Origin of the sequence: Trichocoleus sp. ST-U1 (genome assembly GCF_039961835.1) — a bacterium.
Taxonomy (GTDB): Bacteria; Cyanobacteriota; Cyanobacteriia; order Cyanobacteriales; family FACHB-T130; genus FACHB-T130.
In genome coordinates, this window is the sequence record NZ_JAMPJZ010000001.1 from 1 (window position 1) to 230,686 (window position 230,686).

Annotated in this window: 206 protein-coding genes, 2 tRNA genes, 1 other RNA gene and 6 pseudogenes (1 of these 215 cut by a window edge); 104 read left to right on the plus strand and 111 right to left on the minus strand. The window is 47.4% G+C overall.

Annotation, left to right across the window (positions count from 1 at the left end):
- Positions 1-336: 336 nt before the first annotated feature.
- The 3 genes from cas12k to NDA06_RS00015 form a co-directional block, all read right to left on the minus strand.
- Positions 337-2,259, minus strand: coding sequence for a type V CRISPR-associated protein Cas12k (gene cas12k, locus NDA06_RS00005; protein WP_190985257.1), 1,923 nt, complete (start codon positions 2,257-2,259; stop codon positions 337-339).
- A gap of 246 nt (positions 2,260-2,505) precedes the next feature.
- Positions 2,506-2,799: a hypothetical protein gene (locus tag NDA06_RS00010; RefSeq protein ID WP_190985258.1), complete on the minus strand. Its 294-nt coding sequence runs from the start codon at positions 2,797-2,799 to the stop codon at positions 2,506-2,508.
- Entirely contained in the window at positions 2,796-3,113 is a 318-nt protein-coding gene (locus NDA06_RS00015) for a hypothetical protein (RefSeq protein ID WP_199324028.1), read from the minus strand. The genes NDA06_RS00010 and NDA06_RS00015 overlap by 4 nt, the downstream gene beginning before the upstream one ends.
- Positions 3,114-3,218: 105 nt before the next feature.
- On the opposite strand from NDA06_RS00015, the gene NDA06_RS00020 reads away from it, so the two are divergent.
- From NDA06_RS00020 to NDA06_RS00030, 3 genes are all read left to right on the plus strand, one after another.
- A complete protein-coding gene (locus NDA06_RS00020) occupies positions 3,219-3,734 on the plus strand; it encodes a hypothetical protein (RefSeq protein ID WP_190985259.1) in 516 nt (171 codons plus the stop codon).
- A gap of 213 nt (positions 3,735-3,947) precedes the next feature.
- The gene (locus tag NDA06_RS00025; protein WP_190985282.1) at positions 3,948-4,259 is read left to right on the plus strand and encodes an SH3 domain-containing protein; all 312 of its coding nucleotides are present in this window, start codon (positions 3,948-3,950) and stop codon (positions 4,257-4,259) included.
- A 9-nt stretch (positions 4,260-4,268) separates the two neighbouring features.
- Positions 4,269-4,631, plus strand: coding sequence for a hypothetical protein (locus NDA06_RS00030; RefSeq protein WP_190985260.1), 363 nt, complete (start codon positions 4,269-4,271; stop codon positions 4,629-4,631).
- A 131-nt stretch (positions 4,632-4,762) separates the two neighbouring features.
- On the opposite strand, the gene NDA06_RS00035 is transcribed toward NDA06_RS00030, so the two are convergent.
- The 7 genes from NDA06_RS00035 to NDA06_RS00065 form a co-directional block, all read right to left on the minus strand.
- Complete coding sequence (locus tag NDA06_RS00035; RefSeq protein WP_190985261.1) at positions 4,763-6,169, minus strand: restriction endonuclease subunit S; 1,407 nt, start codon at positions 6,167-6,169, stop codon at positions 4,763-4,765.
- Between the two features lie 13 nt (positions 6,170-6,182).
- The gene (locus tag NDA06_RS00040; RefSeq protein ID WP_190985262.1) at positions 6,183-7,877 is read right to left on the minus strand and encodes a class I SAM-dependent DNA methyltransferase; all 1,695 of its coding nucleotides are present in this window, start codon (positions 7,875-7,877) and stop codon (positions 6,183-6,185) included.
- Between the two features lie 3 nt (positions 7,878-7,880).
- Positions 7,881-9,653 (minus strand): hypothetical protein, encoded by a 1,773-nt coding sequence (locus NDA06_RS00045; protein WP_190985263.1) that lies wholly within the window; start codon positions 9,651-9,653, stop codon positions 7,881-7,883.
- A 37-nt stretch (positions 9,654-9,690) separates the two neighbouring features.
- Positions 9,691-12,426: a DEAD/DEAH box helicase family protein gene (locus NDA06_RS00050; RefSeq protein WP_190985264.1), complete on the minus strand. Its 2,736-nt coding sequence runs from the start codon at positions 12,424-12,426 to the stop codon at positions 9,691-9,693.
- 260 nt (positions 12,427-12,686) lie between these two features.
- Positions 12,687-13,886 carry an ATP-binding protein gene (locus NDA06_RS00055; RefSeq protein WP_190985265.1) on the minus strand — a complete coding sequence of 400 codons (1,200 nt, stop codon included), beginning with the start codon at positions 13,884-13,886 and terminating at the stop codon, positions 12,687-12,689.
- Positions 13,883-15,466 carry a WD40 repeat domain-containing protein gene (locus tag NDA06_RS00060; protein ID WP_348251663.1) on the minus strand — a complete coding sequence of 528 codons (1,584 nt, stop codon included), beginning with the start codon at positions 15,464-15,466 and terminating at the stop codon, positions 13,883-13,885. Before NDA06_RS00060 ends, NDA06_RS00055 begins: the two co-directional genes overlap by 4 nt.
- A 1-nt stretch (position 15,467) precedes the next feature.
- Positions 15,468-16,850, minus strand: a complete 1,383-nt coding sequence (locus tag NDA06_RS00065; RefSeq protein WP_190985267.1) for an NACHT domain-containing protein — start codon at positions 16,848-16,850, stop codon at positions 15,468-15,470.
- 253 nt (positions 16,851-17,103) lie between these two features.
- Between NDA06_RS00065 and NDA06_RS00070 the strand changes: the two genes are divergently transcribed.
- Positions 17,104-17,415: a hypothetical protein gene (locus NDA06_RS00070; RefSeq protein ID WP_190985268.1), complete on the plus strand. Its 312-nt coding sequence runs from the start codon at positions 17,104-17,106 to the stop codon at positions 17,413-17,415.
- Here the strand turns inward: NDA06_RS00070 and NDA06_RS00075 are convergent.
- The 5 genes from NDA06_RS00075 to NDA06_RS00095 form a co-directional block, all read right to left on the minus strand.
- Positions 17,399-17,635: a hypothetical protein gene (locus NDA06_RS00075; protein WP_190985269.1), complete on the minus strand. Its 237-nt coding sequence runs from the start codon at positions 17,633-17,635 to the stop codon at positions 17,399-17,401. The genes NDA06_RS00070 and NDA06_RS00075 overlap by 17 nt on opposite strands.
- Positions 17,636-17,664: 29 nt before the next feature.
- On the minus strand, positions 17,665-18,180 hold the full coding sequence (locus tag NDA06_RS00080; protein ID WP_190985270.1) for a TniQ family protein: 516 nt from the start codon (positions 18,178-18,180) through the stop codon (positions 17,665-17,667).
- 65 nt (positions 18,181-18,245) lie between these two features.
- Positions 18,246-19,097, minus strand: coding sequence for an ATP-binding protein (locus tag NDA06_RS00085; protein WP_190985271.1), 852 nt, complete (start codon positions 19,095-19,097; stop codon positions 18,246-18,248).
- 2 nt (positions 19,098-19,099) lie between these two features.
- Positions 19,100-20,980 (minus strand): Mu transposase C-terminal domain-containing protein, encoded by a 1,881-nt coding sequence (locus NDA06_RS00090; RefSeq protein WP_206755345.1) that lies wholly within the window; start codon positions 20,978-20,980, stop codon positions 19,100-19,102.
- Positions 20,981-21,418: 438 nt separating this feature from the next.
- Positions 21,419-23,134 (minus strand): NAD(P)H-quinone oxidoreductase subunit 4, encoded by a 1,716-nt coding sequence (locus NDA06_RS00095; RefSeq protein WP_190434421.1) that lies wholly within the window; start codon positions 23,132-23,134, stop codon positions 21,419-21,421.
- Positions 23,135-23,597: 463 nt separating this feature from the next.
- Here NDA06_RS00095 and NDA06_RS00100 point away from each other — a divergent pair, with 463 nt between their 5' ends.
- Positions 23,598-24,989 carry a hypothetical protein gene (locus NDA06_RS00100; protein ID WP_190985273.1) on the plus strand — a complete coding sequence of 464 codons (1,392 nt, stop codon included), beginning with the start codon at positions 23,598-23,600 and terminating at the stop codon, positions 24,987-24,989.
- A gap of 530 nt (positions 24,990-25,519) precedes the next feature.
- On the opposite strand, the gene NDA06_RS00105 is transcribed toward NDA06_RS00100, so the two are convergent.
- On the minus strand, positions 25,520-26,032 hold the full coding sequence (locus tag NDA06_RS00105; protein WP_190985274.1) for a DUF393 domain-containing protein: 513 nt from the start codon (positions 26,030-26,032) through the stop codon (positions 25,520-25,522).
- 75 nt (positions 26,033-26,107) lie between these two features.
- On the opposite strand from NDA06_RS00105, the gene NDA06_RS00110 reads away from it, so the two are divergent.
- The gene (locus NDA06_RS00110; RefSeq protein WP_348251664.1) at positions 26,108-26,986 is read left to right on the plus strand and encodes a DUF72 domain-containing protein; all 879 of its coding nucleotides are present in this window, start codon (positions 26,108-26,110) and stop codon (positions 26,984-26,986) included.
- 415 nt (positions 26,987-27,401) lie between these two features.
- Here the strand turns inward: NDA06_RS00110 and NDA06_RS00115 are convergent, their stop codons facing one another.
- A complete protein-coding gene (locus NDA06_RS00115) occupies positions 27,402-27,689 on the minus strand; it encodes a Ycf66 family protein (RefSeq protein ID WP_190415816.1) in 288 nt (95 codons plus the stop codon).
- Positions 27,690-27,735: 46 nt separating this feature from the next.
- Positions 27,736-30,678 (minus strand): glycerol-3-phosphate acyltransferase, encoded by a 2,943-nt coding sequence (locus NDA06_RS00120; protein WP_190985276.1) that lies wholly within the window; start codon positions 30,676-30,678, stop codon positions 27,736-27,738.
- A gap of 150 nt (positions 30,679-30,828) precedes the next feature.
- On the opposite strand from NDA06_RS00120, the gene cofG reads away from it, so the two are divergent.
- From cofG to NDA06_RS00145, 5 genes are all read left to right on the plus strand, one after another.
- Positions 30,829-31,806 (plus strand): 7,8-didemethyl-8-hydroxy-5-deazariboflavin synthase subunit CofG, encoded by a 978-nt coding sequence (gene cofG, locus NDA06_RS00125; RefSeq protein ID WP_190985277.1) that lies wholly within the window; start codon positions 30,829-30,831, stop codon positions 31,804-31,806.
- Between the two features lie 137 nt (positions 31,807-31,943).
- A complete protein-coding gene (locus NDA06_RS00130) occupies positions 31,944-32,213 on the plus strand; it encodes a hypothetical protein (protein WP_190985278.1) in 270 nt (89 codons plus the stop codon).
- A 409-nt stretch (positions 32,214-32,622) separates the two neighbouring features.
- Positions 32,623-33,045 carry a tetratricopeptide repeat protein gene (locus NDA06_RS00135; RefSeq protein ID WP_190985279.1) on the plus strand — a complete coding sequence of 141 codons (423 nt, stop codon included), beginning with the start codon at positions 32,623-32,625 and terminating at the stop codon, positions 33,043-33,045.
- Between the two features lie 125 nt (positions 33,046-33,170).
- Positions 33,171-34,859 (plus strand): GTPase HflX, encoded by a 1,689-nt coding sequence (gene hflX, locus NDA06_RS00140; RefSeq protein ID WP_190985283.1) that lies wholly within the window; start codon positions 33,171-33,173, stop codon positions 34,857-34,859.
- Positions 34,860-35,113: 254 nt separating this feature from the next.
- Positions 35,114-36,019 (plus strand): cistern family PEP-CTERM protein, encoded by a 906-nt coding sequence (locus tag NDA06_RS00145; protein ID WP_190430161.1) that lies wholly within the window; start codon positions 35,114-35,116, stop codon positions 36,017-36,019.
- Positions 36,020-36,182: 163 nt separating this feature from the next.
- Here the strand turns inward: NDA06_RS00145 and surE are convergent, their stop codons facing one another.
- Positions 36,183-36,983, minus strand: coding sequence for a 5'/3'-nucleotidase SurE (gene surE, locus NDA06_RS00150; protein ID WP_190415809.1), 801 nt, complete (start codon positions 36,981-36,983; stop codon positions 36,183-36,185).
- A 152-nt stretch (positions 36,984-37,135) separates the two neighbouring features.
- Between surE and pheS the strand changes: the two genes are divergently transcribed.
- Entirely contained in the window at positions 37,136-38,131 is a 996-nt protein-coding gene (pheS, locus tag NDA06_RS00155) for a phenylalanine--tRNA ligase subunit alpha (protein ID WP_190415893.1), read from the plus strand.
- Positions 38,132-38,250: 119 nt separating this feature from the next.
- Positions 38,251-39,338 (plus strand): annotated as a pseudogene (locus tag NDA06_RS00160) (ISAs1 family transposase).
- A 196-nt stretch (positions 39,339-39,534) separates the two neighbouring features.
- Here the strand turns inward: NDA06_RS00160 and NDA06_RS00165 are convergent.
- The gene (locus NDA06_RS00165; protein ID WP_190986459.1) at positions 39,535-41,355 is read right to left on the minus strand and encodes a right-handed parallel beta-helix repeat-containing protein; all 1,821 of its coding nucleotides are present in this window, start codon (positions 41,353-41,355) and stop codon (positions 39,535-39,537) included.
- A gap of 691 nt (positions 41,356-42,046) precedes the next feature.
- Complete coding sequence (locus tag NDA06_RS00170; RefSeq protein WP_190411028.1) at positions 42,047-42,262, minus strand: NAD(P)H-quinone oxidoreductase subunit O; 216 nt, start codon at positions 42,260-42,262, stop codon at positions 42,047-42,049.
- 535 nt (positions 42,263-42,797) lie between these two features.
- Here NDA06_RS00170 and NDA06_RS00175 point away from each other — a divergent pair.
- Entirely contained in the window at positions 42,798-44,240 is a 1,443-nt protein-coding gene (locus NDA06_RS00175) for a methyl-accepting chemotaxis protein (RefSeq protein WP_347277043.1), read from the plus strand.
- Positions 44,241-44,287: 47 nt separating this feature from the next.
- On the opposite strand, the gene NDA06_RS00180 is transcribed toward NDA06_RS00175, so the two are convergent.
- The 6 genes from NDA06_RS00180 to NDA06_RS00205 form a co-directional block, all read right to left on the minus strand.
- Positions 44,288-45,121, minus strand: coding sequence for a DNA-formamidopyrimidine glycosylase (locus tag NDA06_RS00180; protein WP_190986460.1), 834 nt, complete (start codon positions 45,119-45,121; stop codon positions 44,288-44,290).
- Between the two features lie 3 nt (positions 45,122-45,124).
- The gene (locus tag NDA06_RS00185; protein WP_190411026.1) at positions 45,125-45,502 is read right to left on the minus strand and encodes a photosystem I reaction center subunit IV; all 378 of its coding nucleotides are present in this window, start codon (positions 45,500-45,502) and stop codon (positions 45,125-45,127) included.
- An 81-nt stretch (positions 45,503-45,583) separates the two neighbouring features.
- The gene (locus tag NDA06_RS00190; protein ID WP_190411025.1) at positions 45,584-46,243 is read right to left on the minus strand and encodes a DUF6391 domain-containing protein; all 660 of its coding nucleotides are present in this window, start codon (positions 46,241-46,243) and stop codon (positions 45,584-45,586) included.
- Between the two features lie 161 nt (positions 46,244-46,404).
- The gene (locus NDA06_RS00195) at positions 46,405-47,871 is read right to left on the minus strand and encodes an ATP-binding protein (protein ID WP_190986461.1); all 1,467 of its coding nucleotides are present in this window, start codon (positions 47,869-47,871) and stop codon (positions 46,405-46,407) included.
- A 386-nt stretch (positions 47,872-48,257) separates the two neighbouring features.
- Complete coding sequence (locus NDA06_RS00200) at positions 48,258-48,851, minus strand: PD40 domain-containing protein (RefSeq protein ID WP_190986462.1); 594 nt, start codon at positions 48,849-48,851, stop codon at positions 48,258-48,260.
- A gap of 386 nt (positions 48,852-49,237) precedes the next feature.
- Positions 49,238-49,513 (minus strand): LuxR C-terminal-related transcriptional regulator, encoded by a 276-nt coding sequence (locus NDA06_RS00205; RefSeq protein ID WP_190411022.1) that lies wholly within the window; start codon positions 49,511-49,513, stop codon positions 49,238-49,240.
- A 201-nt stretch (positions 49,514-49,714) separates the two neighbouring features.
- On the opposite strand from NDA06_RS00205, the gene NDA06_RS00210 reads away from it, so the two are divergent.
- Positions 49,715-50,722 (plus strand): PfkB family carbohydrate kinase, encoded by a 1,008-nt coding sequence (locus NDA06_RS00210; protein WP_190986463.1) that lies wholly within the window; start codon positions 49,715-49,717, stop codon positions 50,720-50,722.
- A gap of 11 nt (positions 50,723-50,733) precedes the next feature.
- On the plus strand, positions 50,734-51,954 hold the full coding sequence (locus NDA06_RS00215; RefSeq protein WP_190986464.1) for a class I SAM-dependent methyltransferase: 1,221 nt from the start codon (positions 50,734-50,736) through the stop codon (positions 51,952-51,954).
- Positions 51,955-51,959: 5 nt separating this feature from the next.
- Here NDA06_RS00215 and dndE read toward each other — a convergent pair whose 3' ends face one another.
- Entirely contained in the window at positions 51,960-52,367 is a 408-nt protein-coding gene (gene dndE / locus NDA06_RS00220; protein WP_190428657.1) for a DNA sulfur modification protein DndE, read from the minus strand.
- A 215-nt stretch (positions 52,368-52,582) separates the two neighbouring features.
- Between dndE and NDA06_RS00225 the strand changes: the two genes are divergently transcribed.
- The 10 genes from NDA06_RS00225 to NDA06_RS00270 all read left to right on the plus strand — a co-directional run bounded on the left by NDA06_RS00225 (position 52,583) and on the right by NDA06_RS00270 (position 61,729).
- Positions 52,583-52,756 carry a hypothetical protein gene (locus NDA06_RS00225; RefSeq protein ID WP_190986465.1) on the plus strand — a complete coding sequence of 58 codons (174 nt, stop codon included), beginning with the start codon at positions 52,583-52,585 and terminating at the stop codon, positions 52,754-52,756.
- On the plus strand, positions 52,753-54,819 hold the full coding sequence (locus NDA06_RS00230; protein WP_190986466.1) for an AAA family ATPase: 2,067 nt from the start codon (positions 52,753-52,755) through the stop codon (positions 54,817-54,819). The genes NDA06_RS00225 and NDA06_RS00230 overlap by 4 nt, the downstream gene beginning before the upstream one ends.
- Positions 54,809-55,462, plus strand: a complete 654-nt coding sequence (locus NDA06_RS00235) for a Uma2 family endonuclease (RefSeq protein WP_190986467.1) — start codon at positions 54,809-54,811, stop codon at positions 55,460-55,462. Before NDA06_RS00230 ends, NDA06_RS00235 begins: the two co-directional genes overlap by 11 nt.
- A gap of 72 nt (positions 55,463-55,534) precedes the next feature.
- On the plus strand, positions 55,535-56,281 hold the full coding sequence (locus NDA06_RS00240; protein ID WP_190986468.1) for an SAM-dependent methyltransferase: 747 nt from the start codon (positions 55,535-55,537) through the stop codon (positions 56,279-56,281).
- Positions 56,282-56,528: 247 nt separating this feature from the next.
- Positions 56,529-58,475 (plus strand): DUF3370 family protein, encoded by a 1,947-nt coding sequence (locus tag NDA06_RS00245; RefSeq protein WP_190986469.1) that lies wholly within the window; start codon positions 56,529-56,531, stop codon positions 58,473-58,475.
- 6 nt (positions 58,476-58,481) lie between these two features.
- The gene (locus NDA06_RS00250; RefSeq protein ID WP_190411012.1) at positions 58,482-59,033 is read left to right on the plus strand and encodes a Uma2 family endonuclease; all 552 of its coding nucleotides are present in this window, start codon (positions 58,482-58,484) and stop codon (positions 59,031-59,033) included.
- A gap of 51 nt (positions 59,034-59,084) precedes the next feature.
- Positions 59,085-59,642, plus strand: coding sequence for a Uma2 family endonuclease (locus tag NDA06_RS00255; RefSeq protein WP_190986470.1), 558 nt, complete (start codon positions 59,085-59,087; stop codon positions 59,640-59,642).
- 85 nt (positions 59,643-59,727) lie between these two features.
- The gene (locus NDA06_RS00260; RefSeq protein ID WP_190411011.1) at positions 59,728-59,934 is read left to right on the plus strand and encodes a hypothetical protein; all 207 of its coding nucleotides are present in this window, start codon (positions 59,728-59,730) and stop codon (positions 59,932-59,934) included.
- A gap of 78 nt (positions 59,935-60,012) precedes the next feature.
- The gene (locus NDA06_RS00265) at positions 60,013-60,483 is read left to right on the plus strand and encodes a DNA phosphorothioation-associated protein 4 (protein ID WP_190986471.1); all 471 of its coding nucleotides are present in this window, start codon (positions 60,013-60,015) and stop codon (positions 60,481-60,483) included.
- Positions 60,484-60,685: 202 nt separating this feature from the next.
- A complete protein-coding gene (locus tag NDA06_RS00270) occupies positions 60,686-61,729 on the plus strand; it encodes an endonuclease/exonuclease/phosphatase family protein (RefSeq protein WP_190986472.1) in 1,044 nt (347 codons plus the stop codon).
- 121 nt (positions 61,730-61,850) lie between these two features.
- On the opposite strand, the gene NDA06_RS00275 is transcribed toward NDA06_RS00270, so the two are convergent.
- Positions 61,851-63,452, minus strand: a complete 1,602-nt coding sequence (locus NDA06_RS00275; RefSeq protein WP_190534471.1) for a DGQHR domain-containing protein — start codon at positions 63,450-63,452, stop codon at positions 61,851-61,853.
- Positions 63,453-63,581: 129 nt separating this feature from the next.
- Between NDA06_RS00275 and dndB the strand changes: the two genes are divergently transcribed.
- The 4 genes from dndB (at position 63,582) to dndD (ending at position 69,815) form a co-directional block, all read left to right on the plus strand.
- A complete protein-coding gene (dndB, locus tag NDA06_RS00280; RefSeq protein ID WP_190986473.1) occupies positions 63,582-64,685 on the plus strand; it encodes a DNA sulfur modification protein DndB in 1,104 nt (367 codons plus the stop codon).
- A 193-nt stretch (positions 64,686-64,878) separates the two neighbouring features.
- Positions 64,879-66,135 (plus strand): DNA sulfur modification protein DndB, encoded by a 1,257-nt coding sequence (locus tag NDA06_RS00285; protein WP_190986477.1) that lies wholly within the window; start codon positions 64,879-64,881, stop codon positions 66,133-66,135.
- Between the two features lie 82 nt (positions 66,136-66,217).
- On the plus strand, positions 66,218-67,771 hold the full coding sequence (gene dndC / locus NDA06_RS00290) for a DNA phosphorothioation system sulfurtransferase DndC (protein WP_347277044.1): 1,554 nt from the start codon (positions 66,218-66,220) through the stop codon (positions 67,769-67,771).
- A 58-nt stretch (positions 67,772-67,829) separates the two neighbouring features.
- The gene (gene dndD / locus NDA06_RS00295; RefSeq protein ID WP_190986474.1) at positions 67,830-69,815 is read left to right on the plus strand and encodes a DNA sulfur modification protein DndD; all 1,986 of its coding nucleotides are present in this window, start codon (positions 67,830-67,832) and stop codon (positions 69,813-69,815) included.
- A gap of 235 nt (positions 69,816-70,050) precedes the next feature.
- On the opposite strand, the gene NDA06_RS00300 is transcribed toward dndD, so the two are convergent.
- From NDA06_RS00300 to ndhC, 4 genes are all read right to left on the minus strand, one after another.
- Positions 70,051-71,448 (minus strand): DNA phosphorothioation system restriction enzyme, encoded by a 1,398-nt coding sequence (locus NDA06_RS00300; protein ID WP_348251668.1) that lies wholly within the window; start codon positions 71,446-71,448, stop codon positions 70,051-70,053.
- Between the two features lie 470 nt (positions 71,449-71,918).
- A complete protein-coding gene (locus NDA06_RS00305; RefSeq protein ID WP_190411002.1) occupies positions 71,919-72,458 on the minus strand; it encodes an NAD(P)H-quinone oxidoreductase subunit J in 540 nt (179 codons plus the stop codon).
- Complete coding sequence (locus tag NDA06_RS00310) at positions 72,451-73,197, minus strand: NADH dehydrogenase subunit K (RefSeq protein ID WP_206753379.1); 747 nt, start codon at positions 73,195-73,197, stop codon at positions 72,451-72,453. Before NDA06_RS00310 ends, NDA06_RS00305 begins: the two co-directional genes overlap by 8 nt.
- Complete coding sequence (gene ndhC, locus NDA06_RS00315; protein ID WP_190411000.1) at positions 73,194-73,556, minus strand: photosynthetic/respiratory NAD(P)H-quinone oxidoreductase subunit C; 363 nt, start codon at positions 73,554-73,556, stop codon at positions 73,194-73,196. The genes NDA06_RS00310 and ndhC overlap by 4 nt, the downstream gene beginning before the upstream one ends.
- 320 nt (positions 73,557-73,876) lie before the next feature.
- On the opposite strand from ndhC, the gene NDA06_RS00320 reads away from it, so the two are divergent.
- The 6 genes from NDA06_RS00320 to NDA06_RS00345 all read left to right on the plus strand — a co-directional run bounded on the left by NDA06_RS00320 (position 73,877) and on the right by NDA06_RS00345 (position 76,479).
- Positions 73,877-74,212, plus strand: coding sequence for a rubredoxin (locus NDA06_RS00320; RefSeq protein ID WP_190986334.1), 336 nt, complete (start codon positions 73,877-73,879; stop codon positions 74,210-74,212).
- 99 nt (positions 74,213-74,311) lie between these two features.
- Complete coding sequence (locus NDA06_RS00325; protein WP_190529851.1) at positions 74,312-75,316, plus strand: photosynthesis system II assembly factor Ycf48; 1,005 nt, start codon at positions 74,312-74,314, stop codon at positions 75,314-75,316.
- A gap of 110 nt (positions 75,317-75,426) precedes the next feature.
- On the plus strand, positions 75,427-75,672 hold the full coding sequence (gene psbE / locus NDA06_RS00330) for a cytochrome b559 subunit alpha (protein WP_190410997.1): 246 nt from the start codon (positions 75,427-75,429) through the stop codon (positions 75,670-75,672).
- A gap of 369 nt (positions 75,673-76,041) precedes the next feature.
- Positions 76,042-76,176: a cytochrome b559 subunit beta gene (gene psbF, locus NDA06_RS00335; RefSeq protein WP_190410996.1), complete on the plus strand. Its 135-nt coding sequence runs from the start codon at positions 76,042-76,044 to the stop codon at positions 76,174-76,176.
- 13 nt (positions 76,177-76,189) lie between these two features.
- The gene (locus tag NDA06_RS00340; RefSeq protein WP_190410995.1) at positions 76,190-76,312 is read left to right on the plus strand and encodes a photosystem II reaction center protein L; all 123 of its coding nucleotides are present in this window, start codon (positions 76,190-76,192) and stop codon (positions 76,310-76,312) included.
- Between the two features lie 47 nt (positions 76,313-76,359).
- Entirely contained in the window at positions 76,360-76,479 is a 120-nt protein-coding gene (locus NDA06_RS00345) for a photosystem II reaction center protein J (protein ID WP_190410994.1), read from the plus strand.
- Positions 76,480-76,596: 117 nt separating this feature from the next.
- Here the strand turns inward: NDA06_RS00345 and psaI are convergent, their stop codons facing one another.
- The 7 genes from psaI to NDA06_RS00380 form a co-directional block, all read right to left on the minus strand.
- Positions 76,597-76,713 (minus strand): photosystem I reaction center subunit VIII, encoded by a 117-nt coding sequence (gene psaI / locus NDA06_RS00350; protein ID WP_190410993.1) that lies wholly within the window; start codon positions 76,711-76,713, stop codon positions 76,597-76,599.
- 95 nt (positions 76,714-76,808) lie between these two features.
- A complete protein-coding gene (locus tag NDA06_RS00355) occupies positions 76,809-79,880 on the minus strand; it encodes a hypothetical protein (protein WP_199324151.1) in 3,072 nt (1,023 codons plus the stop codon).
- A gap of 122 nt (positions 79,881-80,002) precedes the next feature.
- Positions 80,003-81,286 (minus strand): histidine--tRNA ligase, encoded by a 1,284-nt coding sequence (gene hisS / locus NDA06_RS00360; RefSeq protein WP_190986336.1) that lies wholly within the window; start codon positions 81,284-81,286, stop codon positions 80,003-80,005.
- A 153-nt stretch (positions 81,287-81,439) separates the two neighbouring features.
- Positions 81,440-81,721, minus strand: a complete 282-nt coding sequence (locus NDA06_RS00365) for a hypothetical protein (protein WP_190986337.1) — start codon at positions 81,719-81,721, stop codon at positions 81,440-81,442.
- Positions 81,722-81,760: 39 nt separating this feature from the next.
- Entirely contained in the window at positions 81,761-82,726 is a 966-nt protein-coding gene (locus NDA06_RS00370; RefSeq protein ID WP_190986338.1) for a hypothetical protein, read from the minus strand.
- A gap of 211 nt (positions 82,727-82,937) precedes the next feature.
- Positions 82,938-83,714, minus strand: coding sequence for an RNA polymerase sigma factor SigF (locus NDA06_RS00375; protein WP_190410989.1), 777 nt, complete (start codon positions 83,712-83,714; stop codon positions 82,938-82,940).
- Positions 83,715-84,131: 417 nt separating this feature from the next.
- Positions 84,132-84,971 (minus strand): photosystem II manganese-stabilizing polypeptide, encoded by an 840-nt coding sequence (locus NDA06_RS00380; RefSeq protein WP_190410988.1) that lies wholly within the window; start codon positions 84,969-84,971, stop codon positions 84,132-84,134.
- Between the two features lie 241 nt (positions 84,972-85,212).
- Here NDA06_RS00380 and NDA06_RS00385 point away from each other — a divergent pair, with 241 nt between their 5' ends.
- The 4 genes from NDA06_RS00385 to ctpC all read left to right on the plus strand — a co-directional run bounded on the left by NDA06_RS00385 (position 85,213) and on the right by ctpC (position 90,344).
- The gene (locus NDA06_RS00385) at positions 85,213-85,572 is read left to right on the plus strand and encodes a hypothetical protein (protein ID WP_190411053.1); all 360 of its coding nucleotides are present in this window, start codon (positions 85,213-85,215) and stop codon (positions 85,570-85,572) included.
- Between the two features lie 148 nt (positions 85,573-85,720).
- A complete protein-coding gene (locus NDA06_RS00390; protein WP_190529823.1) occupies positions 85,721-87,166 on the plus strand; it encodes a phosphoglucomutase/phosphomannomutase family protein in 1,446 nt (481 codons plus the stop codon).
- Positions 87,167-87,577: 411 nt separating this feature from the next.
- The gene (gene ispG / locus NDA06_RS00395) at positions 87,578-88,804 is read left to right on the plus strand and encodes a (E)-4-hydroxy-3-methylbut-2-enyl-diphosphate synthase (RefSeq protein ID WP_190986339.1); all 1,227 of its coding nucleotides are present in this window, start codon (positions 87,578-87,580) and stop codon (positions 88,802-88,804) included.
- Between the two features lie 256 nt (positions 88,805-89,060).
- Positions 89,061-90,344, plus strand: a complete 1,284-nt coding sequence (gene ctpC, locus NDA06_RS00400; protein ID WP_190410985.1) for a carboxyl-terminal processing protease CtpC — start codon at positions 89,061-89,063, stop codon at positions 90,342-90,344.
- Between the two features lie 49 nt (positions 90,345-90,393).
- On the opposite strand, the gene NDA06_RS00405 is transcribed toward ctpC, so the two are convergent.
- Positions 90,394-90,582: a DDE transposase family protein gene (locus tag NDA06_RS00405; RefSeq protein WP_190430219.1), complete on the minus strand. Its 189-nt coding sequence runs from the start codon at positions 90,580-90,582 to the stop codon at positions 90,394-90,396.
- Positions 90,583-90,681: 99 nt separating this feature from the next.
- On the minus strand, positions 90,682-92,727 hold the full coding sequence (locus tag NDA06_RS00410; protein WP_190986340.1) for an elongation factor G: 2,046 nt from the start codon (positions 92,725-92,727) through the stop codon (positions 90,682-90,684).
- A 357-nt stretch (positions 92,728-93,084) separates the two neighbouring features.
- Between NDA06_RS00410 and NDA06_RS00415 the strand changes: the two genes are divergently transcribed.
- Complete coding sequence (locus NDA06_RS00415) at positions 93,085-93,981, plus strand: tetratricopeptide repeat protein (protein WP_190986341.1); 897 nt, start codon at positions 93,085-93,087, stop codon at positions 93,979-93,981.
- Between the two features lie 26 nt (positions 93,982-94,007).
- On the opposite strand, the gene NDA06_RS00420 is transcribed toward NDA06_RS00415, so the two are convergent.
- Complete coding sequence (locus tag NDA06_RS00420; protein WP_190435063.1) at positions 94,008-94,289, minus strand: HNH endonuclease; 282 nt, start codon at positions 94,287-94,289, stop codon at positions 94,008-94,010.
- 490 nt (positions 94,290-94,779) lie between these two features.
- Here NDA06_RS00420 and NDA06_RS00425 point away from each other — a divergent pair, with 490 nt between their 5' ends.
- Entirely contained in the window at positions 94,780-96,675 is a 1,896-nt protein-coding gene (locus tag NDA06_RS00425; RefSeq protein ID WP_190986342.1) for a DnaJ domain-containing protein, read from the plus strand.
- 61 nt (positions 96,676-96,736) lie between these two features.
- On the opposite strand, the gene NDA06_RS00430 is transcribed toward NDA06_RS00425, so the two are convergent.
- From NDA06_RS00430 to NDA06_RS00445, 4 genes are all read right to left on the minus strand, one after another.
- Complete coding sequence (locus NDA06_RS00430) at positions 96,737-97,564, minus strand: pentapeptide repeat-containing protein (protein ID WP_190410979.1); 828 nt, start codon at positions 97,562-97,564, stop codon at positions 96,737-96,739.
- Positions 97,565-97,765: 201 nt separating this feature from the next.
- Positions 97,766-98,395 carry a heme-copper oxidase subunit III gene (locus NDA06_RS00435; protein ID WP_190410978.1) on the minus strand — a complete coding sequence of 210 codons (630 nt, stop codon included), beginning with the start codon at positions 98,393-98,395 and terminating at the stop codon, positions 97,766-97,768.
- A gap of 83 nt (positions 98,396-98,478) precedes the next feature.
- A complete protein-coding gene (ctaD, locus tag NDA06_RS00440; RefSeq protein WP_190410977.1) occupies positions 98,479-100,242 on the minus strand; it encodes a cytochrome c oxidase subunit I in 1,764 nt (587 codons plus the stop codon).
- 131 nt (positions 100,243-100,373) lie between these two features.
- A complete protein-coding gene (locus tag NDA06_RS00445) occupies positions 100,374-101,465 on the minus strand; it encodes a cytochrome c oxidase subunit II (RefSeq protein ID WP_190430223.1) in 1,092 nt (363 codons plus the stop codon).
- A gap of 609 nt (positions 101,466-102,074) precedes the next feature.
- Between NDA06_RS00445 and NDA06_RS00450 the strand changes: the two genes are divergently transcribed.
- The 5 genes from NDA06_RS00450 (at position 102,075) to NDA06_RS00470 (ending at position 106,864) form a co-directional block, all read left to right on the plus strand.
- The gene (locus NDA06_RS00450; RefSeq protein WP_190684006.1) at positions 102,075-103,001 is read left to right on the plus strand and encodes a heme A synthase; all 927 of its coding nucleotides are present in this window, start codon (positions 102,075-102,077) and stop codon (positions 102,999-103,001) included.
- Positions 103,002-103,114: 113 nt separating this feature from the next.
- Positions 103,115-104,101: a heme o synthase gene (locus NDA06_RS00455; protein ID WP_190986343.1), complete on the plus strand. Its 987-nt coding sequence runs from the start codon at positions 103,115-103,117 to the stop codon at positions 104,099-104,101.
- A gap of 264 nt (positions 104,102-104,365) precedes the next feature.
- The gene (locus NDA06_RS00460; protein WP_190986344.1) at positions 104,366-105,385 is read left to right on the plus strand and encodes an ABC transporter ATP-binding protein; all 1,020 of its coding nucleotides are present in this window, start codon (positions 104,366-104,368) and stop codon (positions 105,383-105,385) included.
- A 57-nt stretch (positions 105,386-105,442) separates the two neighbouring features.
- Positions 105,443-106,339, plus strand: coding sequence for an ABC transporter permease (locus tag NDA06_RS00465; protein WP_190410970.1), 897 nt, complete (start codon positions 105,443-105,445; stop codon positions 106,337-106,339).
- A gap of 135 nt (positions 106,340-106,474) precedes the next feature.
- The gene (locus tag NDA06_RS00470) at positions 106,475-106,864 is read left to right on the plus strand and encodes a hypothetical protein (protein ID WP_190410969.1); all 390 of its coding nucleotides are present in this window, start codon (positions 106,475-106,477) and stop codon (positions 106,862-106,864) included.
- 95 nt (positions 106,865-106,959) lie between these two features.
- On the opposite strand, the gene NDA06_RS00475 is transcribed toward NDA06_RS00470, so the two are convergent.
- Entirely contained in the window at positions 106,960-107,400 is a 441-nt protein-coding gene (locus NDA06_RS00475) for a peroxiredoxin (protein ID WP_190410968.1), read from the minus strand.
- Between the two features lie 248 nt (positions 107,401-107,648).
- Here NDA06_RS00475 and NDA06_RS00480 point away from each other — a divergent pair, with 248 nt between their 5' ends.
- The 4 genes from NDA06_RS00480 (at position 107,649) to NDA06_RS00495 (ending at position 111,695) form a co-directional block, all read left to right on the plus strand.
- Entirely contained in the window at positions 107,649-108,056 is a 408-nt protein-coding gene (locus NDA06_RS00480) for an Npun_F0494 family protein (protein ID WP_190986345.1), read from the plus strand.
- A 137-nt stretch (positions 108,057-108,193) separates the two neighbouring features.
- Positions 108,194-109,699 (plus strand): cobyric acid synthase CobQ, encoded by a 1,506-nt coding sequence (gene cobQ / locus NDA06_RS00485; RefSeq protein WP_348251665.1) that lies wholly within the window; start codon positions 108,194-108,196, stop codon positions 109,697-109,699.
- A gap of 73 nt (positions 109,700-109,772) precedes the next feature.
- Positions 109,773-110,012, plus strand: coding sequence for a 2Fe-2S iron-sulfur cluster-binding protein (locus tag NDA06_RS00490; RefSeq protein ID WP_190410965.1), 240 nt, complete (start codon positions 109,773-109,775; stop codon positions 110,010-110,012).
- 27 nt (positions 110,013-110,039) lie between these two features.
- Positions 110,040-111,695, plus strand: a complete 1,656-nt coding sequence (locus NDA06_RS00495) for a site-2 protease family protein (protein ID WP_190986914.1) — start codon at positions 110,040-110,042, stop codon at positions 111,693-111,695.
- 90 nt (positions 111,696-111,785) lie between these two features.
- Here NDA06_RS00495 and NDA06_RS00500 read toward each other — a convergent pair whose 3' ends face one another.
- The 3 genes from NDA06_RS00500 to NDA06_RS00510 all read right to left on the minus strand — a co-directional run bounded on the left by NDA06_RS00500 (position 111,786) and on the right by NDA06_RS00510 (position 115,547).
- A complete protein-coding gene (locus NDA06_RS00500) occupies positions 111,786-112,235 on the minus strand; it encodes an SRPBCC family protein (RefSeq protein ID WP_190529246.1) in 450 nt (149 codons plus the stop codon).
- A gap of 49 nt (positions 112,236-112,284) precedes the next feature.
- Positions 112,285-113,754: a 9,9'-di-cis-zeta-carotene desaturase gene (gene zds, locus NDA06_RS00505; protein ID WP_190986913.1), complete on the minus strand. Its 1,470-nt coding sequence runs from the start codon at positions 113,752-113,754 to the stop codon at positions 112,285-112,287.
- Between the two features lie 140 nt (positions 113,755-113,894).
- On the minus strand, positions 113,895-115,547 hold the full coding sequence (locus NDA06_RS00510; RefSeq protein ID WP_190410961.1) for a hypothetical protein: 1,653 nt from the start codon (positions 115,545-115,547) through the stop codon (positions 113,895-113,897).
- 298 nt (positions 115,548-115,845) lie between these two features.
- On the opposite strand from NDA06_RS00510, the gene NDA06_RS00515 reads away from it, so the two are divergent.
- The gene (locus NDA06_RS00515) at positions 115,846-116,202 is read left to right on the plus strand and encodes an iron-sulfur cluster assembly accessory protein (protein WP_190426631.1); all 357 of its coding nucleotides are present in this window, start codon (positions 115,846-115,848) and stop codon (positions 116,200-116,202) included.
- A gap of 24 nt (positions 116,203-116,226) precedes the next feature.
- Here NDA06_RS00515 and NDA06_RS00520 read toward each other — a convergent pair whose 3' ends face one another.
- Positions 116,227-116,397, minus strand: a complete 171-nt coding sequence (locus NDA06_RS00520) for a hypothetical protein (RefSeq protein ID WP_190986912.1) — start codon at positions 116,395-116,397, stop codon at positions 116,227-116,229.
- Between the two features lie 9 nt (positions 116,398-116,406).
- On the opposite strand from NDA06_RS00520, the gene NDA06_RS00525 reads away from it, so the two are divergent.
- From NDA06_RS00525 to NDA06_RS00540, 4 genes are all read left to right on the plus strand, one after another.
- Positions 116,407-116,826: a hypothetical protein gene (locus tag NDA06_RS00525; RefSeq protein ID WP_190410958.1), complete on the plus strand. Its 420-nt coding sequence runs from the start codon at positions 116,407-116,409 to the stop codon at positions 116,824-116,826.
- 364 nt (positions 116,827-117,190) lie between these two features.
- Positions 117,191-118,066 carry a M48 family metallopeptidase gene (locus NDA06_RS00530; RefSeq protein ID WP_348251666.1) on the plus strand — a complete coding sequence of 292 codons (876 nt, stop codon included), beginning with the start codon at positions 117,191-117,193 and terminating at the stop codon, positions 118,064-118,066.
- Positions 118,045-118,128 (plus strand) — tRNA-Leu (locus tag NDA06_RS00535). Before NDA06_RS00530 ends, NDA06_RS00535 begins: the two co-directional genes overlap by 22 nt.
- A gap of 22 nt (positions 118,129-118,150) precedes the next feature.
- On the plus strand, positions 118,151-118,366 hold the full coding sequence (locus tag NDA06_RS00540; RefSeq protein WP_190986910.1) for a hypothetical protein: 216 nt from the start codon (positions 118,151-118,153) through the stop codon (positions 118,364-118,366).
- Here NDA06_RS00540 and NDA06_RS00545 read toward each other — a convergent pair.
- The 6 genes from NDA06_RS00545 to NDA06_RS00570 form a co-directional block, all read right to left on the minus strand.
- A complete protein-coding gene (locus NDA06_RS00545; protein WP_190986909.1) occupies positions 118,358-124,225 on the minus strand; it encodes a PAS domain S-box protein in 5,868 nt (1,955 codons plus the stop codon). The two genes, NDA06_RS00540 and NDA06_RS00545, sit on opposite strands and share 9 nt — an antisense overlap.
- A gap of 92 nt (positions 124,226-124,317) precedes the next feature.
- Entirely contained in the window at positions 124,318-125,412 is a 1,095-nt protein-coding gene (locus NDA06_RS00550; protein ID WP_190986908.1) for a WD40 repeat domain-containing protein, read from the minus strand.
- A complete protein-coding gene (locus NDA06_RS00555) occupies positions 125,409-125,843 on the minus strand; it encodes a heavy metal-responsive transcriptional regulator (protein WP_190410953.1) in 435 nt (144 codons plus the stop codon). Before NDA06_RS00555 ends, NDA06_RS00550 begins: the two co-directional genes overlap by 4 nt.
- A 27-nt stretch (positions 125,844-125,870) precedes the next feature.
- Positions 125,871-126,164 carry a hypothetical protein gene (locus tag NDA06_RS00560; protein ID WP_190410952.1) on the minus strand — a complete coding sequence of 98 codons (294 nt, stop codon included), beginning with the start codon at positions 126,162-126,164 and terminating at the stop codon, positions 125,871-125,873.
- Between the two features lie 247 nt (positions 126,165-126,411).
- The gene (locus tag NDA06_RS00565; RefSeq protein WP_190410951.1) at positions 126,412-126,582 is read right to left on the minus strand and encodes a hypothetical protein; all 171 of its coding nucleotides are present in this window, start codon (positions 126,580-126,582) and stop codon (positions 126,412-126,414) included.
- Between the two features lie 104 nt (positions 126,583-126,686).
- Positions 126,687-126,905: a TOBE domain-containing protein gene (locus NDA06_RS00570; RefSeq protein ID WP_190410950.1), complete on the minus strand. Its 219-nt coding sequence runs from the start codon at positions 126,903-126,905 to the stop codon at positions 126,687-126,689.
- Positions 126,906-127,286: 381 nt separating this feature from the next.
- On the opposite strand from NDA06_RS00570, the gene ald reads away from it, so the two are divergent.
- Positions 127,287-128,375, plus strand: coding sequence for an alanine dehydrogenase (ald, locus tag NDA06_RS00575; RefSeq protein WP_190689918.1), 1,089 nt, complete (start codon positions 127,287-127,289; stop codon positions 128,373-128,375).
- On the opposite strand, the gene NDA06_RS00580 is transcribed toward ald, so the two are convergent.
- The 6 genes and pseudogenes from NDA06_RS00580 to NDA06_RS00605 all read right to left on the minus strand — a co-directional run.
- The gene (locus NDA06_RS00580; RefSeq protein ID WP_277878446.1) at positions 128,364-128,492 is read right to left on the minus strand and encodes a hypothetical protein; all 129 of its coding nucleotides are present in this window, start codon (positions 128,490-128,492) and stop codon (positions 128,364-128,366) included. The genes ald and NDA06_RS00580 overlap by 12 nt on opposite strands.
- Positions 128,470-129,906: a cation:proton antiporter gene (locus NDA06_RS00585; protein ID WP_190987032.1), complete on the minus strand. Its 1,437-nt coding sequence runs from the start codon at positions 129,904-129,906 to the stop codon at positions 128,470-128,472. Before NDA06_RS00585 ends, NDA06_RS00580 begins: the two co-directional genes overlap by 23 nt.
- A 119-nt stretch (positions 129,907-130,025) precedes the next feature.
- Positions 130,026-130,714: pseudogene (locus NDA06_RS00590) on the minus strand (STAS domain-containing protein); the annotation flags it as partial.
- Between the two features lie 43 nt (positions 130,715-130,757).
- The gene (locus tag NDA06_RS00595) at positions 130,758-131,090 is read right to left on the minus strand and encodes a hypothetical protein (RefSeq protein ID WP_190987031.1); all 333 of its coding nucleotides are present in this window, start codon (positions 131,088-131,090) and stop codon (positions 130,758-130,760) included.
- A 93-nt stretch (positions 131,091-131,183) separates the two neighbouring features.
- A complete protein-coding gene (locus tag NDA06_RS00600) occupies positions 131,184-132,326 on the minus strand; it encodes a sodium-dependent bicarbonate transport family permease (protein ID WP_190987030.1) in 1,143 nt (380 codons plus the stop codon).
- Between the two features lie 86 nt (positions 132,327-132,412).
- A pseudogene (locus tag NDA06_RS00605) lies at positions 132,413-132,706 on the minus strand (SulP family inorganic anion transporter); the annotation flags it as partial.
- Between the two features lie 466 nt (positions 132,707-133,172).
- Between NDA06_RS00605 and NDA06_RS00610 the strand changes: the two are divergent.
- The gene (locus NDA06_RS00610) at positions 133,173-133,883 is read left to right on the plus strand and encodes a cytochrome b/b6 domain-containing protein (RefSeq protein WP_190987029.1); all 711 of its coding nucleotides are present in this window, start codon (positions 133,173-133,175) and stop codon (positions 133,881-133,883) included.
- Positions 133,884-133,895: 12 nt separating this feature from the next.
- Here NDA06_RS00610 and NDA06_RS00615 read toward each other — a convergent pair whose 3' ends face one another.
- From NDA06_RS00615 to NDA06_RS00645, 7 genes are read right to left on the minus strand one after another with little or no spacing between them, the layout of a single operon-like run.
- A complete protein-coding gene (locus NDA06_RS00615; protein ID WP_190987028.1) occupies positions 133,896-134,555 on the minus strand; it encodes a Na(+)/H(+) antiporter subunit B in 660 nt (219 codons plus the stop codon).
- A complete protein-coding gene (locus NDA06_RS00620) occupies positions 134,552-135,139 on the minus strand; it encodes a DUF4040 domain-containing protein (RefSeq protein ID WP_190987027.1) in 588 nt (195 codons plus the stop codon). The genes NDA06_RS00615 and NDA06_RS00620 overlap by 4 nt, the downstream gene beginning before the upstream one ends.
- Positions 135,136-135,417, minus strand: a complete 282-nt coding sequence (locus tag NDA06_RS00625; RefSeq protein WP_190987026.1) for a monovalent cation/H(+) antiporter subunit G — start codon at positions 135,415-135,417, stop codon at positions 135,136-135,138. Before NDA06_RS00625 ends, NDA06_RS00620 begins: the two co-directional genes overlap by 4 nt.
- A complete protein-coding gene (locus NDA06_RS00630; RefSeq protein ID WP_190671233.1) occupies positions 135,414-135,665 on the minus strand; it encodes a hypothetical protein in 252 nt (83 codons plus the stop codon). The genes NDA06_RS00625 and NDA06_RS00630 overlap by 4 nt, the downstream gene beginning before the upstream one ends.
- Before the next feature lie 8 nt (positions 135,666-135,673).
- The gene (locus tag NDA06_RS00635) at positions 135,674-136,063 is read right to left on the minus strand and encodes a Na+/H+ antiporter subunit E (protein ID WP_190987025.1); all 390 of its coding nucleotides are present in this window, start codon (positions 136,061-136,063) and stop codon (positions 135,674-135,676) included.
- Positions 136,060-137,493, minus strand: coding sequence for a cation:proton antiporter (locus NDA06_RS00640; protein ID WP_190987024.1), 1,434 nt, complete (start codon positions 137,491-137,493; stop codon positions 136,060-136,062). Before NDA06_RS00640 ends, NDA06_RS00635 begins: the two co-directional genes overlap by 4 nt.
- Complete coding sequence (locus NDA06_RS00645) at positions 137,490-137,825, minus strand: NADH-quinone oxidoreductase subunit K (RefSeq protein ID WP_190987023.1); 336 nt, start codon at positions 137,823-137,825, stop codon at positions 137,490-137,492. Before NDA06_RS00645 ends, NDA06_RS00640 begins: the two co-directional genes overlap by 4 nt.
- Positions 137,826-138,137: 312 nt before the next feature.
- Here NDA06_RS00645 and NDA06_RS00650 point away from each other — a divergent pair, with 312 nt between their 5' ends.
- From NDA06_RS00650 to NDA06_RS00665, 4 genes and pseudogenes are all read left to right on the plus strand, one after another.
- On the plus strand, positions 138,138-139,247 hold the full coding sequence (locus NDA06_RS00650; RefSeq protein ID WP_347277067.1) for an ATP-binding protein: 1,110 nt from the start codon (positions 138,138-138,140) through the stop codon (positions 139,245-139,247).
- A 102-nt stretch (positions 139,248-139,349) separates the two neighbouring features.
- Positions 139,350-139,875 (plus strand): annotated as a pseudogene (locus NDA06_RS00655) (hypothetical protein).
- Between the two features lie 32 nt (positions 139,876-139,907).
- Positions 139,908-141,311: a pentapeptide repeat-containing protein gene (locus NDA06_RS00660; protein WP_190987021.1), complete on the plus strand. Its 1,404-nt coding sequence runs from the start codon at positions 139,908-139,910 to the stop codon at positions 141,309-141,311.
- A 236-nt stretch (positions 141,312-141,547) separates the two neighbouring features.
- Positions 141,548-142,605, plus strand: a protein-coding gene (locus NDA06_RS00665; protein WP_199307444.1) for an IS630 family transposase whose coding sequence is annotated in 2 segments (ribosomal slippage) — positions 141,548-142,024 and positions 142,027-142,605 — 1,056 coding nt in all. Because the reading frame shifts where the segments join, the coding sequence is not laid out codon by codon here.
- Between the two features lie 17 nt (positions 142,606-142,622).
- Here NDA06_RS00665 and NDA06_RS00670 read toward each other — a convergent pair.
- The gene (locus NDA06_RS00670; RefSeq protein WP_190984732.1) at positions 142,623-142,784 is read right to left on the minus strand and encodes a hypothetical protein; all 162 of its coding nucleotides are present in this window, start codon (positions 142,782-142,784) and stop codon (positions 142,623-142,625) included.
- 125 nt (positions 142,785-142,909) lie between these two features.
- On the opposite strand from NDA06_RS00670, the gene NDA06_RS00675 reads away from it, so the two are divergent.
- Both NDA06_RS00675 and NDA06_RS00680 read left to right on the plus strand, forming a co-directional pair.
- Positions 142,910-143,884 (plus strand): ABC transporter substrate-binding protein, encoded by a 975-nt coding sequence (locus NDA06_RS00675; protein ID WP_190410935.1) that lies wholly within the window; start codon positions 142,910-142,912, stop codon positions 143,882-143,884.
- A 143-nt stretch (positions 143,885-144,027) separates the two neighbouring features.
- Positions 144,028-145,689 (plus strand): ATP-binding protein, encoded by a 1,662-nt coding sequence (locus NDA06_RS00680; RefSeq protein ID WP_199323965.1) that lies wholly within the window; start codon positions 144,028-144,030, stop codon positions 145,687-145,689.
- 335 nt (positions 145,690-146,024) lie between these two features.
- Here NDA06_RS00680 and NDA06_RS00685 read toward each other — a convergent pair whose 3' ends face one another.
- The 3 genes from NDA06_RS00685 to topA form a co-directional block, all read right to left on the minus strand.
- Positions 146,025-146,438, minus strand: coding sequence for a PIN domain-containing protein (locus NDA06_RS00685; protein WP_190666826.1), 414 nt, complete (start codon positions 146,436-146,438; stop codon positions 146,025-146,027).
- Positions 146,435-146,665: a hypothetical protein gene (locus tag NDA06_RS00690; RefSeq protein ID WP_190427668.1), complete on the minus strand. Its 231-nt coding sequence runs from the start codon at positions 146,663-146,665 to the stop codon at positions 146,435-146,437. The genes NDA06_RS00685 and NDA06_RS00690 overlap by 4 nt, the downstream gene beginning before the upstream one ends.
- A 192-nt stretch (positions 146,666-146,857) precedes the next feature.
- Positions 146,858-149,530 (minus strand): type I DNA topoisomerase, encoded by a 2,673-nt coding sequence (gene topA / locus NDA06_RS00695; protein ID WP_190682095.1) that lies wholly within the window; start codon positions 149,528-149,530, stop codon positions 146,858-146,860.
- Positions 149,531-149,901: 371 nt separating this feature from the next.
- Here topA and NDA06_RS00700 point away from each other — a divergent pair, with 371 nt between their 5' ends.
- From NDA06_RS00700 to NDA06_RS00715, 4 genes and pseudogenes are all read left to right on the plus strand, one after another.
- Positions 149,902-150,213: a hypothetical protein gene (locus tag NDA06_RS00700; protein WP_190984731.1), complete on the plus strand. Its 312-nt coding sequence runs from the start codon at positions 149,902-149,904 to the stop codon at positions 150,211-150,213.
- Positions 150,200-150,328: a hypothetical protein gene (locus tag NDA06_RS00705; RefSeq protein WP_277878246.1), complete on the plus strand. Its 129-nt coding sequence runs from the start codon at positions 150,200-150,202 to the stop codon at positions 150,326-150,328. The genes NDA06_RS00700 and NDA06_RS00705 overlap by 14 nt, the downstream gene beginning before the upstream one ends.
- Positions 150,329-150,348: 20 nt before the next feature.
- Positions 150,349-150,855: pseudogene (locus tag NDA06_RS00710) on the plus strand (GGDEF domain-containing protein); the annotation flags it as partial.
- A gap of 30 nt (positions 150,856-150,885) precedes the next feature.
- Positions 150,886-151,702: pseudogene (locus NDA06_RS00715) on the plus strand (DUF6745 domain-containing protein).
- A gap of 85 nt (positions 151,703-151,787) precedes the next feature.
- On the opposite strand, the gene NDA06_RS00720 reads toward NDA06_RS00715, so the two are convergent.
- A complete protein-coding gene (locus NDA06_RS00720; RefSeq protein ID WP_190435164.1) occupies positions 151,788-152,348 on the minus strand; it encodes a Uma2 family endonuclease in 561 nt (186 codons plus the stop codon).
- 12 nt (positions 152,349-152,360) lie between these two features.
- Here NDA06_RS00720 and NDA06_RS00725 point away from each other — a divergent pair, with 12 nt between their 5' ends.
- From NDA06_RS00725 to cobJ, 4 genes are all read left to right on the plus strand, one after another.
- Positions 152,361-152,552 (plus strand): hypothetical protein, encoded by a 192-nt coding sequence (locus tag NDA06_RS00725; protein WP_190984730.1) that lies wholly within the window; start codon positions 152,361-152,363, stop codon positions 152,550-152,552.
- Positions 152,553-152,635: 83 nt separating this feature from the next.
- Entirely contained in the window at positions 152,636-154,252 is a 1,617-nt protein-coding gene (locus NDA06_RS00730; protein ID WP_190984729.1) for an NAD(P)H-quinone oxidoreductase subunit N, read from the plus strand.
- Between the two features lie 273 nt (positions 154,253-154,525).
- Positions 154,526-155,812 carry a C1 family peptidase gene (locus tag NDA06_RS00735; RefSeq protein WP_190984728.1) on the plus strand — a complete coding sequence of 429 codons (1,287 nt, stop codon included), beginning with the start codon at positions 154,526-154,528 and terminating at the stop codon, positions 155,810-155,812.
- 89 nt (positions 155,813-155,901) lie between these two features.
- A complete protein-coding gene (gene cobJ / locus NDA06_RS00740) occupies positions 155,902-157,854 on the plus strand; it encodes a precorrin-3B C(17)-methyltransferase (protein ID WP_190984727.1) in 1,953 nt (650 codons plus the stop codon).
- Between the two features lies 1 nt (position 157,855).
- Here cobJ and NDA06_RS00745 read toward each other — a convergent pair whose 3' ends face one another.
- Positions 157,856-158,206 (minus strand): phage holin family protein, encoded by a 351-nt coding sequence (locus tag NDA06_RS00745; RefSeq protein WP_190984726.1) that lies wholly within the window; start codon positions 158,204-158,206, stop codon positions 157,856-157,858.
- A 121-nt stretch (positions 158,207-158,327) separates the two neighbouring features.
- Between NDA06_RS00745 and NDA06_RS00750 the strand changes: the two genes are divergently transcribed.
- From NDA06_RS00750 to NDA06_RS00780, 7 genes are all read left to right on the plus strand, one after another.
- Positions 158,328-158,819 (plus strand): pentapeptide repeat-containing protein, encoded by a 492-nt coding sequence (locus NDA06_RS00750; protein ID WP_190984725.1) that lies wholly within the window; start codon positions 158,328-158,330, stop codon positions 158,817-158,819.
- A complete protein-coding gene (locus NDA06_RS00755; RefSeq protein ID WP_190984724.1) occupies positions 158,816-159,988 on the plus strand; it encodes a 5-(carboxyamino)imidazole ribonucleotide synthase in 1,173 nt (390 codons plus the stop codon). Before NDA06_RS00750 ends, NDA06_RS00755 begins: the two co-directional genes overlap by 4 nt.
- Before the next feature lie 221 nt (positions 159,989-160,209).
- Positions 160,210-160,391: non-coding RNA, 6S RNA (ssrS, locus tag NDA06_RS00760), on the plus strand.
- Positions 160,392-160,587: 196 nt separating this feature from the next.
- Positions 160,588-161,856: a pitrilysin family protein gene (locus NDA06_RS00765; protein ID WP_190984723.1), complete on the plus strand. Its 1,269-nt coding sequence runs from the start codon at positions 160,588-160,590 to the stop codon at positions 161,854-161,856.
- Between the two features lie 111 nt (positions 161,857-161,967).
- Positions 161,968-163,248: a pitrilysin family protein gene (locus tag NDA06_RS00770; RefSeq protein WP_190536097.1), complete on the plus strand. Its 1,281-nt coding sequence runs from the start codon at positions 161,968-161,970 to the stop codon at positions 163,246-163,248.
- A 150-nt stretch (positions 163,249-163,398) separates the two neighbouring features.
- Positions 163,399-164,220, plus strand: coding sequence for a peptidoglycan-binding domain-containing protein (locus NDA06_RS00775; protein ID WP_190536096.1), 822 nt, complete (start codon positions 163,399-163,401; stop codon positions 164,218-164,220).
- A gap of 866 nt (positions 164,221-165,086) precedes the next feature.
- On the plus strand, positions 165,087-166,109 hold the full coding sequence (locus tag NDA06_RS00780; protein ID WP_348251667.1) for a hypothetical protein: 1,023 nt from the start codon (positions 165,087-165,089) through the stop codon (positions 166,107-166,109).
- A gap of 580 nt (positions 166,110-166,689) precedes the next feature.
- Here NDA06_RS00780 and NDA06_RS00785 read toward each other — a convergent pair.
- The 4 genes from NDA06_RS00785 to NDA06_RS00800 all read right to left on the minus strand — a co-directional run bounded on the left by NDA06_RS00785 (position 166,690) and on the right by NDA06_RS00800 (position 168,935).
- On the minus strand, positions 166,690-167,322 hold the full coding sequence (locus tag NDA06_RS00785) for a YqiA/YcfP family alpha/beta fold hydrolase (protein WP_190984721.1): 633 nt from the start codon (positions 167,320-167,322) through the stop codon (positions 166,690-166,692).
- A gap of 33 nt (positions 167,323-167,355) precedes the next feature.
- Positions 167,356-167,868, minus strand: a complete 513-nt coding sequence (locus NDA06_RS00790; RefSeq protein ID WP_190435195.1) for a Spy/CpxP family protein refolding chaperone — start codon at positions 167,866-167,868, stop codon at positions 167,356-167,358.
- A gap of 129 nt (positions 167,869-167,997) precedes the next feature.
- Positions 167,998-168,357, minus strand: a complete 360-nt coding sequence (locus NDA06_RS00795; protein WP_190435197.1) for a hypothetical protein — start codon at positions 168,355-168,357, stop codon at positions 167,998-168,000.
- Positions 168,354-168,935 (minus strand): sigma-70 family RNA polymerase sigma factor, encoded by a 582-nt coding sequence (locus NDA06_RS00800; RefSeq protein ID WP_190984740.1) that lies wholly within the window; start codon positions 168,933-168,935, stop codon positions 168,354-168,356. Before NDA06_RS00800 ends, NDA06_RS00795 begins: the two co-directional genes overlap by 4 nt.
- Positions 168,936-169,163: 228 nt before the next feature.
- On the opposite strand from NDA06_RS00800, the gene NDA06_RS00805 reads away from it, so the two are divergent.
- Positions 169,164-169,748 (plus strand): hypothetical protein, encoded by a 585-nt coding sequence (locus NDA06_RS00805; RefSeq protein WP_199323964.1) that lies wholly within the window; start codon positions 169,164-169,166, stop codon positions 169,746-169,748.
- 104 nt (positions 169,749-169,852) lie between these two features.
- A complete protein-coding gene (locus NDA06_RS00810) occupies positions 169,853-171,157 on the plus strand; it encodes a WD40 repeat domain-containing protein (RefSeq protein ID WP_199323963.1) in 1,305 nt (434 codons plus the stop codon).
- Between the two features lie 95 nt (positions 171,158-171,252).
- Here NDA06_RS00810 and gor read toward each other — a convergent pair whose 3' ends face one another.
- Positions 171,253-172,653, minus strand: a complete 1,401-nt coding sequence (gene gor, locus NDA06_RS00815) for a glutathione-disulfide reductase (protein ID WP_190984720.1) — start codon at positions 172,651-172,653, stop codon at positions 171,253-171,255.
- Positions 172,654-172,774: 121 nt separating this feature from the next.
- Between gor and cysC the strand changes: the two genes are divergently transcribed.
- Positions 172,775-173,308: an adenylyl-sulfate kinase gene (cysC, locus tag NDA06_RS00820; protein ID WP_190414576.1), complete on the plus strand. Its 534-nt coding sequence runs from the start codon at positions 172,775-172,777 to the stop codon at positions 173,306-173,308.
- A 197-nt stretch (positions 173,309-173,505) separates the two neighbouring features.
- Here cysC and NDA06_RS00825 read toward each other — a convergent pair whose 3' ends face one another.
- From NDA06_RS00825 to NDA06_RS00835, 3 genes are all read right to left on the minus strand, one after another.
- Positions 173,506-174,216: an ATP synthase F0 subunit B gene (locus tag NDA06_RS00825; protein WP_242047352.1), complete on the minus strand. Its 711-nt coding sequence runs from the start codon at positions 174,214-174,216 to the stop codon at positions 173,506-173,508.
- The gene (gene coaD, locus NDA06_RS00830; RefSeq protein ID WP_190536090.1) at positions 174,126-174,677 is read right to left on the minus strand and encodes a pantetheine-phosphate adenylyltransferase; all 552 of its coding nucleotides are present in this window, start codon (positions 174,675-174,677) and stop codon (positions 174,126-174,128) included. The genes NDA06_RS00825 and coaD overlap by 91 nt, the downstream gene beginning before the upstream one ends.
- Before the next feature lie 101 nt (positions 174,678-174,778).
- On the minus strand, positions 174,779-174,922 hold the full coding sequence (locus tag NDA06_RS00835) for a hypothetical protein (RefSeq protein WP_190536089.1): 144 nt from the start codon (positions 174,920-174,922) through the stop codon (positions 174,779-174,781).
- A gap of 41 nt (positions 174,923-174,963) precedes the next feature.
- Here NDA06_RS00835 and NDA06_RS00840 point away from each other — a divergent pair, with 41 nt between their 5' ends.
- Together NDA06_RS00840 and NDA06_RS00845 are read left to right on the plus strand one after the other, a co-directional pair.
- The gene (locus NDA06_RS00840) at positions 174,964-175,920 is read left to right on the plus strand and encodes a type II secretion system F family protein (protein ID WP_190536088.1); all 957 of its coding nucleotides are present in this window, start codon (positions 174,964-174,966) and stop codon (positions 175,918-175,920) included.
- Between the two features lie 110 nt (positions 175,921-176,030).
- On the plus strand, positions 176,031-176,846 hold the full coding sequence (locus NDA06_RS00845; RefSeq protein WP_190536087.1) for a pentapeptide repeat-containing protein: 816 nt from the start codon (positions 176,031-176,033) through the stop codon (positions 176,844-176,846).
- Between the two features lie 214 nt (positions 176,847-177,060).
- On the opposite strand, the gene NDA06_RS00850 is transcribed toward NDA06_RS00845, so the two are convergent.
- The 3 genes from NDA06_RS00850 to NDA06_RS00860 all read right to left on the minus strand — a co-directional run bounded on the left by NDA06_RS00850 (position 177,061) and on the right by NDA06_RS00860 (position 179,222).
- Positions 177,061-177,414, minus strand: a complete 354-nt coding sequence (locus NDA06_RS00850) for a phenylpyruvate tautomerase MIF-related protein (RefSeq protein ID WP_190435216.1) — start codon at positions 177,412-177,414, stop codon at positions 177,061-177,063.
- Between the two features lie 116 nt (positions 177,415-177,530).
- Positions 177,531-178,013, minus strand: a complete 483-nt coding sequence (locus NDA06_RS00855; protein ID WP_190414581.1) for a flavin reductase family protein — start codon at positions 178,011-178,013, stop codon at positions 177,531-177,533.
- 372 nt (positions 178,014-178,385) lie between these two features.
- Positions 178,386-179,222, minus strand: coding sequence for a dienelactone hydrolase family protein (locus NDA06_RS00860; RefSeq protein WP_190536118.1), 837 nt, complete (start codon positions 179,220-179,222; stop codon positions 178,386-178,388).
- A 452-nt stretch (positions 179,223-179,674) separates the two neighbouring features.
- Between NDA06_RS00860 and NDA06_RS00865 the strand changes: the two genes are divergently transcribed.
- Both NDA06_RS00865 and NDA06_RS00870 read left to right on the plus strand, forming a co-directional pair.
- A complete protein-coding gene (locus tag NDA06_RS00865; RefSeq protein ID WP_190984719.1) occupies positions 179,675-182,011 on the plus strand; it encodes a glycoside hydrolase family 31 protein in 2,337 nt (778 codons plus the stop codon).
- A 692-nt stretch (positions 182,012-182,703) separates the two neighbouring features.
- On the plus strand, positions 182,704-182,886 hold the full coding sequence (locus NDA06_RS00870) for a replication restart DNA helicase PriA (protein ID WP_190414604.1): 183 nt from the start codon (positions 182,704-182,706) through the stop codon (positions 182,884-182,886).
- Between the two features lie 31 nt (positions 182,887-182,917).
- Here NDA06_RS00870 and rlmN read toward each other — a convergent pair whose 3' ends face one another.
- Together rlmN and NDA06_RS00880 are read right to left on the minus strand one after the other, a co-directional pair.
- Positions 182,918-184,045, minus strand: coding sequence for a 23S rRNA (adenine(2503)-C(2))-methyltransferase RlmN (gene rlmN, locus NDA06_RS00875; protein WP_190984718.1), 1,128 nt, complete (start codon positions 184,043-184,045; stop codon positions 182,918-182,920).
- 28 nt (positions 184,046-184,073) lie between these two features.
- The gene (locus NDA06_RS00880; protein WP_190984717.1) at positions 184,074-186,983 is read right to left on the minus strand and encodes an ATP-binding protein; all 2,910 of its coding nucleotides are present in this window, start codon (positions 186,981-186,983) and stop codon (positions 184,074-184,076) included.
- Between the two features lie 416 nt (positions 186,984-187,399).
- On the opposite strand from NDA06_RS00880, the gene lgt reads away from it, so the two are divergent.
- From lgt to NDA06_RS00895, 3 genes are all read left to right on the plus strand, one after another.
- Complete coding sequence (gene lgt, locus NDA06_RS00885; RefSeq protein WP_190414585.1) at positions 187,400-188,284, plus strand: prolipoprotein diacylglyceryl transferase; 885 nt, start codon at positions 187,400-187,402, stop codon at positions 188,282-188,284.
- A 386-nt stretch (positions 188,285-188,670) separates the two neighbouring features.
- Positions 188,671-189,522 carry a precorrin-4 C(11)-methyltransferase gene (cobM, locus tag NDA06_RS00890; protein ID WP_242047351.1) on the plus strand — a complete coding sequence of 284 codons (852 nt, stop codon included), beginning with the start codon at positions 188,671-188,673 and terminating at the stop codon, positions 189,520-189,522.
- 181 nt (positions 189,523-189,703) lie between these two features.
- Complete coding sequence (locus NDA06_RS00895; RefSeq protein ID WP_190984716.1) at positions 189,704-190,315, plus strand: hypothetical protein; 612 nt, start codon at positions 189,704-189,706, stop codon at positions 190,313-190,315.
- Positions 190,316-190,328: 13 nt separating this feature from the next.
- Here NDA06_RS00895 and NDA06_RS00900 read toward each other — a convergent pair whose 3' ends face one another.
- Entirely contained in the window at positions 190,329-191,336 is a 1,008-nt protein-coding gene (locus NDA06_RS00900) for a zinc-dependent alcohol dehydrogenase family protein (protein WP_190984715.1), read from the minus strand.
- 186 nt (positions 191,337-191,522) lie between these two features.
- Here NDA06_RS00900 and NDA06_RS00905 point away from each other — a divergent pair, with 186 nt between their 5' ends.
- Both NDA06_RS00905 and NDA06_RS00910 read left to right on the plus strand, forming a co-directional pair.
- Positions 191,523-192,875 carry an efflux RND transporter periplasmic adaptor subunit gene (locus tag NDA06_RS00905; protein WP_190984714.1) on the plus strand — a complete coding sequence of 451 codons (1,353 nt, stop codon included), beginning with the start codon at positions 191,523-191,525 and terminating at the stop codon, positions 192,873-192,875.
- A 77-nt stretch (positions 192,876-192,952) separates the two neighbouring features.
- Entirely contained in the window at positions 192,953-196,135 is a 3,183-nt protein-coding gene (locus NDA06_RS00910; RefSeq protein WP_190984713.1) for an efflux RND transporter permease subunit, read from the plus strand.
- Positions 196,136-196,330: 195 nt separating this feature from the next.
- Here NDA06_RS00910 and NDA06_RS00915 read toward each other — a convergent pair whose 3' ends face one another.
- The 3 genes from NDA06_RS00915 to NDA06_RS00925 all read right to left on the minus strand — a co-directional run bounded on the left by NDA06_RS00915 (position 196,331) and on the right by NDA06_RS00925 (position 198,544).
- Positions 196,331-198,043, minus strand: a complete 1,713-nt coding sequence (locus NDA06_RS00915; protein WP_190536080.1) for a DUF262 domain-containing protein — start codon at positions 198,041-198,043, stop codon at positions 196,331-196,333.
- 149 nt (positions 198,044-198,192) lie between these two features.
- A complete protein-coding gene (locus tag NDA06_RS00920; protein WP_348251669.1) occupies positions 198,193-198,333 on the minus strand; it encodes a hypothetical protein in 141 nt (46 codons plus the stop codon).
- Positions 198,305-198,544 (minus strand): helix-turn-helix transcriptional regulator, encoded by a 240-nt coding sequence (locus NDA06_RS00925; RefSeq protein ID WP_190414591.1) that lies wholly within the window; start codon positions 198,542-198,544, stop codon positions 198,305-198,307. The genes NDA06_RS00920 and NDA06_RS00925 overlap by 29 nt, the downstream gene beginning before the upstream one ends.
- 277 nt (positions 198,545-198,821) lie before the next feature.
- Here NDA06_RS00925 and NDA06_RS00930 point away from each other — a divergent pair, with 277 nt between their 5' ends.
- Both NDA06_RS00930 and NDA06_RS00935 read left to right on the plus strand, forming a co-directional pair.
- Positions 198,822-199,031: a hypothetical protein gene (locus NDA06_RS00930; RefSeq protein ID WP_190984712.1), complete on the plus strand. Its 210-nt coding sequence runs from the start codon at positions 198,822-198,824 to the stop codon at positions 199,029-199,031.
- A gap of 2 nt (positions 199,032-199,033) precedes the next feature.
- Complete coding sequence (locus NDA06_RS00935) at positions 199,034-199,411, plus strand: hypothetical protein (protein WP_199323962.1); 378 nt, start codon at positions 199,034-199,036, stop codon at positions 199,409-199,411.
- Between the two features lie 72 nt (positions 199,412-199,483).
- Here the strand turns inward: NDA06_RS00935 and NDA06_RS00940 are convergent, their stop codons facing one another.
- Together NDA06_RS00940 and NDA06_RS00945 are read right to left on the minus strand one after the other, a co-directional pair.
- Complete coding sequence (locus NDA06_RS00940; protein WP_190984711.1) at positions 199,484-201,166, minus strand: GspE/PulE family protein; 1,683 nt, start codon at positions 201,164-201,166, stop codon at positions 199,484-199,486.
- 132 nt (positions 201,167-201,298) lie between these two features.
- The gene (locus tag NDA06_RS00945; RefSeq protein WP_190984710.1) at positions 201,299-202,318 is read right to left on the minus strand and encodes a M23 family metallopeptidase; all 1,020 of its coding nucleotides are present in this window, start codon (positions 202,316-202,318) and stop codon (positions 201,299-201,301) included.
- 196 nt (positions 202,319-202,514) lie between these two features.
- Between NDA06_RS00945 and NDA06_RS00950 the strand changes: the two genes are divergently transcribed.
- The 3 genes from NDA06_RS00950 to NDA06_RS00960 all read left to right on the plus strand — a co-directional run bounded on the left by NDA06_RS00950 (position 202,515) and on the right by NDA06_RS00960 (position 206,454).
- Positions 202,515-203,897: an AAA-like domain-containing protein gene (locus NDA06_RS00950; RefSeq protein ID WP_190984709.1), complete on the plus strand. Its 1,383-nt coding sequence runs from the start codon at positions 202,515-202,517 to the stop codon at positions 203,895-203,897.
- On the plus strand, positions 203,897-205,744 hold the full coding sequence (locus tag NDA06_RS00955) for an AAA-like domain-containing protein (RefSeq protein ID WP_190984708.1): 1,848 nt from the start codon (positions 203,897-203,899) through the stop codon (positions 205,742-205,744). Before NDA06_RS00950 ends, NDA06_RS00955 begins: the two co-directional genes overlap by 1 nt.
- A gap of 161 nt (positions 205,745-205,905) precedes the next feature.
- Positions 205,906-206,454, plus strand: coding sequence for a Uma2 family endonuclease (locus NDA06_RS00960; protein WP_190984707.1), 549 nt, complete (start codon positions 205,906-205,908; stop codon positions 206,452-206,454).
- A 75-nt stretch (positions 206,455-206,529) separates the two neighbouring features.
- On the opposite strand, the gene NDA06_RS00965 is transcribed toward NDA06_RS00960, so the two are convergent.
- Positions 206,530-207,867 carry a dihydrolipoamide acetyltransferase family protein gene (locus NDA06_RS00965; RefSeq protein ID WP_190984706.1) on the minus strand — a complete coding sequence of 446 codons (1,338 nt, stop codon included), beginning with the start codon at positions 207,865-207,867 and terminating at the stop codon, positions 206,530-206,532.
- 198 nt (positions 207,868-208,065) lie between these two features.
- On the opposite strand from NDA06_RS00965, the gene NDA06_RS00970 reads away from it, so the two are divergent.
- A complete protein-coding gene (locus NDA06_RS00970) occupies positions 208,066-208,581 on the plus strand; it encodes a hypothetical protein (RefSeq protein WP_190527695.1) in 516 nt (171 codons plus the stop codon).
- Between the two features lie 74 nt (positions 208,582-208,655).
- On the opposite strand, the gene NDA06_RS00975 is transcribed toward NDA06_RS00970, so the two are convergent.
- From NDA06_RS00975 to NDA06_RS00985, 3 genes are all read right to left on the minus strand, one after another.
- The gene (locus tag NDA06_RS00975) at positions 208,656-209,105 is read right to left on the minus strand and encodes a YlqD family protein (RefSeq protein ID WP_190414598.1); all 450 of its coding nucleotides are present in this window, start codon (positions 209,103-209,105) and stop codon (positions 208,656-208,658) included.
- A 137-nt stretch (positions 209,106-209,242) separates the two neighbouring features.
- Positions 209,243-211,222: a long-chain fatty acid--CoA ligase gene (locus tag NDA06_RS00980; RefSeq protein ID WP_190984705.1), complete on the minus strand. Its 1,980-nt coding sequence runs from the start codon at positions 211,220-211,222 to the stop codon at positions 209,243-209,245.
- 235 nt (positions 211,223-211,457) lie between these two features.
- Positions 211,458-211,631, minus strand: a complete 174-nt coding sequence (locus tag NDA06_RS00985) for a hypothetical protein (protein WP_206755335.1) — start codon at positions 211,629-211,631, stop codon at positions 211,458-211,460.
- Positions 211,632-211,933: 302 nt separating this feature from the next.
- Between NDA06_RS00985 and NDA06_RS00990 the strand changes: the two genes are divergently transcribed.
- On the plus strand, positions 211,934-212,323 hold the full coding sequence (locus NDA06_RS00990) for a hypothetical protein (protein WP_190984704.1): 390 nt from the start codon (positions 211,934-211,936) through the stop codon (positions 212,321-212,323).
- Between the two features lie 337 nt (positions 212,324-212,660).
- On the opposite strand, the gene NDA06_RS00995 is transcribed toward NDA06_RS00990, so the two are convergent.
- Positions 212,661-213,473 (minus strand): hypothetical protein, encoded by an 813-nt coding sequence (locus NDA06_RS00995; RefSeq protein WP_190984703.1) that lies wholly within the window; start codon positions 213,471-213,473, stop codon positions 212,661-212,663.
- A 588-nt stretch (positions 213,474-214,061) separates the two neighbouring features.
- Positions 214,062-216,212 carry a DNA helicase RecQ gene (gene recQ, locus NDA06_RS01000; RefSeq protein WP_190984702.1) on the minus strand — a complete coding sequence of 717 codons (2,151 nt, stop codon included), beginning with the start codon at positions 216,210-216,212 and terminating at the stop codon, positions 214,062-214,064.
- A 200-nt stretch (positions 216,213-216,412) separates the two neighbouring features.
- Between recQ and NDA06_RS01005 the strand changes: the two genes are divergently transcribed.
- From NDA06_RS01005 to NDA06_RS01015, 3 genes are all read left to right on the plus strand, one after another.
- A complete protein-coding gene (locus NDA06_RS01005) occupies positions 216,413-216,697 on the plus strand; it encodes a DUF427 domain-containing protein (protein WP_190429832.1) in 285 nt (94 codons plus the stop codon).
- Positions 216,698-216,851: 154 nt separating this feature from the next.
- Positions 216,852-217,634, plus strand: coding sequence for an SDR family NAD(P)-dependent oxidoreductase (locus tag NDA06_RS01010; protein WP_190984701.1), 783 nt, complete (start codon positions 216,852-216,854; stop codon positions 217,632-217,634).
- 93 nt (positions 217,635-217,727) lie between these two features.
- Positions 217,728-217,809, plus strand: a tRNA-Leu gene (locus tag NDA06_RS01015).
- A gap of 144 nt (positions 217,810-217,953) precedes the next feature.
- Here the strand turns inward: NDA06_RS01015 and NDA06_RS01020 are convergent.
- From NDA06_RS01020 to hetZ, 3 genes are all read right to left on the minus strand, one after another.
- Complete coding sequence (locus tag NDA06_RS01020; RefSeq protein ID WP_199323961.1) at positions 217,954-220,254, minus strand: DUF3488 and DUF4129 domain-containing transglutaminase family protein; 2,301 nt, start codon at positions 220,252-220,254, stop codon at positions 217,954-217,956.
- 73 nt (positions 220,255-220,327) lie between these two features.
- Entirely contained in the window at positions 220,328-221,347 is a 1,020-nt protein-coding gene (locus NDA06_RS01025) for a hypothetical protein (protein WP_190984700.1), read from the minus strand.
- Positions 221,340-222,482, minus strand: a complete 1,143-nt coding sequence (hetZ, locus tag NDA06_RS01030) for a heterocyst differentiation protein HetZ (RefSeq protein ID WP_190984699.1) — start codon at positions 222,480-222,482, stop codon at positions 221,340-221,342. Before hetZ ends, NDA06_RS01025 begins: the two co-directional genes overlap by 8 nt.
- Before the next feature lie 98 nt (positions 222,483-222,580).
- On the opposite strand from hetZ, the gene NDA06_RS01035 reads away from it, so the two are divergent.
- Positions 222,581-223,066, plus strand: coding sequence for a hypothetical protein (locus NDA06_RS01035; protein ID WP_190435290.1), 486 nt, complete (start codon positions 222,581-222,583; stop codon positions 223,064-223,066).
- 132 nt (positions 223,067-223,198) lie between these two features.
- Here NDA06_RS01035 and NDA06_RS01040 read toward each other — a convergent pair whose 3' ends face one another.
- From NDA06_RS01040 to NDA06_RS01055, 4 genes are all read right to left on the minus strand, one after another.
- Positions 223,199-223,624, minus strand: a complete 426-nt coding sequence (locus NDA06_RS01040) for a hypothetical protein (protein ID WP_190429611.1) — start codon at positions 223,622-223,624, stop codon at positions 223,199-223,201.
- 26 nt (positions 223,625-223,650) lie between these two features.
- The gene (locus NDA06_RS01045; RefSeq protein ID WP_190410289.1) at positions 223,651-223,959 is read right to left on the minus strand and encodes a hypothetical protein; all 309 of its coding nucleotides are present in this window, start codon (positions 223,957-223,959) and stop codon (positions 223,651-223,653) included.
- A 199-nt stretch (positions 223,960-224,158) separates the two neighbouring features.
- Positions 224,159-226,168 (minus strand): FHA domain-containing protein, encoded by a 2,010-nt coding sequence (locus NDA06_RS01050; RefSeq protein ID WP_199300587.1) that lies wholly within the window; start codon positions 226,166-226,168, stop codon positions 224,159-224,161.
- A gap of 6 nt (positions 226,169-226,174) precedes the next feature.
- On the minus strand, positions 226,175-226,726 hold the full coding sequence (locus NDA06_RS01055; protein ID WP_190410290.1) for an FHA domain-containing protein: 552 nt from the start codon (positions 226,724-226,726) through the stop codon (positions 226,175-226,177).
- A 586-nt stretch (positions 226,727-227,312) separates the two neighbouring features.
- Here NDA06_RS01055 and NDA06_RS01060 point away from each other — a divergent pair.
- Positions 227,313-227,933 (plus strand): serine acetyltransferase, encoded by a 621-nt coding sequence (locus NDA06_RS01060; RefSeq protein WP_190410291.1) that lies wholly within the window; start codon positions 227,313-227,315, stop codon positions 227,931-227,933.
- Between the two features lie 98 nt (positions 227,934-228,031).
- Here the strand turns inward: NDA06_RS01060 and nfi are convergent, their stop codons facing one another.
- Both nfi and NDA06_RS01070 read right to left on the minus strand, forming a co-directional pair.
- Positions 228,032-228,694, minus strand: a complete 663-nt coding sequence (gene nfi / locus NDA06_RS01065; RefSeq protein WP_190984698.1) for a deoxyribonuclease V — start codon at positions 228,692-228,694, stop codon at positions 228,032-228,034.
- The gene (locus tag NDA06_RS01070; RefSeq protein WP_242047350.1) at positions 228,691-229,671 is read right to left on the minus strand and encodes a glycosyltransferase; all 981 of its coding nucleotides are present in this window, start codon (positions 229,669-229,671) and stop codon (positions 228,691-228,693) included. The genes nfi and NDA06_RS01070 overlap by 4 nt, the downstream gene beginning before the upstream one ends.
- A 490-nt stretch (positions 229,672-230,161) precedes the next feature.
- On the opposite strand from NDA06_RS01070, the gene NDA06_RS01075 reads away from it, so the two are divergent.
- Positions 230,162-230,686, plus strand: the 5' portion of a protein-coding gene (locus NDA06_RS01075; protein WP_190410294.1) for a glycoside hydrolase family 16 protein. It continues 270 nt past the right edge of the window; only the first 525 of its 795 coding nucleotides appear in the window; it begins with the start codon at positions 230,162-230,164; the stop codon falls past the right edge of the window.

Consider the following 230,686-nt stretch of genomic DNA (forward strand, 5'->3'; position numbering starts at 1 on the left):
GGCGATCGCACCATGCTTGAAATTCACCATCGGAGAGCATGGCTATCCTCCCTAAAATCGCTTCAAGTTGACGATAAAAATATCGTAACAAGCCCCGTCTATTTCGGCAATATCAAACTTTAAAAATACTATTTCGGCAAAATCAGGCTTTAAAAGGCTATCTTGCTAGAATATTCATACAACGGGTTTATGAGGCTTTGAGAGAATGGGGCGGCAAAACCTGGCTTTAAATTACGGCAAAATCAAACTTTAAATGACACAGCGGCTGTTAAAAGCATGAACTGCGGCGCTGTTATTTATGTATTATATTGTCAAGGTTCAGTATCTAGTATCTGCTTATAGCGCCGCAGTAATACGACATCGATAGGCAGCGATCGCTAAATCCCGCGCTTTTTCTTGTGGGCTACCTTGAAATGGTTGTTGACCAACTTCAACAGCAATTCCAGCCTTAGCCACTTGTGATTGAATGCTGCCGAGCAATCGACCGTAGCTCCATCTGTGGACGCTGACACGATACTGTTTGGCATATTTATCTTGACCTTCCTTGTAACCAGGGACTTTTTGCTCGGCTCTGGCTTGAATTTCGCTTTGTAATATTTCCCTGATATCACCGAGTTTAGGGAGAACTATACTGCCAGCTCTGTAAGTTTTTGCGATCGCTACAATCGAATCTGCCAGTAATCTGTCCACATACTGCCCCAACTCGGATTCACTAAACGAGTTTGGTGAATCCCGTTTTTGAGCTTTATGACGTTCGTGGGCGTTACGTTGCTGTTGGTGTCGCTGGCGGTTGATGAGCTTGTAGTTGTCGCCGAGTAACTGTTTGGCACTGCGATAGACCAATACTTTGTTATTGGCAGCGTCTACTACGGCAACGGTTGCTGGCTTGTCCAGACCAAAACTGACACCAACAAGGATAGACGGTTGACCCTGATAAAGAGGTTTACTAGGACGAGGAAAGGGATTGTTAATTCGAGCTAGCGTTGATTGCTTACGAGTTAAAAAAGCTTGTTCTTCCTCGTTGAGATCGTCTTTCTCTTTTTTCTTGCTTATGATTTTTTCAGCACGAGAGGCTTTTGCACTTGCAACTTGTTGAGTTCCTTGGAGCGTCCACAGACGGGTATCAACTGTACAGTAAAGAATCAGACGATGGACGTTCCACGGCTCTCCTTTGCCTGTCCGTTCCTGCCAAGAAATCCGTCCACTTCTGAGAGTAAATATAGCACTTGAGTATTGGTCTTTACTCTGACTTTTAATGTCTTGGTCTTGGACAAAGCGTTGAAACCAGTGCAAGTGCCGAGAATCGCAGTATACCTCAAAGGTCAGGTTTCTTAAACCCTTGAAGCGAACAAAAATGCGCTGTTTGTCGTTTTTAGACCAAATTATATCTTCGGTGCTTTCATAAGCTACAGGAAATGGCACAGAGCTTGATTTTCTTAAGAGGCTAGATTTCCATGCTTTAGTTTCATCTTCATTTTTTGGAACGTTACTGGTAGCCATTTCTAATGCTTCTAACCATTCTTTACCTGTCAAATCCCGACCTTTGGGTATCCGACTTTTCATTTGTTCTTTAAGGCGTTCGATTTCTACTTCCTTTGCGCGACGCCTTTTAGCAAATTTTTCTGGGTCTTCCTCAACTTCGTTAACCTCACAGTTATTTTTCAGGAGATAGGCAAGGGCGCAACGATCAAGAGGAGCTTGTGTCTTGTCGTAAGCCTCAAATAAGATGTTGAACGGTTTAAAGCGGGAAAAGTTAGTTTTTCCTTTTTTAGTCTTCTTACTCTTTTTCTTGTTGGTCGGCTGAGATTCATTTTGAGGCGATTCGGTTGTCACCGACTTAATAATTTCGGCAGCTTTGCTACGAATCTCATCTAGACGACAATTACTTTCCTTTTCCAGCTCAACGTTACTTTTGAGCATCTTTAGCCAGCGCTCTTTGCCTTCTATTTTGCGCTGCCGTCGCTTCTGGAGTGCCAACCAAGATTTGTAAATATAATCAACTAGAGAACTCGCTGACATATAAAAACGGCTGGTTTGACCTGCAAAGCGTTCTTCAGTTTTAAGAGAGTTACAAAGTCCTGTAATAAGTCCGTTAGGTATTTCTCCTTTTTGCATCCATTTCTCAAAGTCAAGATGTTTGGGAATCTGTGACAATAATTCGTTAATGAGCGGCGTGTTTTTATGAGCCATCAGGTCCCATAGACAGCGGAAGGTTTCTTCATCAGCGACTAAGCGACATTGAATTGTAATCACGCTCATAGGATTATCCAAGGATAATTGTTAGAAAAAATCATTTTTTTAAAATAAAAAATTACTACACAAGGATGTTTCAAATTCTGCGTTTTTTAAATAATTGATTAGTATTTGCGGATGAAGTTTATGCCATCTACTATTACCGTTTTTATATTTACCATTGAAAGCCTCAAACGATTCGACTGTTAAACACTTGCCCATCGCCTTTCCAATCAACTCAGTAAAGCTATTATCCGTGCCCGAAAAAATCCTTCAAAGTCGTCTTTTCGCGGGATAAGCTGGCTCGATAGAATGCGATCGCAACATCTCATCCAGCCTTGTTGCCGATGTCCCAGATAGCTCAAACTCCTTCAGGTAAATAGAAGGCGCTTTACTACCAACCTTTTTGTTAGTTTTGCCAATGGTGCAATGACAGATAACAGCAAACTGATTGTAGGTAACCTCCCATTTGGATAGAAAGATGCGGGGAGAAATTCCCAGTTGGCTATGAGAAAGACAATGAACTAGCTCTAGTTCGCTTTGTCCGAGTCGGCGCGGTTTATTCATAGGGATTCATCTCCATCTATCGGTTCAAGGTCTTCTTCCCAAGCTGTATCGGCGGTACAGAAGGCGGCGCTGTAGGAGACGGGATCGAGAAAAATCAAATATTTCCATGCCCACTGATTTTGATGGGGGGCAAAGGCATAAAAACGCCCAATTACCGAGCCTTTGTCTGTTTTATCGATGTCAGATACAGGTTTCCACCTGACGCGATCGCCATACAGAAAACGCGGTATTTGGGCGCTATCTGGGAAGTTGGCAGGGAGGCTGACTAATGGAGGTGGTGCATCCAAACCGATTAAAGGCAAGTCTGGAATCACGATGGGGTGGGGGTTGAGTGAATACTGTAAATATACGCAATATTAGCGAAATTAGCAATAATAGCGATAATAGCGAAACAAGAGACTTTGTGAGTTTGTGCGAGAATGAAGCCTGAAACTCCCGTGTTTAGCTTATTTGTGGTCGATAAAAGGAAATCTACGAATTATCAGGAATTGCGGGGTTTTGTCCCCAAGATGCTTTCCTTGAAGTTCAAGGGAATTTGTAAAAGTTTGGGTCAGGATATTAATGTCGGTTTAGAGGAAGCGATCGCTAACTGGATCGAAAAACAGCAACAGCAGGAAGACTCGCCACTGTCTGAGTCTTCGGTAGTAGTGGCTGCATCGACTGCGCCGCCTTCTGTACCCACGATCGCGTCTTTAATTGAGGAAACGTTGCGTAACCGCGACTGGGTGCTAAGGAAGCTTGCTGCTGATGCCCAAATGCCTGTAGAACGGATTAATGAATTACTGGAAGGCGATCGCGCTTCTGATGCAGAACTCCAAAAGCTCGCCCAACAGCTAGTTAAACCGGATGGCGAAGCCTGGGAGGAGGAGGAACTGGTAGATATTCGACTAGCAGAGGATTTGAAGCGGAGACGACAAAAAAAGCGATCGCGCTAGGCGCTTAAAACCGCAGCTAAGGGTAATGTTAGGGACTTTGCCGATAAAATCAACCGCCTCAAGATTTTTTGGCGCGATCGCTTTCTCATGAGACTTAGCAGGGATGTTCTGGGAACACTAAAACTAGCAAGCGCCCTTTGCAAAGCTCAGAGAGGATTTGTGAAATTTAAAAGATTGATACCTTGGTTAGCTATAACCACGACGGCGTTTTCCATGCCAACCCCTGCTGTTTTTGCCCAGCATACTTTCGCTAACGAGCGTTCCCATTGTCAGGCAACCCTAACCGCTAACGAGCCAAACTCTCGAATTACGCTGCGTTCTGGCGCTGGGTCGAATTATAAGAGTTTGGGTTACGGCTTGGCGGGCGATCGCGTTCAGGTTCTGACTTTATCTCCTCCAGAATTGGATTATCAGGAAGATAGTCAGGGAAGCCTTTGGTATAGAGTTGGCTTCCCAAGAAGCGGAGCTAAGGGTTGGATTCGCGAAGATTTCTTGCGCGTGCAATGTACACCCATCAACGATTAGTGAGGTTTTATGTCACGCACTTCAATACTTCGCTTGTTAATTTTGACGGGACTAGGAATTTCCGTTTTCAGCAACCAAGCCCGTGCTGATATCTATGATGCAACTGTTATCTGCACAGTACGGGGGCTGCAACAGGGACAGCTAGCCTTGCGTCCCCAACCCAATGGTAGACCCTTTGCGGGGTTGAACAATGGCAATGTTGTCCAAGCGTTTGCTGGCACGCTCGACGAAAATAATCTGGTTTGGGATGAAGTTAAAGTCATTAAGGGACCCAACTCCCAAGTTACAGGACGGGTCGGTTATGTCAATAGTAAATACTTGTCGTGTAAGTGGTACGACGAGCAGGGGAATTTAATTAAAGAAGACCCTTAGAAAGTTTTTGGGAAGCTAAATTGACTAACTAACACTCAGTCAGCTTGGCAGAGTATGGACTGTACTTGCCTAAGCTGGCTATGTTTCTATAGCCGCGACTTTCTCCTCACCAAAACCTATTGCTCATCGCCCTACTCTATTCCTGGTAGCTTTAGCTGGATGGGTTCTGTGTCTTGCTGCTTTGCTTTCGTGCCAAGATACTCAGCAGCATCACCCATCGCCTGAGTAGCGGCTTTGGCTTCCGCTTCGGCTTGTGCCTGTTCTGCGCCAATCTCTTCTAATAAGACGGATGCTGGCTCATCATTGGCGTGTTGAGGAGTCAGTTCACCCCGAAAGGCACGATGCAGCAGGGTTTGAAATAAATGCTCTGCTTGGCGATCGGCTTCCCGTTGTTGGGTGCGGAGGCGTTCAAATTTTTGGGCAATTTGGGCAAATTTTTCTTGGAGGGGGAGAGGTGGAACAGGAATATATAAATCTCTGATTGCATCTTTAGTGATAGTTTTAGTTACTGCTCCTCGAATTCTGCTATCAAGAATTGTTCTTCCATAATTCGATGTTAATAAATGATATACATAGGTATTAACACATAGCTGATTGTCAAGCCTTATAAGAAATTGATTCATTGCTAATGAAGCTGGTTTATTCAAATATGGCATTAGATAAACCTGACCAGCGCTTCCAATTTTATTAATAATTATTTCTCCACCAAATAATTTAGATTTTTCTAAGAACTCATAAGCACTTTTTGATATATATTTTAAATCTCTTGAAAAATCACCATTTTCTAAATCTGTAGTTCTTATCATCAAGGCATAGTTTGGTCTGTCTAATAACTCAACGTTCTTTCTGAGAATTTCATAGCTTCCATTAGCATGGTAATCTGTTAGTGTGGTTATAACATCGCCGAACTCTCTATATTCCCAATCCTTTGTATTACTAAAAGGATTGCCGAACATTTCCAAAAAGACGGATTGTAGGTAGGTGTCGCTAAGTTGTAGGGCGTAGCGTCGGGTGTGTCGGAGTCTGTCGGCTTTTTGTGCGATCGCAGCAATCCGCTTTTGTTCTGCTAACGGCGGCAGAGGAATTTCAAGCCTCCGAATAATCTCTTGACTAATATTTGCCTGAGCACCACCAGCACTAAGTTGTAATAGTTTGTTTCGCTGTGATAATAGGTAGAAGTAAAGGTAGTCTCGATAGATATATTCTCTTGGAAAGATTGCACAAACTGCTTGATTAGTAGCAGCATTTACTTGGAGAATACCTAGCTTTCCAACTGTTGCACCGTAAAGTGCAATTAATAAAGTTCCAGATGAGAAAACTTTAGCACTAGAATTATTAACGGCTTTTTGAGTAATCTTTTCCTCTGTTTTATAGATTAGGCAATCCTCTAGTTCGCCAGATTTTACCCAAGGAATATCACCACCATAATAAGAAGATATTTTTCGGGAAGGGGTGCCGCCGCTAGTTGTATCACATAGTTCTTCTAGCCTCACCCATTGCCAACCCTTGGGTAATTTCTGCGCCTCCGATGTCATCATGTTATCAACACTGTTACTTGGACTCTATATAGCGCATCAATTCTTGCACTTCCGCTTCCATCACATGCTCTAACTTCAGCAACCGCTCCATCGTCACCTGCGGTGATTCATAATAAGGCTCATCCTGCTCAATCTGACGGTAACGACTCGCTGAAAGGTCGTATTTATTCGCCTTCACCTGCGCCTTCGTCACCCAAAACTGGCGATTCAACTGATTGATTTCCGCTTGCAGGGGTGCCATTTGCTCGTGCAGTTGTGCCAGTCGTTGTCTATCTGCTTCCAAAGCGAGGCGGGTTGGTTCATCGTCTGCGGGTGCGATCGCATTCTCAAACGTCAGGCGATTGATTTCCTTTAGCAGTATCAACCGTTCAGCTTTCAACGGCGCAATCTGCAACTTTAACTCAGTTAAGCGTTGCGCTCTTTGGACATTAAAATCAGCATCAAACCGATTCTTCCAACAGGTGAGAATATCCGGGATATCATTCTCTGCTACGGGTTGCCGCTTATCATCCAGCGAAAACCCATCGTGTTCCATGTCATAGAACCAGATCTTGTCTGTCGTACCGCCACGAGTAAACAGCAGCACCGCAGTCGAAACACCCGCATACGGTTTAAACACCCCAGACGGCATTGACACGACCCCATCCAGGCGATGAGATTCAATAATCTTCTTGCGAATCTCCTGGTGTTGCTTGCTCGAACCAAACAGCACCCCATCCGGCACAATTACCGCACAGCGTCCCCCCATATCCAACACCCGCTCAATCAGGTGCAAAAATAGCAGTTCTGTCTTCTTGCACTTGGTTGGCAGCGTGGGATTAATATCCGATTCATCCATCTTCCCCTTAAACGGGGGATTCATCAGCACCACATCCAAGCTTTTCTCATCCTTGAATGACTTAGACAGGGTATCCATGTAGAAAAAGCGGGGGTGCTTAATTCCGTGCAGCATCAGGTTCATCGAACCAATCCGCAACATCGTCATGCCAGAATCATTGTCATAGGCAGTAAATGCCTCGGTTTGTAAAAACTCCCGTTCTTCGTCATTGAGTAAATCCCCAATTACCTGCGGTTTTCCCTGCTCATCTGGTTCGCTGTGCTGTTCTAGGATGTACTCGTAGGCATTCACCAAAAACCCACAAGTTCCCGCCGCCAAGTCCCCAATTCTATCTTTTGGTCTGGGGTCAACCATCTGCACCATCATGCGGATAATATGGCGAGGCGTGCGAAACTGTCCGTTACGTCCCGCACTATTGAGTTTACTCAGCAGGTACTCGTACAAATCCCCCTGAACATCCTGATTCTGTTCCGAGATTTTCAGCGCATCAATCAGGTTACAGACTTCAATCAACGTCCCCGGTTTGCTGATTTTAAACTCAGCATTCTGCATATACCGCTCAAAAGAACTCCCCTCAGTTCCCGCCGTCCGCAACCAGGTAAAAACTTCTTCTCGAACATGCTTGAGTGCCTGCTCTGCCTTAAAGTTAATCCAGTGCGACCAACGCAATTCTGACTTGATTTGTGGTTCAAAAGGTTTATTGCGGCGCTTCGCCTGTTTCTCCCGCTGGTTCTCTGCATCATCGAGGCGTTTGAGGAACAGCAGGTAAGAGAATTGTTCGATGGAGTCCATCGGGTTGGAGAGTCCCGACGACCAAAGTCTATCCCAGATTTGGTCTACTTTTGAGCGGAGTTCAGGGTCAGTGAGCATTTTTTAAAAGCAAAGAACAGGAAACCTAGTAATTCCGCTAGCTAAGACATTATCAAAATTTATTATTTTATCTTCATGGCGTTTAAGATAATCAATGCTTGATTGATGCTGTCCTCGGAGACATCCAAATACTATATCTCTTGGATTAGCATCTAAGTCCAAGTCAAAAGAAAAATTATCTAAGATTAAAATTGATACAGCAAGTAATTTTGCAACGTACCATTCAAGATGAATCCATAGATAATTTCCTGCTCGCCCAAACCGCCCTGAATGCACGATTCTATTTCTCGTTTGATACAAACGATCTAGTTGGTAATTTAAGTTTTGCTCAGAAAGAGTTATAACCGTATGTAAATCCTTCAATTTTTTCCAGTTTTCGTTTATATCACGATATTGCTTGCATAACAATGGCTCGCTCTGCATATCCTTGAACGGATCGTTAGGTGAGTTTTTAAGATTCTGATCTGTAATCCAAGAAATCCAATGGCATAAGCCGATAGCGTCAAATTCGTTTGCACTCCTGTCATTCTGAGGGGAGTATATTTTTGCCCATTTATTAGCATTAGCTGTAGTTCTCATACGCTGAATAGTAGCATTTACACGTCTGCCTATTGCTCCTAATGCTAAGATACTAGATACATTTTTTTTAATAGTCTTAATGTCTGCCTCATTTGTTCTAAGCCCCATTAGAGATTCAAGAGAAGTCCACAACAATACGTAAGAGTTTTCTATAGTTGGAACGCTTAATGCAAGATGATACAAATACAAAGATTCTTCAATTTTCCCTAAAACTTCGTCTTCAAAATTTTGGAGTTTTTGGTACTTCACCAATGATTCTTCCAAAGTATTGATACGCGCTAGGGGAATAATTGGATCTCTATCCTCTATAAAATTTAACTGTGACAGTTGATTAGTGCTTTCATTGAGAAAATTTACATTTTCCCATATTTCATCATTTATATTTATCCCAGTATTTTTTACACCCAATTTTCTATAAGCAGTTGTTACTTTATTCCTAAAAGCAGAAAAAGCATCTTTTCCTGAAGCGTCAAAACTATAAGTTCCCGATGTGTTATCACTTTTAGTATTTAACTGTGTATGTAACTCAGAGCCGAGATTAGTGTTGTTTATAAAAAACTGATAGTTTCTGATTTGAGCGAATGAGAAAATTCTATATAACTGTTCAATCAATGTATCTGCGCTATCCTTTATCAATCCTTTAAAAGAAATCTTTAAATGAATAATAGAGTGACCGTCATGCAAAGCAAATGCTACTAAAGCTTTCAAAAGCCTATCGATTTTCTTGAATTTAGGATCTAAATCTTGACTAGATAAATCTATTGCTTTTAATTCTGAAAAGATAAATTCTACGTATTTTTTATTTAAAGTGGCGATGTAAGTTAATGATATTGATTGCAGTCTTTTTATATCGGTTTCATCCAAATCCTTGTTATCCTTGCTCAACAAGGGCTGCAAATCGTTTTTTATATTTCTAAAATATTTTTCAACCACAGGATCGTTAATTATTGAAGTTTGGATATTACCATCAATGCATTCTTCTAACAAAGATTTTAATCTATCTTTAGTTTTTGGTCGTTTTAGGCAAGCTGTTGCAGTATCATACAATTCTTCAAGAAGAATAATTCCATTAGTAATGGGATAACGGTAACTAATAACTTCATAAATATCCACCAATTGATACAATCGTGTTACCAAATACTTACTTAATATGGTATGAGATTGCTCCCATTCATTAGTTCTTGCTAAAAACTTCACCTATTTCTCTCCCTTTAGAATTTATTTGTTATCTTAGTTAAGCCGCAAACTGTTCAGTCAACTCAATCAAATCATCCACTTCCTCCTCTGTAAACCACCGTTCCACAGCATCCTCCCCAAACCTGTCCAACGGTTCCTCATACAAATCCGCCACCTCCAACCGCCGATTCTTCAAAAACACATTCTGCACCGCCCTTAAAAACAGAATCTGATTCGCATTAAACTGACGCTGACTAATGAACTGCTCAAAATTTCGCCGCACCACCTCCTGATAATCCGGCAGTGCCTCAATCTCCAACAACTCTCGCAAAAACGCCAGCAAACTATTCACCTTCAAATTGAATGCCTTGCGAATATTCGACTCTGACAACTGCACGTTCCCACCACCCAATTCTTGCCGCAGCGTCCTCTCTAACGCCACCAGTTGCAAGTCCGTCACCGCTTCCCCATTGCGAATTGCTGCAATCGTGGGGTGAGTCTCCACAATCTCCAATACCTTCCCCTCAACCCGCTGGCGGTATTCCTCGACATAAACCTGCTCTCCCCCATCGCCCAAGGTAATATAACCACTAACGGCAATGCGATCTGCCAGGTCAATTTCAATAAACGAACTCGGTCGTTCCCGTCGATTCTTCATCTGATCTGCCAAGGAAGCGATCGCACGATTCAACTCCTCCGGTGTCGCAGTCCTCAGCTTAGATGAAAGGCAAAGATTTATCGAGTCCCGACGCTGCAAGTCTTCATAAACAAAATCCGGCAACCGGCTCACATCCTCTACGATAGATTCCAGCGTTCCCGGTTTTGCTTCACCCGTGACGATTTCAACCTTCAACCGTTCCACCTTATTCGTAAACGTCGCCTCAGCCACATCCACCCCCGCCACAAACCGCAGCAAAGGAGCAACCTGAGTGCGGAGAAAATTAATCTTCCTCTGAGTCAAATACCGCCAAAACCCATCCGTCCAAGCCTCCTCAACCTGAGAATAAACCTGCTGGACGCTAAACGCATCGCGAGGAATTTGTCCAATCTGCTGCCGTAAATCCGCGATCGCCTGCTGGCAATCAGCAGATTGCTGGTCATTGAGATAATGCTCCAGCAGCTTCAACCGCGTGTTAAAAATTTTCACCGTAACGGGCAGATTTTGAGTAACCGTCTCCTCACTGGGGTCTTTGTCAAAGTCATTCTCCCAGAAGTCGATAATCAGAAACTCATCCTTATGCCCATTAGGAAGCCAATGCAAATACCGACAAGCTTCATGGCTGCGCGTCCCCCGTCCAATCATCTGCTGCATTTTAATTAGAGAGTGGACAGGCTTCATAAACACCAGATTCACCACCTCCGGCACATCCACCCCCGTATCCAGCAAATCCACAGAAATGGCAATCCGAGGCATCTCCTCCTTCTTAAAGCGGTCAATCAAATCATCGGTGCGCTCCATTTTGGAAGTAATCACCTGCACCATATCAGGATACTGAGGATACATCTCTTCAAACACGCTTGCCAACCGCAGGGCGTGCGGTTGACTTACCGCAAATACAATCGTCTTGCCGGGATACTGCCCCGATTCATCCTTGTGGCATCTATCCATAATTTCTGCCCACTGTTGCCGCAGTGTATCTTTGTTGCTGACAGTGCGTTCTAAGTCCGTCCCCTCGTAATCAATCTCATCGGGGTCTAACCCTTGCTCAATCAACGTATTACGATCTTCTTCAGAAAGGTTTGCCCCCCGAATCCCCTCTCGTTGAAAGTGAGTCCCTGCTTGATAAAGGCTGTAATCAACTAGATAGCCCTCATTAACAGCATCCCGATAGGGGTAATTAAACGTCGGAAGACCATCAGAACAGCGAAAAACCTGGAACGTATTGCGCTCAATAAAATCCGCTGGCGTTGCCGTCAGTCCAATAATCCGCGCATCAAAATATTCCACCACCTCGCGGAACTGGTTGTAAATCGAACGGTGACTCTCATCAAAAATCACCACGTCAAAGAAGCCAGGGCTAAACTTTTTGTGGCATTTAACCAGGGTTTGCAGTGTCCCCACATACAACCGCTTGGTGTAATCAACGTTGTAAGTACGGATGCGATCGCGTGGCTCGTTCGGCAAGTAAACCTTAAAATTATCATCTAGCGCTTGCCTCACTAACGTATCTCGATCTGCGACAAACAGCACCGTCCGCGCTTGATTTGCTCTCAGGAACAACTCAATCAGCGCCATGATGGTGCGCGTTTTCCCCGTCCCCGTAGCCATGACCAGCAGCGCCCGTCGATGTCCCTCATCAAACCGTTCGCTAACCCGCCCAATTGCCTCTTGTTGATAGGTACGGTTTGCGATCGCTAAATTAACGCTCAACTGTTGCAGGGGAATTTTATTCTGGCGGATGTAAAGCAAATTCTGTAAGTCTCTCAGGGAGAAAAACCCAGCCACTTGCCGCTTATTTTCGTTCCCTACATCCCAGAAAAACGTCTTATCCCCATTGCTCATAAAGGCAAAGGGACGAAAACTCTGGTGCTTCTCAATCTCGGTTACATAATGCCTAACCTGCTGTTCTGCCACCCGTGGGTCGCGGCTTTGTCGCTTCGCCTCTACAACAGCAATTACTTCCCCATTCGGCAGATAGAGGCAGTAGTCCGTCACTCCATTCCAAGGTACTGCATCGTATCCATCCACTGGGATTTCAATCCTCACCAGGTTTGGATCTTTCAGGCTCCATCCTACTGTTGCTAAAGCCCCGTCAATTAAATCTTTTCGAGTATTCGCTTCGTTGCGAGACATTCAAGCATCCTTTAGAAGTGAATCAGCAGCAAGGGTGAGCGATCGCTTTGCTCCATGCTCTACTCTCTTAGTGTTCCCACTGATTAAGTCGCAAATCACTGTTAACCATTCTGGCTTCTGAATTGACTTTCAGCCAGGAATGTGAAATAGATTCTCTTTCAAAGTCTTTGTAGAAAGGTAAAAGGCGATTATTACGATCCTGTGTCCATCTGTTGGACACAGGATCGTAATACTTCTTGAGTGTAAATTTTGTACAAGGTCTAACTGAGATTGAGTTGCTTGCCTAGCCAGATACGGAAGCTGGAATGATAGAGGCAGTAACAGGCTGCTCCACTGATTTGCTGTTGCTGTAAGAATTCAATCCAATTTTCTAGCACTTCCTCTATTTCGTATTCATCCTCATCAATGATTCGAGCGATCGCTTCTGCTGATATCGGTTGTTCTTCCTGCACTAAGATGTTCAGTACCGCTAACTCCACTAATGGTAAATGCTCAGCCTGCACGGGGCTTCGCCCGACTAGGCTAACGTGCCGCTTCGCTATCATCTGCTGCCAATGGCTTTGGTAATAGGCTTCCAAACCTGAAGGGAGTTGATCGTACTGGAAGGGTTTGGAGTAGAACCCCTGCACGATCGCTTTGATAATTTGGCTCAGGTACGCGAAATTATTCTCGCTCTCTCGCGTTAGGCGATCGCAGAATTGGGTTTCGCCGATTTGGTGGGTATTTAGCCAAGATGTTAAATTTTTTGATTCTTCTGGTGCGATCGCGTTACCATCGGCAGCGAGGGATTGCTGGATGTATGCTTGCACGTCTTCCCGGTTTCGATCGGGGTATTTTTCGAGGGTGAGAATCTGAGACGGTGTTTCAATTAATAAACCAGATTTTTCCCGTACAAAAGGTCTCCGCGCCAGGAGAAAATAGATTCTCTCTGGGAGATATCGGGGAAGATAGAACAGATTTGAACCTGGGGGTTGACTGCTGGGGTCGATCGCATCTAAACCATCAATGACCGCAATTAGCCTTTGATTGGGTTCGAGGCGATCGCTAATTTTCTGGAGTAACAGAGACAGAAACCAACTCCCCTCCGTGGCATTATCCGGCAGCACAGTATCTTCACCGACCATTGCCATTAATTGATGGCAGATGGAAGCGAGAAATCGATCGGCGCGATTTTTACCCGGAATTTGGGCGTTGTAATAGGCAACGTGGGGATTTTCGGTGACATACTTGGCGAGGATGGCACTTTTGCCGCTACCGGGTGAGCCGACAATTGTGAAGTAACCACGATCTGCCTTTGGCACGAGCGCTTCGCTGTTGCGCTTGTGTAAAAATTCCTCGATGGCGGTAAAGACAAATTGACGACCAACAAAATTAGCGCTTTTTTCGCTAATTAGTTGCTGGAATTCGGTGGGGTAGGAGGGGGTATTGATCGGGGTTGGCGATCGAGGTAGGTTGTTCATGGCGATGCTATCCCTTCCAACCGGAGGAAATGCACTCGTCCTGATACTTCACCCGCCACAATTGTTACTCCATCTGGAGCAACGGCACAACAGAGTAATGGACTCTCCCCAGTAAAAGTAGCAATTACCTCTCCTGTTTTTAGATTCCAGATTTTGAGAGTGTTGTCATATGAACCAGAAATCGCCAGTTTACCATCGGGGGTAACGGCGATCGCATCTACCGAGTGGCTATGACCGGTAAGGGTGTGGCGTAACTCTCCGGTTGCCAAATTCCAGATTTTGAGAGTGTTGTCATATGAACCAGAAATCGCCAGTTTGCCATCGGGGGTAACGGCGATCGCATCTACCGAGTGGCTATGACCGGTGAGGGTGTGGCGTAACTCTCCGGTTACTAAATTCCAGATTTTGAGAGTGTCGTCATATGAACCAGAAATCGCCAGTTTACCATCAGGGGCGACGGCGACCGCATTTACCCAGAGGCTATGACCGGTGAGGGTGCGGAGTAACTTTCCGGTTGCTAAATTCCAGATTTTGAGAGTGTTGTCACCTGAACCAGAAATCGCCAGTTTGCCATCAGGGGTGACGGCGACCGCATTTACCGAGTGGCTATGACCGGTGAGGGTGCGGAGTAACTCTCCGGTTGCTAAATTCCAGATTTTGAGAGTGTTGTCCCTCGAACCAGAAATCGCCAGTTTGCCATCAGGGGTGACGGCGACCGCATTTACCGAGTGGCTATGACCGGTGAGGGTGTGGCGTAACTCTCCGGTTGCTAAATTCCAGATTTTGAGAGTGTTGTCCCTCGAACCAGAAATCGCCAGTTTGCCATCAGGGGTGACGGCGACCGCATTTACCGAGAGGCTATGACCGGCGAGGGTGTGGCGTAACTCTCCGGTTGCCAAATTCCAGATTTTGAGAGTGTTGTCCCTCGAACCAGAAATCGCCAGTTTGCCATCGGGGGTGACGGCGACCGCATTTACCGAGTGGCTATGACCGGTGAGGGTGCGTAGTAACGCCTCGTTAGGATTCGTTAAGCTACCTGTCAAGGGACGCAACCAAGGTTTGTATTTGCACTGCTTCGCCTGTTCTACTAAGTCCTGAACAAGAGGCTGACTAATATTTTGTGGTTTCGGTTTCTGAGGGTATTTCGGTAAAAAACGCCCTATCCAGGGAATGTATTGCCAAAAATATCTATATTTATGTTGCTCTTCCCAGAACTCTCCAGCAGAGGATGGTAGCAACCGTCCCAACAATTGCCCTGCCAATTGCGACCGCTCCTCAGCTAAAATATGCCCGGATAGCCGCAGCGCCCCTTGAATGCATTTCAGCGCCTCAGCTTTTTCCGGATCGTACTCTGGCTGAGTTGCTGCTTCTGGAGTATCAGCCAAATCATAATCCTCAATCAGCGCCTGCACCCCAAACTCAGGATGATTAATCTTTGCTGCCAAGAAATCAAAATCAGCTAGGGTTTGGTAATACTTTTCGAGTTTTCCTGACTTCACCAGATTTGGTGCATAGTGACCCAGATAAGCGCGTTGGAAGGCGGGGTTTTTTACCGCTAATTTGTCAGCAAATTTTCCCATTTCACGCCATCTCCTTTTCTAAGTAATCAACAATCCGTTGATTAACTTCTTGAAATAGCTTCCGGCTTTTCTTCATCTCCCGTTTGCTGCTGAGAAAGTCCAGAAAACTGGCATGATAGATGGTGTAGCAGAGTTCTCCCTGAATTTCCTGCCGCCGCAAATACTCCACCCATTCATCCAAAACCGATTCCACCTCATATTCATCTCGATCGGCGATCGCGGCAATCATCTTCCCTGGAATCGGTGTGCCAATCTCCACTAAAATAAACAAAGCGATCGCCTTAATTTCATTCGGTGCCGCATCCATATTCATCCGCACCCAATGAGTTTGATAATAGTCCTGAAGACCGTCTGGTAATTGCTTTAAACTCAGATCGTCATAGAAACCGCGCGTAATTCCTGGTAAGACATAGCGCAGATACATGAAATTGTTTTCGCTTTTTGCCGCTACCTGCTCGACAAACTCTTCCTGATAAATATTGCGGTCTTGAATCCACTTTTTCAGCCCATCTTTATAGTCTGGATCGCAATTGAGAGACAAGCGAATATACTCTTTGATATCATTATGACTATAATCAACATATTCCTCTGCCCTTAAATCCAACTCCTGCACCGGAACTCCCGGCGATACAGTTAATCGTTTTTTCTCTTGGTTATAAGGTCGTCTAGTCAGCAGGAAATAAACCCGCTCTGGCAGCTCCTTCGGTAAATATAAAAGATTTTCTGCGCCCGATTCTTGCTCCACCTCATCCAGCGCATCAACCACAATTACAAGGCTTTCCCCAGAGGGAAGTTTTGGCACGACTTTGGAGACTAAAGTCGGCAGATCCGCATCTCCCGCATCCTGCAACTGGTAACGATTAATCAGTTGTTGGCGAATACTTTTGAGAAACAGTTCCGGTCGATTGCGGCGCTCTGCAAGAATGTTGAAATAGCAGGGAGAATGGTAATCATGAACGTACTTGGCAGCGATCGCGCTTTTCCCCATCCCCGCATCTCCCACCACCGTAAAGTAACCTTTAGGATTTCGTTGAAGGAATTCTTTAAAGGCTTCAAAAACGAATTTCCGCCCACAAAATGCCTTAATCTTTTCTTCGATCAGTGGCTCAAACTCTGATGGTAGCTGCTGCTGACGATACCACTCTTTCGGATCGACAATATCCGTTGGTTCAATCTTCAAAACCTTGGCAATTTCTTTGATTTTCGATTTTTTAACCCCATTTGGGCAAGTTCTCGTACCTAGCAACTGTTTGACCGTTTCAAGCGAAACATTGGCTTTTTGCGCTAGTTTCTCTTGAGTCAGGTTTGCTTCTTGATACGCCTGTTCAAGTTTGACTTTGCCTTCTGCGCTCGATTGAACTCTATCAGAATCAGATGGAAGCATAGGAGATTTTTAGTTGCGATCCCGAAAACTCATGAGCTTAGGTTTTTGCACTTAAATGCAATATGTCAGGTATAGCTAATTTTTTATTTTGCTGTCTAGGGCAGATAGGTTTTTCAGCTTTGCCCTATCTGCCCCAAAATTTAGGGCAAATAATCAATACAAACTAAATCTATCTGCCCTGGAAGTCACTTTTTATTCCTAGTAGGATACCAGTATCAAGTTCCAACAATCAAATCTTCGAGGAGAGTAACAAATGAATTTCAACTTCTTCAGAAAATCTCTACTCAATCATCAGCCAAGTTTTAAAGACGATTATAGCGATATCAAAGAAGAGATTATTCGAGAATTTTTGCGTGAAGTTCGTCAAAGCTATAACCTTGCTCTTACCGTAACTGCTGCATCTGCCCTAATCACTGTGTCTGGTGTTGGATTGCTTTACTTAGACAAAGTACCAGAAGCCTCCATTACCACGGGCGCAGGAGTTCTTGCAAGTCTTCGCAGCGTTCAATTTGCAAAAGATGCAAAGGAGGAACTTCGTCAAATGCTCACTAAGTTCCCAAAATAAAACTTACTCTGCGGCTTAGGCAACAGCATAGCTGCATTACAGGTGTGGTTGTAGCGCGTGGTGCAGGTGCATAGTGAAGAATTCCATCACGCTCTACCCCTACCTTTGGATATTCGCTCTTGCTACCAGCAGCTTCCAACTGAATGCGCTTATTCTGGCAGGGAGTTAGACCGTAAACAGCTTCCTGATTTGCAATTAGAGTGTAGTCAAGCTGAACCACGTTAACAACACGTCACTAGCGATCGCTTATCAAAGTCGCTTCTGTCGTTTCGCCATCTTCGCGAAAGGCAGAAAACAATGGGGACACTCGCCTTGCACCCACAAAGCTGGAATTGGAAACGGAGTCTCGCAGTTAGTGCATTTTGCTAACAAACGCAACTGATGGCGATCGCACCCCCATCGATCCTTAAACTGCCACTCAAGCCGATGATAGGGTTTCTCGGCATAACAAGCCCCACACAACAGAATCGGTCTTGGCTTCATCGTTACACCTTTTGGCGGCAGCATTTCAGCGAGTCGGGTTGCATCCACTCGAATTAGCTTCCCTAATGCTGCCAATTCTCCACACGAGGGAAACGGGTTGAAATATAGTTTTTCCCATCTCCCCAAAATTGCACCAAGCCCAGCTAGTTTTCCCAATGAATGAGCCGAGGGAAGGCTATTAGCCTTGAACCGTCGAAAGCGCCCTAAATAATGACTAATGCTCTCACCTTCTTTCGGCTCAACATAACCTAATCTTGGTAAACTTTCATCCACTTCCTGCATTCGAGTCTTGTGCCAAATAAAGTTTCAGGACTGCTAGCTAGCAACAACCGAGCAATCACTCACTGTCATTTGTCATTTGTTGGTGGAAGGGGAACATATCTCATGCCATATCGATTGGCAATTTTTTCCAAAATTCCTTCATCAACCTTGAGAAAACCTTTTTTGAGTGAGTGTAAAACCGCCTTAGTCAAAATCTTGATTAACACTCCTATACGAGCTTCTGTGCTGGTCGCTAAAATTTCAAACAACGTTCCTTCCGTTAAACAAGATGCTTCCGGTAGGGCAAGAATATCAAGCTCGATAGTCCGTAAGGTTTTTCTAAAGTCTTCTTCATCGAGTCGTTCAAAGGCGAATAGCGTTGGAAAACAAGTCAGTAAGTCGAAGGCATGCAATTTGCTATCTAGCTCCTGTCCTCCAACTAGGATAATCGGAACCCCAGATTCATCAAAAAGCTGCTTGAGATCGAGCAGGGCTTCCCGTTGAAGATTGTCGGCATTGTCAACGATAACTAGCTCAATGCCAAATAGTTCAAGGCTACCTGCCAATCTAGGACGCAAATCTTCCCGCTTACCATTTGCTGCTGCATGATTAATGTCCTTAAGGATTTGCGTAAATAATCGTTTGGAACTTGATTCTGTCCATGCTCTGACATAAGAAACTTGTTTGCGAGCTTCTTGTCGATAGTGGATTGATGCACGGCTTTTACCAACATCCCTAGACCCGATAACACGACCACATTGTTTAAGGAACCGCAGTTCATCCAACCATCTGAAGCATTCTGAAGCGCGATCGGTCGGGATAAAAGCCGTTCTGAATAGCTCCTCTATTTCAGCCACCTTGGCAAGTTGAGCTGTCAAATCTAACCGAGGAGCCAGAACTTCAACAGGTGTCTGAGTTGCAAGTTGCGATCGCGCCATAATCACCAGATCCTTTTCGATTTACTTTGACGATTAGAAATTACCAGCCGATGCCTCTCCTGCTCTTGAGCATCAGATGTAGAGGGTAACGTTTCTTCAGGTTGTGGTTCGGGTTGTTGAGGCTTTATTTGTTCCCTGGAAATCCGTTCTGGCAAAACCTCAAGCGGCTCATCTTTCTTGGAAGAGGTTGAAGCCCTACGCTGACGTAAGTTGACGACCTTTGAATCTTTCTTAGAAGCTTGCCGTAACTGTTTCTGTTCAGATCGTTGCCTGTCCTTCTTGTCTTGTTTGCGTTCCTCAACAAGTTTCTTCCGTTTGCCTAGCGCTAGAAGAGCATCATAATTAGAATGATTTCTACGAGCTTTGCTTCGCTCTTTGTTCAGCCTTTTTAACTCATCCAAACTTAAATCCTGAGTATTCATGTTTATGGCATGAGCATATCCCAGGAAATCTCCCAGCTTGTCATCCGTTTCCTGGCTGTAGACAAACAACGTCAGGATATGGTCAGGATCGTATCGCAATGTGACATATTTACCGCCATATTGCCTGAGCGATTCTCCTCGATAGGTCAGATTCTCAAACTGGACAGAGCCATGAGCTTGAACAACTCGTTGAGTCTCTTTCATTAGACAAATATCCAGTTCTCGCTCGTCTGGCGGTTCAGGTAATTTTCCACCCATTCCTTTAAACCATCTCTCAAACCTTGTATCGCGAGGGTCTTTGGGATATGGGTCGTGGTTATAGTCATCGCAGAAGAACTGAGCGAGGATTTTATCCAAATCGTGAATAGTCAAGCAGGCTTCCTTTTCTGCCTGCTCCGGGCGCTCCTGAACATTTGAACCTGTGTAACCGAGGAGTCCCTTAAGAACCTCAGTATTGATGGTTTTGAAAACTCGTTCTACAATTCCGCCTTGAGGTGGGCGATCGCGTAGTTCGCACTGGAAACCTAGCTTCTTTCCAATAGCTTTTAGGTGCTTTGAGCGAAAATCCTTCCCTCCGTCAGTGAAAAAATATTGGAGTGGAGAGCCACATATTTGCCAAGGTTTTTCCAGCTCGTATGTCGAGGGATAGTGCTTGGGTAAGATGGCATGTCTTAAAGCCAGAGCTACTTCATCAGAACCCGGTTGTTTTCTCCATAAGTGATAACCAATAACACAGCTTGAGAACGTATCTACGACAGTAGTTAACCAGGGGCGATCGGGTAATAACACGCCATCACTACCGACAATCCGAATATCCAACTTTGTATGATCGCATTGGACAATTTGGTTGCTAAACTCAGCCTTTAAGAGTTTCCCATCTCTTGTCTGGACTGCTAACCAAGACCCTGAACCCGGATTGCGAACGCGCTTTTTCCGGTTTTGATGCTCGATTAACGGTTGCAAAAATCGATAGATAGTAGCTGGATGGGGATAGTCACCCACTTCAAGCCCAAGATCGACGATGGCGTGTCGCTTCACTTCACGAACGACTTCTGCTGGAGATAGGGGGTGTTTATCCTTAAGACTTTTCTCATAAGTTGCCTTCACAAATTCTTGCCAATATTCACTGATGCGATGCTTCCCTTTATCCGCTCGCTGAACCCCTGTTGTTTCTGGTAGCTCATCTTTGATGTATTGCTTGAGGAGGCGCTCTACCTGCCGAGTAGAAACATCTAGAGTATTTGCGATCGCCTGCTTCCTCTGAGACTTAATCGTGCGATTCGGAGACTCAGCAAGCCATTGAATGAGATTAAATTTTAATTTGTGTTTATCAGCAGTTTCTAGAAGAATTTGTGAGGGATCGACTTCAAAATTAATCTCACTGAGGCAGAGAGTGTCTAAATCTTGTTTCAGTTCTTCTGTAAGCTCAGATGGGTCGTCTAGCATTGAGGAGAAGAGCATCTATGCTGAATGACAGAACAAATGTACCATTACTTTTGAAGAATAGCAAGACAATGCGACACTCAATTTGCGATGTCACCAAAGCAAAAGAAGCGACGATTTATTTGCGAATTAAGATTTACGACATGGAATGTGCGAAATTGACAAAGTTGTCGCTCTTGAAATTGGAAACCTTGAAAGCTATGCAGCGAATGCTTTCAATGGTTTAAAGCCTCTATGGAAGCAATTCGCAAATTGCGACATTTAATTCGCGAACGTACAGACACATTATTTGACACTAATAACAAATTAGTGTCACTTTTAACGAACTACAGAGGTAAAGGCGATCGCATTTGAGCCGACAAGCGCACCCAAAAAAAACACCTTGGTAGCTGATAACCCTCTCGGTTAGGCAAAACGCCCCTACAATCGGCTACCAAAGGATTATTCACGCGGCGCTTACCTTGGGTAACGCTCCACGATTCCCAAAACAGGCTTTACTTCCGATTCGGCAACCTTCGGAACTAAAAAGCCCCCTGCATAAATCTGGGGATTCATTGCTGCGATTTGGGTATAAGATTGGCGAACCTGAGCATTCACTGCAACAGTTTTGACATCATACATTTGCATACCCATATTTGGGTATACGCCAAGACCGATAATCAACACTAGAAAGCAAGCAGCAATAAACACTTCACGCGGTCTGGCATCGATAAATGCTGCATCGATAGGCAAGCTACAGTTTGTACCAAAGCAAACCGGCTCCTGATTTCCCTGGTTCTGCAAATCTGCATCCATAATGTCGCAGGTAGGTGCAATGTCGCAGGTAGGTACTTCACCAGAATTGTAAAACACCTGTCGCAGCATCGATAGCAGATAAATCGGCGTCAGGATAACACCCACGGCGGCTAGAAAGACGGTCACGGTGCGGAAAGTTGAGCTGTAGATATCGCTTGTCGTGACACCGACAAACACCGATAGTTCGCTAGCAAAGCCGCTCATTCCTGGTAGAGCCACTGATGCCATCACACCCATTGTAAACAGGGCAAACACAGTGGGCATTGCCTGAGCAATCCCGCCCATTTCTTTCATCGACATCGTGTGAGTGCGATCGTAAGTTACTCCGGCTAAAAAGAATAGTAATGATGCAATTAAACCGTGAGAAATCATTTGCAGCATTGCGCCGTTGATTCCCAAGTCGGTGAAGGACGCAATCCCCAACAGAACAAATCCCATGTGAGAAACCGACGAATAGGCGAGGCGACGCTTCATATTCGTCTGGGCAAAGGAGTTAAAGGCTCCGTAGATAATATTGACAACGCCCAGAATCGCTAAAACAGGTGCAAAGTAAACGTGTGCATCAGGCAGAAGTCCTAAATTGAGGCGAATCAACCCGTATCCGCCCATCTTTAGCAATACGCCTGCGAGTACCATTGATACGGGAGAGGATGCCTCGCCGTGTGCATCCGGTAGCCAGGTGTGCAGGGGGAAAACAGCTAATTTGACACCAAAGGCAACAAGCAATCCTGCATAAAGCAGCAGTTCTAAAGCCAGCGGGTAATCTTTTAAGCCGAGTTCGACCATATCAAAGGTTAGATTGTCGCCGTAGAATGCCATTGCCAAACCAGCAACCAGAATAAAGATGGAAGCGGCGGCGGTATATAGTAAGAACTTCATCGCGGCGTACTGACGCTTCTGACCACCCCAAATCGAGACGAGTAGGTAGACGGGAATTAGTTCGACTTCCCACATAATGAACAGCAGCAGCACGTCTTGGGCGACGAATACCCCTACCTGTGCGGAATACAGCACCAGCATCAGGAAATAGAAGAGGTGGGGTTTGAGATTGACTTGCCACGCCGCAAACATGGAGAGTGTCGTCACTAATCCTGCCAGAAGCACCAGCGGGGCTGAAACTCCATCGATGGAAACTGCCCAGTTCAAGCCTAAATGAGGCACCCAGGAATATTTCTCTACAAGCTGAAAAGTCGCGCTGCTTGGATCGTAATGCTTCCAAAAGACGTAGCACATCAATATAAAGTCTGCGATCCCCACGCCGAGTGCATACCAGCGCACTCGCGTGCCGTCTTTATCCGGCAGAAAAGGGATCAGCAGTGCAGCAACGAGTGGGAACAGGACAATCGCGCTAAGCCAAGGAAATTGATCCTCAATCATGGCAGTAGGAAAAAATACTTATTTCTGTATGTGATTATCTTATTAAACTTTGTAAACACTTAGTCATAAATCTTTCTTGCAGATCACTATAGACGGATCTCTAGGTACAGGCTGAGCGGCTTGAGCCTATGGTATAGGATGGCAGCAGATTCAACGCGATCGCTCTTTTCTCGTGGAGTCTAACTGGGAAGATGCGATCGCCTTCGCCCCATCTTAAACACACAAACTACTGCTCTCGTCAAGTGTTTTGTGGCTTCTCCAAGAGCGCGTTGTAAGCGATTCGTGCGATCGCAAGCGCTGGTTAGCTGAGAATGGAGTGAGTTATAACCTTTAAGAATGGGTGAGAAGTGGGAGCGATCGCTAGCTAAAAAGATACTGAATGCATACTAAATGAGAGTATAGTCTCTATTAATGTCTATCTATAGATAGATACATCAGAAATTTTTAGTAATGGCAGAATGGCGTGAGTACTTTTACCAGTATTTTGAAGTTTGTCGGAAAGAACGTTGCCGCAGGTGCAGCGAGTAAGATTGGCGGAGATGCAATGGGTTTCGTTCTCGATAAAATTTTTGGATCAGAGGAAGATCCAGTTATTTCAGCTATTCAAAAATTGGGAAAGCAACTTGATGCAATTCAAGGAACTTTGTCAGTTATGGATGGCGAACTTCACGCAATCTCAAGTGAATTGCAAAAAGTTGTACAAAATCAACTTTACATGGAGTGGTCAACGGTAGATATTCAAATCCAAAAGTGCATAGTACAAATTCAAACACAATATCAACGTTACATTGACTACGCGCAGAATCCAGAAGTTACAACAAAAGAAGAAGTCGATCAACTCATCTCTGAGATTTTGAATACTGACAACGGGGCAGAGGTTAGTCTGGCAACTATTAACAACTTTGTTGTAGGTTCAGAGCAAGCTAAGGGATGCTTGGAGCTTTGGGCAAATATGGTCGCTCCAATGCTCATGAAGAAAGAGTCTCCTTATTTATCATACAAGCTTGCTGTAGAGCAGTATATTAATTACTACAGCCGAATCCTTGTTGCACAATTAAATGCAGCACATCTACTTGTCGAAGCATTTAACAAACAGGGCAACCATCCGCAAGCAGTCATTGAGCGCGACAACTATAGGAAATTAATATCTAGTCAAGAGGCTCAATTCATTTGCAATTTGGATGTTCTTGTTGCAAGCTTTATTAGCTCTCCAGGTGGAATTATGTTGTTCGATAGTGACCCTGGCTGCTACTGTGCATACGATGTGATTGATTGCCTCCAAAGTTATTTCGCTGGCGCAGGGTATGATTGGAGCCACTACCGCCCGTCCCTACAGCATTATGTGGCAGAGGAAATTCTTGCAGCTGCTCATGCAATGGATGAAGATGAACGACGTATTGTTGTTTATATGATCTACCCGCCGCTAACACCCTACCCCCAAGTGAAGAATATCCGACTAGATAATGTAGAAGTTCAACTTGTTGATGCTGCCGAACCTGATGGGGCAGGCATTCCTGCATCCCATGTTCAATCAATCACAGTGTCTAGTGAGGATAAGCTGCCTGGAAAACGTTTTATCAAACGGTTTATATATGAAAAAATCCAGGATGGTGCTTATCGGCTAAAAAATCAAAATGGGCAGAATGGACTGTTGGATGTAGCTACAAATTTATTACGTCACAGCGAGGACTTGCCTATTCTCCAGTTTCAACATCCAAAGTTCCTGAACTATGTCCTGACAGTTGACCCGGAGAAGCAGTTTGATTTTATGGAGTTTGTAGCTTACAGGTATGGAAGGGCATCGCTATCAATGTCCGATAAGGCTGATGACCTTCTGGCAGGCCGTTGGGTGTAATCATTACTCATCATGGTTGAACCCCTATTGGCAAGGGCAGAACTCAACGCATAAAGTGAACCAACAGTGCGATCGCGCTTGCGAAGATGAGGAAAAGCGATCGCACAACAAAAAGGTGTCTGAGTTATGAATATAGAAGAGATTGCTCGGATTGCCCGACAAGCGATCGCAACTTACCTATAAACACCGATAAATAAAAGGTTGATGTTATGATATAGCGCAAATTTTCAAAAAAGGTATTTCAGAATAAATGGTCTTGCTACTTGATAGAGCAGAGCCAGGATAAACGGGATAACGATCGGGAGAGCCACGATCAATCCCCATTTGCCAAACCGAAGCTCTTGGTTCTCGGATTTGAGGAGTGCAATCACTGCTGCGCCTCCCATGAGTATCCAAATACAACCAAAGATAATGAAGAGAGTATATGCTGAGTCTTGCATTTTTTTCTCTACTAGCGAGAGTAGTCTAGTTTTAGGTTAGCTTGACCTATTTGTGCAGTTAACTTCCTTTAGTTGGGTTATTCTGATTGACTAAGGTTGATTATCATCATTTAGCCGACAGCGCCCCTGCGTTTCGCACTCAATGCGCTTCTGGCGATCGCTAACAATCGTGGCTAAATTGGGTCGTCCAGTGAGTGCAAGACGCCAATCAGCCCAAATTTCATACAGCATATCCGCAATAGAACCGATAATCGGCAATTTAGTCACCGCATAGATCCACCCCATCCCCAGAATCTCATAGACGCGGCGGAAGACTTCCACATTCTTGACGACCGTGCCATCAGGAAGCACGGCATGAATTCGCCCCATCGCCGTTTCAAAATCAACACCGCCATGCGCTTCTGGGGTATAGCGATCGCCTGCGATGTCCACAAACGCCACCAAACCTCGACCCGCATCCCGTCTCCTCAAAAAATTGACTTCTCGCACGCACAAGGGACATTCACCGTCATACAGCAACTCTATTTGCCATGATGGTGAAGAAGACTGAGGTGGAGTAGAGGCTTCAAGCGATTCGGGGAACGGAGTCTTAGAAGAGGACATAGGTGGTTCTCATTTAACGGATTCCTCACATGAGGAGAACAAGCACACCTTAATATTGTAAAGAAACTTAAAGATATGAGCTTTCTTCTGGGATGTGCAGTTTGGGGTTATAAAGGCTGGATAGGCGACCTTTTTCCGCCTGGAAGCCGTTCTAAAGATTTTCTGCGCTTATACAGTCAGCGTTTCACTGCCGTTGAAGGCAATACGACTTTCTATGCTGTACCCGACGCCGATACTGTAGCGCGTTGGGCACAAGAAACACCAGCAGGTTTTAAATTCTGCCTAAAGTTGCCTCGGACTGTGACGCACAATGGCTTGCTACAACCGTCGATTCCAGGGGCATTAAAGTTTTTAGAACAGATGCAAGGTTTAGGCGTTGGTGCAGCATCTCCTGAGGAGAGTCGCCTTGGCCCCATTTTTGCCCAATTACCGCCTAACTATCCCCCGGCATATTTGGATGACTTAACCGCTTTTTTGGAAGCATGGCCTCGCAATGAAGCGCCTTTAGCGCTGGAAGTTCGTCATTCCGACTGGTTCAAAGAACCTCACAGTAGCCATCTGACGGCGCTTTTGCAGCAGTTGGGTGTGGGACGGGTACTGCTGGATACTCGCCCTGTTTACACGGCATCGGCAAAGCCTCAAGAGTATCCAGAATCGCGAAAACCCAACGTGCCTGTGCAACCAATTGTCAACGCTTCCTTTAGCGTAATCCGGTTTATCAGCCATCCAGATCAGTCAGTAAATCAGCCTTTTATGGAAGAGTGGGTGAGTTTGCTAGATGGGTGGTTGCGTCAGGGGACAAAGATTTACTTCTTTGTGCATTGTCCTTTAGAAGAGCGATCGCCCGGAAATGCCCGTCACTTTCAGCAGTTGCTGGAACAACATAACGCACCCGTTCCACCCCTTCCCTGGAATGGGATTGAAGTGCCGCCTACCCAGTTAAGTCTGTTTTGAAAGAATTATATCTACCGATTCCTCGGTCTAACGATTGGAACTTGTTTAGGAGGAACAATGGTTACATCTGTCGAACGAACCCTAGAAGCAGTGACCTTCTGGTAAAATAACCCTGCTGATTGCGGAGTCGGAAATGGGCCAACTTGGATGCCATCGACTCGATTATTCGTGTCTCTCCAGTAACAAGAGCGAACTTGGATACTTGGGTATTCTCTAGTTATTCGTTGCAGAACAGTTCGATTAGAGTTTTTAACCCTAACTAACCATTTTCCGGCAAAAGAAGGACAGTTTGTTGCATTTGCTTGAGCGCTAGCAAAGCGGTGTTGGTCTAAGCACAGTGTTTGGATGCCAGAAAACGAAAAACCCAGGACGATGGCTAGAGTGAATTTGGCGCGATTGTTCATAAAAGATGAATTTACCCTCTAGAAGTTAAAGAACGGCGAAAGATATCTTTGGCAATCAAATACATACTGGAAACGGTTAGTAGAATTTGACCAAACTGTAAAATTGGATCGAGTCGCCATCCCTGAAAAAACAGAATCAACCCGCACAGTAAATAAACTGAAGCCAGAACACTATCTTGAATTAGATTTTCAACTCGAAAAGGTCTGCGAAGCAATATTCCTAAAGATATAAGGAATAGGCCAAACAGTGTCAGTACAATCCCAAGAATGCTGGCTGAGTTGATACCGAAGTTAACCATACTGAATTTTTCAACAATAAATTTTCACGACTATTGTTCTTATAACTCACAAAATTTCCACCGTTCCCTGCTGACCATCAATTCGTACTCGCTGACCATCTTGTAATAACTGAGTGGCATTGTGGATGTCCATCACCGCTGGGATGCTATACTCGCGGGCAACAATCGCACCGTGAGAAAGACGCCCTCCCACTTCTGCAATTAACCCACCCACGCGAGACAGCAGCGCCGCCCAACCAGAATCCGTGTAAGGCACGACTAAAATAGTGTCGCGGTCAATATCTGGAATTGCTTGCAGACTGCGGAGAACTTTTACTTTCCCTTCTACTAGCCCTGGACTGGCACCAATGCCTTGCAATCGCTTTTGACTGACTTGCCGGTTGGCGGTGTTGAAATATGTAGAAGGTGGCGCATTACCGTAGATTAAAGGCGACGCACTCGCCATCTGACTATCTTGTTCCAGTTGCGATCGCCTTTGTTTCACCAACTGCGGTACTCGGTCGATTAATTGTTGGTCAGATTGTTGAATGATTTGCCTAATTTCATGAAATTCTAAGAAGAAAATATCTCCTGACTGAGATAGTAAACCTGAGTTCAACCAAAGCTTTTCTAACGCTACAAAATTCCAACGCACTTCTGCCAATAAGCGACTATAGATATCTGTAACCTTGCCCTTCAAATTGAGCCGCCGCTGCACGAAATCAACCTTCCATCCCTGCTTTTCTTTGGGTTCTCTGTGCCTATGTTCAGTTTCCCCGAAAAACTGCGTCAGCAATTCCCGAACCGCATGAGGATCTTCCTTCCAAGTAGGAACTGCGATATCGGTTCCCACATCGCTCAAGTATCCATAATGGTCAAGCCATCGATCGAACTGTTCTAGAATACTCTGCCCATCAGGCATTTCAGCCAGCAGGGTAAAGAAAGAGGATGAATTTTCAGGGAATGATGGCGAGTGAGGGAGTAAATTCCGCGCATCCAGCGCGATATCTTCGAGCGATCGCAATGAAGCAACTTCCGGAGTTTGGCTGTTATCTAATTGTGAATCCTTGACCTTGAATAACGCCTGCCGCAACGCAAAACTCAAGGGAGCCAGAATACTGTAATACGTTGCCCGTTTCAGCACTTCTAGCAAAGTATCTATCCGTTCCAGCAGCGCCGCAGGTTGACTTGTCGAGACAAGTTTTATCTCATCTGATTCTTGAGTTGAAGCATCCAGCCCCGTTTTTAAATAAGCAGATTGCCGTTCCAAGATGGGGGTAAATAAGCGCCGTTCATCTCGCGCAAAATCCTTTTCTAAACTCAACTCACGCCCCAATAATCGCAGTAACCCCGGCACATTCCGCAGCGTAGAAGCCAGAGGGGGTTTTGAGAACTTAGCACCTCTAGTTAAAAACTCCAAACTTTCCGGCGGTAAACCCATACGACGGAAAATTTGTCCCAACAAGGTTGCATTAAAGTAGGCGCGAGAAGCGTGTAGCGTCGCCGTTTCATTAAAATCTAACCCAGCGGCTTCTTTGCCTAAAACTAAAGTAAAAATCTCTCCCCAAACACCGCAAGTCAGAGGACGATTAATCGACCACGTCAGCGGACGAATTAACCCCGGAATCACCTCAGCGGCAATCTTGCGCGTCCAGATAGGTTGCAGAGTAGTAATTGTCCGCGATTGCAACAACCACAGGGTTTGCCCATCGTAACTCCATTCAACATCTTGGGGAATGCCGTGATACTGACTTTCCAATTGCCGCGCTAAGTAAGCGACTTGCTGAATCAACGCCGGAGGGACATCGCCGCTACCTTCCACGGGTAAAGACGCGACATCCTGCGCCTGGAGATCGTCCACAAACACCCGATATTGCTCTGGCGTCACTTGCCCGGATACAATTCGCGCTGCATCTCCCGGCAATGCCTCAATTACCACCGCATTACCTTGTTGGGCAATCGGATCTCGGCTAAAAGCAACGCCAGAGAAGACACCCCGGACTTGTGTTTGAATCAACACCGACATCGAAGCTTCTGGGAGATTGCGATCGCGCCGATAAGTTTTTGCCGCCGGGTTATCGTAAGAAGCCAGAACGCGAGTAATCGCCTCCTCCAACGCTTCTGCACTTGTAACATTCAAAATCGTTGCGTATTGTCCCGCCGCCGAAGACTGTTCCGAATCTTCCCCAACCGCAGAAGAACGCACCGCGAGGGGTTGTTGTTCGGAAGCTTGGAGAAACTCAATCATCACCCCTGGATCGTCTCCAGGCGTCAGCACCCAGCCCATCGGCACCGGATAACCCCAGCGTTTGAGCTGAGATAGCGTTGCGGCTTTTTGTCCGACCTTGCTGACTTCTAGCGCTTGATCGAGAGAAACAATCGCTTTATCACCTCGGAAAAAACGAAACACAGCTTTATTCCCAGTTTGAGCTTGTTCGGATGGAAGGTCTAAATCATCGGGGATTTTCTGATAAATCCAGGCGATGATCCCACTAAGAGCGATCGCGGCCACAACTTGCGCTGTTGAGTGATTGGGCAATAGCGCCATGAATACGGGCAACAAAATTAAAACCAAAATGCGCCCTTGCTTCCTCTCCCGCACCAGTGTAAAACTAACTCCCCCAATTACAAATACTAAGACTGCCACCAACGGAGCATGAACGACCATACCCCAAACAACATTGGTGGTGCCAGCACCCCGCCCCATCCAATAACGCCCCAGCACAAGCGCAATCAGCGCGATTAACTCCCATTCGGGGTTCGTCGGAAAGAAACTACGCGCCAATAAAACGGCAGCAATCCCCTTAGAAGCTTCCGACAGCACTGCCAAAATCCCCGCAAGCCTTCCCCCGTGGTAAAAAGCAGCAGAGACGGACACATTGCCCGTGCCGAGTCTTGCCAATTGCCGTCCGGTGAGGGCGCGAACAATCCAAGCAATGAGAGGCAATCCGCCCAAGAGAGGACAGACAATAAAAATGAGGAGAGCGCCCCAAACTTGAGTCAGAGTCATGGCTGGGAGTAGCAGTACTAACACATGAATTGTAGTAATGTTTCTCAACGCAAAGAGCAACAGAAGTTCACAAAGTTGTCGAAATGCCCATTTATGGCGTCTTTCCTTTGCGCTTACCTTTGCGTACCGTTGCGCTAAAAATCTAAATTTATGTCATCTTCCCGCATTGTCACCTACAGTCCCGCTTACACAGTCGTCCCCACCTACGAGTGTTTTAATCGCTGTAGTTACTGCAACTTTCGCACCGATCCCGGTAAAAGTCCTTGGCTCACCCTATCAGAGGCTGAGAGAGTCTTGCGATCGCTTGCTTCTCAAAACGTCTGCGAAATCCTCATCCTCAGCGGCGAAGTGCATCCCCATTCCTCACGCCGTCAGGCATGGTTTCAGCACATTTATGACCTTTGCGAACTAGCTCTATCAATGGGATTTCTCCCCCACACCAATGCAGGACCATTGAGTTTTGAGGAAATGCAAAAGCTGAAGGAGGTTAATGTTTCGATGGGGCTGATGTTAGAACAGCTAACGCCGCAGCTCTTACAAACCGTCCACAAACACGCTCCGAGTAAAGTACCAGAATTACGTTTGCAACAGTTAGAGTGGGCAGGAGAATTGCGGATTCCCTTTACAACCGGATTGCTCTTAGGAATTGGAGAAACCGAGCAAGATTGGTGGGAAACACTGGAAGCGATCGCGCTTCTCCACCAACGCTACAATCACATTCAAGAAGTCATCCTCCAACCCCACAGTCCCGGCACTCAACAAACCTTCGACGCCCCACCGTTTGACCCCCATCAATTACCCGCAGTCATCGCCAAAGCCCGTCACATTCTCCCCCCAGATATTACTATCCAAATCCCGCCCAATTTAGTTCCAGATTCGAGTTGGTTAATCGCCTGTGTAGAAGCTGGTGCGAGAGATTTAGGCGGAATTGGCCCAAAAGATGAAGTGAATCCTGATTATCCTCATCCTCAGTATCATCAATTAAAAGAAATTTTAGAACCTGCGGGCTGGGAATTAGTACCGCGACTGCCTGTTTATCCTCAGTACGATAACTGGTTATCGGATAGGTTACAAAGTGCCGTCAATCAATGGCAGGGTGCTACGTTATTAGAAGAGAGTATGAAATAGAAGCGATCGCGTCCTCTCCCACCCCCACAAGCGATCGCGCCCTCTATCAACGCAGGCATAACCTTTAAAATTTATCTTTATAATTATTTTACATAAAGAACGTTATAGAGTCGCAATCATAAAAAATATATAGTTATATGCAGTATTTAGTGGGTTTAGTAGTTTTTTCAAGTATTGGTTACTTTTTAATTGTAGATACAACTAATTTATTGAGAGAAATAAGAACAAGTAATAACCGTAATCAATTAATAGTAGATTTCGGTAGGCTTGTAATTTTGGGAGCAATGGCAGGAATTGGATATAAGGCTGCCTCAGAAACTTTTCAACGACCTAATGATTGGATAATATTTTTAGTCAAGGGTATAATCGGAGCTTTTTTAATACGTCTAGTTCGTGCAATTGCCTAGTTCTTTTGCTTTATCAGTAGATTGCTTAACAAAATAATGGTTAAATTAGCAAATAAGTTGTTTGGCACAAATAAACTTAACGGGTGGAACTGTTCATGGTTTATAGGAGGATTAAAAATTACAGCGAACAATCAATGATGAACGATTTTCAGAAGTTACATTTAGTTTTACCCCGTTACTTAGAAAGCATATAAAGTGCAATCGAAAGTTTTGATTTTCTAAGTTAAACTGATGGCAAACGAGTCACGGGTGAAAGGTAGATTAGTGTTGTGCAACGCAAAACGCTGTGCGTCGCATTCCCGCTCGCCGCAAAGTGCGATCGCTCCCATTCATCCCCTCGACGACTAACCGCATTTTTGTACAATAGATTCACTCATTCAGAAGCTAAGTTTCTAGAGTAAAAATACCTATGCGTAGATTAGGGCGCTACGAGCAAGCGATCGCTAGTATCGATCAAGCACTGGGAGTTGACTCCAGCGACCACAAAATCTGGTACAACCGAGGCGAAGCGCTAGCGAACTTAGGTCGCTATCAAGAAGCACTGGTCTGCTTCGAGCGAACTGTAGAAATTGCACCATCAGACCACGCTGCTTGGGTATTTCGAGGCGTTGTGCTAATTCACTTAAACCGCTATCAAGAAGCCCTCTCTAGCTGCGACAAGGCGCTAGAAATTGCACCAGAAGATAAAGAAGCTTGGACATTCCGAGGTGCAGCGCTGCATGGATTGGGACGGTATAAAGAAACTTACGCTAGCTACGACAAAGCTTTGGGAAACCCAAAGACACCACGATGGCGAAAACTTATTCAGAAATGGGTAATGGGTAATCGGTAATGGGTAATTGTCCATTCGTAATTGCCGCTTTCCAGAGTCCCTTTGCCCGCTCCTTTTCATCAGGGATGAAGTCGGTAAAATAGAGTTATCGAATTCAGGAGCCAGTTTACTGGCATAAAACCCCTATCGAGACTATCTACGGCAATCTTCAAGGTCTTAAGTCCAGCCAACTGAAGCAGCTACAGCGACTGTATCATCAGCGGCTACCGGGCGATTGTCTGACTACGCCAGAATTTGCCCAGAGGCTGGCAGCAATCAGCACCGAAATTAACCAGCCAATGTGCGCTTACATCAATCGCCGGGGACAGGTGATTCGGGTAGGAGTGGGAACCCCCAGGCAAACGCAGATTCCCCCTCTAGAATTGCCTCGCTACGGTGCAGAACGACTTAGCGGCATTCGCTGCATCGCCACCCAGTTGAAACCAGAAGCACCCAATGAAGCTGCCTTAACTGCAATGGCAATGCAACGTCTGGATGCGCTAGTGGTGATATCCCTCACTGGGACAGGTTTTGAGCGTCGTGGCGGTGGAGCTACAGGTTATATTAAAGAAACTTATATTGCTCACCTAGTTCCTCACCCCGAAACTCCCTGGAGTTTGTCGCCGCCGATGAGCCTAGATGTGTTGGCGAACCAGGACTTTCTGGAACTGGTCGATGGACTAGAAGCCGAGTTCCAACGGGAATTTGTTGCCCAACAAGTAGACATCGACCACGACCGGGTGCTGCTGGTCGGGTTGATGACGGGTGACAGGACGCCTCAGCAGTTCCAAGACGGATTGCAAGAATTAGCGCGGTTAGTGGATACGGCTGGCGGACAAGTATTGGAGACAATGCAGCAGAAGCGCCCCCGTCCCCATCCTCAGACAGTCGTGGGTGAAGGAAAAGTACAAGAAATTGCCCTCACCGCCCAGACTCTCGGAGTCAACCTAATCGTATTTGACCGCGACCTTTCACCCGCGCAAGTCCGCAACCTGGAAGTGCAAACTGGCATCCGGGTGGTAGACCGCACTGAAGTGATTTTGGATATCTTTGCCCAACGCGCCCAGTCCGGTGCTGGTAAGTTGCAGGTAGAACTGGCTCAGTTGGAATATATGCTGCCCCGCCTGACAGGTCGAGGTCAAGCGATGTCCCGACTAGGCGGCGGTATTGGCACTAGAGGGCCAGGGGAAACAAAATTGGAAACCGAACGCCGTGCGATCGCGCGCCGCATTGCCCGACTGCAACAGGAAGTGAACCAGCTGCAAGCACACCGTTCGCGGCTGCGACTTTCGCGCCAACATCAGGAAGTTCCTTCCCTCGCTTTAGTTGGCTATACCAATGCGGGAAAGTCTACCCTATTGAATGTACTAACGAATTCCGAAGTTTACACTGCTGACCAGCTATTTGCGACCCTCGACCCCACCACGCGACGCTTAACGATTCCTGACGCCGTGATGGCTCAACCCCTCCAGATTGTGCTGACAGATACGGTGGGATTTATTCACGAGTTGCCGCCTTCTTTGGTGGATGCCTTTCGCGCCACTTTAGAAGAAGTGACGGAAGCTGACGCGCTGCTTCATGTCGTGGATTTATCTCATCCGGCGTGGCAAAGTCAGATTCGTTCTGTGATGACTATCTTGTCGGAAATGCCTATAACACCCGGCCCAGTGCTGGTTGTGTTTAATAAAATCGACGAAGTTGATGGCGATACGTTGGTTCTGGCACAGGAAGAATTTCCGCAAGCGGTGTTTATTTCAGCGAGTCAGCGCCTTGGCTTAGAAACCTTGCGTCAGCGCATGAGTCAACTGGTTCAGTATGCAGTTGCACAGGAGTAGATCACTTAAAAATAACTTCTCCGAAAAGTGAAAACTTACGTAATTCTCCGTTAGCTCTGTTTTCTAGCGGAGAATTACATATTTTCTTTTTGAAGTTTTGATAAAGCAAGCCCCTATATTCTTAAAGAGTCAGTAAAAACCACTACCGTACTCTAGACACTATCTACCGAAATCACTTACACATATATTTACACACCATAAAAATGTCTACGGCTAGTTAGATAAATCAGGCAAAAATACAGGAAGTCAATATAATGGCAAAAATCCTCTCAAAACTAAATATCGGATTACCTGTTTTATCTGCTGTTGGTAGCCGTTCTGTTTCGATTTTCGCTTCGGTTGTAGTTGCCGCAGGAATTGCCACCGCATCTTCTACCTTCTCTCCTGCCAGCGCCTTCACAATCACTACAAAGACAGGAGCCGATAGTACAGCGGGGAATCCAGCCGGTCAACAACTGTACGATGTTGGTATTACTAAAAATGACATTGGTAATTCCTTTTTAGTTGACTGGTTCCTCGCCAGCGGTACTAAAAACACGGATGGTAAAAGCACTCCGGTAGATTTAAGCGCCACAGGTATCTTTAAGGTGCTTGATTTTACTCAAAATTTGCTATCTTTGGAAGTCAAAATTACTAATACAACATCTGCTAATTTTCAGGCAGCGATACTCAGTACTGGGTTTAGCGTAACTCCTGATGCGACTTCTGTGTCATTGATTAAACCAGGAAGCATTTTTGACAATGCTGAGGTTCAAAAGGCTGAGGTTCAAACTGTTAAGCCCAATAAATCTGGTAAGTCTGGTAAGCCGCCTGATAATTCTAGTAATCAGCAGTTTCCTGGGGGCTTTAAAGACATTGATGTTTGCATCTACGCAGCAAATGGTTGCAATGGTGGCGATGTTAAAGATGGTCTGCAATCAGGCGGTAAGTCTGATACGATTAAGGTCAACATTACCGGAAATTTTGGCGTAAATTACGCTGCTACTTTAGATTCTTTTCCCATCAAGTTTCAAACTCAGAATGGAAGTTACGAGCTAGCTGGCAAGCCCAAGCCTAAGCCACCAAAGCCTGTGCCTGAGCCTGGTACAGCAGTAGCTTTAGGATTGGTTGCTGCTGGTGCTGCTAGAGCGTTAAAGCGGAAAAATGTAGTGCAGCCATAATTCGCTTTTTGTTGAAGATTGAGGATTCCTTAATCTTCATATATACACTCGGAACCTCACCCCAACCCCTCTCCGTTCACGGAGAGGGGAGAATATTGAACCCAGTGGTGTTTACGGGAGGGCAGGGATAGGGTTAAACCGTACTCTATTCAATAGAGAATGGCTATAAATGGAAATTTAATCCCCACTCCTGCAAGCTATTAATCCCCGCGGCATAGGTCAGGTTGTATTGCAAAGGTGTCACGGTGATGTAATTTTTGCGAATCGCCTGAACATCCGTTTCTATATGACTGGGTAACAGGGGATTTTCTGGTTGTTCTACCTCCTCCAAAGCCTCACCTGCTAACCAATAATAAGTTTTGCCACGAGGATCTACTCGCTTTTGAAAGATATCAAAATAGCGACGAATTCCTTGGCGAGTCAGAGCAACACCAGCAATCTCTTCCCACTTCACAGGCGGCACATTGACGTTGAGCAACATTGCCTCTGGTAGCGGCTGCTTCGATAACTGAGAAAGCAGAATTGTGGCAAACCGGGCAGCGGGTTGAAATTCCCTTAAAGTGTAACTGGTCAGGCTAAAAGCAATGCTGGGAATTCCTTCAATCACGCCTTCCATCGCCGCTGAAACTGTGCCGGAGTAGAGAATATCGGTGCCGAGATTAGAACCGTGGTTAATGCCAGAAAGGACAAAATCCGGAGGGGCATCGAGCAAAGCACCTAGCGCCAGTTTCACGCAGTCGGAGGGGGTTCCTGAACAAGACCAAGCTTTAACTGTGGGATGAAAAATCGAGTCAACGACTTCGGCGCGAATGGGGTCGTGGAGGGTAAGACCGTGACCAGTGGCTGACCGTTCTCGGTCGGGACAAACTACGGTGACATCGTGACCGGCTTCTGCGAGAGCATTGGCGAGGGTGCGAATGCCCAGAGCGAAGATGCCATCATCGTTGCTGATTAGCAATTTCATCAATTCAATCAAGGGGTGCTATCGAGGAGTTCACTCTATTGTGGATGAATTTGCATCGCAGTCTGTAGCAGCTTGTGGCAGATGGATGAGTCAAAATCGCGCTAAACTCAAGCTTACTGCCACTAAAAATGAACCTCTCTAAAATGACCACGATGCTCAACGAGCTTGAGGCTCAATTAGCCGCGCTCAAACAGGAAGCAACTCAAGCGATCGCTGCCGCCGATACCCTGGAACGCCTAGAGGAACTCAGAGTTGGCTATCTGGGCAAGAAAGGGCAGCTCTCGAAGGTACTAGGGGGTTTAGGCAAATTAGACGCAAGCGATCGCCCCCGCATTGGCGCTTTAGCAAATGAAGTCAAAGAAGCGCTACAACAAGACTTGGATCGCAAGCGGACAAACTTACAGGAAGCACAGATCCAAGCAAAGCTGGAGTCAGAAACCCTGGATGTCACGATGCCGGGAGTTTATCGTCCCCTCGGTCGCAAGCACCCCCTCAACAGCACGATCGACCGGGTTGTAGATATCTTCGTCGGACTCGGCTACACGGTCGCCAACGGCCCGGAAATGGAGACAGACTACTACAACTTTGAAGCGCTGAACACTCCCGCCGACCACCCCGCCCGCGATATGCAGGATACTTTTTACCTGCCGGATGGTAATCTGCTGCGGACTCATACTTCTTCGGTGCAGATTCGCTACATGGAAGAAAATGAGCCACCGATTCGGATTGTTGCACCCGGACGCTGTTACCGTCGGGATACCGTCGATGCGACCCATTCGGCAGTCTTCCATCAGATCGAAATTTTGGCAGTAGATGAAGGACTGACTTTCACTGACCTCAAGGGCACGATTAAAGTGTTTTTGGAGGAGATGTTCGGCGCAGAGTTGCCAATTCGCTTCCGGACGAGTTATTTCCCCTTCACTGAGCCTTCTGCGGAAGTGGATGTGCAGTGGCAAGGGCGTTGGCTAGAAGTGATGGGCTGCGGGATGGTCGATCCCAATGTTCTTAAGAAAGTAGGTTACGACCCAGAAGTTTATACTGGCTTTGCTGCTGGCTTTGGTGCTGAGCGCTTTGCGATGGTACTGCATCAAATTGATGATGTGCGCCGGATGTACAGCAGTGATTTGCGCTTTTTACGGCAGTTTTAAGTAGGGGGAACCTCACCCCCAACCCCCTCTCCGCCTGCGGAGAGCAGGGTGGTTTCATACAGCGGTAGAAAAATCAGAATACTTTTTAGAGGATGCCAGAAAACGGATAGCTAAAAAGTATGAATCTGATCGGACAATTGCAGCAAGTCCCAGACTACCGTCACCTTCGGGGAAGAAGACATGAATTATGGTTGGTATTGTTGCTGATATTATTGGGAGCAATGACCGGGTATTGGGGCTACCGACCACTGGAAGACTTTACCCGTGTTCACAGACACAGCTTGATAGAACTTTTAGACCTGGATATGACTATCAAGTTTCCGTCGTATTCAACATTCCGACGAGTACTCAAAACAGTAGATTTTCAGCCATTGACCGACTTATTCAATACTTGGGCAGCAAATTTCGTGCCAGCGATGCCTGGAGAACGGCTGGCAATTGACGGAAAAGGCATCCGCTGCACGGTTACGGATTACACTCAGTCGTACCAAAACTTTATCAGTACAGTATCGGTTTACAGCCACCAACGAGGGATTGTTCTAAGAACCCAACCGATGTCCAACAAGCTGATTAGTGAGGTAGCTATCGTACAGCAATTAATCTCTGAACTTGGCGCTGGTGAGGTTGTGTTCACTCTTGATGCTTTACACTGCCAAAAAAAACAGTCTCGCTCATTGCCAACGGTGGCAATGACTACCTGATTGGATTAAAAGAAAACCAACCTACACTATACAAAATGGCTCAAAGCCAATCACAACGGGATATCCCACTCAGTAGCGCTACGACGGTGGAGTATGTTCATTCTCGACAAGTGCAACGCGAGTGCAAGGTTTTCCCTGTCCCTCAACAATTACACCAAAAATGGGCTGGAATCAAAACCTTTGTAGTTATTGAACGACAGGGCAAACGTGATGGTCAACCTTTTCATGAGCGTCAATTTTACATTAGCAGTCAGATGATATCTGCGGCACAGTTGCTTGCCGACACAGTTGGACATTGGGGAATTGAAAACCGACTGCATTGGGTTAAAGACGTTACTTTCTCGGAAGATTTTCCACTCCGACGTGGTGGTAATGCTCCGGTTAATTGGGCGATTTTACACACCTTTTTCATCACGATTGCCCGATATCTCGGTTTCCGAACTATTCCACAGGCACAACGGGCTTTAGCCAACCAACTCCACCAAGTTTTTTCTTTTCTTGTATGAAACCACCCTGCTCCCCGCTCTTCTTGGAGGGTTTCAATATTCTATTCTCCCCTCTCCGTGGAGGTCGAGGGGCTGGGGGTTGAGGTTCCGAGGGATTTTAGCTCCGAATGCTCCGCTGACGCGCCGCTTCGCGAACAGGAGATTGGCAAGCCGAATCGTTGAACGAAGAATATCCGCCCTATCAGTGCGGAGAATGTTATTTCAGAGACAAATCTTCTTGAGCGATCGCGGCACCAGCGGTCCACGGTTTCTTATTGTATTCAAAAGCGCCAATATCTGGTTGCTTCCCTACAAATCCATTGGTGTAAGGAGAAGCGATCGCACCTTTATCTACAGCCGCAGAAGTAGCAGTGAGTTGATAGTCGTGGTTGCTTCTATTTACAAACTGTACATCGGGAACAGTGATTTGACCCGCCGCATCTTTTTCCATGACAATATTGTTTTCCACTGTCATCCCCCCTGCGGACTGGGTATCTTTAAATTCTTTAGCAATATTATTTTTGAGGATAGTGCCTTTCATATTAGATCGAGACGGTTCCCACCAAATCTCTCCATCTACAGTGTTGTTATACACTTGCCTATTTGTATTTAAACAGGGAGTGCCGTGACTGTTAATCGCAATCCCATGCTTGGGAATATTCCACAGAACATTGTGATGCACTACATAGTTAGAACTGTTGCCGTCTAAATAAATTCCCATGCTGCCAAAATAATGCAAACTGGGGTTGTATTCTGCTTGACTATCGTGAATTTTGTTATAGGCAATCTCAGTCCCTTTGCCATCGTGTCCCCATGCCTGCACCGTACCTCCGTCGCTATTTTGCCGCCCCATATTAAATGCTTCGTTGTACATCACCTTGCCCTGCGTCAATTCATTGATGTTGATCGCGCCCGGAGTTCCTAAATCAAATAAGGTGTTGTACATAATTGCATTGACTGCGCCTTTAATATGGATGGCGCTGCTAGTGCCGGAGTAATTTGTATCGTGGATAATAGAATTAGTAATTTTACTCGAATTGCCTTCAATTCTAATTCCCGCTCCTGCCGCATACCTAATTTCGCTATTTTTTACTTCGTTATTATTTCCTCCCAATAAAATAGCTGGCGCTCCTTGGTCGTACCAAAGATGGGGAATCACTGCGAAATTAGAACCATACAAAAGCTTGACTTTATTAATTAAAATATTTGAACTATTATTTGAGTGGATGCCTGCCGCGAAAATATTGATATTTTCTATGCTTATATTAGATTTATTATTAATCTCAAATGCCCATTGCCTTTTTTTGACTTCTACACGGTTGCTTGCAGGATTGCTTCCATCTATCGTCCATAAATATAAATTTCCCGAAGCATCTCTAAACCATTCTTTTGGTGCATCCAAAGCTTCATATTTACCCCAAATATAGTAGTAATTACCCGCTTTTGGAGCATAGCCTAGAGAGTTTGCATAATATTGATAGTCGCTAAAATTAATAGTTTTAGGGGTGTGACTGGTAATCGTGCTGGTATGGGGTGCCCAATTTGGACCAGGAACGTGATTGACTTTGGCGTTATTCCAAAAACTAGTAGGAAAGTCACTTAAAGCTTCATCTAAAATTGTGCCGCTGACTCGTGAATTGTCAGCAGCATTTGGGTTGCTAATTGAACCACCATCAGCGATCGCTTTGTCTTTACTGGTAATTTGTGCTGGGTTTTTGTTAATATTAGGCCATCTAGCCTCGACCATCATTTCATCATTTACAAAAACCTGGTTATTCCCTTCACCTAAATCCCAGTTCATTGTTGCTTTGTAGACTTTTCCACTGGGGTGATTGTGCAGAGTCCAATTAGAAACCGGATCTGCACCGCTAATTGTTACTTGTTCGTTTTGATAAGCTTTAAAAATAATGGGTTTTCCCGCAGTTCCAGAATTAGCGGGGATAACAGTTTCTCGATAAATCCCGCCTTGAATCAAACAGGTATATCCAGCCGTCGCTACACTGGCACACTTTTGGATATTTTGAAAGGGTTTAGACAAAGTTCCTGAATTAGAATCTGCGCCAGAGGGCGATACATAGTAAACTTTTGAGTCTTGTGCAGAAGCTGAACCAGGTAAATTGACTTTGCTACTTATCAAAACTAGGCAGACTACTGTAACAAAAATTGAAAATAACTTCCCAGTAATACAAAAGTTTTTATTTAAATAATTCATCGTGGAAATACCATTTATTGTTTAATAATTCAAGTATTTTTAGCCGAAAATTGATACAATTTTCGGCTAAAAACTTAGGTCAAAAGCCAGAAAAAAGCAAACTGAACCAATCTCCTTTCTCCCGATAATCGCCTACTAAAAGTGCTTAAATAAACGATTCAGAATAGAGCCTAGTATGCGGTACATCATAGCCCTCTGGAGCTTTACTGAAATCCGTAAAAATTCGGACGATCAAAAAACTTCAGCGTCTCCGGAACGAGAATTTACTGAAGGGTTTTTCTCACTCATTGAAAGTTGGTGGACACGGTAGCGAAGCGGTGTTGCTCTTAGAAAATCGCTCTATTGCAATCATTAGCGAATTGTTAGCGTTGAGGGTAAGGGCGGGTGATAACTGCCTGTACAGCACGTCAGCTGTCAACAGGGACATTTTCAACCCGCCCACGGAAGTCGGCTCTCCCTAAGCTAAAACCTTACTTAGAGGTTCGTCTCCCTACAAGGTTGCAGCTACCCGTTGAGTTTACTTAAAGGGTTCCAGCTGATCAGCACGTAACCAGACATTTGGTGCTGGCACCTGACCAAATTTGACGAGTGCGTAGTCACCCCGCAATTGTACAACTTCACCCTTGGTTTCAAATATGTAGGAAGGGAAGCGCGAGTCGCTAGCTTGAGCTTCCACACTGTTTTCTAATTTTTCTCGCACAGCACGAACCAAATCGCCACTTTTGACTGCCATATTTTTGTTCTGCCCTTGTGTCTAGTTCATCACTATTTTAGTTTCTATGAGGGCGGAAAAATCATCTGAAAGCAAATTTACTTAGAGGATGCCTGAAAAAGTCCTAATTGAGACGCTTAGATGGTGGAGATCCCCCTTGAAAAGAAGGAATTTGAGCTGAATTATCCCCTTTCTAAGGCGGGATAAACAGATAATATCAACTTTTGATACTTTTCAAACATCGTCTAAACGCTCGCTCTTTCAAAGCCAGTTCACGAACGCGGACGTCTATTTGCTCTTTGCGGCTTGTGGTTCAATAACACCCCGAAGCTAGTTTCGTAAATCATTGAGAATTTTTGCACTAATCGAAATAAAATGAGCTAAGTTAATAAATATACTAATACTAAATATAGAAGTACATTTGGTTTGCAAGATTAAAAGTTTTTCTAACTAATTATTTTATTTTAAACTGAACCAAGTTATCTTGGATTATCTCAGTAATCAATAACACTCAAACAGGCAATTAGCAGCTAGTCGCCAGGAAAGGAGTAACTCGGTGAATAAGCCATTAAAACTGAAGTCCCGCATTTTGCTAGGATATTCTGTTCCAATTTTATTGGCAATGGGCGTGGCTGGAGTGGTGCATTACAACATTCACAAAGTCGCTAAAGTTGCGGAAGAGGTCAAATCCATACAAAACAATATTATACAAATAGATGAAATGATTCTTGGAATATCCGTAATGGTACGGAATACTAGAGGTCATGTGGTTTTCCCCAAGGAGAAAAGCTACGAGAAAACCTACGAAGAAGGAATTAAGTTATTTCGAGAAGCATCTAGATTTTTAGAGGGAGAGATTCAAGACCCTCAGCAACGAGAAAATTTGACTAAAATTATTGAGGCGGGTCAGAAAATTGATGAGGCGTCTAGAAAGATATTCAACTTGCTCGATAGCGGTAAGATTGCCGAGGCTGTTGAGTTAACGAAGTCTATACGAATGCTGGGAATTAATGACTGGCGTGAGGATATGCTTAAACAAGCAAATTATCAGTTAGCGGCACAAGCTAAACAACAAGATACTGCGATGTACTGGCTCACGATTGTAGTTTGGCTCGGTGCCGGATTATCCGCAATATTTGCTTTGGGAATTGGTTCGTTAATCGCTTCGCGCATCAGCCAGCAGATTAATGAGATCGTCGATGCGATCGCGCACTCTTCCAGAGCGATCGCTAGCACCGTTGAACAGCAAGAACGCATCGCTGTCTCTCAAGCCAGTTCGGTGAATCAAACCACGACAACGATGGATGAGTTGGGGACTTCTTCCCTGCAATCGGCGCAACAAGCCGCAGCAGCCTCTGCGGGAGCGCGTCAGGCTCTGATATTAGCAGAAGGGGGAACCGAAGCCGTGCAGCAAACTCTGGGAGGGATGGCGACGCTCAGCGAGAAGGTAGAAGCGATCGCAGCTCAAATTCTGCAATTGAACGAACAAACTCATCAAATTAGCAACATTACAAACTTGGTAAGCGATCTCGCGAACCAGACAAATATGCTAGCGCTGAATGCTGCTGTAGAGGCGGTTCGGGCTGGAGAACATGGTAAGGGATTTGCGGTGGTGGCGGGGGAAATTCGGAAACTCGCCGATCAAAGCAAGAAGTCAGCGCAAGAAATCAACACCCTCGTCGTTGACATCCAACGCGCGATTAATTCAACCGTAAAAGTGACAGCGGAGGGCACGAAGACGGTGGAAGCCGGGGTACAGTTCTCTCATCAAACTGCGGACGCCTTTACGGGGATGACGAACGCCATCAACCATGTAGTTACAAACAGCCAACAAATTGCCTTGAGTGCCCAACAACAAGCGATCGCGATTCAACAAGTCGTTGATGCCATGAACGTCCTCAACCAGGGAGCAAAAGAAACGGCGAGTGGGATCGGGCAAACCAAAGCGGGCACCCAAAACCTCAACGAAGCAGCCCTAAACCTGAAGTCAATTGTCTAGCTAATTGATAACTCCCTCGCCCCGGCACCCCTACCCAGCCACATTTTCTAGCCCTGACACTGGGGACAAAAATGAGCGGAGCGTCCCGCTAATCTAATGCGCTCAATCGGTGCGCTACAGACTCGACAGGGGGCACCCGTGCGGTTATAAACCCAGGCGACGCCGCCATAGTTGCCATTAACGCCCTGCACGTTGAGAAAGTTACTAAAAGTCGTTCCCCCAGCCTCAATACTGGCTTGCAAAACTTGAATAATTGCCCCTCTCAAACGCTCAATTCGAGCTAATTTCAGATCCGCGCAAAGAGTTTTAGGTGGCACACCACTGAGAAACAACGCTTCATCGGCATAGATATTGCCGACTCCAGCCACCAGCGATTGATCCAGCAAGGCAGTTTTGATGGGACGGCGGCGATTTTGCAGTGCCAGCGCCAGGTACTCCACGGAAAACGCTGTGGAAAAGGGATCGGGACCTAAAACCTGTAAACCAGTGATGATGCTTTCTGGCGGTGTTCCTGGCGGTACCCACCACATCTTGCCAAAGGTTCGCTGGTCAACAAAGCGCAACTCCTTCTCACTGGTAAAGAACAGCCGCACTCGCGTATGTTTCTGGAGTGATTCCTGCGGATCAATCCACAGCAGCTGACCCGTCATCCGCAGGTGAACGCCCAACCAAGCAGATGAGGAGAGTTCTGCCAGCAGGTATTTACCACGCCGGTGCCACTGAGTAATAACTGAACCGGCAAGCCCAGCCAAAAAATCTACAGAGGAAAGGGGGTGGGCAATTGTGCGTTCAAGCAACACATCGCCACCCCATATTTCCTGATTCAGAGTCAATTTATTTAGACCCCGGCGAACTGTTTCAACTTCAGGCAGTTCTGGCACAACTTAACGTGAGTCAGTTCCCTGATTGGGAGAGCCTTGTACAACTGAGCTACCTTCTCCAGACTCTGGTGCAGCGCTGGCCTTCCCATCAAGAACTCGGTTGCCCTGACCTGTTCTGCGAGTCCGCTCGTCGATGGTGGTTTGTTTGCCACCGGAAGCGGCAGTAGTGGGTTTCTTCCCTGCTGCCTTGGGTGCTTCAACCTCTACCACTTCGTTCATGGCAAAGTTGTTGGTATTAACGCCAGCGTAGTTGACATTATTGAAACGGACAATCACTGGGTATTTGATGCCGCTCTGGTCTATGGAAGCAACAGTCCCAGTATCCTGAAACCAGAAAGATTCTTTGCGGAGAATCTGAACTTTTGAACCACGTTGAACCATAAGTGTTTTTTCCCTTACGTCATTAAGGTACAGCGTACTACTCGATCGGGAGCTGCTGAGCCTCCCAGTCTTTAAGTTTTATTACTGTTCGATCCAACGCAGTCGGACGAAGTGAGCGGGACGACCCCAGATGTCAGGCGTTGCCGAAATGTCTTCTATCGCCAAATTAAAGGGAATGGAGGTTGTAATGTATTGTTGGGCAAGACCGCCCAGATCGGGCGTTAATTGGGCAGCAGCGGTGGTAGCGATGCCTAAACCCAAAAGTTGCTCGATGGGGCCACGAGGCAGGACGAGATGGATACCCAAGGCGAGTCCGGCGGTGACAAGCATCCCGACTGACAAATTCGTGCCGCAACGCGGATGCACGGCGAGGTTCCATTCTCCACGGGTAATGCGCCGGAGGGCAGTGCGAACAGCACGATGCAAATCAGCGCTGTTGACTTGACCGTAGAGGTAAAATCCTTGGTCGGTGGAAAGACCTCCTAGAGTGTTGTTATCTAGTTGCCTGGAGGTTGATACACCCCTGGCGTTCGGGGAGTTACAGGTGTCGCTCAAGACCCAAACCGTGGCGTGTTCTAAGGCATGAACCTGACGCAGCATCAGGATTTCCTTTAGCCCAGGAACAAAGTTCAGGGTCCTGAGGAGATCGGCATCTTGTGTCGGTTGAGGAGCTGGGGAGTCAAAGCTCCAGTCAAAGCTCCAGAAGTTGCCAGTCTGAGAAGAAGCAGAAGCAGTAGTCATAGAGTAGAACTACTCCAAAAGCAGATAGATTAACTGGGATGTTTTTCAACTTTAGCGTTTACGCCTTTGAGCCGTTGCAAATTTTTGTGAGATTGCCACTCGTACTACTCGCGCTCAAAAGCCGGTCACGTTGGGATTTTGTCGGTTGAGTTGTTGAAAGGCTACTCCAGCAAGGTAGATTGATGAGCAGGCTGCTGAATGGGAATTTCGATTGCGAATTCTGTTCCTTTTCCTGGCTCTGAAAAGCATTGCAAGCTTCCACCGTGCTTCTCAACGACAATTTGATAGCTGATGGCTAATCCCAGCCCGGTTTCTCTTTCCACATTTTTAGTGGTGAAAAAAGAATTAAAAATGCGTGACTTTACTTCGGAAGCGATACCCGGCCCATTATCGATAATCCGAATCGCTACTTTATCAGCAACTAGGGGCACCACTGTGCCGTGTGCGTCCTGTTGATTATTTGTTTGATTGTCAGTTGTGTGTTCGCTGACCGCCGAACCCTGAGTGCTGACAATTGAGGTTTGGATGACGATCCGGCTGGGATGGTTTCGGATTTCATCAGGCGATCGCTCTTTGTCATAATCATTCAAGGCATCAATCGCATTGCTGAGAATGTTCAAAAACACCTGATTGAGTTGTCCGGCATAACACTCTACCGGGGGTAAATTCCCATACTCTTTGAGGATCTGAATTCCCGAATGTTCTGTCTTGGCTTTCAGTCGATGCTGCAATATTAGTAAGGTACTCTCAATTCCTTCATGAATATTGACCGGCTTCATCGCTGATTCATCTAAGCGCGAGAAGTTACGCAAACTCGAAACAATCTGACAAATTCTGTCAGCGCCTACTTTCATGGAAGACAACATTCTGGGCAAGTCTTCAATTAGAAAATTTAGATCGATTTCTTCTGCTTGTTCCTGAATCCTTAAAGACGGCTGAGGATATTCTTGCTGATAAACTACCAACAAATCCAATAAAGCTTGAGTATATTCATCTAAGTAAGTGAGGTTGCCGTAGATGAAATTAACTGGGTTGTTGATGGCGTGAACAACACCGGCAACCAGTTGACCTAAACTCGCCATTTTTTCAGATTGAATGAGCCGAGCTTGAGTATTTTGCAGTTGTGTTAAGGCTTCAGTCAGTTGTCGAGATTTCTCGCTGAGCATTTCGACTTGTGCTTCTACTTGGGCGTGCAACCGAGCCTGTTTGATAAAGTTAATATAAGCTTTGGAGTGATAGCGGATACGAGCGATTAGCTCAATTTTGTCTGGCAGCTTTATCAAGTAGTCATTCACATCCAGAGCAAAGGCTTCCGCTTTGACTGCTGGGTCTTCTTTCGCTGAAAGCACAATAATCGGGACATCTCGCGTTGCGGCATTAGCCCGAAAAAAACGCACCAACAGCAACCCATTAATTTCGGGCATTACTAAATCTTGTAAAATGACTGTTGGAGCAACTTCTGTCGCCATTTGAATTGCTTGAGTCGGCTCACTACAATAGTGAAAAATGATATCTTCTTCAGTGGCAAGCATCCGACGTATTGCTACACCGACCAGAGCTTGATCGTCAACGAGTAAGACGGTTAATGGCTGTTCCACAGAAGAAGCTGATTCTGTTTCCTTAAGCATTGCGAGCATTCATCAACAAGAACATTTCACTTTTCTAGGAAAAATTTCCCTAGTTACGTTGAAATTTGGTTTACCATGATTTATTTAGTTAGATTTATCAAGTAAAATTATTTTTATGATAAGTGATTTTTAATCAATATTCCGATTGTAAAAAATCGTCCGCGATCGCGATTGTTTTTTCGGACTTATGCCTAAAGCAATCGTCAGTGTTAAGTTGGAACGTAATCGCAGATACAAGAACTTCTAGAGCATCGGTTTATTTATCACAAACGAAGCGTAAAGTTACCGAGTCAGCCAAATTTAGAAGGGTTGCAGAAGACTCGCGGTTAATCATGTCTCTACAGCAGGTCAACCCCTGCTATTTAACTTTAATTTAGATGCGTCCATCAATTGGGAGCCGCTGGTGTGGGTGAGGCGGGGGCTTCAGGGCTGTTTAGAGGTGCCGAACGACTGGTGGGTAAGGATAATTCGACACTGGGTCCACGATCGTAAATTTCAATGTCCCACTGCCCGGAACGATTGGATTCAAAGGCAATAAATCGACCGTTCCCGCTAATGGTGGGACGGCGGACTTCACCGAGAATATTGTCGGTAATGACCTCAGATTGCAGGCTTTGGCGGTCATAAACGAAAACATCTGGTTTGCCCCGTTCCTCGGAGATGTAGACGATGTAACGACCATCAGCACTGATATCTGGCTGTTCGTGGATGACACCCGCTTGGTTGAGTCCGGGGAGAGGGATAAGGCGACGACGCTGAACGTCGTAGAGATAGACGCCGCGACGGGCTTGGCGATTTGAGGTAAAGACTAGGTAGCGACCATCGTAAGAAAAGCGGGGTTCTTGTTCGGCGGCTAAGCTGTTGAGGGAGGCTCCCAGCAGTTGCGGAGGTGGAGTGAGCAAGCCGCGATCGCGACATCCACTCAAGGCGGCAAATAAACCAACTGCTAAAACTGGCAGATAACGTTTGTGTTTAGTCATTTGTCATTAGTTTTTCGGAATAGATATTAAATAACTTCAGTCTGGTCGGGGAAGTACGTCAAAAGGGCGGAGATTCCCCCCGCCCTTTCGATGTGGCGTTTGATGTTACGACCACCCAACCAAAGTACTGAATGTAGCGTTGGGTAACGCGATCGCTTAACCCAATCTACGAGGTGAAGGGATGTAGGTTATTGAATCCGCGACCCTGATTGATTCGTTTGCTAGCGAATTAGCCATTGACAAATTGAAAAGCAATTGACAATTCGCCATGAATTCGCTAATCTCACAATTCACAATAATTGACTGACCAACAACCCATAACCAACAACCCATGACCAATGACTAATGACGATTGTCTTTTTTCGCAGGGTTTCCCGGTTGCTCGCTTAGGAAATCACTTCATCCGCCGGTGTTGGCAAGGTACAGCAGTTGACTTCATTGATACAAACTTTGCCCCATTGCAAAGCCCAGCGTAGCAGCGCCACCCGATTGTCAGTCTTGGTTTTGGTCAATACATTGCTGATGTGGTTATCCACGGTTCGTTTGCTGATTTCCAGCTTTTGGGCGATGTCATGATTCGTTAAGCCAGCAGCAACTAGCTCAATGATTTGCAGTTCTCGCTCGGAGAGTGTCGCGGGGGTATAAGTCTCGCTACCAGCCATAAGTATTTTTTCCTTAGTTATATCTACTTACTATCTCTTTAATTTTAGAAGATCCTTTGGGGGTAAGCCCGTTCGTGACTGGGATTGAGACAATATCTCCCACCTCAAAAAGGCTGGGATCATCTTGAGCTTCTGTGAATATCCGGATCTAGGGGGTAGAGGCTCTGGTAGGCTGAGTTCATGTTGACAAGGAGTGCAGTTGTGACCCATCCCCGCGTTCTCTGCCTCGGAGAGATTTTGTTTGATTGTCTAGCCGATCAACTGGGGCGATCGCTTGAAGATGTCGAATCTTGGACGCCTTATCCGGGCGGCGCACCCGCAAATGTGGCGTGTGCTTTGGTCAAGTTGGGAACCCCTTCTGGATTTATCGGCTGTGTAGGTAAGGATCAGCCGGGAGATCAGTTGGTGCAGTTGTTGCAGGAAGTGGGTGTGGATAGTACGGGCGTGCAGCGCCATGACACCGCACCGACGCGGCAAGTTTATGTAGTGCGATCGCTATCGGGCGAACGAGAATTTGCCGCATTTGGCGTTAGCGCTACTTCTGCAAAAGAAACTCGTGACACGACAGAATTTGCCGATACGCACCTACAAGCGTCTGCATTGCCAGAAGCTTTGTTTGAAAACGCTGATTTTCTCGTCCTGGGAAGTCTGGAGTTAGCTTATCCTGATGCGCGAGCGGCAATTACGAAAGCCCTGGAACTAGCAGATCGGTACAATGTCAAAATTGTGCTAGATGTGAATCGGCGCGATATGTTCTGGCCCGATCCCAGCGATTCCAAGCCGATGATTCAGGAACTGATCAAGCACGTCGATTTCTTAAAAATCACTGACGAAGAAGCTGAATGGTTATTTGAAACCACTGATGCTGGCGCGATCGCTTACCGTCTGGATTCAGTAGAGGGCGTTTTAGTTACAGCCGGTGAAAAAGGTTGTGCTTACTGTTTGGGCGGGAATGAAGACAAGGTGCCAGCTTTTTCCGTCAAGGTGGTCGATACCACGGGTGCGGGGGATGGGTTCCTTGCCGGGTTCATCGATCAGTTGTGCAAGCATGGTATTCAACATCTCGCTGATGCCGAAATGGCAAAGCAGGTAGTGACTTATGCAAATGCGGTGGGCGGAATCACCGCAATGAAGCCGGGAGCGATCGCTGCACAGCCAACGGCGGCTGAAGTGGAAGACTTCCTCAAAACGGTAAAGGTTGAAGGTTGAAAGAATCTTTGATGCACGAGTCTGAATCGCTCTTGAGCTTGATTGGTGAGCGCATTGCCAACAGTCCCAACCAGCGGATTACCTTTGCTCAGTATATGGAGTGGGTGCTGTACGAGCCGGACTACGGCTACTATGCCACCAACGCTGTCAACATTGGGCCAGAAGGTGATTTTTTTACCGCTCCCAATCTGGGTGCCGACTTTGGCGAACTGCTGGCTGAGCAATTTGTCCAAATGTGGGATATTTTGGGACGTCCGGCGCAATTTACGCTTGTGGAAATGGGGGCGGGGCAAGGACTCTTAGCAGCAGATATTCTGCTGCATTTACACCAGCATCATCCAGCATTCTTTCATGTCTTAGAGTACCTGATCGTTGAAAAGGCAGCGGGGCTAATTTCTCAACAGCAGCAGGTGTTGCAGAAATTAGCTCCAATATTTGCCCCAGGATTCGCCCAAACGCAAGGTGCTACACCCGTTAGGTGGTGTTCTCTGGAGGAGATACCCAGTGCTTCTATCACCGGCTGCTTTTTTTCTAACGAGTTGGTGGATGCATTGCCGGTGCATCAGTTTGCGATCGCGCAAGGGAAGCTTCAAGAAATCTATGTCACCATGCCGGATGGAACCCATTTTGAGGAAGTAATCGGCGAACTTTCTACGCCTCAACTGACTGAGTATTTTGATTTAGTGGGGCTTGAGTTGCCATCTGCTGCCTATGCAGATGGCTATCGCAGCGAGATTAATCTAGCGGCTGGTGCTTGGCTGAGTACAGTTGCCGATAAGCTGAAGCGCGGATATTTGTTGACGATTGACTACGGCTACCCAGCAGCTCGATATTACAATCCCCAGCGGAGTCAGGGGACGCTTCAGTGTTATTACCAGCATCGGCACCATAACGATCCTTACGTGCAGATTGGGCAACAGGATATCACCGCTCATGTGGATTTTACCGCTTTGGAGCGTTGGGGCGATCGATGCGGCTTGGCATGGGTGGGTTTTACGAAACAGGCGTTGTTTCTGATGGCGCTGGGATTGGGCGATCGCATTGCTGCCCTTTCCCATAGCGATCGTCCGATTGCCGAGCAGCAAAGCATTATGGATGTACTGCGCCGTCGTGACGCCCTACACCAGCTCATCGATCCAACCGGATTGGGGGGTTTTGGCGTACTCGTGCAGTGCAAAGGGCTAAGCGAGGAAGAGAGAAAGCTAAAGCTCAAAGGTTTGACGATGCCATAAAACAATTAAAAATTTGCTTTTTCATTTTTAATTGTTTCAGCAACTTCAATTAAATTTTCAATTTTCTTGATATTCGGATCGCCTGCTAAATAACCAATCCCGCGATGCAAATGCAGGCGAAATTGAGTCGCCAAAGTCTCCCGATCGGTTCCTAATCTATCGTTATGGCAGCGCTGTTTTAAGGCAATTAACAGAATATCAGACAATTCTCCCCCAAAGACGCGCCAAGTCATTTCGACATTACTATCTGCTGGAATTGGCACCGGGGAAGGGATTGTTGGCTCTGCCAGAGAGCGACAAAATGCCCAGCGGCAAAGAATATTCCACTGATCGATTTTGGTGTTGCGCTTGAGCTTACTTAGCTGATCTTTGGCTGTTTGAGACAGGCGAATTCGGTCAATCGGTGGTTCCATCAGTCTTTAAATAAAGCCTTAAACGATAAAACGTGAGGCTTACTCACCCGAAAGCGATCGCTTCCAAGGAGTGCTAAGCACGGAGCCTCCTCTAATTCTTTACATTAAACCGCAATTCAGTAAAAATTCTCTAACAAAATATCTTTTAAAGTTAACCTTTGCATACCTTTGGGTTTAGAAATAAAATAGAATTTATTTGCAGGGTGATAAGCCAAATGACGAAAGAACCCTATTTAAATGATGTGCAGGAGCCAATTACAACAGCTCCACCAGAAGTTTATCAAATCATTGAGCGGGTCTTACAGGCTGAAAAAGATAAGCTCTACATGAAACAACCGCGCAATATCAATGATGATATTTTGACAATTGTGAAGGAAGTCGTGCGATGAAGCTAACTTCCATTAAATTATGCAATTTTCGGCAATTTTATGGAAAAACTCCAGAAATTTTGCTTTCCTGTGGAGAGGAAGAAAATACTACGATTATCCACGGCAATAATGGTGCAGGAAAAACAACCCTGTTAAATGCATTTACGTGGGTATTGTATGAGAAATTCAGTGCTGCTTTTGCTTCACAAGAGCAGTTGGTGAATAAGCGATCGCTTGCAGAAGCCAAACCAGGCTTTCCAGTAGAATGCTGGGTAGAAGTTACTTGGGAACATAACGATAAACGCTACCGAGCAAAACGCGAGTGTCGCGCTTATAAGGGTGCAACTATTGAGAAAGGCGAAAGCAAGCTGTATATGCAAATCGCCGGAGATGATGGAATTTGGAGATTGCCTACCCAGCATCCAGAAGATATCATTGGGCGAATCTTACCAGAAAGTTTGCATCAGTATTTCTTTTTTGATGGAGAACGAATCGAGCAAATTGTTCGCTCTGAGAAAAAGGAGGAAATTGCCGAAGCAACGAAAAAACTTTTGGGGGTAGAAGTTTTAAATCGTGCCATCAAGCATCTGGGGGAGGCAAGAAAAGCGCTAGAAGCTGAGTTAAAAGCGATTGGCGACTCTCAAACTCAGCAGTTGTTAAGGAAGAAAGAGCAGAGAGAAAAAGAAAGCGATCGCTTATCTAATCGTCAAACTGAAATAGGGGAAGAGTTAGCAGCTCAACAGACGTTCAAAAAAGAAATTAGCAACCAGTTGCGGGAACTCGATGCGGCTAAAAGGTTAGAAGAAGAACGAAAATCTCTGGAAGAACAAAAAGCCGTAAATCAACAAAATCTCAAAAGAAGCCAAGAAGCCTTAAAACGGGCTATTTCAACCCAAGGCTACACAGTTTTATTATCCGAGACAACAGCAGCATTCCGAGCGATTATTGATAATTTACGACAGCGAGGCGAGCTACCCTCTGGCATCGATCGGCAATTTGTCACTAATTTATTATATCAGCACCGCTGTATTTGCGGTACGGAATTGCCTGAGGGAACTGCTGCTTATGAAAGTGTTGAAACCTGGTTGGATAAAGCAGGAATTGCGGCTGTTGAGGAAACTGCGATTCGCATGAGTGCCCAAGTAGATGAAATTGATAAGCAAGCACCGGCATTTTGGGAAGAGGTGGATACAGAGCAAGCGAATATTACTCAGTATAGACAAACCATTTCTCAAATAGAAACGCAACTAGATGAAATTCGGGATAAGTTAAGAAAAGATCCCAGTGAGGAAATTCGCAACTTTCAAAAGCGGTTAGATGAAATTGAAGCAAGAATTCGAGATTTAACCCTAGAAGAAGGGGAAAATCGACAGAAGATTGCTGATATTCAAATTGAAGTTGAAGGCTTAGGGAAGCAAATTGCCAAACATGAGATGAATGAGGCAAAGCAAGCGCTAGCCCAGCGACGAATTGCTGCAACCCAGGATGCAATTGAGCGATTAACCGAAGTGCGATCGCGTCTTGATCAACAGTTTCGCGTGCAGCTAGAAAAGCGGGTACAAGAAATTTTTAGTGAGATTTCCTTTACCCCTTATATCCCCAAACTTAGTGAAAAGTATGAGCTAACATTAGTAGAAAATACCGCCGGTTCAGAGTCACCCGTCGCTGCTTCTACGGGAGAAAATCAAATTCTCAGCTTATCGTTTATCGGTAGCATTATCGATAGGGTTCGCGAGTGGAGTCATAAGGAAATGCTGATGGTACCAGATAGCAGCACGTTTCCAATTGTGATGGATTCTCCCTTCGGAAGTTTGGATGAAATTTATCGGCGGCAAATTGCGAAGACGATTCCCAGATTAGCAAATCAGTTAGTGGTTTTAGTCACTAAAACTCAATGGCGCGGTGAAGTAGCCGCAGAAATCGCTACTCGGATTGGTAGGCAATATGTATTGACTTATTACTCTTCTAAGCCGGAATGCGAAAAAGATTCGATTGAATTAAACGGAAACGATTACGATTTAGTTAGGCAAAGTCCTAACGAGTTTGAATATACCGAGATTGTAGAGGTGGATTATGATTTCTAGTTCATCAGCGGCTGTACAACAGAATTTAGTGACAGATACGTGGATAAAAGCACCTTGGGAAGAATTTATTGTACTAGCTGATAATCCTGCTTATGAAAATGGTAGGTTTTATTACGATCGGGGCTACATGAGGATTGAAACAATGCCAATTGGTTCCAGTCACGGGCAGGATAATTCTATCATGTCTAAGGTAGTGAGTCTTTATGCAGCAGTCAGGAATATTCGGATTAAGGAACTAGTTAATACCAGTTTCAGGAAATCAGGGGCAGGCGAATGTCAACCTGATTCTGCTTTCTACATTGGCTCAAAATTTGTATTTCCACCGCGTTCAAATTCTCCAATTGACTTGAATGAGTTTGAACCCCCAACATTGGTAGTGGAAATTGCGGCAACAACACTTAATGATGATTTAGGGCGAAAACGTTTACTCTACGAACGATTAGGAATATCTGAATATTGGGTTGTTGATGTAGAAACTGGGGATGCGATCGCATTCTCAATTTCTGATGGGCGGAGTGGCGAAATCCAAGAGTCGTTGGTATTACCGGGATTGACACTTTCCCTCGTTGAAGAAGCACTGCAACGCAGCCAATCTGAGGATGATGGGGCAATTACTCGCTGGCTGCTACAATCATTTAGCTAAAAATGCAGTCAAACAAAAGAGGATAAAAAGAGCGCTCGCTCTTTTTAAAATTTATCCGCGAAAGGAGTAGGAATGGAAGTTTCTCCCAACACAGCCCGGATGATCGATTATTGGCTTGGCGGTTCTCATTACTTCCCAATTGATGTGGAAGCAGCCAAAGTTTGTGCCGGAGTATATCCTGATTTCCCAACCGTTTTTCGCGAGTTACGAGACTACATTGGTCAGGTATCCCGCTATATTGAATTACAGGGCATTGACCAATTTATTGTTTTTGGTTCCGGATTACCAACTTGCGGCAATGTGCATGAAGTTGTAGCGCAAGCAAAGGTTCTTTATACCGATATCGATCGAGCAAATATCAAACTGGGTCAAGAGATTTTAGCCGAGAACTCGAACGCTGGCTACACCTTCTGCGATGCGACAAACCTGGATACCCTGGAGCAATCGGTTGTTGCACAAGTGCTAGGGTCAATTCGGCGTTTAGGTATGGTTTTTGTCGGTGTTGCAGCCTTTATCCCTGATGAAATTATGACCCAGATGCTCGATCAACTCTATGATTGGGCACCGGCGGGTAGTTTTTTGGCGCTGGATTTTGATGGTGAAGCGGGGATCGTGTATCCGGAAATGCTAGAACTATTGGACTCGATGGGGGCGCATGTTTATATGCGTAATCCCGAAACGATCCGAGCGCTGCTGGGACGCTGGCAATTAACCGAGCATGGTATCCTGCCTGTTGAGGCGTGGCAGGCTGACGTATCGGCAAAACCAATTGAGGCTAGCGAGCCAGTTTTTATGTATGGCTGCGTAGTTTATAAATAAAATTGGTCGGTGGAGCACTCCTGCAATGTTACTACAACATTGATTTAGCAATCAAAAACCTAACCCCCCAGTCCTCTTCCCTGCAAGGAAAAGGGGAAAATTACTGCCTTCCTATAGCAGGAAAGAGATTCTCCCTAGGATTACTGAATCAGCGTTGTAGATACAGGGCGATCGCGCATCGCTTCCCACTGGCAACAAATTTGTCTAAAAATACTTCAAAGACTTTCGTTGACATTCAAGCCTTTTAATGGTTAAAACTCTCAAATTTTTGACAAATCCTGCCGTTACTTCCGTTCTTTTTGTGTCTCTGTTGGGTTTATCAACGCCCAGTACTGCCGCTTTTTCTGACATTCAAAGCCATTGGGCGAAAGATTGCATTACTCAGTTAGCCCAAAGAAAGTTAGTGACGGGCTACCCGGATGGCAGCTTTCGCCCAGAAGCAACGGTGACACGCGCTGAGGCGGCGGTGCTGATGTTGAATGCCTTCCCGAATGCGCCAGTAAAGCGTAGCAGCACAGCTTTTAGAGATGTGCCTGCTAGTCACTGGGCGAATAAAGCGATCGCTACCGCTTATCAAAAAGGCTTTTTTTCGGGTTATCCAGGCGGGATTTTTCAACCGAGTCAAGCCATTCCCAGAGTGCAAGCAATCGGCGTTATAGCAGGTGCGGCAAATTATCCCATCCCGGAAAATGTCAGTCAGACGCTGGGGCAGTATTTTAACGATGCGGCGCAGATTCCAAGTTATGCCCAAAATGCGATCGCTTCCGCCGCCGTGGGCACCCTTGTCGTCAATTATCCCAACGTCAAACAACTCAATCCCAATCGCAGCGCCACCAGAGGCGAAGTGGCAGCGTCGATGTGTCGGGCGTTAAACATTTATACGATTCCGCCGCAGTATATAGCCGGGGTGGAAGTGCAACCGATGGAGGTGCGGGCTTTACCGGGAAAACTGGATGCAGTTCCCACCTTTAACAGCAACAGTCCCGAACTCGTGACAACTGAAGGCATTCTGCTGTCTACCTTCCCCCCGGCAGGCAAACAGGTGCCGGAAGCGCATTTAAATTTCCCCTTCCAGGGACGATTTGATTTATTTTCTCACCACATCGCCAGGGCAGAAAATTCCTCGCAAACGCGCACCCTTTACCAAGGCGTGATTTTGCACAATCCCGGCGATCAACCTGCCACTGTCGAAGTGCTGCAAGCAGCAAGTTACCTTTCCACTCCCGATGCGCCGTTTATTTCCTTGCCAGATATTCAGGATAATCCTAACGGCACCGTCTACGCTGGCCCTGGCAGCCGGACAATGAATGATGTGCTGCGAGGGATTCGGCAGGAAAAATTCTCCCAAAAGGTTACAATTCCACCGGGGCAAAGCCAAATGCTGATGAATCAGCCAATTCCGGTGAAGGCTCCCTCATCGAATGGTCGCACCACGATGATGCGGTTGTCGAGCGATCGCCCAATTTATGTTGCCAATTTAGCCATGAATGCCCCCCGCAATGGCAATGGCAGTGAGAGGACACCCACCTTGGCTGAATGGCAAAAGCTGCTGAATACAGGCGGTTTGGCGGGGAAGCGCGATCCAATTCCCACACCGTTAGATCCTCCCAGAGAACCTACAGTTTTTAGCCGCGTGGCGGGTGTGTCCCAAGGGGCACAATGGCAAGCACAAATGACCGATGGTTCTAATTCCTCAGATTTAACGATTCCTCAGCCGGGGAAAGCGTTTTCTTATGTATTAGGCACTCTGCATCTCATTACCCTCGGCACAAAGCAAATTCAAAGCGCCCCGATGCTAGTTCGCTATCCTGATACGGCGTATTTTGCCCACAGCAACTATGGGGTGGAATACAATCTCACTTTGCCGCTGAAAAACTCTACTAATCAAACCCAAACTGTTACTGTATCCGTGCAAACACCCCTGAAGGATGAGGGAGGAACCGATAGACTTTTGTTCTTAAATCCCCTCACTAAGCAAGTGTTTTTTCGAGGCACAGTCAGGCTGCGTTACAACGATGATAATGGAGTGGAAAAGACGCGCTACGTGCATCTGGTACAGCGACGCGGACAACCGGGGGAACCATTGGTAACGCTGAAGATGCCGTCAGGTGACAAGAGAGTTGTACAGGTAGATTTTCTCTATCCTCCAGATTCCACTCCGCCGCAGGTTCTCACCATCAGCACAAATGGGTAACTCACAATGAATTTAAAAACAGAAACAACAATTGAAGCTTTATACCGCATACCGGAAAATGGCAAAGCGGAAATTGTAAACGGAGAATTGGTACTGATGGCGGCGACAGGTTTTCTGCCAGGACGTGCAGGAGGTGAAATATATGTTAGCCTGCGCGATTACGAACGCAGCACCAAAAGTGGTTATGCTTTGCCTGATAATGTCGGCTTTATTGTCAATCTTCCAAACCGCCGTTCTTTCAGCCCTGATGCTGCATTCTACATCGGCAATCCTAGCGGCGGAAAGTTCTTAGAAGGGGCACCCGTTTTTGCTGCTGAAGTGAGAAGCGAGAATGATTACGGTGAGGCAGCAGAAGCGGAAATGGCAGCCAAGCGTCGGGATTACTTTGCGGCGGGTACGCTGGTGGTATGGGATGTAGATGTACTCAAGGCGGAAGTTGTCAAGGTGTATCGTGCTAGCAATCCCTCAAAGCCGCAAGTTTACCGTCGTGGTGAGGTGGCTGAAGCTGAACCCGCTGTGCCGGGATGGTTGATGGCAGTAGACGATTTGTTTGTTTAGACGCCCACTTTTAATAACACTCAATCAAGCTATTTTTACAGCTAAAAATCTATGACTGTAACTGGTAGACGCTTGTGGACTGTAGATGAGTACCACCGCATGATCGAGACAGAAATTCTGACAACTGACGAGCAAGTGGAACTCCTAGAAGGACAGATTCTAGAAATGAGTCCTCAACAACCTCCCCATGCTGCTACGATGCAACGGGCGTTCAACTATCTCAACAGTCTACTGACAAATCAAGCGTTCCTGCGGATGCAGTTACCAATTACGCTGCGCCCCAACTCAGAACCTGAACCCGATATCGCTGTTGTTCGTATCAATCCCTGCGAGTATTTTGAGCGTCACCCTACACCCGATGATATCTTCCTGTTAGTTGAAGTGGCAGACTCTACTCTAAATAGAGATTGCCAGATGAAAGCACGCACTTATGCCAAAGCTGGGATTGCTGATTACTTGGTTCTGGATGTGAACACGCGGCGAGTCTACGTTTTCCGCGAACCGGGAGAAGCAAATTATCAACAAGAAACTATTTTAGATGGAGATGCCATCTTTTCCCCTCTTGCCTTTCCAGAGATTGAGGTTCGAGTTAATCAACTATTTCCCTAATTTGAGGATCGCTCTGTATCTGCATCGGTTCGGCAGATAATATAAAGAAAGTTCATTGTGCAAAGTCTTATTTTCTAATCAGATTATGACTCAAAAGCCTAAAGGATTTGACCCAGCGCCTCGTCAGCCCAAGAAAAAAGAAAAAGTGGATTTGCCTCAAGAAACCGAATTCAAAAAGCCGAAAGGTGTTCTTGAGCTTGGGGGAACAATTTTTAGGCTTGGCAAGGAGTTGGTTAGCTTGGGAAAAATATATCTGGAGCAAAGATTGAAACGTTCCCAAGGCAAAAAATGAACATCTTAGCTTAGAAGATGAACAGAGCGATCGCTATTTCAATTCGTTATGAGTATTTAAGCAAAAAATATTAACACAATGGGTGCAAATAGAATCAGAATTGCGAAAGATAAAGCTGATTTGGTGCAAGCCTTAGTCGCATCTGATAGCACAACTGGCCCTTTCCAAACCTACGCTGATGCGATCGCGTTTGCAGCAGCCTTGGGGGCGAAGCGGAAAAAGCGATCGCCTTTAGGGGAAATATCCAAAAGGGAACCGGGTGCGATCGCCCTAGAGGTTTTTGTATCTAGAGGCACCGATCGGGTGATTCAGTTATTAGCGATCGCTGAAACTAAAGACATAAAGATTCTCTCCCCGACTGATGAAAATTCTGAAGAGCAACGTATCCGGATTTTTGAAGAATATGCCAACGGGGGGCTAGAAGTTTTACAAGAAGAGTTGCGGGGAATAGTAGACTATTCAACCACACTTTTATTACTCCTTAGCTCTGAACGCAATAAGGAAGAACCAGTAGAAGGGGAATTCGATCTCAGCAGGTTTCTCACTTAAGTTAGCTTTTATTATTACGTGCGACAAGTTTATCTAGCTAATTTACATGAATCATTAAATTTTTTCTCTCCCTCGTGTACTTAGCGAGAATTAACGCGCATAGCTAAGCGCATCCGCGCTGCTACGCGAACGCTAACGTGGTTCGTCGGGAAAATCTTTTACACATCCAACGATACACAAAATAATTTAATCAAGCCAGGAAATGATTGCGATTAAATTTTGCCAAATTTTGAAGCTAGGCACTCAAATTTTGGCTTACGCCTACTCAGGATTTATTGTCTTGTATTTCCTGCTGCGATTAATATTTTGGGATAGTTTCTGGCTTGTTGGCTTTGTTAGCACCTTTATCCCTTTTATTTTTTTACCGATATTAATTTTACCCCTATTGGCATTTTCAATTATAAAAAAACGATGGTTCTCGATTATTTCATGGATTGCTTGCATCTTTCTGGTCAGTTGGTTGCATCTGAAATACTTTTCTCCTCACGCTTTACGATCAAATGGTTCCCAGCCTAATATCAGAATTTTATCCTTAAACAGCAGTTGGCATAAAACCAGTTCCCAAAATTTAGTTAAATTAATTCAACAACAACAACCCGATATCATTTGTTTACAAGAAATTGTTCGCAGACATACTGAAAAAGCTTTTCCCCGCTTACAGACATCCTACCCCTACCAAGTTTATGCCCAAAGCGTGGCAATCCTCAGCAAATATCCAATTTTATTCTCCGAAAATTTACACCTAGCGGGTCATCGAGAAATTCAGCAACGAGCGATTATCCAAATTAATCAGCAGGAGGTAGTTGTTTACAATATTCAAGTTATATCCCCCTGGATTCGTCCCCAGAAAATTTTGCCTTTCCTCACTATTCCGATTTATGATTACACAAAACGCTCGGCAGAAATTCAGGATTTAGTGCAGCGGCTCCAGAAAGAAACCAAGCCATTTATTGTTGCTGGTGATTTTAATATGACAGACCAGTCGCAAGACTATCATTATTTAAGAACAGTTATGCAAGATTCCTTCCAAACATCAGGGTTAGGTTTTGGCTTGACTTGGCCTCATGGCTGGGAACTAAGCTTCTTGATTAAAAACTCAACTTCAAAATTAAATTATCCCCTCTTCAGAATTGACTATATTGGGTATTCAAAACATTGGGTTTCTCACTCTAGCAAAGTTTTACCGACAATAGGTTCAGATCACTTACCCGTAGAAGCAGAACTCATTTATCTCAAATCTGGTTGAGTCATAAAATCACTATTAGTCTGTCAAGACAATTTTGATAGTTTGTTCCAGGCGCAATTAATCGCGTCTGGAACTCAGGAACTCATTCAGTTACACGAAAGCCGTATCTAGAAGGCAAAGCTCAAGATAAAATTGGCGGTAATCCTACCTGCCTTGGCTCTACAAACTTGCCATTAAATCCCATTGCTTTATCTTCTATTGTTCTTCCTTCAGCTACCGCGCGGCGAATTTCTGCACGTTCCATGTCATCATCAACCCCACCCAGCAAGTAGACAATTAATCTGGCGGCTAAGTCCTTTCCGGCAACTGAAACCCGCTTTTTATTTGGGTCATACAAAACGCCATACCAAAGAGAATCAGGAGACTCCATGCCGCTGAAGCCATCATCCGCATCGTATTTCTGAAGCTTTTCAAAAATAGTTTTTAGCGAAAATCCCTTTTTGAAAACCAAAATTCCTAAAGCTTGAGCTAAGGCAACTTGCCCAACCGGGCGGAAAAGTATATTTCCTTCCCCGCCACCTTTTTCAAAATTGAAGCGGCGCATTTCCGGGGTTTCTGCGCCACTTTCTAGCCTTTTAAAGCTGAGCAGAGTTGTCAAATAGTCGAAAAGTTGATTAAATTCCTCAATTCCCTCCTCCAGTTCTCCATCATCAGGGCGCATGGGAATTAAACCCTTTTTACCAACAGGTTTCCACTTGGGAAATTTGTATTCTAAGTAGCGTTCAGACATTTCTTTGAGCGCTTGCAGGGTAGTTAAAACGGTTGACTTCGCGGCAACTGTTGCGCTATCCCAATTAACGCGAGGATTGCGCCCGTCAATATCTTTTAGTAGAGGATGGGTGACAGCAACTTTTCGGGCAACAATTGAAAATGCATCATCTTCATCTAGCTGTGCCATCTGACCTTTACTTAAAGGTACTGCCATGAGATTTACATGGACAAAGATGGATCTCACTCGTCGTCGTGCCTGTTCCCGCGTCTCTCCAGTCACGACTGCTGAAATAAATTCAATGCCTATCTTTTCTTTGGCTAAGTTTTGCAAATAAGCAGGGTCTATCTGATAGTTCTGTCTGAGATCGTCAATTGTAATAACAGCACCTGAAGGCTTTTTATCTTTTTTATATCGTGGAAGTTTACCTGTTTGAAGTAACTCCATTAAACCCTGCACGCCCATCAGTCGATGTTGACCATCCAAGGCAAAAATCGTGACATCTGGGGAAACGTTCAACAACCCTACTTTGCCGTCTTTATCTAGTGCCATAAAATCAGCAGCAGATTTAATCGCACGTCCGCTTGCATCCCACTCGGCAGCATTAGGATTGTCTACCCAAGGTTGATTGACCACTACTAATACTGGCGGGAATTTGTGAGTCTTTCGAGCTGCTAAATACTGCGTCAAGGGCGCTTGACGCGACCAATCTAGGGGTCGTTGCTGAATTTCTTCAATACTCTCGGCGTCGATTTCCACATTGTCTTTCTCTGGGTCGAATTTTTGCCGGAAAAGCGGTAGGCGAGACGCGAATCGAACGCGACTGGCGAACCATTCTAGAGTTGCCGAACCGATATACGCCTCCGTGCCGCCCATTTCTATCTTCTGAACCAGGAATTGGTCGTTCCGCGCCAGATATCTATCTAAAAGGAGCGCGATCGCTTGTTTTTCTTGGTTTTCCCGTTCCAAAATCTGGCTGGCAAGGTCAGTTGTGGGGTTGCTGGGGCTGTTCATAGGCACATTTACCGGGGATTTTAATCAATTTTTAAAAACTATCAGTCAAAAGTTGTTGTGTCAAATCTAGTTTTTAAAAACTTTATGTATACTGAGATCGTGTCCAAAACTAAATAAGGCTGGGTATTTATGCTTACCCCCTCCTTTGAGTACGTTTTGCCTGTGATTCGGGGAATTCAGGCAGGGCGAGAATACTACGTTTCGATGTGTCCGGTGCGATTTATCCCGAAGCTGTTCCCCTTGGACGATGGGGAAATGCCGCCGGAAATGAGGACAAAGCGATCGCTCAACCGCACCCGCGTGCCAGAAATTGCCCGATATATTTTGAACAATCCGACTAACTACATTTTCTCGGCAATTACGGCATCGATTGACGCGGATATCACTTTTGAACCGATTGGAACAGAGGCAGAAGCGCGGAAGATTGGACGATTGAAAGTGCCTATGGATGCGCGTTTTGCCATCCATGACGGGCAACATCGACGGGCAGCGTTGGAAATGGCGCTGAAAGAAAATCCCGAACTGGGGTATGAAACGATCGCGGTTATCTTCTTTTTAGATATAGGTCTAAAGCGATCGCAGCAGATGTTTATTGATTTAAACCGCTATGCAGTCGATGCCGATCCATCGCTAAACATTCTTTACGATCATCGGGACGCGAAAACAAACTGGGTGCGGTCAGTTGTCAAGCAAGTCCAGGTTTTTAGAAACCTCACAGATACGGAACGCAGTACGCTGCCTACTCGCTCCGGCAAGCTATTTACTCTCAACAGCATCTATAATGCTACTCTTGCCCTGCTAACGGATCGCCAGGAGACTGAACAGCAGATTGAACGAGCAGCCCGTTACTGGAATGCAGTTAGTCGCTATATCCCAGCTTGGGAGCAAGTTCTACACGGGAAGGTCAGCGCAGGCGAAATCCGGCGGGATTACGTGCATAGTCACGCGATCGCGATCGCTAGTTTAGGCGCTATTGGAGCAACTTTGCTGTCGCTTTACCCGGAAAACTGGGACTCACATTTAGAAGGTTTGCAACAAATCGACTGGTCGCGCTCTAATCCTGATTGGGAAGGGATAATTATGTCTAGTGGTGGGATTTCTAAATCCCGCACCAGTGTCAGTCAGATGAGTGCCTATATTAAAAAGCGCCTGAATTTGCCGCTGACACCGGAAGAGGAACGGTTAGAGAATGCCCGTATGTCAAGCAGGGGAAGAAGGGTGACAGTGCCCTGAACAGATAGTCCACGTCTCTAAAACAAGGATTTTATTCCAGGACTGTATATCCAGAAAACATATATTTATTCGTTTACGCAGCTCTATTTTGGTTCTCTAAAAGCGCCTTGCAGTCCGAAATAGAACTGCGGATTTGACAAATAGTACTTTAATGGGTATTCTAGAAGCACAGATAACCCCAGAGGCAACCGTAATGCTTGACAGTCCTTATCAAACAGTCTCTACAGTAGATATCAACAACGGTAAACGTTCCAGTGCCAACATTGTCATACTTCCAACTCAGCAGGAAGCCCAAAGCCAAGCGTGGGCAGATGCAGGCACTTCTGGGGCTAGAGTCTTCCTGTGCCACGTATATGAGCAGGGTAGAAGAATCCATCTTGCATTTTCTCTGCCTATGGATCTGCTCCTTGAAATGGCACGGCTACAGACTGCTGACGCTAAGAAGAACAAGAATAATGCAGAGGAATTAATTAACCGTCCGCTAATACGTCAGCACGTTGATGAGATTGCTAAGTATCTACTAGAAACAGACAATTACATTCTCCCATCCTTCATCTTCAATTCAAGTACACCAATTAAGGTATTTGCTTTTGGTACAGGAGCAGTAAAGTTTGGATATGCTGTCATTCCTAGTAATGTAGAGCTTTATGTAACTGACGGTCAGCATCGGCTCAAAGCTATTGAAAAGGCAAGCGCAGAAAGACCTAGCTTACGCAATGACAGTGTAACGGTTTTAGTTGTTCAAGAAGACGATATAGATCAAATACACCAGGATTTTGCTGACTGCGCGAAAAATAAACCGATTCCACCTGCACTCTTAGCAGCATTTGATGTTACTAATGTTCTTGCAAAACTGACACGCGATATTTCAAGGCAATTAGTTATTTTTGATAAACGAATTGATAAAATTTCTAAAACAGTTGGAAAAGATCCGAATTATATGTTCACAATGAACCAACTCCGGATCGGTGTAGCTGAGTTTTTATTTGGTTCATCCCGGAAACAAGTAATCGAATCTCGTGCTAACCAACAGAAAAGTGAGTATAAGATGCAGATGGAAAAAGCAAAAATATTTTATATGGAATTTGCGAAGAACAATGAAGTTTGGAAGCCTTTGCTACAACCTGCATCAGAAACTATAAATCTTGATTTGTACAGCTTGCGACAGGATAGAATTGATTTTAACACTGTTGGATTTCAAATTATCAGTCGCGTTGGGCATCGTATCTTTTTTAACAATGAGTTTAGTGACGCACAGCGAAACACACTAATTCATGCCCTAGCAAGTCTTGATTACAGACGTAATTCTGCACTTTGGGAAAACAGCGTGGTGATAGATGATGGCGAAGGTAATAGGAAAATAGTTACACAATCGGCAGCAGTGGACAAAGGTATTAAAGTAGCTGTTCGAGAGGTAGAGCAAAGGACTGGAATTAGCTTGACTGCCTGAGACATAATAGATTCTTAATGTAAAACTTGGGCTTGGCAGTAGTATCCTGAAAAGTAGACAATACTTTTCAGGAGTATCAGGCGTGACAGAAGTTCAAATGTCACTATTTCCGCCGCGTACTGTTGCGGAATTAGTGGAAGACATAGAAAAGCTAACCAAAGAAATCCAAGAACTATATTGTCTAGATAAAATACCTTGGATTTTAGGTTACAGTGGCGGAAAAGACAGCACAGCAGTATTGCAAATGGTCTGGAATGCGATCGCAGCACTTCCACCAGAAAAAAGAACTAAGACAATTTATGTAATAACGACAGATACGCTAGTAGAAAATCCCATAGTTTCTACTTGGGTTCGCAAATCTATAGAGCAGATAAAGGCAAGTGCTAAAGAGCAAGAAATGCCCATAGAACCCCATTTATTGAAACCAGAAGTTTCAAAAACATATTGGGTGGGATTAATTGGTAAAGGTTATCCTGCACCACGTCTTAAGTTTCGCTGGTGTACTGGACGCTTAAAAATCGATCCGTCTAACCACTTTATTCGGAACATTGTGCGAATCAGTGGCGAAACTATTCTTATATTGGGTACGCGCAAAGCTGAAAGCACCAGTCGTGCTACTAGGATGAAAAAGCTCGAAGAAAAGCGGGTACGCGATCGCCTCAGTCCTAATGCCAGCTTACCTAACTCTCTAGTTTACAGCCCTATTGAAGATTGGCGAACAGATGAAGTTTGGCTATATCTAATGCAGTGGCAAAATCCTTGGGGACACAGTAACAAAGATTTATTTGCGATGTATCGAGGTGCAACAGCAGATAATGAATGCCCTTTAGTAGTTGATACTTCTACCCCTAGTTGTGGTAGTTCTCGCTTTGGTTGCTGGGTTTGCACACTGGTTGATAGCGATAAATCTCTAAGTGCAATGATCCAAAACGATCAAGAGAAAGAGTGGTTGCAACCTCTTGTAGATTTCCGCCGTGAATTAGATATTGAAAACGACCGTGAGAAGAGAGACTTCCGCCGCATTTATGGTAAAGTCGAACTCTTTGAACGCAATATTGATGATAAAATTTCAGTTGAACCAATTCCTGGCCCCTATACCAAATACTGGCGGGAACATTGGTTGAAGCGAGTCTTAGAAGCACAAACTCAAATTCGCCGCACTGCACCGCCAGAAATGCGCGATATTACCCTAATTGCCCAGGATGAATTAAGCGAAATTCGCCGCATTTGGTTAGAAGAAAAACATGAATTTGATGACAGTTTGCCGCGTATTTACGAAGAAGTTACAGGTGAACCCTTCCGAGATGAGCGTCCTGGTGCTGAGAGGAAACTCCTAGGTACTGATGAATGGGAAGTGCTGCAAGAAATCTGCAATGATGAAATGCACCTAGAACTGATGGCGAAACTGCTAGATACAGAACGCCAATTTCAGGTCAAATCGCGGCGTGGCGTGTACGAAAAATTGGATAAATGCTTTGAAAGCAGTTCTCGCTCGAAAGAAGATGCAATTCAAAATGCCCACGAGAAGCGCGACTTAAAAAATGCGGTTGTAGAAGGCGATATTGATAGAGTGAAACAGCTAAGTTGGGCAAGCATGAAATTTCCATCGCCAAAAGCAGATGACGCTAATGAATAAGTGCTGTTTATTCCCGATTACCCATTAGCTTTTACCGATTACCTATTCTCAATAAGCTGTGATATTTCTTGAACTCGTCCTGCAAAATTTCGGCCCTTATCTGGGGCGACAAGTCATCGACCTCCGCCCCGAAACGGATGAAAATACTCGCCCGATTATCTTAATTGGCGGCATGAACGGCGGCGGTAAAACGACCCTGATGGACGCCATTCGCCTTGCTTTATACGGTTCCCGCGCCCAATGTTCTACACGCGGCAACTTAAGCTATAACGACTTTCTTACCCAGTCAGTCAACCGCAATACCCCACCCACAGAAAAAGCCCGAATTGAATTAGCTTTCGAGGTCATTCAAGACGACAAACCAACTATTTTAAGAGTTGTCCGATATTGGGAAAAGGAACCCAAAGACGGAAAAGATAGTCTCGGTATTCTAGTAGATGAAGAATGGCCCGATAAAGCCCTTGCCAACACCTGGGACGAATATATTGAAAACCTACTACCGCTGGGAATTTCTAATTTATTTTTGTTTGACGGCGAACAGGTAAAAGAACTTGCCGAATTAGACACTCCACCCCCCTTAGTTGTCGGGGCAATTCAATCGCTATTAGGCTTAGAACTCTCAGAACGTCTATCCGCCGATTTAGATATCCTCGTTAGCCGTAAGCGCAAAGAAATTGCTAGCGCTAAAGAACTCGCTACCTTAGAAGAAATTGAACAAAGACTTAATGTACAAAAAGATGAATTAGAAGCTGCAACCCAAGAAGTAGGTTCTTTGCGAAATAACTTAGATAGGTCTGAAGAAAAGCAGCGTGAAGCCTCTGAAAAATTTCTGTACGAAGGGGGGAAAATTGCGAGCGATCGCAACCGTCTAGAAAAACAAAAAGACCATTTCACAACCCAGGCAGAAAAAACGCGGGAAGCGCTGCGAGAATTAGCTGCTGGTAGCTTTCCCCTCACCTTAATTTCTCCCCTGCTTGATCAAGCTAAATCCCAAGCCGAAAAGGAAAGCCGCCAACAACAGAAAAAAATCGCACGGGATGTTTTGATAGAACGAGACTATCGCCTCTTAAATTATATTTCCGAATTGTCATTAGTTTCCGAGCAACTTGACAAAATTAAGTTCTTCCTCGAACAAGAAAATCAACAACTTGAGCAAGAAATTACTGCCAAGGAAAGCCCCTGGTTATTAGCAGAATTAGAAGAAATCAAGGAACTAGATAATTTCTTAAGTTTTGGCATCAATACCGCTAAGTTTAGAGCCAAAGAAAAACTAGAAGAGCTAGAAAACCTAGAAATTGAGATAGATGCTCTCGATAGACAGATATCCGCCGCAGCTTCCCCAGAAGCGTATCAACAACTACAAGACGCTGTTAGAGAAGCGAATAATGCAGTCGCGAAAGCTCAAGTTGCTCATGAAATGGCTAGCCGCCGTTGCGAAGAATTAAATAGAGCGATCGCTAAAACCAAAAAAGAATTAGCAGACTATAGCGAAGACAATATCAAGCTAAAAAATAATCAGCACATTATCGCCTCCGTCGCCAAAGTCCAAGCGACTCTAAAGCTATTTCGGGAAAAATTAACCCTGAAAAAACTCAATAAATTAGAAATAGAAGTAACCGAGTGTTTCCGCTATCTTCTGCACAAATCTGACCTAGTGCATCGCGTAGCCATTGACACTCAAACCTTCAGCCTTTCTATTTACGATCCGCAGGGACAACCCGTACCAAAGCATCGCCTCTCAGCCGGAGAAAAGCAATTACTAGCGATCGCTTTCTTATGGGGATTAGCACGAGTCGCCGGACACCACTTACCTGTAGCAATCGACACACCGCTGGGGCGACTAGATTCTTCTCACCGACAGAATTTAGTTGAGCGATATTTTCCCTCTGCGAGTCATCAGGTGATTCTATTATCCACCGATACTGAGGTTGGCAAAACTGAAGCCGAAAGGTTGCGAGAACTGGATGCGATCGCTCACGAGTATCTGCTGAAGTATGACACAAGCGATCGGCAGACAACCGTAGTACCCGGTTATTTCTGGTGATCTCACAATTCTATGTGAGTAAAGAGGGCGAATAGAATTCGCATCTACGCCAACCCCCCTTACCCCCCTTCGGAAGAAGGGGGGCAGAAGTTGCTTCGCATTTATTCAACTAAACCCGCCTACGCGGGTTTCAGAAGTCCGCGTAGGCGGACTTTGTTTGTGTAGCCGCGATTTCTAATCGCCAGGTATATTTGCTTTTACAACCCATTAAGGAATACTAGATTCAGCCGAAGCATTACATATCCATCAACTCGTAGTTTCTCTGTAAATCCAGTAATTTAACTCTAGCTTCGACCGCATTATCCGCTAAGTCAGCAAACTCTACAAATCGCCGCAATTCCTTTCTTAACAAATTGCGTTCTACTTCCAAAGTTTCCCGATCTAACTCTGGCGGCACTACAATCATGTCGAATAAAGTAGCGCGTTGCTTGCCTGGGTGAGGGCGCAAAATTCGGCCTCGACGCTGAATAAATTGGCGAGGATTGCTGCTACTAGCTAAAATTACAGCATTCTGAATTGCGGGAATATCTACACCCTCATCTAGACAGCGAATCGCCACCAAACCTTGTAAATCTCCCGTCTCAAATTGACGCCGCAAATTTTCTCTTTCTGATAATGGAGTTTGGGCGGTGTAGGTATTGATTCGGTATCCCAATTGCTCTCCCAAAATTTTAGCAACGGCTTTTAATTGGCGCGTGCTTTCTACCGAACCATCTCCGCAATAAAATAAAGTGTGCGTCGTGTCCAAGCGTTTACTCATTAACTCGCGCAAAGCAGTTAACTTGTTGGTAGCAGCACCAATTAATCTCGCCCGTTGCATCAACAACGGCTTGAGTTCTTCACGATCTTCCCAATTGCCTTTGCTAGAACCGTTCTGGCGTTCTTGAAATAACAGTGCCCTGCCAATCCTAGCGGTTAATTTTACATAAGCACGGGCTTCTGCCTCTGTGAGTTCTACTAGGATAGGGTAGTACAAATAATGCACCAACGCCCCCTGTTGAATGGCATCTTTCAGAGTGAATTCTGGCTCTAAAACTTTGCCAAAATAATCAAATAAAGATTGCGTACCTTCATCATCAAAATATCGTTCTGGTGTTGCCGACAGCGCTAGTCTTAATCCCACTCTTGAAGGCAGACTTTTCTCCAACTGCCTTGCACCGAGGTTATGCGCTTCATCTCCTACAATTAGCGTTTTGTCTGGGAAATACTTGAGTTGAGATTGCAATCCCTCACTCATCAAGGTGGCATTTGTTGTAATCAGTGTGAGAAACCGTTGATTGCCAGAACGCAGATTGTATAGGTGCGTGGATAGCTGACTCTGCCAGTTGCGTACATTCTCAAAAGCTAAAACTGGCTGTAGTCCAAATTTCTCGCATTCTCGCGCCCACTGTGTCACCAGATGTCGATAGGGACACACTACCAGCAACACTTGCAAGCCAATTTGTTGATAGAGTGAGGTGGCGATCGCTAGCGCCGTAATCGTCTTTCCACTCCCCGTCGCCATCTTCAGCGTTCCTCTGCCTTGATTGGCAAACCAGCTAGCAACCGCTTCCTGCTGATACTGTCGCAGTTGTAAAGACGCTGGTATTCTGGGGCATCCTAGGGGTATTTCATGCCCTTCTGAGGGATGCAGATGGTAGGTTCCCTTAGAAGCAGCAACTGCTAAAAGTCTGTTAATCGGTTGCAGGTTGTACTGTACCGGCGAAGCTACGCGATCAGATTGCTCTTTTGCCTGACTTTCGACTTTATAAACACCCTTTGACGACAACTTCACGCGCCACTACCCCTGCCATTCAAGCGGTTGATTTATTTTATGGGTTCAGGGAAGTGGTTAGGTGCGATCGCTATTTATCTAACCAGCTAATTTAAGTATTCACTACACTCAAATAGCTGCAAACTTAACTTAAAAATCAATTTACCTAGGCGCACAGATTCCCATTCTTCAAGTATATGTCAATACGCAGGAAAAATCAAGTGATATTTGATACAGTCTACACTTAATTCCTACGCCAAAAATAAGCACCCACTTCAAACAAAAAGTGAGTGCTTTCCACAAGTCAACCCGGAAAAAGTCTTTCTTTGACTAATTGCCTTTTGCCTGAATCAATAAGCATCCTGCAACTCGTAGAAATCAGGCGAGACATAATCCTTCCGCAACGGATAGCCTACCCAATCTTCCGGCATCAAAAGCCGCTTCAGGTTCGGGTGTCCTTCATAGACGATGCCATACATATCAAAAGCTTCCCGCTCTTGCCAGTCTGCCGTCTTCCAAATCCAATACACCGAAGGAACTCTAGCGTCATCTCGCGGCAAAAACACCTTCAGCCGCAGTTCCTCCGGTCTGTCAGCATTGTCGCTCACTTGGATTAGATGATAGAAGCTAACCAATTCCTCTCCCGGCCCCGCATCATATCCACCTTGACACTGGAGGTAGTTAAATCCGTAAGCGTAGAGAGCTGTAGCAATCGGAATCAAGAAGTCCCGGTCAACTTTGATGATCTCAACATCACTGCGATCGCGTTCTAGTTCCTGATGCTCAAAACCGTTTTCCTTCAACCAAAGGGAAACCTTACCCGCTTCCACAATTTGGGATTCTGCTTGGGGTTCCCCTGAAGATTCTGCTGGAGATTCTGCTTCAGCCACGACGTTCCTCCTGTTTTTCTGCCGTCAACAGTGCTGGTGCTACAGGCATACCCGTCGCTGCCGCCAGCTCTTGCGGCGGAGTTTGGCGAGTTGCCAACTGTAAATACTTGCCATCGTGGATGGTTTCTACAGCTTGCATCTTGTGAGTGGTGCTGTAATAGCGATGGATTTGCTGAAACTGATCCCGCTCTTGGATAGAATCGTTCCCGATTTTCTTCCGCAGTTTAATGATCGCATCCATGATCGCTTCCGGACGTGGGGGACATCCAGGCAAATAGACATCGACAGGAATCAGCTTATCCACACCCCGCACCGCAGTCGGGGAATCAGCGCTGAACATCCCGCCAGTAATCGTGCAGGCTCCCATTGCAATCACGTACTTGGGATCTGGCATCTGCTCATAAAGGCGCACCAGAGCCGGTGCCATCTTCATGTTAATCGTGCCAGCAGTAATAATTAAATCTGCTTGCCGAGGGCTGGAACGGGGGACTAAACCAAATCTGTCAAAGTCAAACCGGGAACCAATCATCGCTGCCACTTCGATGAAGCAGCAGGCAGTTCCAAACAACAGAGGCCACAGGCTGGAAAGCCGCGACCAGTTGTAGAGGTCGTCAACCGTTGTCAGGATGACATTTTCAGAAAGTTCTTGAGTAACAGAAGGTCGCTCAATCGGGTTAAGGATCTTCTCTTTCTGCTGCGCCTCAAAGGCAGCAATATCACTGTTACCGTTAGATTTCATGACCATTCCAAGGCTCCTTTGCGCCACGCATAAACAAGAGCAACTACAAGAATTGCAATAAAGACCAAAGCTTCAATAAACGCCAGTACACCTAGACGATTGAAGGCAACGGCCCACGGATACAGGAAAACAGTTTCAACATCAAAAATGACGAAAACCAGCGCAAACATGTAATAGCGGATGTTGAACTGAATCCAGGCTCCCCCAATCGGTTCCATGCCAGATTCGTAAGTGGTGCGCCGCTCTGGACTACTACCACTGGGCCGCAGGAGCTTGGAGGCAGTCAGCGCCAAAATCGGCACCAGACTGGAAGCTAGCAAGAAGCCTAAAAAATACTCATACCCACTGAGGACAAACACGATCTTGTACTACCACTCAGATGAAAGGACGGCTGTTATTACTTCTTCACATTTATACATTATAAAGCGCCTGCCTCTGCCAAAGTTGCTAGTGGCGGGGCAGCGAACGTCGATCATCGATACTGTTTTCTGATTGACCCGTTCAGCTTTTCTAGTCAAGGCTCTTACTGAAGCGGACAACGGTTACTGCCAGCGAGGGATGACAGCGAAGTCCTCTCCTCAAGGCAGAGGCAAGCTAAACAATATTAAGAAAATCCCCTACTTATGGCATAATTTTTAACATACATTTTAAGATTGGCTTCTCAATTTCATCTTGAGCCATGAGCAATCAAGCCGTCGATGCCCAACCACTAGATCGCTATGAATGTCGCGCCTGTGGCTACATTTATGAGCCGACTAAAGGTGATAGTAAGAGTAACGTTCCCTCAGGGACATCTTTTGAAGAATTGTCAACAGACTGGCGCTGTCCAATTTGTGGGGTGCGAAAAACACAGTTTCAAAACATTGGCGTTGTAGGCTCACCCTCTGGATTCAAGGAAAATCTGAGCTATGGTTTAGGCGTTAACCGTTTAACCCCAGGACAGAAGAATCTTCTCATTTTTGGGGCATTAGCCTTGGGCTTCTTGTTCTTTATCAGTCTTTATGGTTTGCAATAAAACCAACCTCAGCTTGCAAAAGCTGAAGCGAATCCCCGCCGCATTCGCTGGATTAACACTCGTATAGTAGAAGATTTGCACGCACCAGTTCTGGATAGTATGAATTTATTTGTGAGAAAGCTGAAACAAATTGCAATATTGTTGGCAGTTGTCCTCTTTTGCGCCAGTTGCAGTCAAGTTCCTTCCGTGAGCAACAGCCCCTGGCACGCCATTTCTCTACCAACACAGGCAAACTTACAGGATCTCGCTTTTACGGGCGACCCCAATCATGGCTGGGTTGTGGGGAGTGACTCCACACTGTTGGAGACAACGGATGGCGGCAAGACTTGGGAGTCTAGAAACCTGGAACTGGGAGATCGGCAATACCGCTTTACTGGCGTGAGTTTTGCCGATCAAGAAGGCTGGATTACAGGCGAACCCTCTATCTTGCTCCACACCACAGATGGGGGAAAATCTTGGACTCGCATCGCGCTGAGTAACAAGTTACCGGGGGCACCCAATAAAATTGTGGCACTCGGTCCGAACTCCGCTGAGATGAGCACCAACGTTGGGGCAATTTATCGCACTCAAGACGCAGGACAGACTTGGAGAGCGATGGTGCAAGAAGCGGTGGGCGTTGTCCGCAATATGTCTCGCTCTCCCGATGGCAAATATGTTGCCGTGTCTGCCAAAGGTAACTTCTACTCCACTTGGGAGCCTGGTCTAGATGCCTGGGTTCCCCATAATCGGAATAGCTCCCGAAGAGTGGAGAATATGGGGTTTGCACAAGATGGTCGGCTGTGGATGCTGGCGCGGGGCGGTCAGCTACAATTTAGCAATCCGGAAAAGACAGACGAGTGGGAAGAAGCACAATACCCTGAGGTATCCACCAGTTGGGGTTTACTCGATTTGGCATACCGGACACCTGAGGAAGTTTGGGTAACAGGCGGCAGTGGAAATTTGCTGCGGAGTCTGGATGGCGGCAAAACTTGGGAAAAAGCTCGCGAGATAGAGGATATCCCTTCCAATCTTTACAGGATTATGTTTCTAACACCCCAGCAAGGATTTATCATAGGTCAGCGAGGTGTTTTGTTGAAATACGAAGGTTCGTCGCAAGCGGCTTGAAGAGGAAAGCAAGATTGTTGTCATACAACTAATGCTTTGCTTGTGACTCTCTACCGAGTTTCGTATCATAATTAAGTTAGCTTTTAATTGTTGTCAGAGGAGGAATCTGAATGGCTGGTACAACTGGAGAGCGTCCATTTTCGGACATTATTACAAGCGTTCGTTACTGGGTAATTCACAGCATCACCATCCCTGCATTATTTATTGCAGGCTGGCTATTTGTTAGCACAGGTCTTGCATACGATGCCTTTGGGACACCCCGCCCCAACGAGTATTACACCCAAACTCGGCAGGAAGTGCCGATTGTTCAAGATCGCTTTGAATCCAAGCAACAAATCGAGGATTTTATAAAATAAGCGGGCAGTCTCTAGACATCGCTGGGTGTGAAAATAAAAGCACCTATTTGTGTTAGGCTTGCCGGGGCAATTTTGGCTGGATTTGATGCAAAAAAGGGATTAAAAGTACCGCATCAATTCGGCTCTAAAGAGCGAACGGGAATCCAGTTTGATACATCGGTAGTGAAGTACCGTAGGTATACGGAAGTGTTTGGAAAAAGAATCACCTCTAGCTGGTTGGAGGAGACTTCAAAGGGTCAGTAGGCTCAATATAGGTTTACGAAGCCCTTTTTGCAGGAAAAGCCTTCCCGTTACGGTACGAAAAGTCCCATTTCTATCAAAAGAATTGGGAGTGTCAACAAGTAAGTCGTTTAAAAGAGGTGGCAAAACATGACTACTAATACGCCCAATCAGCCAGTTTCATATCCCATTTTTACCGTTAGATGGCTAGCGGTTCATACGCTGGCTGTCCCAACAATCTTTTTCTTGGGCGCGATCGCTTCTATGCAATTTATTCAACGATAGGAGAAACCTAATTATGCCAGAACGGAGTCCAAATCCCAATAATCAACCAGTTGAGTTAAACCGTACTTCTCTTTACTTGGGCTTGCTACTGGTTTTTGTCCTTGGTATCCTGTTTTCCAGTTATTTCTTTAACTAACTGGGCTTGACTTCATCATTTTTAAGTTTAATTAGGAGGGAAAAGCTGTGTCTGGAAGTGGAAGAATCCCGTTGTGGATTGTAGCTACCGTCGCTGGTTTGGGCGCGATCGCTGTGCTAGGTGTTTTCTTCTATGGTGCCTACGCTGGTCTAGGCTCCTCTTTGTAGAGAAAAGCTGGGTAATCAACTAGATTTGAGAGAACTCTCATCAAATCATCAAAAAAAACCGCCTCTCTGACTAGAACAGGCGGTTTTTTCCATTGCCCAACTAATGCCCAGCTAAAGTTAAATTCCTGTTGGATCTTCGTGTTCAATGTAAAGAAACAAGAAGGCCATCGCGACAGCCGGGAAGATCAAGCCAGTTAGAGGCACTAGGATTGAGGGTAAGAATGAAGCTCCCATCTTTAAATTTCCTATTTTAATGAAACAGCTTTCGTAATTGAATTTACAGTGAATTGGTAGCCAAAAACCGAATCATAAAAATTTTTAACAAGCGCCTAATCCGCAAACTCATCTAGCGACCAGTTGGGCAAATCTGGGGGAATAACTATACGGTCAACAGTTACTTTATGGCTCTCTCGTTGGGTATAAGTATCAACCGTGACAGCTTCAAAACGGATTTCTACGCTCCCAAATGGCACAGTTAGTTGAGTCGTTGCCTCTAGGGATTCTAAACCAGTAGGGATAAAATCGACTAGCCACCGGGGGCCATCCAGCAGCGATCGCGTTTGGCGGTCATGCACCCACAGCTTGACATAGAGCCGGGGGGACTCAGATCGCAACGTCAGGCGGACAGCCAACGGTTGTCCGGCAATCAGTTCGCCTTCGGGTAAAACTAGCTCAGGCTCTGGCACGGGTTCCTCGTCCAGCGACGATGGTTGCGGTTCTGGGGGAACCCCCCGCCCCGCATTGGCAAAACGCGATCGCCCTGGTTGTACCCCCCTAGAGGAGGCTTCTCGCGAGCCATACCCGCCTCGCCCACTGGTGCTGGGAGGGAGTTCAGAAGGGTCATCGTCTACCACAATCTCTCGCTCTGTCCAGTTAACCGCAGACTCTGCCATCGATAAAACGTTCTTAGCCATCTCAACTGGGTTCTGCGGAGTTGCTGGCAGTTGACTAGAGGCGGCTCCCACCTCTTGGGAATTGTTCGTTGCATCGCTGGCAATACCGCCATCTTCACCCAATTCTTCCTCCAACTCTGGGAGGGGAGGTTGTTGGTCAAGCAATAGTGCTACAAGTTCCCAGTCTGTCGGCATTGGTGGCAAACGGTCATCCGTTTCCCCCTGCGGCTCGGTGCCATCGGCAACGTCACCATCGGCAACGTCACCATCGGCAACGTCACCATCGGCAACGTCAGTGTCTTCGCTGCCCTCGGTCAGGTCTGCTGAAGGCTCTGCTTCCTCGGTAGATTCCTCCTCCGTCGCAAGTACCTCTTCCGGTTGCAGCCATGCTGAAGATTCCTCATCCGTTGCCAGGTCGTTCAACCGGGACAAAAAACGATCTTGCAGCTTCAGAGTCGCAAAAGCCGTATCTAAGGGCGATGCTTGGGAGTCAGCGGAGGGATGCGCTTCTCTTTGTTCGGCGGAGTGTTCTGCTCCCTCGATATCAGAAGCATCTTCAACACCTACGTCCTGCTGACTATGCAAATCTGTATCGGCATCAGCGCTGGCATCTGTTCCATCGGGTTCCTCTGGACGCTGCCAAGTCTGAGCTAAGTGATTCAATAAATTATCAAATAACTGCTCTACATCAGGCGCAGCCCCCTCAGGAGGGGCATCAACAGGTTGGGGAGGATTTAGTGCAGAAAATAAATCTTCCTCTTTCGGAGCGGACGTGTCGCTATTCTCGATGCGCTCGGTTGCAGGCATCGCATCAGAAATCACCGGAAGTTTAAGCGATCGATTAACTGGATTGCCAGGATCGGGTCGATAAAGTTGCGGGGGGAGGGATACCACCGGCGGAGGTTCAGAAGTCACTGATGTATTGCGATCGCCCAAAGCGAGAATGTCCTCAGGCTCATCGCTATCGGTTGCCTCCCCGTTCCCTGTTGCCTCAGTATCGGAAGCAATTGCTGGAAGTTCCGGGGGTTTAAGCGCTGCAATGGCAGGATCGGATTTAGCAATCTGCTCCGGTAGGGGTTTATTAGGTAAAGGTTCTAAGTGCAGCAGCGGAGTATCTTTTGCCGTTTCCACCAGATCGAGGAAAGATGAATCGATCGGGGGTGTCTCTCCCAAAAGAGAATCTAATGGCGGGTTCAATAAATTTGCGTGCTGTTTATCGTGAGCGATCGCATCGAGCAAGTCTTCCAAATCGGCTGTCACGGTAAAGGCGTGAGTCACCAAGACTGTCTCAGCTGCATCGATTAACGTGACTTCTCCTAAAATCAAACGGGTTTGGCAATTTTCGGGCAGCTCTAAATTACAGCTAAAAGAAAAACTCGGCACCTGTTCGGGTATCAGCTGCTGGACATCTACCAAGATTTGTGAGTTTTGCGGATCGCGCATTTCAATTCGCAGTACGTCTGGCGGCAAAAGATGCAAATCCCTAAAACTGTCTAAAATCTCTACTTGTCCGCTGAAGGCAATCAGCTCTCCTCGACGCACGACCAGCGTCTCCCGATCGAGGGTCAGTCGGATCGGTGCTTCATCAATTTCAGGTGGCTCAGTTTCTGCTGAGTAACTTCTTCCGGCGGCAGCAAAGGAAAGCTCCGACGAGTTACTGACAGGGGGAGAGGTTAAGGAATCGCGGGAAAACTCACTCTGCGGGATAGCTCCACGAGCCGTAGATGTCGGCTCAAACGCTTGCCAGACGGGATCGACGACTTCCTGTAAGATTTCGTCCACCATTTGTAGCGAGTGTTCTACGAGGCGGCTGACGGGCACTGCCGCCTTTGGAGGGGTGCGGTTGAGTGCCGTCTCCCATCTTTGTGACTCCGATGCCCCGAAAGAGAGGAATAATTCATTGACTGCTTCATCATCGTCTTCTTCCCACCCAGCATTAGTCATCGCCTCCACTGATTCGTCCTCTGGGGAAGGAGGCACTGGATTCGGAAGGTCAACGTCGGCGGTGAGCGTTTCAGTGGTTGTCGGGGCAGGGTTAACGGGGCGGTCAGCGGCAGAACCTGCGGATGATTCTTGGACGGTTTCGGTGGCGACACCTACCTGGGCACTCCAAACGGGTCGCATGTGTCCAACTAAATCGACATCTGCATCTGCCGGGGTGGTTGGAAAAACCTGGAATTGAATTGCCTGCTGCCAAGTGTTGCCGAGGAAATCTGACATGATATCGCCAGAGCAGCGCAACTCCCAGCGCCCCGACTTGAGATAGGTGAAGGGAATGACCACCATCAAGCCTTCGGCGTTGGTGCGGCGCGATCGCTTCTGAAACCGCCGCTTGGGGGGAACTTCCTCAGTGCTGTCATAGGTGATGCGAATTTCCACCTCGGTGTTGGGACGGCTGGAGTGAGCAACCACCCGATACCGACCTTCTTGGATTTCCACACTTGGCGTCTCTAGGGAGAGCCAGGAAGAATCACCCTCTTGTTGTATTAGAAATTGCCAGTATTCCATAGGAGGCAAGCAGCAAGCATAAAGGATGAAGTATAAAGGATGAAGTTATTAGAGGCGCGGCTGAAAGACAGTGTGACGTATTATTACACGCCAAACTTCACACTTCATACTTCATATTCTTGTTACCTTTTTACTTTAATCTGCTGCCGCAGTTCCTCGATCGTTCCTAATAATTCACTTTGAGCGATCGCACTCTGCTCTTTCGATGCCATCCACTTCAGCTTGACAGTTCGGTTCTCTGCTTCCTCTTCTCCCAAAACCAAGCAAGCAACTGCACCGCTACGGTCAGCCCTAGCGAACTGCTTTTTAAAAGCACTTCCACTCAGGTCTAGATCCACGCTAAACCCAGCTTGACGTAATTTTTGAGCCAATTGTAAAGCTTGGGATTCTGCTTTCTCGCCTCTGGAAACAATGTAAAAATCCAACGCCGGGACGGGTGCCTCTTGCAGCTGTTGCAGCAGAATGATCAAGCGTTCTAAGCCCATTGCCCAACCCACTGCTGGTGTCTTGGGTCCCCCTAGTTCTGCTACCAGCCCATCGTAGCGTCCGCCACCACAGACAGTTGCTTGCGCTCCTAGGTCGTCTGAGATAATTTCAAAGGCAATATGAGTGTAGTAATCCAGACCGCGCACCAGACGCGGATTGAGTTGGTAGGCAATCCCCAAATCAGCCAGACGTGCTTGGATTTGCTCAAAATAGCGACAAGAATCTGAACTCAGATAATCCAAGATACTGGGAGCATCTTGAACAATTTCTTGCGTCCGCCGATCCTTACTATCCAGTATCCGTAATGGATTGCGACTCAGCCGTACCTGCGAATCCGAGTCCAACTCTTCTTTGTAGGGAATCAGGTAATCTACCAGTGCTTGCCGGTAACGCTGTCGATCTTCAGGATTTCCTACTGAGTTAATATCCATGCGGAGATTTTTTAGACCGAGGGTTTGCAGAATATCGGTCGCGATCGCGATCGCCTCTGCATCTGCCCTCGAATCGGCAGTCCCCAACACCTCTACACCCAGCTGGTGAAATTGCCGCTGTCGTCCCTTCTGGGGAGCTTCGTAACGAAACATCGGCCCCAAATACCAGAGGCGCTGAATCCCACTTTTGACATCAAGAGCGTGTTCAATATAAGAGCGCACAACCCCAGCCGTTCCCTCCGGTCTTAAGGTCATGGAATAGGGATTTTCCCCCCGACTCTTGAAGGTATACATTTCCTTCCCTACCACATCTGTGGTTTCGCCAATCCCGCGCTCAAAAAGCGTCGTCAGCTCAAAAATCGGGGTGCGAATTTCTTGATAAGCCGCTCTGCTTAGAATATCCCGTGCGACCGATTCTACCCATTGCCAGTAACCGACTTCTTCGGGCAGAATATCCCGCGTTCCCCGTATCGCTTGAATGCTTCCCATTGTTTAGATTTTAGATTTTAGTGAGTGTCATGAGTTTTTCACCCCCAGGATTTTCACTTTACCCCCTTCGGGGATTGGGGGTTAGGTCATTGCAATGGCGAAAACTTCATGACACTGAAGATTTTAGATTCAATCCCATCTAAAATCCAAAATTTATTGGTTTTCCTCCCAAGGACAATAGCGCTGACTATAGTAGTCCAAAATCTGCCTGACCCATTGGCGACTCAAGGAATCGGCATCTTCTGCATACTGGATCCACAAGCCGCCAACTTGGCTTTGATAATAGTCGAACGATTGCCCCGAAGGCTGGGGAACCAAACCTGTGTCTACCCCTCCCACCTGACGCAAATGGGCAGAAATTTCCCGATATACCGCTAAGGGTAACCCAGGGAAGCGAATTTCATACCGCAGGTTTTCTCCTCCAGTAGTCTGCACCCTTTCAACTCCTACAACAACTGAATCGTGGTACTTGTTTTAAGCTTGAGGAGAGCCATTGATTCCTGGCTGGTTAGTAGGAGCAACAGCCGTCGGTGTACCGGGTTGATCGGGCGTTGCAATTGGTTTTTCCCCAACCCGTCTGGCAACTTCTCTGCCGTATTGCTCCAGAATCACTACCGGACTAGCACCATTATTGACTTCAATCCGCTTGACTAGCACCTGTCCATTAGATAAGCGCTGTCCCACTCCAACGTAGCGACTTGGCTCGTTTGGTACCCTCACAATTGCCTGAGGTTCACCCCCCACCTGAACCACTCCTGTGACTTCTACACTTCTTGCCAAGTTTGGTTCTGGTAGCGGTGGCAGTTTGGGTAGAAGTGGCGCGGGAGCCGGAATCCGAGGAGCCGTAGCAATCGGGATTGGAGCTACACGGTTTCTGTTCCCTGGAGGTGTAGTGTTTCTCCCACGCGGAGGCACCCCATTTGGCCTACTGGGAGCGGGAGCGCGTGGTATCGTCCTCCCTCCGTTTGGACTCCCTTGACTGCGAATATTGCCTCCGCCTCCATTCGTTCTGGGAGGTCTGACAGGGGGCAGAGGTGGCGGTACGGGAATCACTCGACGCCCAGGAGTCAAACCCTGAGGAGGAGCTACACCAGGAGCCGGAAACGGAGGGGGAGGCGAACCCGAACCCGTCTCGTTTGGTGTCACTTCCACAATTGGTTTCAGGGGAACAAGTGCAAACGGATCTTGCCGCCCTTTCTGAATTTCTCGCAGGCGTGCATCAGAGTTCGTAGATGGAATCAAGCCAGAAAGCCCAGGAAGGGGCGGTTTTGGGGTAACTGTCGGAGGCTCGGTAAATGGCGGGGCTGTTGGTGAAACAGACGGAGCGGGAACTGGAACAGTGCTAGGGCTAGGAGCTACAGCCGTATCCTCTCCCTGTGAACATCCACCCGCTAACACAGCAAGTATTCCCAACAACGCAATCCATGAATGTTGACGCATGACCAGTCTCCCAGAGCTTTACCTGCATCCGCCCATAGAAATTCCCTGTTTGCTTTCAACAGTTCTAAATATATGCGGATAATTTATTTTATTAAATGTGTGCAAAAACACCCATCTATATATTCAGTTTAGTGGACAGAGATCGATTCATCGCGTTTGTGTTCCTTATCTTCCAGGAATCGGGAATCTCAGTTTCCGGTTGTGGGAAGAATCAATCGTCAATCCCTACCATTGACTTTTTCAGTGCATCCAGTCCCTTTTTTACCCGTCGAGAAACGGTCACAACACTGATATCTAAGCGTTCTGCAACTTCTTTTTGCGTTAAGTCGTGTAAGAAAACAAATTCCAAGATTTCGCGGGTTCGCTTTTCTAGCTGAACTAAAGCTTGTTGCAGGCGAAGCTGGTCTTCTTGCGCTAACTGAAAACTCCGATACTGCGGGTCTGGGACGATTTCACCTAAGCAAGTTTCACCTTCCGAACCATCCCCTAGGGGTACATCTAAACTTACAAGTTCGCGGTTTTGAAAGGCCAACTTGATTTCCTGCCATTCTGCCTGTGAAATTTCTAGCTTTGCTGCCACCTCTGAATCGGTAGGAGGTCGGTTGTACTTCTGCTGGAAATACCGCGTCAAAGAAACTGCCTGATAGTGCAGTGCTTCCCAACGCCGAGGAATGCGGAATGAGCCGCCTTTATCCCGTAAATAGTGCTGAATTTCTCCGCGAATGTAGGGGATAGCAAAGGAACTGAAGGCGTGACCCTTGGACAAGTCAAAGCGCTCAATTGCTCGAATTAAGCCTAAACAGCCGACTTGAAGCAAGTCTTCGTAACTTTCTGTACATTGATTAGTCCAGTGATGTGCTTCTTTTCTCACCAATCCAAAATTCAGTTTTACCAGCTGATTGCGAACAGTATCTAAACGATTTTGCTGGTACTCTCGCAACAGCCGTAAGCTTTCATGCTTCAGTTCAGGAGTGGCAGTGCTATACATATACGAAGTTCAGTTGGTAGAGTGGCCCGGTTAAAAACGTTTGTTTCAGTTATATTCTGTTTTTGAAGTGGGTGCTGTGATACTAAACATAGGTTGCGATAACAAAACTTTAAGCCGGAAAGCGAACAAATGCAGTTGGGGAAACGCCCAGGAATGTAGCTTTTTCCCCAAATTGCGATAAGTTGCTTTCTTTTCCTCGCTTCAAAATTCAGTTTATTCTCTGAACCTGGTCAATTACAACAGCATTTTCACCGAGAAACTCTCTTGTGGGAATCACTCACATGATTGCGGAGTGTAGGCAGAAGGATTAAACAGCAGATGCTGACCTTGCTAAAGAAAAGAAAAAAGGGGTTCCAAACCCCTTTTCCTCACCTGCAAGCAAAGCCAAGCCGCGTGGCTCGGTGCTAACGAGCAGATTTAAGCCTGATCTGGTGAAATCCGAGCATAGAAAATGCCGCGAATTTTCACTTCCTTAGCTTCGCCAGCGCCTAGATCGGTATCGGATGGCTGTTCGCTCTCAAACGTACCGGCAATTTCACCTGTGGCGTTATCCACTTTAGCGACTTGGAGAGAAATTTCGCCCTTAAGGGTTTCAGCACGCTTCACATTGGCACGTGTCAGTGCTTCCTGATCGGCTTGACTGGGGAGTGCTACTGCATTGTCATAACCAGTGACAACACCGCGACCCTTGGGATCGAGGAAAGCTGCTCCCCGATAGGAGGGAACGTTAAATTCGCCTTCAAAGTCAGTCGAGGTGTTAATACTGTCCATTCCTGGCTGGCTTTTGGCAACCAGATTTTTGATCGTGAATAGAAAGGGTACTCGCTCACCACCCGGTAGCTGGACGGTAATGGCTTGGAAGTCGAGACCATCCTGTTCAATAAAGGTCAAACGACGATCTTGATCAACTTGCAATTTACCCAGCACCTGGTCGATGCTAGAAGTAAACCGGGTCAACAACTTACCCTGAACGAATTGGGCGGATTGACGTTTGTTTGTAGATTCTTCTTTGACAAAGAAGCTGGTTGGCTGTAGGCACAGATTCGTCAAAGCATACGACTGTCCAGGCTGAATGGGAATGGCACCGCGTGTCGTTTCTGACAGTTGCGGGCAGTTATTCGCAAGCCCGGTACCTCGAATTTGGTCGTAAGTGAGTGGAGTGGGAACACTGGTCGCAGCTGCTGGACCTTCACTACAAGCAGTTAATACTCCCAAGCACAAAGCTAGGAAGGCAACAATGAAAGCGCGATACCTCATGGTCAACCTCAAATATTTAATCTAGGAATCCCTACCAGTAGAATCTGATATTGGGCTTAAGTTACAACAGACAAAAGTGAAATTCTTAATCAGGCTCGGAATGGTTCGGCTCAGAATCTCTACAGTGAATTTTACAAGGCTTTGTGTTGCCTTTATCCTGAAGCTCAGTGTAAATTGACCATTCCAGTCAGTGAAAGACTCGGTTAAAGTTGAGTTGATCAAACGGAGTAAAGGGGATGGCGTGAACAGCGATCAGAATTTAGAATTGGGGCTTTTGAAGCCGGAACTGCAAGCGATCGCTACTTCTGTTCGCGCTTTGGCACAGACTTGCCAGGGGGATACTCTGGCTCTGTTGGCGTTGCTGCGGGCGTTAGAAAGTTGGCATCGTGAGATTCGAGATACTGTGTTTCAAGCGTCTTTACCGGATAATCGTCAGGCTCTATATGCCCTGCTGAAGGATATGGAAGAAGAAGGCGGCTGGCCCTATATTGAGCGCATGAAGGTGCGATCGCTGTTGGAAAAGCTCTCAGCCGCAGAATCGCCCAATTCTTCACACCCTCTACCACTGGAGTCAGAAACTCACCCACCTCAGCCTGGTTGAAGTTACACGGTTGAAGGCAAAACTCTTTCACTGGCGTGGCTCTAGGCGTGTGAAGTTGTCAATCTTTATTGGGCTATAGAGTACAACAAATGCTAAGATCCTCCAGATTATTAATGCAATCTCTGAACACTAACCCCCTGCTTAATTTATGCCGGTTGCTGTTAATCCGATTAAGTTTGGTACAGATGGCTGGCGAGGCATCATCGCCGCAGACTTTACGTTTGAGCGGGTGGCTTTGGTAGCACCGTTGGCGGCACAAGTCCTGGCAAATGTCTATGGCGAGACGACGGGTAGCCGCACAATTATTGTGGGTTATGACCGGCGCTTTATGGCGGAAACGTTCGCCCGTAAAGCGGCCCAAGTCGTGCAAGCAGCCGGATTTGAGGTGCTGCTGAGCAGTAGTTATGCCCCCACACCGGCATTCAGCTGGGCGGCTTATCAACGGAGAGCTTTGGGAGCTTTGGTGATAACCGCTAGTCACAATCCCGGCTCATATTTAGGGTTAAAAGTCAAGGGTGCATTTGGAGGATCGGTACCCCCGGAAATTACTCAGCAGATTGAAGCGTTGTTAGAGAAGGAACCGTCACCTGACTCGACGATGGCGGGAAGCTTCGAGATGTTCGACCCGTGGCCCAATTACTGCGAAGCACTACGGGCGAAAGTCGATATTGCTTGCATTCAGGATGCGATCGCCCAACATAAGCTTGCTGTCTTTGCTGATGTGATGCACGGTGCTGCTGCGACAGGACTAGAACAACTGCTGCAAACGCCAATTCAGGAAATTAATAGTTCCCGAGATCCTTTATTTGGTGGAAGTGCGCCGGAACCTTTGCCGCGTTACCTTTCCCAGATGTTTCGGCAGATGCGGACTCACCGACGCCGCAGCGGTGATGGGTTAGCAGTGGGGTTTGTGTTTGATGGAGATAGCGATCGCATTGCTGCTGTCGATGGACAGGGAAATTTCCTCAGTTCCCAAATTCTCATCCCGATTTTGATCGAACACATGGCCTCTCGGCGGGGATTGACGGGCGAAGTCGTTAAAACAGTGAGTGGTTCCGACTTGTTTCCCCGCGTTGCCTCCCTGTACAATCTGCCAGTATATGAGACGCCTATTGGATACAAGTACATCGCCGACCGGATGCTAACGACTCAGGTGTTAGTCGGTGGTGAAGAGTCGGGAGGGATTGGCTACGGCAATCATATTCCAGAACGGGATGGGCTGTTGTCAGCGCTGTATCTGCTAGAAGCGATCGCGCAATCAGGAATGGATCTCAGCGATCTTTACCAGCGCTTGCAGGAGAAAACTGGCTTTCATTCTGCCTACGACCGCATTGACCTACCATTAGCGAGTATGGAAGTGCGATCGCGCCTGCTAGAACAATTACAAAATACACCCTTAACTGAGATTGCCGGTCGGTCGGTAATTGATTGCCTAACGATTGATGGTTATAAGTTCCGGTTAGCCGATGATAGTTGGTTGATGATTCGCTTCAGCGGAACCGAACCCGTTTTGCGGTTGTACTGCGAAGCGCCAACGCTGAAACAAGTTCATCACACCTTAGAGTGGGCGAACAAGTGGGCGAATTCAGTTTAAACCCTACAAAGTATCTAGCTCGGTACCCAATGCCCGTAGTTTCGCAACAAAAAGGAATCGGCTCAAGCTTGAGCCGATTCCTTTTTTTGAATAAGCAAAAATAATATTTCAATGCTAAGTAAACCAGACACTTTAAACACTCCTTTTGGTTCATGATTAGGAATGCAGAATGCCAAAGAATTGCATCATTTGCTTATATAAGTCTTGGTTTTCCTATTCAATATAAAGACGGATATAAGTTGTATATTTTAGCACTGATATAGAGACTGTCAAAACGGTTGGCTTGCTGCTGACAATATCCCTCCTTACTACTAAACAGATATAAACAGATAAAAACGGACTTAGCCAAATTTGCTCCTTTCTGTGGCAATCTGAGAAACAGAGAGGAAAGCCAAAATTAAAGAAAAGGTTATGCAAACCCTGCCCAATCCAAGCACTACCAGTGCATCTTCCAGTCAACCCTCCTTTGAAACCACTATCAAGCGGCGCAAAACTCGTCCCGTCAAGGTGGGAAATGTCACGATTGGCGGCAACTACCCAGTGGTAGTGCAGTCGATGATTAATGAAGACACGCTTGATATTGATGGGTCGGTTGCCGGAATTCGCCGCCTGCACGAGATTGGCTGCGAAATTGTCCGCGTTACCGTGCCAAGTATCGGTCATGCCAAAGCTTTAGCACAAATCAAGCATAAATTAGCTCAAACCTATCAACCAGTGCCCCTGGTCGCTGATGTGCATCACAACGGCATGAAGATTGCCTTGGAAGTTGCCAAGCACGTTGATAAGGTGCGGATTAATCCAGGGTTGTATGTATTTGAAAAGCCAAAAGCGGATAGAACGGAATATACCCAAGCTGAATTTGATGAAATTGGCGAAAAAATCCGCGAAACTTTAGAACCCCTGGTAGTTTCCTTGCGAGATCAGGGTAAGGCAATGCGAATCGGGGTAAATCACGGTTCTCTTGCTGAAAGAATGCTGTTTTCCTACGGCGACACCCCCGAAGGGATGGTGGAATCTGCCCTAGAATTTATCAAAATTTGTGAATCTCTCGACTTCCGGAACCTGGTAATTTCTCTGAAAGCCTCGCGGGTGCCAGTGATGTTAGCCGCTTATCGTCTGATGGCACAGCGGATGGATGCGCTAGGCATGGATTATCCCTTGCATTTGGGCGTCACTGAAGCGGGTGATGGCGAATACGGACGGATTAAGTCTACCGCAGGCATTGCGCCTCTGCTTGCTGATGGGATTGGCGATACGATTCGAGTCTCAATCACTGAAGCACCGGAAAAGGAGATTCCCGTTTGCTACAGCATTCTGCAAGCTCTGGGATTGCGGAAAACGATGGTGGAATATGTCGCCTGCCCCTCATGTGGGCGGACATTGTTTAATCTAGAAGAAGTGCTGCACGAAGTGCGGGAAGCCACCAAACATCTTACAGGTCTGGACATAGCAGTCATGGGATGTATTGTCAATGGTCCCGGAGAAATGGCGGATGCCGACTATGGTTATGTTGGTAAACAGCCCGGTTACATCTCTCTGTATCGTGGCAGAGAAGAAATCAAAAAAGTGCCAGAGTCTCAAGGAGTTGAAGAGTTGATTAATTTAATTAAGGCAGATGGACGTTGGGTCGATCCTTAAGTAAGTGCTGAGTGGTGAGTGTCGAGACAAAAGTTAATTCAAAACTCACAAAATAATAAGTGTTGAGGAAAGCATTAATTTAAAACTCAATCGCGAGAAATCGCGTTTTTACAGCTCAAAACTCAAAACTCTCTACTTCCGGACTTGCACTTAGTGCAGCTGGATAAATAATTGCGCTCTCCGGCTTCCATATATGGCCTGTGCTAGAGTTAGCGTAATTCCTTGGCAGTAGTTTCCCCCCGGCTCAGAAAGGATCATGGTAATTACAAAACGCGGGCTCGTTCTCGGTGCGACAGCACTGGTTTTATCGACTGTTGCTGTTACGGGCGCTGGTATTCATCTGTCTCAAGGTCAGGCTTTTTTTCGTGAAAGTCCCAAGGAACTTGTAGATGAAGTATGGCAGATTATTGACCGCAGTTACGTAGATGGCACCTTTAATAAAGTCAATTGGCGGTCAGTTCGTAAAGACTACCTGAATCGGTCTTACCCCAGCAAGAAGGAAGCCTATGAGGCGATCCGGGAGATGCTGAAAAAGCTGAACGATCCCTACACCCGCTTCATGGACCCGGAAGAGTTCAAGAGCATGCAGATTGATACTTCTGGGGAATTAACTGGCGTTGGCATTCAACTCGCTCAAGATGAGAAATCGAAAAAGCTAACGGTTATTGCGCCAATTGAAGATACACCAGCGTCTAAGGCTGGTGTTCTGGCAAAGGACACTATCACTAAAATTGATGGCAAGAGTACCGAGGGCATGGATGTCAATGATGCTGTGCGCCTGATCCGAGGACAACCAGGAACGCAAGTAACCTTGACCATTCAGCGGGGCGAAAAGGAATTAGTATTTCCTCTGAAACGAGCGCGGATTGAAATCCATCCGGTGCGCTCTAGCAAGCAGAACAGTCCTACGGGTGAGATAGGCTACATTCGCCTGAATCAGTTTAGCGCCAATGCTGCTAAGGAAATGGCAGATGCGATTAAGGGTTTAGAACGGCAGAAGGTAAATGGCTACATTCTGGATCTGCGTTCTAATCCAGGTGGATTACTCTACGCCAGTATTGAAATTGCCCAGATGTGGTTAAAAGACGGCACAATTGTCTCAACGGTGGATCGTCAGGGCGAAAGGGAGCGAGAGAAAGCGAATAATCGCGCCCTCACAGATAAACCGTTGGTGGTGTTGGTAGATGGCGGCTCGGCGAGTGCTAGTGAAATCCTCTCTGGGGCGTTGCAGGATAACAAGCGAGCTGTTTTGGTAGGGACAAAAACCTTTGGTAAAGGCTTGGTGCAATCGGTGCGGGGGCTGGGGGATGGTTCGGGACTAGCGGTGACGATCGCTAAGTATTTCACTCCCAACGGGCGCGATATTAATCAGGCGGGGATCAAGCCAGATGTGGTGCTGGAAATGACGGAAGAGCAGCGCAAGGCATTGCAAGCCGATCGCAATAAAATCGGCAGTGCTGACGATCCTCAATACGCTAAAGCGCTGGAAGTGCTGAATCAGAGGATTGCCGCCCAGCGAGGGAACCAGGCGCAGAAATAGTTTTGAGTTATGAGTTTTGAGTTAAAATTCCAAACTCAAAACTCATAACTTATTGGGGTTGGCACTTTCCAGCGCGAATTAAGCCGACGCGACGAGCGATCGCTTCCGCTTGAGAATCAAATGGTCCCCATCGTTCCACAAAAGCTGATTTATCCTCTCCTTCGACTTGTTCGCTGGAGAGGATTTCGCATTTTCCTTCTTGGCGCTTGACAATATACCAGATTTGTGTAGCAGTCATTCGGTGAAGATTTGCAAAAAACGCCTTGAAGAGTAGCTTAGTGATGAGTTTTGAATGATGAGCAATTCATTCAAAATTCAAAACTCATAACTTTTCTAGTTAATGTGCGCCGTTGCCGTTTCCAGAAGTTGCGATCGCGCGTTCAACCAGCTTGTCTGGAACTTCTTGGAGATGGTCGTACTTCCAGTGAAAGAAGCCGACGCCCATTGTAAGCGATCGCAATTCCACAATAAAGTTGTGCATCTCTGCTTGGGGTAAGTAAGCAGAAATGCAATCCCAACCGGGCCAATCCGACTTCCCTTCGTAGCCGAGAATTTGTCCCCGACGTCCGCTGACTAGCTGAAGAACCTTAGAGGTAAATTCGGCTGGGGCACACGCCTGAATCGCGGTAATCGGTTCTAGGAGCGTTGGTTCGCACTTGGGCATTCCTTCCTGCATCGCAATCCGGGCTGCCTGTTTAAACGCTTGTTCGGAACTATCAACCGAGTGGTAAGAACCATTCGTCAGCGTCACCGCTACATCGACCACAGGGAAGCCCAAGGGGCCATGTACCAAATACTCCCGAACACCCGTCTCAACGCCAGGGATATATTGTCTCGGTACGACGCCACCGACAATTGTTTGACTGAAGTTAACGCCTTCGCCACGCGACAGCGGCTTGATATCCAGATAAACATCGCCAAACTGTCCGTGACCGCCACTTTGGTGCTTGTAGCGCCCGTGAATCGAGGATGCGGGTTTGCGGATGGTTTCTTTGTAGGGAACGCGGGGCAGGTGAGTCGTCATTGGCAGGTTGTACTTGCGCCGCAGTCGGTCGAGGGCAACTTGCAGATGAATTTCACCTTGACCCCAAAGAATGACTTCGTGGGTGTCTCCGTGTTGTTCCCAAGCCAGGGAGGGGTCTTCTTCTAGCAGCTTGGTGATGGCGCTGCTGAGTTTAACTTCATCGTTGCGTTTTTCTGGCGTAATCGCTAACGCAAAAACGGGTGCCATTTGCTCGGCTTTGGGGAGTTCGGTCGCCAGTGGGTCGCCGGAAGCGGTCAAGGTATCGCCTGTTTTAATTCCCTCTAAGCGTCCCAAGACGACAATCTCACCGGCTTCGGCTGAAGTCAGCGGCTGTTGTTGCTGACCCATCAGACGATACAAGCCACCAGTCCGAACGCCATTGAGGACAATTCCATCAGTCAACGTGCCCTGCCATACCCGCACCAGGGAGATTTTCCCGCCTTGAGGAGTGTAATAGGTTTTAATCGCTTGTGCGAGGGGGGCATTGGCATGGAGAACAATTCCCCGACGTTCGGCAGTGGTGGATGGGTCGGGTGCTTCTCGCAACAACGCTTCCAACAGCGGTCGCACTCCGTAATCTTGCTCGGCAACGCCCAGGAATACAGGCACGATTAAATCTGCTCCTAACTCCATCTTCAAGTCTTGGAGAATTTCTTCTTGGGGGGGGTTAATTTCTTCTAACAGTTCTTCTAGCAGGTGGTCGTCAAAATTTGCCAATTCCTCCAGCATTTCGGCACGGGCGGCTTGTTCCTGCTCTTTGAGGTTATCTGGCATCGGCACCGGGTCGGCGGCGGCACCAGGATGGTAGTGATAAGCTTGTTCGCTCACCAGGTCGATAAAGCCGCTGAGCTGTTCGCCTTGACCAATGGGATACTGGTGTGGGATCACGGGGCGACTGGAGACTGTTTTTAGGGCGTGCAGCACGTCCATGAAGTTGTTGTTCGCCCGATCCATTTTGTTGATGAAGACTAGGTGCGGAATTTCCCAGTCGTCGAGGAATTTAAATAGAGGCGCGAGAGTCATGACGCGATCGCTTACGGGTTCGCACACGACAATTGCTGCATCGACGCCAATCAGAGCATTGTAGGTTTCTTGAGCAAATTCAACCGATCCGGGACAATCGACAAAGGTGAAGCGGACACTGTCGTAGTCGGTGCTGGCAGTTGATACTTCCACGCTCATGTGGCGATCGCGTGCCTCTTGGGAACTATCTCCCACCGTGTTACCGTCTGAAGTGCGACCTTTGCGGGAAATCGCACCCGTGACGAAAAGCAAACTTTCCAGTAACGTAGTTTTGCCACTTAAATAGGGGCCAACAATTGCAACATTGCGTACCCCGGACATGACTTTTTCGTTCATGATTCACCCCCAACAAAATAAAAAAGATGTAGAGATGTGAGCGATCGCATGGGTATACGGGATTGATGCCATTGGCAGCTCCCGGAGAATTTTTACCCTCCCGTGCCGATGGCGATCGCTGTTAACAGTTAGATGGAATTTTGTATCCCTGAATGTGAGGTTAGCGCGTTCTAGGGGCAATGACTGAGAAATTGCAATTTCTTTTAAAGCAAACCCAGCAAAAACTTAAGTTGAATGAATCAGTATTAATTAGCTATAAATTTTATGAATATATGCAACAAATAACCGCAAATTTGTTAGAAGAAAATCTGAATGGGTGGCGACAAACGTAACAATTGTAAAGAGGTGACACGGAGAATGAGAACGTACCAGCAGATGAGATGGATAGCTGGAGGGTTAATACTGTTACTGGGTGGGAGGATGACGCCAGCGGTGGCTGGGAAACCCGTAACGCCGGTACAAATTGCTCAAGCTCAATCGGCAGTGGACTTGATGAATCAGGGACTCCAGCTAATCGGTCAAGCAAAAACACAAGAAGCGATCGCCTCTTTTCGACAAGCCGCCAAACTCGACCCCAAACTGGCACCCGCACATTACAACTTGGGGCTGGCTTTGCGTCAGGTAGGGCAATTGCAGCCAGCAGCGGATGCCTTTTACCAAGCAGTCCAAGCCGATCCTAACTTTGCTCTCGCCTATGCCAATTTGGGTGCAGCGCTGCTTGAGGGAAACAACTTGCAGCAGGCAGGTGATTATTTGTCACGGGCGCTGGAACTCAACCCACAGTTGGGAGTTGCTCATTACAATCTAGGTTTGGTAAGGGAACAGCAGGGAGATGAAGCGCGAGCGATCGCATCTTTTAAACAAGCGATGCAGTTGAGTCCCAACGCACCAGAACCTGCTTATCATTTGGGACTCGCTTATCTACAACAAAACAACCTGAACGAAGCAAAAAAGGCATTCCAGCAAGCCATTAAAATCAGCCCTAAATATCCAGAAGCCCACTATAATCTCGGTTCCATCCTGATGAATCAGGGGAATTTAGACGAAGCTCTCGCCGCCTTTCGCAAGGCAGCAGAGGCTAATTCTAACTACCCCAATGCCTACTACGCTGCTGGGTTAGTCTTCCTGCGCCAAGGTCGTTACAGTGACGCCCAGCAAGTTTTGCAATATGCCAAACAGCTTTACACTGCCCAAGGGAATAGCCAGTGGGCTTCTAATGCAGACGAATTATTAAAGCGATCGCAAAACCCCTAAACAATTAAAAATTAGTTTTTTAATCTTTAATTGTTTCCCCGATGCACTCTAACCCGCTTATTCGGGTCTTGCTTCTTCACCCAAGACAAAAACTTCTCCATTTGCGGCTCATCCTTCAGCCTATCCAAAGAATTAAGTTCCTGGGCTAATCGCGTATTGTCAAATAAATTATGTATTTGCCGATGGCAGGCAGAACATATCTTTGCAGTCGGTCCTGGATCTTCATTTTTCCGTTTCGTTTTCTGCCTTGGAATCAAGTGATGGACGGTCAACCGCTCCACTTCTCTTTCACACAATTCACACTGCATTTTTTGATAAGACTTATAAATCAATACTTTCTAAGATAATTATATATAGCAATCCTATTTTAGTTATGAGATGGTAGCGGTTCAGCTCCACGACTTTTTAAAAAAGTCGGGATCTCGCTTTCACGAATTATTTAAAACTGCTATATCAATGTAAAACAAAGATATTTTCAGCTCCTATTTAAATAAAAACCTCACCTTATTGGAAGTGAAACTATAGCAATCTATTCCTTTGGTGAACCAATCAGTTCCTCTTTGTCTCTTCCTGAGCGCACCGCTACGCGAAAGCCAACGTGTTCTTTGTGTCCTTGGGGTTCAATCGACTATTTTTGCCTTCACAAATAATTTCAGATAGCAACAAATACTAATTGGATTTGTTGTGAACAAATTAAAAATTCAGTAAAAATACGATTTAAGGCTAAACTTGCTTGTGCTAGGTATATAAAGAAACTTCCAGTTGCCAAATTATCCCAGCCATCTAGCAAAAAAAGCAATGTTTCAAACCCATAAACAAGATGATGTTATCTCAGGTGCTGCATTTGTTACCGGAGGCGCGGCGGCGGGTGCTGGAGTTTCCGCAGCAGTTGGTGGGATGGGATTAGTCGGAGGATTCGGAGCAGTTGGAATTGGCATGGCACCCGTTACAGCAGCGGGCGCGGTTGCTGGTGCTGCTGCTTATGGAGCATTCAAAGCGGTAGGAGAAGGAGATGCTTTCGCTTTAGGTTCGATGGGAATTGGTGCAGTAGGCGGCGCAGGTTTTTCCTCTGTTTTTGGCGGCATGGGATTAGCTTTCAAGGGAACAGCGGTTGGAATTGGTATGGGTTCTTTTGCGGCAACAGGTGCAGTTTTTGGGCTGGGAGTTTACGGTTTATTGAAGCTGATTGACGGCTCTGGAAGCGGGGAAACCGCATATCAAGCTTTCGAGCGGATGGAAGAGAAAGTATCATGGCAAGAAGCTTATACTAATGCTCTTCTAGAGCTAGAATTAGCAGCGCTAGATAAGAAGCTAGCAGGTGATGTTTTAGAGGAAAAATTTGCCGCTATAGAAATTGAAGACGAGTTGAAGGCGCTAAAAGCAAAAATACCAGCGAAGACTGTTTTAAATCTAAATTATTCTGCACCTTATAAAAATATTTCATCCAAATTTTCTACATTTCACTCAAGTTTAAATCCCTCTGTAACGCCTAAAATTTCTACTCATCAAACACCGTTACCTCAACCGGAATCTTCTCAGCCTAAGATGGCACCAGGATTGACAAAAATTGAGTCTCAGGAACCTCAAGGTTGGAAATGCATACACACCCTAAAAGAGCATTCAGCCTCAGTCAATTCTATTGCCATCAGCTCCGATGATCAGACGATGGCTAGTGGCAGTGATGATAAAATCGTTACCCTGTGGAGCCTGAAGACTGGAAAACAGATTTTTAACTTCTTTGGGCAAGGACAGGAAGTTTCTTCAGTGGCAATTAGCCCAGATGGTCAAACGATTGCCAGTGGCAGTTTTGACCAAAAAATTACTACCTGGAATCTGCCTAAAAAAGAATTTCTCCGCACCTTTTTTTATTTAAACTCCTCTTACAGTCATTCGGGCTTTGTTTACTCAGTTTCCTTCAGCCCTGACGGAAAAATTATTGCGAGTGGAAGCGCTGATAAAACGATTAGGCTTTGGGGTGCCTATACGGGAAAACTAAGAAGCACTCTTAATGGACATTCTGACGCGGTTTTGTTTGTTGCGATTAGTCCTGATAGCCAAATTCTTGCTAGTGGAAGTGCCGATCAAACTATCAGGCTTTGGAATTTGAGCGGTGGACAACAGCATCGCATCCTTATCGGACATTCAGGCTGGGTTACTTCTGTCGCCTTCAGCCCGGATGGAAAGACTCTAGCGAGTGGGAGTGGAGACGCGACAATTAAGTTGTGGAATTTCCAGACTGGAGAATTGCTTCGCACTCTTACAGGACATTCATCTGGGGTTGTTTCTATCGCTATTAACCCTGATGGAAAAACCCTCGCCAGTGGCAGCCGAGACGGTACTATCAAACTTTGGAACCTAGATGGAGAACTGCTGGATACTCTGCCTGGGCGTCATCCTGTTGCTTTCAGTTTCGATGGACAGACGCTGGTGAGTGGCGGTGAGAAGAACACACTGAAAATTTGGCAAAAATGCTTTGGCGTGAGTGAATCTACACTTGACGCAGTGCCATCTGGGGAATGGTGGGAAGTTTTAGGCGTGGAAAGGAACGCTGATGCTGATGATGTTAAGCGTGCTTACCGACGTTTGGGAAGGCAGTACCACCCTGATGTTAATCCTTCTACCAATGCCCAAGCTCAAATGCAGGCAATTAATCAAGCTTATGCCCAGTTTGAGAAACAATGGAGCGATCGCTAACAGCATAAATCCTTTCAGAGATTCGCCCTACGAGTCTTGTCTAATCTCTCACTATTTGACCTTAATCATGAAGGCTGCCATCAGGCATGATGGCTCCACTCAAATTAGCTTCGCTGAGGTCGGCTCCACTCAAATTGGCTCCACTCAAATTGGCTCCACTCAAATTAGCTCCACTCAAATTGGCTCCACTCAAATCTACCCAAACCATATCTGCCTTGCTCAAGTTAGTACCGCTCAAGTTAGCTCCACGCAGATTAACCCCAGGAAGGTTCGCTCTACTCAGGTCTAGCCCTGCCAGCAATACATTCGGGGCAATCAACAATGCTCCTGCTAGTTTTGGATCAAACTCTTCGGGAAACTTAGTTTGTTCGTTGTAGAGCGCTCTACGGAAGTTCGTTCCCTCCAAGTTGGCCTCGCTCAAGTCAGCTTCATAGAGATGGGATGCGCTCAGATTAGCCTCATTCAGATTAGCTCCACTCAGGTCAGCTCCCCGCAGGTCGGCTAAACTCAAGTTAGCTTCACTCAAGTCAGTTCCAATCAAGTCAGCTCCAATCAAGTCGGTTAAACTCAAATTGGCTTTCGTCAAGTCGGTGCCAATCAAGTCGGCTAAACTCAGGTTGGCTGCAATTAAGAAGGCTCCAAACATTTCAGCTCCACTCAAATCGGCTCTACGCAAGTCTGCCTCACACAAGTCGGCTTCCTCCATGTGGGTTGCGGCTAGGGTGCATCGGCTCAGAATCGCTCGACTCAAGGTAGCTTTTTTTAAGTTGGCCCCACTAAAATCCGCCTGACTGAGATTTACCCCACTCAGGTCGGCTCCACTTAGGTCGGCTAGACAAAAATCTCTTTCGCCCTCTACATATTTCCTCAGTAGTTCATCTGCGTCCATCGATTCATACCAATTTGCGGAACAGTTGCATGATTTTCAATCGGGAAAGTCGCTGACTGTCTAAGATTTTCAACCCAAAATCCCAAACCCCAAATCTAAAATTTTAGGACTCCTTCCCGCCTCCAATCAGTAGAGTAACTTTTCCTCATAAAAAAGCCCCCAATTGGGGGCAAGCTTTGTCAAAAAAGCAAAAACAAAGATTCAAATCAGATAGAGGATGGTGAACAAAATAATCCACACAATATCGACGAAGTGCCAATAAATCTCTGCGGCTTCAACGCCAAAGTGGTGTTCGCTGCTGTAGTGACCGGGTTTTAAACTGCGCCACAAAACGGCAATCATCGCCCCTAGTCCCAAAAGAACGTGGAGACCGTGGAAACCAGTCAGAACATAAAACGTGCTGGCAAACAAGTTAGTGCTGAGGCCAAATTCCAAATGGGTATACTCGTAAACCTGACCCCCCAGGAAAATCGCTCCCATCAGGGCAGTTGCGGCAAACCAAGTCCTTAAACCTGCCACATCGTTCTTTTTGATGGCAGTATCCGCATTGTGGATCACGAAACTGCTAGAAATCAGAATCAGTGTGTTGATTCCGGGCAGTAATAGCTCTAACTTTGGCGTTCCTTCCGGGGGCCAACTGGGTGCCACAGCGCGAAAGGCGAGATAGGCGGTAAATAAGCCGACAAAGATCATGCCTTCCGCAATCAGAAACACAATCAGCCCCTGGATGCGGAAATCATGATGTTCTACGCCGTGGGCTTCCACAGTCGCTTCTGAGTTGTGGTGATAGTTGAGGGCAGTTTTCGCTGGGTCAATCGTTGAACCTTGCATGAATCTCCTCTAGAAAGAGTTGGATACGTAATGGGTAGTGGAGAATCGGTAATGGGTCATCGTTTCCCGATTACCGATTACCATTACCGATTGTGACTTTCTCCTTGGCGGTCATCGGGATTCACCGCCACTGCGGGATCGGGATCGGCACGGAGAGCCGAGTCAGGGCCAGCAGCCAAGACTGGATTTCGAGGCTCGTCAAAGGGCACCTCTACTTGAGTGCGGCGATCGCCCATCCCATAGTCATATGGCCCGGTGGCTAACACTGGGTCTTTTTCAAAGTTTTCCGGTGGCGGGGGCGAGGTTGTCATCCACTCTAGGGTCAGTCCTTGCCAGGGGTTATCAGGTGCCTTGGGACCCGCTATCCAACTCCAGCAGGCATTAACAATGAAAGGAATGGTGGAGACGGCGAGGATGTATGCCCCAATCGTGCAGATCACGTTGAGAGTGGTAAATTTCGGGTCATACGAAGCAATCCGTCGGTTCATCCCTTCTAGACCTAGCTTGTGCATCGGCAGGAATGCCATATTGAAGCCAACCAACATCAGGACAAAGTGAACTTTGCCCCAAGTTTCGTTCAGCATCCGCCCCGTCATCTTGGGGAACCAGTGATAGAATCCGGCATAAATGCCGAAAACACTGCCGCCAAAGAGGACGTAGTGCAGGTGAGCCACGACAAAGTAGGTGTCGTGAACGTGGATATCAAAGGGCACAGCTGCCACCATGACGCCACTGATGCCGCCGATGACAAACATGGAGATAAAGCCCATTGCGAACAGCATGGCGCTGTTCAGGCGCAGTTTGCCGCCCCAAATGGTTGCCAACCAGCTAAATACTTTGATCCCGGTAGGGACAGCAATCACCATTGTGGTGATCATGAAAAACATCCGCAACCAGGCAGGGGTGCCGCTGGTAAACATGTGGTGCGCCCAGACGATTAGCCCCAAAAAGCTGATTGCCAGACTGGAATAAGCGATCGCTTTATAACCAAAAATCGGCTTGCGGGCGTGAACCGGCAAAATTTCTGAGATCATCCCGAAGAAGGGGAGGATCATGATGTAAACCGCCGGGTGGGAGTAAAACCAGAATAGGTGTTGATACACGATGGGATCGCCCCCCCCGGTCGGGTTAAAGAAGGACGTACCCACCAGCAGGTCAAAGGATAATAGAATCAGTGCCCCTGCTAAAACTGGCGTAGCGATGAGAGCCAATGCAGAAGTGGCGAGCATTGCCCAGCAGAACAAGGGCATTTGATTCCACCCCATCCCTGGCGTCCGCATCTTCCAGATGGTGACGAGAAAGTTGATTGCTGCCAGGATGGAAGAGGTTCCCAGGATCAGGACGCTGAGAATCCAAATCGCTTCACCGGGTTTGCCACTAACAACGCTCAAGGGGGGATAAGAAGTCCAACCCGCACCGGGTGCCCCGACCAAGAAACTGCTCAACAGCAGCAACCCAGCGGGTGGGATGATCCAGAAAGCGATCGCATTCAGTCTCGGAAACGCCATATCCCTTGCTCCAATCAGCAAGGGCACCAGGTAATTCCCAAAGCCGCCGGTTCCCGCAGGCACGATCCACAAGAAGATCATCACCGTCGCGTGAACCGTAAATAAGCTGTTGTAAACATCTGGGGCGACAAAATCGGACTCTGGGGTTGCCAGTTCCGTGCGAACGGCTGTTGCCAGGACTCCACCAATCAAATAAAAGATAAACGTCGTGACCAGGTATTGAATCCCAATCACTTTGTGGTCGGTACTAAAGCTAAAGTATTCTCGCCAATGCGTTACCTTCGGTTGTTCACCGTGGGCTGGTAGATTTGCTTTTTCTTGAAGCTCTACTTGTGTCATCTCAAATTCAGAAGTTAAGGGGGGTCAGAAGAGTTTTGAGTTTTGAATTTTGAGTTTTGAATTAAATAAAAGATTTTTACGAGAACTTTTTTAACTCACAACTCAACACTCAACACTCATCACTCTCTTACTCAGTGGTGGTGGAGAGGGTGTAGAGTTTCGGCATCGATCCCCATTTCACTGGCGTAGGGAGCCAAAAACTCAGCATCTGAGCGTTCTGCGGGGTTTACTGCCACCGCCCGATCGAGAGCCTCCGAACTGGCAACTTCTTGCTGCTCGGCAAGCCAATTCTGGAAATCTTCGGGGGTCTGAACAATGACCGTTGTCTTCATGACTCCATGATAAGCACCACAGAGTTCCGCACAAATGAGTGGATACTCACCGAGTCTGTTGGGTGTAAACCGCAGCTCAGTTTGGCGTCCTGGAACCGCATCCTGCTTGAGGCGAAACTCAGGCACCCAAAAAGCGTGTATAACATCATTTGCCGAGATGTTCAATTTCACTTCCCGTCCAAGCGGAAGATGCAATTCGCCCGCTGTCACATCGGTTCCGGGGTAGCTAAAAAGCCAAGCAAACTGTAGACCCGTAACATTCACATAAAATTCTGGATCTTGACCTTGCTTGTCAGGTGTGGGACCAATGCGACCGGAAGTTACGCCTACATCGGCTGAATCCCGCAGTTGAGGAAGCTCCTTGCGGACTTTTGCCGTAGCGGGGTCTTCTAAGACTTTATCTTGCAGCTGCTGATTGCGATTTTCAGTGTCCGTGGCGTTTTCAGCCTCTGTTAAGGTAGCTGCAATCGCCGCTCCAGGCATTTTGGCAACCTGCTGATGACTCGGAGCGTGAGCAACCGAATGATCCATCGGATTCAGTCCGCCGATTTGACCATAAACCTCAAAACTGTAGATCGAGATTCCCAGGACGATCACCGCTGGAATCGCCGTCCACAAAATTTCTAAGGGAACGTTGCCATGCACGGGTGGCCCGTCCGTATCATCGCCAGGACGTTGCCGAAATCTAATTGCCGCAATGATAATTATTCCCTGAACCAGCAGGAACAGACCTGTGGAAATGGTCATCATCGCGTTAAACAGCCTGTCGATTAGGGTTGCTTCCTCAGAGGCTGCTATCGGCAAAAGACCGTGGTTTTGACCGTACCACAGGCTGACAAGGGTCAGCACAATGCCAACCAGTAAAGTTAATATCGAGCTTGGGATTTTCACGGGCTTTGTCTTGGATTTGGTGCAATTCTAAACAAAACAGTGTGGGCTGATGCCCAGACCGATTTGGTCTATCTAGACTGCCTCGAAGTGAAGCTGCCTTTGTGTTCGATCTTAGGAAATCAGTAAGAGCCTCATTAACCACGGTAAGGCAGAGATCCCATAAAGGTGAGCCAATCTGAGTTATCTTTTGGAATTTTTTTGGGATCGCCGCCATTTTCAGGAAAGGTACCAGCAGACAAAGCCATTTCCGCTAGGATGAATCCTGGGAGGCGTCTCCCGCCCTGTCAGGGATTCGGGATTTAGAGCTAGAAGATTGCTTCTGGATTCTAGCGGTTTTCTCTTTGAATACCAGTATTCTTTTTTACAATGAAATACTTGATTTAGAAGAAATCTAAAAATTTTAGCCGCAGAGGTTATTGCATTGCCCTAATTCGCCTCAATTTCCGCCAAATCTCGGCAATTGGAAGAAATTCCTAAAGCGGTGGCTGATGATGCAACGGGGTCATTAGAGTGGTAGCTAGAGCCGGTCATCTTCCTCCATTCAGATGCTAGGTTGGAATTGAGCGGATACTCTGATTTGATTGGTGAAAAATTAGCTTTTTGAACGCTATGACAGAATCCGTCCTTCATCAGGATGTTCGCACTCCGGAGGATTCCCACCCAAGGGACAAGATCCGTCGCTTGGTGTTTCGGCTGGGCGTCGCTACGCTGGTTTTGATGGCGATTGGGAGTGCCACAAGAGTGATGAATGCTGGGCTGGCGTGCCCGGATTGGCCTCTATGCTACGGTCAACTGGTGCCTTCTTCGCAGATGAATCTTCAGGTGTTTCTGGAGTGGTTTCACAGGTTGGACGCGGCAGCAATCGGCTTCGGCGCGATCGCGCTAGCAGTTCTTTCCTGGTGGCATCAGCGATCGCTCCCCAAATGGCTGCCTTGGGCGTCCACCTTCGCACTCTTTTTAGTCGTATTTCAGGGCGTCTTGGGAGGGCTGACCGTAACGCACTTGCTGCGTTTTGATATTGTCACTGCTCACCTGGGAACCGCACTGTTGTTTTTCATCACCCTCCTGATAATTGGCGCGGCACTGTTGCCTTATCAAGGCACGGGCACGGTTGGAAAATTGCCGTGGGTGAGTTTAACGGCTGCAATTTTGGTCTATCTACAAAGCCTCCTAGGTGGATTAGTGGGTTCTCGCTGGGCGCTCCATCAGTGCTTTGGGGCGCAAGAGTTGTGTACGGTGATGAATAGCCACATTGCGGGTGTCGTTCCCCCAACTTTAGCGATCGTCGCTGTCGTGCTTTTGGCATGGCGCACACCCGCACTGCACCCGATGCTGCGCCGTCTGGCTAATCTGGGTGGTGGTTTACTGGTGTTACAAGTGATTCTCGGTGTGGCGACCTTCCGCTTGCACCTTCAAGTAGAACCACTGACCGTCGCTCACCAGGCAGTCGGAGCCGCCTTACTCGGAACGCTTGTTGCTTTTACTGTTTTGGCGTTGCGCGATCGCGCCAGTGTCATTCCCAACCCTTCCGTATAGCTCTTCATCAATCCGCACCCCTCAGGGTGGGACTCCACAAACAAAGCCTGCGCTCGTTTACCCTTGAGCGATCGCGTTGCGGCAGGCTAGGTCACTTAGGAAAAAAATAAATAATGCAGGAAATGATAGTTGGAACCGATGTCTCCCGCAGACACCAAAACTTCCTAGAGGTCATTCAAAGTTACTACCAGCTGACAAAACCCCGAATTATCCCCTTGCTGCTAATCACAACAGCGGCGAGTATGTGGATGGCATCAGATGGACAGGTAGACCCGCTGTTGTTATTGGTGACGATGGCAGGCGGAACTCTCGCTGCTGCATCTGCTCAAACCCTCAACTGCATCTACGATCGCGATATCGATTATGCAATGGAACGCACCCGCCACCGCCCGATTCCTTCCGGTCGGGTGCAGTCCCGCGATGCGCTAATTTTTGCAATTGTCCTGGCTTGTCTTTCTTTCACCTTGCTGACAGTTTTCGCTAACCTGCTGTCCGCCCTCTTAGCAATCTCAGGTGTTGTCTTCTACATGGGCATCTACACCCACTTGCTAAAACGCCACACCACGCAAAACATCGTGATTGGCGGTGCAGCCGGAGCGATTCCGGCTCTTGTGGGTTGGGCAGCTGTTACCGGCACCTTAAGCTGGGCAGCTTGGCTGCTTTTTGCGATTGTGTTTGTGTGGACGCCTCCCCATTTCTGGGCGTTAGCTTTAATGATTCGAGATGACTACGCCAAAGTCGGCATTCCGATGCTGCCAGTGGTTAAAGGTGAAGTGGTCACGACTCGGCAAATTTGGCTTTACACCCTGATTATGGTGCCGATGACGTTGCTGCTGGTTTATCCTTTGGGCGCGTCTAGTATTGTTTATGGCATTATTGCCTCAATCCTGGGGAGTCTCTTTATTAAGAAAGCGTGGCAGCTATTGCAGTCACCTGGAGATAAACAGGTCGCGCGATCGCTGTTTAAATACTCCATCCTCTACATGATGCTTCTCTGCACCGGCATTGTCGTCGATAGTTTACCAGTAACGCATCAATTCACTGCATTTGTTGCTGAACATCTAGAGACATTCATCAGCGCGATCGCAATTTTGCAATGATCCCGCGATTAGAAATCGCGACTAAACAAAAAAACCCGCCAAGGCGGGTTTTTGCGTTGAAAGCGATCGCGCTTTCTCTATCTCAACTATAGGGAAGGGCGCGATCGCTTATACGGATACTTATCTGGCGCTGTTCGTCCTGGGATGGTACGGGCTTTTCGCCTTTCAATAGGTGAATTCAGTACGGTGGGAGTATAAATCCTGATGAGGGATTGAAATACAATAGAAACAAAGAGTGTTTAGATTTGTTAATTTGGGACATCTATGGCTCCCGCTGTTTTAATCGAAAAGCTTCAGAAACGCTACGGCTCAGTAGAAGCCGTTAAAAATGTTTCCTTTCAGGTAGAACCTGGTGAAATTTTTGGTCTATTGGGGCCGAATGGTGCCGGGAAAACGACAACTCTGCGGGTCTTGTGTACCCTGACAAAACCCGATGCTGGCAAAATTGAAGTTTCTGGCATCTCCGTTGTAGATAGCCCCAGAGGGGCACGGCAACGCTTGGGCTATGTAGCTCAGGAGGTCGCCTTAGATAAGGTGCTGACGGGGCGGGAACTCCTGCAACTACAAGCCGCGCTGTATCACCTCCCCGGTGCTGTGGCGAAACAGAGAATTGAGGCGGTGCTGAGCGTCTTGGGATTGCAAGAATACGCTGATAAAAAAACTGGCACCTACTCTGGCGGTTTACGCAAGCGCCTCGACTTAGCCGCTGGGTTGCTGCATCAGCCAGATGTCTTAGTTCTGGATGAACCAACCGTAGGGCTAGATATTGAAAGCCGTGTAGTCGTGTGGGATTTCTTGCGCCAGTTGCGAGCATCCGGGACAACGGTGCTGATTACCAGCCACTATTTAGAAGAAATTGATGCTTTAGCCGACCGAGTGGCGATTATCGACCGAGGGGTGGTAATTGCCTCTGGGACGCCTTCTGAGTTGAAGGATCGGGTGGGAGGCGATCGCATCACCCTGCGTATCCGCGAATTTTCTCCCATTGAAGAAGCAGAGAAAGCGAAAAATATGCTGCAATCTCTGCCCTTTGTGCAAGAAGCAATCATCAATAACGCTCAGGGGAATTCTCTCAATTTAGTAGTCACGCCCCAAAGCGACGCGCTGATGACAATACAGCAATCTCTCCAAACCGCTAATTTACCGATTTTTGGCATTGCCCAAGCTAGACCTAGTTTAGATGATGTTTACCTCGCCGCTACGGGGAGAACCCTGATGGATGCAGAACTTGCAGCAGCGGGTAGCCGCGATCCGAAGGCAGAGAAAAAGCAGAATATGCGGTAGAGCCAGCTTTTACACCACCAAGCTACCAAAATCCTACATTCAACATCCGAAATTGATATGAGCAGTACGATAACTCCTCCTAAACCTGATATCCGGTTGCAGCCAGAGGCAGCGGGTAAATCTAATGCCGGTGCTGCATCCAGCCTCGTCAGTGACTTTATTCAAGAAACTCTGGCTTTAACGAAGCGCTTATTCATTCAATTGCAACGGCGTCCCTCGACTCTTGTGGCGGGAATCATCCAGCCTTTAATGTGGTTGGTTCTATTCGGGGCGCTATTTCAAAATGCTCCTCAAGGCATTTTTGGCAATGACTTGAGCTACGGACAATTTCTCGGTGCCGGGGTGATTGTTTTTACCGCCTTTGCCGGGGCACTGAATGCTGGATTGCCGGTGATGTTTGACCGGGAATTTGGCTTTCTCAACCGCTTATTAGTCGCTCCTCTGGCATCCCGATTTTCGATTGTTGCTGCCTCAGCTATCTATATAGTCACGTTGAGCTTAATCCAAGCGGCAGTGATTGTTGCAGCCAGCGCTTTTCTGGGAGCCGGTTTACCTAATCTTTTAGGCTTGGGCGCGATCGCGTTGATTGTTCTGTTGCTGGTTCTGGGTGTCACCGCTTTGAGTTTGGGTTTAGCTTTCGCTTTGCCCGGTCACGTCGAGCTGATTGCTGTAATTTTTGTTACTAACCTGCCTTTACTGTTTGCCAGTACAGCCCTCGCCCCTCTATCCTTCATGCCCAATTGGTTGCAGGTTGTTGCAACTCTCAATCCCCTCAGCTATGCGATTGAGCCAATTCGTTATCTGTATCTCCACAGTGATTGGGCACTCAGTAGCGTGGTAATGCAAGCTCCTTGGGGCACTGTAACTTTTGGCACTGCCATATTGGTGCTTCTCGGTTTTGATGCAGTAATATTATTAACAATTCAACCCCTGCTGCGTCGTCGGTTTGCTTAAGAATCGTCTTGAGTAATGAGTACCAAGTCTTGAGTGAGTTTTGAGTTATAAAGTTGAACATAGAGATCAATTTTTTCGTCTTTATTCAAAACTCAAAACTCACAACTTTCGTAGCGTGTTTCGCCCCAAATTGTCATGAATAAAAAAACTAAACTGGTTCTCGGTGTTCTGGCTGGCATGGGATTCGCCTCCTGCTTGCTGCCTCAATTGACTCTGGCTCAATCAACCCTGTCGCAACCAGGAGCGGTCAGTCCCGCAGACACTTTCCAAGAGCAAAATACAGACCCATTTTCTCGGACGAATAACGGCGGTGCGTCTGGTGTCTTTGACTTGATGCATCGAGCCACCTTGGGCAACATTCGCAGTATGGACGAGTTTAATACCGACCAGAAGAATAATCTGAATACTGCCGCCGATCAGTTCCGACGTCAACAACTACAACTTCTTGGTACTCCCAATCAGGCAGCACCTGTAGCACCTGTCACTCCAGTAAACTCAGTAACACCCGCCTCTTCGACGCCATAACTAATCAGTATTCAAATAGTCCTGTGATTGAGAAGCCCGATTTCCTTAAGGAAACCGGGCTTCTCGGATTATTTCTAGAGACTAAAGTCGTCGGCTCAAGAAGCCAGTGCCGCTAAGATATCCTGAGCATGACTACCCGTGTTGACGCTGGAATCAACGTGAACGATCTTGCCAGTGCCATCAATCACGTAAGTTACGCGCTGGGCATAACCGCTACTTCCTTCAACGTCATAAGCTTTGATAATGCTGCCATCGACATCTGCCAGTAGGGGAAAAGGCAAATTGAACTTCTCGGTGAATTTCTGGTGAGACGCTTCATCATCCTTGCTAACGCCCAAGACTACAATATCTTTGCCTTGATAGTCTGCATAGGCATCTCGAAAGCTACAAGCTTGTTTGGTACAGCCGGGTGTATCATCTTTGGGATAAAAATACAAAATCACAGTTTTTCCTGCCAAATCAGACAACGAGACAGTGTTCCCATTGGTATCTTTGGCGGTGAAAGTGGGTGCCGTTGTACCGACTGCTAGAGCCATAAATTCTATTTCCTGCTCAGTTATGATTGTTTGGTGAAAATCAAATTTTACAATATTTTAAAATTCCGCTTGGGCTAAGCTAAGGTGGATGACGGCAGTCAGTCTCCTAACGAGACGCGCCGGAGAGCGTCTACAGCTAAAACCATAAAGCTTGTGGGTGCGATCGCTAAAAGTCGGTTAATAAATAATCGATATTGACTAGATGGCAATTTTTAATCCTCTGCTGTTTCCTGACATTAGATGAAGAGATGAATTCTGTTGAGGCAAAAAACTCCCAGTCGATTCAATATTCCCCTGGCAGTGTATCCCGTGCCGAACGGGCGATGCGCTGTTCGCCCTTCCTCCTGCCTTTGTTTGCGGCGATGCGCTCAACCAGCGTTCCCCTGCAAGCGATCGCGGGTGCTTCAGGCGTCCAACACCAGTACACCCGCCATCCTGTGCGGGAACTAGGCGCAGAAAGTTCCCTGTTGTGGCTGATTCAGGTAGGCATTCTGCGGCGAGAGGTGGATGGTCAAGGAATCACCGATAGTTTTCGCCTCACGCCTTTGGGACGCCAATTGGTTGAAAAATGGGAACTTCAGGGTGGTTCGTGGCCTACCCCCTCTCTTAGCGATCGCTTTTATAATGCCTTAAATCGTTGGTTCCGGTTGTTTTGAGGACTGAGGACTGAGGACTGAGGACTGAGGACTGAGGACTGAGTAAGAATTTTTCCCTGCCCCTCTGTTTTGTGCCTTTCGCGTGCTTGCCTGCTTGCCTGCTTGCCTGCTCTTCCCTATAACCCCAAACTATTAAAATGAAAGCGATTATGGTCGTGGGAACCACATCCCACGCAGGAAAATCTCTACTAACCGCAGCACTTTGCCGGATTCTATCTCGGCGCGGCTGGCGAGTGGCTCCCTTTAAAGCGCAGAATATGGCGCTGAATGCTTACGTAACGCCCACTGGAGGAGAGATTGGTTATGCCCAGGCAGTGCAAGCTTGGGCTGCGGGAGTCACGCCCTGGGTGGAGATGAACCCAATTTTACTTAAGCCCCAAGGGGACATGACTTCCCAGGTGATTATCAAGGGCAGATCCGTCGGGCAAGTGGGTGCTGCGGAGTACTACGAGCAGTATTTTGATATAGGTTGGCAGGCAATTGAAGAATCGCTGCAACGTCTTTCCGAAGAATTTGACTTACTGGTCTGTGAGGGAGCGGGTAGCCCAGCGGAGATTAACCTTAAGCACCGCGACATGGCGAATATGCGGGTAGCGAAGCATTTAAATGCCTCAACCTTGCTGGTCGTGGATATCGACCGGGGGGGCGCTTTTGCCCATGTAGTGGGTACTCTGGAGTTGCTGGAGAAGGAAGAACGGGCGCTGATTAAGGGGATTGTCATTAATAAATTCCGAGGACAGCGATCGCTCTTAGACTCCGGCATCACCTGGCTAGAAGAACGCACCGGCATTCCCGTTGCAGGTGTCATTCCCTGGATCGATCAAGCTTTGCCCGCCGAAGATTCCCTAGATTTGTTTGAGCGTCGCACGACCAAATCTCACAGCGATCTCACCATTGCCATCATCCGCCTTCCCCGGATTTCTAACTTCACCGATTTTGACCCCCTAGAAGCAGAATCCAGCGTTACGGTGAAATACATTAGCCCCAGAGAACCCTTGGGACATCCGGATGCCGTGATTATTCCAGGTTCCAAAACCACCATCGCTGACTTGATGCTGCTGCAAAAAACCGGCATGGCGCAGGCAATTCAAAATTACGCGGCAGCAGGCGGGACTATTCTGGGAATCTGCGGCGGTTTCCAGATGCTAGGCAAATTTTTAGCCGATCCTGAAGGAATTGAAGGTGAAACCGGACGTTACAAAGGTCTGGAACTGTTACCCGTAAAAACCGTAATTACCGCCCAAAAAATTGCCCGCCAACGACTCGTAACGTCTAACTATCCTCAAACTGGTTTACCCGTCGCCGGTTATGAAATCCATCAAGGGCGCACGCGGCTGTTGGATTCAGAGGAAGGAATGGGGGCATCCGGACACGCACCCAAGCAATACTCCTACAAAACCCTATTTGACGATCCGAGTTTAGGGATTGTCGATGCTACTCAATCAGTTGTGGGCACTTATCTCCACGGTCTTTTTGATAATGGCCCTTGGCGAAGAGCCTGGTTAAATCACCTACGGCAGCAACGGGGACTTCCATCTCTCCCCACAGGCGTCGCCAACTACCGCGAACACCGAGAAACCATTCTGGATTCGCTGGCAGATACGGTGGAAGCTCACCTAGATTTAAACCCTATTTTGTCTTAAAGCATGGGTAATGGGTCATTGCTTTTCACCCATTACCCATTAGCAAATACCCATTACCCATTACCAACTACTGATGAGCGTAAGTGTACTTTTTTTACCTGACGAGATTGCGGTTGACGCTGAGGTAGGAGAAGCGTTATTACAGGTAGCAGAACGGGCTGGGGTGTTCATTCCCACCGGGTGCCTGATGGGTTCGTGTCACGCCTGCGAAGTGGAGGTAGCGGACGGACATACCATCTGTGCTTGTATCACAGCAGTACCGGCAGGGTGCGAACAATTAACAATCAATCTCTACGTTGACCCCGCCTGGTAGCAAACTACACACAGGGTTGGGCCGTTAATGGAATATTTGCTTTACGGATTAGCAGTCTATGGGTTGCTAGTAGCGTGCCGCTACTTGATTTTTTTTCAGCGACTTTTAGGCTTGACTCTACAGTACATCGATTACGAAATTCGGAGCGGCGAGGAAATCCCTGCTTATATCAAAGAGTTATTTGAGATTCCGTTACCAGAACTTGAAAAGCTAGGGTTTCAGTTCCATTCCTATTTCAGCTTTAATGACATTTACCTGGATGTCTCGAAAAGCTGGGGGATGGTGCTATACAACGAGGCATTTAAAACATTCGCTAATGTAAACATTCGTAGCCTACCGGAATCGGTGAGGCTGTTTACGATCGAGTTTCTTACCTTTTTTGAGGATGGTCTCCTATTACACACGATGAATGGACAGGCTTTCGGGGTGATTGGAGAAATACCCAATACCATTCTCCAAGATCCTTACGCGGTGGAAACCCAAGAGCAGTGGCAAGTCCATCAAGGCAAGCTTGAGCATTTGGCACTTGCAAAAACGCCCGTCGCGATGTCATCAAAAGCGTTTATTGAGAGATTGCGATCGCATCATGTCACCTACATAGACAGCTTGGTGAAATCAGGGCAGCTGTCACCGATTAGAGGAACGGAACTGCTAGAACTCAATCTCAGTGCTGCGATGAAAACAGCTATCAAGATGGGGCGGGATAGCGGCAAGTATACAACTCTGGTCAAAAAGTGGACGCAAAAGGCAAAAACAGAACCCTATCGGTATGTGGAGATTCCTTCGGCGGTGGAAGTGGAGGGATTCCGCCGCATGGAACGAATCGAACGGGGACGTGCCAGAAAGGGGATAAAGTCGTGGTTGTTGCTTGGCAGTTTGGTCGTGTTTGCTATCTCGTTCACGCCATTTTTCGACTTGCAGACACTGCTGATTCTCATCGGCGTCCTGTTTTTGCACGAACTAGGGCACTTTTTGACGATGAGAGGCTGTGGCTATAAAGATACATCGATTTTCTTCTTGCCCTTATTTGGTGCTGCGGCTTCCGGACGCAAAGACAATGCGACGATTCGGGAAAAATTTCTAGTTTTGCTGGCGGGGCCGGTTCCGGGGATAATCTTAGGAGTTGCGATCGCGCTGGCAATTCCCGATTCTCTCCAGCGTTCTTTAGGGTTGCAAGAGGTAATCAGCTTTCTGGTCATTATTAACTACTTCAATCTACTTCCTATCTTGCCCTTGGATGGAGGACGCATCCTAGATTTATTAATATTTTCCCGCCATCCCTACACCGATGTTTTGTTCAAACTTTTCGCCGTCGGGTTGCTAGTTTTTATCGGCATGAGTCCGGGGACTGGTATTTTTCTTTTCCTCGGATTTTTGATTGCGTTTAGCATCCCTGCTAGCTTTCGCAGTGCCAAGATTCTGAAGATCCTGCGGCGAGAACTGCCCCAATCAACTGACGATTCTGATAGCGTACTGATGGCTATTTTCCTGACGCTCAAAAAGTCTGGTTACGGTTCCCTACCGTTTGCTCAGAAGTACAGAATGGTCAAAGATATTGCCCAACGCTGTCGGGAATCCCATTCCAGTTGGGGAACCAGGCTGTTGTTGTTAGGCGTGTATTTGATGTGCTTATTTGGCGGATTGGTGATTGCGTTTGTCACGCTGCTACCGCAAAGTTCTTGAACCGCGAAGATGGAAAATGCGATCGCTCTTCCGTCTCTTTCTCAATATACCCCTCTAAAATCTCCCTAAAGTTTTGAGAAGGGGTGATGACTACTGAGTTTTAGCTTGGGAGTTAATGGCGTATTCTCGAAACCGATCCAAATCGGCTTGGATAGTCGATTCGACAACGCGCCCCAGGAAGAGATTATCCATTAACCTGCCCAGCCAACCGGGAATGGCGTAAGCCACCGTTAGCTTAACAATGCTACTGCCGTGTCGGTCATAAAAGCGAATCGCACCCCGATTGGGTAATCCACCAACAGATTCCCATTGGATAATCTGGTTGGGCACCTTTTTCACGATACGGGCAAGCCAAGTAAATTCTAAGCCACCCGTGGCAAGTTTCCAGCGCGACAAGGTTGGGTCATTATCCAGAACTGTAACCGAGTCGATCCACTTCATCCACCGAGGCATTTGCTCCAGATCAGACCAGAGGTTCCACACCTCGTCAATGGGAACCGGCACCTCTACCTGCACGCTATGCTCTAGCCACTCAGCCATTTACTTCTTTTTTCCTTCGCACTATGCAGCGTTTTTTCGGTTTATTCCCCTAAACTGCCGACAACTGGCTCTTACCCTTTATTTCCTGTACATTTTCTAAAATCGCCTTTGCTGCCTGACGCCCAGACAGGGTTGCCCCTTCCATACTATCGATGTAATCTTGCTGAGTATAGCTACCTGCAAGGAAGAAATTGGCGATCGGCGTCTTCTGAGGAGGACGATAGGGGTCCATGCCAGGGGCTTCGCGGTAAAGAGACTGAGCCAGCTTCACCACGCTGTACCAAGTCATGTTCAAGTCGCGGGAGGAAGGGAATAGCTCGTGTACTTGCTTGAGGACGTGTTGAGCGATCGCTTCGTTACTTTCCTTGATAAACGGATCTCCCGGCGTTAGCACCAACTGCAACAGCGAACCTTGTCCTTCGCGGTAATAATCAGAGGGACTCGTTAAAGCTAAATCTGCAAAGCAGGAAAAGTCGGCATCCGCTGTATAAAGCAGATTATCAATTCCGGCAGCATGATGCACTTGGTGTCTTTCTTCGGCATCGTGCAACTCAGTCACCCAGCCATCAAACCGCAGCTGCACTGTCGCGACGGGCACTGTATCCAGCTTATAAATATTGTCAAATTCCGACCATTGACGCCATGCTTGCGGCAAAACGCGCTGAATTCCGGGCACGTCGCAGGCGCAGACATAAGCATCGGCGGTGATGGTTTCTTCAGTTTCTCCTTGTGCAACCACTAAGCCAGTCACGCGCGTCTCGTTGCCTTCGCCGCTATATTGAATTTCTCGTACCCGGCGACGAGTATGAATTTTCGCGCCTCTGGCTTCTATGTAATCAATAATCGGCTTGTGCAGATACTCGGAGGGAGAACCTTCCAGCATTCGCAGCACCGATGCCTCGGTTCTAGCAGCAAACATCTGAAAGATGGTCAGCATACAACGAGCAGAAATATTTTCGCAGTCAATAAATCCGAGTGCATAAGCAATCGGGTTCCACATCCGCTTGATGCTGCCATTACTGCCACCGTGACTGCGAAACCAATCGGCAAAGCTAACTTTATCGAGAGCGCGAATTGTTTTCATCGAACCCTCGAAGTCTACCAAGCCGCGCACGATGGTACTGCTGCCAAGGGCGATCGCATTCTGTACTTTATCCTGCAATGACAGCTGCGATGTTGTAAAAAATGCTTTTAATCCGTTGAAAGGCGCACCCGTGATGAAGCGAAAATCCAAGGCACCTGTGACGCCTCCTTGATTGATAAAGGTGTGGATATGTTCTTTCAGGCGCAAATTGTCACCTGCCCCCACCTTCTTCATCAATTCAAATAGCTGGTAGTAGTTCCCAAAAAAGACGTGCAATCCCATCTCAACGTGATTGCCGTCGGCATCCACCCAACTGCCGACCTTACCCCCCACAAACGGACGAGACTCAAAGATTTCGACTTCGCAACCGGCATCGACTAAATCGACTGCCGCTGCCATTCCAGCCAATCCTGCCCCGACGATTGCAACCCGCATGCCATCTGTCCTTCTCAATTTCTTTACAAAGTTTAACAGGTGACAGCAGAAGATTACCGATTTTCATCGCCTGGATTAAGGAATTGGGTATTGGCGATCGCTCACGGCGAATTCCCCATCTCCTCTAGCCCTTTGCCGCTTTACTCGAACTCAAACTGGGGCATCAGCTGGAGCATCCCCAATCCTAAATCTTTACTAGAGAGCGATCGCGCTTCAAATAAAGCCATCATGTCGCCTAGCTGAGGATTTCCCCTAGATGCGCCTTTTAGCCCCCTAGCCACAATCAAGCCGCAGTAGCCTTTGGTTTTCTTACAACGCTGATCCCATTTGCGACGAGCTTCGCTATGAATCGGATCGTCTTCTTGAAATTCACCAAACAGGTACATATTGCCATTTTCTGTTTGGAGAATTCCCAAGTCATAGCGATCGCCTTCAAAAGGATCTTCTCCCGGATTAAAGCAAATTCCCTTTAACCCTCCCGCGCTTTGGATTTGCTCAATCAATTCCTTTGCCTTGGGACGGGAAGTTTGAATCAAAACCACTGGCATTCCCTCTCCCGCCGCGATCGCTTCCTTCGCTTGATAGCAATCAACGGTTTTACGCAGCAACTCTACTTTCTCCCAAGTCATCATCCCCAAGCTGAGGAAAGAATCTTTGGGCACTAAGTCATCCCGCAGGGGCAGCATCATCTCTTCGAGATCGCTGTCTTCCTCCTCTGCCAACCCTGCCACCTCTGCCATGTCAAACAGTTCCGTCGCCACATCGGGAACCGTTGCCACCTTAACGGGAATCGATTTTTGCAGATCCGCCTCTAGCGGCGCGGCGATGCGGTAGCGTTTGCTCAAGGTAGGGAATTTCTCTGCTGCCAGCTGCCGATTGGATGCTCGGAAAAAGCGATGGAGGGCTTCGAGTGCCACGTAAACTGCGATCGCTTCTTCCTCATATAAAAAGGGTCGCATCCCCTCTAACGGATGCACATTTCCGAAATTGGGTTGAATTTCTGAAAGCGGCAAGTCAGCTAAATCAATGCCTTCGTCCTCTTCATCTTCGTCTAAGGAATCTTCAGCCTGCTCGAAGGTGACAAACAAGCAATCTTGCCCTAGAAATGCTTCTTCTAGCTCCTCAAAAGACTCTTTTGCCAAAACCGACGAGCGAAACCGTTTCAGAGAGTCCAGAGAGCGATACAACAAAATGCCGTACTCCATGCCGAGCATTCCCATCACCGAGGCGTACAGCGTCTCCACATCCCACTGGTTTAGCTCAATTGAGATAATCTGGTGGTCGGCAAGCAGTTCCCAAGGTGCATCGTCCCAAATCTCATAAGCTTTTTGCACCAGTAACTCGGCATATTCAGGCGGTAGTTTGGGGGGGCGAGTGCTGGTGATTTCTTGGAACCCGCGAAATAGTTCGTCAATCAGGGGCAGTTCTGGTACATAATCAACAGCAATGTCTAGATCCTGAAGAACACCCCGCAGGTAGAACTGAAGTTCTCTGTGTCGGACTACAATTTTCTGAGGACGGGATGGCTTGGCAGGGCTGTGGGGATGTTCCATTGCTCGCAGCAGGGCGCGAACAACGGCTTCCGGCCCAGTCTCGGAAGTTACGACATCCATCGCTCGAACCATTCCTTCGACGCCATCCACCCAAACAATGCATTCGCTGTCTGTCTGAGTATCCGACTCTAAGCTTTGCGCCATCCCAGCAGATAATCGACGGCGATCGCCTTCCCAGACGCTAGGAATTTGTTGTAAAGTTTGCAGCCGACGAGACGTGGAGCGAGTGAGAACAGACATAGACTATGCCAACTGGGGGAACAACACACCGTGCGCTTTGCAGATCCTCATTTTAAATACTAATCGCCCCTCTGCCGTCCTCCTATAAACTAATGCTTGGCAGTGATGAAAGCACCACAATACAATCCTTGCGCGATCGCTCTATCTAACCCCAACGCCTAATCGTTAACATAAATAATAAAAAGCTTTTCGCTTCGCCGGTCTGCGGTTAAGTTAAGAATCTTCGATAAAATTGACCTAGTGGACTGGCTTCCTCAAGTCGTCTAGATAAAACACCAAATTAGGAGTCGAGAGCGCCATGACACAAGCTACTCAATCGCAAAAACGCGGCATCCAGTTAAGCGAATCTGCCCTCAAACACGTTCTCTCTCTGCGGGAGAAACAAGGCAAGGATCTGTGCCTGCGAGTTGGCGTCCGCCAAGGTGGCTGCTCTGGAATGTCGTACATGATGGATTTTGAAGAGCCTAGTCAAATTCGGGAAAACGATGAAGTCTACGACTACGATGGCTTCAAAATTGTCTGCGATCCCAAGAGTATGCTATACCTCTATGGTCTGATGCTGGACTATAGCGATGCCATGATTGGCGGTGGCTTCCAATTTACAAACCCCAATGCTGCTCAAAGCTGTGGCTGCGGTAAGTCATTTGGAGTCTAAGTCATTTGCATTTGGTGTCTAAGTTCAAGCTTGGCCTACAGTTTGTAAAAACTTCTGATTGGAAAGCAGGTATCCCGCCTGCTTTCCAGATAAGGGTGGATTCAACCCCCCATTGCCCCGTAAAATAACGCATCCGGCGAAGAGAGCGTCGCTATCTAGCCCGCCATCCGCTACGCGATCGCTAACATCTTTCATCTTTCAGAAATGACCGAGCCAATTAACGACCTTTTTGACAATGGCCTAGAACGCTATAAAGCGGGAGAAGGCCCGGATACTTTGCTTCCTGTTTTCAAGGATATTTGCGATCGCGCCCCCAAACTCACTGCTGCCTGGATTTGCCTGTCGTGGCTGTATCTATTAGACGATCAAGCCACTCTGGCCTACAAAGCCGCTCAAAAAGCGGTTAAGTTAAATCCCCAAGATCCCCAGGCTCACATTAACCTAGTTCTGGCGATGCTTGAAGAAGGGAAAACCGGCGTCCGGCAACACATTGAAGAGGCTCAGCGATCTCTGGCGATTAATCCAGAATTACGCCCTGATATCCAAGAAAGTATTGAGGATGGATTAGCGAGAAAACCCGACTGGAAGGGTTTAAATCGGGTAAAAAACTGGTTGTTTACCTAATTGGAAATTGTCCTCAGAATCCCTAACTTTGAAAGTAAAATATTGAAGAAGTTAGGGCTTTTCAGGATATAATTATTTAATTAAATATGAATAATATATTTTAAATACTGGAATACTAACCATTATAAAAAAAGCATAACTATCCCATTATAAAAGTATACCATTTGTGGGCGAAGAGGAAGAGAAAATAGGTACAATATTTTGTAAATCGCATTAATAAAACATAGTTATGTGCGCCGTTTGGAAACAAAAACAAAGCGCCCTCGCTATACTAATTTGGGATATCTAATCTCACGATCGCCCTGAGATTAGCACCGCATCAATCAATTCTTTTGTTTTAGTTCTTTTTTTTGAGATTTCCTCCATGTTGCCTTCAAAGACACCCTTAATTGGTCTCTCGGCAGATAAATTTCGCCATCCCTTAGATTTAGAAGCGACTAACGCCTTAAAACAACTGCCGGGAATGGATATCCTGGTCAGAAATCTGCTTGGTCCCCTCGCAGAACAGTTTTTTTATTTGGAAAATATAGCGGCGGGCGTCCTCGTAGGCGAACAACAACTGCCTCATCTGCATAAACTACTGTTAGAAGCGTGCCAAATATTAGATTTGGAACCCCCGCAACTGTATGTCCGTTCCTCACCCACGCCAAACGCCTACACCTTTGCCATGCGAGGAAAGCAGCCATTTATTGTGTTGCACACCTCTTTAATCGATTTGCTGACACCCGAAGAGATTCAGGCAGTCATCGCCCACGAACTGGGACACCTAAAATGCGAGCATGGAGTGTACCTAACACCCGTCAATATTATGGTGTTAGCAGCAGGATTAATTCCGACTTGGGGTGCAGCGATCGCTGAAACTTTGAGGGGACAGATGCTACAGTGGCTGCGATGTGCAGAATTTACTTGCGATCGCGCTGCACTTCTCGCCACTCAAGACTCTAAAGTCGTCAGTTCCGTCTTAATGAAACTGGCTGGAGGTTCACCCATTCTTGCGCCGCAGCTGAATCTGGAAGCCTTTTTAGCTCAAGCGAGAGCTTACGACGATATCAGTAAAAATCAGCTGGGTGAAATGCTCAAACAAGCGCAGACAGCCCAACTCAGCCACCCAGTACCCGTCCTGCGGGCGCGGGAAATTGACCGTTGGGCTAGCAGTCAAGAATATCAAGCCTTGCTACAACAGCATTCGATAGGCTATAATAGTGAAGCTAAACCCAAGGGCGGGTGGCGAAATTGGTAGACGCATCAGACTCAAAATCTGACGATCGTGAGATCGTGAGAGTTCGATTCTCTCCCTGCCCACTCTTTACACAAGAGAACGACCATGACTCAACGACTCAAGCGGTGGGAATCTCCCCGCCGAGAGGGACGAAACGACAAAGGGAAAGGTGGCTCCGCTAGGGCGAGACAGATTAGAAAGCAACAGAAGATGTTGCGGAAGAAGCTAAAAGACCAGGGTGAATCTGAAAATAGTAAAGATTCGAGGAGAGGGAAGATTAACTTCCCTCTCTTTTTTTGTGCAGAATTCCAGTTAAGTTAGACCTTGAGAAATGGGAATCTCAATCCAAAACTCCGCTCCTTGTCCTGGTTTGGAGACACATTTTAAAGTGCCACCGTGCTTCTCCACCACAATTTGATAACTAATCGATAAACCTAAACCAGTCCCCTTCCCGACAGGTTTAGTCGTAAAGAAGGGATCAAATAGGCGAGCTTTTACTGGCTCGGTCATCCCTGGGCCGTTATCAGCAATCCGAATCAAAACATAAGGGTCAGGAAGGGATTTCCCACGTCCCACTTCAGTCCGAATGGTAATGATTCTCGGTTCGGGCTGCGTTTCTAGGGCATCAATCCCATTGTTGAGCAGGTTCATAAACACTTGATTGAGCTGTCCCGCGTAGCATTCCACCAGCGGTAGATTGCCATACTCTTTAACAATTTCAATGCTGGGATAGTTGGGGGCGGCTCTCAGTCGGTTTTGCAAGATCAGCAGGGTGCTATCAATCCCTTCATGAATATCCACTGCCTTCATGGCGGCTTCATCCAAGCGCGAGAAATTCCGCAGCGACAGAACAATCTGACGGATGCGGTCAGTCCCCATCTTCATCGAACCCAGGATTTTCGGGAGGTCTTCTACCACAAAATCAAGGTCAATCGCCTCGATTTCATCTTGAATTTCCGGAACTGGATTGGGATAGTGCTGCTTGTAAAGCTGGAGGAGATTCAGTAAATCTTGGCTGTATTGATTTGCGTGGGTGAGGTTGCCGTGGATGAAGTTGACAGGATTGTTGATTTCGTGAGCAACACCAGCAACCATCTGACCGAGGCTGGACATTTTTTCACTTTGAATCAGATGACTTTGAGTTTGTTGCAACTGGTGCAAAGTTTGCTGTAGCTGGTGAGCTTTTTCTTGAGCTTGCTGTGCAGAGTCTTGAGCTTGCGTGTAGAGTTCGGCTTGGAAAAGCGCGATCGCGAGTTGGTCAGTTACCGCTTGCAGCAGTTCCACCTCCGAGCCACTCCAAGACCGAGAACCACGATGATGGATGCAACTGACCACACCAATCTCACCAGAAGGAGCTTGAATTGGCAGCGATAGGATAGCATTGTAGCCCGAAGCACTATAGAGTTCCTGTTCGGCTGGATCGCTGGCGTTTGCAAGATCGTCAACTTGGAGGATTTCCAAGTTGGTGAACTTTTGAGTTAGCGAACTTGCTGGGGCTGGGTATTGACCCAGCAAGCTAGGCAGGGTGGGTATCTTCGCTTCTTTTACCACTTCCCAGACTGGTTGTTCTGCTGATGGTCGATACCAAAGAAACAGGCATCGGTCAATCTGCAACAAATTGCGGATCTCCTGCACAGCCGTTCCTAATATGGTACTGACATCAAGGGAGTTCCTGATATCGCTGGACAAACGGTTGAGCAGTGCCTCGCGTTGAGCGAGTTGTCTAAATCGTGCTTCCGAGTGTCGCAACGCCTCCTCTGCCTGTAGGCGCTTAACACCTAATGCAATCTCGTCCGCTGCAAATTCTAGCGCCCCCAGCGTAGCTTCGGTAAGCGGTTTCCGGGCAAACATGGCGATAACCCCTAATATCTGGTTTTCGATAATCAGGGGATAACCAGCGAAGGAGATCAAGCCCTCTCTTTCTGCCCAATCTTTATCAGCAACACGAGGATCGTCAATCACAGAGTTGGTCAGGTGGGGCTGGCACTCTTGGGCAATTAGGCCGATCTTAAATTGACCAACGGGTACGCGGCTATGAGAGCCATTAAGGTGGGTATACATCCCCGCACTCGCTTGCAACTCCAATACATTCTCCGCTCTGTTAAGCGTCCATAGCCTTGCAAACGCGGCATCGAGATGTTGGACTACAGCCTCGGTGCAGCGTTGCAGTATCACCTGCAAGCGATCGCCCTGAGTCAGCGCAGTGTCTACATCCGCACGAAACGCGGCTAAGCAAGCTTTCTCTGCTAGAGCTTCTTCAGCGGCTTTGCGTTCGGTTACGTCCACACCAATGCCCCAAGTGGTCCAGCCGGGAATGGGGAATCCCTCGGAGATATTCGACCATGCTACTGTTTTGACACTTCCATCTTTAGCTGTGATTTCCCATTCCCAGTTACGGTAGTTATTGCCAAGTTCAGCCCAGATGGTCAGCATTGATGTGCGATAGGCGGGATCTGGATACACCCACTCCAGTGCTTTGGGATTGCCAACAATTTCCGCAGCACTGTAGCCTGCAACCCTTTCGCACTCGCGGTTCCAGACAGTGATGTTTCCGTCTGCATCGAAGGCAGTCATCATAACTGGCATATTCTGAAGAATCTGGCGCAATTGTTCTTCCCGCTGCCGCAACGCCTCCTCTGCCTGTTTGCGATCGCTGATATTTTGCGTCAACGTCATCCCCGCAAAGATTTCTCCCTGCTGGTTGGTGACGGGCAGAATTTGCACCAGATAGGTGCGATCGCCATAGGGGATTTCAGAAACCGTCATGGCACCAGCTAATGCTGCTTGATACATCGGTTCCACAGTTTCGCAGGTGTCTGGAGGAAAAACCTCCCATAGGGTTTTTCCTTCCATAAGTTCTTTGGAAAGCCCGATGGCGGCTAATTCGCTTCCATCTGCCAGCAGGTAGCGCAAGTCCTTATCAAATAAAGCCACCGAACCGTCGGGGAAATTTCGGGCAAGGGCGCGGTATAGTTCTTCGCTTTGTCGTAGGGCTTCTTCTTGTTGCTTGCGCTGGGTGATGTCTAGTCCTGTTCCAAATAGCTTGATGACCCGACCCTCAGAGTTGATAATCGGTTGCCCTTTGGAGAACATATATCCAATCGAACCATCAGGACGCAAAGTGCGATTGTCGAATTCGTAGGGCTTGCCTTCAGTAATTGCTAGCTCAACTGCTTTTACAAAAACTTCCCGGTCATCTGGATAAATTTTTTGCACCAACTCTTCGTAAGTCGGTACGGGTTGGTTCGGCTCCATACCCCACACGCGGAATAGTTCCTCCGACCAAGCGATTTCTCCAGTCGCCAGATCGAATTCCCAACTGCCGATATGGGCAATTTTTTGAGCTTCTCCAAGTCTAGTTTCGCTTTGGCGGATGGCTTCCTCTGCCCGCTTAGCAGGAGTGATATCGCGGGCGATCGTAGAGAAAAATTCAACCTCCCCATTTTCTAATTTATGGCTCATCCATACCTGGGAGATAGGAACCTCTCTGCCATCCCGGTGCTGCAACGCTGATTCGCCACTCCAAATACCTTCTCTGACAACAGCCTGCCACCCTTCGTTCAGAATCCCGTCGATGACTGAAGCTGCCATGAAATCGGGGATATACATCGTTGTGATATCCTCATTCTCGCCAATTCCTATCATTTGGCGACCGGCCTTGTTGACGTATAAGGCGCGTCCTTCTGCATTGGCGATGCCTACGAAGTCAGGTGTTGCTTCTAAGATTGCGGTCAGTCTTGCCTGAGCTTTTTCTGCCTGTTTACGCTCGGTAATGTCAGAAGTTAAACCATCTATACGAATAGCTTTCCCGGTTTCATCGTAAATCACCCGGCTCTTGTCACGAACCCAACGAACTTCGCCATCGGGTCGGAGAATTCGGTACTCTATGTCACCGCTGCCCTCGACTATAACCTGACGGTTGTATTCAAAGGCGCGATCGCGATCTTCGGGGTGAATGCTATCAAACCACACTTGGGGGTTGTCAAAGAAATCTTGTCTTGGGCGTTGATAAACACTCTCGGTCGCTGGGTTGAGGTAAAGCACTTCAAAGGTGCTGGCTGAAACAGACCACACCACGTCTTTCAGCGAATTTAGAATGCTGTTGAGCCGCGACTCGCTTTCGCTCAGAGCTGCCTCAGCTTGCTTGCGATCTGTGATATCGGTGGACAGACCATCCATGCGGGTAGCAGTACCGTGCTCGTCATAAATCATCCAGGCTCGACTGTAAACCCATCGCACTTCGCCATCGGGTCGGATAATTCGGTACTCCAGTTCACCATTGCCCTCTTGCATAACCCTGTGGTTATAGGCAAGGGCGAGTTCGCGATCTTCTGGATGAATAACCTCCAGCCAGAGGTTGGAGTTGTTGAAGAACTCCGAGTAAGACCGCCCATAAAACTTCTCAGCCACTGGGTTCATAAACAGCGTTTTATAGGTGGTGGCTGAAATAGACCACACCAAATCTTTAAGGCAATTTAGAATACTGTTGAGTCGTAACTCACTCTGTTGTAAAGCCGCTTCTACTTCCTTGCGCTCGGTGATGTCGTGCATCGCCACGACTGCACCTAGTTTTTTTCCTTGAGCATCAACGATCGCTTGTCCGCTAGCTAGTAAGGTGCGGATTTTTCCTTGCTTCGGGGCGATGATCATTTCTACTTCCCGAACCGTCTCTCCCCGAAACGCTCTAAACAACGGAATATCTTCCGTTTTCATCAGTGTTTTCCCATCAGGCAGATATAAATCGAAATGTTCAGCCCATTGCTCGGCAGAAAGAGCTTGTTCCGGCAACCCATGAAACTCTTGTGTCGCTCGATTAAATAGCGTTAAAACTCCATTGGCGTCACAAGCGACAATGCCGTCTGCCAAGTTATTCAGCAATGCATTTAAGAATTCTCTTTCTTTGTATAAAGCTTTCTCTGCCCGCTGGCGCTCAGTTATTTCGTCTTCTAGCTGCTGGAGGGTATGCCTTAATTGGGCGGTGCGTTCCTCGACTCGGATTTCGAGGGCTTCATTCGCCTGTTTGAGTGCTGACTCTGCTAACTTGCGATCGCTGATATCAACGAAGGTGACAACAGCCCCTTTGATTTCCTCTCCCTCAAAAATCGGATAAGCCGAATATTCGGCAGCAAAAGCAGCTCCATCCCGCCGCCATAGAACTTCGTTGTCGATTCGGCAACTGTTCCTGTTGCGAACAGCACAAAAAATCGGAGACTCAACACTGGGATAGAAGGAGCCATCGGGGCGACTGTGATGGATTAACTCGTGCATATCCTTGCCCATCACTTCATCCGGCTGGTATCCCAGCATCTGAGCCGCCGCTTTGTTGATGAAGGTACAACGTCCCTGTAAATCTATGCCGTAGATGCCTTCCCCGGTCGATTGCAGCAGCAATTGGATGTGATTAGCTAATTGCGATCGCTCTTGTTCGGTTCGGTGACGTTCGGTGATGTCTTTCATAAAACAGTGATGACCGATAAATCGCTGCTCTTGGTCGTAATCGCAGATCATCACCACTTGCTTATAAAAAATAGAGCCATCTTTACGGATGCCTCTCGTTTCAGCTTCTACCTTGCCATCCACCAACATTTTGTGGTAAGCAGCGATCAGCTTGTCGATCTCTTCCGGATGAACCGTTCGCTGCCATTCCATGCCAATCATTTCTTCAGGTTCGTAACCCGCTGCATTGGCGTAGGCTTTATTAACGGTAACGTAGCGCCCTTGAGTGTCTAGCCGGGAAATTCCTTCGACGGCATTCTCCAAGACAGCTCTTAAATTGAGGAGTTTTTCTTCAGCCGCTTTGCGATCGCTAATGTCACGAGCCACTGCATACAGCAAACCTTCTTCAGTGGAGACCGCAGAAGTCCATAATAGCCATTTATAGGAGCCGTCTTTGCATCGGTAGCGGTTCTCAAAAGAGATTGTTTCCGCGCCTGTAGCAAGCTTCTGCGCTTCGGTGATGGTTGCTTCCCAATCTTCCGGGTGAACCAACTCCATAAACGATTGGCTTAAGAGTTCTTCCTTCGTAAAACCCAGAGTTTTTTCCCAGGCAGGGTTCAGGTGATTGAAGTAGCCATCAAGTCCGGCGATACAAAGCAGATCCAGCGAGAGATTGAAGAAACCCGCCTCTGCCCACTCGTATCCGTTTAGGCTCTTTCCTTTGTCGCGATTGTGAGTCAACACTTTGGTTTACTTCCTTCGTCTCAGATGGAACTGAACTTAGTTTTCCCATAAACCGAACTAAAAGTTGCCGCGATCGCACACTTAATGAATGTTTAGGGAACAGAGCCGACTTGCCAAATTTTAATGGTTCTGTCAAAACCCCCACTCGCCAGAGTTCGCCCGTCAGGACTAAAGGCAACCGATTTCACCCAATCGGAATGTCCGACCAGCAAAGCAATCAGTTCGCCCGTTCTCAAGTTCCACAAGCGGACTCCATCCTGACTCGCGGTAGCCATAACTTGTCCAGAAGGAGCGATCGCGATCGCCCGAATCCAACCTGTATGCCCTAAAAGGGTGTAAAGCAATCGTCCGCTATTAAAATCCCAGACTTTGATGGTGCGATCGTAGCTGCCACTGATCAGCGTACTTCCATCCGGCGTGAACGCTAAAGTACTGATTGCACCGCTATGTCCCGACAATGAGTCAAGAAATCTTCCATTCTGGAGATCCCAGACCTTAATCGCAGTATCTTTGCCGCCGCTTGCTAGAATCTCCCCATTGGGATTTGGGGCAACTGCATAAGTTTGGTTATCGAAACGCACCAGGTTGTAAATCGGGCGCTGCGTTCTCAAATTCCAGACTCGAATCCCATCCAAAGCACCCGTCACCAGCATTTCACTATCCGAGGTAATCGCCGCTGACAGAATATTACTCGTATGATCCAGAAAAGTCCGGGTATATTTTCCAGTCTTCCAATTCCATAAATTCAGCGAGGAGTCATTGCTGCAACTCGCCAGAATTTCTGAATTAGGACTCATCGCAAGGGTCATCACTGCCTGACTATGCGCCCTGAGGCTACCCACTTCTTTCCAACTTCTCACCCACCAAAATTTTATTCTGCCGTCATTGTCGCTCCCCCCGCTGATGAGAAATTTTCCATCAGGGGTGAAGGTCAAGGAATCAATTGTCGCGTTGTGACCCTTGAGGGTGCGGAGGAGTTGAACGTTTCTCCAAGCTTCAGGAGGCAGGTTTTGGGGGGCGTCAGACGGAACAGCTTCAGCTTCCTGGATTATTGTTTTGGCGGCGGCTGGGAGAGGCTGACTGGCAAGGGCGAAACAATAAAAGCTAAAAGGTAAAAATGCAAAACTCAGAATTTTTTCTTTGTATAAATGCCTTTTGACTTTTGCCTTCCGAGCCGGAGGTTTCATGGTGCTGATTGAATATTGGGGCAGATAGTATGATCGATGTGGTGAGCGGGCGGTCGGTCTTGCCAACCAGAGATTAACCCTTCTAGCTCGCTCTTGAGGATTTCTAGCGATTCAATTTGTTCTGCGATCGCCTCTACTTTCGCGTGCAGAAGCTGCTTCAAGGCACCGCAGGGTAACTGCCCCCGATCGTGAACTGTTAAAATTTCTTGAATCTCGCTGAGAGTGAGTCCGAGTGCTTGCGATCGCTTAATGAATGCCAGTCGATTAACAATCTCACGATTAAAAAGACGATAGCCGGAAGGTGTCCGCTTCACCGTCGGTGCTAACAGACCAATATCTTCGTAATAGCGAATGGTTTTGACAGGCAGACCACTCCGAGCGGCAACTTCACCGATTTTAAGCCATTCAATTGAAACAGAAGTGCCAATCATGGTTTTCGGAAGCTCCCACCCAAAGGGTTACGGTTTTGGATGGTGTTTGGAGTTACTCAGCATGGGCAGGACAGGACGAGAGGTTGGGGGGGGAAGAAAGTGTTTTGCCGTTTGGGGGATTGGTTCGACTTCTTTACCCTGGGTTTGCCACCAACGCAGAGCGATCGCTGCCCCTACTGTCAACACTCCGAAACTAAACAAACCCCAGCTTTCATCTACGCCGCCAATCACTGCATCTACAGCACCAACGATTACCACAAAGCTGGAAATTGGCTCTTTACGATAGGCTGACTTTAAAAATCTAGGCCACAAAGCATTCATCACGACTTGCTCTATTCCGTTATTCTTTAATCTAATTTCAGGTTATCTCATTCAGGAGTCAGGAGTCAGGCGGCAGAAGTCAGAATCATTTTTGGATTCTAAACTTCATCCTTCATCCCACCCTTCGGCAAGGGCAGAACCCTACATCCTGTATCCTGAGACAAATTCTTGTACTTGTTGTGCTAGACCGAGGAAAGCCTGTACGGGTTGCCGATTCCGAAGGACTAGACAAAAGAAGAGCGCTTTTTTATTGCAAGCCCAGCCAAGATAGCACTCCTTGACCCGTGACATATTCAATGAGCACCATTAGCAAAAAGCCGATCATTGCGGCTCGACCATTCAATCGCTCTGCGTAATCATTGAAGCCTAACTTGGGTTCTTCCAGCTTAGGAGTGGTCGTAGGTTGAAGTTGTGTCATGGCTTTGGCAATCCTTGCCCCTTCAGAGGTTTACAATTCGTTATAGATTGTCTTCTATTGTAGAGGTGCTAAGCCTTGAGTCAAGAGCAAAGCAAACACAGTTGCTAATCAACCTCTTTGATCACCATGACTTCGGTCGCCTTGATCAGGGCACTCACTTCATCGCCAACTGAAATTTGCAGATTTTCTGCCGAACGACGAGTAATCACCGCATCAATTAAGTTATCTCCCACCTGAATTGTCACCTCGGCGAGGATATCACCCAGTTGAATCGCAGTCACTTTACCCCTGAGTTGATTCCGTCCGCTAATTTGCATCGTCATATTGGTGTTTCCAAATCCTTTGGATAAGGTAGCCGTCTTGATTGTTGCAGCATTTTTGTGAAGTAATCCGAAAATTTTTGGGACTCCTAAATAAATAAGTAATGATGGGGATCAGGGGCGAGAGAGAGTTTCAGGAATAAAGAGACTTCAGGAGTAAAGGGAGAGGGGAGCGATCGATACCTCATTCGATACCTCATTCCCGATCGGCTGCCCCTCCCGATCGATGCGCGAATTACCCAAACCAAAAACCGTTTTACTTGAGAAGTTGTCAGTCCAATTTCTCACTCGCTCCTTCAGGGAGGTAACTCCCAATGCAACAAGTCACCAGGTGTGGCACCTATAGTCAATTCAATAGATAGCCGAGCAATTTGAGGTATATAAATGGAAATTGGCGTTCCCAAGGAAACCAAAGATCGTGAATTTCGGGTAGGGTTAAGTCCTAGTAGCGTCCGGGTACTCAGTGAAAACGGTCACGCGATTTTTGTAGAATCCGCGGCTGGTAATGGTGCTGGCTTCTCTGATGAAGATTATATTCTTGCCGGGGCAAAAATTGTCCTAGAAGCGAAGGATGCTTGGAACCGAGAACTGGTGGTTAAGGTGAAAGAACCACTGAAGCCAGAGTACCAGTTTCTCCAGAAAGGGCAGATGCTGTTTACTTATTTGCACTTGGCAGCCGATCGGGGGTTGACCGAGCATCTGATTGATTGTGGCGTCAGCGCGATCGCTTACGAAACGGTAGAACTCCCCGATAGAAAATTGCCCCTGCTCACCCCCATGAGCATTATCGCCGGTCGCCTCTCCGTACAGTTCGGGGCACAGTTTTTGGAGCGCCATCAAGGAGGTCGGGGGATTCTTCTGGGCGGTATTCCCGGTGTCAGACCGGGTAACGTGGTGATTTTAGGCGGCGGTGTCGTTGGCACCGAAGCGGCTCGAATGGCGGTAGGACTGGGTGCCCGCGTCCAGATTTTGGATGTGAATGTCGAGCGGTTGGCGTATCTGGAAACCCTCTTTGGCTCCAGAGTTGAGCTGCTCTACAGTAACTCCCTGCAAGTAGAAGCGGTCGTTTCGGAAGCCGATTTACTTGTTGGGGCGGTTTTAGTTCCAGGGCGTCGCGCCCCTATCTTAGTCCCTCGGAAGTTGGTACAAAAAATGCATCCCGGTTCGGTAATTGTCGATGTGGCAGTCGATCAAGGCGGTTGTGTCGAGACCGTGCGACCAACGACCCACACCAATCCTATCTACATCGAGGAAGGCGTCGTCCACTACGGCGTCCCGAATATGCCGGGAGCCGTTCCCTGGACAGCAACTCAGGGACTGAACAACAGCACTTTACCCTACGTCCTGAAGCTGGCGAACCAGGGGATGAAAGCTCTAGAACTCGACCCGGCTTTAGCAAGGGGCATCAATGTACAGAATCACCGGCTGGTTCATCCTGCCGTCCGCGAAGTGTTTCCCGATTTAGCTGATTAACTGTGACATTACGGGTAAGGAAATAGGCGAGAGGCTAGTAGTGGGGCGATCGCGATCTGTGGCGTTCATGGTACAGCGATCGCCCCCAGCGTCCTCACGGCGTAGGCTGAGATTCACTCACCAAAATTGATTGCTCACTGGCAGGTTCGCCCTTGCTTGGGGGTTCGACTGGCTCACCAAAGGCGATCCGCAGAAACGGTGGAGCCAGAAATGTGGTCAGAATCACCATGATAATAATGGATACCTCTAACGGCTTATCCAGAACCCCACTCGCAGAACCGATTCCGGCAAACACTAGCCCGACTTCACCCCGTGGAATCATGCCAACTCCGATCGCGAGTCGATTAATTCCGGGCTGACCAAACACCGCCCAACCCGTCACTACCTTGCCGAGAATGGCAACTACCATCAAAAATGCGGCAATCAAAATTCCGGCACGATTCTCAGGCACCGTCGGATTCAACACGCCTAGATCGGCTCGCGCTCCCACCGTCACAAAGAAGATGGGTACCAGTAGATCGGCGATCGGTTTTACTAGTTCATCTAACTCATTACGGGCATCAGTTTCATCCAGAACCAAGCCAGCGGCAAAAGCACCCAAAATCGCTTCTAGATGAATCGCGCTGCCCAGAAATGCCATGAAAAAGGCAAAGATAAATGCTGGCATAACCACATTGCCACGGGTTTTGAATTTCTCCACAATCGCATTGAAGGTTTGGTTAAAGATGCCGCCCAACAAAATGGAACCGAGCAGAAACGCTGTTGCACTCACAATCAGGTAGATGACATTAGCAACATCAATCTCACCCGTTTTGGCTAAACTGGCGACAACAGCCAAGACAATGATTCCCAGGACATCATCAATCACCGCCGCACCAACAATGATTTGACCTTCTTTGGATTTAAGCTGTCCTAACTCAGACAACACTTTGGACGTAATTCCGATGCTGGTTGCCGTCAAAGCAGCGCCTGCAAAAATTGCTGGAATTGCAGGTGTGTGAAAGAACATCATCAAGCCAGCGGTACCAGCGGCAAACGGAACTGCCACCCCCACGCAGGCGACTATCGCAGCTTGAGAACCCACTTCTTTGAGTTGTTTGAGATCCGATTCCAGACCAATTTCAAATAGCAGAATAATCACGCCCAATTCAGCCAGCACTGAAATGACTTCACTCTGGGACTCATATACGCTCGTGAGGGCTGCGGGAGACAGATGATTAATCCATTGCAGCACGGTCATCACCGCTGAATCTGAGGCTGACAGTCCACTTTCGGGAAAGATGATCAGGTGTAAAGCAGATACCCCGACAACCACCCCTGCCACCAGTTCACCCAGAACGGGTGGAAAATCAAATCGTTTAGCCGCTTCCGCGCCGAGTTTACTGGCGATATAAATCACGACTAAACTCAGCAGAACTCCAGCCAGAACAATCGGTGAATTTTCTGCCTCTACCGTTGCTAACAAGGGCATGGGAGCAATCAGAGATGCCATCCCAGAACTTAAAGCTGTCATTGTATGGTTCAAAAACATGGGTTAGGTTTTGGTGGTAAAAATGAATCAAACCTTATTTGAATGGGAGGCAATTGATTGCCAGCTAGTTTTCTGACGCATTAGATCGCCTCGATTCATCAAACCTCCAAACAGGTGAATTAGGCAACTATCTCTTTGCGGTAAACCAGATCAACCGCTTGACGCAGGGCTTCAGTGCGATCGCTTAAGATATGCGCTGGGTTCACCAGATCAAACAGTCCTAACTTTTGCAAGCGGTGCTGAATTTTCTCACTGGCACCGACGATATAGACTTCTAACCCCTTATCGTGGGCATCGCGAATCGCATTTTCGATCGCCAGTGAAGCTGTTACCCCCAGCATGGGTACATCGCTGAGATCCATCACCAACGCATCGGCTTCCTTCATGGCATTGTGTTCGCGTGCGATCGCTTTCGACAAGCCAAAAATCATTGGGCCACTCAGGTAAAACAGCAAGACGCGCCCGTTGCCTTTATCCAGCAGTTGCTTCTGCTCATCGCTCAACCGAACGTCATCATCTGTATCGGTAATCAACTTGACTTCCTTGGATTGCAAATTGCTCAACCGTTCAATGGTGAGGATATTGGCAATAAACACACCCACACCCACACCCACTGCCACGATTAGATCCACAAACACCGTCAAGAGCAACACCCCATACACGATCGGGGAACCCTTGAGGGATACTTTGTGCGATCGTGCGATCGCTTCAAGAAGCTCCAGTCGAGAATATCTATCCCTACCTTCAGAGCAATCCCCGCTAACACTGCCATCGGAGTCGGTTCAGTCAGTCTGGCAGCGCCCAAAACGCCGGGGTCATGACCCGGCTTTTTGTGTCTACGTCGTCTCGATTCAACAGCCGTCTGGTCCACAGAAACTGTGCCCGTACAGTACCTCCGCGTCACAGATATAGATCATGCCCGCAAAATCGAGGAAAAACTTTATTGCGACCTGATCCGCAATATTCTCGGCCATATCCCGATCCGGGGTGAGCACCTCGAATTTTATATTCGCATTGGTGTCAGAAACGCTGGGTTGTCCCGTCGAGCGCACGTTGCGACTGCCTTTACCGCCAGTTTCTAGAACCGTATAACCGGTTGCCCCGGCTTCTTCGATGATATTGGCGATCTTTTTCAGCAGAATCTTTTCCGTGACGATGACGAGCTTTTTGGCTGGCTTTGCCATGTTGGTTACCTCCTTACCGTAATTGATCTTATATATTGAGTCGCTTGGTCTGCCGGGTCAAGGGAGGGCCGACAGACCGCGACCCGTCTGGGATTAGCTGCCGCCTATCCCGCCTATCGCCTGGGCGAGTCCGAGGAAGAGCGGTATTGCCAAGCCAATCGCAATGGGTGTACCGATGGCTGTGGATGCGCCGATGTAGGCGGAGGGATTGGCCGACGGAATCCCGGCTCGCAACGTGGGCGGACCTGAGATGTCTGAACTGGAGGCGGCGATGACGGCCAGGATCACAACACCGCCCAGGCTGAATCCCGTGGCGTAGTGGGCAATCATGCCGAGACCGAAGGCGATGAACCCATGCACCAGCGGTGCCACAACGCTATACACGACGTACCACTGGGCTACCTTGCGCAGTTCGCCAAGTCTTGACCAAGCCTCCATACCCATGACCAGCATCAAGATCGAAAGCAAGCCGCGGAAGAGGGGGTCGTAGAAGCTTTTATAGACACTTTCCGGCTGGGTGAACAGGCCAAGAGCAATGCCGAGCAACATTGCCGATAGGGCAGGACCCTGGAGGCTTTCCTTCACGATCGGCCATATTTTGACCCGATTATTCGCAGACTGCTGCTTTCTGAGATACTCTTGTCGGCTGCTGGGATAATCTTCCTGATTGGGATAATCGCCTGCTGCAACGGGCTGCTTGCTGAGAGACTCCTGCTTGCTGAGAGACTCGTCTGCTGCCCTACGCTTCTTCTTGTGGTTGAGATAAATGTTGGCCACCACAATCGCCGTTACGAGCGCTGGGATATCCATGAAGGGATAGAGTGCGGCAGCCCATGCCTCGTATGGCATTTTTTGTTCTTCCAGTAGCGTCAGGGCGGCAGCCATGGTAGAGCCACTCACAGCACCAAACAATCCCCCGGTCGCAATCGCATCCACGGTGTTGACCTTCGGCAGCTTGGCTAACGTATAGCGTGCGATGAATACAACAAGAATCCCTACTGCTACAGCAAACGCTGCAGGTAACACCATCTCCGTTAGGTTAGAATTGCGGATCGCCTGACCACCGGTCAGACCGATTTTCATGAGCAGCATAAAGACGATGATCTGATTAATCGCCTCTGGAATTACCAATTCGCTACCAAGGGCGGCAATGACCATACCACCAATCAAAAACCCAAGTGTTGGGGACTGCAACTGCTTAACGAAGTCCATTAAAAACAAGGACAAAAAATCCACGAATACCTCCTTATGCCTCCTCGGATGAGGAGTATTGCAATAAATGAACTAAAGAAACTTTAAAGAGTTAAAGAGAGAACGAACTAAACGGTAAATGCCATCGCCAAACCATTGTCTGGATTGCTGGCTGTGAGTCCTGCCACAATCGCAGTCATCACCACGGTCATCGGTCCAGTTGGTTCAGAAATCAGCGTGGGAGTACCGCCAAATAACGCCGCAAAGAAGCCGACGAAAACAGCACCATACAGACCACCGATTGGTCCGACCCCGGAGGCAACCCCGAAAGCTAGGGCAAGGGGTAACGATACAATGGCAGCCGTGACACCTCCGAAGATATCGCCTCGCACATTGTTAAAACTAATACGATTGGTAATTGACATGGAACAGTGACAGACAGAATAGTAGGACAGTCCTGGATTTGAACGATTGAGCGATCGCAAGACAAAAATTTTGCCTTTTTAATGGAATCAGCAATAGTAGAACCGAGCAGATTTAAATAAATATCTGCCTGCATGTCCTCAGAGACTCAAAACTTTTAGCTGATTAAATTCTTTAATGTTTTTTACTATACGCTAGTGTAAATACGAATACTCGCTTTCTAATCAATAAAACAGTCGATTTTTCATTGAAATTTCTTAGCCTTTCCATAGATTAGAGCAAGCAACCCATCGCTTATCGCTGAGAATAGGCGATTGCCACTATCGCGATTGCGCTAGTAACACTCTGCCAAGCATCTGTCAACCGCTATCTAAATTCATAGGTTATGCCTTTTTACCTAGGGCGATCGCAGGGTGAGACAATTTAATTAGTGGAAGATGTAGGAAAGATTTCAGTAACTTTCTGAATATGCCTGCAAAACTCTCTGGGCCATACCAACCTCTTCTTCTTCGTATTCTGCATGGCTTTACTGGTCTTTTCGTAATTGCCGCGATTTTGACCGCATATTGGACATACGATGTCTACGACGGGCGATGGGGAAGAATTCCCTTGCCTGAGTTAAAGGAAATAGAAGGAATTCATGGCACGTTTGGGCTATATGCCTTACTTGTATTTCCTCTATTTGCTCTATATGCTTTCCATCGTGGACACAAAAGACTTATCCAGCAGGATTTTGTGGCAAAACTTGGACAGTTGGGTAAACCTGTATGGTGGTACACGCTGCATCGAGTTATTAACACCCTTGCTATCTTGGCACTGACTTTTGCCGTTTTCTCTGGCAAGATGATGGATGAAAATTGGTTGCCAAGGGGAGAGCTTAATCATGGTTGGTATTATGCTCACCTCATTTCATGGGTAGTGATGGTTGTCTGTATCGCCTTGCATCTCTTAATGAGTGCCAAGGTAGGAGGAATTCCCCTTCTCTTGTCAATATTAAGTTACCAGTTCCGCCCTAAAGATAGTCCCACTTTGTGGCGAGAAAATATTCTTCAATGGTGGTCTGGTTGGCAACCGACTTTTGCTAAAGAGTGGTTGAAACTGTCCTTTCCTCTCAAAGTTTTAGAGATTCTCGTGTTGATGAGCCTAACTGCTGCTTGGATTGTTCCACTCTTTAAGTAGCTGCATAATCTCTTACAACAATCCCCGATAATGAATAAACACCAAAATAGCTGCCCAAGAACCCAACGCGACTTTTACTGCAACCAGAATATTGAGCAGGGGGATAACCCCGCCGCTGAAAAGTGCGCCCAACTCTCCGTGCGGTAATTCGTATCCGGCTAGAGTGATAACCGACAGGACAATGAAAATAAGAACTGAAACCTTCTCCCATGTAGCGGCGTGCCAGCGCTTGTAAATCCCCTGCATCCACTCTGTTGATGAGGTAATCGCAACAAGACCGATCGCCGTTCCGCCCGCAACGCCGGCTGCAAAACCACCCCCCGGACTCAGATGCCCCCGAATCGCCAGTTCGATACCCACCAACGCGGCAATAGTTGCTCCCAGACGCGCCATAACAATCGATGGTTGATCGGTGAACTGATAGATCGTGCAGAACGGTCTTTCATCAGCCAGCAGAAACTTTGCACCCATTACCGCGATCGTAAATACCACCACCTCAAAGATCGTGTCATAGAGCCGGTTCCTGAGAATCACAGCCGTAACTGCATTAGGTACTCCACTCTCTTGTACAAGCGTTTGGACGATCGAGAGCGATAAGTCCGGTGCCGGATTGGGCATGACCAGGAATTTGACGAACAGCGCTATCCCCGCAGCAATGTAGACCCATTTCATAGATGTTTCTCCCCTGAATCCGGTGCATTTACATAGGTTAGGCTTGTCGCCGATGACGAAAGTTCGGTTCGCATGATGTCATAGAGGCGTTGAACCCTAGTTGTGGTGTGATAGGGTTGCTGTTCGTCCTCACTCGCTACGAGGTCTTGATTATCGTAGTCTCGTATAGCACAGGTCGCATGGACTTCTTTGTCCATCAGCGCTCGGTGCAAGGCTTGCATATTCGTGTACGGGACTACCTCAAGACGCATATAATGTTTGCCAAAAATTGAACGCATGTCATCCATTAGTTGCCCTAAATGGGACTCGTCATCTGTCTTGATTGCCCCATCTTCGAGTACACCAAGACGCATCACCAGCGATGAACGCACCGCGATCGCATAAAGCGTAATCGCCAGTAGAGTACCCATCAAAGCTTGCGTCAAAGCAACATCCGCCGCCCCCAAAACCGCAAATACCAATGTTGCTACCGCTCCCTGTATTCCCTGGATTACCAGGGCATGGTATGGATTGGTCTGAAGTAGCAGCATGAGGGCGGACAACGGCATCAGGGCGGTTATGACATAGATATAGCTATCATTCATGATTGATTCCCTCCACTGCTGGAACAGTAGGCCAACACATACCCGATCACTGTATTCCAGATTGCCAAGGTGATGATGCCAAGGATGAGCAGCGGCCATTCGCTAGGTACTTTCGGAAGCAGCAGTCCGACCATGATGAGCATCGAGCCGAGCGTATCTGCAACCGAAAGAGTATGCAGCTTGAATAATACCGAGCGATCGCCGATTAGGGGCAAGGTTCCCCAAAACCAGAAGAAAATTCCTATACCGATGCAGGTGTAACTAAGTGCGGTGATCATACTTCATTCAGGCGTTTAAGGATTTGTGCCAACAACATTAATCCGGCATTACCCACACTCAGGATGATGACTCCTACAACACCGAGCATCCAATCATCCCGTAAGACCGATACAACCAGGAGTATGATTGATGCTTTGGTAGCGACACTGGCAAATGCCAACATTTTTTGCCAAATATCATCATCCTGCCAAGCCTCGTACATGGGTATGAGCAGAGCCAGAATCATTGCAACCAGTGCCCAGTTCAGTGCCAAGTTCATGCTTTTCTCCTCCTTCGTACCCAGTGGACTTCGTACCAGCCATTTTCGTGGTACTTCAAGACAATGGTCTTGGGCGTAAAGGTGATCAGAAAGATATCCAGGAAGATGAGTCCGGGTGTACGTCCGGGTTTGACTTGTTCCATCGTCACCTCTTCGTAATTATGGGGACGGACAATCATTTCAAAGGCTTCCATATATGCCTGCGGAATCGCCACGAGGGTTTCCCACAGCGCCCGCAGCCAATCTTTTAATGCTTCCGGGGTTTTGGGGCGTCCCGGTAATAGGAGTGCGATGCTGACGCCGATGATGATATTTGCCACACTCAGATTGGCGGTGAGCAAAAACCAGATGGTCAGTCGCAATATCAGATTCAAATGTCCAATCATGCCATCACCATCCAGAAGAGCAGGATTAACATTAGACTCATCCCACCGATCAGATGCTCAAATTGCTCCACAACACGGGGCAGCTTGAGTAGGGATCGTTTAAAAATCAAAAGATACGCCAACCAGCCAAGGCCGATGGTTGCCAGTGGTTTCACAATATTGGCAAGGCTATACGCCTCGTAATACACAATGTTTGCCGCAAACAGGCCACCGAGCTGCAGGATTGTCGCCGGCCAGAAACCGGGCTTTACTACGTCCTCGCCGGCAGCTTTATGCGGCAAGAATATGAATTTGGCAAACGAGATGGCTGTTCCCAAAGCCGCAACGTTCATGGCGATCGCTTGCCAAGGCAGTAAATTTTTCGTCGTCAACACCTTCGCCCCAAAGCCAGACAATAAGGGAAAGCCTGAGATCGAGAAGCTAGCGATGGCCAGAGCAATCCAGACCGTTGTATTGATCGGCTTGTGTTGCAACTCCTTGAAGTTGCGGCTCGGTAAAGCACCTGCAATCAGGAAGAGTGCCGATTTGACCAGTCCGTGAGTCAGTGCATAAAAGCCACCTACGGCTGGGGCAGCGAGGATAAAGCCCAACTGCGAAACCGTATGAAACGCCAGCATCCGCTTGGCATCCTTTTCAAAAACAGCATAGAACACGCCGAGCAGCGCTGTCCCAACTCCGAAAATCCGGATGAGTGGATCGAGTTCATCCACCATTAGCGCACAACGCACTAGCGGATAGACGCCGGCTTTTACCACAACTCCCGACAGCATCGCTGACACCGGCGTTTCCGATTCGGAGTGAGTCAACGGTAACCACAATCCCGATACAAAGATTCCCCCCTTAACCAAGAGTCCCAGAAAGATCAGGGCCAGCGCCTCCGGTGGTGCCCCGCGCAAACTTGCAAAACTAAACGAATGATTGGTCTGATAGGCTAGCGCCGCGCCCACTAGATAAAACAGCATTGCCGTGTTACTGATAAACAGATAGCGCAAGCCAACCCAAATCGAGCGATCGGTGCGAGTATAGGTAATCAAGAGAAACGCAGCAATCCCGCTCACCTCTAGCGCCACGTATAAACTGATAAAGTCCGCACAGGCGAACGCGGCATTGATGCTGCCATGCAAGATGATGGCTTGTGCATAGAAAAAAGCTGTTTTATCGCTGTGCCAACAGTAGAGAATGACTGCGGCTGTTACTAGCGCATTGGTCAATATAAAGTAGCCGCTTAACTGATCGACGATTAATGTGACGCCGAAATGATCTAGTAACTGTAGTGTCAGTGGCGACTGAGTGACAAATAGCTGCAACGCATATGCAGCCGAAGCAAAAGCTGTAAACAGTGCGAGAGTTTTGTCAAGTTTGGGGAACAGATAAATGGTGAACCCCAAAAAAAACGGTAGTGCAATCCATGCGATGGTAATGGTATTCATGGCGTATTGCTCTTCTCGATCTCGTTGGTTTCCAGGGTGGGATTATCCCGTGCCAGCTTCATGACACCGACCAGCATTACGCACTGAATTGAAAAGCCGATCACAATCCCCGTCAATATCACCGCCTGGGGAACCGGATCAGAGTAATCGACATTTGTGCCGTTTGAAATAATGGGTGTGAATAAACCATCTCGCGATGCAACCAGTACGTAATAGGCGATAACCCCCGTACTCATGACATCCATAGAAATGATCTTCATAACCAGGTTCTTTTTAAGGATGATGCCGAAAAATCCGCAGAATATTGTTGCGAAGACGAATGCTTCTAACACGGGAATTGCCTATGAGTAAATGCCTGTCAAATGGTGCTAGAACATATATAGCACTTTTCAATAGTGCCAAAGAACATTAACACTATTGAAAAGTGCCAGGGTAAACTATAGACTCATGCCACACTAACTTGTTGGTTTGAGCTTGAGAACGGGTAGGATAAAACACGCAGCAATAGCCGGATGACAGAATCGATTGGCAAATCAATGGTTAACCTCAGCCCTGGCTCGTCCACCGATACAGTTGGCGGCTTGCCAACGAGTCAAGGCGTACCGCCGGAAGGTTTCTACACTTGGGAGCGGGACGCTAAAGCCTTGAATCTTGTGGATTTATCAGCACCGTTTCAATTGATCGGGCGGCAAGCGCAATTCCAGCGAATTACCCAAGTTTTAGCCCGTGATGGCGACCTGCTAATTGCTGGAGTGCCGGGAAGCGGACGGCGGACTCTGGTACGGCGGGCAGCTCAGGAAGTTGGAGTTAAAATCGTGGAGGTTGACTGCATCCGGGTTACTGATGGTCAGCGCTTCGTGCAATTGCTGTGCGAGAGTATAGACCAGACGTTTCAAAGTGCTACTGCTCAAGTTTTCATGCGAGAGTGGATTGAACGCAAGGCCGCTGAATTATTTGTCCTGCAAGACGAAGGGAATGGTAGAGAGCGGCTGAAACCCGTTCGGGCAGAGAGCCAACAGCAGCAATGGAGCGCATTTGAGGTATTACTCGATCTCCTGCAAGGGTTAGCCGAATCTTCGGGCGGACGGGTGGTGCTGATTTTGGAAAGCTTTCCCCATATCCGCTCTTGGGATCGCAATGGGGTGTGGGAAACATTTTTGCGGAAAGAAATCGAGCGCCAGACTCAGGTGAGTTATGTACTGGTGGCAACGATTGCAGAAATCAGTCTTCATGCCGATGAACCGGAGAATCATTTGGAAATCGTGAAGCTGGCTCCCTTAGCTAATGATGTTGTTGCTGCTTGGGTTCAGGAAGTTTTGCATGGCGAAGGGTTGACATTCGATCCGCGATCGCAAGCGCTGGAACTGTTTGTCAATGCGGTGCAGGGACACTTAGGCGATGCTTCGGCACTGGTGCGACGCCTCAAGTCGGTACGAGTTTCTGACGGGCTAATTCGCGATTGGCACGTCCAGCAGGCAATTCAAGAACTGTTAGCTGACCTATCGATGGTCTTCGAGTCCTTACTCATGCTGCTTCCAGCCAATCAGGCACATCTGTTGGAGTCTCTGGCGTTAGACCCTACTGACAAGCCACAAAGTCGAGATTACATTAACAAGCATTACCTTTCGAGAGGGGGTAGCCTGCAAGGTGCGATCGCGGGATTGCAGCACAAAGGCTTGATTTACGGCTCCGAACAAGGCTATCGACTGGCTCTGCCTCTGTTTGCTTTGTGGCTTCGCCAGCGCTTGAGTTGATACCAAAGTGTGTGGGAGCGATCGCTTAAGGGGGTAGTCAAGATGTCAGGTGGCTGAATGCTATATTCAGCCTATCAGCGCCTATCTGTGAAGGTAGCATTTATAACTCAAGAACTAATCGACCTAAGAACTAGCATCTTAGAAGGACCCTATGCAGATGCTTTGGCAATTGTGCATGAGCTGGAGGGGATGAGTCATGAGTAAACAAGCGATCCTTTGTAATATCGAAGCGTGTCTGGTCACAATGCTGACTCACTTGATTCAAAACCAAGTTGACCAGTGTTTAACTAATTCCTGGGCAGCTTTAATTTCAGATTCTCTCCAGCAAATTCAAACATTAAATCTCAAAGAGAATAAAACGTCTTACTACATCGAGCAAGATGAATGGAAGCCTTTTCTAGAAGAGGCAATTGAGGCAGCACTTCGTCCGGCAAATATAGAAGCTATGGATTATTTTTATCATCCTTGCCAACTTGCAGCGTCGGTGGATAGAACAGATTTAATAATGACGGCTCAGAGATTGCTCGATTTAACGTATGAACCTTCGGCAAAAACTTTACCAGCAATCATTGATGAGAATTTAGTTCAGCTACCAGGTGGGGAAGAGTGGAAAGAGGGTAGGCGATAAAAGTAGCTCTCTTGCTACTTTGTTTGGGGTTTATGACTGATATAGCTAAAGTAAAACACAAGGTTATGGGTTGGAATGACAACAAAACAGGCGAACAAAGTAACGGCTTGAAGGTTGAAGTAGCAATATTTATTCTCATTATTATTGGAGCTATAGTTATCAGTGGATTTTGGTTAGGCGTAGGTTGGCCTGATGAGCTGCCAGACAACTTCTCTAATCTACTAACAGTAGAAGCAGTAAAAGAATATCTTGATTATAAGGAGCGGCTTAGAGCTGCTCGGCTACAGTTCCTCACAACTATTGCGGCAATTTTAGGTGCGATAGGAGTTGTCTTTAATCTTTATTACACGGGAAAGAGGGAAGAAGCTTTTAATAAAAGTGCGATCGCTGCAAATAAAAGCGCTGAGGCTGCTTTAGAGAATGCAAAGGCTGCACAAGACAAACAAATTACAGAACGCTTTACTAAGGCTATTGAATTGCTTTCTAGTCAAGAAGTTACAACTCGTCTAGGTGGAATTTATTCTCTGGAACGAATTGCCAAAAATTCTAAAGATGACCACTGGACGATCATGGAAGTCCTAACTGCTTTTGTGCGAGAGCCGCCTCCTTTAAAGGCTCCTTTAGAAGAAGAAAAACTACTCCTAGAGCTTCCTACTTATATTCAAAAGACAAAAGACGACAAGCAACCCCAAAAACTTCGCATTGATATTCAAGCAGCTCTTACCGTTATCGGACGGCGCGATTTGAAACAAGACCCAGACGGTCAGAGGCTTGATTTACGCAATAGCAATATCCGGGGAGCAAACCTCATTACATTCAAGCTGCAAAAGGCATTACTTGATGGAGCCAATCTACAAGAGGCTAACCTTACGGATGCCCATCTGGAAGAAGCAAAACTTTCTAAAGCCAACCTACAAAAAGCAGAACTTTTTAAAGCAAAAATGCACAGGGCTAACCTCATTGACGCCCATCTGGAAGAGGCAAAACTCGATCTAGCTGACCTACAAGAGGCAGATATTTGGAACGCCCAACTGCAAGGAACGCTTTTCCGATCAGCAAACTTGACAAAGGCAAAACTCCCTGGAGCCAACCTGCAAGGGGCAAGACTTATTGGAACCAACCTACAAGGGGCAAGTTTCTATGATGCCAATTTGCAAGAGTCATACCTCAGAGAAGCCGACTTGAGAATGGCAAGACTTGATGGAGCTAACTTACAAGGAGCAGATCTCAGTAAAGCCAACCTGGAAGAAACTACTGACTTTATTGGAGTAAACCTGGAAGGGGCAAACCTCAATGAAGCCAAACTGAAAGGAGCAGACCTTCGTGGAGCTAAAAACCTGAGACAAGAGCAGATTGAAAGGGCATTCGGAGATAAAAACACAACTCGCCTACCAGAAGAACTTCAAGTACCAGAACACTGGACAGAATCTGAGTGAGACACAGTAGTAATGCTAAGTAGCTTGGCAGGATGAGCATTATCCACTAGAACTCAAATATTGTCGCAAGGCATCTCACATGGGCTGAGTCTGCGATCGCACCTTCCTTTTTCAGCAACAATAAGAGCGCTCGCATCTCCCCTCCTCTGCAACAATAAGTGCGATCGCACTTTGTCTAATACCAGTTTCCAATGAAGATGCACTAAATTGAAGAAAGCAACAGGGTAGGTGTAGGAATGGCAAATCAGTTCAAAGTGGCAGTCCAAGAGACAACGGAAGAACTGCAACATCGGCTGAAACGAGCCGTCACCGCTCAAGCAAAAGAGCGGTTGCAAATGCTCTACTCGATTAAAACAGGAGCGGTGACCACAAGGTCTGAGTTAGCGCAGTGGATACAACGTGACGAATCGACGATCTATCGCTGGCTCCAGCGATATAAACAAGGTGGGATAAAAGCTCTCTTAAGTGTGAAAACAGCACCTGGGAAAGTCTCGAAAATTACGCCGGAGGCTTTGCAAAAACTAGAACAACGCTTGGCACAACCGGAAGGATTCCACAGCTATGGTCAGATTCAACGGTGGTTGGAAGCCGAATGTGGGGTGGTAGTGGCCTATCGAACGGTGCATCAATTAGTGCGCTATAAACTTAATGCCAAGCTAAAAGTGCCTCGTCCTCGCAGCCAGAAGGCTTTACCCGAAGTGCAAGCTGCCTTTAAAAAAAACTCAAAGACTTGATAGCCGTGCTGGTGCGCTATCTGGGAACAGGACAACCAGTGCGTTACTGGTGTCAAGACGAGACTCGTCTGGGACTCAAGACCATCACAGGTCGGCAGATTACCCTCAAAGGGGTGAAACCTCACGGCATCGTTGGTTGGCGGCGCGAGAACTTCTATGTGTATGGAGCAGTGGAACCGGCTACGGGAGAAAGTTTCTTTTGGGAGTTTTCCCATCTCGATAGCTCCTGCTTTCAGTCGTTTCTCAACCACTTTTCTGTACAATTTCCCGATAGCTTAAATATCCTGCAACTAGACAATGGCAGTTTCCACAAATCGGTAACCCTGAATTGGCCCGATAACATTCTGCCAATTTTTCAACCAGCTCACAGTCCTGAACTCAACCCTATCGAGCGCTTATGGCAACATTTCAAGCAGTTTTTGCGTTGGGAAACTTGCACCAACTTGGAGCAATTGCGACAGAAGTTGAAAGAGGTTCTCGATCTCATCTCTCCTGAAGTGATCTCCTCCATTTGTGGATGGGATTACATCACTACAGCTTTATTAAGTGCAACTTCATAGGAAATTGGTATAACAATCTATTGAAGGGAAGCGATCGCTGTTTCCGGTTGGTGGATACAATAACAGCGATCGCTCACAAGCATTACCTGTCTAGAGGAGGCAGTCTCCAAGGAGCGATCGCCCGATTGCAGCACCAAGGCTTGATTTACGGCTCCGAGCAGGGCTATCTTGTTCATCATGCTTCTGGTTCGACAACAAGGATTACTGGGGCGATTGCTCCTCAGAAAAGTCTAGTCCTGAAAAGTATTCGATAATACTCAGGTAAAAAGAGCTTTCTATTAGGACTGCACTCAGAGGAATAAAGATGAGAGGTTTCACTTTGCCTGTGAAGTTGTTAATTGTGGCGATCGCCCTCTCAAGCTTCATTCTAATCAGTTGTGTCCCAGCACCCCTGAAACCCTTACGGATTGGTACCAATGTTTGGCCTGGGTATGAACCTCTATTTCTAGCTCGCGAACTGGGATACTACGGTAAAACCCCGATTCAATTAGTGGAGTATCCCAACTTCGACCCAAACAGAGCTTACCGGAACGGTGAAGTAGAAATGAGCGCCACACCGATGACTGGGTTTTTGCCATTAGCGCCGACTCATCCAGATGTCCGTGCTTGGCTAATTATGGATATCTCTAATGGTGCAGACGCCATTGTAGCTAAAGGAGCGATCGCGAATCTGCAAAGTCTAAAAGGGCGCAGGGTTGGCTTTGACAGGTCAATGCTGGCACCATTTGTCCTGAGTCGTGGCTTAGAACAAGTCGGTCTGTCACTCAAAGATGTCAAGATTGTCCCTGTGGAGCTATCGGAGCAGGAGGAGGCGTTCAAACAAGGTCGCGTTGATGCCATTGTCACCTTTGAGCCATACCGCTCCAATATACTCAACGCCGGAGCCAAGTTACTCTTTGACAGCAGCCAGATTCCTGGTGAAGTAGTCGATGTGCTAATTGGCAGTGAGTCGTTGTTGACGACGCATGCTACTCAATTGCAGGTGTTAATCCAGGGTTGGTTCCGCGCTCTCGATTATATTGAGAAAAATCCCGAAGATGCCGCTCGTCGAATGGCACGGCGACAAGGAATCACACCCGAACAATTCTTATCATCCCTCAAGGGGCTTCAGCTCGTCACCCTTGAGGAAAACCAGAAACTCTTGGGAAAAACCAATTCTGTGTTGCTCAAGGGAACCCAACGGTTATCCCAATTCTTGGTTGAAAATAACATACTGAAACAAGACGTAGACCTTAACCCTCTGCTCGATGACAGACTGGTTAGAGATGTCAAGCCCTAAAGCGTAGACCGATTGCAACACTCAACATACCTTTATGAAAAAACCACAGATGCCTACAGTTAATATCAGATTCATCTGTGTTTATCTGGGTTAATCTGTGGTTCATGCCTCCAGGCAAAACTATTTTTGCAAAAAGTCTACCTATGCATCGCTTCCCCTTTCCTCTGCGGTTTTCGATTCCAGGGATTCTGTTAGTGTTCGGCAGTGTGTTAGGTTTGGTTTCGTTTCAACGGGAAGTCTCTCAGTCCTTCTCCCGTACCGAAACGATTATCAGACAGCAGGCTGAATTTTCTGCAAGTCAAACAGCAACGTTACTAGAGTACTTGTACAGAACGGCTCAAGGTAAGGGTGCCCATTTAGCGATCGCTCAGATTGCTCCCGCTCCTAATCTGCGGTTAGCTTTGCTTTGTGATGAAAATGAGCGAGTACTCTTGTCAACTCGTTTTGACTTGCAAAATCGCTTAATCAGCAACACTCTAGCAGCCTCCAGCTTATCAGCGATCAAAGAAGTCCAGCAAACTCAGTCAAAGCAGGTAATTTTCTCGGACGATAGACAAACCCTCAGGGCAATTTATCCAGTGCTTTTGGGAGCTTCGCCTGGAGAAATCCTACCGTCGAGGGTAGCTGTGTTGTTGTTGGAGTATGACCTTTCGTCGCTAAAAGCTCAGGCATACAACGATGCTTTAGAGCGATCGCTAACCTACAGTGTTGCTCTCGCCGTGCTTTGTAGCATTCTCTGGTTCTTCTTTTACAAAACCTTGAACTTGCGAGTAGGCAAACTGGTTGCAGCTAGTAACAGCTTAGCGCAAGGAAATTTAGAAGTCCGTGCTAATTTAAAAGGCTCTGATGAACTGAGTCAGATTTCAATCGCTTTCGATCGAATGGCTGAAGAAGTTCAGAAGAATACAGAAACACTGCGCCAAAATGAAGAACTAAAACAAGCTTTAGACAAGCTAAAACAAACCCAAGCACAACTGATTCACGCCGAGAAAATGTCTAGCTTAGGTCAACTGGTTGCGGGAGTTGCTCATGAAATCAACAATCCTGTTAATTTCATTCACGGCAATCTTCTTTATGTCAATGACTACACCCAAGACTTACTCAGCCTGGTTCATCTCTATCAGCAACACTATCCGAATCCCGTTCGTGAAATTATCGAACAGACTGAAGAGATGGAGTGGGAATTTCTGGCTGATGATTTACCCAAGATGCTCGCTTCTATGAAAGTTGGCAGCGAACGCATCCGTCAGATTGTCCTTAGTTTGCGGAACTTTGCCCGTCACGACGAGTCAGAACTTAAAAAAGTTGATATTCACGAAGGTATTGATAGCACTTTATTAATTTTAAAACATCGATTGAATGGGGAGAGAGATTCTCCCAGTATTGAAATTATTAAAGCTTATGGAAACTTACCCAAGATTGAGTGTTATGCTGGGCAGTTGAATCAAGCGTTTATGAATATTATCAATAATAGTATTGATGCTTTATCAGAAGCAACAGGTAATGAAAAAAAACAAATTTTTATTCGCACTTCCATTAATGAATCAGATTGGGTAGTGGTAGCGATCGCCGATAATGGCTCAGGGATGAACCAAGAAATACAACGGCGGATATTTGACCCGTTTTTTACCACGAAACCAGTAGGCAAAGGCACGGGATTAGGATTATCTATTAGCTATCAGCTTGTGGTAGAAAAACATAACGGTCAATTAAAATGTATTTCTGCTCCCGGAGAAGGAGCGCAGTTTATCATTGAAATTCCCGTGCGACAAAAAAGCAGAGAAGCTGGGAAAATGGGGGAATGAGGAAAGAATAAATGTCAGATTTTATTAATAACTATGGCTTCTTAATCGTTTCGATGATTTAGGAAATAACCAGGAAAGCGTTATCGCGAGGTAAGGAAGCCTACACCGTAATCTTCGATTCGGTGTAGGAGGATGTCACGTAGTTGAAGCACGGGCACTGTGGATTGAAAGCAACTGGCATCTTCCTACCTGAGAATTAACTGTTGGCAGATAGCGATTCCCTGCGGGATAGCTAACACTTCACGCATCTCCTCTCTTGAGCAACGATAAGAGCGATCGCTCTTTGTCTAACACTCTTTGAAGGGAAGCGATCGCATTAGTGTTAAAGTACAGAACTATTTCAACTGTTCCAATAGCTGACTAACAGATAACACGGGTACGGTTGCATTAGAAAAATCCTGTGTATCACGGGTAACAATTGCATCTAAACTTTGAGCGATCGCACAAGCAACCTGTACAGCATCTTCAAAATCTCTTAGACCAGATGTTAAAGCTACCTCTAAGACAGCACGATCGACGGGGCAAATTTCCATAACTGCCAGTGTAATAGAGATTACCTGCCTTGCCCGTTCAACGCTCTGAGTTTGTCTTCTAGCAATGTAGAAGATGTCAGTTAGTGTTGTTGCAGTACCATAACCAACAACCTGCTCAGAACCGATCGCCTGAAACAATGCTTCTGCATCTTGCAAAAACGGCTCTCGCTCCAGTAAATAATCTAAAACAAAATTAGTATCGATCAGGACTCTCACTGGAGATACTTCTCCACCCGACGTTCTTCCAAGATTGCCTGAATTTGAGCATCAGTTAGTGGTGACTGCTCTGTCTTCAGCAATCCTCGCATCTGGTTAATCAGGGTTTTTCGGTTTGGTTGTGGGTTGAGAGTGTCTTGCAGAGATTGGATAATCGCATTGACCAGTGCAAGGCGATCGCTCACAGATAAATTAAAAGCTTGCTCTTTGAGTTCTTGTAACGACATGGGAACGACTCCAGCTTTCCACAGATGCCAGTAATTATAGTGTGGGCAATTTCCTACGGGATAGCTCACGCTTCACGCCCCCCTCCTCTGCAACGATAAGAGAGATCGCTCTTTGTCTAACACTCTTTGAAGGGAAGCGATCGCTCTTTTCTCGAAATTGAAGTGCGATCGCTTCCCGCCACCGGCAAGAAACTAAGATTTTTTCTTAGTGCTAGTGGTTGCTGTCGTCTTTTTAGCGGTTGTCTTCCCAGTTGTGGTCTTTTTGGTAGATGTTCCACTCTTAGTAGTTGATTTGCGACTAGATTTTGTTGTGGAACCTGCCTTCGCTGCCAATGCTTCCAGCGCTTTTTCCATCGTCAACCCTTCCACAGATTCCCCTTCTGGCACAGAAGCATTCGTCTTCCCATGCTTGATGTAAGGGCCATAAGGGCCATCGTAGATATTCACGGGTTCCCCATCAGTCGGGTGAGTCCCCAGTTCTCGTAACGGTGCCTTAGACTTGCTGCGAGTCCCGCCGCGTCCCTTTTTCGGTTCAGCTAGCAGCTCTATCGCACGTTCGATGTCAATTGTCAATACATCGTCACTGGCTTTCAGGGAGCGATATTCTTTGCCTTCCTTGCCTTGGTCGTGGACGACGTAAGGGCCAAAGCGTCCCAATCCTGCCTGGACTTTGCCGTTAGTTTCTGGGTGAATGCCCAAAGTCCGCGGCAGAGATAGCAAGCCAACTGCCATATCCAGCGTGACGTCCTCAATCGTGACCCCCTTAGGAAGAGAGGCGCGTTTGGGTTTTTTGTTCTCCTCAGTGGCATCACCCAGTTGGACGTAGGGGCCGTAAGTGCCAATCAGCACGTAAATCGGTTCGCCGGTTTCCGGATGCAAGCCGACTTTATCGGGGCCTTCTGTTTTCTGCTGTAGCAGCGTCTCAATTAGCTCAGCGTGGATGTCTGAGGGGGTCAGATCCTTAGGCAACGAGGCTTTTACTGGCCCAGAGTCATTTTCAGCTTCAATGTACGGCCCATATTGACCAATCCGGACTTTCGCCCCACCGAGATCGTCCAATTCGATAGTACGGGCAGATGCGGCATCAATCCCCTTTTCCCTTTCCTTGACTTGGGTTGCCAGACCCATTTCTCCGAGATAGAACTTTTTCAGGTATGGCAGCCATTTGGCTTCCCCAGTGGAAATTTCATCTAGGGTTTGCTCCATCTTGGAGGTGAAGCTGGGATCGACCAAATCGGGAAAGTGTTGTTCTAGCAGACTGGTAACGGCAAAGGCGGTGAAGGTAGGAACGAGGGCGTTGCCATTCATTTGGGCATAGCCTTTCTCGATAATCGTGCCGATGATGCTAGCGTAGGTGCTGGGACGCCCGATGCCTTCGCTTTCCAGGGTCTTAACGAGGGAAGCTTCCGTGTATCTTGCTGGTGGCTGAGTTTCGTGACCGATGGATTCTAGCTTTTTGCAGGTCGGGCGATCGCCTTTTTTGAGAGTTGGTAAGATGACTTCCATGTCTTCTAGTGCTGCATGAGGATCGTCCGATCCTTCCACGTAGGCGCGTAAGAAGCCGTGAAAGTCAATCCGTTTGCCGCTAGCCCGAAAACCGGCATCTTCGACTTGCAACTGCACGGTAATTTGAGTTTGACGAGATTCTGCCATTTGGGTGGCGACAGTGCGCTTCCAAATCAGGTCATATAGAGCGAATTCCCGACCGCTCAAGCCGGTTTCCTGGGGAGTGCGGAAGCTGCTACCGGCGGGGCGAATGGCTTCGTGAGCTTCTTGAGCGCCCTTGCTTTTCGTCGTGTACTGGCGGGGTTCTGGGCTGAGGTATTGCTTGCCGTACATTTGTTCGACACAACTGCGAGCCGCAGCGATCGCTTGTTGCGACAAATGCACCGAATCTGTCCGCATATAGGTAATATACCCCTGCTCGTACAAGCTCTGGGCAGTTCGCATCGTGTCGCGGGCAGATAAATGTAGTTTCCGGTTCGCCTCCTGTTGGAGCGTCGAGGTGGTAAACGGCGGTAAAGGTTTGCGAGTAACCGGACGCTCTTCTAAGTCAGCCACCGTCCAGGTTTTATCTGCCAGTCGCGCCTCTAAACTTCTCGCTTCCGCTTCCGAGAGCAGAATCACATTCCGTCCGGCAATAATTTGTCCCGTGGCTTCATCAAAATCGCTGCCAGTGGCAATTCTCGTCCCCTTGAGAGCGACAAGCCGCGCTTCAAAGGGAGTCTTGTCTTTGTTTAAGCTTGCCTTGAGATCCCAGTAACTGCCTTGGCGGAAGGCTCGACGTTGACGCTCTCGATTTACCAAAAGCCGCACTGCTACCGACTGCACCCGTCCTGCCGATAAGCCATAGGAAATTTTCTTCCACAACAGCGGCGACAGCGTATATCCCACCAGCCGGTCTAATATCCGCCGCGTCTCCTGAGCGCGAACCACCTGCTCATCAATATTACGGCAGTTCTTGAGAGCGTCGCGGATGGCTTCTTTGGTGATTTCGTGGAACACCATTCGCTTGATGGGAACCTTTGGCTTCAATAGCTGGAGCAGATGCCAGCTAATGCTTTCGCCTTCTCGGTCTTCGTCAGTTGCCAACACCAATTCATCTGCCTCTTTCAGGGCATTTTTCAGGGCGGTGACAATCTTCTTTTTGTCGTTGGGGACGACATACAAGGGTTCAAAGTCCGCATCCACATTTACTCCCAGCTGCGCCCATTTTTCCCCTTTGTAGGCTTCGGGAATTTCTTTGCTGGATTGGGGCAGGTCGCGTACATGACCCATCGACGCCTCGACCCGGTAGCTGGAAGGCAAGAATTTACTGATGGTGCGTGCTTTGGTGGGAGATTCGACGATAACGAGGGTTGACATGGGAGCTTGGAGAAATAGCAGCTGGGCTGAACAGTTAATTTAAATACTTTATGTCAGATGTCAAGAGCGATTGAGAGGATTTTATGCGGAAAACCGACGACTGAAGTCTCGATTCTGGCGTACTAAGCCTGACGAGAGCAGGTTCCAAGAATGGCGGTAAATCGCATCAAGGAGCGAATCGCTCTCCCAAAGATAACTCGCTTTTTTAGAGCCGCTCGCAAGAGAGCTGTTCGCGCCAGACTTAATTTAAAGCTATCTCAATGTTTAACTTATGGAGGATTGCAATGGCGACCTCCCTAAGTATTCGAGTTGTGCCAGAATGGATGCCAACATCAGGCTGAAACAGCTTAGCAGCATTTGGAGGAGAACCGATGCAACCCATTCGACAAGGCGATGTGATTTTACTTCCCCTGAGGCAAATCGAAGCAACTAAGGGCGGGGAAACCCCACCGCTACCTCATCTGACTTTAGCCGAAGGCGAGGTGACGGGACACAAGCACCGCATCAGCGACGGACAAGCGGAACTATATGAGAAAGATGGCACGCTTTATCTGCACGTCTTCTCAGAGACGGCAACTTTAACCCACGAGGAGCATAAGGCGATTTCTATTCCCCAAGGCAGATGGATGGTGCGAATTCAGCGCGAATACGAGCCTCAAGGATGGCGATATGTCGCAGATTAAGATTGATAAACTTACGTCACAAGAAGCGCTGATTCCAGTTTATCGGGAGACGTGGAAAGCGCGATCGCGCTTTCCACCGAACCAATCGACCGTCAAAAAGCCGCAGAAGTGGTAAAAGCAGCGTACACCGAATAAATGAACCAGCTCCTGATTGATGATTTGCAATTTAACCAAATATTTCGTGACCCGCTCACAAGTTTATTTAATCAGCGTTATATGTTTGCATTCTTGCAATGGCAGGGGTGTCGAGAAAGAAGTCAGCAATTATTAGGTCTAATTCTGCTAAATATCGATTGGTTTCAAAGGTACAACAATTTGGTTGGTTTCTCAATAGGCAATTTCTTCCTGCAAGAATTGGGGAGCTTCTTACAAAGAAATATTCCTAACTCAGCGATAGCCTGCCGCAAAGGAGGTGATGAATTTGCAGTAATTTTGCCAGAAACTTCCCTAGAAGATTGTAGGCGACTAGCCGAGCAACTTAGGGAAGGAGCTAAGCTACTATACGTAGACCCGAATTACTACATTCATCGTTGCACTGTCTCTGCGGGAGTAGCAGTTTGCTTTCCAGAGCCTGAATTAAACTGGCAGGAATTAATTAAAGCAACGGATATTGAGACAGATAAGGCTAAATCCAACGGACGCGATCGCGTGGAAGGTCCCATCCAATTCTCTATGAGAACTGAATCGTTTTTAGAAGAGACTTATTCGGAATCAAAGCAAGTAATAATCAAGGACGCTAGTGGATTTTTACAAGACTTACGAGCTACAGAATTAGATTCTTGGGAGGAATATACTTTACTCCAACTTAATTTATTGAAATATCCGGTTAATTTGTTACAGAAAACCTGCCCAATTACAGAAAAGATTGATATTTTAGTTGTAACTTCTCAATTTGAATCAGCGAGGGAAACCGTTAAGTCTATTGCTGCCTTGAATGGCATTGACCGAGACACCCAAAGACAAGCCTATTGGCAGTTACAGCAGTTTGCAGGATGGACTTGGCGCTACTTTGATACACAAAATATAGTCAGCGAACGCCCTATAAAAATCTCTTTCGATAGCCAAAATCGCCTCCATGCCGAAGGAGAACCGGCAATCCAATTTGCTGATGGATATAATTTTTACTCCTATCACGGCGTAACCTTACCAGAAGAATACGGCAAATTACACCCAAGTCAGTGAGTGGCAACCTCAATGGCTTTTAAAAGAAGATAATGCGGAACTGCGACGAGTATTAATACAGGTAATTGGCTACAGCCGTATTTGCCAGGAATTACAAGCAACTAAATTAGATTCTTGGCAAGAATATACCTTATTAAAAATAGATAATAAGCTCGATGTAGAGCCAATATATTTATTAAAAATGACTTGCCCCAGTACCGGACACATTCATGCCTTGCGCGTTCCGCCTAATATGAAATCGGCGCGTGAAGCGATTGGCTGGGTGAATTGGGGAATCGATCCTGAAGAATTTTCTGTACAAACCTAAAACCCTCTCCAGATGCGAGAAATCGCTTCTCTACAAAATGTGGGTTTTGCTCCTTAGGGGTTCATTTCTCCAAACGCGATCGCGCTTACAGCAAACTCCGCACAGGTAACGTAAATCCAGGCACCACATCCTCACCACTCAAAACCGCTGTAGCGGGATATTGGGTAACTGAGCCATCTGGACGATACACCCAAGCTTGCTGATTTTGACGGTCAAACAACCATCCCAAACGTACTCCGTTATCGATATACTCGCGCATCTTTGCCTGGAGCGTTTCTAAACTATCAGATTTAGAACGAATTTCGATAACAAAATCGGGAGCCAAATTTAAAAACCTATCTTCTTGCCGATCCCAATCTTCTGCCAAGCGTCCTTTAGCAACAAAAGCAGCATCCGGCGATTTAATCGCTGTATTTGCTAACTTGAACCCCGTACTGGGACCAAAAACATCTCCTAAATCGTGAGTTTCCACCCAATTCAGCAGATAAGCCACTGCTTTCGCCTCTCGATTCCCAGAAATTCCTCCAGTTGGCGGCATAATTACCAATGACCCGTCAGCGTTCCGCTCAAATTGTAAATCTGGATTTTTAGAACTGATGAGCATCAATTCTTCATCAGTTACAGTAGCCCAAGAAGACTGTACCATCGGTTTTTGCCCTTGCAGAATCTCGAAAAAATCAATGGCGTCATCGTTACAGAATCGAAGACACGCGATCGCCATACTGAGATTTTAGCGACAGCGCGATCGCGCGTTGCGCTGACAAGTCAGTTCGCCTCTTTCCTGTCTTTTTTCCTTGTTCTTAGGGTCTTTCGAGTTCATTACGCCAAAAGCGATCACCCTCATCAATAATCCAAGCAACCCCGAACGCCATAAAATTAAATAATATTAAGAGTCTCAGTCTCTCTGCCTAAATACCCAAAACTATATATCTCATGAGTTTTGCTGAACTTGCAGCCCAGTTGAATGTTGGGACAATCTGGCCTGAGGGGATTTTAATTGTCACCCTTTTGGCAGTTCTCGTCGTTGACTTGATTATCGGACGGTCGTCCTCGCGCTTCACCCCTTATATCGCGATCGCGGGTCTACTCGCCTCTATCGTCGCCTTGTACTATCAATGGGGGAACACGAACACCATCGGCTTCTTGGGTAGCTTCAACGGCGATGCCATGAGCGTCGTCTTTCGCGGCATCGTTGCCTTGTCTACCGCCGTCACCATTTTGATGTCGATCCGCTACGTAGAGCAAAGCGGCACCTCCCTGGCAGAATTTATTGGGATTATGCTCAGCGCCACCATTGGGGGAATGATTCTGTGTGGTGCAGATGAGTTGGTGACGATTTTTGTCGCCTTAGAAACCCTCAGTATCTCGTCCTACCTGATGACGGGATACATGAAGCGCGACCCCCGTTCCAATGAAGCAGCGTTAAAATACCTGCTGATTGGCGCTTCGAGTACAGCAATTTTCCTTTACGGTGTCTCGCTGCTGTACGGACTATCGGGAGGAGAAACGAAGTTGAGCGCGATCGCCACTGGCATTGCCAGCGCGAACGCTGACTTATCCTTAGGACTGCTGATTGCATTAGTCTTTGCGATCGCCGGGATTGGCTTCAAAATTGCCGCCGTTCCCTTCCACCAATGGACACCCGACGTTTACGAAGGTTCGCCAACACCTGTTGTAGCCTTCCTCTCCGTCGGTTCAAAAGCCGCTGGATTTGCCCTCGCCATCCGCCTAATGGTGACAGCTTTCCCCCTCGTCACTCAAGAGTGGCATTTTGTCTTCACCGCCCTTGCAGTCTTGAGCATGATACTGGGTAACGTCGTTGCTCTTACCCAAACCAGCATGAAACGTCTGCTGGCTTACTCTTCCATTGCCCAAGCTGGATTCGTCATGATCGGTTTGATTACCGGCACCGAAGAAGGTTATGCCAGCATGGTGTTTTATATGCTGGTTTACCTGTTCATGAACTTGGGAGGCTTCGCCTGCGTGATTCTGTTCACCCTGCGAACGGGTACGGATCAAATTAGCGAATACGCGGGACTGTATCAAAAAGACCCGCTTCTGACCTTGTGCTTGAGTATTTGTCTGCTGTCCCTGGGAGGGATTCCGCCCTTGGCTGGCTTCTTCGGAAAAATCTACCTGTTCTGGGCAGGTTGGCAGGCGGGTGTTTACGGCTTAGTCTTACTAGGGTTGCTCACGAGCGTCGTCTCGATTTACTACTACATCCGTGTCGTCAAGATGATGGTGGTAAAAGAACCCCAAGAAATGTCTGACGCCGTGAAGAATTATCCAGAGATTCGCTGGAATATATCGGGAATGCGTCCTTTGCAAGTGACTTTGGTGGTGTCGTTAGTGGTGACATCCTTGGCAGGGATTTTGTCTAACCCGTTGTTTACCCTGGCGAATAATTCAATTATCCGCACGCCAATGCTGCAAGCATCGGTGCATAACACAGTAGCGACGCAAGACCTTGCTCCCTTAGAATCTATGCTTCCTCCGGCTGACTCGGTTAGCCAAATCCAGCCTCAGCTTGATTCCAGCGCCAAGATTTAACATCCTGGCGTCAAGGTTAGGACAAGGGATAAGCAGGACTCCTCTCGCCTAAAAAACGTAAAAAGTCCTTTCTTAGGAAAACCCGGCTTCTTGAAGAAGCCGGGTTTCGACTATTTGGGCGAAATGTAGCGTGTATTTCGGCTTTCGAGCGATCGCATCCACTGGCGCTTCCCATCCCTGGACGCTCATCAGGCGGACAGTTAGAATGAGCGCATAAATCTATCCCTAGATAGATGAGCAGATAAAACGATAGCTGACCCAAGAGGTTGTTTTATGTCGAATCTTCGCTATTCGCCCAAACTTGCTTACGTCCAGCATTCGACCGGCAAAAAGTTGAAATTAGGCGGCTATCGACCCGACACAAAGGATGCGAACGATAAGAAATACGAGGCTCATCGATTTCAAGCCGAAAAGCTGCCGCCAAGAGTCGATTTGCGTCACTACCTGACTCCGGTAGAAGATCAGGGGGACGTGGGAAGTTGCACGGGGAATGCGATGGCGGGAGCTTACGAGTACCTGGCAATGCGCCAACTCGGTACCGCCGGGGATGTAAGCCGGTTGTTTATTTATTACAATGCGCGATCGCTCGCCGGAGAAATCGATGAAGACGCCGGAGCAACACTTCGCAATTGCATCCAGGTATTGCGAAAGATGGGCGCTTGTTCTGAGTTAACCTGGCCCTATCATCCAGAGCGGTTGTTTCACCGTCCCCACGACCAAGCTTATGAGGAAGCAACCCAATTCTTGATCGACGATGCTGAGCGAATTGACGTGGATTTGTACGCCATGAAACATTGTCTAGCCGAGGGCTATCCGTTTGCCTTTGGGTTACAGCTTTTCGATTCGTTCATGAGAGAGGGAAATAAGGGGATTCCTATGCCCAACCCGGAGCGAGAGGAGTCTCAAGGCGGTCACGCGATGTTGTGCGTCGGCTACTCGGACAAGGATCGGGTGTTTGTGGTTCGCAATTCTTGGGGCACAAATTGGGGAGACAAGGGATACTGTTACATTCCCTACGACTACATGACCAATCCCGAATATTGTGATGACTGCTGGACGATTCGCAGCGTCACCGACCTCGACTATAGCCGGGGCGTTTGGAGCGATGATGACGCCTCCTTTTTGGATGAAATTATCCCGCTGATTGGCGATGCTCTCGATATTTCAGACGGCGAGATCGGCAGTGACGAGGAACAGTACGAAGAAGCCGTCGCCGAAGACGCAGAATACGTTGAGGATGAACAGGAAGAATACGAAGAAGTCGTCGCAGAAGATGAAGAATACGTCGAAGAGGAAGAGGATATAGAAGCTGTAGAGGAAGACGAAGACGAGGAATCTGAAGACGAAGAATACGACGAAGATGAAGAAGCTGTAGAGGAAGAAGAGGAAGACGAAGAATACGTCGAAGATGAAGAGGATATAGAAGCCGTCGCAGAAGAAGAAGACGAAGAATACGAAGACGAGGAATACGACGAAGACGAAGAAGCTGTAGAGGAATACGATGAAGATGCCGAGGAGCTAGACGAAGAGTTCGACTCAGAAACCCTCGAACAAGAGTAAAATCCGGAGAGCGAGTAGCGCTATAGCCTTTTGAACATACGCTTTGCGATCGCGCAAAATAATCGTCACAAAACAACTCAAGACAATCGATGGTATTACTGTTAGGTGATTTTCAGCCACTAGCCGCGATCGCGACTACTCCCACGGGTGCCCAAAAACTACAGCCGCTTTGTCAATCAACGGGTGCTACTCTTTGGCTTCCAGAGTCTCTAACCGACGTTGTAGAGGCAAAGGTTGTCGCATCAGCCCAGGTTTATCGCGGTTCCCTCAAAGACCACCTAGCGACCTTGTGGAATACACATCGGGGCTTTATTTTCTGCTTGGCATCTGGAGCCGTGGTGCGTTTGATTGCACCCTTATTGCAAGATAAATCCAGCGATCCAGCAGTGGTCGTGGTGGATGAAAATAGCCAGTTTGTTATTAGTCTATGTAGCGGTCATCAGGGAGGGGCGGATCGGTTGGCACAAGCGATCGCGCTTACCCTTGGGGCAACACCAGTCTTGACGGGTGCCTCCGCTGGCTTAGGGCTACCCGCAGTGGATATGTTGGGCGTTCCCTTTGGCTGGAACCGAGGCGAGGGAGACTGGACGGGCGTGAGTGCAGCGGTGGCGAGAGGGGAACGGGTACAAGTCATTCAGGAAGCGGGTTCTCCTTTATGGCAAAGTCATCTTCCTGAAAATAATCCATTCGATTTTGGGTTTCCAGAATATCTCGCCAGTCAATCAGAGATGGTTGAATCTGACCAGGAACCGGATAATCTAAACGCATCCCAGGCTAAGATTTGGATTAGCCCCACCCAGCGACGATTCTCCTCAGAATCAAAGCTGCCGAAAGTTCAGTGGCATCCTAGAGTCTTGTGGGTGGGAATCGGCTGCGAACGAGGAACCTCGAAAGCATTGATAGAAACAGCGATTGGGCAGGTGTTTGAGAAAAATCACCTAGCCCAAGAAGCGATCGCAGGGATTGCCACCATCGATATTAAAGCCGATGAAGTTGGGTTAGTGGAATTATGCCGCGATCGCCATTTGCCTTTGCGAACTTTCCCGGCTGATATTCTGCGTTCTGTTAGTGTCCCCACGCCCTCAGCGGTTGTGGAAGCAGAAGTCGGAACGCCCAGTGTTGCTGAAGCCGCAGCAATTCATGCGGCTTCTGTAGGGGCGGAAGGCATTGCACTGCTGAAAGTGGCAAAACAAGTTTTTAAGTTAGAAGGGCAACCAGGGGCGGTAACGGTCGCGATCGCTCAATCCGAACGAGAATATACAGGTCGCACGGGCTGTTTATTGCTAGTAGGTACGGGACCTGGAAAATTAGACCAAATGACCCCAGCGGCTCAAACTGCTGTATCCTGCGCTGACGCCATCATTGGTTACTCTCTCTATATCGATCTGATTTCTCCTTTGCTGCGTCCCGGACAGATTGTAGAAGCGTTACCGATTACCCAGGAACGTCAACGGGCAGAACGAGCAATAGAATTAGCGAATTGGGGCTTAACCGTAGCGGTTGTTTCTTCTGGAGATTGCGGCATCTACGGCATGGCTGGGTTAGTCATGGAAGAACTCCAAGTAAAAGGCTGGGATGGCAAAACGCCAGGAGTACAGGTGTTTCCGGGAATTACCGCCCTGCAAGCCGCTGCCTCGCGGGTGGGTGCGCCTTTGATGCACGACTTCTGCGCGATTAGTTTGAGCGACTTGCTGACCCCCTGGGAGGTGATTGAAAAGCGCCTGACAGCCGCCGCGCAAGCAGATTTTGTGACCGCACTTTATAATCCGCGATCGCAAACTCGCACCCAACAAATCGCGATCGCCCAAAGAATCTTTCTGCAATATCGCGATCGCCAAACGCCGGTAGCGATCGTGAAATCAGCTTATCGAGAAGACGAACAAATTACTCTGATTACTCTTGAGAAATTACTCGATACTCCGATTGATATGCTGACAACGGTACTCATTGGCAATAGCAGCACTCGCACCCACGCTGATTGGATGATTACCCCACGCGGCTACTTAGGTTTTGATGCCGGTTTTGACGCCGGAATCCGTTAATTTATTGGGCTTCTCGGTTGAACAAAAAGTTTAGCCCGCTAGCCACCAGAGTCAGAACGATTGAACCTATCAAAGCCTGCCCGAAACCAGCAATAGTAAAACCGGGAGTAATCGCCCCAGCAATCAAAATCGTGATGGCGTTAATCACAAACAGAAACAACCCTAGCGTCACGAGCGTCAGCGGCAATGTCAAAATTACCAAAATGGGTTTGACAATTGCATTCACTAAGCCCAAAACAATTGCAGCAACCAGCGCAGCAACAAAATTTGTGACTGTAAAGCCGGGGACAATGTATGCAGTAATCATTAGCGCGATCGCTGTAAGCAGCCAAGTTACCAAAAAGTATGGCATAAGCTTTCCTTAAACCTCGCTCACTGACAATTTTAAGGGTCTGGTTCGCATCCTGAAGGATTCCAGAATACACTAACCTGAAAGATAGCCAACTCTATAGCGTGTTTTGAAACGCTTTTCTATGACCTTTCGGCAACTCGCTGCGTTCCTACTAACAATCGTTCTTTTCATCTGGACATTCCCAGCCCAAGCAGGATACTATCCGCCTCCCTTGTCCTATAGCAATGCCGAACTGAAAGCCAAGGATTTCTCCGGTCAAATTTTGCAAGTAGCTGAGTTTTCCAACGCCAACATGGAACTCGCTAACTTTGAGGGTGCAGACTTAAAAGGGGCGATTTTTAGTGCATCCGTGATGACGAATGCCAATTTACACGGGGCAGATTTAACCAATGCAATGGTCGATCAGGTAAAACTCAACGGCGCGGATTTAAGCGATGCCGTTTTGGTAGAAAGTATCCTGTTGCGTACTATATTTGACGGTGTAAATATCGCTGGTGCCGACTTCACCGATGCAATTTTAGATGGGGCGCAAATAAAAGAACTCTGTATTAAAGCATCTGGTGTAAATTCTAAAACTGGTATAGCAACTCGTGAGTCTTTGGGGTGTCGATGAAGCGTGTAGGAGTAATTGGGGGCGGACAGCTAGCCTGGATGATGGCAGGTGCAGCGGAGGCGTTGGGGATTGAATTGGTGGTGCAGACGCCCAATCCGAGCGATCCAGCGGTTGCGATCGCATCTTCCACCATTTTTGCCCCCATTGATGATGCTGCCGCTACAGCCGAGTTAGCATCTCGCTGCGATGTCATTACTTTTGAAAACGAATTTATTAACCTGGAAGCTTTAGATTTCCTTGTCCAGCAAGGCGTCTGCTTTCGTCCTAGGCTGGAAGTATTAGCCCCGCTGTTAGATAAATACGATCAGCGCTGCTATTTAGAAAATATCGGCTTGCCAACTCCCAGTTTTATGACGCTTGAGGGAGAAGCCGGGAATCATGAAGTAAATCTTCCCAAATCCTTCACTCACCCCTTGAACCTTAAAGACCTGGATTTTCCAGTCGTTCTAAAAGCCCGACGCGGCGGCTACGATGGTCAAGGCACCTTCATTATTAAAGATAGCCACGCCCTAGAGTCAACTTGGCAGCGACTGAAATATGCGCCCGTGTTGTTAGAAGAATTTGTCCCTTTTGAGCGAGAATTAGCGATTATTGCCGCTCGTTCTGCCGCTGGTGAGGTGGTGTCTTACCCAGTCGTAGAAACACAGCAGGTAGATCAAGTGTGTCAGCGCGTCTTGGTGCCTGCGGCAATTACGCCAACGGTGGAACAAGAGGTAAAAGCGATCGCACATACGCTTCTCGATAGCCTGCAAGCGGTTGGCGTCTTTGGCATTGAGCTATTTTTAACTCCAGCCGGAAAAGTGTTGGTCAATGAAATTGCCCCCCGCACTCACAACTCCGGACACTTCACCCTGGATGCCTGCGAAACTTCTCAATTTGAGCAGCAACTTAGAGCCGTCAGCGGTCTCCCTTTAGGCAGTCCCGCTCTCAAAAGTGCGGGTGCTGTCATGGTAAATTTACTCGGTTACGAGCATTCTCAGAGCAATTATCTTGCCAAACGGCAACAGCTAGCTGAGTTATCTCACACTCACGTCCACTGGTACGGCAAAACCGAATCTCGTCCCGGTCGAAAACTCGGTCACGTCACCGTTTTGCTAGAAACAGCCGACCGTTCTGAGGCAGAAGCGATCGCTCAAACCATTGAATCTATCTGGTATTCAGAGGAATGAGGACTGAAGACGGAGGACTGAGGACTGAGGACTGAGGACTGAGGGCTGAAGAGTTAGGAGTTAGCACTGAGGACTGAGGACTGAGGGCTGAGGAGTTAGGAGTTAGGAGTTAGGAGTTAGAGGTTGGGAGGTATGGGTTAGGAGTGAACACAGGAAAGGGGAACTAAATGAGATTCTTCTACTCCCCCACGGCCTAGCTCCTTTGCTATAATAATTTTTAGGTTAGGCTGCGGCGTTGGTGACTGCCAATAACGTTTTTTGATCTTGCCTTGTTCTAACGGGAACCAAAAAGCTTTGACAGCAGTAGACCGGGCAAGTACCCGGAAACTTTAAGTCAGACATTAGGTGCCCACCTGGTTTATCCAGGTCATAAACTGAGGTAAAACGGCGTTGCGGTGAACCTCATAGAATTAAAATCCCCTTGTCCAAGAGATAAGGGGATTTTTGTATCTTACTTGGCTGAAAGTTTTAAATTTTGATTGTATTTCTTAAATAATGGATGCAAAGCTGCCAACTTTGGATCGACAAATGATAATTATTTAGCGTTAGGCGCTAGGATAATTGAATTCGTATCTAACTAGAGTTAGAAAATAAAAAGTTTGTTGCAACTCTTAAATACTACTTCAAAATTTCCAGCTGAGGTATTCAAGCTGGACAACGGCTTAACAGTGATTTATCAACACATCCCAGCGACACCAGTGGTTGTGGTAGATGTTTGGGTGCGGGCGGGAGCGATCGCTGAGACAGAAGAGTGGTCGGGAATGGCTCACTTTCTGGAACACATGATTTTCAAAGGCACCGACCGACTGCCGCCCGGTGTATTTGACCAAGTAATTGAAAATACCGGCGGCATGACGAACGCGGCGACCAGCCACGACTACGCCCATTTCTTTATTGTTACAGCCGCTCAGTATTTAGAAAATACCTTGCCGGCTCTGGCAGATATTCTCTTAAACGCGGCGATCCCAGAAGAAGAATTTATCCGGGAACGCGATGTAGTTTTGGAGGAAATTCGCCAGAGTTATGACGATCCTGATTTTATTGGATTCCAAGCGCTGACAGAAAGTATTTACCAACGCCATCCTTACGGGCGTCCCATCTTAGGAACAGAAGCGCATCTGATGGAGCGATCGCCCGACGAGATGCGTCGCTTCCATCGCTCCCACTACCAGCCGGAAAATATGACGGTAGTCATTGTGGGGGGAGTTGAGAAAGAACCCGCACTAGAACTGGTAAATCGCTCGTTCCAGCACTTCGCTCCGCCCCTGTATTGTCCCCTGGCTGAAGCCGAAGCCGAACCTCCAATGATAGAAATTCGGCGTCAGGAAATCCACTTACCTAGGCTAGAACAAGCTCGTCTGATGATGGCATGGGTGGGACCCGGTGTAGAGCAGTTGCGAAATGCCTACGGCTTAGACTTGATCTCGGTACTGTTGGCAGAAGGGCGGTCTTCCCGGCTGATCAGGAACTTGCGAGAACAGCAGCAATTAGTCCAGAACATTAGTAGTAGTTTCTCCCTACAACGGGATTCCAGTTTGTTTACGATTAGTGCCTGCCTCGCGCCAGAGAATCTAGATCGAGTAGAGGCAATCATTGGCGATGCGATCTCCGAGTTGCAAAACGCTCCTGTTTCCGAGGGAGAACTTTCTCGCTGTAAACGCTTGCTGTCGAATGACTATGCTTTTTCCACAGAAGCACCTAGCCAACTAGCGGGTTTGTATGGGTATTACAACACCATTGCAGCGGCTGAAGTCGCCACAACTTATCCCGAAAAAATCCAGTCTTTTGAGAACACAGAACTTCAGCAGCTAGCGCAGCAGTATCTCTCCCCGTACCGCTATGCGGTCACAATCCTCAAACCTTGTTAGCTTGAGGAGAGGAGTGATGAGTCATTCGTCATTAGCGAGTCGTAAGTTGTTCGTACCACTCACGATCGATGACTCATCACCGACGATCAATGACTAAGGACTCTACAACGAATGACTCAAAGTGTGACGCGATCGCTCGCCAACCCAACTATCCACCGCAGTGTTTTGGACAACGGCATCGTATTAATTACGGTGGAAAATCCAGCGGCTGATATTATTGCTGGTCGAATTTTTGCACGGGTTGGAGGTCGGTGGGAGCCACGAGAAAAAGCTGGACTTTCTCACCTGCTATCCACGGTACTCACCAAAGGAACCGATCGCCTTTCTTCCCTAGAAATTGCCGAGCAAGTAGAGTCAGTGGGAGCCAGTCTCGGTGCTGATGCGGCTGCGGATTATTTCTTGCTGAGTCTCAAAACAGTATCCGCAGATTTTCCGGAGATGTTGCAACTGGCAGGGGAATTATTGCGATCGCCTAGCTTTCCAGAAGCCGAGGTGGAACTGGAACGGCGTCTCGCTTTGCAGGATATTCGCTCCCAGCAGGAACAGCCGTTCACCATCGCCTTCGACCAGCTGCGGCAAGCCATGTACCAGAATCATCCCTACGGATTCTCCAGCCTGGGAACCGAAGCCACTGTCTCTGGTTTAAGCCGCGCCGACCTCCAGCACTACCATCAGACGTATTTCCGTCCCGATAACCTAGTTATCAGTATTGCCGGTCGCCTGACTCCTCAAGACGCCACTGATTTGGTTAATCAAGTGTTTGGAGATTGGCAGAGTGGAACCACCCCTCTACCTACCCTCAGTCTGCCCCAAATCACCCCTGAACCCATTTCTTGCGCTACCCCACAAGATACGCAGCAATCCATCGTGATGCTGGGCTACGTCGCGCCATCCGTGCAAGAAACCGACTACGCCTGCCTGAAACTGCTCAATACTTACTTGGGCAACGGTCTTTCTAGCCGCTTGTTTGTGGAACTGCGCGAGAAGCGGGGATTGGCTTACGATGTCTCAGCTTTTTATCCGACTCGGCTAGAAACCTCTCAGTTTGTGGTATATATGGGCACGGCACCGGAAAACACCGCGATCGCCTATGAAGGCTTGCGAACTGAAGTGGAACGCCTTTGCACCACTCAACTGAGCGATCGGGAGCTACAAGCTGCCAAAAACAAGCTGCTTGGTCAATACGCTCTCGGCAAACAAACTAATGCTCAGCTGGCTCAAGTTTTCGGCTGGTACGAAATTTTGGGTCTGGGAATTGAGTTTGATACCGAGTTTCAAGAAAAAGTTACCAGCGTCACTCCAGAGTTCATCCAAAAAGTGGCTTCCCGGTATTTCACCGAACCTTATGTCTCTCTCGTTGGCCCAGCCGAAAAATTAGACATTAAAAATTAAAAAAGGAAAAAAGTAAAAAGACAAAGTAAAAATGAAAGATTTTTTCTTGAACCTTTTCGCTTTTTCCAATCGCGTTGTAAAGTCAAGAGGAAAAAGCGATGAAAAAAACATCCTTTTGCCTTTTTGTAAACTCAAGAGGAAAAAGTAAAAATGAAAAAAAACATTCTTTTGCCTTTTGCCTTTTTACTTTTACCTTTTATGGCGATCCCCAGTGATGCCAAAGAAATCGCGCAAACATTTCCATCCGCAACCGTTACTCGGCAAACGTTACGACCTGGTAGCCAAGGGACTGAAGTAGCGGAACTCCAGGCAGCTCTTAAACTATTGGGTTACTATAATGGCGACGTAAATGGCGTGTACGGGGAAAATACCGCGATCGCAGTTTCCCGTTTTCAGCAAGCCGCTGGTTTAGCACCGGATGGAATCGTGGGTGCAGAAACCTGGAAGCGTTTATTTCCAGTCGCCCCACCATCGGAATCTACAGCAGCCGCGACGCCACTAGTTATCCCGTCTCCTTCAGCTTCAACAATTTCTACCACCGGGGCAGCATCTTTTCCCGTCCCAACTACGACAAACACCGCTGCCAATCCCAGACCCGCGGCAACTTCCCGTCCCAGTGTGAATGTTCCAGCCTCCAACAGTCCGGCAACGACTGCCAGAACCCCCAACCGTCCGGCAATCGCTGCCAGAACCACCGCTAACCGTTCCACAACCGCTGCTCCTAGCTCTCAGACACGGACGAACCCGCAGCAGCCCAGACAGCTCGATTTTCCAGTTCTGAGGCTGGGAACGCAAGGCCCAGCCGTTACCAGTTTGCAACAGCGCCTGCGAACCCTTGGCTTTTTCAAAGGAACGGTGAATGGTGTCTTTGATGCAACGACTCAAACTGCGGTAAAAGCTGCTCAACAAAGATTTAAGCTAGACGCCGACGGTGTAGTGGGTCCAGCGACTTGGAACGTTTTGCTGCGTTAATTAAATAGCAATTATAAAAAAATAAAATGACACAAATCCGTTTTCTTGATGAAAACGGTTTTTTTAAGCTTTTTTGAACAACTGCGTGCTGTTTTCACGGACTTCTTCCTTTCGATTTTTCGATCTCAATCCTTGGATGGAGGAGACAATCCATTCTCAGATAGAGAGATTCAGGCAAGACTAACGGATATCGTATTGCTTATAAGGACAAGACAGCTGAGTATTAACTTCCTTAGCTTGTAGTTGCCAATCAATCTAAAAAAAATCAGGGTCTTCTCGGTTTCCTGATTGACACAAAGAGTTCGATCAACACTCATGTACAACCACCCTAAAACCGATAACAATCAAAGGCCTAAATCGGTCTATCAGGGTAGAGGCAATTCTGAACGGGTTTCCTACCAGAATGAGTACCTTAAAGGTCGCAATTCTGAACGTCGTTTTCAGGAACAGAGCTATCTCGTTGATGAGAATACCAATGCCTTGACTAATTTGCTGATGAATCTTGCTTTCACATCGATTGTAAGTTTCCTCGTTGGAACTCTGTTCTTCGTTGCTCAGCGAAATGAATCTTCTCTACCCTCTGTGCCTGTTCCCAATGACAGTCCCTCTCAAAGCATCGAGAAAAAGACAACCATCTTTGAAAGAACTGTAGATAAATATTCAGGAAATTCAGGAACTCGTTCCAGCACCTCAATAACAAGCAGGACAGGGGACATTGAAAACAATGTTTCTAACTCTGCGCGAGGTAGGCTCCTAACCTTGCTAGCTAGGCTTGGTTGAGACAGCGTTGCTCAAATCTACTGACCATAAACAGTTTTAAACATCCTTTTCTGCCTTTAAACCATTCAGGAGTTGTAGTAATACTCATGTCTAACCTACAAAATCGCAACAACGATAACCGTGAAGTTCCCCAGAACCCAAATCAGCCGGTTTCTCCCCATAATCCGGTTGGCCCAACTAACACGGTTCACGGGAATGGCACTGTAGACCCAGGCAAAGTGACCTCCTATCGAGATGGTTATGTCCACGGTCGCGTTTCCGAGCGCCGCGTCAACGAGGAAGGACAAGAAATCCGCGATAATAATAATGCCGCCAGAGGCTTGTTGATAGGGATTGCCCTCACCTCTCTGCTAGGGTTGACCCTCGGTGCCCTCTACTTCCTCAACCAACGAAATCAGCAGGTAGAAGAGTACACTGCGCCTGCGCCTGTGGTGGTTCCCGTACCTTCCCCTTCACCTTCAGCTTCTGTTGCACCGAACTCAACTGCACCAGATACGTCTTCATCGGGCGCTTCTCAACAGCCTACACAAGAGAGAATTATCGAAAGAACCACAGTTGAGAAGGCTCCTACGGTGATTCAGGTTCCTCAGACACAAAACGCACCGCCTGCTCAAAGAGCGCCAAATGTAAACATTACAGTTCCTCCGAGTTCCGGGCAACAACCGACTCGAAATCAGACAAATATTAACGTAACGCCTTCTCAACCGTCGAACTCAACTCGAACGAATACTTCTGGGACTACTCAATCAAGTCCTAGTACAACTCTAACCGCGCCTTCAGTGCGTCAGAACTCAACTCGAACGAATACTTCTGGCACCACCACAGGCACCCAAAATCCAACTGGCACCACACCGAATAGCGGTGCTACCACCAATGGAACCACCGGCACCACATCGGGGAGCAGTTCGACCACCAATGGAACCACCGGCACCACACCGAATAGCGGTGCTACCACCAACGGAACCACCGGCACTACACCGGGAAGCAGTTCGACCACCAATGGAACCACCGGCACCACACCGGGAAGCAGTTCGACCACCAACGGAACCACCGGCACCACACCGGGAAGCAGTTCGACAACTGGTGGGTCAAGCAGTACAGGTCAATAACGACTAAAACTTTGCAATCTAGCCCCCTCCTAATATTGGAGGGGGCTTTGTTATCGGTGTATCGCAAATCTTTCATTTTTGAACTAGCATTTTTAAAGATTTCGACACATAAAGGGATATGAATTTAATTTAACGAACGAGTGAGGTTGGAGAATCAAGTGCTAATTTAAATATAGGCACAACGAAGTAAGAACCTTCGACACCAAGTTTTCGGATTCGAGCCTGTGTCTCCCGCTCTTATCCAACGCAACACCGAATCTCGGTTGTATTTCTCTAATAAATGTAGCGATCGCGCTGAAGTTCATTCGCTTCTTTTTGATTTGAACTGTTAAGTTGCGGATCTAGATCATTGCCTGAATCGGCGTAGGGAATGCAAGATAGTTAGAAAAGGTTTGTTGCGAATTAAGTCCACCCTAGTAGAGTTAGTTTTTGGTTTCGTCAACTTTCCTAGAATTTTTCCTCTTTCGTTTGAGTAACCTGACCATTTATAGCTCGTTCACGAACCCGCCGGTATCTTAGGCGGGTTTTAGTTTTTTATATGGCAGCGGAACGCCTAAAGGGGCGGCGAAACAAACAGGTATTAATAGCAGAACGCTTCGATCAATTCCCAAATTTCAGGCAGGACGTTTCCTAAACTGTGATCGTCCTCTAGTTCGATGAATTCAACCCAAGGGCGTGAGGCGGCGTAGTTGCGGCTAGCAGCAATCGGAATCACTTCATCGTGACGCCCATGCAGAAGCAGAGCAGGAATGGGGCGCTGTAGCTGTTCGTCTTGATATTGGGCGGCGTCGGTGACGAACTGGTAGTGCAGAGGAAGCGATCGCTTCTCGCCATAGTGATATACCGGCAAATATTGCTCTGTCTGCCATTGTTGCAGTTGTTCTTCCCCCAGTCGGGGCAACCAGTGAGTCAGAAACTCAAAAGCCGGAGCTAGCAACACTAACCGCTGAACCTGGGGGTATTTTTCTCCCACCCAAGCCGCGGTTAACCCCCCCAAACTGGAGCCTATGACAGTGACAGGCATCGGGTTTGGGGGAAATTCAGCGGCGATTTGCATTATTTGCCGCGTGATTGTCAGATGGGAAAAGTCGCCTTGGTTGAGATCGGGAATTTTCAGGGAGATTTGCTGAGAAGATAAGCGATCGCGCAGATAGATCGCCTTCGTTGACTGGGGACTAGAGGCAAATCCATGCAGATAAAGATAATCAAGCATCCAATTGGGCAGTAGTTTCCGGCGTATCAACCGCTAAAAATTTCGCTCCAGCGAACCTGGAAATCCTTGTCCTCTATTTTTCCCCGCCCGTTGCCCCTTTTGTTGTCGTCGCTGTTGCATCAGTTGGACAAATTTGGCGCGTTGCTCTGGAGTCATAACTTCTCGCATTTCTAACATACTTTCAAACCGCAACTTTTGTAGCTGCTGCTGCAACTCTTCAACTTGCTGATTTTTAGAGCGAATTTGGCTGGCGGAAGCTGTACTATTCATCAGTGTCGCTAGCTCTTGCCGAGCTTGACGTAGAGTTTGCTGGCGCGGCGCTATCTGGGTTCTATACTTCTGCCGAATCGCCTGCATTTGCTGCATTTGCTGTGGGGTAAGATTGAGTTGCTGAAGGAGTCCATCCTTGTTGCCTCTTTGAGGACGGGCACCCGGCGAATTTTGGGCAATTGTTTGAGAAGATTGGGGATTGGGATCGGCAAGAGCAACCGCACTCCCTACAGATAGTATGAGAACTGCTAACAGAGAAATACGATTTAGGGACATGAAAACAATCTCCGTCGTTAGTAGTAATTAGTAATTAGTAATTCGTTAAAACGCAATTAGCCATTCTTGATGAGGTAGTCGCAATGAGCTGATTAAAGATAACTGACCATTACCGATTCCCTAAAAAAGCTAATTTTCTGAGAGCAACCAATCAGCTTCTGCATCTTGGCTGCTCGACGAAGCGGGCGTTTCACCCGCGACAACACTATCCCAGTTCGTCGCCAGAAATGCTTCCAGTTCGGCGGTGTTTGTGGATGCAGTCGATGCAGTGTTAGGCACCAGCACGCGATATCCTGCCCAAGTAACTAACAGACTAGCAACAAGGGCAGAGGGTAAAATCCACCTCTGTCGCCATTGCGGCTGTGGAGGCGCAGAGGCTACTGCTTGCATAATCTGGCTCTCTAAATCGGGTGCAGATGGAGGAATATGACCCCGGTGTTGGCGCAGAAACTCTACCAGGGGTTTGTCATCATCGGGGAACTGAGTCATAGGTGGACTCCTTGTTGGTGGAGAAATTGCCTCATGGAGGTTCTAGCATGAAAGAGGCGAGATTTTACTGTGCCAACTGGAATCGACAAGATATTTGCGATCTCTTTTTGCGGAACGTCTTCTAAGTCGTGCAGAACCAGTACGGCGCGATGCTCGAAACTTAGCTGTTGCAGTCCGCGCTGCACTAAATCTTCATAATGTAAGTGCATCAGAGTGGGAGGTTCCTGCTGACTTGGGAAGGCATTGGTAGCGCTTTGCTGTAAAGATGCGAAATTTCGGGTTTCTACAGCAAATTGCCGCCGTCGATCTGAAGCAACATTCCAGCTAATGCGATAAAGCCAAGTCGAAAAATGGGCGGTTTCCCGCAATTTTGGTAATCCCTTCCAAGCACGTAAGAATACTTCTTGCACCAAATCATCTAAGCATGAGGTACCGCAGAGTTGGTAAAGAGTCGATCTGACGCGCTGCTGATGGCGCTGGTAGAGTTGCCGAAAGCTCTGCTTGTTGCCTTCTTGACACCGCTTTACCAGGTAAGCATCGGTGTCGAGATCGGGTTTTTCTTTGGCTTGATCGCCCATTAGCGCATTGATTGGTACAGCTGACACCGATTGGCTCTCTCTTACCACTGTTGGATTTCTAATGCTTTAGACTGGGCATTTGGGGAAAAGGTTCAACGGCAAGCAGCGCCTCTATCCCACAATCTTCTCAACCAGTGACTCCCACCTAGGGCTGGGCTACACTTGAGCAAATCAAGCTAAATAAGCCGGATTTTGCGATCGCTAGAACTCTCCTCAGATTTAAGTTTTATGCCATTCAATATTGTTGGTGCTGTAGCCGTATTTGTTGCTAGTGCTGCTAGTAGAATTGCCTCAAAATTTTTTAAAAACGTTGTTGATGACACATCTAATCTTCCTGCTAAAGTTCAGGAAGTTAGATTAGATCAGCGATCGCGTCAGGCAGAAATTGACTACTATCGGCGCAGAGAGGTAAGAGAGCAGAAGTTACTAGAACTTCAAGACCTCCGCTTGAAAGCAGACCTTCAGATTGAATCGGCAAGCGCTGAACGAGATGAACGTACTCTTAAGCTTAGAGAACGAGAACTGCAACTTAAGGCAGAGGAATTGGCAGACAAGCGTCAGATGAGTTCTTTGTATCTAGAACTGATGCGGGAGAAGACTGCAAAAGAAATTGAACTCAAGCAAAAGGAAATTCAAGCTATTTTCGATCAGCAAAAATGGCCTGGAGTTTTGAGTCGTGATGAAGTAGAACGAATTTTTGGGGACGAGCAAAAGAAACCTCGATTACTGATGTTGGTCCACCACCAGATATCAGCGATGATTTTCCGCTATCATTCCGCGACAGCCTCAAAAAAGAGGTTCGCAATCAATTAAAAGGATTTCTGGAACGTCATTATTCCCTAGAGGACGAATTCTGCCCTGTTGAGTTTTATGGTAGGTATTTTGAACGTTCTATTTTTGATGCAGAAGTCAAACAGTTGGAAACCATTTTGGCTGCTGTCCCAACGGCAATTATTTACAGCGACATTACCGATCATGAAGTTTACTTTAATGTTCGGTTCTGGGGACTGCAAGACACAGTTTCCTTGTCGTTTGAGCCTTGGAACTGGGAAGATGCAAAAAAGCAACTACAGGAAGCCGGAAATGATGAGATTCAAAGTCTTCGCATCATTCGGCAGACAATTGTCACCCTTCACAAGCTATTAGCAACATTTTTAGCAGATTGGTACTACCTCAACATCGACCCAAATTATGAACCTCAGCTATTTAATTTAGACTCAGAGATTCCGAACGCCTGGTCAAAAACAATTACTGATAAGCTTAAGCTGACTCAGCAACAGTATCAAAAAGCCTATAATACTGACTTAAAATTGCTGGCAGATTGGGAAACTAGCAAAACTAAGCCCTGGCAATGTGTAGATACTCTCTCTGGGCATTCAAATCATGTTTATGCTGTCGCTATTAGCGCTGATGGTCAAATTGCTAGTGGCAGTGCAGACAACACCATCAAAATTTGGGATTTGACCACTGGAGATTCTATTTGCACCTTCACCGGCCATTCAGGTAGTGTTTCTTCACTTGCTTTTAGCCCTGATGGGCAAACTCTCGCTAGTGGTAGTGCCGATAATACGATTAAACTGTGGTATTCACGTACAGGGGTAACATTTACTGGACATTCAGACGAGCTTCATTCTATTGCTTTTAGCCCCAATGGGAAAATTGTCGCTAGCGGCAGTAAGGACAAAACTATCAAAGTATGGGATTTTAACACTGGTAAGGAAATTTGTACTCTTACGGGTCATGAAGAGCGTGTTTCTTCTATTATATTTAGTGCCAATGGACAAAACTTAATTAGTGGAAGTAGCGACAAAACTATCAAAATATGGGATTTAAGCACTGGAAAAGCAATCCGAACCCTTACTGAACATTTAAATTATGTTTGGTCAGTCGCCATAAGTCCTGATGGCAAGACTTTGGCTAGTGGCAGTGCGGACACCACCATCAAAATTTGGAGTTTTCCCAGTGGCAGCCTACTCCACACATTCTCTGACCATACAAGCATAAGCATTGTTCGCAGTATTGCCTTCAGTCCTGATGGGCAAATTCTTGCTAGTGTCGGTAACGACAAAACAATTAAATTATGGCATCTGGGGACAAGAGAATTGATTCATACACTTTCGGGACATTTAGAAAGTATTGGGTCAGTTGTCTTTAGTCCTGATGGTAAAACAATTGTCAGTGGTAGCAATGACAAAACTATCAAGATTTGGCAGTATGATTGAGGCGGTAGGTTAGATAAGAGAAAATATCGCTCATCTCAACAAGTCAAATGCAGACATTTGTAGGGGCAATTGATAATATTGCCCCTAGCCGTAATTTATCGCAGAGTGACGAACTCTTCGGCGGTGGAAGGATGAATGCCAACGGTGGCGTCGAAGTCTTTTTTGGTGGCTCCCATATTGACTGCGATCGCAATTCCTTGAATCACCTCAGCTGAATACTCGCCTACCATGTGAGCGCCCAGCACGCGGTCGGTATTTTTGTCAATGACCAACTTGACCATGACTTTCTCATCCGCGCCGGTGAGGCTGTGGAACAGAGGACGGAACCGGGCGCGATAAATTTGCACGTTGTCATCGCCCAACTTTTTCCGAGCATCGGCTTCGCTGATTCCTACCGTAGCGGCTTCTGGCTGAGTGAATACGGCGGAGGCAACATTTTCGTGATTGAATACCCGGCGATTGTTGCCAAACTCAGTATCAGCAAAAGCGCGACCTTCGCCAATGGCGACGGGGGTTAAATTGATCCGGTTGGTGCAATCGCCTACAGCGAAAATATTCGGCTGGTTGGTGCGACTGTACTCATCGACTTCGATGGCACAGTTGACGCTGTACCCGTGCAACCTGGGTAAATCTTCGTCTTCACAATTAACAACTTTAACGCCCGCATTCTCCAAACCAAGTTTTCCTAACAAAGGTGCGCGACCGATGGCGACTAGAATTTGGTCTGCGGTGAGGGTTGTATCCGCGTCTTTGCCTTTTTCGGTAAAGGCGACCTTTAGACCCTCTGGGGTTTGCTCAATGCCTTTCCCGGTAACATTGGTGATAATGTTGATGCCGTGATGGGACATGGCATCTTGAATGCCAACGCGAATATCGTCATCAAAACCTTTGAGAATGCGATCGCCTCGAAGCAACAAACTGACTTTCGATCCCAGTCCGTGCATAATACAGGCGAATTCCACGGCAATATAGCCAGCGCCAATAATGACGATGTGCTTCGGCTGTTCCTTGAGGAGAAATATCTCGCGGGAAGTGATGGTGTGTTCCATCCCTGGTAAATTCGGCTTGATGGCTTCCCCACCCACGGCGATTAAAATCTTATCAGCCGTGACTTTGCGTCCATCCACTTCCACAGTATGCGGATCTATTAAAGTGGCGCGGCTCTTGATTAACTCCACCCCAGCTTTTTCCAAAAACCCAATATGCAACTGGCTGAGACGGTGGACTTCCTTATCGACAGTCGTTATCAGATGTTCCCAGTTTAAGCTTCTCTCGCCCACAGTCCAGCCATAGCCTGCGGCATCCTCAAACAAATGGGAAAATTTGGAGGCGTAAACCATCAATTTTTTGGGAATACAGCCACGAATGACGCAGGTACCACCCACTAAATCGCCTTCTGCGATCGCTACCTTTGCTCCGTAGCTAGCCGCACGTTTGGAAGCCGCCAATCCTCCCGAACCCGCCCCAATGACAAACAAATCGTAATCAAATGCCATGACTGGAAGTCCTCTCTTTCTTCATTTAGTTTAAAAGATGTAACGATGATGCTCCTGCTTTCCCATTTTCCGCAGATCGCTTAAAGTCGGATGAGAATACCGTCAGTTTTAGCGAAGAACAATGGATCGAGAGCATCGTGGTGTCACCGTGTGGTTTACAGGTTTAAGCGGTGCGGGAAAAACCACCATTAGCCAGGAAGTGGCGCAAGAATTGCAGAAACGTGGATACAAGGTGGAAATCCTCGACGGAGACGTGGTGCGCCAAAATCTGACCAAAGGTTTGGGGTTTAGTAAAGAAGACCGGGATGAGAATATCCGGCGCATTGGTTTTGTGGCTCACCTCCTGACTCGGAACGGTGTGGTCGTACTGATTTCGGCAATTTCGCCTTATCGGGAAATTCGAGAAGAAGTGCGATCGCGTATTGGAGATTTTGTTGAGGTTTATGTGAATGCACCGCTAGCGGTTTGCGAACAGCGGGATGTGAAGGGGTTGTATAAGAAAGCGCGGTCTGGAGAAATCAAAAACTTCACTGGGATTGATGACCCCTATGAATCGCCCCTGCATCCTCAAATCGAATGCCACACAGACCAAGAAACGATAGAGGAAAGCACAGAAAAAGTTTTGAGAAAGCTGGAAGAACTGGGCTACCTCTAGTAAGGATAAACCGCAATTAAGAGGAACCCCTCTCCGCCCTCACCTGCGGCTCCGGCTCCGGCTCCGGCTCCCCTCTCCGCTTGCGGGGAGGGGCTGGGGGTGGGGTTCTTTTATTATGGATAATTACACAAATCTAATATGAAGGTTTGAGAGCTAAAGCACAAAAGTATCGTGGATGGGCACCGCCCACCCAACACTTACTTCTTCTTATCTGCGCCTCTGCCTCTGTCCCCCTCTACTTCTCTAACTGTAGGGGTTCGCGACGGCGGTGGAGGCGGAGCGTCATTTTGTAACTGTTGCCGACCGTTGCGGATGACCTTGAGCATATCGTTAAGCTGCTGCTCGATATTCGTGAGAACTTGGTCAGCGTAGTCATCCGCTCCGTTTTGGATGTCCTCGCATTCTTGGATAGCAAGCGATCGCATCTGCTCTAGCTCTTGTTGTGCTTGTAGGCGCATCCGTTCTAGTTCTGCGATCGTTTGTTCTTGGATGGCGTCGCACTCCTGCTGCACCGCCTGCCGGATCGCTTGAGCTTCCCGTTCTGCTTGCCGAATCAAGCCCATTTCATCCAATATCTGATCGGCTCGGCGTTCTGCTGTCTCAATAATCTGCTGTGCATAATCCTCCGCTTGCAGGAGAATTTCTTCCTTCTGCCGAACAATTTCTTCGGCTTCCTGAAAAGCTGGTGGCAGATTGATCCGCACCAAATCCAGCTGATCGAGTAACGGATTCTCATCGACTAAGCGCAGGCTAGTCAAGGGAATGCGCGTACTATCGAGAATCATTTCTTCGATGCGGTCGAGTTCCCGCTGAATATCTACACTTCCCGATCCACTGTCGGGTAATTCACCTTCGGGGAAGCGTCCACTACTATCGGGTTCGAGGCGGGAAGAGTCTTGGCGTAACATCGGTAGATATCTAAGGCGACGTGCTGGGGAACAAGATGATCGACAGAGCCGCCGAATCTGGCAATCTCTTTCACTAAGCTACTACTTAAGAAACTGTACTCGTTAGAGGTTGCTAGAAAAACCGTCTCAATCCGGTCGTCCAGAGTTTTATTTGTATGAGCCATCTGTAGCTCGTGTTCAAAGTCAGAAAGCACCCGCAAACCGCGCAGCAGCACGCCCGCTTCTCGGATTCTGGCATAGTTGACTGTCAAACCGTCAAAACTGTCAACTTCTACATTCGGCAGCGATCGCGTCGATAGACGAATCTGCTCGATGCGCTCCTGTACTGTAAACAGGGGGGTTTTGTTGGGGTTCCGCAACACCGCAACAATCACCCCATCAAAAAGCCGACAACCGCGCTTAATGATGTCGAGGTGCCCCAGAGTAATTGGATCGAAGCTGCCAGGATAGATTGCAATCACGGAAGAGGTGTGTGAGCTAGCTTAAGGAAATTGTACTCATACAGTACCCCTAAAACTACGAATTGTTAAAAGTCTCCGGTTTTGGCGAGAAGCACCGACCACTAAACGAGAGCGATCGCAACCAGATTAGGATTCATCAGCGTCAGCAGCCTCTTTTCACGGCATACACGAGCCAGCAATCGCCCTCTGCTGCGATCGCTGAGAGTCTCTAGATTAATCCAACCAGCGCCATTCTTAACTTTCAAGAGGTTCTCTCTAAAAATCAGCAAAAGCTAAAATCCGATTAGTGAATCTACACATTAAGTTGAAAAACCAGGAAAAGGCTCAATTTTTTCAGCAGTTCGCCACTTTGCTGAATTCTGGCATTTCAGTACAGCAAAGCTTAAATTTGGTGAATCGCGATCGTAATTCTCCCTTCGGGCGCTATCTGCAAACCGTCAGTGCAGCGGTGGATTCTGGGCAAGATTTGGCTTCAGCTTTGACACCAGACGCTCGATATTTTGATGGCTGGACGATTAGCCTAATTCGGTTAGCAGAATACAGCGGATCGCTAGCAGAGACTTTTGGGAGATTGGCAACGGCGGCGGAAGCCAAAGCCAAACGCGAACGCCTGTATCGTTCGGTGGGAATCGCCGCGATCGCGCTGATTTGGAGTCTGCTGGTACTCGCCGCCGCACTTTTCAAGCGAAATCCTCAAAAGCTTACCCATCCTGGTTTCTGGCTGTGCAGCTTTGGATTGGCAGTGCTTTTGGTTGGAGTAACTGTGCTGAATTCTCGCTTTCCCGGACGCGGTTTACAGCGGTTGGCGGCGCAACTTCCCGGTTTGGATAAAGTCATGCAAGCGCGATCGCTCCTTTACTTTACCGAGTTGTCCTTGCCTTTAAGTTGCGGGGTGCCAATTCTCGCCGCACTGGAATTGTTGCGCGATCGCATCCCCGATCCTCAGATGGCAACCCACGTAGCAAAAGCTGCTCGGCAAATTCGTCTCGGTAGAAGCCTCACCGAGAGTCTGCAAACTAAGTTACCGCCACTTGCAATCCAATATATTCGCAGTGGCGAAGAAACTGGCAATCTAGATGCGGCGCTGCGAAAATTGGAGCAATATTACGAAAGCGACTTAGAGAAACGTTTGAGGCAGTTGGAGGGAATCTTGCGTCCTTTGAGTCTATTAGCGATTGGAGGTTTAGTGCTTTTAGTCGCAATTCGAGCAATTAATTCGCTGATAAACTCTCTGCCAGGATAATCTTTATGCGTGATGAAATAGAGGGATTAAAAAACCGGCTTATAAGTTTGGTAGTTTTTTTTGCTTTGATAGTATTGATAGTTTGCTATGTTTCATTGAATAGCGAGGTTTTGAAAAATCCGGTTATACCAACCATTATTGAAGTTTTAAAAGTTGTTGCAACAACTTTTGGAGGAGCCGCAATCCTCTTTAACGTTTTCTATGCGGCGAAGCGAGCAAAAGCGATGGATGATAGCGCGATCGCTGCCAATAAGAGCGCTGAAGCAGCTCTATATAACGCTAAGGCTGCCCTAAAAAATGCAAAAGCAGCACAAGATAAGCAAATCACAGAACGCTTTACTAAAGCTATTGAACTTCTTGATTCTGAGAAGATTTCTAGCCGTTTAGGTGGAATTTACGCCCTAAAACGAATTGCTGAGGATTCCAAAAAAGACCACTGGACAATTATGGAAGTGTTGACTGCTTTTGTGCGAGAGAAGGCTCCTTTGAAGAAAGAAGAGATACAGCAGGAGCAATCACCAAAAATTCCTACGGATATTCAAGCAGCACTTACAGTTATCGGACGGCGCAACGTGAAAAGAGATCCAAACAATCAGAGACTTAATTTACAAAATACAAACCTTGGGGGAGCAGACCTGCGAGAAGCCGATTTGCAAAGAGCAAAGCTCAGTGGAACCAAGTTGCAAAGTGTAGACCTTGGTGAAGCCAACTTGCAAGGAGCAAGCCTCTATAAAGCCAACCTCTTAGGAGCTATTCTTGATGATGCCAAGCTGCATGGTGCCACCTTCAGGCAAGTCCAAAACCTTGAACAAGCGCAAATTGAAACAGCATTGGGAGATAGCGCAACTGTATTGCCGAACAATCTGGAAAAACCTGCACATTGGACGCAAGCTGGGGGAGAGATAAATGCGATCGCCCCAATATAGTGTTTGTCATTTGAATCAAATACAGAACCTAACCCCCTACCCTAAAAGGCAATCAGAAAAACCCCTCTCCTTGTAGGAGAGGGGTTGGGGAGAGGTCAAAATGTATTGCACCCAATTACAAACCCCAATATTTCCAATTTCTTAGCCCACGCAGGCGGGCTTTATTTGTGTAGCCCCAGCCTTCAAGGTGCGGGCATTATCAAGTAGGATTTAATCAACCAAATGTTGACCCATCCCAACCCCACATTGAACCCTTTGCATCAGCAAACTCAATGTAAATTCGGTTTGTAGATACACCAAGTTTCTCATTAATTTGCTGGCAAAAATCTTGGCTCATTGCCTTTGTTTGCGACGGACTCATGCTACCGACACTTTTAATTTCGACGTAACAGACGGGATCGAGAGTCCCCCCAAATGTCATCGCTACACTCGGCTCAAAAGCCGTCATCACATAAGATTCCGGTTTGCCTGTATGCTTCGCTAATTTAGCAGAAAGACTTTTCAGCAGACCCTCAACAGCACCCCGATCGGGAGAATCAACAGAAGTTTGAACTTTGATTAGCGGCATAATCTTTTACTCTAATTCCTTTCAAAAGGCATTAGGTAATGGGTAATCGTTATTAGTCATTCGTTATTAGTCTTTTGCTACTAACCAATTACCAATTACCGATTACCAATTACCAATTACCCACCATATTGCCAAGGAGTATTTTCGAGTAAAAGCGGTTTACCCTCGCGGTGGACGCCAGCAGCGATCGCTTCCCCGACATAAACAGTATGATCGCCGTGTTCCACAGCACCGACAACCTTACACTCCACATAACCGAGGGAGTCGGAGATGATGGGACAGCCGGTTTCTTGTCCTAGATAAAATTCCACCTCTTCAAATTTATTCCCGACGCGGCGCTGCGGCTTGAAGAATTTTTCCGCTAAGTCTTGCTGTCCCTCATCCAGGAAACTAAGCGCAAAAACGCCACTGGCTTTGATCATGGCGTGGGATTTAGAATCCTGCTTAACGCAATTCACAACCAGCGGTGGCTTAAACGAGCCTTGCATCACCCAGCTGGATGTGAAGCCGTTAACTTCTTCGCCATCTTTGACACCGCAGATATAGAGTCCGTGAGGAATCTTACGCAGAATAGTTTTTTTGGCTTGTTCGTCTAGCAAAGTTTTACCTGACAGCTACTGATACATCGCTTAGTTTATCAATGTCTTGGGAAGAAACATCAATCTGGAGATAGTTCCGTAGGGGCATGACATTGCACATGAGTATCAAATTAAGATTTGGCGGTTGAAACCGCAGCTATACAGACAAAACCTGCCTTCACAGGTTCAAAGACTTCACGCTTGGCGGTTGAAACCGCAGCTATACAGACAAAACCTGCCTAGCCTTCGGAACGCTTCGCTAACGCAGGTTTAAAGCTTCTGATTTTTTCTTAGTCCGCGCAAGGCGGACTTCGTTTGTATAGCCGCGATTTCCAATCGCTAGGGCTTAAGTAGACTTAAAAGCAACCGAATCGCAAAATGAGCGATCGCTTCTTAAGCAACCCCGTACTTCTTAAACCAAGCTTGCAGGCGTTTCCAGCCGTCTTCTGCTTCCTCTTTGCGGTAGCTGGGGCGGTAGTCGGCAAAAAAGCCGTGGGGAGTGTCCGGATAAAGGATAATTTCCGAAGCATTGTCTGCTGCTTTCAGTGCCTCCTGCATCTTCTCGACAGTTTCGTTCGGAATGCCGGTATCGCTGCCGCCATAGAGTCCCAGTACGGGCGCTTTCAGCTCATCAACTAGGTCGAGAGGATATTTGGGAATGAGGGGCAAAGACTCGCCTACTAGGCGTCCGTACCAGGCAACGCCAGCGTTTAGCGTGGGATTATGTGCCGCATACAGCCAAACGATTCGCCCACCCCAGCAAAAGCCTGTAATTCCCAGTTTATCAGTGTTGCCCTTACTAGACTTGGCTGCCCAAGCAACCGTTGCATCCAAATCTGACATGACTTGGGCATCGGGGACTTTAGAAACTACTTTGGTGATAATTTCTTGAATATCGCTCATCCGGGAAACATCGCCTTGACGCGCATAGAGTTCCGGCGCGATCGCTAAATAACCTAGTTTTGCAAAGCGGCGACAGATATCTTGCAAATGTTCGTGGACGCCAAAGATTTCCTGCACAACTAGCACGACGGGGAAATTCTTACCCCTGGCAGGCATCGCCCGATAAGCGGGGATGGCTCCATCTTCTACGGGTATCTTCACTTCACCCGCCACCAAGCCTTTCTTATCGGTCGTGATGACTTGGGCAGAAATGGGGCGAACTGCTAGGGCAAACCCTGCCGCCAGCGTAGAGGCCATGATAAATTCGCGGCGCGTGAATTTCATCAGCAGTTTTCTCCAAAAAACTTCTTCAAGTCTAGATTGTGCATCAGTTGGGCGGGGATAACCGCCGATGTTCTCGGCAGCAGCCTTCAGCGCTAGGCTAACGCCTCGCTTCGCTAACGCGATCGCGCAATCATATCCCATACGCTTTAAATTGATGCTGACACCTATGAGGACTTACGCAATAACTCTCTAAAACTCTTATTCCTTCGCGTCCTTGGCGTCCTTGGCGGTTCGTTTTTCCATAACGAGAGCGTAAGTCCTGATCTATGTTAAACGGACTTCTTCCACCCCAGCTTCACCGCAGCAAAACCTTCCCCCTGGAAGAAGCCACAGCCGATCAACTGTTACAAGCTGGATCGAGGTGAGTAAAAGCATTTTGCTCATTAGCGATCGCTAGCTGTAGGGGCAATTTATCAATCGCTTCTACTCAAATTCACAGTTTATCGGGAGGGGTGATGCCGCAATATTTTGGAAAACTGCCCACGACAGGGACATCTTGGTCAACAATTGGAACGCTAAAAACAATAGAACGCCACGATCGAGGAATCTACGGCGATTGTGAGAATTCGCGCCTTGCCATTAGCATCCTGGCACCGAACTTAGTCCGAGTACGCTGGGCACCCAGTGGTGAATTGATGCCGCGTCGTTCGTGGGCAGTCACCTTAGACGATCCAGAATGGTCAATCGTCCCCTTCCAAGTTCGGGAAACTGACGCAGCAGTAGAAATCGAAACCGAGCAGATGCGCGTCTACATCCACCGCCAAGGGTGTCGGATCGAGTGTTTCGATAAAACTGGGCGACCCTTCGCCCACGATACCGGGATGGGGATGGCTGGACGCATGGGCGCGATCGCTGCCTGGAAACGCATCGAAGCTGATGAACATTTCTACGGTTTTGGCGAACGCACCAAGCTACTCGACAAACTCAGCGAAGTCCAAACGAACTGGACAGTTGACGCCCTCGATTACAGCTCGTTTACCGATGAAATGTACCAGGCGATTCCATTTTTTATAGCCCTACGTCCAGAACTCGCCTACGGTATCTTCTTCAACACCACTTTTTGGAGCCAGTTCGACATCGGTGCGGAACAACCGGGCGTCTGGCGGATGGAAACGCGGGGCGATGAGCTGGATTATTACATCATTTATGGCCCGGAACCGGCGCAAATTCTTAGCACCTACACGCAGCTAACAGGTCGGATGCAACTTCCACCGAAATGGTCCCTTGGTTATCACCAATGCCGTTGGAGTTACGAATCTGAAGAGGTGGTGCGAGAACTTGCCCAGGAATTCCGCAACCGTCGCATCCCTTGCGATGTGATTCATCTCGATATCGACTACATGAAGGGCTACCGGGTGTTTACCTGGAGTCCCAAACGGTTCCCCGATCCTGCCCAATTGGTCAATGACTTGGCGCAGGATGGCTTCAAGACGGTGACAATTATCGATCCAGGCGTCAAGTACGAGCCGGAAGCCGATTACCACGTCTTCGACCAAGGGATAGAAAATGACTATTTTATCCGTAAGACAGAGGGTGAGCTATTCCACGGCTACGTTTGGCCCGACAAAGCAGTATTTCCCGATTTTCTGCGTCCGGAAGTGCGCCAGTGGTGGGGCGACTTGCACAAAAGCCTAACTGAAGTCGGCGTTGCGGGTATCTGGAACGATATGAACGAACCGGCGATAGACGATCGCCCGTTTGGAGATCCGGGGAATAAAATATCCTTTCCCTTAGATGCCCCCCAAGGTTCGCCGGAAGAACGCACTACCCATACCGAAACTCACAACCTGTATGGGCAATCAATGGCTCAATCGGCTTGCGAAGGGCTGAAGCGGCTGCGTTCTACAGAGCGATCGTTTGTGCTGACACGCTCCGGTTTTGCCGGAATTCAGCGTTGGTCGTCGGTGTGGATGGGCGATAATCAATCGCTGTGGGAGTATCTGGAGATGTCTCTGCCGATGCTCTGCAATATGGGACTATCCGGTGTGGCGTTTGTCGGTTCCGATATTGGCGGTTTTGCTGGCAACGCCACGGCGGAATTATTTGCTCGGTGGATGCAAGTGGGAATGCTTTACCCGTTGATGCGCGGTCACTCGGCAATGAGTACGGCAAGACACGAACCTTGGGTTTTTGGCGATCGCGTTGAAGCTATCTGCCGCGAATATATTAATCTCCGCTACCAGCTATTGCCCTACATTTACACACTTTTCTGGGAAGCTACAACTACTGGCGCACCGATTTTACGTCCCTTACTCTATCATTTCCCCAACGACCCGAAAACCTATAAACTCTACGACCAAGTATTGCTCGGTTCTTCCCTAATGGCAGCACCCATCTATCGACCAGGAGTGGAATACCGTGCCGTGTATCTTCCCGAAGGCACTTGGTACGACTGGTGGACAGGAGAACGTTACCAAGGCGCGACGCATATCTTAGCTCATGCACCGTTAGAGCGAATGCCGCTATATGTGCGTGCGGGAGCGATAATCCCCATGCAGCCGGTGATGCAATCCACGGATGAGCGTCCCCTTGACGAACTCACCCTCCGCATCTGGCCTGGAAATGGCGAGTTTAGGCTCTATGAAGATGATGGGCATACGTTTGAATATCAAACGGGTGCCTTTGCCACCACAACCTACCGCGTTGATTCCCAAGGGCAACAAACGAGGGTTGAAATTCCAGCGCGAGAGGGCAATTGGACGCCACCCAGCCGCGAAACTATCGTGCAGCTAGTGGGTGTTGGCGAACAGCGTTTTGTTGACGATAGTACGGCGCGTCAACTGACTTTTTAAATTGGCTTGATAGAACCTCACCCCCAGACCCTCGACCTTCACGGAGAGGGGAGCCGGAGTGAGGAGGTGCTTCTAATGGGAGGCGCGATTAACCGGATTTAATCTCAATCCTTAACGGTCAGCGATTTGCTCTTGAGGGTGAATCGCTTTTTTTGGCATCCTTTACGTTTCATCAGAGCGATCGCTGATGCCCCTATCTGCAATCTTCTCGCTCAACCCTATTTTGTAAAAAAGAAATATCTCTATAGACAGATGCCAGAATTTTATTAAACCTTAAATCCACATAAAGTTTAACCAGAGAATTTTATTTTAGCTGTAAATTTAATTCTGATAGATGTTGAGAACTTCTATAAATTATTACTAAAGAACTGCCCAACTTTACAAAATCAACACGTCAGAAATGTCTAAACGATGTTAAATGCCTGTGCAAACCTCCCGCATTTGCATAAGTTCACAATGGGGATCAAAGCTAGATAGACTCATATTCCTAAAGAATGATTCATATAAATCATTCAATTGATTATGGATAATTATCAAAAAGGTTGCCATAATAGTCTAGAAAGGTAAATTGATTTTTCACTCATTGCATGTAGCTAAATTGTTACTTTAGCTACACTTTTACCGGATGGTATCGGGGTCAAATCTAGCAATTCTCTTGTTTTAAAAAACTTACTGACATGAAAACTTTAACAATGCAGCTCGTCCAAGCAATTCGCTGTCCTAACTGTGGCAGTCCGGGTGAACGGCATTATATTTCTAGCAGCCAGCTAACGCGGACACAATGCCGTACTTGTGACTACTTGATGGTGACTTGTTCTCGAACCGGGAGAGTAATCGAAGCATACGCACCCGGTCTTGATGCAAGTCGTCTGTAGAAGCAATCCTCAAAGAATTGCTTTTACTGAATTATTTAGAAGCTCGAAGTTGTCCGCAAGCAGCATTGGCTTCTAAACCACGAGAGTAGCGAACGCTAACAGCAATATGCTGTTTTTTCAGAGCTGCTACAAAAGCTTGAATCCGAGTAGAATCCGGACGCTGATAGTCAGCATCGTGGATAGGATTGTAGGGAATTAAATTGACGTGAGTTTGGAATCCCCGCAGGCGGGATGCAAGTTCATTCGCGTGTTGGGGAAGATCGTTCACACCCGCAAGCAGGACGTATTCAAATGTCAATCTGCGACCTGTTAATTGAACATATTCCCGACATTCTGCTAACAAATCTTCCAGGGGATATCGCTGAGCCGTAGGGATAAGTTTTTCCCGAAGTGCCTGATTGGGTGCGTGGAGGCTAACTGCGAGGGTGATTTGCAAGTGATGTTTCGCTAAATCGAGGATGCGATCGCGTACCCCTACGGTAGAAAGGGTGATAGAACGCTGTCCAATTCCCACATCTTTATTCAGGATCTCTAGCGCTCCCAGAACATTTACCGTATTCAGTAAAGGTTCGCCCATCCCCATAAATACAATATGGCTGACTCGTCGCTTGAAGTCTTCCTGAACCGTTAACACCTGATCGACGATTTCATGACGTGCGAGATTGCGGGTAAAACCGCCCTTCCCCGTAGCGCAGAAGTCGCAAGCCATCGGACAACCCACTTGGGAAGAGACGCACACCGTGAGCCGCTTTTCTGTGGGAATACCGACTGTTTCGATAATTTGACCATCTGCCAACCGCAGCAGATACTTCACCGTGTCATCTGGAGCGACAGATCGATGATGTATCGTAGAGCGTCCAATCGGGACATCTGCTACTTGGTCGCGCCACTGCTTAGAAAATACAGTAATTTCAGAAAGCGATCGCGCTCCTTTTTCATAAATCCACTGATGCAGTTGCTGTCCCCGATAAGCCGGTTGTCCTTGAGCAAGCACCCATTGGGTTAATTCAGCTAAATTTGCCCCTAAAAGAGGAGGAATCGTTCTGGCTGGGTTTTTATTCGTTACCCCCTGTTTAGCAACGGGAGCAGTTTCATCAAACTGATTTTGATGCTGACTGTCTGTAGAAGACTGAACCTGAGAGCGGGACGTAGCAGACATAAATAATCAAAAGTTTTCGCTAGGATCTCTATCCTAGAACCTCTCGATCGACGCTGGGGTTCACTTTATAAGTTTGCCCGATCGGAATCTCAATTTGAAACTCTGCACCTTCCCCAGGTCGAGATAGACACTTCATCTTTCCGCCATGCTTTTCTACAACAATTTGATAGCTAATCGATAAACCCAGTCCAGTGCCTTGACCGACTGGTTTTGTTGTAAAGAACGGGTCAAACAGTTGCCCTAGGACACTTGCACTCATCCCCGGCCCATTATCTTTAATCCCGATTCTCACCCAATTCTTGTCTAAAAGTTGGGTAGAAATTGTTAAAGTGCTGGGTTTCTTTTTAATTTCTTCTGAGCTTCGCGCTTTATCTTGCTCCTGCAAAGCATCAATCGAATTATTCAAGATATTCATAAATACCTGATTCATTTGTCCGGCATAACATTCCACCAGCGGCAAGTTGCCATATTGCTTGATAACCTGAATCGGCGGAAACTCTGGTTTATGCTTGAGGCGATTGTGCAAAATCACGAGGGTACTATCGATTCCCTCATGAATGTTGACAGGTTTCATCTCGGCTTCATCTAACCGAGAAAAGTTACGCAAAGTCAGAACAATCTCCCGAATGCGGTTTGCCCCTACTTTCATCGAAGACAAAGTTTTCGGCAAATCCTCAATTAGAAAATCAAGATCAATCTCTTCAACCAAGCCTTGAATGTTTGGATCAGTGTAGGAATAACCCTGCTGGTAAAAGTTAACTAAACCGAGAAGATCCTGAGTGTAGTTACCCACATGGGTCAGATTTCCGTAGATGAAGTTGACAGGGTTATTAATCTCATGGGCAACACCCGCAACGAGTTGACCGAGGCTAGACATTTTCTCAGTTTGAATCAATTGAGCTTGGGTTTGCCGGAGGTCTCGCAGGGTTTGTTCTAGAGCGATCGCTTGCTTTCTAGCAGTCTCTTCCGATTGCTGCAATGTTTCTTCTGAGAGCTTGCGCTCCGTGATGTCGCGTAGGATGACAATATATTCTTGAAGTTGGCGATTTGAGCGGTGGGAAAGCGTCACCTCGATCGTGCGTAAGCTTGTTTCATCCTGCCGGAATGTCTGTTCGCTGCGACTTTGCCAAATCTCAGGCGACCCAGCTAACCCAGAGAGGAAATCGTTGAGGCGACGCCCAATCAGCTGATGAGCGTCCATCTCGAAAAGGGCAACAGCGGCTGGGTTGGCTTGACGAATCGCGCCGCCCTCATCCAAAACGAGAATGGTATCCGGAACCGTGTCAAGGGCAGTGATAAAAAGATTTTCCGCGTGTTCTCGTGCTTCAGCGATCGCAGCCACTTGAGGCAAGCTAGTCCAGCAGGCAACTGCGATCGCTACAAAAGCGAGCGTCATCAGCAAAATGACTAAAAGATTGTTACTGGCATTCCCAGAAATCTGCCCAATCCCGTTCCGAAGCACCCAGGCGATCGCCGTCGCACTACAAACCAATAGAATCAGGACGATCACCTGAAAGGCAACAAAATCTTTGACCTGAAAGCTTTTCACCCGGTAACGCTCAATCCACCAGGCTGGGTGGAAAGGCTCAAAAGCGATCCGACGAATCGCTGCATCACAAGCCAAAACAGCGATCGGAGACAGCAGCCCAACTAGCACATCTTGCCAGCTCCAACTTAAACCCCCCACTACCAGAACAACCGCCTCAAGGGCGAAGAAGCCCAGCGACCACCAAGGCCAGCGCACTTCGGGTTTGCCTCGCTGCAACCACAAGCCCAGCTGGATTGACATAATGGCGACAAGATAGCCAGTACCCGTTACTACCACAATTCGAGAAATATCTCCCCAAAGCAAATAGATCAAGCTGATGCCAAGGGAAAATATTAGGGCAGGTTGCAGAACGCCTTGCCGGGAGACGACCGCGAAGACGGGTGAAAGGTGTCCGTCTAGGGCAAGTTGGTACAAAATGCGGGGAGAATTAGAAACCGCAGTCGCGCAAGCGAGAAGGCAGCTAGAGACGATCAGGAGGGTCACGATTAAGGAAGCTGACTCGCCCCAGAAGGGCTTTGCTGCTGTGAAAAAGTTCAAGAACGTGTCTTCGCCCAAGTCTGGTACAGTTGCCAAGCGCATGAGTACCCAAGAACCGCCCTGAATGACCGGCGGCATTAGCCAAGCTGCCAAGCTGAGAAATCGCAGCGTTTCTCCAGGGCGTCGGCTGTCGGCGACAAATGCGGAGGCTGTCTCGCAGGCGTAGGCAATGTAGATTGCGAAAAAAGACCACTTTGCCCAATCCACAAAGTTTAAGGTTGACCAGGTGCTAGGAAAAAATCCGGGACTCGCGGGCGAGAAGGCTAACCATCCTAGACCTTGAAGACAAAACACCAATAAGAATCCGACTGCTGGAAGAATGAAAAACGTGTGCAAGATTGCTAAAGCTCGCGTGCCGCTGAACGCGACAATATAAGCAATCAGCGTGAATCCTATTTTCAGAGCCGTTTCCGGACAATCAATCCCTAAAGGTTCTAGATTAGTCTTGATGAGATTCGTCAGGATAATTGGGTTGATTGGCAGATATCCTGCCCAGCCGATGAAGTACGCGATCGCCGCATAACGAGCTAGACCGGGATAGTTTTTGAGTAACTTAGTCGTGTAATTTGGAGTTCCCCCCGATATTTCAGGCCAGTGTTCTCCTAAGCGTTTCACTTGCAGGTTCAGCAGCATCCCCACAATCGCTGCGGGCAACCACACAAAGATGGCAGATGAGCCTAATGCTGCATGAATTAGCGGGGCTGTGCCAATCCAGGCTAGATGACCTGTGAACCCAAAACCCCAAGTTTCTAAGGCACTCAGGCTGCGCGGCAGGTGCATAGATGAACGCTGATTTAGGCGCAGATTACGATTTTCAACGATAAGATTTTGAGTAATTCGGTCTTCAGTCATCTCTGTTCGATCTCAGCGTGATGGTTCCGCGAGTGCTGCCATCACGGTCGTATATAAGTACAGTTGCAATATCAATATCTATCTATCGGATCGGTACTCGCTACCGCTATTTGTCTTAATCTTGCTGCTTGCGATCGTGAAACTTGTTTACCTGCACAATTTGAGAGTTTTCGCAAGGATCAGCAGTAATTTGATTGATTGAATGTTGATTGCCCTTTGAAAGGGGTGTCAGCGTGTCCAGATTTCAACGGAACTGAGACCAGGGGACTGAGACTAGGGGACTGAGAATTGGCTAGAGGCGTGTGAGCGATCGCGATCTAGCTGCTGCTATGCAAGACTTGAATCAAGCATTCGATAAACTATGAAGTGCTAGCAGCGAGTCTTGTCCGGGCTACGCTGGAACTCAATCAAAGCCGATGCTTCTTGATATTTCCTCTCTGCCTTTGGCATTTGAATTTACCTCTCCAGGCCCAATCCTCATTGAGCTGGGACCGTTTACCATTCGCTGGTACGGTCTATTAATTGCCTCAGCCGTATTAATTGGCGTCACCCTTTCTCGATATCTGGCGTCCCGCCGTCACATCAACCCAGATATACCGGGCGATTTCGCACTCTGGCTAGTTGTAGCGGCGATTCCCAGTGCCCGACTTTACTATGTTTTATTTGAGTGGGAACAATACGCCCAAAGACCGGGTGACATCATTGCCATCTGGAAAGGAGGCATTGCCATTCATGGGGCGATCATCGGTGGCACTTTGGCAGCTTTGATTTTTGCCCGAATCCAAAAAATCTCTTTCTGGCAACTTGCCGATTTAGTCGCGCCCTCTGTCATTTTGGGTCAAGCCATCGGGCGTTGGGGCAATTTCTTCAATTCTGAAGCCTTCGGGGCACCCACAAATTTGCCTTGGAAACTCTTGATTCCGGTCGAGAACCGTCCGCCCGATTACCAAAATTTTGCCTACTTCCATCCCACCTTTCTCTATGAATCTCTTTGGAATTTAATGGTTTTTGGGTTGCTGATGACCTTGTTTTTTCGGGATTTGAAGAGACCACGTCTCAAGGCAGGTACGCTGTTTTTGGTTTACATGGTGGCTTATAGCGCCGGTCGCGTTTGGATTGAGGGGTTACGCACCGATAGCTTGATGCTGGGGCCGTTGCGAATGGCACAAGCGATCAGTTTGCTGGGAATGGCGCTGGGATTGGCGGGTCTGGCTTGGGTTTATTTGTTGCGTCGTTCTCTGCCAGATGTCGTGTCAGCCTCTAGTCATGAGAATGCTTCCAGCGAGAATGCCCAACGATGAATCATCCCATTTCACGGGGGTGAGATTACACCTCAGATGCCTCAACCGTCTTTCCGATCGGGCTTTAAGAATTGAAGTGTCGCGTTAATCAAGTGAATTGGTAGAAAAAGCCAGGTTTCAGGAGAAATTATTCCCAAAAAAATCCCAAAAAAAATGCTCTAGAGTCAAACTCTAGAGCAAAACCAGGGTGCATCTACCATTCCTTAATTACCGGGGAAGTGGAACGAATCCGGAAAGTGTCCGTAATCAATTTAATTTTTTTGACTCGGTAGGCGCAGATAGCTACCGCTGTACGGGAATCAGAAGCAATCTGCAATTTTGACAAAATTGCAGAACGATCAACAGATGACTGATAAGTTACACACTCTAGAAGAGGTTTGTCTGAATTGGCGACTAAATTTATTGGCGAATCATTGTCTCCCCTGGCACCAGCCGTTTACATTGTCGGTGCAGGGCCGGGAGATCCAGATTTATTGACGGTTAAGGCGCAGAAACTACTCGCGGTTGCGGATGTAATCTTATTTGCCGATTCTCTGGTGCCGGTGCAAATTTTGCAGGGGGTGCGTGCGGATGCGGAAATTATTCGCACCGGGAATAAAACCCTCGAAGAAATTCTGCCAGTGATGATTGAACGAGTGCGATCGCATAAATCTGTGATCCGCCTCCACTCTGGCGACCCCAGCCTCTACGGTGCTGTCTTTGAGCAAATGCAAGCCTTGGCAGAGGCGGACATTCCTTTTGAAATTGTCCCCGGCATCAGTGCTTTCCAGGCAGCCGCCGCCAAGCTCAAAGTTGAGCTAACGGTGCCAGGACTGGTGCAGACGATTATCCTCACCCGGATTAGCGGACGCGCCTCAGCCGTGCCGGAACGCGAAGAATTAGCCTCCCTAGCGGCGCATCAGGCAAGTTTATGCCTTTACTTGGCGGCGCGTCACGTCGAAGACGCGCAAGCGAAACTGATGCAGCACTACCCCGCCGATACACCCGTGGCGATTTGCTTTCGAGTCGGTTGGCCTGATGAGAAAATCTTCTTGGTTCCTTTGGATCAAATGGCAACTGTGACGCAGCAGGAAAATTTGATTCGGACGACGCTTTATGTGATTAGTCCCGCGTTAGGGACTGTGGAAAATACGCCAGAGTCTTTGGGGCAAGCGAAACGTCGTTCGCGTCTGTACGATCCCGAACATACTCATCTGTTTCGCCAGAAATCCGCGAACTCCCCCAACTCCTCCTTATAAGGGAATAAGGGATAAAAGTCGGTTTTGAATATTTAACGCTCCCAAATCGCCAAAAACCTACACCTGTAGGGAAGAAGTTTCCCGGTGCAAAATGTAAGGTGAGAAAAGTCTGATTGGTAACAGCACCCAATGCAGATGAAGCGTTAATAACCAGATAATAATCGAGGCAATCTTGTAAACTATGCTTTCGCAAATCGTGCGCCCAATGGTTCGCACTCAAATCCGGTTACTCGCTAGCTGTCAGGCAACTCGTTCCACACTGATTGGGACGATTGCCCAGTGGCTGGGCTTTCTCGGTGTACGTGCCCAAGTTACGCACCTCAACGCTGGTTCAGACCAAAAAATTAGCATTTCTCTGACGGTAGACCAACCCGAAGGGTGCGACAAACAAGACTGGCAGCAAATTGTCAGCAACCTTAACCAAGAAACGGTCGATACCGACCCAGAAGAGCATTCCCAGCCTCAGCTAACGCCCCAGCAACAAAGTAAGCTACAGCGGTTGCTGGCTTATTTGATTCAGGCGGCGGAACCGGAAGTCAGGATCAGCTGGGAGGTTTGGTCTCGTCAGCTTCAGGCACTCGGTTTAGAAGAACCCATGCTGCTTGGTGTCAGATCGGCATTGAAAGTGCCCCAGTCGCTTGAGCAATTGCTGGAAGGACTCGATCCAGACATCGCAGCGATCGCACTTCCCAAAGCGGTCAGCATTGCCTTGCTCGATCGCCGGGTCAATGCCTCGGAAGACAAGGCTTTGACAGCACTTTTGCAGCTAATGAAGCCACGCAATGAGGGTTGATCGCTGGTTCGTTTTATTCACCCTCCATCACCAAGGCGATTTTACCTGTAATCGATCCGGCTTCCAACAGTTGGTGGGCGGCGGCTGCTGCTTCTAGAGGGAAAGTTTTAGCCAGGTGAATTTTCAGCGAACCTTCATCAATCCAGGTTGCACACTGTTCTAAAATTTCTGCGTGATGCTGTTGAGCTTCCAGAAGTCCTTGCAATGCAGGGGTTAGCATCAATTCAAAGCTAATCCGGAGATTGCGCGATCGCGCAATCTTCCAATTAGAGTAAGTGGGGTCTGGCTCCAGAATCGTCACCAGATCGCTATAAACCCGCACGGCGGGGAACGTTTTATAGAAGGTTTCCCCGCCCACCGTATCAAAGGCTAAGTCTACGCCCTCTCCTCCAGTCCAATCTAGAACCGCCTGTACAAAGTCAGTTTGCTGATAAAAAATTACCTCATCGGCACCTAATTCGCGGACAAAATCAGCCTTGTCCTGAGAACTAACCGTAGTACAAACTTCCGCACCTTTCAGCTTAGCTAGTTGAATGGCGACGTGACCGACACCGCCAGCACCCGCGTGAATCAGCACCCGTTCCTTGGGTTCTAGCCGCCCCCTTTCAAATAAGGCTTCCCAAGCGGTAATCAGAACCAGAGGGGCAGCGGCGGCTTCTGCAAAGCTTATAGAGGTGGGTTTCTTGGCAACAAATCGCTCATCGACAACCGCCATTTGAGCATAATTTCCCAGCTTTGCCCCCAGTCCACCCGCGCAGAAATACACTTCGTCGCCAACCTTAAACCGCTGGACGCCAGAACCGACTGCTTCCACGACTCCCGCCCCATCACAGCCTAAAATAGCGGGCATTTGGTCTGGGTAGAAGGTGCCCCGCTGCCGCAATTTAGTGTCAATCGGGTTGATTCCCGCCGCCCAAAGACGGACGAGGATTTCTGTGTCTTGTTCAATCGTCGGGTTTGGGACTTCCTGAAGTTGCAAGACTTCCGGTGCGCCAGATGCTGTCATCAAAACTGCTTTCATCAGGTCGTTCTTGTTGCTAAGCCAAGGGTCTTTTATTGAGAACTCTACCGCAAGTCTGGGTTCCTAGCGTCACATTGCGATCGCATCTTTTTCCGGAAATTTTGCATCATAGTAAAAGTAGCCCTTGCAACATTTCTTTGCAAAAGGTTGCCGCCAGTAAGGTGAAAGCGTGGAGGGAGCGCGGTGATGGACGAAGCCCCAAAAAAGATAGAAGTTGATGAATTAGATGAAACCTGGGACGGTGACGAAGAATCCTCCGACGACGGCTGGAAGCGGAGCGATCGCAAAAAAAGAGCTCTGTCTGGTTGGAAGGGTGTGGCGCTTGGCGTAGGGATAGGCATCGCCCTCACCGCAGGCGGAATGAAACTGCTTTCACAGCCTAAGACTGCGAAGAAGCCAGATGCCACGCAACAGGCAGCACCACCCAGCCAAAGTGTCACTGCAACTGTCGCCCAATCCGCCGAAGTCGCCCGCACGCTGACAACCAGCGGCACAGTAGAAGCCCGCGAACTCATCCCCGTTTTGTCCCAGACAACCGGCTTACAAATCCAGAGAGTTTTGGTGGACGAGGGACAAACGGTGGAAGCCGGACAGGTAATGGCAGTTCTGGATAATTCCGTCCTACAAGCGCAACTCGATCGGGGAAAGGCACAGCTAGAATCGAGCCAAGCTGCTGTCCGGCAAAGACAAGCTGCCTTAGCGCAAAGCCGAGCCACCCTTGCCGAAGCCCAACGGAATCTCCAGCGTTATCAGCAACTGGCTCAGGCAGGGGCGATTAGTCGTCAAGAGCTAGATGCTCGCGCCACCACTGCCGCAACCGCGAGAGAAGAGGTTCGCCTTGCCCAAGCGAATATCAATAGTGCTGAAGCTGAGGTCAGGAGCAGTGCGGCAAATCTGCAACAACTGCAAACTCAGCTAGGGCAAACCCAGGTTCGCGCTCCGGCTAGAGGCATTGTTACCAGACCAAAAGTAGATGATGAAATTCAGCAAATAGCCCGGATTGGGGATGTCACTTCTGGCAGTAAACCGCTCTTTTCGATCATCCGCAACGGACAACTGGAACTAGAGGCACAACTTCCTGCTATCCAACTGCCGCAAGTAAAAATTGGGGCACCTGCCACGATTACCTCGGAGAACGATAGCCGTGTTCGCTTGCAGGGGCGAGTCAGAGAAATCGCGCCCCTCGTGAACGCACAAAGGCGTGAAGCAACCGTCACGATCGACCTGCCCCAACCTTCGAGCGGGGAAAGCTTGTCCCTACGACCGGGGATGTTTGCCCGTGCCGCAATTACGACTACTACGACAACCGGGGTAACGGTGCCTGCTAAGGCGGTACTCCCTCAGCCGGATGGTAGTGCAATTGTATTCCTGCTATCGGGTGAAGACACGGTTCAAGCTCGGAAGGTAGAACTAGGAGAAGTGGCGACCGGGGACACAAGGGAGATTAAGAGCGGGTTAAAACCAGGCGATCGCGTCGTCGTTGCCGGTGCCGGGTATCTCAAAGAAGGCGACAAAGTTCGAGTGGTCAATGGTCAGTAGCGAATGGCTAATGCGAAGGATAATCAGCGATTAGCCACGAGCAATCAGCAATCTTTTAATCTTTTAATTCGCCTTTTATGAACATTTCCGGCTGGTCAATTCGCAAACCCGTTCCTACCCTGGTCTTATTTTTGTTTTTGACCGTGGTCGGATGGTTTTCCTTTACAGGTTTGGGCATTGATATCAACCCAAATATCGATCTACCAACGGTTTCGATTACCGTCACCCAGGCGGGGGCGGGACCAGCGGAACTGGAATCTCAGGTGACGAAACCGATTGAAGATGCTGTAGCGGGTCTGGGAAATATAGACCAATTAAATTCAACAGTTAACGACGGCGTCTCTACCACCGTCGTTAATTTTGTATTGGGGACAGATAGCGATCGCGCGACGAATGATGTCCGCAATGCGGTCGCCCAAATTCGCCAAAGTTTACCCGCAGACATCAACGAACCGATCGTGCAACGGCTGGAGTTCTCCGGTGGGCCGATTATGAACTACGCCGTCATTTCTAAGCAAAAATCGGTAGAAGAATTAAGTAATCTGGTTGACGAAACGATTAGCCGCGCCCTGCTATCGGTGGAGGGAGTCGCTCAAATCAAGCGGGTTGGCGGTGTTGACCGCGAAATTCGCGTCAATCTCGATCCCGATCGTCTGAAAGCTCTAGGCATTACAGCGACTCAAGTCAACGACCAAATCCGCGCCCTCAACGTCAATTTACCCGGCGGACGAGCGGAGTTAGGCGGGAGCGAACAAAGCATTCGTACCTTAGGCAGTGCGCCGAATGTCCAGGCGTTGCAAAACTATGAGATTATCCTTCCGGGCGGGGGTTCGGTGCCCTTATCCGCTTTGGGAGAAATCCGCGATGGCTCTTCTGACCCCCGGCAGGCGGCACTGCTGAATAATCAACCCGTGGTGTCTTTTTCCGTCTTGCGTAGCACTGGCAGCACTCTGGTGACGGTGGAAGAAGGGGTACGCCAGAAAGTAGAAGAACTGCAAAAAAACCTGGGGACGGATGTCCAGCTAAAACTCATCTTTACTCGCGCTGACTTTATCCGCGAATCCTACGATGGCACCATTGATGACTTGATCCAAGCGTCTCTGCTGGCAGTGCTGACGATTCTAATCTTTTTGCGGAACTGGCGTGCCACGTTGATTACTGCCGTGGCACTGCCGTTATCCATGCTGCCTACCTTTGCCGTGCAATATTTGCTGGGTTACACCCTCAACAACATGACTTTGCTGGCATTGGCGCTGGCGGTGGGGAACTTGGTGGATGATGCGGTTGTTGAAATTGAGAATATGGATCGCCACATGGATATGGGCAAAACGCCCTTCCAAGCGGCTTTGGATTCTTCAGCGGAAGTGGGTTTGGCAGTGCTGGCGAGCGCGGCGACGATTATCGCGGTGTTTTTGCCAGTGGCGTTTATGGGTGGGATTCCGGGACAGTTTTTCCAGCCGTTTGGGGTGACGGTTGCTGTCTCGACAATCTTCTCTACTCTGGTGGCGCGGACGATTACCCCAATGATGGGCGCTTATTTGCTCAAACCGAAGAAAACCTCACCCGCCAATCAGCTACCCGGAAATGGGAACGGGAACGGCGCTAACAGCCGGAAAAAAAATCGATTTCAACCGTATCGCTTTGTGCTGAAGTGGGCTTTGCGGCATCGCCTGACAACGATGGCGATCGCGTTGGCTTTTTTCCTGGGCAGTTTGGCGCTAGTCCCGTTTATCCCCAAGGGATTATTTAATAACGGGGATATTGGTTTCTCGGAAGTTGCGGTGCAACTCCCTCCCGGTTCGACGCTGGAAGATACTAAAAAAGTTGTACAGCAGACAACTCGGTTAATTCAGCAAAGCCCAGCCGTTGAGAGTGTCTTGGCAACGACAGAAGTCAATACTGCCAATCTTTTTGTCAACTTAAAGCCGAAGGAACAACGAGAGGATATCCCTCAAAAGGAATTTGAGAATCAAATGCGCCAACAGTTCTCCCAAGTGCCGGGGGCGCGGATTAGTTTCCAAAGCCAGGGAGCCGGTGGAGCGGGCAAGGATTTATCAATTGTCCTCAAAAGTGAAAACCCGGAAGCTTTGAACTTGGCAGCGGATGCTCTGGAAAAGCAGATGAGAAGCGTGCCCGGTTTAGTGGAAGCAACCTCTACTGCCAGTTTGGTGAAGCCAGAAATTCTGATTATTCCCGATGCGGCACGAGCTGCGGATTTGGGAGTGACGGTGCAAGCGATCGCGCGTACTGCATCCCTTGCCACCATTGGCGACAATGAAGCGAATCTGGCTAAGTTTAACCTCCCCGATCGGCAAATTCCGATTCGAGTGCAGATAAATCCCGATGCGCGGCAGGATATTGACACGCTCAAAAATCTTCAGGTGCCAAGCCAAAACGGCAATCTGGTTCCCTTACTGTCGGTGGCAGATATCCGCTTTGGCAGCGGTCCGGCGCAAATCGATCGGTTTAATCGCGCTCGTCAGGTGTCGGTACAAGCCAACTTGCAGGGTCTTGCTTTAGGAGATGCGGTGCAAGCGGTGCAACAGCTACCTGCCCTCAAAAATCTGCCTCCCGGAGTCGTGCAGGAATCCGCTGGGGATGCCGAGATTATGCAGGAGATTTTCGGTCGCTTTGGTTCGGCAATCGGACTGGCAATTATGTGTATCTATGCCATCCTGGTGCTGCTATACAACAATTTCCTCCATCCCCTGACAATCATGGTGGCGTTGCCTCTTTCTTTAGGCGGCGCACTGTTGGGTTTAATGATTGCCCAAGAAGCGTTGGGGTTATATGCGCTAATTGGGATTGTGCTGCTGATGGGGATTGTGACGAAAAACTCCATCCTGCTGGTGGACTATACCTTGATTAACCAGGCGGAAGGGAAGTCGCAATATCAGGCGCTAATCGCCGCTGGGATGGATCGTCTGCGACCGATTTTGATGACTTCTCTGGCTACGATTGCGGGAACGATTCCCCTTGCCTTGGGAATTGGTGCGGGGGCTGAAGTCCGCGCTCCGATGGGAATCGCCCTGATGGGTGGCTTCACGACTTCCACGCTGCTAACGCTGGTGGTGGTGCCAGTACTATTCACCTATGTGGACAACTTGCAGCGCTGGCTTGTGCAATTGCCGAAGCGCGGATTTGGCAGAAAACGCGGGCACAAAAATGGGGAGGTGCGTAAAACAAAGTCACAGGAGAAGCGATCGCTTCCCACTACTCCCAACCCAGAACAAGATAAATTCCCCGTCGGTAAAAAGTAGTTAGAGTGCATTTCACAACTAAAACCCCGTAAGTATCAACCTACGGGGTTTTATTTTATAGAAGCGATCGCGCTGTTGTGTAGTAGATGATAAGGGCAAGGGGTGAGTGCCCTGTGATGCTTGAGGCTAGATTGAGCGAGCGCTATTTAAATGGGGTGATTATCTAGAAGATAAGGCTTACGATGAGGATTCTTCCTATCGAGGCCAAACCTTAACTGCAATATTAGCTAAGTATTCAGCGCGGCATCGAATTGCCTCGGCGTTCCATGTTTCTACATTTTTAAAGTATTGATTGTCTAAAGTTAGAGCGCTTTTCTGGAGGTATTCTAATTTTTTACTAAAGGGTGAGTTAGACATTTCTGAGTTATAAGAAGGAGGAGTCAAAGTCAGATTTCCTAATGTGTGAAGCCAGTTTTTAGATATTTCCTCCGCATTGACTCCTAGCAATGCTTTCCATGCAGGGGTCAATTTCTGAGGCATTATGTGTTCAAGAGTAAGATCCTCTGTTTTCACTTGAAACTTAGTCAACGGTTCTTGCAAGCTTGCTAACAAAAACTTCACCCTGCTGTCCTTTACATTCACAGAGTTTTCAATAATGCTCTTGCGAAACGAATTATCATCAGGCCAAACTTGACCCTTGTTATTAGTATCGAAACTAGCTAATTCCTCGCGTAATGCAATTACAAAATTACTAGATTTTTTTTCTTCTAATCGCTTGTTGACATCTTTATATAAATTTGTAAAAATTTTGTTCATCAATTGAACAGACAAATCCCCAAACAGCCGACGTACAAAGTAGGACTCTACATAACCCAGAGCTTGTTCAAACTGCTGCAAAGAGAGTGTTTTATTTTCATAGTCTCTATAAAGGTTGAGCAGGAGAGGATGACAATTTCTAAAATTTAATTCTTTTAATCTTTCAAATGCCCGCCGTAACCCAGAATTTTTTTCATTATTTTCAGGAAAAGAAATTCGTATATAATACGTAGCAAGTTGAGCAAATTCTTTGATAACCGACAAAACCTCATGTTCGGATTTTTGATCTAGCCGTGACTTTAGTTCCTGGTAAATCTTATTTTCGCTTGTGGCTACTCCTTCTCTACGTAAGTAACACCAAAAGGCTCTAGTGAGTTCTTTTAAGTATTTTTCCTCTCCTGCATTCTTTTTAAACTCATCTTGTAGGGGCAGCCATATTTTTTTGTAAACTATTTCCTTTTGGTTTTTATCAGTAAGCCGCATAAAAAAGTAGTTACGTATTAAATCCGCCTGAGTTAAGGGTTCTCCTCTGTGATTTAAGCTTTCAAATATAATGTATGGATTGTCTCGGTCATCCAACGTAATGCTGACCAGCGTTATATTCTCCAAAACCACATTTTTTAATTTTGTAATGTCAATAGAGACAGTATCTTCTTCTGAATTGCTATTCTTCATTCGCTCCCAGAAGAACTTATAGGCTTCAGATATTATACTTTTATCTCCATTCATTTGCCCCTCAATAACTTGCTTATAAACCTCTTGATCTGCTTGCGTAGGTAAAATTTTATAGCGGGCTTCACCTTTCTTAAATCTATTAATTAAATACAGTTCATGTAGTTCCGCTGCGGAGTCAGAGTCATGTTTTTTCAAGTGATCCCGCAACGCAGCCAATAGTATAGATAGGGTAGTGAGGCGTTGCTGCCCGTCAATAAGATCAAATGGAGAAACCCCATCAGGAGTCCCAGGTACTGACTGAGTAACAATAGGCCCCAAGAAGTGGTAATCTTCCGCCTCGTTATATACTTCCAGCAGGTCTTCCCAAAGAGCATCCCATTGCTTTTTAGACCATGAATAAGGCCTTTGAAACAGCGGAATTTGGAACTGCTTACTCCCTTCAAGCAAGATACGGACACTGGTTTCCGATGCCTTCACTTCTAAAAACCTCGCTAAATCTCCTCTATCAACGTTAGCGTACTCACAAAGAAACTTATAGGAATTTATTCCCAGTTTCCTATAAAACTCTGCCTGTTCATATTTGCTGGAGCGCGTCTATCAAGTAGTACTTATAGTACTTACTAAAATTAACCAAACCAAAAATTGGTATTGAGAGATCGTTTACTACCTGGTGTTGAGCGATGAAATCCACACCTCAAAAATGCGATCGCATCTCCACACCAAAATTGCGATCGCGCCTCACTGCGATCGCAATGAGCCAAACTCATCTGGCAGTTCTTCTAGCGTCCATTTCAGCAGACGGCAAAGCGCTTTCATTTCACGGGGGGTGAGCTTTGGTTCATACATACCTGTCTCCCAATTGCTAATTGTTTGGTCAGTCTTACCCAGAGCCAGTGCAATGTCTCTTTGAGTTAAGCCTAATTCCTCTCTCCGCTGCCTTAAAGGAGACTCTCGCTCTTGCTGTCGTTCTTCTGTCATACTTTCCAAACAAGCTTATCCAAGCAGACTTGACAAAATAATTACAAGCGTGTTTGGATAAGTAAGGGACTATAAATGAGCAGGTAACTTAAAAAGCTACCATCTAGCTAAATTGCCGTCCGACTTTCTTTGATGCCTGCCCTGACTTTAGTTTCTTACATAACTGTCACGCGATCGCATGATCGCTATCTTTGGCTGGGTTTGTTAGCGACAGCCTTGTAAATATCCATTCAAAACCCATAACTAAGTAACTCGCAGCTATGACTGGGAGAGTCTTATGACGTATTACTCCAAGCTACATCCGTGGTGCATCGTGCGATCGCTTCCGAATATGCGATCGCTGATTATCGCCCGTTTTCGTCGTCGCAGCGATGCCGAAGCGCATCTGCAAATCCTCAAAGCGAATACTTCAAACGTTCCCTACTCCATCATGTTTGACACCGCGCCAGAAACCAGTGACTCAATAGCCAAACCTGGAGTGAATTGATTATGACAACGTTGTTTCGCCGGATTCAACCGCCAAAGACATTTCGCCTCACTGTTACACTCTTGGCGAAATACCTGAAAATACCAGAATCCTTCATTGTGCGATTCGAGTGTTGGCAAAATGTCCTTTTTGTTCATCGCACAGATCGCGGCGGACAATTTGTCAGTTATCGTCAATTGCGACTCTGGTGGGATGCCATCGCGCTTTTATTTCAAACGTGCCACACCCCAACCGCGCTGCAACAACTCGGACTTCAGATTAAAGAAGACAGCCAGAAATTCTCTGACTACTACCAAGAGATGATTGAAGACCTCCGCCAACTTTGGGTAAAACGCCGAGCCTATCTGGGCAGCTTACCAGGAAAGGAAAGCGCCGCATAAAGTAAGCAAAATAGTACCTTTGGGGAAGCGCAAGAGCGAAGCTTATGCAGCCTTACCGCAAGAGCGCGATCGCTATCCCACCCCCAACGGCGTAAACTGTTCCGTGCGGCTTCCCCCCATAGACTTGCGGCGCGAGAAGGCACTGCGGGGTAGCACGCGCAACACTTCCTCAACCGTTGTGATCCCATTTGTTACCTTTTCCACCGCTGCCATCCCGAAAGAGAAAAATTTGATTTCCCGTAGGTAGCGATTCAGCTGCGTCATCGTGCCGTCATAGATAATTTCGCGCACCGTATCATCGATGTCCAGCAACTCAACAATTGCCTCTCGCCCCAGATAGCCAGAATTGAAACACTTGGAGCAGCCCTTACCCTTTCGCCAAGTGGTTGAATTTGCTTGACTTGGCTCTAAACTCAGTACCTGCAAATCCTTCTCCGTTGGCTTATAGGGTGCCGCACAGTGAGGACAGACTCGTCGTACCAAGCGCTGAGCCACAATTCCCAAGAGAGCATCACTAATTAAGCCAGGATCTGGGCCAATATCTTTGATCCGGGGAATCGCACCGGGAGCATCGTTCGTGTGCAGCGTGGTAAAAACTAAGTGACCCGTTAGCGCCGCCCGAACTGCGGTTTCTGCGGTTTCGTGGTCGCGGATTTCTCCCACCATGATAATATCCGGGTCTTGTCGCAAAATTGATCTCAAGCCTGCCGCAAAGGTCATTCCCGCTGCTTCATTGACCTGGGTTTGGGTGATGCGGGGCAAAATGTACTCTACGGGGTCTTCTACCGTCACCACATTGACGTGTTCCCTGGCGACGGATTGCAGACTGGTATACAGCGTACTGGTTTTACCACTCCCTGTCGGGCCGGTGAGGATAATCATCCCCTGCGGCTGTTCCAACCAGCTTTTGTAGGTTTCGAGAGTTGTGGGAGTGAATCCCAAGTTTTGGATTTTAGAAAAGGGGTTTTTGCGCGGTAGTAAGCGAATTACCGCTTTTTCCCCACCCACGCAGGGAAGGGTACTGACGCGCATATCCATTCCCAGTTCTAATTCTTCGCCGGAAGCATATTTCTCTCCAATCCGTCCATCCTGGGGGCGGCGGCTTTCGGCGATGTCGATTTCAGACATGACTTTGAGGGCGACGATGACCTTGCGGCTGACATCGACTGGCAGAGTGGTAATATCCCGCAAGACGCCATCAATGCGATAGCGGACTCTCAAGCCTTCTGGCGCGGGTTCCATGTGGATATCGCTGGCGCGGTTCCGCAATGCCCCGGAAATTAGGGTTTTGAGCCGCCCAATTTGGTCAACTGCTTTGGAGAGGTATAGCTCAGTTGTTTCGCTGATGTTTTCTTGCTCTTGCTCACCCGTGAGAGGATTCACTAAGGGAGTTGAGGAAATGCGCTTGGGGTCTAGGTTTTGGGTGTGATACCAGGTGCGATAGCTCTTGTCCGCAATCGGGATAATTTTGATCTCGGTAAAGGTGCGATCGCTCAGTTCTCTAATCGCCTCCAGAGAAAGAGCCATCGGACTTCCCAGGTAGTAACAGTTTCGCCACAGCAGCAGCGGAACTACCGGAGGCAAAAACTTTCGATCTGGAAATTCTCGAAAAAATCGGTAACTAACTTCCCGATCCAGCAGAGCTAAGTGGAGCGTTCCTTGCTCGTCTACCAGGAGTTTTAGCGCTTCTTCACAGTTAATTTCACGATTTTTCAGCCGTTGCCAAGCGGATGAAGCAGGAGGGGAGGTTTGCATTCTTGTTTCCAGCGAAAAATCGACAGCTGGGGTTGAGACTACACCAGCCTAACTTAGGCGATCGCTGTGTGACATCAGAAGCGATCGCCAATACATTAATTAGAGGGTGCGATCACTCTTTACCATTACAGCTCAACGGTATGTTTTGTCTAAAATTCCCTCTTTTGAGGCTCTGATTAGAGTGTCCAATGGATTCTGGACTTTGTTAGAGTTGGCTGGGTTAGGCACAACTCCAGATAGGTTAGTAGATGGCTCCTGACCAGCGGCGAGGTCAGGGTGAGGATGAACTTCCAAGTGAGTATGAATAGCTGGATTGCCCACAGTCCAGCCAGTCCGGCCTTCTATTCCTATGACATCACCGGGGTTAATCCATTGCCCTTGTGTCACGTTCACCTTAGCAAAGTGTAGATACACAAATAGTGTTTTGAGGTCAGGGTTCCAGATACTAACCACAGAGTTATCGGCTGGATTGCCCGATCGATCTTTCAAGCCTTGCCTTACTCTCAAGACTTTACCGCCAACAAGAGCGCGCACATTACCTTTGCCTTTCAGTGTTACGTTTCCAACTTGAACGTCCACCATTGGATCTGGAGATACACTGTCAATCCCCATATGATTTGGTGGTGAGTAAGCGTTGCTCTGCACACCGCCTGATGAGCTATATAATCGGTTCAGATATGTACTTATTGTGATGGGTATAGTGTTACCAGTGCAAGTTGGGCTAGATTTAGGCGCATCAGCACCATCATTCACTACGGCACTGGAAACCCAGCCGTCTTCTCCTTGGAGCTTATACCACCGTGCATCAGGTCGTGGAGGATTATATCCTGTATCCAGGATTTCCTGACCGTAACCCCACTCACTAAAGCGGAAAGTTTGGTTAGCTGGCAACTGTTTTATGAAGCCTGAGCTGATCGAACGCCCAGGACGAACGTTTACAGGATATGACCGTGTTGTGGCGGAGAAGGGGGGACTAACCGTAGTGACTGTATTACAAGGAAGTGTTTGGACAATCAGCATCGACTGGCTGATTGCATTCGCTGTTCTGTTGATTGATGTGATAGTGTTTGGCAGTCCTACACCTGGAGTCAGGCTGTTGACACCAATAGAAACTCCGGCGAGCACTGTGAGTATTGGGTTGATAATAGGCATAATCACGTCCTGATTAACAAGGGTTGAAAGTCCAACAATCTAAATATTGCAAATGGCTCAAAGACTTTGCAGTCGGGTAAAGTAGGGAGTTTTACGACGTAATTTAGTCGAGAAAGTCGGAATTAGCTGGGTTGGTCGGAAAAAGTCGGAAAGGTCGGATTAGACTGAGGAAAAAGCATGGCATCTGCCTTAAGTTATGGATATTGAAGCTGCTTTAAAACTTACAGACGAATTAGTTTTTGCCCAGACTGGAAAACGCCTGAATGACCTGCAAAAGACTATATTTCGAGGGGCTTGGCAAGGTCAAAAGTACCTAAAAGTTGCAGACTCTTGTCACCTAACTGAGGGTCACATAAAGGATGTTGCCTCTGATTTGTGGAAGCTACTCTCAGATGTATTAGGCGAAAGGATCACAAGAGGGAACTTTCGAGCAGCACTAGAGCGCAGATGGAAAGCGCAACATTCAGAAAAAATCTCCAGCGCTCAAGATTCAGTTCTAGATACAATCCAGCAGTCAGCGCTAGAGCCAAATTTGGTGGGTACGGAAAGCGGAAGCGCTAACCCAACTCAAGAGGAGACAGAAGCAATAACATTAATTTATGTGGAACGACCGCCCATCGAATCTGTGTGCTATGAGAAGCTTTTGCAGCCCGGTTCCCTCATCCGGCTCAAAGCAGCTAAAGGAATGGGCAAAACATTGCTGATGAATAGGATTTTCGCTCAAGTACAGTTTCAGGGCTACCAAACAGTACGTTTAAGTCTTCTACGAGCGAATGAAGCAGATATCAAAAACCTAGACAAATTCTTACGCTGGTTCTGCACCAGCATTGGTCGGCAGCTACAGCAATATCATCAGGTAGATAATTATGAATCGGATGAGGGTTTGAGTAGCAACGATAACTGTACGGCTTACTTGGAAGAGTGTCTGCTAGCTAAAATAGACAGGCCACTGGTATTGGGCTTAGATAACGTCGATCGAGTTTTCCCACACCTTGCAGTCGCACAAGATTTTTTTCCCCTACTGCGAGCTTGGCATGAAGATGGAAAATTTATTGAAATCTGGCAAAAACTACGCTTAGTGGTGGCATACTCCACGGAAGTTTACATTTCACTGAATATCGATCAATCCCCTTTTAATGTAGGAGAGGAGATAGAGTTGCCAGAGTTTAGTGAGGAGCAAGTGCAAGATTTTGCGGCTCGGCATCAACTAAATTGGAACACCGCTCAGGTTCAACAGCTAATCGACATGGTGGGAGGGCATCCCTTGTTGGTGCAGCAGGCTCTCTCTCACCTCAGAAGTCATCCAGATGTTACACTTGAGCAACTTTTGCAAACAGCTCCCACAGAAGCTGGAATTTATCGGAATCATCTACGGAAACACTTATCGCATTTACTACAGCATCCGGAGCTGGCTATAGCCTTCAAAAAGGTAGTTACCGCAACTAGCTCAGTCAGATTAGATTCGGAATCAACCTATAAATTACACAGTATGGGATTAGTTAACTTGCAAGGCAATGAATTAACAATCCAGTGTAACTTGTATCGACAGTATTTTTGCGATCGCCTCGCAGTCACTTGATGAACACCGCACCAAACCGAGTCTACGAATATCAAGTTGGAGGGAGCCTATCAACTGATGCTCTGACTTATGTGGAGCGACAGGCAGATCATTATCTTTATCAGAGTTTGAAGGCAGGGGAATTTTGTTATGTGCTGAACTCTCGCCAAATGGGGAAGTCTAGCTTGCGGGTACGAACAATGCAGAGGCTGCAACAAGAAGGATTTGCTTGTGCGGCAATTGATCTGACGCGGATTGGTAGCTCTGTCACCCAAGCGCAGTGGTATAAGGGGATTGTTTACCGTTTAGTAAGTAGTTTTCAACTCTCGGAAAAAATCAATTGGAAGACTTGGTGGAGCGATCGGAACGCTCTGGCTCCGGTACAGCAATTTAGTGAATTTATCCAGGAGGTACTGCTGGCGGAGGTTCGTCAAAACGTTGTCATTTTTATCGATGAAATTGATAGCGTTCTCAGATTAGATTTCAAGGATGATTTTTTTACAGTTATCCGCGCTTGCTATAACCAGCGTGTTGATAATCCAGAATATAAACGCCTCACTTTTGCTCTGCTGGGGGTAGCAACACCATCTGATTTAATTCAAGATAAAAACCGCACGCCTTTTAATATTGGTCAAGCGATTGAACTAAATGGCTTTCGATTAGATGAAGCCCAACTGTTAGCTCACGGATTAGTGAGGAATGTAGACAACCCCGAAGTGGTGCTAAGAGAGGTATGGAATTGGACGGGTGGTCAACCTTTTCTCATCCAAAAGCTGTGTAAACTTATTCTCAGTTCTGACTCCTCCATTCCAGAAGGTAGTGAGGTTAAATGGGTTGAAAAGTTAGTGCGCTCACAAGTAATTGAAAATTGGGAATTCCAGGATGAGCCAGAGCATTTGAGGACGATACGCGATCGCATTCTGAACCGTAAACAGCGCACCAGCCAGATGCTGAGACTCTATCAACAAATACTACAACAGGGACAAATTACAGCCAATGACAGTTTGGCACAAATGGAGTTGCGGCTGTCGGGATTGGTAGTTAAGGAGCCGGGGAAATTAAGAGTTTACAACCGCATTTATGAAGCTGTTTTTGACCATACGTGGGTTGAAAAGGCGTTAGCAGAGCTGCGACCTTATGCGGAAGCGATTTCAGCCTGGTTAGCTGCCAATTGTCAAGATGAATCCCGCTTGTTGCGCGGACAGGCATTGCAAGAAGCACTAGCTTGGACAACGGGGAAAAGTCTTAGTGAGCAAGATTATCAATTTTTAGCTGCCAGCCAAGAATTCGATAAAAAAGAATTGCAAAAAGCTTTAGAAGCAGAAAAACAAGCAAGTCATATATTGGCTGAGGCTAATCAGACATTGACTGAGGCGCAACATAAAGCCAAGCGGATAATTCGCACAGCATTGGTTGTATCATCTGTAATTTTCTCAGTTATGATAGCAGCCATAGTATTACTGCCAAAGGTGCAATTTGTAAGTTGGCCTAAGTCTGAAAAGCCTGAGAGATGCGATCTAAAGCAGATAAAGTGTACATTTGGCGGTTATAACAAGCCGAGTAATCTCAAGGGAATAGGCGGCTTTTATGTTAACTTGATTAGCGGAGACTCGGCGGCTACTGTTCGTTGGGTAGCAAAAAAGTGTAACAACGCCGGAGAAATAACTGGTGAAAAGCGTATTTGGACTTCTACCTCTGGCAAAAACTATATAGACTTCCCATACCCCATATTTCCGTGGGAGCAACCTGTTTGTTCATTTAAATTTACGTTGACTGATATAAACCCAAATAAAGATGAACCAGATAAAATTGAATTTCTTACCAACTTTGACGTAGATTTACCGCTTTCTCAGATAAAGCTTCGTTGATACGCAACAACTGATGCTATGAGTTTGAGATTATTGATTAGTTTCAATCAATATTGACCAAATCTTGCAGGAACACAGATGTATCAGCGACGTATGTAATCCTGTGGTCAGTTAGGCAATAATGGCTGTAAGTTAAGTACCGTTAAGGAAGATATAGATTAATGATACGTTCTACAGATGTATCAAGTAAATCAAAAATTTTTTCCCTAGAAGATTGGCTGCTCAATCCTCCTGATAATACAGAGTGGGTGGATGGAGAATTGGTGGAGAAAAACGGAGTGACACTCAAGCATAGTCGGATTCAGGGTAATGTGTACTTTTACTGGAGAAGTTACAAAAACTCCAGCGGACAAGGAGGACAAGTTTATACAGAGGTTCCTTGTCGCACTAATCAGCAGGGACGTTCTCCAGATGTTGCTTATCTGACAGCAGAACTAATTAACCAGTTTGGCGAACCTGCTGTATTTCCCCAGAGTTTCCCACTAAGTGCTGAAATTGTTTCGCCTACGGATATTGCTGAAGATGTAATTGCTAAATCTCAAGAATATCTACAGTCTGGTGCTGAGGAAGTTTGGCTAGTGTTTCCTGATAATCTTTGGATTATTGTAGTTACTCAAAATCAGCGACTTGTATTTATTTCTGGAGAGGTTGCTAGCACTCAAGTTGTGCTACAAGGGTTCAGCGTGGCAGTTGATGAATTATTGGGGTGAGGTGTGGATTATTTAATTTTTAAAAGTCAAAAAGTAAAAAGGGTGGGCACTGCCCACCCTTTTTAGAAGGTTGAATTAGAGAGTTAAAGATTGGGCATTGGTTTCAATCAATTTTGCCAAATCTTGCAGGAAAGCAGCGGCATCGGCACCGTAGATAATTCGGTGGTCGGCGGTAAGATTTACCTGCATCTGTCGGCGCACTCCCATCATCCCGTCTTCCGTGGCGACGACTTGAGGACGCGACGCGCCAATTGCTAAAATAGCCCCGGTTCCCGGTGGCAAGATGGCATCAAACTTGTCTACGCCATACATCCCCAAATTCGAGAGGGTAAAGGTGCCAGAACTGTATTCTGTGGGTTGCAGTTGCTTGCTTCTGGAGCGTTCGACTAAATCTTTCCAGGTGCGAGATAGAGAGTAAATATCCTGCTGGTCGGCATTTTGCAGAACTGGCGTAATTAAGCCGCCGCCATCCATTGCCACAGCTACAGCAACGTTAATCGCACTGTGATAATGAATTCCCTGGTCTGAGAAGCTGGCATTCACCAAGGGATGTTTTTGCAAGGTTACGGCTACTGCTTTCGCAAGTAGCCCGGTCATGGTGACGCCCTTGGATTTAATCTGCTTGTAGAGCTTATCTAGATTATCCGTGGTGATAGTGTAACCGACGCGGAAGGTAGGCACTTGCAGACTGGCTACCATATTCCGCACCACGGCGTTTTGCAGCGTGTTGAGGGGGACCACGCTACCGGGAACGGCAACGGCGGGTACGGTAGCTGCGGCGGCGGGTTTAACGGCGGGTGCAGGTGACGCGGGTGCGACGGGTGCTACTGGAGGCGGAGCCACGGGCGTCATTGTCGGTGTAGCAGTTGTACCGACGGGTTGTTTACCCTTATTCGCCAATGCTTCCACATCTTCTGCGACAATCCGACCGTGGGGGCCACTGCCTTGCAAGGTACTCAAATCGACGCCCAGCTCTTTGGCTAACTTCCGGGCACGGGGGGAGACAATGCTGCGTCCATTGCGACGGGCGGCGGCTGGTGTCGTTTCTACAGGGACTGGGGCTGCGGTGGCTGCGGCTGCGGTAGGTTGGGCAGGAGCGGGAGCGGATTCGTTTACCGATGGCGTTGCGGGGGCAGAACCAGGAGCCTGTTGCTTGGCTGTTTCGATTTCGGCTTCGGTTTCGGCGACGAGCGCGATCGCAGCCCCAACCGGAGCTGCTTCACCGGCAGGGACGATAATGGTCGCTAGATATCCTTCGTAGAAGGACTCCACATCCATATCAGCTTTATCCGACTCGACAACCACCACGGTTTCGCCTTTTTCCACTTTGTCGCCGGGAGATTTGACCCAGGAGACAATTTTGCCTTCGGTCATGGTGGAACTAAGGGCGGGCATGAAAACTTCGTGAATCATGGGGTGTCTTCCGAATCGACAGTCTATATAAACAAGATTAAAGCCAGATTGAATTGTATCTTGACCGATGGTCATTACAACTATCCGACTCTACAACAGTCTATTGAGTTTGTATCCTTCAACGCCGAATTCTCCGGACGTTGGTGCTGCTGAATAGAATTGGATAGAGAAAACTAATTCAAACTCTCTATTATAACGATGTCTGGCAAGTTTAAATCCCTCGTGGTGTTAGTCGGTATGGCACTGGGCTTGAGTGCTTGCAGCATCAGCAACAGCACTCAATCAACTCCCACGCCTGCCAGCAGTCCAAGTGTTGAGCCATCCTCCCAACAGGTAAGCCAAAATGCACCTGTAGCAGAAGCTGAGCGAACTAAGTATAAACCGATACCGCTACAAGAGATTAAGTCCGCTAACTCTTTGAAGGGAACTGACCCCAAAGCGATCGCAATTGCTCACTTCGGTCAAACTGAATCCGAGGGGGGAACGCGGGAAGTTACGCTTGAGTATCCGCAACAAAATCTAGCGGTTGTAACGATTACCCAAACCGGCGTTGCAGATGATTCTGTCGGTGCTATCAGGCATCGTGTTGAATTAGTGCCGACCTCCCCATCAGCTCAAACACCCAAGGAATGGAAATTGGCATGGGCTGGTTCCCAAGTCAAGTGTCATGTGGGGCGAGGTCATCAAGATTGGTCAACTCAAAATTGTCAGTAGATGCCCCCATATCGACGAATGGCGAATGGCAATCTCCGAATTACCCATTCGCCATTCGCCATTAACCATTCGCATTAAATTTCCCCGCGAATTTCTTCCACAATTCCATCGCGCAGGAGAATTTCTACCTGCATTTTTTGAATCAGATTATCTCCCGGCTCTACTTTAAAGAAGCCTTCAATCTGACCGTGATTCACTTCGTCGTTGAGTTCTATCAGCTGCACTTGTTGCAACTGTTGCAGAAGTTGATTTTTCTGCTCAAGCAGTTCGCTTTTCTTTTGATTAACCTGGATTTGGATATTGTCAATTTGTTGCATCACTTGAGGGCCAGGGGGTTGCAGATTCTGCTTTTGAATTTCTGAGATTGCCCGCTGTCCTTGCATTTCAAGCTGTTGCAACTGAGAGTCAAGCTGGTTAATTTGCGCCTGGAGTTGCTGCTGTGCTTCCTCTTTCCAACGAGGAGTAACAACGGCCTTGATTGTAACGGGTCGCTTCAGCAGCAGGTGTGATTGAGAAACATCCATATCCGTTTTGCTTGGAAAAATTAAAGAGTAAAGGTTTGTAGGAAAGGCGCTCAGGGTGAGAGCTAAAGGATGAAGGCGGTGTGTGTAGTTCGCACTACACTTCATCCTTCAGACTTTTTTCCAACTTTCCGACCAAATCAGGCAAACATCCCGTCGATCATATCGCGGTAGCGTTCCATTACGACAGGTCGGCGGATTTTCAACGTCTGGGTCATCATGCCATTTTCAATGGAGAACGGCTCCAGAATTAGCTTGAAGAGACTTATCCGGTCATCTGGGCGATAACCAGGGCGATTTTGCACCTCCCGATTTAATTCTTTCTTGAATAATTCCTGAACAATCTTACTATTCAGGTCAATTTCTTGAGTGGATGCAGTAGGGAGATTGCTGGGTGAGGAAGTTTCCTCTGGAAGCCGCAAGTGCAGATTGTTATCTGCTGCCCACTTTTGCAAAGCTTCCAGATTGGGCACAATTAAAGCACCAAGCGATCGCTCATCTTGACCCACCAGCACAATTTGGTCAATATAAGGACTCCGCAGACAGGCATCTTCAATCGGCTGGGGTTCGATGTTTTCGCCGTTAGTTAAAACTATCGTATCCTTCGCCCGACCTGTCAGCACTAAGTCATTCGCCTCTGTTAGCCAACCCAAGTCGCCGCTATCAAACCAACCTTCAGAGTCAATTGCCTTGGCAGTCGCTTGGGGATTTTGATAATATCCCTGCATCACTTGTGGCCCTCGTGCTAAAACTAGACCGCGACTCCCAGCCGGAAGGGGTTTGCGGGTTTCGGGGTCAACAATTTTAATTTCCGTCCCTGGCAGAAATCGCCCAGATGAACCCCGCAAATTGCACCAAGACTGACGAGCTGTTAAGACGGGGGATGTTTCTGTAAGACCGTAGCCCACCAGCACCTCAAGTCCAATAATTTCAAAGAAGTTTTCCAGGTGCATGGCGAGGGAGCCGCCGCCACTGATGACGTACTTTAATTTGCCTCCGGTGGCTTCTCGGACTTTTCCATACACTAATTTCTCGGCAAGCGCATGGGCAGGAGCCAAAGCAACCATTTGGCTTCCAGCTAATAGCCGTTCTTGCATGGAGGGAGGTTGAGGTTGTAAGCGCAAGTTTTGCCAAGTACGGCGAGCTTCAATGTAGCGCTGACTAATGCTTAGCAGATTTTTAACCAGTTTCTGCTTGTTTGCAGGTTGTTCGCGGAACTGCTTCTGGACGCCTTCGTAGATAGACTCCCACAGTCGAGGGACAGCAATTAAATAATGGGGTTGGAATTCTTTAAAGTCTTTTTTGATGTGGCGAATGCTCGTGTAAATCTGGGTGCAACCGTGGGAGAGGAAAAAGTATTCGCCAGTGCGCCCGAAGCTGTGCCAAGTGGGGAGAATCGTCAGGACAGGTTCGCCTGGTCGCGGCTGAACGATGGTTCCCAAGTTGGTAATCTGATGGAGCAGGTTGCCATGCGTTAGCATCACGCCTTTCGGCTTGCCGGTCGTACCAGAAGTATAAATGAGCGTCGCCAGCATTTCTCGGTTTTGCTTCACCGGCTGCAAGGATTGATTTGCCCCTGCTGCCATGACTCCAGAGAAGTTCAGCGTTTTCAGAGTGGATTCTTCGGGGGGTTCTTCATCGGAGAGCAAGACGACTAGCTGAATCGGGAGGTCATTAAGGCGTTCCCTAAGTTTTTTCAGCGTCTTCAGGTCTTCCACCACTAAAGTAGTGCTGCCGCTATCTGCCAGTATAAATAGTAACTCTTCCCGCTCTGCCTGAGAGCTACGGACGATATCAACTGCCCCAGCGGTCATCGCCCCTTGGTCGGCAATAAACCAGCGCGGACTATTATCGGCAATCAGGGCAAGGCGAGATTCTGGCTGTACTCCTAATGCCTGCAACCCAGCGGCAAACTGTTGAATTTGCTGAGCTAATTGGGTGTAAGTTACAACTACCTCTGGTTGAGCGTGGGGATCTCGGAGGGCAATGGTATTACCAAAGTGCGATCGCGCTAGCTGCCAGATAGCCGGTAGAGATTCCACCGAACTGTAATCTACCATGCGGCTAAGGTTAGCACGGTCTCGCTCGCTGAGTTGGAAGGAACTAGGGGCTTTCGACATATTCTATTAATCGCTGCAATCGTTAATCAGCTCTTTTTCCAAAATACTCCTCTGTTGCTTCAATAACAGGTTTTAGGGACAGAATTGATTGTGTCTATGCTATCTGTGCAGAGCGATCGCATTTAATTATTTGTAATAATTGATACTTGACTATTGCTACTTGACAGTATATTCATTGAGAATGGGAATCCATGCGCCCAAGAAAAACTCAAAGAGGCACACCCATAAAATTTTTTTAAAGTCCCGAATGTGCGATCACATTTAAATACGGGTTAGCGAAAGAATGCGATCGCTCAATCTGTGAGGTGTTTCGCCGCATTCCTGTTTGGTAAAAAATGTTGAGTAGCGTAATCTCAATCAACAATTTCTCGTTGTGCTGATGATAATTGCGATCGCTATCAAAATACACCTCTATTACCTTTGTATCGTCAAAACCTGATAACGTAGCCTTTATGTAGCATAATGCCTTCTCTCTGTTAAAAATTGCTGCTCAAAACACTGTAATAATAACTTTCCAACCTATTGCTTAACACTAACTTTAAATCCAATGGCAACAATATTTTAAAACCTTTATAAAGCTATCAAGAGGTTCAGTGTAAGTACTTAATTCTAAAAAATATACTGACATTTCAGAATAAATATTTTAGGCTGTTATTACAAATTTCGCTTAATTTTTGACCTGGATTATTGTAAGATACGGCAGTGTAACTTATGGCACCTCTCAAAGACGCATTTGATGGATTGACCGATGGTTTAGATGGAAGTGACAGATCGGCAGAAAAGGTGGCTAAGGCTGGTATCCAGACTGCTGCTATTGTCGGAACGTCTGTTGCTTCTGCTGCTGCCGCAGGTGCAGGTTCCCTTGCAGGTTACGCTGGTATGGCTTCCGCAGTTTCATCAATGGGACTGGGTGGAGTCACAACTGCAATTGCTGGCGCTATGGGAACTAATGTGGCTGGAGCAGCAGCAACCGCGGTTGTTACTTCGGCTGTAGGTGGACCAGTAGTGATGGGTGCAATCCTAGCTGGTGGAGCTGCGGCAACTGCTTATGGCGTATATCAGTCAGGAAACTGGATTGGTAAGCAGTTGAAGTTCTGGTAGGTGTTACCTGTAAGCACCGAAATTATTTTTTAAGTGCGCCTGAATGATTAACAAGGGTGGACAATATCCACCCTTTTTGATTTTTCTTTAAGAGAGATTCCTGCATTTTGGTATCTGGTTGCCTCAGACGAGGTTGCGCTCAACATGGTTTCCCTCTTTGTTACAAATATAATGCTATCTGTAACGCAAGGACAACAGCCGATTCTGACGAAACTCAAGGGTTAGGAAGCTTATGAATTTCGGCTCCTGGCTCCTAACTCCTATAGCTATTCCAAACTGAATACTTCAGATTTATCGTACAACTGTTGTATCTAAAAATCGCGTTGTCATTACCTTTTTAATTTTGCGCCTGCTGAAACGCTTCTATCTTTTCCTTGCCCGCAGGAAGATCAGAGCCGACGACATAAAAATCTTGTGGATAAATCCAGTGGGTGCCTAGAGGCCCATGAATTTGAATTCCGGTCATGACGGCGTAGTTAAACACAGAGCGATCGAGAATATTTAAGAGGGCTTCGACATCGTCGGAAATAATTTTAGATGCCAACTTTGTAATCTCTATCAAATCGGGTTTGTCCCCATAGGTAAGGGCTGAAAGAATTTTCTGCCGGATAATTGTTTGTTCAATATCCTGCATATCCATTTCTAGTTTCAGATGACCAGATGCCAATTCTTTGACGACTGTTTCTAATGCTCCACAAGCATGGGAAACTTTTTGAACACCATCTCGATAAACCTTACCAATATCACCATGTCTAGAAATAGCGATATGGGGCATCGCATAGAAGGTAAAACGACGGATACCATCAACGATAGGGGTATGGTCAGTCGCAGCGGCTAACCCAGTTTTCCCCATCATCACGAAACCCGCTAAGCTGCAACAATTAAAAGTTTTCCCCCAGTATCGAATTACTTCAATGAATAGGGGTTCGGCGACTTCATCCCGACAAATTGCTATCATTCCCATCGTGTTTTCGTCACAAAAACCGTAGGCGCTCAAGCTTTGGAAAGTCTTTCTCATGTACTTGCTCATGGGAAGTGCCCCTGGAAAGTGAGTTTGCAGCGTTTCATGAAATGCTGGAAACACATTAGGGTCATATCCATTGAGCGTTTGGGGGATCGTTTCGCCAAGCTGATTGACGTGATGGGTCATCTCTTAACTTCTCCTAAAGAGCTTGCGAAATCCGTCATTGTGTAGCTTAAACTTAACTTCACACCCGTCCTTGAGGATTCAGGCAATATTATTGGTTTTAACACTAGATGAGTGAAAAAGCTCCTGCCCTGCCGTTTAAAAGGTTAGCGAAGCCTCCTGACTCCTTCAGCTAAAGCGCTTAACCACAAATTTTAGACGCTCAACGGTTGCGTCGCCTCTTTAACGGATGCTTGACTATCAGACGAAGACTGCACCAGATTGAGCCAGCATTCAGCTTCAGAGTAGTTGTCTTTTTCCACGTGATTTGATGTCTTGCTTGAAGTGCAACTGCACGTCCCAAACATTCCTAGTGAAGCGCTTTTCTAGCTTCATCTTGTCGAAGAACCCAACGGGCTTCAGGGAGTAACAGACTACCTTCAGTTATGGCGATCACCAACATCCCTTTAGACACATTATTTGCTATTACACCATACCCCAAAAGTAGTATTTTTTTACTTACTAACCGCTTCAGCAAACGGGATAGGTAAGTTTTTACTTTGCCTACCTTTGCGCTAACCTTTGCGTACCTTTGCATTAAAAAATCAACCTTTATTTATTCTCTCGTTTCCACAGTCCCCGTACCAGTCGAATCTCATCAAAAGTATAGATTTCCCCTAGCGAATCTCGAATCTTTGAGAGTGAACTAGCACCCACCTCTTGAATCGCTTTTAAAATGGGTTCTTGACGTTCTAGGGGTACTAACGAGTTTAAATCGACAGGCTGGTTCATCGAAATTAGTTCTGCTAGATGATCTAAGATAGTGCCTATCCGCAAGTTACGTTTTAGAGCAATTTCTTCAATGCTCAAACCTTGCATATACAAATCCAGCGTCGCTAACTGGGTGTAGCTAGGGTGATTTTTTTGAGAAATTGGCGCAACAGAAGTTGATTTAAAAAGCCCTTGTTCTTTACAATAAGTTTGAATTTCAGTAACAAATCGCTCACCATATTGAGCTAATTTATAATCTCCAACACCGGAAATTTTGCCAAATTCCGGTAAGCTTTGAGGTTGCATCTGAGCCATCAGCTTTAAGGTAGAATCGGCAAAGACGACGTAGGGAGGTACGGATTGCTCATCAGCGAGTTGTTTGCGAAGCTGGCGCAATTGTTCATACAACATTTCTACTTCTGCGGCCATTTGCGGTGATTCATCAATTGCAGTAACCATCGGAACAGCAATCTGCACCTCACGCTGACGCCGCAAGATTTCCCAGCTTAAAGCGTTTAGCTTTAAGACAGAATAACCGTCAGTGGTTTGAGCGACAAGTCCTTGATGCAAGAGCGATCGCCCTAACATCTTCCAATCTTCTACACTTTTATCAGTGCCGATGCCGTAGGTAGAAAGTTCCTGATGTCCATTCTGATAAATCTTCTGATTTTTTGAGCCGCGCAGCACATCGATAATGTAATTCATCCCGTATCTTTCTTTGCATCTAGCGACACAAGAAAGAAATTTCTGCGCTTCAATTGTCCAATCTTGCACGGGTTTAGGAAAACGGCAGTTGTCGCAGTTGCCGCAATTTCCTGCAAAACGTTCGCCAAAATAACCCAATTGAATTGTGCGGCGACAGTCTGTTCCTTCCGCATAATCAATTACCTGTCGCAATTGTTGACGGGCAATCCTTTGCTCTTGCGGGTCAGTTTTTTGGTCAATAATATACTCAATCGTCTTCAAATCGCCGTAGCCAAAAAAGACTGTACAACGCGCAGGTTCTCCATCTCTTCCTGCCCTTCCAGCTTCTTGATAGTAACTTTCTAAATTGCGCGGTAAGTCGTAATGAATAACAAAGCGCACATCGGGTTTATTAATTCCCATGCCAAAGGCGATCGTTGCTACCATTACTCGCACGTCATCTCGAATAAAGCGGGTTTGATTGGAAGTGCGTTCTTCATCATCTAGCCCCGCATGATAAGGTAGCGCTGAGATCCCATCTTTTTGTAATCGAAAGGCAATTTCATCCACGCGGCGACGACTGAGGCAATAAATAATCCCGGAACCTTCAGTTGTGCGAATTTGCTTTAAGAGTTGGGAGTAAGCTTGTTTTTCTTTTGGCTGAACTTCGTAGTAAAGATTGGGGCGATTAAAACTGGCAATGTGAATACTGGGTTGCCTGAGCGCCAGCTGTTGGATAATATCTTGACGGACGCGATCAGTAGCGGTGGCGGTAAGGGCTAAAAAGGGCACATTCGGATAGCGTTGGCGTAATTGTCGCAATTGCCGATATTCCGGGCGAAAATCATGTCCCCACTCAGAAACGCAGTGCGCTTCATCAATGGCAATCGAGTGAATTCCAATTTGGTGTTGCACCAAATCTAAAAAGGGCAAAAATTTTTCTCCCAAGAGTCTTTCTGGGGCAACGTAGAGTAGTTTGATGCGGCGATTGAGGATATCTTGTTCGCGCGATCGCACTTGTCCCCAACTGAGACTACTATTGAGAAACGTCGCGCCAATGCCGTTATCCCGTAACGCTTCCACTTGATCTTGCATCAAGGCAATCAACGGCGACACTACCACGGTTAAACCAGATTTCAGTAGGGCTGGTAGCTGAAAGCACAAAGATTTTCCTCCGCCTGTAGGCATCACAACCAGCAAATCCTGGTTTTGTAGCGCTTCTTCAATAATCTGACGTTGCCCTAGGCGAAAGCTGTCGTAACCAAAGAAATGTTTGAGTGCCTGTTCGAGAGAATGAAACTGGGGCATCTTCCGAAGGATGAAGGATGTTAGCAAAGCGGCGCATCCGCGCAGGATCAAAAGGATGAATGAAGAAATTCCGAATTCTCCGCAAGGGAGTTTCAGAGTGCTGTGGGCATCCAAAACTGCTGCCCGAAATTGGTTGCGCTAACGAGAGCCTGCTTTACGAATCATAATGATACTTGGAAAGTCTATTAGTAAATTAACCCATGCCGAAAGCAATCTGGAATGGTACGGTTTTAGCAGAAAGCGATCGCACCGAAGTCGTGGAAGGCAACCACTACTTCCCCGCTGATGCTATCAACCAGCAATATTTCAAAGATAGCGACACTCACACCAGCTGTCCTTGGAAGGGCAAAGCCAGCTATTACTCCATCGAAGTCGATGGGCAAGTCAACAAAGATGCAGCTTGGTACTATCCCCAAGCCAAGGACGCCGCCAAGAACATTGAAGGGTACATTGCCTTCTGGAAAGGCGTCAAAGTCGAAGCATAAGCCAGTGGAGGCACGGCAATGCCGTGCCCCCAAGCCTGGAAGGAATTACCTATCACCTTGCACGATTCCAAACTACGTCTTCCAGAAGACGGATGTAGTGTCCCTTCCTTTGTTCAACCATCAATAGGAAACAGGTCAAAGTAGAGGAGGGGCAATGCAACTTGGTGACAAAGTAGCACTGATTACAGGTGCGGGTTCGGGCATCGGCAAAGCAGCAGCAGTGCTATTGGCGAAAGAAGGTGCAAAAATCGCAGCCCTAGGACGAACTGAAGACGAACTCAACGAAGTCGTTGCCCAAATCCAACAAGCCGGTGGAGAAGCCATCCCGGTACTCGCTGACATCTCCGAAACAGAGGAGATGCAACAAGCGGTGCAACAAATAATAAATCAATGGGGACGCCTCGACATTGTATTTGCGAATGCTGGAATTAATGGCGTCTGGGCACCGATAGAAGAGCTAGAGCCAGAAGAATGGGACAAAACGATTAAAGTCAATCTGAGAGGCACGTTCCTCACTGTTAAATATGCCGTGCCTCATCTCAAGAAACAAGGCGGATCTGTCATTATCACCTCCTCCGTCAATGGCACGCGGATGTTCAGCAACAGCGGTGCGACAGCCTATTCCTGCACTAAAGCGGCTCAAGTCGCATTCACCAAAATGGTGGCGCTAGAACTAGCCAAACACCGCATCCGCGTCAATGTGATTTGTCCGGGTGCCATAGAAACCAATATTGACGAAAGCACCGAACGACGGAGCTTGGAACAAGCTCGTGAACCCGTGGAGTATCCGGCAGGAAAAATCCCGCTAACTGATGGTAAACCTGGCTCCTCTGAACAAGTTGCCAACCTAGTGCTATTTTTAGCCTCAGACGCCTCCAGCCTGATTAGCGGGACGGAAATGTGGATTGATGGTGCCGAATCCTTACTTGCTGGCTAAAACACCCAACCCCTTTTGAGAAGGTGGGCAAGAACAAATTTCTTAAAATGCTGATAATGGCGGGAGTTTCTGCTATGATAGTAAACGCCATGAGCGGATGTGGCGGAATTGGCAGACGCGCTAGATTTAGGTTCTAGTTTCGCAAGAAGTGAAGGTTCAAGTCCTTTCATCCGCATGAGTGACGATCGATAACTCCGTAACTAACCGAGGCTAAAAGCCTCGGTTTTGTTTTGAGTGGGTTGCGTAGGACAGAGTCCGAGGCGAAGCCATCGCGATTTCTCCACCCAACACCCAAAGCGCGATCTCAACCCGAAAAATATTATTGAGCCTTCAGCTTTAAATCTTGGCGCTGCTGCCAACGCTTCTTCAACTGAGATTTTTTCAACTCTCGCAGCCTCAGCCGCAACTGATTCACATTGGGATTCTGTTTACCATAGCGCCAACTGACATAAGCTTGGGTAATCTCGTCAATTGCCTTAGCAGATTCCGGTGGCTGGTGTTTATACGCTAGATAAGCGTACTCCGAGGGCGTCTGGGCTGGATGTTTGGCATATCCCTGAGTGCGTAAATTTGCCAACATTTCCTGGTAAAGACTTTCCATCGGAGGCAGCTTCGCTAACCAGCGACGGTACAACCATACACGCACCCCATTCCAAGCTAGCCAGCCCAAGAAACCCAGGCAAATAGCTAAGATGAGACCGGCGAACAAGCCCACCCACCCCCTGGATAATAGCGCCCACAGCCAGATGATTCCCCCAATTAGCCAGGTAGTAATTGCACCGAACACGTTATTCAGCCAACTGGTGAGTGGCGAAGGCAACCAACCGGCAACCCACTTCCAGAATTGGCGCAGCACGCTAAACGTTTGGTCTTCTTCAATTGAAGGGGGAATGAGTGGATGCGTGGGAATCGGATCGAAAGCAAACCAACCGTTACTCGGAAAATATACCTCCGTCATCAGATAGGCATCGGTGTTGCGGACGATGTATAAGCCCGTGAAGGGATTGAACTCGCCAGGGGAAAAGCCCCCCACCAGTCGCGCCGGGATGCCAATCGAACGCAACATGATCGTGAGGACGCTGGAAAAGTGGTCTGGATAGCCGCCTTTGTACTTGAAAAGAAATGCTTCTACTAAGTCTTCGTTTTCATCCAAAAATGGCAAGCTATTGGGATCGGGTGGAATTGTGTAGTTTTGTTTGAGATATTGAGCCAAGTAGAGGGCTTTTTCGTAAGGCGAGGTGATGGGTTTTCTCGACTTCGCTAAGATTTCTCCCGTTAGCTGCCGCACTTTGTCAGCAATTTGCGGAGGAACTTGCAGATAGTAATTTCGGATGGGTTTGGAATAGTTAGTGGACGCCTGCCCCAAGCGAGTGCGATCGCGGTAAGGGACTTCTGAAACTACCGTGTAGGTGAGTCCCTCCTGCAACAGTGCAGGCGATCGCACGCTGCCTTCTGTATCCAGTGCCACTCTCGGCGTGGGGTAGTAGAGTTCCTTGGGAAACGCCAGGGCTGGCAGCAGATTCGCCATCTCAGACACCACTGTATAGGTCTGAATCACCTCCCTGGTTTTCCCAGTAATGAACTGTCTGGGGATAAAAAATCGGTATGACCAAGGTGGACGCTCTACCGTCTGCGTTTGATTGTCGCGGGAAATCTCCCACCCTTGACCCGTGTAGCGGTCGAACCCCAGCACCCGCCAAAATCCCTCTGACTGGGAGCGTACCCGCATTAACACCTTGGGCTTCATCCCTCCCCGTAGGTTCTGGTTAATCTTGCTGTTAAAGCCGTAGTAAAAGGTATCATCTACTTTGCCAGGGCCAGTGTCTTGGTTTGACCCACCACCAGAACCTTCCTTGCCCTGTTTACCAGGGTTAACAATGCCACGGTTATTGTCGGGAAAATCCTTTTGGGCGAGATTGCTGGGGGCACTGACGGGAAATGTCTGTAGCTGATAGCTAGGAAACCGAGGCATCAGGGCAAAAATGGTCAGCCCCAGTCCTACAATCGCTAAAAAGTTGATACTGAAAAATTTCCAATTAAAAATTGGGGAATTCCCCTTTTTTAATTTTTCATTTTTCATTTTTAAGTGTTCCAAACCGAGCCGCGAACGGTAATCTAGCACCAACACCGGCAGACCGATGCCTAAGAACAACAGCAATATAGGTGCAAAAGCGAACGTTTGACTCACTGTCCCGGCAACACCCAACAAAATCAGCCCGATCACCATCGAATAGCCCAAGTCCTTGCGACGAGGTAGATCGAAGCTGTGCAGCACTTGCAGATGAATTAACAACTCTGCCAGCACCAGCCGGGTATCGTTCAATTGACCGAACAGATTTCTCAAGAAAACTGCCAGTGCCACCAACATTCCAATCGCCAGTAAGAACTTCACTGGCACATTGCGATCGCGTCGTCGATACCAACTCCACGTCGCCCCAGCAATGCTGAGCGGCACAGCCCACAAGCTAATCTGCGTCTCGGCTGCTACATCCGTCGCAATGATTCCTACCACTACGAGTGCCTGCACCAGCACCCGCAACAGAATTGATTCTTCCGTTTCGGGCATCGGCATCGCCGCTTGCCGCTGCCTAAACTGATTAAAAACTGGTAGACGCCGCATACTGGTGATTGGTCAATCGCTAATTGCTCATTGCTAATTGTTCTATCACAGTTAGCCATTCGCCATTAGCAATTTAATCGCCAACAGCGATCGCAAAAATCAGCGGTTGCCGATCGAGTTCCTGAAACTGAATCTCCAGAGGATAAGTCTGGTTGGGTTCCAAATCAAAGGATTCTACACTCAGATAGCCAGGATAAGTGCGCTGTGCCGTTGCCGAGCCTTGCGGGGTTCGTAAGGTTAACCTACCGCCGCGAGGCAAGCGCGTCTCAATCCGGCATCTGGGAACCCGCCCCTCTAACTGATATTCCGCCCTGAGAGTCATCAGTCCAACTGTCGTCTGCCACTGCCGCTCTACCGGCTGCCGATCCGGCGATACAGGCAGCGTCAGCGCGTTGATGATTTCTCTAGCCGCCAATAAGGACAGCGCCATTTGTTGGCTGTCTGTCGCCTCTTCATAACGATTTGTAAACAGTTGCTGCTCTTGAGGAGAACGGGTTGGATAGAGCAGCACCAATCCTGCTAACTGGTTCAGTGCCTGGGGTTGCCCTGGAAATAAGGCACTGGCGGCACGCACCATTTTTGCTCCCTGTTGCAGCGGCGACTGCATCGCCTCCTGGCAAGAGTTTAGCAGTTGTGTTAAAACCGTTTCGGGTAGGGTGACTGGCAGACTGAAGTTAGAGAGCTGCGGTGCCCATAGGGGAACCCAGCTGTTTACTTCGCTGTCTGAATAGTCAGGTTCATAATTACGAATTTCCGTCTCCCAGGGAAACAGGGGCGGATTCCGTTCAATTTCTGTTTGTAGTTTGCGCTTCAAAAGTGCATGGAAACGATTTTGCACAGTCGGTATTTCTCCTCCCAAGTTGAGTGGTTGACAGCCTTGGGTCGCTTCACCGAAGTGGTCGGTCACTACGCTCAAGTCTTCTGAATCCAGTGGGTCTAACGCATCCAATTCCAGCTCTGCCGCCACCAAGTCGTCTGTAGGAGCAGGCGGCTCTGGGGGTGGTGGCGCTGCTAGAGGATCGCCATCCTCTAGCAGACTTGCCAGAAAGCGGTTTTCGATCGCTTCGGAATTGTTGTCTAGGTCACTATTCATCTTGAGATGCACTTGCTCCGGATACTGAACGATTGCGAATTTCCCAGGCAATCTCTAGCAGCTTGAACCACCGCTTCTCAACCTGGGAGACCGTACAACCCATAGTTTGAGCGATCGCTGCATTTGGGAATCCCTGTTGCTTTAATCGTAGTAATTCCGCCTGCTCTTGGCTCAGCATTCCCTGAAATGTTTGCCACTGTTGCGGCGTCAAACCCAAATTCCGTTCTAAATCTGCTTCCAACCACTGATGCACCAGTTCCCAGCGCTGGGAAAGAGCAAATCGAATCAAATGATATTTGAAGCGTTGCTGCAAATAATCCCTTTGGCGCGGCGTCAAACCTAAAATTGCTTCAATTTCCCCGGCGGATAAATCTTTCAGACGCAAAGTAAAATAATCGGCGCATTCAGTTTGCTGGCGCTCTTTCAGATAAGCCAGCAACTCCTTAATCACCGTCTGGCGCAGGCTTTTTTCCAGGGGTTCGGATTCGTGAGCGACCATCGCCTCCCGCACCTGCTGCACCGTCGCTTCATTCCAAACCGAGTCGGAATCAGTGGCAGATCCCTCTGCCGCTTGCTCCATATCTACGGAAGTTTCCGGGGGTTGTTGTTGCGAAAAAGTTTGCGCCCGCAGGATGATTAATTGCTGAGTGCGATGACCGGGCAAAGGAATGCGCCGCTTGCCGTAGCGCTCAGCAAAAGCCATATACTCTGCCAGTTCTAACAAAGTATGAGGACGATACGCCGGACCCATTCCGCTTTCTCGTCGAAATGCATTTAAGGACTCAGCATAAAATCCCTGTAAGAAATCTTCTATCAGAGTCAGCCGCGCCTGGTAGCTCGTAGGCACCTGCGACGGTGTAATGTAGCGATAGATAATCGCACTGAGGGTGCTGTGTAATTCTACTCGTCCCCGGTGTGCCCCCATTTGGTAATAATGAAGACATTGTTTCAGGCGAAGACGAGCCAGTGTTGTTGCCCAGGTTTCGATGTCTCCTGAGTCCTGGATGCGCTTACTCTCAGTGCAAATCCGGGCGACTTCGCTAGAGATGCGCGCCGCAACCTCACGACAGTTCTGCTCCGACGCCTTGGATGACTCTCGGAGTTCGTTAAATAGTAGTTGAAAGATTGCATCCACCACTCTCTGGTAGATTTCCCCACAATGGCTGATTGTTGTCAAAACCCTAGCATACCCAACTACGACACGTTAACGGCAGAAGACCCCAAATAGTCCTTATGAACTTAGACCAACAAATTCAAGCTTTGATTGATAAAGCGCCCCTCTATCGCATCCCACCTAAGTGGATTACGGAAATCGCACCCGTTCTTGTAGACTATGCGACTGGCCTGCAACATTCCGAGTATTACATTCTCCAAAGTCAGGAAGATGGTTGGCTGTTGACGACCCTTAGCAATCGCGCCCAAGTTAATCTCGAAAAAAATGTGATACACGCCTTTTCAACTTTAGAAGACGCCAACCTTTTCTCTTCCGTGCCAGATCCGGAAATTATTGCTTTGCCCGAACCTGTAACTCACATTTTGTTTGAAATGGTTGGCAGAGATATTGTTGATAGCACGATTTTCTTTGAAACTCCCGGTAATCGTACCACCGGGGCTGAAATTTTTCGGGAAAATTTGCTGAACCGGATTAAAGAACACCGGCAACAACACTGGCCTTCCTTCAACTCTAATCCCAGAAATTTGCCCCCCGATATCGCTTGAGTCATGGGCTTTTTGTAGGGTGGTGTTGTCCGCCCTACGAATCATTATGATTCTTTGAGCGTGTAACGCCGAATAAACCCTGCTAATTTTTAGATTTTTTAATAAACCGGATTCAATCCGCTGCAACGTTCGTCAGATTAACTGACCCCCGTGGAAACGCCAACGCGGAAATAAGATTCGCATGATGGTATGCGACGCCAGATAGACGCTCAGCCACACGAGACTGTAGTGCAGCACAAACCATTGCAACGGCAGATCCCGTCCTACACCCGGTAAGCTAAATATTTTCACCAGCAACCCGATAAAAACTGCTTCCCAAATACCGGCAAGCAACTGTAAAGCTCCAGGCCAATCTCGATCCCAACGGAATTTCTGGATATAGTCATATAGGAGATCCCAGCCGAGTCCAAAGACCGCAACATACCCTAGTATCCAGAAAAAAAGCGAGTCGGCACCGGGACCAATGACGCCCAAAGCAAAGGGCAACGTTACCAACGTGCCCAGTGTTGCTAGTAGAAATAATCGGGTTTGCCAACGACCGAAGAGTGTCGGAGTCATGGTAAATTTTTAATCCACTTACCGCATCAGTTTTCAAGCTTCAGTTCGGGCAGTCCGGACGTTTCTTTCTTGCGTAAATGACCTTCATAGACTGTTCCGACTTCTAGCTTAGATGGGCATTTCACCCACACAGAATTTCCAACAATTGGCAACCCTGTCGTTTCAGACATGACATTTGCTTCTTCGGGGTCGGAAATACAGCCAAAACCCATGTAGTCAGCGATTTCCTTCATCGTTAAATCTTCTAGAAGGTAGCTGCTGCTCATCTCGGCTTCTTTACACTTGAACAGCCTGACTTCAGGTAAAACTTCGTTAAAAATTTTGAGTTTTCGCACTTTATGGCCTCCATTCCGATAAGTGCAATGGACTCGCATATTTTTGGCTCGCTCAGGGCTATGACGGCAGTTATTGATGGAGTCAACTTTCTTTCAGTATCTATCTATATTTTCTGCTTGCCCGCTTCTAGATGAATCAGCAATATTGCTGAAATCTACTCTGACAATCCGTTGAGTGCCCAGAGCAAATTTAGTAAATTTACGGTGCTTGGTTCGCGACCCATTTTATCCACTGCCCAAAAGAACTCAAAAAGTTCAATCGATGGATTCCGGGGGCACGAGCTGCCGACAGACTATCAACTGCACAAAGTGCTGCATATTGCAACCCTAAGAAGCTATCAACAGCGGCGTAAGGCCCACCGAGGGTCATGGCACCAGCAGCATACATCCGACCCTGCGGCGATCGCATTTCGACAAGTTCAAAATTGTTGGCAACAGCTATCCGCCCATTTTCATGGAGGGGGAGTTTGTAATGGGTGACAAGGTCGTTCAGGAGGGGATTCGCTTTGACTTTGGCATCGAGTCCGGTGGCGTCAATGATAAAGTCAGCTTCGAGGCGAATTTGTCCTTTTAATCCTTTTTCTTGAATATAGGTAACGGTGCGCTCAATTCCTGACGAATGAGGGTTGCGTTCGACTCGTTCCACTTCCCCAAAGGTAATTTGATACCAGCCTTGACGGATGCCTTCTTCAACCATGCGTCGCCAATCCTGACGGTCAGCTGTGGTGGTGCCGCCCCAATCTGCGAGTAGGCGCTTTCGCTGTTCGGGTGCTGCTTTTTCAAGCATTATCCGCAATTCACCACCCCAAGTAGCTTTAGGCCAGTTAAAGGGTTGAAATTCGTAGTGATTTTCAACAGACCGTTGCGATCGCCCAAATTTGTTACCTTGGGGTTTAGGCGATCGCATCAAGTGTAGCAGGGAGATATTTGGGTTTTTTGCCCTCGCTTCATAAATTCGCTGTACGATCCGCGAAGCGACAATCCCCCGCCCCCGAATCATCACGGTACCGCCAAATTTCTCTAAATGCTCGTAGACGTGGTTATGTTCTTCGTAGGCATTGACGACGGACTTAAAATCATTGGTTTTTTCCCGGTAGGCTTGCAAATCCGGGAGAAACTGAATCGCCGCGTAGCCGGTGGCGAGTTGGACATTGCGGGCAATTAAGAAAGCATGGTCGCGCTGGTTGGCACTGGTACGAGAATAAGCGATCGCATATCGTCCATCCTCAGTTTTCCGAATCGAACGGACGCTGGCGTAACGAAACATCTGTTCCCAACCAATCCGTTTTGCTTCCCTATCAAGGGCGTCAAAGACATTACCCGCACGAGGGGTATAAGTTTGGGCAAAAGCCGGTTCGGCAAATACCTGCCACAAATACCCGAATGCTGTTCCTATGCTTCCCTTGAGCAAATCGTGCCCAGCTTCTCGCAGGGCATAGCTAGGCCAACCCCAAATATTATCGGGGCAAGAATCTGAATTTGACCGCAGGCGTTCGTACAGAGGAATTTGCGAATTCATGCACAGCCGCTTGTAACGAGCATACGGTTGGGGTTCCATTCCCAAAGCCACAATCTGACTGCTTTTCACCCCGTAAATTCTTAATAAATCTACCCAGACAAAGCTGCCCAAACCGCCCCCAACAGCGGCATAGTCCACTTCATCCACCCGCAATCCAGTGGCATGAAGGTCTTGCACGACGACTTGCTGCGCCTGAAAAGCCGGTGGAGGAAACGCTGCCGTTCCCCCTGGTTGCGCGGGGGAAGCAAGCGGAGGCAGGGGTGCCGGATGACTAATCCTGGGGTCAGGGAGATCTGTGTCTGGGTGGAAGAAAATCTGGGAATTTCCAGACGGGGGCGATGCAGGTGGATTGGCAGCGAAGGTAACGCTGATGTAATAAGGGCCAATTTGCAACGAGTCGCCATTCCCCAGAACACTGCGCGTCTGACGTTGTCCATTAATCAAGGTGCCGTTGCTGCTGTTTTGGTCAATAACCACCAACCCGCCAGCGTCCATATCAATCAGGGCGTGGAAGCGGGAAACCTCAAGACTATTGAGGGTTAATCGGGAGACGCGATGCCCATTCATTTCCCCTGGCATCTGATTAAATTCCCGTCCCAGTGCGATTGGAACTGCCAGCGTCGGTTCTTTCCGTTCTCCCGTTCCTGGATCGTCCCAGCTGAGGCGAAGGCGCATGGGTGCTGGATTCATGGTTGATTAGTTGCTGCTAGGAGTGACTAAAACGCTCAATGCTGCTGCTAGGGATGTGCCACACCACGGACACCCCAAATTCATTAAGTTATACGGTGAAACGCGATGGCAACTGGAACATTCCAAACCATAGGTTACAGCCGCTGGGTTAGGGGCGGTGGGGGCTGGTTTGCCTGCTGCGGGTGATGGCGGTGACAACAAAACCGTCGGAGGAACGCCCACCACTGCCAAGGAAACCTTTGTCACCTGGATTTCTATCTGTCCTAAACAGATCGTGCTACCCTGACTCAGAAGCACTTCGCCTTGGATGAGGGTGTGACCATCCACTAGCGGCGGATTACTTTCTCGCAGGTTCCGCAAGTAAAAGCTTTGCTGCTGTGGGTTAAAAAATATTTCGACGTGCAGCCCAGATACCGTGGGATCTGTCAAAACGATATCGCATCGAGCTGGGTCACGACCGATCCGGATAGTACCGGGATGTTTAGCGATTTGTCGATCGTGAATTGTTTGGGTTTGTCCCCGACCGGCTTCTTGCCACTCTAAAGTTAATTCATTCATATTGCTTAGCCTTTATATATTGTTTCTTTCTATAAACTGCTTCAAGTCTTAATGTCCTGATTTCTAACATGACCTGGAAGAAAAATCTGAAATTGTGTAGGAAGTTTAAAAAAACGAAAATCTACGGGAAATGACGATGAGCCGCTATCTTTGCTCAACTTTACTTCAGGAGAAGGCGTTACTTATGGGCAAACTTTGTCTATGTTCCCGATGTCGTTCTCGTATAATTCGTTTAACTTTGGGCATTCATGGTGGCACCAACCACCTCGCTTGCACAGTTTAATAATTTTGTCAACGGAAGCAAAATATAAAATTATAGCTGGCGTTGATACCAATTAGCGATCGCTTGCTCTTTTAGTTGCAAGATTGGGAAACTGAAAACGGCAACTCCTGCCCTGTTGATGATTTCTGACTCCTCACCGCCTAGATTAAACCTAAAAAAAGTAGTTGCATTGTTGATAATATGACTGCATTCTAGTTGGAGTCAGCATTATCCCCGGATTGGAAACACCTCTTAATAAACTATGGTATGTCGTAAAAACCTTTGCTATGATTTACGCTAACTAAGATTTCCTCTCTAACACCCATGAAAGATTTTTTTAGAAAAACTTTATACAACCTAGGAATAATTTTGGTTTCTCCTTTGTTAATTCCTTTCTTCTTAACCAGTGAAAAAGAAATTATCGAGGCAGATGTAAAGCGTTGGGTGAACGTATTTGGCTGGAAAGGCGAATCAAATTTAGGAAATTTACTTTCTTTGCTGGATCGTCAAAAAGAATTTAGGAACTTGTATTATCATCGATTATTTAAAGGAAACTTATCCGCCAGGATATTTATGTATTTATTCAGTTATTTTTATAAATCTTGTCCTTACCTTTTTATCGATACATCTTCTACTTTCGGTCCTGGACTGTTTATCCAGCATGGCTTCAGCACAATCATTATGGCAGACATGGGCGAAAATTGCTGGATTAATCAACAGGTGACAATTGGTTATAGAGATAAAACCAGTCGTCCAAAAATCGGGGATAATGTCCGCATTACTGCCGGTGCTAAAGTAATTGGCGGAGTAACGATAGGGAACAATGTTACGGTTGGAGCTAACGCAGTTGTCGTTAAAAATGTTCCTGATAACTGTGTGGTCGTCGGCGTTCCCGCTTATATTGTGAAGAAGAATGGCATCAAAGTAAAAGAAGAATTGGTTTAAGTTAGGAATTGAATTTAAGGCTTATATTGAGACACTCTATGAAGCGATCGCCCTTGGCAACCAATCTGTACGGCGATCGCATCCCTCTCAAGCTTGCATTATCGATTTGACGCCAATTTATCAGCAATGCGAGTTGTCTCTGGTAAGCGATATTTCGTAGTGCAACGCATCACATAATCAATCGCTGTTTCTAGACTTACCCGATGTCCGCTAGAAACATAAACGGGTTTTACACCCGTGCGCGTCCGCAATACTGCACCAATGATTTCGCGGCGATACCGCAACGGTTGCCATGCGCCTTTTTCAACTGGCAACTCATCATGCTTACCAACGAGCAAAGATTTGGCAACGCCAATCGTGGGAAGGTCGATTAGAACTCCGAGATGGGAGGCGATGCCAAATCGGCGGGGATGGGCGATCCCCTGACCATCACAGAGGATTAAGTCAGGCGTGATGCTGACTTTTTCTAAGGCGTCTAGCACGGCTGGAATTTCTCGGAAGGAGAGGAATCCGGGAATGTAGGGAAACGTAGTGGGACGGAAGGCGATCGCTTGCTCTTGTAACTGTAAATCTGGAAAACTCAGAACAGCAACGGCTGCTCTGCTAATGGTACCTGACTCCTCAAAACCCATATCGACCCCGGCGACATACTGCACCGATTCCAACTGGTCTGAAGTAATCACTTCTTTGCTCAGTTGTTGCTGGATAGCGATCGCTTCCTCAGGGGTATCAGGCCATGCGTGGCGTTGGTGGATTTTCATGGATTTACTTCCACATCCTGGGGTTTTTCCAGCCACTCAATTACTTTGGCTGCTTCTGGAAGCCTAGCTTCATTTTGCCCTGCGGCTCTCGCGCGGACATTGATCAAATTAATCGGAGTCCTTAACAAGTCTACAAGCGCGGCTTTCCCCGCGATCGCTTTCACACCTGTCACCGGCACTTCCTTGACCAACCACCGACTCAATCGGTATAGATATTCCTTTGCACTCAGGTTTGCTGTCAGCTTAACACCATGCAGTTCGTGCAAGTATCGATTTGAGCGACCATAGCGACGCAATTGACTTTGAAGTTCCTGGAACGTGGAGCGGTGACGGTGGCGGACAATAGCAGTTGGGGCAAAATGCAATTGCCAGTCACTTTCGCGTTGGATGCGCCAACAGATGTCAGCATCGCCGCCAGTGGTTAGATAAGGGCGAAACAAACCTACCTGTTCTAAAGCTTTCCGACGAATTGCTAAGTTAGCCGTTTGACCATAAGGACAGAACGGATTTGCTAAAGAATGTTTTTGAGACAAAACATTTTCTCGGTCAGCGTACTGTTCTAACAGGGTGTTCCCTGGCAATGCCATAATTTCACCGACAACAATGCCAATCGTTGGATTGGCAAACGGCTCAATCAGGTCTGCCAACCACTGCGGTTGAGGACGACAATCGGCGTCGGTAAAAGCAAAAATTTCAGCCGTTGATGCCCGAATTCCGGCGTTTCGAGCCGCGTAAGAGCTTTGGATTTGGTTTTCCGCAATCGGGCGAATGGTTAAGCCGTCAGCGGCGGCTGAGGAGGCGGCTGACTGGAGAAGGGTGGCAGTGCGATCGCTACTATTATTATCGACCAGCAAATATTCGACAGACTCAGCGGGGTAAGTTTGCGATCGCAAGCAGTCGATTAAGTCTGGCAAGTCCGCCTCACCATTGTAGATAGGGACAATTACGGAAACCCTGGGCAGAAAGGGCTGTGTCATAGGGTGGGAATTCATATTTACCTGAAATCACCATAGCAAGCCTGCGAACGCCAAAGCAGGGTGCTGTATAACCGCTTCTGAGTCGTGTTTAGTTATCTACATGGCTTTGTTGCCATTAAAAAGAACGTCATTTCAACTGAAATTTAGCAGCTATGAAATTTAATTTGGGTCTTTATCTTGCTGATTTTCTTAGCTAGATACTCTAGCTGCTCTCTGGGGCTGCTTCAACCAACAAATTATTGAGCGATTAATCGAAGTATTTCTACTTAATTTGTTTAAATATTACTACATTTCTATCAAGTATTTACGGAAGCTTCCTGAGAGTGAAATCTAGTTACTACTCGTAAACAACAATATATTCCTTGACAGTTAGCATTACCTAGACAAGCAGGCGGTTCCTGATAGTGTCCGGTGCGATCGCAACAAGTCAGAAGAGTAAATAGGCTGATCCCCTGCAAGGAACAGCCATGAACAATTCGTTACGATCGAAATGAAAAGAATTCTTGTGTTTTTGTTCCTGTTTGTGCTACCGCTCGTGCCAATATTGAGCCTGAGCCAAACAGGTTCTGCAATCACTGCCACGACCGGAAGCGCTCCAAATATTCCGGGTTGGACTCTTACCTTCGCAGATGAGTTCAACTCAACTTCTCTCGATAAAGCGAATTACGTTCGATACTGGGGTAAACCGAGTACAGCAGGAGCAGTTTCCTGGTGGAATGGAAACTCAGCACTGATTGTACAAAACGGACTCTTGCGCCTCAAGATTGCCAAGGAAACCATCACTAAGGATGGAGTCACGTTTCCTTATACCGCAGGCGGGTTTACCCAACTTACGGCTCAAACCTACGGGCGTTGGGTAGTTCGGGCGCGTTTTCAAAAGGGAGAAGGAACCCAAGGTTACATTTCGCTGTGGCGACAGGACTTTAAATGGCCTCCGGAAATCGACTTTGCTGAACTTAGGGGAAACATCCCTAACGAAAATATTTTTACGCAGCACTATTTGCTGGATGGTAAA

Excerpts from the sequence above, each read along its gene's own strand:
- NDA06_RS00170 (WP_190411028.1), bottom strand. The coding sequence starts at position 42,262 with ATGGCAGTCAAAAGTGGCGATTTGGTTCGTGCTGTGCGAGAAAAATTA.
- NDA06_RS00310 (WP_206753379.1), bottom strand. The coding sequence starts at position 73,197 with ATGAAATCTAACGGTAACAGTGATATTGCTGCCTTTGAGGCGCAGCAG.
- hisS (WP_190986336.1), bottom strand. The coding sequence starts at position 81,286 with ATGGGAAGCATTCAAGCGATACGGGGAACGCGGGATATTCTGCCCGAA.
- NDA06_RS00430 (WP_190410979.1), bottom strand. The coding sequence starts at position 97,564 with ATGGACGCAGATGAACTACTGAGGAAATATGTAGAGGGCGAAAGAGAT.
- NDA06_RS01055 (WP_190410290.1), bottom strand. The coding sequence starts at position 226,726 with ATGAATGAATTAACTTTAGAGTGGCAAGAAGCCGGTCGGGGACAAACC.
- rlmN (WP_190984718.1), bottom strand. The coding sequence starts at position 184,045 with ATGTCTGCTACGTCCCGCTCTCAGGTTCAGTCTTCTACAGACAGTCAG.
- NDA06_RS00245 (WP_190986469.1), top strand. The coding sequence starts at position 56,529 with ATGGTTAAAACTCTCAAATTTTTGACAAATCCTGCCGTTACTTCCGTT.
- NDA06_RS00110 (WP_348251664.1), top strand. The coding sequence starts at position 26,108 with ATGAGCTTTCTTCTGGGATGTGCAGTTTGGGGTTATAAAGGCTGGATA.
- NDA06_RS00585 (WP_190987032.1), bottom strand. The coding sequence starts at position 129,906 with ATGTTTTTGAACCATACAATGACAGCTTTAAGTTCTGGGATGGCATCT.
- NDA06_RS01020 (WP_199323961.1), bottom strand. The coding sequence starts at position 220,254 with ATGCGGCGTCTACCAGTTTTTAATCAGTTTAGGCAGCGGCAAGCGGCG.
- NDA06_RS00325 (WP_190529851.1), top strand. The coding sequence starts at position 74,312 with ATGAATTTATTTGTGAGAAAGCTGAAACAAATTGCAATATTGTTGGCA.
- NDA06_RS00460 (WP_190986344.1), top strand. The coding sequence starts at position 104,366 with ATGGCTCCCGCTGTTTTAATCGAAAAGCTTCAGAAACGCTACGGCTCA.
- topA (WP_190682095.1), bottom strand. The coding sequence starts at position 149,530 with ATGTCAACCCTCGTTATCGTCGAATCTCCCACCAAAGCACGCACCATC.
- NDA06_RS00920 (WP_348251669.1), bottom strand. The coding sequence starts at position 198,333 with ATGAGTTTGGCTCATTGCGATCGCAGTGAGGCGCGATCGCAATTTTGG.
- NDA06_RS00850 (WP_190435216.1), bottom strand. The coding sequence starts at position 177,414 with ATGCCGCTAATCAAAGTTCAAACTTCTGTTGATTCTCCCGATCGGGGT.
- ald (WP_190689918.1), top strand. The coding sequence starts at position 127,287 with ATGGAAATTGGCGTTCCCAAGGAAACCAAAGATCGTGAATTTCGGGTA.
- NDA06_RS00420 (WP_190435063.1), bottom strand. The coding sequence starts at position 94,289 with ATGCAGTGTGAATTGTGTGAAAGAGAAGTGGAGCGGTTGACCGTCCAT.
- NDA06_RS00895 (WP_190984716.1), top strand. The coding sequence starts at position 189,704 with ATGCTTTCGCAAATCGTGCGCCCAATGGTTCGCACTCAAATCCGGTTA.
- NDA06_RS00735 (WP_190984728.1), top strand. The coding sequence starts at position 154,526 with ATGTCGAATCTTCGCTATTCGCCCAAACTTGCTTACGTCCAGCATTCG.
- NDA06_RS00615 (WP_190987028.1), bottom strand. The coding sequence starts at position 134,555 with ATGAAATGGGTCTACATTGCTGCGGGGATAGCGCTGTTCGTCAAATTC.
- NDA06_RS00455 (WP_190986343.1), top strand. The coding sequence starts at position 103,115 with ATGCAGGAAATGATAGTTGGAACCGATGTCTCCCGCAGACACCAAAAC.
- NDA06_RS00900 (WP_190984715.1), bottom strand. The coding sequence starts at position 191,336 with ATGAAAGCAGTTTTGATGACAGCATCTGGCGCACCGGAAGTCTTGCAA.
- NDA06_RS00195 (WP_190986461.1), bottom strand. The coding sequence starts at position 47,871 with ATGCTTAAGGAAACAGAATCAGCTTCTTCTGTGGAACAGCCATTAACC.
- NDA06_RS01035 (WP_190435290.1), top strand. The coding sequence starts at position 222,581 with ATGAACTTAGACCAACAAATTCAAGCTTTGATTGATAAAGCGCCCCTC.
- NDA06_RS00010 (WP_190985258.1), bottom strand. The coding sequence starts at position 2,799 with ATGAATAAACCGCGCCGACTCGGACAAAGCGAACTAGAGCTAGTTCAT.
- NDA06_RS00870 (WP_190414604.1), top strand. The coding sequence starts at position 182,704 with ATGCAGCTCGTCCAAGCAATTCGCTGTCCTAACTGTGGCAGTCCGGGT.
- NDA06_RS01050 (WP_199300587.1), bottom strand. The coding sequence starts at position 226,168 with ATGAATCCAGCACCCATGCGCCTTCGCCTCAGCTGGGACGATCCAGGA.
- NDA06_RS01025 (WP_190984700.1), bottom strand. The coding sequence starts at position 221,347 with ATGAATAGTGACCTAGACAACAATTCCGAAGCGATCGAAAACCGCTTT.
- NDA06_RS00970 (WP_190527695.1), top strand. The coding sequence starts at position 208,066 with ATGTCTGGCAAGTTTAAATCCCTCGTGGTGTTAGTCGGTATGGCACTG.
- NDA06_RS00750 (WP_190984725.1), top strand. The coding sequence starts at position 158,328 with ATGACCTTTCGGCAACTCGCTGCGTTCCTACTAACAATCGTTCTTTTC.
- NDA06_RS00670 (WP_190984732.1), bottom strand. The coding sequence starts at position 142,784 with ATGATGAACAAGATAGCCCTGCTCGGAGCCGTAAATCAAGCCTTGGTG.
- NDA06_RS00035 (WP_190985261.1), bottom strand. The coding sequence starts at position 6,169 with ATGATGACATCGGAGGCGCAGAAATTACCCAAGGGTTGGCAATGGGTG.
- NDA06_RS00375 (WP_190410989.1), bottom strand. The coding sequence starts at position 83,714 with ATGTATAGCACTGCCACTCCTGAACTGAAGCATGAAAGCTTACGGCTG.
- NDA06_RS00115 (WP_190415816.1), bottom strand. The coding sequence starts at position 27,689 with ATGGTTAACTTCGGTATCAACTCAGCCAGCATTCTTGGGATTGTACTG.
- NDA06_RS00745 (WP_190984726.1), bottom strand. The coding sequence starts at position 158,206 with ATGCCATACTTTTTGGTAACTTGGCTGCTTACAGCGATCGCGCTAATG.
- psbE (WP_190410997.1), top strand. The coding sequence starts at position 75,427 with ATGGCTGGTACAACTGGAGAGCGTCCATTTTCGGACATTATTACAAGC.
- cofG (WP_190985277.1), top strand. The coding sequence starts at position 30,829 with ATGTCATCTTCCCGCATTGTCACCTACAGTCCCGCTTACACAGTCGTC.
- NDA06_RS00800 (WP_190984740.1), bottom strand. The coding sequence starts at position 168,935 with ATGGGCGATCAAGCCAAAGAAAAACCCGATCTCGACACCGATGCTTAC.
- NDA06_RS00770 (WP_190536097.1), top strand. The coding sequence starts at position 161,968 with ATGACTCAAAGTGTGACGCGATCGCTCGCCAACCCAACTATCCACCGC.
- NDA06_RS00380 (WP_190410988.1), bottom strand. The coding sequence starts at position 84,971 with ATGAGGTATCGCGCTTTCATTGTTGCCTTCCTAGCTTTGTGCTTGGGA.
- cas12k (WP_190985257.1), bottom strand. The coding sequence starts at position 2,259 with ATGAGCGTGATTACAATTCAATGTCGCTTAGTCGCTGATGAAGAAACC.
- NDA06_RS00510 (WP_190410961.1), bottom strand. The coding sequence starts at position 115,547 with ATGTCTGTTCTCACTCGCTCCACGTCTCGTCGGCTGCAAACTTTACAA.
- NDA06_RS00780 (WP_348251667.1), top strand. The coding sequence starts at position 165,087 with ATGTCTAACCTACAAAATCGCAACAACGATAACCGTGAAGTTCCCCAG.
- ctaD (WP_190410977.1), bottom strand. The coding sequence starts at position 100,242 with ATGACACAAGTAGAGCTTCAAGAAAAAGCAAATCTACCAGCCCACGGT.
- NDA06_RS00480 (WP_190986345.1), top strand. The coding sequence starts at position 107,649 with ATGAATTCTGTTGAGGCAAAAAACTCCCAGTCGATTCAATATTCCCCT.
- NDA06_RS00320 (WP_190986334.1), top strand. The coding sequence starts at position 73,877 with ATGAGCAATCAAGCCGTCGATGCCCAACCACTAGATCGCTATGAATGT.
- NDA06_RS00205 (WP_190411022.1), bottom strand. The coding sequence starts at position 49,513 with ATGGCTGGTAGCGAGACTTATACCCCCGCGACACTCTCCGAGCGAGAA.
- NDA06_RS00635 (WP_190987025.1), bottom strand. The coding sequence starts at position 136,063 with ATGATTGGACATTTGAATCTGATATTGCGACTGACCATCTGGTTTTTG.
- NDA06_RS00275 (WP_190534471.1), bottom strand. The coding sequence starts at position 63,452 with ATGAACAGCCCCAGCAACCCCACAACTGACCTTGCCAGCCAGATTTTG.
- NDA06_RS00565 (WP_190410951.1), bottom strand. The coding sequence starts at position 126,582 with ATGACACAACTTCAACCTACGACCACTCCTAAGCTGGAAGAACCCAAG.
- NDA06_RS00525 (WP_190410958.1), top strand. The coding sequence starts at position 116,407 with ATGACCGAGCCAATTAACGACCTTTTTGACAATGGCCTAGAACGCTAT.
- NDA06_RS00880 (WP_190984717.1), bottom strand. The coding sequence starts at position 186,983 with ATGACTGAAGACCGAATTACTCAAAATCTTATCGTTGAAAATCGTAAT.
- NDA06_RS00620 (WP_190987027.1), bottom strand. The coding sequence starts at position 135,139 with ATGAATGATAGCTATATCTATGTCATAACCGCCCTGATGCCGTTGTCC.
- NDA06_RS00135 (WP_190985279.1), top strand. The coding sequence starts at position 32,623 with ATGCGTAGATTAGGGCGCTACGAGCAAGCGATCGCTAGTATCGATCAA.
- NDA06_RS00930 (WP_190984712.1), top strand. The coding sequence starts at position 198,822 with ATGACGTATTACTCCAAGCTACATCCGTGGTGCATCGTGCGATCGCTT.
- surE (WP_190415809.1), bottom strand. The coding sequence starts at position 36,983 with ATGAAATTGCTAATCAGCAACGATGATGGCATCTTCGCTCTGGGCATT.
- NDA06_RS00050 (WP_190985264.1), bottom strand. The coding sequence starts at position 12,426 with ATGTCTCGCAACGAAGCGAATACTCGAAAAGATTTAATTGACGGGGCT.
- NDA06_RS00130 (WP_190985278.1), top strand. The coding sequence starts at position 31,944 with ATGCAGTATTTAGTGGGTTTAGTAGTTTTTTCAAGTATTGGTTACTTT.
- NDA06_RS00500 (WP_190529246.1), bottom strand. The coding sequence starts at position 112,235 with ATGGCTGAGTGGCTAGAGCATAGCGTGCAGGTAGAGGTGCCGGTTCCC.
- NDA06_RS00080 (WP_190985270.1), bottom strand. The coding sequence starts at position 18,180 with ATGCAGGAAGTGGATGAAAGTTTACCAAGATTAGGTTATGTTGAGCCG.
- NDA06_RS00955 (WP_190984708.1), top strand. The coding sequence starts at position 203,897 with ATGAACACCGCACCAAACCGAGTCTACGAATATCAAGTTGGAGGGAGC.
- NDA06_RS01070 (WP_242047350.1), bottom strand. The coding sequence starts at position 229,671 with ATGACACAGCCCTTTCTGCCCAGGGTTTCCGTAATTGTCCCTATCTAC.
- NDA06_RS00935 (WP_199323962.1), top strand. The coding sequence starts at position 199,034 with ATGACAACGTTGTTTCGCCGGATTCAACCGCCAAAGACATTTCGCCTC.
- NDA06_RS00285 (WP_190986477.1), top strand. The coding sequence starts at position 64,879 with ATGCTTGACAGTCCTTATCAAACAGTCTCTACAGTAGATATCAACAAC.
- NDA06_RS00640 (WP_190987024.1), bottom strand. The coding sequence starts at position 137,493 with ATGAATACCATTACCATCGCATGGATTGCACTACCGTTTTTTTTGGGG.
- NDA06_RS00550 (WP_190986908.1), bottom strand. The coding sequence starts at position 125,412 with ATGAAACCTCCGGCTCGGAAGGCAAAAGTCAAAAGGCATTTATACAAA.
- NDA06_RS00265 (WP_190986471.1), top strand. The coding sequence starts at position 60,013 with ATGGGTGCAAATAGAATCAGAATTGCGAAAGATAAAGCTGATTTGGTG.
- NDA06_RS00465 (WP_190410970.1), top strand. The coding sequence starts at position 105,443 with ATGAGCAGTACGATAACTCCTCCTAAACCTGATATCCGGTTGCAGCCA.
- NDA06_RS00950 (WP_190984709.1), top strand. The coding sequence starts at position 202,515 with ATGGATATTGAAGCTGCTTTAAAACTTACAGACGAATTAGTTTTTGCC.
- NDA06_RS00975 (WP_190414598.1), bottom strand. The coding sequence starts at position 209,105 with ATGGATGTTTCTCAATCACACCTGCTGCTGAAGCGACCCGTTACAATC.
- NDA06_RS00020 (WP_190985259.1), top strand. The coding sequence starts at position 3,219 with ATGAAGCCTGAAACTCCCGTGTTTAGCTTATTTGTGGTCGATAAAAGG.
- nfi (WP_190984698.1), bottom strand. The coding sequence starts at position 228,694 with ATGAAAATCCACCAACGCCACGCATGGCCTGATACCCCTGAGGAAGCG.
- NDA06_RS00225 (WP_190986465.1), top strand. The coding sequence starts at position 52,583 with ATGACGAAAGAACCCTATTTAAATGATGTGCAGGAGCCAATTACAACA.
- NDA06_RS00250 (WP_190411012.1), top strand. The coding sequence starts at position 58,482 with ATGAATTTAAAAACAGAAACAACAATTGAAGCTTTATACCGCATACCG.
- lgt (WP_190414585.1), top strand. The coding sequence starts at position 187,400 with ATGCTTCTTGATATTTCCTCTCTGCCTTTGGCATTTGAATTTACCTCT.
- dndB (WP_190986473.1), top strand. The coding sequence starts at position 63,582 with ATGCTTACCCCCTCCTTTGAGTACGTTTTGCCTGTGATTCGGGGAATT.
- NDA06_RS00090 (WP_206755345.1), bottom strand. The coding sequence starts at position 20,980 with ATGCTCTTCTCCTCAATGCTAGACGACCCATCTGAGCTTACAGAAGAA.
- gor (WP_190984720.1), bottom strand. The coding sequence starts at position 172,653 with ATGGCATTTGATTACGATTTGTTTGTCATTGGGGCGGGTTCGGGAGGA.
- NDA06_RS00540 (WP_190986910.1), top strand. The coding sequence starts at position 118,151 with ATGACTCAACGACTCAAGCGGTGGGAATCTCCCCGCCGAGAGGGACGA.
- psaI (WP_190410993.1), bottom strand. The coding sequence starts at position 76,713 with ATGGGAGCTTCATTCTTACCCTCAATCCTAGTGCCTCTAACTGGCTTG.
- NDA06_RS00595 (WP_190987031.1), bottom strand. The coding sequence starts at position 131,090 with ATGGCAAAGCCAGCCAAAAAGCTCGTCATCGTCACGGAAAAGATTCTG.
- NDA06_RS00785 (WP_190984721.1), bottom strand. The coding sequence starts at position 167,322 with ATGCTTGATTATCTTTATCTGCATGGATTTGCCTCTAGTCCCCAGTCA.
- NDA06_RS00570 (WP_190410950.1), bottom strand. The coding sequence starts at position 126,905 with ATGACGATGCAAATTAGCGGACGGAATCAACTCAGGGGTAAAGTGACT.
- NDA06_RS00925 (WP_190414591.1), bottom strand. The coding sequence starts at position 198,544 with ATGACAGAAGAACGACAGCAAGAGCGAGAGTCTCCTTTAAGGCAGCGG.
- NDA06_RS00435 (WP_190410978.1), bottom strand. The coding sequence starts at position 98,395 with ATGCAAGGTTCAACGATTGACCCAGCGAAAACTGCCCTCAACTATCAC.
- NDA06_RS00730 (WP_190984729.1), top strand. The coding sequence starts at position 152,636 with ATGAGTTTTGCTGAACTTGCAGCCCAGTTGAATGTTGGGACAATCTGG.
- NDA06_RS00805 (WP_199323964.1), top strand. The coding sequence starts at position 169,164 with ATGCCATTCAATATTGTTGGTGCTGTAGCCGTATTTGTTGCTAGTGCT.
- NDA06_RS00790 (WP_190435195.1), bottom strand. The coding sequence starts at position 167,868 with ATGTCCCTAAATCGTATTTCTCTGTTAGCAGTTCTCATACTATCTGTA.
- NDA06_RS00030 (WP_190985260.1), top strand. The coding sequence starts at position 4,269 with ATGTCACGCACTTCAATACTTCGCTTGTTAATTTTGACGGGACTAGGA.
- NDA06_RS00040 (WP_190985262.1), bottom strand. The coding sequence starts at position 7,877 with ATGCTCACTGACCCTGAACTCCGCTCAAAAGTAGACCAAATCTGGGAT.
- NDA06_RS00105 (WP_190985274.1), bottom strand. The coding sequence starts at position 26,032 with ATGTCCTCTTCTAAGACTCCGTTCCCCGAATCGCTTGAAGCCTCTACT.
- NDA06_RS00255 (WP_190986470.1), top strand. The coding sequence starts at position 59,085 with ATGACTGTAACTGGTAGACGCTTGTGGACTGTAGATGAGTACCACCGC.
- NDA06_RS00270 (WP_190986472.1), top strand. The coding sequence starts at position 60,686 with ATGATTGCGATTAAATTTTGCCAAATTTTGAAGCTAGGCACTCAAATT.
- NDA06_RS00060 (WP_348251663.1), bottom strand. The coding sequence starts at position 15,466 with ATGGGAAAATTTGCTGACAAATTAGCGGTAAAAAACCCCGCCTTCCAA.
- NDA06_RS00235 (WP_190986467.1), top strand. The coding sequence starts at position 54,809 with ATGATTTCTAGTTCATCAGCGGCTGTACAACAGAATTTAGTGACAGAT.
- NDA06_RS00675 (WP_190410935.1), top strand. The coding sequence starts at position 142,910 with ATGAGAGGTTTCACTTTGCCTGTGAAGTTGTTAATTGTGGCGATCGCC.
- NDA06_RS00945 (WP_190984710.1), bottom strand. The coding sequence starts at position 202,318 with ATGCCTATTATCAACCCAATACTCACAGTGCTCGCCGGAGTTTCTATT.
- NDA06_RS00610 (WP_190987029.1), top strand. The coding sequence starts at position 133,173 with ATGCCTGCAAAACTCTCTGGGCCATACCAACCTCTTCTTCTTCGTATT.
- NDA06_RS00690 (WP_190427668.1), bottom strand. The coding sequence starts at position 146,665 with ATGTCGTTACAAGAACTCAAAGAGCAAGCTTTTAATTTATCTGTGAGC.
- NDA06_RS00390 (WP_190529823.1), top strand. The coding sequence starts at position 85,721 with ATGCCGGTTGCTGTTAATCCGATTAAGTTTGGTACAGATGGCTGGCGA.
- NDA06_RS00940 (WP_190984711.1), bottom strand. The coding sequence starts at position 201,166 with ATGCAAACCTCCCCTCCTGCTTCATCCGCTTGGCAACGGCTGAAAAAT.
- NDA06_RS00415 (WP_190986341.1), top strand. The coding sequence starts at position 93,085 with ATGAGAACGTACCAGCAGATGAGATGGATAGCTGGAGGGTTAATACTG.
- NDA06_RS00990 (WP_190984704.1), top strand. The coding sequence starts at position 211,934 with ATGGCACCTCTCAAAGACGCATTTGATGGATTGACCGATGGTTTAGAT.
- NDA06_RS00825 (WP_242047352.1), bottom strand. The coding sequence starts at position 174,216 with ATGTTACGCCAAGACTCTTCCCGCCTCGAACCCGATAGTAGTGGACGC.
- NDA06_RS00755 (WP_190984724.1), top strand. The coding sequence starts at position 158,816 with ATGAAGCGTGTAGGAGTAATTGGGGGCGGACAGCTAGCCTGGATGATG.
- NDA06_RS00215 (WP_190986464.1), top strand. The coding sequence starts at position 50,734 with ATGCACGAGTCTGAATCGCTCTTGAGCTTGATTGGTGAGCGCATTGCC.
- NDA06_RS00055 (WP_190985265.1), bottom strand. The coding sequence starts at position 13,886 with ATGAACAACCTACCTCGATCGCCAACCCCGATCAATACCCCCTCCTAC.
- ctpC (WP_190410985.1), top strand. The coding sequence starts at position 89,061 with ATGGTAATTACAAAACGCGGGCTCGTTCTCGGTGCGACAGCACTGGTT.
- NDA06_RS00240 (WP_190986468.1), top strand. The coding sequence starts at position 55,535 with ATGGAAGTTTCTCCCAACACAGCCCGGATGATCGATTATTGGCTTGGC.
- NDA06_RS00795 (WP_190435197.1), bottom strand. The coding sequence starts at position 168,357 with ATGACTCAGTTCCCCGATGATGACAAACCCCTGGTAGAGTTTCTGCGC.
- NDA06_RS00555 (WP_190410953.1), bottom strand. The coding sequence starts at position 125,843 with ATGATTGGCACTTCTGTTTCAATTGAATGGCTTAAAATCGGTGAAGTT.
- NDA06_RS00475 (WP_190410968.1), bottom strand. The coding sequence starts at position 107,400 with ATGGCTCTAGCAGTCGGTACAACGGCACCCACTTTCACCGCCAAAGAT.
- NDA06_RS01010 (WP_190984701.1), top strand. The coding sequence starts at position 216,852 with ATGCAACTTGGTGACAAAGTAGCACTGATTACAGGTGCGGGTTCGGGC.
- dndE (WP_190428657.1), bottom strand. The coding sequence starts at position 52,367 with ATGGAACCACCGATTGACCGAATTCGCCTGTCTCAAACAGCCAAAGAT.
- NDA06_RS00720 (WP_190435164.1), bottom strand. The coding sequence starts at position 152,348 with ATGGTACAGTCTTCTTGGGCTACTGTAACTGATGAAGAATTGATGCTC.
- NDA06_RS00190 (WP_190411025.1), bottom strand. The coding sequence starts at position 46,243 with ATGACTACTGCTTCTGCTTCTTCTCAGACTGGCAACTTCTGGAGCTTT.
- NDA06_RS00470 (WP_190410969.1), top strand. The coding sequence starts at position 106,475 with ATGAATAAAAAAACTAAACTGGTTCTCGGTGTTCTGGCTGGCATGGGA.
- NDA06_RS00405 (WP_190430219.1), bottom strand. The coding sequence starts at position 90,582 with ATGACTGCTACACAAATCTGGTATATTGTCAAGCGCCAAGAAGGAAAA.
- NDA06_RS00980 (WP_190984705.1), bottom strand. The coding sequence starts at position 211,222 with ATGTCGAAAGCCCCTAGTTCCTTCCAACTCAGCGAGCGAGACCGTGCT.
- psbF (WP_190410996.1), top strand. The coding sequence starts at position 76,042 with ATGACTACTAATACGCCCAATCAGCCAGTTTCATATCCCATTTTTACC.
- NDA06_RS00560 (WP_190410952.1), bottom strand. The coding sequence starts at position 126,164 with ATGAATGCTTTGTGGCCTAGATTTTTAAAGTCAGCCTATCGTAAAGAG.
- NDA06_RS01060 (WP_190410291.1), top strand. The coding sequence starts at position 227,313 with ATGAAAGATTTTTTTAGAAAAACTTTATACAACCTAGGAATAATTTTG.
- NDA06_RS00625 (WP_190987026.1), bottom strand. The coding sequence starts at position 135,417 with ATGATCACCGCACTTAGTTACACCTGCATCGGTATAGGAATTTTCTTC.
- NDA06_RS00120 (WP_190985276.1), bottom strand. The coding sequence starts at position 30,678 with ATGACTCTGACTCAAGTTTGGGGCGCTCTCCTCATTTTTATTGTCTGT.
- NDA06_RS00965 (WP_190984706.1), bottom strand. The coding sequence starts at position 207,867 with ATGATTCACGAAGTTTTCATGCCCGCCCTTAGTTCCACCATGACCGAA.
- NDA06_RS00070 (WP_190985268.1), top strand. The coding sequence starts at position 17,104 with ATGAATTTCAACTTCTTCAGAAAATCTCTACTCAATCATCAGCCAAGT.
- NDA06_RS00085 (WP_190985271.1), bottom strand. The coding sequence starts at position 19,097 with ATGGCGCGATCGCAACTTGCAACTCAGACACCTGTTGAAGTTCTGGCT.
- NDA06_RS00260 (WP_190411011.1), top strand. The coding sequence starts at position 59,728 with ATGACTCAAAAGCCTAAAGGATTTGACCCAGCGCCTCGTCAGCCCAAG.
- NDA06_RS00995 (WP_190984703.1), bottom strand. The coding sequence starts at position 213,473 with ATGACCCATCACGTCAATCAGCTTGGCGAAACGATCCCCCAAACGCTC.
- NDA06_RS00340 (WP_190410995.1), top strand. The coding sequence starts at position 76,190 with ATGCCAGAACGGAGTCCAAATCCCAATAATCAACCAGTTGAGTTAAAC.
- NDA06_RS00065 (WP_190985267.1), bottom strand. The coding sequence starts at position 16,850 with ATGCTTCCATCTGATTCTGATAGAGTTCAATCGAGCGCAGAAGGCAAA.
- NDA06_RS00095 (WP_190434421.1), bottom strand. The coding sequence starts at position 23,134 with ATGATTGAGGATCAATTTCCTTGGCTTAGCGCGATTGTCCTGTTCCCA.
- cysC (WP_190414576.1), top strand. The coding sequence starts at position 172,775 with ATGGATCGAGAGCATCGTGGTGTCACCGTGTGGTTTACAGGTTTAAGC.
- NDA06_RS00660 (WP_190987021.1), top strand. The coding sequence starts at position 139,908 with ATGACTGATATAGCTAAAGTAAAACACAAGGTTATGGGTTGGAATGAC.
- cobJ (WP_190984727.1), top strand. The coding sequence starts at position 155,902 with ATGGTATTACTGTTAGGTGATTTTCAGCCACTAGCCGCGATCGCGACT.
- recQ (WP_190984702.1), bottom strand. The coding sequence starts at position 216,212 with ATGCCCCAGTTTCATTCTCTCGAACAGGCACTCAAACATTTCTTTGGT.
- NDA06_RS00495 (WP_190986914.1), top strand. The coding sequence starts at position 110,040 with ATGGAATATTTGCTTTACGGATTAGCAGTCTATGGGTTGCTAGTAGCG.
- NDA06_RS00910 (WP_190984713.1), top strand. The coding sequence starts at position 192,953 with ATGAACATTTCCGGCTGGTCAATTCGCAAACCCGTTCCTACCCTGGTC.
- NDA06_RS00425 (WP_190986342.1), top strand. The coding sequence starts at position 94,780 with ATGTTTCAAACCCATAAACAAGATGATGTTATCTCAGGTGCTGCATTT.
- NDA06_RS00700 (WP_190984731.1), top strand. The coding sequence starts at position 149,902 with ATGCAACCCATTCGACAAGGCGATGTGATTTTACTTCCCCTGAGGCAA.
- NDA06_RS00185 (WP_190411026.1), bottom strand. The coding sequence starts at position 45,502 with ATGGTTCAACGTGGTTCAAAAGTTCAGATTCTCCGCAAAGAATCTTTC.
- NDA06_RS00355 (WP_199324151.1), bottom strand. The coding sequence starts at position 79,880 with ATGGAATACTGGCAATTTCTAATACAACAAGAGGGTGATTCTTCCTGG.
- NDA06_RS00490 (WP_190410965.1), top strand. The coding sequence starts at position 109,773 with ATGAGCGTAAGTGTACTTTTTTTACCTGACGAGATTGCGGTTGACGCT.
- pheS (WP_190415893.1), top strand. The coding sequence starts at position 37,136 with ATGCTCAACGAGCTTGAGGCTCAATTAGCCGCGCTCAAACAGGAAGCA.
- NDA06_RS00515 (WP_190426631.1), top strand. The coding sequence starts at position 115,846 with ATGACACAAGCTACTCAATCGCAAAAACGCGGCATCCAGTTAAGCGAA.
- NDA06_RS00450 (WP_190684006.1), top strand. The coding sequence starts at position 102,075 with ATGACAGAATCCGTCCTTCATCAGGATGTTCGCACTCCGGAGGATTCC.
- ispG (WP_190986339.1), top strand. The coding sequence starts at position 87,578 with ATGCAAACCCTGCCCAATCCAAGCACTACCAGTGCATCTTCCAGTCAA.
- NDA06_RS00705 (WP_277878246.1), top strand. The coding sequence starts at position 150,200 with ATGTCGCAGATTAAGATTGATAAACTTACGTCACAAGAAGCGCTGATT.
- NDA06_RS00680 (WP_199323965.1), top strand. The coding sequence starts at position 144,028 with ATGCATCGCTTCCCCTTTCCTCTGCGGTTTTCGATTCCAGGGATTCTG.
- NDA06_RS00865 (WP_190984719.1), top strand. The coding sequence starts at position 179,675 with ATGCCGCAATATTTTGGAAAACTGCCCACGACAGGGACATCTTGGTCA.
- NDA06_RS00520 (WP_190986912.1), bottom strand. The coding sequence starts at position 116,397 with ATGAAAGATGTTAGCGATCGCGTAGCGGATGGCGGGCTAGATAGCGAC.
- cobQ (WP_348251665.1), top strand. The coding sequence starts at position 108,194 with ATGAAAGCGATTATGGTCGTGGGAACCACATCCCACGCAGGAAAATCT.
- NDA06_RS00200 (WP_190986462.1), bottom strand. The coding sequence starts at position 48,851 with ATGACTAAACACAAACGTTATCTGCCAGTTTTAGCAGTTGGTTTATTT.
- NDA06_RS00410 (WP_190986340.1), bottom strand. The coding sequence starts at position 92,727 with ATGAACGAAAAAGTCATGTCCGGGGTACGCAATGTTGCAATTGTTGGC.
- zds (WP_190986913.1), bottom strand. The coding sequence starts at position 113,754 with ATGCGGGTTGCAATCGTCGGGGCAGGATTGGCTGGAATGGCAGCGGCA.
- NDA06_RS01005 (WP_190429832.1), top strand. The coding sequence starts at position 216,413 with ATGCCGAAAGCAATCTGGAATGGTACGGTTTTAGCAGAAAGCGATCGC.
- NDA06_RS00145 (WP_190430161.1), top strand. The coding sequence starts at position 35,114 with ATGGCAAAAATCCTCTCAAAACTAAATATCGGATTACCTGTTTTATCT.
- NDA06_RS00775 (WP_190536096.1), top strand. The coding sequence starts at position 163,399 with ATGAAAAAAAACATTCTTTTGCCTTTTGCCTTTTTACTTTTACCTTTT.
- NDA06_RS00530 (WP_348251666.1), top strand. The coding sequence starts at position 117,191 with ATGTTGCCTTCAAAGACACCCTTAATTGGTCTCTCGGCAGATAAATTT.
- NDA06_RS00905 (WP_190984714.1), top strand. The coding sequence starts at position 191,523 with ATGGACGAAGCCCCAAAAAAGATAGAAGTTGATGAATTAGATGAAACC.
- NDA06_RS01040 (WP_190429611.1), bottom strand. The coding sequence starts at position 223,624 with ATGACTCCGACACTCTTCGGTCGTTGGCAAACCCGATTATTTCTACTA.
- NDA06_RS00960 (WP_190984707.1), top strand. The coding sequence starts at position 205,906 with ATGATACGTTCTACAGATGTATCAAGTAAATCAAAAATTTTTTCCCTA.
- NDA06_RS00370 (WP_190986338.1), bottom strand. The coding sequence starts at position 82,726 with ATGCGTCAACATTCATGGATTGCGTTGTTGGGAATACTTGCTGTGTTA.
- NDA06_RS00025 (WP_190985282.1), top strand. The coding sequence starts at position 3,948 with ATGCCAACCCCTGCTGTTTTTGCCCAGCATACTTTCGCTAACGAGCGT.
- NDA06_RS00230 (WP_190986466.1), top strand. The coding sequence starts at position 52,753 with ATGAAGCTAACTTCCATTAAATTATGCAATTTTCGGCAATTTTATGGA.